The sequence below is a fragment of the Shewanella alkalitolerans genome, assembly GCF_019457575.1.
Taxonomy (GTDB): domain Bacteria; phylum Pseudomonadota; class Gammaproteobacteria; order Enterobacterales; family Shewanellaceae; genus Shewanella; species Shewanella loihica.
Window position 1 is genome coordinate 1,033,257 of record NZ_CP080422.1, and the last position, 230,686, is coordinate 1,263,942.

The window sequence follows — 230,686 nt, forward strand, 5'->3', positions numbered from 1 at the left end:
GCCATCCCAGAAGGGTAGGTCGTAGCGGCACAGCTCAATATGTTGTATCTCACTGAATTGCTTGGCATGTTCGCTAAGGTAGCCGGCGACTCTGGCGCTCTGAGAACCTGGACGTTGACTGGCACTGACGATAAGAAGTTTCATTATGTAAACCTTTTTGTTTATTTAATGTTTTATACACTAATTGCTTTATTTAATTTTGTAAAGACTAAAGTAAATAAAAAAGTTTACTTAATCTCTGGATCAGTAATAATGGGCCCATAGAAGTCCAGAGGAGACGGCGGGTGAGTAAGAAGACCAGCGACAAGATCATCGACCATATCAAGATCCACGGCCCCAGTACCGCCAAGGTATTGGCCGAGCTGTTTGCGTTGACCACCATGGGGGTCAGGCAACATCTGCAGGCCTTGGAAGAGGAGGGGATCTTGAGTTTCGAAGACAGAAAGGCGAGTCGCGGTCGTCCAACCCGTTACTGGGGGCTTACCGAGAAGAGCTACAAGCTGTTCCCCGATCGACACGACGATCTCACCAGTCAACTGATCGACTCGGTGCGGGTAGTCTTTGGTGACCAGGGGCTGGATCAATTGATAGATCACCGAGAGCAGGCGAGTCGGCGTTTGTATCAGGAGGCGCTGTCGCAAGCGACGGGTCTGGCGGATAAGTTAGCCGCGCTGGCCAAGCTCAGGACCCAGGAGGGGTATGTCGCCTCGGTCGAGGAGCAAGATGGCGTCTTTTGGCTGCTGGAAAATCACTGCCCCATCTGCGCCGCGGCGAGTCGCTGCGCTAACTTCTGCCGCTCAGAGTTGCAGCTGTTTCAAGAACTGTTTAGCGAACTGGCGAGCATCAGCCGCGAGGAGCATATCATTGTGGGCGCCAGACGCTGCGCCTATAAGCTGGTGCCGCTCGCATCTCACGCACCGGTACACCAAGATGTCCGCTAAACGCGCCAGGCTGGATCGCTTTATCAGTCAGCATTGTCAGATCCCGCGCAAGCAGGTGCGTCTCATCCTGGCAAAGGGCCGGGTGAGTGTCGACGGTCAGGTGGTGCGAGATGCAGACTGTCAGATAGATCAGTTCTCTCAAGTGATGCTAGATGGCTTGGCGCTGAGACAGGAGCAGCCCATCTATCTCATGCTGCATAAGCCGGTTGGTGTGGTGAGCGCGACCAAGGACGATGAGCACAAGACGGTGATGGATCTCTTGCCCAACTATCAGGACAAGGGGCTGCATATCGTTGGGCGGCTGGATCTCAACACCTCGGGTTTGCTGCTACTTACCAACGACAGCCGCTGGTCGAAGCGTATCATGTCGCCGGAGCATAAGGTGGCCAAGCAGTATCTGGTCACCCTCAAGGCTCCCCTCACCCAGGCCTATGTGAAGGCCTTTGCCGAGGGCTTTTACTTTGCTTTTGAGAATATTACCACTCAGCCGGCCTTGCTTGAGATCCTTGAACCCCATCTGGCCAGGGTCACCCTGCATGAGGGGCGCTACCATCAAATCAAGCGCATGTTTGGCCGTTTTCGCAATCAGGTGATGGCGCTGCACAGGCTCTCCGTGGGTAAGCTAATCCTGGATGAAACCTTGGCTGTAGGGGAGTATCGTCCGCTGACGCCACTGGAGGTGGCTAGCATATTCGGCTAAAAGCCAGCCATGCTCAATACAAGATTTTGGGTTTGCCGCTTCACCTAGCACTAATTTCTGGGTTCAACAAGCCAAGTGCAAATGTGTGACTAATGGCTATATCGTTTGATGCAAATCATGTGTTATAAATATTAGATTACTAATATAAACAATAGTATCGATGAGCAATCAAACACTTAAGAAAATCAGCGAACTCGATGTGTTTTGTTTGATGGTGTTTAAAGTCATTTTTCAAACCGGACATGCCAACATAGCGGCTAAGCAACTTAATGTGTCAGCCCCTAAAATTAGCCGCTGTTTGAATATGTTACGTGCCACCTTCGACGACGAGCTCTTCTACCGTCGTCAGCTCGGGCTCAAGCCGACGCCTATGGCGGAGTTTCTCTACGAGCCCGTGTGTCAGTTCTGTGAAGCCGTCCTGAAAATAGAACAGTCTATCAGCGAAAAGAGCAGCGAGCTGGCCAGTGAACGCCTGAGAATCGCGGTTACCCCGAGTATCATGGCCAGCCTCTCCCTAGCCTTTTCCCGCAGCAATGCCAGAGACGCCTTTAGTCAGTTACAGTTTGTGATCTGGGGCGACGACTCAGCCGATCAGATCCATAACGGTGAACTGGATATGGGAGTGACGTTCGACGCCTGCAACGAGCATCCGCTGTCGGTCGAGGCGTTAGGCTGTCTGAGCGGTGTCTGTCTGGCCGCCAACGAGGAGCATGCCATCTGGTCCCAGAGCGAGCCTTTGACGCTGGAAACCATCTGTCGTCACCGCTTTCTCTGCCTGGATGGTAAGGGCTTTAATGACAAGATCGACCCCTTGGAGGTGTTCGCTCGTCAAAACGGTGCCGACATCGACAGCATAGAAAGAGTCAGTTCGCGAGACGAGTGGTACAGCCATCTGCTGACCATGAACTCTGTGGCTTTCCTGCCTTGCTCCGAGGCCGAGATCTGCGGCGCCCTGCCGGGGATCCGCGTGGTGCGCCTGTCTGACGAGGAGGTGGGGCGCCTTCACGGTGAAAGCATGTCGCCTCAATACCTGTTGCTGGAGAATCCGGCAGAGTATCGACGCTACTCGCTGGAACAGAGAGAATTAATTATCCAGCTTATCAAACAGCTACTCGTTAAATGTTAATTTCAAATTTTGAAATTTACGCTTTCAAATTTTGAAATTTCTGTTAATGAATCTTTAAATTGCAGTCACAACTTGGACTCAATTATCTAACAATTTATCGTCACTCCCTTATATTTGAGGTACTGCAATAGCAGAAAATACCTATAAAGGGATATGGCGATGAAAAAAAATAAAATTACCTTATTAGCCATGGCACTCATGTGTGCCATTGGTGTGAGCGCGTGTAGTGATGGTAAAGATGGTAAAGATGGAGCGCCAGGTGAGCCTGGCGTTCCTGGTACTCCTGGTACACCTGGTGCACCAGCGGGATCTACCGTTGATACAGTAGCCACTGCCGCAGACTTCAAACTAACTCTACAACCTGCCGACATCGTAGTAGTAGGAGCTGATGACTTCTCTATTAAGTTCACCGCGACGGGTAAAAATAGTAAAGGAGATGATGTTCCGTTTACTGGCTTAGATCAGATCGCCCTGTATGTGACCAATCAAGTGGCTAACACCACTGATAGTGGCGCACCTATGCTCTGGTCGAACAACGCCCTGGCTAATGAATTTGGCTCAAGCATGTACTGTACCCTTACTGGTAAGGCTGCAGCACGTGGCGGCGCCGAAGTCGATGCCTGTACCTTGGTAGAAGATGCTGAAAATCCTGGTACTTATACTGGTACTTGGGAGCATGATGGCAACGCACCTGTTGTAGTCGCCGATGGCGATCCTACCAGCATGTTCCGCGTCATGATCCGCACCTACAATGTGACCGACGCCAGTGGTGTATCGATTTCCGACAAACTGCTTACTACTCCGATGGATTTCATTCCTGCGACCGCTGAGATGGCTGTATCGGCTAAAGATTCAGTGTCTGATGCTGCGTGTATCCGTTGTCATAGCGAGTTGATGGGCTATGATGATGGCGACAAACGTATTGCCAACATCGGTGCTCACCATAACTATCAGAAAGTGGAAAACTGTGTCGCGTGTCATAACCCTGCTTATGCCGCCGATCAGAACGATCCAGAAAAAGGCTTTAACCCTAACTTCAACGCAATGATCCACACGATCCACTACGGTGGCCATCTTGCTGAAGAAGGGTTGCTAAAAGGTGATGCCCTTGAGTTTGCCGGCGTTCACTTCCCTGCTGAGCTAAACGAATGTACTACCTGTCATGACAATGGCAACCAGTGGAAAGAAAACGTTTACCGTGAAGCTTGTGTATCTTGTCACGTAACCGTTAACTTCGAAACCGGCGAAGGTCACTCTGACTTCCAACTGCCACAGGCTGATGATTCTCAATGTATGAACTGTCACATTGGTAATCTGAGCCCAGAAGTGGTGCATAAGGTAGGTAACAGAGCGGTTGAGCAGGAACAAGTCGTCCTTGATTTCCAAGGTGTGACAGTGACTGACAACGGCGACGGTACCAGTGCATTGACAGTAACCACTAAGGTAACAATCAATGGTGCAGCACCTGCAGATAATTCTATGCTGGATCCATATATTGCCATGGCAGGTAAACTGTTAATTGGTAATGTTGATAGCAACGGAAACCCAGTAACTGGATTAGGCATGTCAGTGAAAGGCGTGGCAATCACAGGTGGTATCTTAACTACTACTTCTGCTAATGTCCCTTCTGCTCGACTAACAGGTTCTATCTACGTGACAGGTGATATGCTGGTTTGCTCAGCTAACGGCGAAGTTATTGAATGTGATTCTGTTGCTCGACCTTCTACAGTGGCCGCGAGTTCACCTGTTAAGTACTTTAACTTGGATGACCCAGCAGTTGCTCCAATGCAAGCACGTATGAGTGACCCTGAGCGCGTAACGGTAACTGAAGCTAAGTGTAACAGCTGTCATGGTAGCCTAACCTATCCTAAGGAAGGACATCACGGTGTGAGCGAGTTTACCCAGTGTATGGACTGTCATAACAACAGAAACCCTGGTACTCACTCTACACAAGCTGTGTACAGAACTGGTGAAGTTGATGAAAGTGGTGATCCGATCACTGCACCAATCGAAGGTGCAACCTTCGCCCACAAAGATCTGATGACTGCGGCCCACCGTTTCCACACTGGTACTTACAATGGTGGTATCTACCTGGATAAGAACCTGGAAACTGTAGGTTACCCAGCCCTTGCGACAGACTGTCAAGCTTGTCACAAAGATGGTGCGACCTTCTTCGCGGCCGACGGTGGTTTGACTTCAGGTAAGCGTTCAGTTCAAGTCTCTGCTACAGAGTTCGTCTCTCCAGTGGCTGAATCTTGTCGCTCATGTCATATCAGTGCCTCTGCACTCGCTCACTTCGAGAGCAATGGTGCGTACGTTAAGGATGCCCCAGCTGGCATTGCTAACCTACCAGTCGAGTCTTGTGCAACCTGTCACGCCGAAGGTAAGACATACGGTGTTGATAAAGTTCACGCCGGTGGTGGTCACTAGACGCCAACAATAATAATTCTCGCTAATTGGGCATACCCCTGCTAAATGCCCAATGAGATAGCAGTAATCTTGGGGAACCTGATCTAGGTTCCCCTTTTTTATGCCCAGTTTTTGCAGTTATGTTTTGTATCCGTTTTGTATTCGTTTTGTGTTGGCTTTCTCAGTCGCTCGCGCTGGACAGTCTAATTTCAATATCTTGGTCTATGCGGCATCTTGGTCTATTCAGCATCTTGGACTAACTTAAATAGAGTCCATCAGCAGATCTCGGGGGCCGTAATTTGGCGGTCAAAGATACCTCTTCCAGCCTGTTCCTCATTGCGATAAAAGAGTCTTTTATTGCCCTCTTGCCCTTTATCTTCGTTAACTCGCTGTTGGCACTGATCGTCGCCTTGGTGGATGTGTGGCAGCCCAGCTGGCAGGGCAGTGCCGCCTACGCCTGGCTGAGTCAGTTTGGCCGTCTCCTGTTTAGTTTCTTTCCCTTGATGGCGCTGCTCTCGCTATCATTTCATTTTGCCAAGTATCTCCATGTCTCGGCGGTGGTGGTGGCGTCACTCTCCATCGGCAGTCAGATTGCCCTGCATATCCATGGCAGCGAGGCAATCGACCTTAGCAACGGCTTCGACTTTCTGTTTGGCGATGCCAGGGCGATTATCACGCCGATTCTGGTTGCCTACCTGCTGCAACGTCTCATGGTGATTAAGGCGCTGAACTTACTGCAAAGCACCAGCCTGAGCAGCTATCTTAAGCTGCACCTCAACCTGTTTATTCCCTTGATCCTCTGTTTCGTGCTGGTGACCACCGGCATCTACTGGGTGGGGGAGCTGCTGGACATGGTGCTGAGTCCGCTGGTGGATTCCCTTGCCGCCAGCAGCACACTGTTTCAGCTGTTTGTCAGGGTCCTGGCCACCCATGTGCTTTGGTGCTTCGGTGTCCATGGGGATATCGCCTATATGTTGGTGCTTGGGGTCGACAATGGATTGCAACAGGTCGCGCCTAATCTGACACTGTCTCAGTTTACCGATCTCTTCGTGTTGCTCGGCGGTAGCGGCGCCACTCACTCGCTGCTGATCGCCCTGTTTATCGCCTCCAAGGATAAGAACGCCGTTAATGTGGCCAAGTTGGCCTTGCCCTTCGCCCTGTTTAACATCAACGAGATCCTCATCTACGGCCTGCCAATCATCTTTAACCCCAGGTTGATGCTACCCTTCGTGTTGGTGCCTCTGTTTAATACCTTGATAGGCACCCTGCTGATCGTCAGCGGCTGGGTGAGCTTCGCCGGTAACGACTTTGCCTGGATCACCCCCATCTTTCTCAATGGCTATGTGGCGGGCGGCACCCTGGCACTGCCCCTGGTGCAGCTCTTGTTGGTGTGCGCCGGGGTCTTTATCTATCTGCCTTTCGTGCGCCGCTATAGCCTGCTGGTGGGCAATAAGGGATTCGAGCGGGACCTTATCAAGCGGGTGCAGCTGCAGCAGGATATCGAGAAGATCAGCGAACGAAACTATGCCCGTCAGCAGTCCGAGGATCTCGCCGCCAACCTAAACCTGGAGAAGACCATTAAGGCGGTGCTCAACGGTGAGTTGCTGCTCTACTACCAACCTAAGATCAGCCTGAGTGACAGGCGGGTAGTCGGCTATGAGGCGCTGCTGAGGCTGAGAAACGAGCGTGGTCAGGTGGAGGGCCCCTATTTTATTCCCGCCTTCGATCAGGCCGGATACTCAAACCTGATCGACAGCTTCGTCATCCGGCGCCTGCGGGATGACCTACAGGCCTGGGCCAAGCAGGGCTTCTACCCCAGGGTTAGCATCAACCTCAATCCCAACAGTGTCCTGAGTCAGGATGTGCAGTCTATGCTGATCGAGCTGCTTGGCGACATGGCGGACAGAGTCGATATCGAGGTGCTCGAGTCTATGTTTGTGGCGGACCTCAATGCCGTCGAGGTCAGCATGGCTCACCTGCGCCAATATGGATTCTCCTTCGTGCTCGATGACTTCGGTACGGGGTTTTCCAGCATCAGCCTGCTGAGCAAGATCACCATAGATGGGGTCAAGCTGGACAGGTCGATATTGGAAAATACCGGGCATCACAAGGGGCAGGTGCTCTATCGTCATACCTGCATGTTGTGCCGCAGCCTGGGCTTTAATCTGGTGGCCGAGGGGGTAGAGACCAAGGCCGAGGAGGCCTTCGTCGCCTCCGCCGGGGTCTCGACGGTACAGGGGTGGCTGTATGCCAAGGCGATGCCAGCCGCCGAGGCCAAGCGCTACGCCCTGCTGCAGGAGAGTTTCAGCGAGCAGACAGCTGATTCAAGGGGAGAGTCGAAGGCTGAGTTAAAGGTTGAGTTAAACACAGAGGTAAAGGCAGGGTTAAAGGCCAATTCAAAGACTGAATAAAAGATTGAATAAAAGATTGAGCCAAAGGCTGAACAAAAGACTGAGCCTGACGCCGAGCAGGCAATAAAAAGGGAGCCCTAGGCTCCCTCTCTTTATCAGGCGCGGGCGCGCTGCAATGTCAGCAACCACTTGCCGTAGATGAAGATCCCCACGGCCGAGATGGTGCCTATTGCAGCGATGATATACCAGGCCATGCCTATGTTGTGGCTGTTATAGAGCAGGGTCGTCAAGGACTGCGCCGACTCACCTGTGTAGCTCACCAGAGTTGTAAAGGCTTCACCCTGAGGAATGGCGGCGATATCGCTGGCGCTCATGCCGCGATCGAGCAGCAGCTCGCGAGAGAAGATCTCTTTCGAGGCGTACATCTCATACAGCTTAGGACCGAAGTAGCCTTCTAATCCCCAGCCTATCCCTTGTGGCAGCATCACGAAGCCCAGGTACATGGCCTTCTTACCCTTAGGGGCGATGTTACCCATAAACTCGTTCTTCTTGGGGCTGATCATCATCTCGCCGAAGGAGAACATGGCAATCGCCAGCACTATCATCCAGGCGGCGTTGGTGGCGCCGATAAGCACGAAGGCGATGATACTCAGCAGACAGCCCGCCAGCATGGCGGTGGTGATGCGGTATTTAGCGGTAAGCGCGGCAACTAGGAAGCAGCTGGTCATGATCATGCCGGCGTTGAGGTTTAGCATCCCCTCTGGCATCACCTTAGTGCCCGAGTTATCCAGGCCCAGCCAGAACTGCAAGATGCCGTTTGAGGTGCCCTCACTGCCAAACAGGCTGGTGACGATCACGCTGGTATCGACCCACTCGGCGATATGAATCGGCAAGACGTCGAACAGGGAGTTAAACAGGAACCAGAAACCGGCGAACACCAGCATGTAGTAGATCACCACAGGCTTCTTCAGCTCATGCAGGGCATCTTTCCATAGGGCTTCTTGGGTGATCTCACCGCTCTTGATCTTGCGGTTGCGCTCGATGCGCTCCTCCTTTCCCGGCTCCTTATAGGCGAGCAGGAAGAGGAAGTTGAGTGAGATGATGGCGGCGCAGGCGTAGAAGACGTTGTCCCAGGAGAGCTGGCGCATATGCACGGCCACCAGAGGACCGAGGAAGCCGCCTATGTTGACCACCTGATAGAAGATCCCCCAGGCCATAGAGGTGTTTTGCCGGCCGGTAGAGAGCACCAAGGTGCCCTGAATGCCAGGCTTGAAGATACCCGTGCCGCCTGCCAGCAGGATGGCGCCGAAGAGGAAGCCCCAGAAGTTAGGGAAGAAGGCCATCACCAGGTAGCCGGAGATCTTGATCAGTGTCGAGGCGAAGATGGTTTCCTTGTAACCGACACGATCAGAGATGCCGCCGGTAAACACAGGAATAAAGGTCTGCATCAGGGCCCACACCGAGATGATGACACCATAGTCGTGTAGGCTGATCCCCAGGCCGCCCTGAGAGACGGGCGCCTTGGCGTAGAGGCCGGCACTGGCTTTCACGCCATAGTAGGCGATACGTTCGACCAGCTCCATGCCGCCGACGATCCAGAAAATATAACTTAGGCTAGCAATGGAGGCCCACATTCCCAGCTGCTTAACTTCACGCAGATCATTATCAGCGTAAGCATCATTGGCGTCGCTCATACCCTTCCTTAATTTATCTTTTTTGTTGTGCTGCTTGGCTGCAACATCTCGTGTTGATTTGTGATAAACACTCGCTATTGGGGTGATAGCTCGTCATTTGCCAGCACACTTTACCTAAAAATGACCTTAAAGACCAAAATCATTCACAGTGGGTCACACTGGTGTGAGCAGCAGGTAAAAAAAAGGCGAGCACTCCGGCTCGCCAAAAAGGGTGTGACAACTATGGATTTAGTTCAGGGTTAGGCTTTAGTGGTGTTGTTTTTATCGTTAGCTTCTGTGGTTATGTTTCGTTTAACAAGGCTAGAGTGGCCAGGCCTGCTCGCCATCGACGGCAACCGCTTGCAGATCCAGGCCATAACAGTAATCCCCAGGCGCGTAGACATAGATGCTCTTCGGCACCGCTGGGTAGGCGAAGCTGGCGACCTGGGCCTTGGCGGCATCCGAGGTGGCCAGTCCCCACATCTGATAGAAGTCGCGATAGTCGAGCCCGGTAGAGAAGCTCATGGCGATCATCAGAAAGTCGTTGTTGCTTAGCGCCTTGGCCGATGCAAGGTCGAAACTGCCAAAGCCCAGTTGGTCGCGCTTGGCCAGCCAGCTGGCCTCGTCGGCCTGGGCGCGCTCGAATTCGCGCAGCAATATGTGTAGCCTCGCCAGCAGATGCCAGCCGTTTTGCAGCGCGCCCTGTTTCTGAGCAGCAATCATGGTCTGTAGCATGGTGGCCATGCCGCTCGACCAGCTGGTGAGCTTAGCCGCCTGCACATAGGCGAAGGGATCGGCCTGGCGCTGACTGGCCTGCAGCACATCGAACTCATCCTGAATCGACAGGCCCTGGCACTCGGGCAGCTTGCCGGTTTCCAGATAGGCGCGGGACTTAGTGTAATAGGAGTAAGGGTTGGTGGAGGCGTGCCCTTCGTGACCGTCGAATCTCAGACGTCCCCGCTCCAGGCCGTGGCCCAGCTCGTGGATGTCGCCATGGCCGGTTGGGCTGAATGACCAGGAGGCGTCGTAAGGGTTGCCCGAGCAGCCCGACCCACAGGTGGGTTGGTCGGCGTTCATATGTTTGACCATGTCGAGTTGATCCAGCTGCCAGCCCTTACTGGCGGCAAAGTTGGTTATCTCATCGACGCTGTCGATCCCCGGCCCCTTAAAGCCTGCCAGCAGGTGCGGGTAGTTGTGGACAAAGGTGCTGATAGCCTCGCTCATCTTCTGCGGCGTGTCCCATCTGGGCTCGTGGCTCATGGTCTCTTGCATCTTATTGAGCCGTGAGTGCACCTCGAAGTGCTCGGTCGCCAGCTCGGCCCAGTCGTAGTCGCCCTTGGCGAGTCCCTGGATGAAGGCCTGATCGTCCTTGTCACTGCGCCAGAAGGGGTGTAGCCCCACATGGCTAAAGGTAAATTCTACCGGCAGGTCGTTGGCGTTAAATCTTATCTGCACCGGGCCGCCATAGGGGGAGGTGAGAGTGATAGTTTCCCCCGGTTTTATCGCTATGGCTGGCGATTGCAGATACTTGGGGCGGTTATAGCCCTTGCTGGCATATTCCTGGGTAGAGCCTGAGCGTTGGGTATTGATAAACACCTTGGTCTCTACCTGGCTGTTGTCTGTGCGTTTCACGCTAAAGGTCTGTCCCGGCAGGGCGTAGACGCCTGCGGCGCGAAACGGCGCCTTGCTGCTTAGCGCGACGGTCTTATCCACCGGCGTCACATGGGAGAAGTCGGTGCGGCTGAAGTTACCCAGATCTGCAGGTACAGGATTGATGCGGCGGCTGTTGTATACGCTGCTGTCGGCAAAGAGCGCCTTAAGGTAGCTCATCGGCGCCGTGGTGCTGACATCCATGGGGTAGTCAATCTCGCTGCGGTAACGATCGCCAAGCAAGATCAGGTACTTGTATAGCTGATACTCTGGGCTGTCGAAGATGGCCGTCTTCTCCGTGTCCAGGCGGTTGATGCTGCTGCGAACATGCGCCAGGGCGCTGCGGTACTCCTCGCTAAATTGGCTGTCGCAGGTGTCCGCGCAGTTGGCCAGGTTAAAGCTTGGCTTTTCGCTCTTTAGCAGTTCAAGCCAGAGGGCTTCCTGGCTCAGCGCCGGATTAGCCGCCTGCATGGCGAGATAGTCGCTCCAATCCGCCTTATCTGGGCTGAAGTAGTTGCCGGGGCCGCCCGGGCCCTGCATGGCAAAGCCCATGGCCCCCAGCACGGTTTGGGTTAGCGGCACGCTGTTCCAGGCGTGCATGTGCAGATAGAGCAGCGGGATCTTGGCCTGCTGTAGCGCATCGAGTCTTGCCGCCACCTCGGTTTCATCGAACGCCTCGATGGAACCTGTGATCACCAGCTCGGCCTCGCCCAGGCAGCTTGCCAGCTCACTGGCAACATCACAGCGGCTCACCTGCCAGTTGGGGTAGTGACTGGTGAGCCAGTCGGTCACTCGGCTCTTACTCCAGTCGCTGATGAGGAACAGGCGCACCTGCTTGGTCGCCGCCAGGTTTGCTTGCGCCTCACCCGTCAGCCAGGAGAGTAGACGCATCATGCTAGGCTCGAAGCCCAAGTTGTTGCCGCCCTGCATGCTAGAGATGATATCTGTGCCGAAGGCGGCGTTGCGCTGACCACTTAGGTCGCTCGCTGCGGCAAACAGGCGCCCCTGATTGCCCCTAACCAGCTCGAAACTCTGATTGAGGGGGAAGCCCTTACTGGCTAGCGGCATCTGGATCATCTGCGAGTGTTGACCCGAATCGTAGCTGACCCTGTCTGCCTGATAGATGGTGTTTAAGAAGCTCTTCTGGGCGCCGCGATAGTCTTGAATGAGCTTGAGGCCGCGGGCGATCACCTTAGGCTCAAGGCCCTCGATGAGACTGGCATCGCCGCTCTGGCTGGCGGCGCTTATCTTGTCCTTGAGCTTGAGGGTGAGGCTATCCTCACTGCTTAGGCCGGCAGCGTCCGTGACCTTGAGGGAGAGGGCAATATCTTCATCTTGCAGCAGGTCACTGGCATCCAGGGTGAGGGTGTCGCTGCTTAGGCCGCCGAGTTTGACGCTCGGCCCACTGGTCTGCTGCCACTGGTAGCTGGCCGTGCCCGGATTAAACAGGGTGACGCTCGCCTTGAGGGAGAGGGTTTCATGATTCCAGGTTTGTTGATCCGGGCCGAGCTCGACACTCGGGGCCTGGGCCAAGGGGGGCGTGACTGCGCCGCCGTTACCCGCATCCGTGTTGCTATCCTCTGAACCGCCGCAGGCCGTCAGCCCTAGGGCTATTGCGACGGGGAGTATCCATGGTTTCATTGTTACACCTCATTTTCAATTTGCGACATTCTGATAGCAAACGTCGCCGAAATCAAATGAAAATGAAAAATTATTCAATAAAAACAATGGTTAAGTCGATATTTTGACGTCTGCAATTTTTTGACGCCAAGGTGAAAAAAGCGCAAGCAAGGCGAACGCGATACCAACCGAGTAGCTAAAGCTATACCCGTTTCCCGCCATCGTTTTCTGTTTATACCCTGCTGCATAAGTGGGGCGAAAGTCAGACGTAAGTGTGCAGATTGGCCAAAAAGATGGGGCAAATGTGATCTACCACTAATTAGGTAAAGGTATCTGCTGGCACTCTGCGGCAATAAGGGTTATTAGTTTAAGTATTATTAAGTTAACTATCTTTGCCTGATTCATCCGGCGTAAGTCTGGGGTTCAATTTTGGGTGGCCTAAATCAGGCCTGTGAATTTAGGTGCCATGGCTTTAGCAGTCGTGATGCCGCCTGGCCTAGGTGCAATGAATTGGCAATAAAAGGAAGCGATTATGTCTGAACACAAACGCCAGGAGGCACAAGAGATGACGGCAGCGTCCACCCAGGGAGCAGGCTTGATGGAGCGGATCAAATCGGTAAGATTTCAATTAAAACTCAATATCTTCTTAATCATCTTCGCCTTCATCTTCCTCGGCTATAAGGGGATCACCGGCATGTTGGATGCGGGATATGCCATAGGGGATCTCTACGGTCAGGGGATGCAGCACAGCATCCGGGCCGGCAAGGTGCTCAACGAGCTAGAGAAGGCCCGCAGCGGATTGCTGCTCGGCTTTCAGCATGATCCCGCCAATGCCTTTGCCGACATGCACAATCACCCCCTGAGCTTCCACATCGATGCCAGCCGCGCCTCGATTAAGACGCTGCACGACATCATAGATAATCAGATCTTGGCGTCGGATCTTGCCGATGATGAGCGCGCCGAGGTCAATCGCCTGGTGTCGCTTTTGGACAAGGTGACTCAGGAGGGCTTTAATCCCGCCATCCAGGCCTTGAGTCAGGGGGAATACAAACGCTCCAATCAGTTGCTGCTCGAGAAGATCAACCCCCTGTTTAAGGATATCACCGACCAGGCCCAGGCCTTCCTGGATATGCAGATCGCCGAGGCTAAGACTAGCTATCAGGCCTCACAGGAGACCGTCTCCCTCTACATCTGGCTGGTGGCCATCTTCTCTGGTGTCGCCATGCTTGCCATCAGTGTCAGTTCGGTATTTATCATTCGCCGGGTGAGCCTGTCTGTGGTGCAGCTGGAAGAGACGGCGGTGGATATCGCCGCCGGCGATCTCACCAAGCGTATTCGCCTCGGCGGCCACGATGAATTTGCCCATATCGCCGAGCATGTGAATCGCATCGCAAGCGATTTCCAGCAGGCGGTGACCAACACCCACGCCTCGACCTCACGCCTGGCCAGCGCGGCGGAAGAGAATGCCGTGGTATCGACTCAGACCCAGCGCAACGTGCTGGATCAACAGCAGCAGACCCAGCTGATCGCCACCGCCATCCATGAGTTTACCGCCACTGTGCGTGAGGTGGCCCAGAGCGCTGCCTCGGCCGCTACCGCCTCCCAGGATGCCAACGGCGCCGCCCACGGTGCCCAGGGCGTGGTGGATGAGAGTATCGCCGTGATTGAGGCGCTGGCGCAGGAGCTGAGCCGAGCCAGCGAGGCGATGACACTACTAGCCCAGCATTCCAATGAGATAGGCACTGTGGTGGATGTCATTCAGGCGATCTCCGAGCAGACCAACCTGCTGGCGCTCAACGCGGCCATCGAAGCGGCGCGGGCGGGCGAGCAGGGCAGGGGCTTTGCGGTGGTGGCCGACGAGGTGCGCTCATTGGCGAAACGCACTCAGGACTCCACCGAGGAGATCCAGAAGATGATCCAGCGCCTGCAACAGGGGGCGCGGGACTCGATGCAGATGATGCAGAGCGGTACAGAGCAGGTGAAACTCAGCGTGGATAAGTCGCTTATGGTGCGCGATGCCCTGCAGCAGATCTTAAACAGCATAGAGGAGATCAACGCCCTCAACGCCCAGATAGCCACCGCCTCGGAGGAGCAGAGCTCGGTCACCGAGGAGATTAACATCAATATCACCAACATCAGCGAGATCTCGGATCAGACCGCCGAGGGCGCGAGACAAAGCAGCGATGCCACCGAAGATCTGGCCAGGCTGGCAGAATCCATGGAGGCGGATATCGCCCACTATAAGGTGTAGCTGAGGTAACTATTTGGCTGAGGTAGGTGTTTGAGGCGTTAAACTGCCTGGAAGAAAATCGCGGGTAAGAAAAAAGGCAGTCAATTGACTGCCTTTTTAGTGCCTTAAGCCGGATTAGCCTTCCAGCTTAGCCAGCTCGGCTTTCTGCTCGCCTAGCTTGTCCATATCGCGCTGGAACTCGGCCAGCTTGGCGCGCTCCTTCTCGATAACCGCTTCCGGCGCCTTGGCCACGAAGCCCTGGTTATTGAGCTTGCCTTCGATACGCTTGGCTTCACCAATCAGTTTCTCAAGTTGCTTATCGATACGGGCCATCTCGGCGGCCACATCGATAAGGCCTGCCATAGGGATCAACAGCTCCATCTCGCCAACCAACTGAGTGGTCGACATAGGCGCGGTTTCACCGTCGGCCAGAATCGTCATAGATTCCAGCTTGGCTAGGGTGGCGAAGAAGGTCTGGTTAGCTTCGACGCGAGCCTTGTCTTGTGCGCTGACGCTGCGTAGCAGGGCATTTAGCGGCTTGCTTGGGGCGATATTCAGCTCGGCGCGGATGTTACGCACGGCAACGATCACCTGCTTGACCCACTCAAGATCCGCCATGGCGGCTTCATCTACCTTGTCCGCCTGATATACAGGGAACTCGGCTAGCATCAGGGTGTCACCCTCGACGCCTGCCAGCGGCTTAACGCGCTGCCAGATGGTCTCTGTCAGGTATGGCATCATAGGATGCAGCAGACGTTGCATGGCTTCCAGTACTGTCACTAGGGTGTGACGGGTACCGCGCTGCTCGGCCTCGGTGCCGTTTTGCAGTACCGGCTTGGTCAGCTCCAGGTACCAGTCACAGAACTGGTTCCAGGTGAACTCGTATAGGGTGTTGGCCGCCAGGTCGAAACGGTAGTTTTCCATGTGCTCATCGAAAGCCTTAACCGTCTGGTTAAACAGGCCGACGATCCAGCGATCCGCCAGTGACAGCTGCATCTCGCCGTCAGCTTTTCCGTTTGGCGATTGCGGGCCACAATCTTGCTCTTCTGTGTTCATCAACACATAGCGCGATGCGTTCCAGATCTTGTTACAGAAGCTGCGGTAACCGTCCAGACGCTTCATGTCCCAGTTGATGTCACGGCCGGTAGAGGCCATGGCTGCCAGGGTGAAACGCAGGGCGTCGGTGCCGTGGGCTTCGATGCCGTCGGCAAACTCTTTACGTGTGCTCTTCTCGATCTTAGCGGCCAGCTGAGGCTGCATCATGTTGCCGGTGCGCTTCTCGACTAGGGCTTCGAGATCGATACCGTCGATCATATCCAGCGGATCCAGTACGTTACCCTTAGACTTGGACATCTTGTTGCCCTGCTCGTCACGGATAAGACCAGTCACATAAACTGTCTTGAACGGCACCTGCGGCTTGCCGTCTTCGTCTTTGATGAAGTGCATGGTCATCATGATCATGCGCGCCACCCAGAAGAAGATGATGTCGAAACCTGTCACCAACACATCGGTCGGGTGGAAGGTCTTGAGCGCCTCGGTATCGTCTGGCCAGCCTAGGGTTGAGAAGGTCCACAGCGCCGAGCTGAACCAGGTATCCAGTACGTCTGGGTCTTGGCGCAGCACGACAGCGTCGTCTAGGTTATGCTTGGCGCGCACTTCGGCCTCGTCGCGGCCCACATACACCTTACCGGCCTCGTCGTACCAGGCTGGGATACGGTGACCCCACCACAGCTGACGCGAGATACACCAGTCTTGAATGTCGCGCATCCAAGAGAAGTACATGTTCTCATATTGCTGCGGCACAAACTTGATGTCGCCATTCTCAACCGCTTCGATGGCGGTCTTGGCCATAGGGGCCACGGCCACATACCATTGGTCTGTCAGCAGGGGCTCGATCACTACGCCAGAGCGGTCGCCGTAAGGCACCTTGAGGGCGTGTGGGTCAATCTTGCCAAGCAGGCCGAGTGACTCGAACTCTTCGACGATGGCGGTACGGGCCTTGAAACGGTCCATGCCGGCGAAGCGCTCTGGCAGGCTACCGTCTAGCGCGTCGTTGGCGGTGCCATCTGAGTTAACCACCTCTGCTTGGCTGCGGATGGCCGCGTCTATGGTCAGAATGTTGAACATGGGCAGGTTGTGACGCTTACCTACCTCATAGTCGTTGAAGTCGTGCGCCGGGGTGATCTTCACACAGCCGGTACCGAACTCCATGTCCACATAGTCGTCGGCGACGATAGGGATACGACGGTTAACGATTGGCAGCAGGATGAACTTGCCGATCAGCGACTGATAGCGCTCATCGTCTGGGTGCACCGCAACCGCGCTGTCGCCCAGCATGGTTTCTGGACGCGTGGTAGCCACTTCAAGATAGTCTTTACCGTCGGCGGTCAGTGCGCCGTCGGCCAGCGGGTAGCGGAAGTGCCACATGCTGCCCTGCTTCTCTTTGTTCTCGACTTCGAGATCTGAGATAGCTGTGTGTAGCTTAGGATCCCAGTTAACCAGGCGCTTACCACGGTAGATGAGGTCGTCGTTGTACAGGCGCACAAACACCTCTTGTACCGCGGCAGACATGCCTTCGTCCATGGTGAAACGCTCGCGATCCCAATCGACCGAGGCACCTAGGCGGCGCAGCTGCTTGGTGATGGTGCCACCAGATTGGTTTTTCCAGTCCCAGATACGGTCGATAAAGGTCTCACGGCCCAGGTCGTGACGGCTCTTGCCCTCTTCGGCCTCAACCTTGCGCTCCACCAACATCTGGGTGGCGATACCCGCGTGGTCGGTACCTACCTGCCACAGGGTGTTCTTGCCCTTCATGCGTTGGTAACGGATCAGGGTATCCATGATGGTGTCTTGGAAGGCATGACCCATGTGCAGGCTACCGGTCACGTTTGGCGGCGGGATCATGATGCAGTAATTGCCGTTCGACTCATCGCCGTGGGGCTTAAAGTATCCTTTCTCTTCCCAGTTCTGGTACAGAGCCTGTTCGATTGACTGTGGGTTGTATGTCTTTTCCATAGGAGCGTGTGCTTCTCAAACTAATTAATTTGGTTGTTGGGTCGTCAGGGGGATCCCTAACTCGCGATACTGGCGATAACGATCGCGCGCGGTCGCTTTCATGGCAGCATCGTTGGCAACGAAGTCGATAATCTGGCCAAAGTTTACCGCAAATTGCGGCGCTTGGTCTGCAAGATTAATCAGAAGGTGACGATTTTTATTTGGGCCCAATTTATCGAAGCCTATCTCCACCGGCGCGCCACCCGTCGGCCCTTCGCCCTTGAGGTTATGGGGCACAAATGCGCTGGGTTCAAATTGCCATAAAATTTCGTCAACTTCATAGGCCTGCTGCTGGTCGTTGCAGTGGATATACACCAGCTGTTGACCACGATACGCCTGCTCGGCGAGTCGGCAGGCGAAAAGATAGACACTCTCTTGCTCCGCCTTGGCAACATTAGTTGCGGCAGAACTGGCTTGTGGCATCAAGTAAAACAAGGCGTTAGGCATTATTTGGCTCTATGTCGCTCGTGTCTGGCTAGGCGTTGACGAAAGAGAGGATTTTACACTAAAAGTGAGTTGTTAAACCAGAGGGGGAGGGGATTTGTCGAATAACAAATTGGGTAATATTTTTGTTGCTTGCAGCGTTTGGCTGCATTGGCATTTATTGGGTTTGTTTGAAGGTCGAACCTTCATGGCAACCTATCACCTGCGGTGGGCTCATGTGTAGGCAACTCTTTTGGCGCGGTTAGAGAATGAGTTACTTCATTTTGTTGGTTAAGCATCTACCCGATTCAGGTACTTGGATGGGCGGTTTTGAACCATAGCCTCATGGTTTATCAATCGCCTGTCCGGCGGGGAACCTGCTACGTCATGTAGATTCTACTTTTTCAGTTGAGCGTTTACCTGATTTAGGTATTTGTATGGTGAGTTTTAAACCATAGCCTGATGGTTAATCAATTGCTTGGCAGCAGGCCTTTCGTGCAAACATTCTTTTGGCACGCAGCAAGTCCATCCATGGATGCTCTGCGAAATCATCCATGATTTCGAAGGCCAAAAGCATGTTTACACCAAGTTATCTATCTCTTCGATTTGACCTTGTGAGAAGGTCTAGCCGTAAAATCATTATGGGAATTGGTATTTGTCAGAATGTTTACTCTGACCCCACTAATTCTAGACCTTGCCGCCGGTGAACACATAGTCCGCTGGCTCGGCCGCAATAGAGACGTTTGTGGAGAGCGCGGTCAGCGCGGTAATAAATTATCGTTTAACAGTACTCATGTCGTTCACTCTTTAACTCTCGAAACACCTTGATATCAGTCTTGCCAACTGTATTTGATTTTGGGATCCGCCAACGGGCCGGTCGCGGCTATGGAAGGCTCGGCATAGGTGATCTTGCCGTCCATCATGGTCAACAACACTGTGGTGTTGGGGATGTCTTCAACATCAATCTTGTACAGGTTGTCAGAAAGCACAATCATGTCAGCCTTTTTGCCTTTCGTAATCGATCCCACCTCATCGAACTTGCCGAACATTATCGCGCCATTCGCGGTGGCGGCGCGCAGGGCTTCATCGATCGTCAGCACCTGGTCAACCGGTGGCAGCGGCTTTTCTTTCTTCGCTACCGTGCCGATCAGTGGCGGTGCAAGCTGGCGTGTCATCAGCATGTAGATATTGTTAAACGGGTTGAGCCCCATCAGACCGCCCTCGGTTGCCGGGTAATCGGTTCCCTGTGCGATCACTGCGCCAGAATCTTGCCAGGCGCGAACCGGAAATTGCTCCGTGTTGTTGCGTTCTTCACCCAACGAAGGGACGTACTGGGGTTTGTAGAACATCCAGATTCCTGACGTCTGGGCAATGACGTTGGCCTTGGCCCAGCGCTGCCGATCTTGCGGTCGGACCCACCAGGAATGGGTAGTGCTGAGTATTGACTTATTATTTCCTTTAGCCCGGATTTCTTCGTAAATATCGAGCATGGTGCCGTTGCATCGATCACCGACACAATGCACGGTTACGTTGAAACCCATGTCGGCTGCCTTGATTGCCGCTTTACGTGTGAACTCGGTGCCGACATTCATTGCACCGCTGGTTTTTTTGTCCAGGTAAGGCTCATACATGTATGCCTTGTAATTCTCGGTCACGCCATCGCCGATGATCTTCAGCGTATCGAGCCAGACGTGCTCGGACTTGTAACGCTGCGAAAACTCCTTGATGCTGGCAAGGACCTTGTTCCCCAGTTTCTGGGTGTTGAACATGTAGGCAAGGCTTACGCGTATCGGTAGCTTGCCTTCCTTATCCATGTCGATGAGCGCTTGGTAGCCGGCCTCGGTGTTGAGCGGGAATCCCATATCGATTGCGCCGGTGTAACCCAGGCTGGTTAGGATCTCGAGCATTTTAGGCAGCGCGGCGACCAGGGTTTCGGGTTCCACGGCCTTCGCGCCAATGATGACGGGGATATGCGCTGGCGAGCCCTGGACAATCCCGGTCAATTCACCGCTCTTGTCCTTCGCGTACGTTCCACCGGGTACATCTTTTGTATCTTTAGTAATGCCGGCAAGTTCCAGCGCCTTGCTGTTAACCCAGGCATTGTGATTGGTTTCATCTAGTAGCACGACCCCGCGATCCGGCGCGGCCTTGTCGAGGACCTGCCGGGTGGCCTTGCCACTTGTCAGCAGCGTCGCCGCCACCCCAGTGCCGAAGATTGTCGACTTGCCAGGATGTGTTTTCGCATACTCGGCGACTTTGCGGGCAACATCATCGGCGTTGTCCTGCTGGGTAGAGATCACCCCCGAGATTGCCGCAGCCGAGACCAGCAGGTGGAGATGGGTTTCGATGAAACCCGGAACCATCAGGTGTCCGTGCGCGTTGATTACTCTGGTTTCTTTGCCGATGAAAGCTTTGGCACCTGCATTATCGCCGACATAGGTAATCTTGTTATCGGCGATGGCTACGGCTTGCGCCTGTGGATTAGCCTTATCCATCGTCCGGATGTCGGCGTTGGTGAAGACGATATCCGCCGGCTCGGCGGCAATAGACATGTTTGTGGTAAGCGCGACCAGCGAGGCCATAAATAAATATTTAAAAATTCTCATGTTGTTTCCTCTCTCTGTCTCTATCTAATAAATTCAAGAACAATTCGAGTGCTTTCTGTTCCCGCTTCACAGCCCATCCTGGTGCCGAATGACTTAATTACTGCGTCGCGCCCATAGCGTCGTACACCACCTTGCCGTTCATGATGGTGAACAGGACCTTAGTTTTGTCGATTTCGTGCGGATCGATATCGAACAGATTTTGATCCAGCACGACCATGTCGGCCATCTTGCCAACCTCCAGAGATCCTATCTTGTCGTTCATACCTCTGCCCGTTGCGGCGCCCAGAGTCAGCGCGTAGATCGCCATCTCTAAGGGAACTCGTGCATCATCACCGCCAAGGGGCGGAATATCGTCGCGTCCTGGCAACTGACGGGTGACCGCTGTGCGGATGGAAAGAAGGGGGCGATATTCGGAAAGGTATCCGGATGCAGGCCAGTCGGAGCCCATGGAGATGTTTCCCCCTGCTTCCCTTATTTGCTTCATCGGAAACATGGTCTGGACACGATCTGCGCCAAAACGTTCAGTGGTAATACTTTGAAGCAGCGGATCTAGACTCATCCAAAAACCTGTCGTGTCGTAGGTCACGCTAAGCGGGCCAAAGCGCGGAATGTCGTCTGGATGCACTAACACGGCATGGGAGACTGTGTGGTGGCGTTCTCTTGCCGGGTTGGCCTTAATTGCCCCTTCGACCGCGTCGAGCAGCTTACGTACGGCAAGATCGCCAAAGCAATGGCAGGTGACATTGAGCCCCTTGGCATCGGCCTCCTGTACCACCTTGTTGAGGATGTTGTAGGGGATAATAGGTTCGGCCTTGATGTCCGGCTTGTCGGCGTAGGGGGCTGTTAGGAGCGCACTCCATTTCTCGTCGCCGCCGTCGAGGTTGATCTTGAGCGTATCGACTTTAACCAGCTCTGAATTGTACTTCTGTTTTAGCTCGAGCAGTGGGGGGGTAGGATCGCTCTTGGGATCGTTCCAATAAAAGGAGCCTTGTAAGCGAATAGGAAGCGCCCCTTCTTTCTCGCGCTGCTGTAACCAGTCGAAGGCTTCCTCGTTGCTTACACCTTGCACGCCATAGTCAAAAATCGTGGTGATGCCTGCTGCCGAGAACCTTGGCAGCCAATCATTAACGCCTTCCAGAACGGTATCAGCGTCGAATGTTCTGAGCTTGGATAGTACCTGCAGCTGCGCGGGTACTTCGATGATGAAGCCCGTTGGATCACCATTCGAATCCCTATCGAAGGAGGAATAGCCGGGAACCGTGTCGGGTGTGTTCTTGTTTACGCCAGCAATCTTGAGTGCCTTGGAATTCACAAAGGCACTGTGGCCGTCGACTGTCCAAAGATAGATAGGACGCTTGGATTCTATCTTGTCGAACATAGCCTTGGTTGGTAAACCATCCGCGAACGTGCTGAGGCGCACCCCATATCCCTCAATAACCTTGAGATCCGGATTGGCCTTCACATGCTGGCGCAGTTTTTCAAACACCTCATCCTTGTTGTCGGTTTGCAGGTCGACCCTCTGGGCGACAATTCCACCGGCAACTACGTGAAAATGCCCTTCGACGAAGCCGGGGACCACCATCTTACCCTCAAGGTCCACGACCTCGGTTGTGATACCGATATGATTCTTGAGGCCTGCCGCATCGCCGACATAGGTGATCTTGTTGTCCTCGACCACAATCGCCGAGGCCCAGGGCTGGTCTGGGTTCACCGTGTAGATCTTGCCATTAATCAACGCCCAGTCCGAATGCGGGTAGTTTCGGTTCGATATACCCGAATCGTATGCCAATCCGTTTTCTGGTGCGGGGGCCGTCTGGGCGACTGCGCCGCCGACGTATACCAGCACAGAAGTCATTAACAGAATAAGCGAGCGGAAAGGATTCATAGTGCAATTTTCCAGCTTGTCGTTATGCCAAGCGCCCGGGAATCAATAGGAAAGGCGCGATGCGGTCTATATAGAATAGGTTATTTTTATTTTAGCGTTGGAAATCATCACTTAACCGTGGCTGCTCAATCTCTGTTTTCGTGCAAAAACTGCTTACTAGGAGGCGGCAGAGCACGACAAGCCTCTCTGCGTAAAAGATGGTTGGATCTGCATTAGTGTGTTACTGGATTACGACTTACTGACTGGTAATTAACCCATTAGTGGTATAAGTCGGCTAGTGTTTCATGTCCATATTCACACTAATGCCGTCAGCTCGAAGAGACGGTAGATACGGGTGTAAGCACGCTTTTGGCTCTCGGCGGCATGGCCAAAAATGTTCCCTACATTTTTTGGCATTCGCTACATCCATGTAGGTCTGTGCCGCCGTGGAGCGTATAGGGACATGCTCCGACAATGCCCCTGTTTAACTGCCAGTTCGGCATCCATACCTCTCGTTCGTAAGCTCGAAGCTTTGCTTCACTCACTGTGCCCAAAAGAGTGCTTGGTTTCTTCTATCAAAAACCATTGAAGCCAAATCGAAGAGACGTTGGATACCGGGTGTAGATACGCCGGTAAGCTTCGAAAGCAGGGCCGAAAATGTTCCCGACATTTTTCGGCATTCCCTACATCCGTGGAGGTCAGATGATTTCGCAGAGCCTACACGGACGTATTCACGGCGCGTCACTGGAGTATCTGCACAACCCCCGCCGGGCAGGCGTTAGGTAACAATGAAGGTACGACCTTCAAATCTCCCGCCAATATCAATGCGGCCAAATGCTCCGATCCAATCGACAAATTAGACGCTAAATCGAAGAGACGTTAGATACTGAGTGTAGATGCATCTGCGGACGTCGATGGCAGGGATGCCATCGTCGAGCCTCCATGGATGGATTTACGGCATGTAGCAGATGTATCTGCACATAAGCGAGCCGCAGGCTATAAATTGCAGCGAAGGTTCGACCTTCAAACTCACTTAATTAACGGCTGTGAAGCTATGCGCCCGCATTCAATTATTCGGACACTAATTACAGCGTGTCTCCATATTCCCCCGCCGGGCAGGCGTTAGGTAACAATGAAGGTGCGACCTTCAAATCCACTTAGCCAATGACCGCGACGTTAACTGCCAAAACTGAGTTTTTCGCACATTAATTACAATGTGCCTCCCTTCCCGAATAGGCAATTCGCCAGATGCTAACCTCCGGCCGACGCCAACTGCTACCTGGCCAAAGCAGCGCCTAAGGTCATGATGCAATGACCTGAGTCGTAAACCTATGCAGCGTGATGGTGTCACGCCAATAATCTTGGGGCCAGCCGCCTTTCTGTTTGAGGGCAGAAACGAAGTCCTTGGGATCTGGCAGGCTCTGCCATACCGAGGGCAGAAACAGGGCGCGGCGGTGGCCGTCATCCATGAGTAGGCCGTCGATGTTGGGGCGCAGGCTGGAATGCAAGGCCGCTTCCCCCTGGTTTTCCATAGGAGTAAGCGGCGAGAGGATAGAGATATCTAAGGTGAGCGACTCGCGCTCTTCACTTCGCAGCGGGGCGAAGCGGCGATCCTTAAAGGCGGCGCCATAGGCGTTTTCGCAGGCGCACAGCCATAGGGGCTCGCAGGCATCTACCCGGCCGATACAGCCCCTGAGTTCACCGCCCTGGTGCAGGGTGACGAAACAGGCAGCGGGGTTGAGCAGGGCCTCACTCTCGGGAGCCTCTGGTAGCGTCAATCCTCCCTGTGCCAGGCCTGAATCGATCACCAGCCATACCAGATCCAGCAGGCAGGCCTTGTCGCCGGCGCTGAGTTCAATAAAGGACGAAACTGGCATAGCCGACGACCTCTTCGTTGTCTCTGGGGGCGCGATGTTCATTGTGCGCCATGATATCGCCCGAATTTGCGTGGCTGACACATTGGATCTGCCAGCCCTGCTGTTTGCCATAGTCGAGCAGGCCGTTGATGGCATGACAGCCGCAGGCCTGCTGGGACGTCAGGTGGGTATCCAGGGCCAGAATTGTGCTGCGGGTCTCCTGGTCGAGGCGATTAGCTAGAGGATAGGGATGGTAGTGGCTGAGATCGCTGCTGACGACGACCAGAGGCGTAGGCCTATCGGGGGCATAGCTCAGGGTGGCCTTAATCAACTTGCTGATCGCCTCACTGCCAGAGTCGCCAACCACCACGGGGATCAGGCTAAAATCTGATAGGCAGTATTGCAGCAGGGGGAGCTGGACCTCCAGCGCATGTTCCTGCTGGTGGGCGGTATCTGATTCTATGGCGAGTCGCTGATAGAGCAGTGCCTCGACCAGTTCGCGGTCGATGGCTATCTCGCCCATGGGGGTGATAAAGTGGTCGCTGCGGGGCAGGGCGGCGCCCCTGAGGCCGACGTAGTGGCTCGGTCCTAATAGCAAGACTTTGTTATAGGCTGGTTTTTTGTTGGCAAGCAGGCGATAGGCGGCTGCGGCAATGGCACCGGAATAGAAATAACCGGCATGGGGGGCGATGATGGCCTTGGGGACGATAGTGCTATGGCTCGGCTGGTCAAAATAACTGGCGATCTGCTGTATTAAATCACCAGGGTTTTCGGGATAAAAACGCCCGGCAACCGCGGGTTCTCTGTACCTCATGGCTCTCTCCCGAGCGGTGCTCAACTATACTTTCAGTGTAGGCCATCGGCAGGGGGATCGCGCCATGAATCAAATGCCTCCTAGATATTTTCCCACCCAATATTGGCATGCCCTGGATGACGGGCGAGTGTGCTGCGACGTCTGCCCGCGCAAGTGCACATTGCGCGAGGGCAAACGCGGCGCCTGCTTCGTGCGCATGCACCATCAAGGCGAGATAGTGCTGACCAGCTATGGTCGCTCCTCGGGTTTCTGTATCGACCCTATCGAGAAGAAGCCGCTGAACCATTTCTACCCCGGCTCAAGCGTGCTGAGCTTCGGCACCGCCGGGTGCAACCTGAGCTGTCTCTTCTGCCAAAACTGGGACATGAGTAAGTCGCGGCAGATGGATACCCTGTGTGACAGCGCCATGCCAGACGAGCTGGCGGCCACCGCCCGTCGCCATGGCTGCAAGAGCATCGCCTTTACCTATAACGATCCTGTGGTGTTTATGGAATACGCCATCGATGCCGCCCAGGCGGCCCATGAATTTGGGCTAAAGAGCGTGGCGGTGAGCGCGGGCTATATCTGTGAGGCGCCGAGGATTGAGTTTTATCGGTATATGGACGCGGCCAATATCGATCTTAAGGCCTTTAGCGAGTCGTTTTATCACAAGATCTGTCACGGCCAGCTGCAACCTGTGCTCGAGACCTTGCTCTACCTCAAGCATGAGACCCAGGTATGGTTTGAGATAACTACATTGTTGATCCCCGGCGAGAACGATAGCGATGAGGAGCTCAATGCCATGTGTCAGTGGCTGGTGGAAAACCTGGGGCCAGATGTGCCGCTGCATTTCAGCGCCTTTCATCCTGATTTTAAGCTGCTGGACAGGTTGCCGACGCCGCTGAGCACGCTACAAAGGGCGCGGCGCATCGCCCTCAATCACGGCCTGCACTATGTCTATTGCGGCAATGTGCATGACCCAGATTCCGACGCCACCTACTGCGCCAGCTGCCACAAACGCCTGATCGAGCGTGACTGGTATCAGCTCGGGCAATATGCGCTGGATGAGCAGGGTGCCTGCCGATACTGCGGCGCGCCGCTGCCGGGACGCTTCGCCAGGGTGCGGGAGGATTTCGGCGCACGGCGGATCGCGGTGCGGATCCATCGCGACTGAGGTGAATGGCTTAGGTGTGGCTTAGCTGGGGCTTAGGGCTCAGATGGGGCTAAGGGCTTTCGCGCCACGCCGCGAATCGTCGGCCTGGCCAGGGGCATCGCCTTACGCATGCTTTCCCGGGTGATCGACTCTATCTCAAAGCCCGCGCTACGGATCTGCGCCTCCGTCTCCCGGTTGAGGTGGCAATTGCCGGCGATACGGCGCCAGATGAAGTTGAGTCTGTCTTGCCAGCGGCGCCTGCGAGTCCCAGGTTCGGCGGCGACGTGTTCGAGAAACAGCAGGTGACCACCGGGTTTGAGTACCCGCCAGATCTCCACCAGTGTCCCCGGCAGGTCATGGACCGTGCAGCACACCAGGGAGACAAACACCCAGTCGAAGCTCGAATCCTCACTGTCGATGGACTCTGCCGGGCAGTCCAGCAGGGTGATATGGCTATCCGGCAGCTCGGCGACGGCCTTCTCCAAGAGGCGCATCATGTCCACATCTGGCTCGGTTAGCACCAGCTTGAGATCTGTGCGTTTCGGATAGAGGGGCAGGCTGGCTCCGGTACCGGCGCCAATTTCCAGCACCCGGCCGCTGACCTGGCTAAGTAAGTTCCGGCGCCAGTCGATGAGACAGGCCTGCTCGGGCCCGCGCATGAAGCTGTCGTAACAATAGGCGATGATACGTGACATATCGGCCTCCCGTTCACACGCCGCGCCCACAGGTCGCGGTGGCATATGATGAATGGCTTATTTAAGTATGGGCGTTAGCGGCGAAAAGGGACACCCGCGCCGCTTAGCTTAGGGAGAGGTTTGTAGCCTAGTAGCGTCTAATTGTTAGCTCTCGCTGGAGGAGATCAGTATGTCGAACCTGGGGTTGCTTCTCAGGTTGCTGAAGTCATCCTCGTTGGCGGCCACCTCCTTGAAGGAGACGCTGTTTTCGATAGCCTGCTCAAGATCCGACAGGGCGCGCTCCTCCTGGCCCAGACAGGCGAAGGCGCAGGCACGCTGGTAGAGGGCGTGGGCGTTGCTGCCGTCGACCTCAAGCACCCGGTTACACAGGCTCAGCGCCCAGTTAAACTCGCGCATCTCCATGGCGGCATCGGCCTTGTAGGTCATCGCCTCCAGGTCACCCGGGCGTATGGTGAGGATCTCGTTATAGACGGCGATCTTCTGCTCTGGGGTCTGGGCACTTTGGGCGTGTAGCCAGAGGGTGTGGATCTCGTTGATGATCTCGATCTCGCGGTTGTTCTTGGTGATGATGCGGCTCTTACGCTTAAGGTCTTGCTCCAGCACCTTAAACTTCTCCTCGTATTGCTCTGTGATGGATTGCAGCTGCTCGGCCGCCAACTTGGCGGTGTTGGTCTTGATCTCTCTAAGGGACTGCCAGCCGATGAAGGCTATCAAGGATGCGACGCCCGCGATGATGTAGAAGAAGTAGGTTACCGTCACGTTGGCATAGTTCAGCGACTTGTCGGCCACCGCCAGCTCACGGTCGGTGATCTCCACCGTCAGGCGGCGCTCGAGATCTTGCTGCTCCATCCTCAATGCCTTGAGCTCATCCAGTATGTAACGCTCAACCAAAGGGCGGTCGAGGATAGGAGTCTGGGAGTGGGGCATAGCCTCTTGTTGGGTTAAGGGCGCTTGTTGCTTGGCCGCAGGCTCTTGTTTAGCCGCAGGCGCTTGAGCGGCGGCGAGATGGAAGGCGGGGGCGAGGAGTAACAGCAGGCAAACGGTCAACGAACGTAACATAACAGAGTCCTTTGGCAGTAATCATATCTAATCCGGCACTTAGGCCGCGCTACCACACTAACAAGATATCGATGGCTATGCGAATCTGTAGCCGAATTAGTTGGTGAATTTGCTGGAGAATTAGCTGGTGAATTAGCTGGTGAATTAGCTGGTGAATTAGCTGGTGAATTAGCCGCTGAGCGACTCGATGAGTTAGCCACCGAATTTGCTGATGACTGTTGATGTTGACCGCCGAGAGGAGGAGAGAGGAGAGAGGAGAGAGGAGATTCGGTGTTGGGGAAATAGGATGAGCTAAAAAAACCGGCAAACGTCCCTGTTGCCGGTGGTTGGTTAAACGACTGTGTTAGTCACCACTCGCCATTAGCGCTGGCGGCGTCTAAGGCCTGAGAGACCAAGCAGTAGCAGGGCGAAGTAACCTAGGCTGCCGCCACCACTCGATTCACTCGGTGGCTCGACAGGTATTATCGGCGCCGCTGTCACAGTGACGGTAAATTGCGTCTCTGTGCTGAATTCCCCGTCGCTGGCCGAGATGACTATTGGGTATTCGCCGCTGGCGGTAAAGCTCATCTCAAGCTGAGTGCCATCTAAGGTGAGTCCTTCGACACCCGTCGCCGATAGCATGAGGGTATCGCCCTCGGCGTCGCTAAAGACCTGGCTGAGATCTAGGCTGACCACTGCGCTGCCCTGTTCGCTTAGCTGGGTCTCAAGGTCGGCAATCGGATTGGCCAGCACGGGCGCCGTGTTTTGCGGCACCTCAACCGGCTCTAGGCCTTTTACCTTGATCAGGGTGGCGCCTATGTTGCGCTTAAGCTCGCTTGTGGTGCCCATTTCGAGCAGGCCATAGTAGGTCTCGCCGGCTTCAAGTGGCTGTAGACTCAGGCTGTCATCCAGATAGCCGTTGACCGACAGGCTCACGTCGAAGCGCTCATCCTGTGCCACCTGGCTCGGCGCCGTGATGTCGAAACTCGCCTGGTTGCTGTAGTTCACATGGGTGATCTCCAGGGTCACCTCGTCGGCTTCATCCTCGACTCTGCCCTCATAGTTGTGGGCAAATATCCAATAGTTGCCGGTTGGCGGGTTTTCCAGGATGCAGCGCTCCTTAGAGTCTACCTCGCCGCTCAGACAGAGCAGTGAATAGTACATCTCATAGGCATCAGGCATGCCGTCACCGTTCTCATCTATGCCGACATAGAGATCCATGTCGGGTGAGGTGGTGTCGGTTATCTCTACCACCAGGCGTTTGGTGTAGGGCTTGACCACGGTGGGCACGCTGAAGATCACCTCAGGATTCGAGTGCGGGCTGCCACGCTCGGCATCGTTAGAGGAACCAATCGCGCTGCCGGTGAAGGACTGCGCCTTATACAGGCCGAAGCCCTTCACCTGGAGTGCATTACTGCCCGAGGTGAAGATATCTTCAATCACCAGCTGGTTGTCGACATTGTTCATCTCGGCAGAGACCTCCTCGGCCACCTGGCCCGCCTTGAAGCCTATGGTGGCCTGCAGGTGGGTGTCGCTCATGCTGGTGTCGGCATTGTTTAGCTTGATGTAGCCGTGCACCCACTCATCCACCAGGTTGATGTTGGCGGTCGCCTTGATGGTGAGCACCTGAGATTCCCCCGCGTTGAGGGAGAAGCTCGATGGGGTCACCTCCAGGGTGTAGCCTGGATTGAGATATTCATACTCGGCGCTCCAGCTGCTGGCCTGGGTCGCGGTGACGGTGCGGGTCCAGCTGCAGTTGGAGATACACTGGTTTTGCACCATGGAGCTGGTGTTGATCGCACTGGGATCGCCGCCCATCTCAGGGTTGGCCGCCAGGTATCCTGCCTTGTCGATATCCAGCAGCAGGCCCGCCTTAAGCGCCTGGTTGATACGCAGGCTGCCCGCACCCTGGTCGAAGAAGTCGGAGCGTTCTAGAGTGCCATCATAGTCATCGTCCTTGTAGGTGGTCTGATGGGCGGTGCTCATGAAGGCCGATTGCGCCTGAGCCGGTGTCCAGTCTGGATGCGCGGCCTTGAGCAGGGCATAGGCACCGGTCACATGGGGCGTGGCCATAGAGGTGCCGGACAAGCTGGCGAATGGAATATGGCCAATCTGCCCCTCGAACAGCCTGTCTTCGGCGTTGGCGGCGTAGATATCGACCCCGGGCGCGGCGATATCCGGTGAGAAGATGTTGGGATAGGGCAGGTTAGGCCCGCGAGAGGTGAAGACCCCGGCGATATCCCCCAGGCTGGCGTTTCTGGTGGTTTCCGTGGCTGCAATTGTCGCCTGATGACCTTCACCGCTGGCCAGCCACTGGGTCAAACGCTCGCCATCGGCGGCACTGAGCTGAATGGCAGGCAGAACATGGTTGTCATTGTGCAGCGAATCTACGCCATCAGGCATGTTTATCAAGATCATGCCGCCGGCGCCGCCTTCCTTAACATTGATCCCCTTGCGCACCCGCGCGTTGGTTCCGCGTTCGCAGACGACGATCTCACCATCGAAGCTGCCGGCCTCGAAAGGGTCGATGCACTGGGCGTTGTCAGAATCGATGCTGGCCGCCAGAACCACCTTGCCGCTCACCCCTTTGGTCACGCCAAAGCCCATCATGTCGCCTGGCGGCGTCTCGCCGCCGCTCATGTTGGTGAGGGATTTCTGTTTAAACTCGAGATCGTGGGTATAGGCGGCGACCGTCGTCACCCAGGGTGCGTTTCCCGGCGAACCTATGGTGCTGGCGCTTGGGCCCGCATTCCCCGCGGCCACGGCCACATGAATTCCCGCCTCGCGGGCGTTGAGGAAGGCTTCGGCGTCGATGGAGGACCAAGGGTCTTTGGCCGAGCCGCCCACAGAGTAGTTGAGCACCTGTACCCCGTTCTCTATGGCATGTTCAATCGCCTTGAGGGTAAATTCCGGATAACAGGAGCCGGCATCGTCACACACCTGGTAGGACACTAGGTTGGCATGGGGAGCTACGCCGCTGATGGCGTCAAATTCGAAGGCGCTCTTTTCGGCGATGATAGTGCCATCTTCCTCCTGCACCTGCAGGTAGAAGTTGACGTCGTGCAGTATATTGCCCGACGCGGTAGAGGCCACATGGGAGCCATGGCCGTTGAAGTCATAGCCCACCTTGACCTTGTTGGCGAGATCGTCATAGGCGGGATCGTCCAGGCTGTCGGCCGTGTCCTGACGATATTGGATAAGCTCGGGATAGCTGACTATACCTATGAGTTTGCCGTTACAAAACTGGCTATACTGCTGGCAATCCCCCAGATACTGACCGTCTCCCAGCGGGTTCTTGTGCTGGTAGCCATCGGCGCCCACCTCAGCAAAGGAGGGGTGATTGGCGTTGATCCCTGTGTCCATCACGCCGACGATAACCCCTTCCCCCTGTGTCGCCTTGACGACTTCATTGCCCTGCCAGACCTGCTTGGCGCCGATAAACTCGGGCCCGGTGGAGGTTTGAATAAAGTGCAGGCCTATGGGCTCGACACTCAGAACCTCAGGGTCTTTGGCTATGATGTCGGCCTCACCCGGCTTAAGCTTTACCGCCATGGCGTTGACGATCAGCTGGTATTCCTGGGTTGGGGTCAGAATACGTTTGAGTTTGCCGTTTAGCCTCTGTTTGACCTTGGCTTGCTGCTGCTTCAGGTAGCCTCTGTATTGCAGGCTGGCCTTCGATCGGCTGTTCAGCAGGCCAGATGCCTGCTTGTTTGACTGGTTGACCTGAATGTTGGTGGCGGCAAAGCCCGCCAGCGAGCCATCATAGCTGGCGACCGGGGCCTCTTTGAAGCGGACGAAGTACATGCCGTCGCTGCGTTGTTTATCGGCGCGTTCGAGTTTGAGTTTTTCTTGGCCGGGAATAATGGTTTGCAATGGCTTGGTATCATCGCTAAAGCCAGCGGCGCCAGGATTGGCATAACAAGCGCTGGCGATGGCAACCGAGAGTGCACTCAGTAACAAATTTCTACGACTTGATTTCATTTGAATACCTTAATAGTGGCGAGAAGCGGGATAGCCAACATTGGCTATCCCAATCATGTGAAGACTCAGGAGCTGCCTAGCGGCGGCGACGAACCATGGCCGTCAGTCCCAGCAGTAGCGATAGCCAGCCCAGGGCGCCACCATCGTCGCTTTCCTGTGCTTGGCTCGCCTCAATCTGCAGCGTGTGGCTAACCTCATGCGCACCGTCGGAGGCGATGATGGTCAGAGGATGACTGCCTTCGCTGTCGACCTGGCCGGTTATCTGGGTGCCAGAGATGCTCAGGGCGGCGAAGGTGCTGCCTTCGACCTGGTAGCTCAGGCCATTGCCTTCCATGTCGGTGAACAGGCCGCTTACATCCAGATTGAAGCTGGCTGATGAGCCAGACTTGAAGTTCAGTGGTGCGACTTTCAGTGACGCTGCAACCGCTTCATTCAGCTCGGGTGCCATGTCATTGATGTCCTGTACCATGACAGTCAGGGTCTCGGTTTCGCCTATGCTGTTCCCGCGCTGAGAGGTGACCTTGACTTCGAACTCGCGGTTGTTCTCGAAATCCAAGGCCTCAGGATTGGCCACATAGAGCTCGAAGGTCTCCTGATTGATGGCAAACGGTGTACCGACAAGGGTATTGGTAATATGTAGTTCGAAGGCCGTATATGAACTCGAGCCCGAGGTAAAGAAGCCCTGGGTATCGAGGGCTATCTCGCCGACGACTGTGCCAACCTCAGCATTTTCCTCTACGCTAAACACCTGTCCGGCTTTGGCTTTTGCAATTGCCGAACCGTCATCGTCCACCAGGGCGTTGTAGCCTATCTGCATGAAGTCGTCGTTAAGGCTCACCACCATGAAGCCCTTAGGCTCGGGCAGCCTGCCAAAACCACCTAGCTCAGAGGTACCCACAGAGGCGATATAGACTTCCTCACCAGGCTGAGCCGTATAGGTCTGCTCGAAGGCCAGATCGCCGACCACCTGGTCGTCCGCCTTACCGGCGAAACCTATCTTGAGCGAGCGATCGAATACGGTTTCAGAGCACACCTCTTCGCCACTGAACCAGTCAAGGTAGCAAGATTCTTCCGTGGTGTAGCTGCCGCCCTTGATGGGATTGAACTGAGTGATAGGCTCATATTGCGCCTTGCCTGTGTGACGGTCGGTTTCGATATGGAAGCCAAAGTTTTGGTCGAAATCTTCGACGCTATCCAGCTCGTGGTGGAACATATCTTCCAGACAGACCTGCGACACGATATTTCTCCCGTTGTTGGCAAAGAAGGTCGGCAGTGTCGATTCCTTATAGCGGCCCGTTGGGTTTGTATAGTCGTAAGGCAGGTTGAGATCGATCACATAGGTAGTGGGTTGTCCCTTGTCGTTGAGGGCGACGAAGGGTTGGTTCACCTTTTGGGCGTCATCATAGATGTAGGCGCCTTCGAAGCTCTTGTCCCAGCCGTTCTCCTTAACCGTGGCCTCATAGAAAAGGTCATAGGTAAACAGGCGCGGTCCACGCTCGAAGAAGTTGGGCAGGGCCACATCCGCTGGTTGAAACAGGCTGACGGCAATATTGAGTTTCTTACCGGTCACGCTGCACTGGGCGTCATCATAGATAGCGCCACCGACCGCCTTTATCATATGCCCCTTCAGCCCCTGTAGCTTCTCGGGCAGGGTCGGGTTTTGCAGCAGTAATGGGTAGGCCTGGTAGGTGGTTGGCGTGTTCGACTCGTTAACGAACGACGCCACATAGCCCTGATAGTTCAGCGAGCCAGATTCGGTATCTGGATAGAGTTCGCGGCCCCAATTCAGGTGCTCCCATTCTGTCTGTCCCAGATCTGGGTTGTAGCCCAGGTAGTTGGGGTACTCGATGGCGTTGGGTTTCTTGGTGATGCTGGTGTTGCTGCGCGCCTTCACCATCCATCCCAGGTTGATCTCGGGCTGATCATCTGCGCTCAGGCTGATGTAGCCGTTAAGCTCGGTGGCCTTGAGGTTGGCATCCACATGGTCGCCGGTACCCATCAGTGGCCACTGGGGCAGCTTGTCGCCCGCTATGGTCAGGGTGAGCGGCAGGATCACGCTCGAGTGCGCCGGAATGTTCACGCTCTCGGGCAGGCTCAGGATCAGCGCCTGGTAGCCGGCCTTGTCCCCGGTCATCTTGTAGGAGATCTGGTAGGTTTGCGCCGTATCCGAGAGGTTTCTCAGGGTGATGCGCTTATGCAGTGTCTTGCTTTGGGCGACCTCATGCATGCCGAACTGCACATAGGGCTGGTTGCTGCTGGTTTCCCAGGCAACGATAGGCGAGGCGATGGCGTTGGTGAGGTTTTCGATGCCATGGCCCATGGCATAAAGCTCTGCTGGGGTCACGCCGTCACTCTCCAGGATTGAAGATATGTCGGCGGTATTGGCCAGCAGGGCCTTGATCTCGGCGGGGCCGAAGCCTGGATGTTGGCTCTTGATCACGGCTGCCGCCGCCGCGATGCGCGCCGCACCTGTAAAGGCGCCGCTGCGACTCCCCAGCTTGGCGGCGGTCTCATCTGGGTTAGAGATCTTTGCGACTGGCTGCTCATCGGTAAAGGTAACTATCTCAGGCTTAAGGGCCTGGGAGCCGCGCACCGGGCCCATAGGTGCCCAGTCTGGAATGACCTTGCTCACGCCATCTTCGCCATGGTTGACGGCGCCGACGGTAATGGCCGAGGTGGCGCTACCTTCGCTGGAAATCCAGTTGCGGTGTTTGGCTTCTGCATCGCCAAATAGCGAGTAGAGGCCAAGGTTTCCTGCGTGGGTCACCACTGTCATGCCTTGAGCCGAGACGCGTTCGATCAGCATCTGCAGCAGGCTAGGGGAGGCGTTGCCGTCGATGTCGAAGAAGGCGCCCGCGCCCGCCGCGTCGATCAAGACGATATCCAGATGATCGCTGGTGTCACCATCCTGGTTAGGATCCATGGCGTGTTCAAAGGCCGAGACAATGGAGTTAAGGCTGGGGCCAGAGGCCGATACCCTGCCGTTCTTCTCCATCACGTTATACACCTTGTAAGCGTGTAGCTTGGCGCCCGGCGCGAGTTGATGCACTATGCTGGCGATCTCAGTGCCCGTGCCTGTGGGGTAGACCCAGCCATTATAGGCTTCATATTCTAGGTTTTGATCGATCGGGTTGGCATCGTTGCCATAGTTTTCGCTGACAAAGTCCCAGCCCCCGGCCACCACCTCAGTGGGAAAACCTGCGTACTCGATTGCCCCATTTTCAAGGGCTTCAAGGTAGCTGCCAGCCGGTGGCGGCGTTTCGGGGTCATTGTCTTCACCATAGACGCCAGAGCCGCCGAAGATTGGCAGGGTATAGTCGATACCGGTAGAGATGATGGCGATGCTGACGCCTGTGCCTGCGGTCTCTTTACCTGTGTAGGGGCTCATCAGCTCGATATCTTGTTCGCTGAGACGGCTGGCGTCTTGGCTGGCGGTGCGTGTGCGAGCCTGGACTATCGAGGCCTGCTCGCTAAAGAGCTGCTCGCCGTGGAAGGTTTGGGCGATGGCATCCAGCGCACGGATCTTGGCCAGTGCATCTTGCTGCACCTCGACGGTGACCGTATTGGCCAATAGATGGCTGCTGCCCACCAGGCGCGCCTGTGGGTCTATGGCCTGGATCTGCTTAAGCAGCTGCGCCTGTTGGCCGAGTGCTTGCTGGGCGCTAAGTTGGCCAGCGGCCTTTTCTGTCTGTGCCAGTGAGAAAGTGTAGGTCGCCTTGGTCTGCGCCTGATCCACGCCAAAGGCTGAGATCGATTCTGTCTTGGCCTGTAGGGCGCTGGAGAGAATGGCGGTCGAGACGCACAATGCTAGGGTGCATTTGGTAAATTTCATGTCCTTTCCTTCTTGTTATTGTGTGCTGTCGAGTCAATGGATTTTGACTGTTACAATTTAATAACGTGAAGGTAATAAGCGCACAACGAAGGGCGTCTCGATTATTCGCCGTTTTTTGCTCTATGAGGGCATTTTTTATCTCTTTAAAATATCTAATTCAAATTAGATCAATTAGTTAAAGCTATTCTGTCACCAGCTTATAACCGAAGACATCGGCCTCGTTGGCCAGTTTTAGGGTGACCAGGAAGGAGTGGCCATCCGCCGGCGCAAGGCCGAAAAACTTGCGCACCGCATCTGGGGCAAAACTTTGCACTAACTCAGGTTTGTGGTCATTGTCGGCAAGTGAGATACGCATGATGGCGTCGCGCTCGGCATCGCGGCTCAAGAAATAGAGATAGCCCTGCTCATAGTAGAAGGCGCCATAGTCATACTTGGCTAACTTGTCGGTGATTAGCGTCATCTGGTTCGTGGTGCGATCCAGATGCCAGATGCCATTCTGGTCGAACTTGGACAGGTAGAGATGATTGGCATCCTGACCCTCGATGGCGTAGACACCTTGCTGCTGGGTGATCTTTTCAAGCTCGCCAGATTTGACATTCAGCTTATAGATGCCGTTTTTTTCCTTGGCGAAGCCCTTGAAGTAGAGGGCTTCGCCATCCGCCGACCAGCTCAAGTTATCGGCCTCGATCCCCTGGATATCGATGGCGCGAAAGTTCTCAGATTCTATATTGCCTATGTAGAGGGTGCGGCCGGTGCCAGAGATGATATTGACCGCAAAGTCGCTGCTCACGGGGGAGATGGCCGGCACGCCGACATTACCGAGAGAGTGGGTGATGTTCTTGCTGCTCACCTTATTGTTGCGCCAAATCGACCAGAGGGCGGAACGGTTGGAGAGAAACAGGATATCGCCAGTGGCCTTGGCATACTTGCCATACATGTCACGGGAGGAGGAGGAGATGCGCCTGAGTTGCTTGCCATCACCGTAAGCCTGCTGGGTGATGTACTCCTTGGAGATATGTTCGGTCACATAGAGCATGGCTTGTGTGTTAGACAGGCTGATGCTGCTAGGGAGGCCAGATTGCGCCAGCGGTGCCAGCTGGCTGCCGTCCTGACGAATTCGGGAGATGATGGCCGCCGCGCCGTCGAGATTGTTGACGTAAAACAGCTGCTCGCGGGCCGAGTAGTCGAAATCGACTATGCTGGGACTGTTTTGGATAAGCTCTCGTTCACTGCCGTCCGCCGTCTGTAGGATCAGGCTGAGCAAGTTGGAGGCCGCCCGCTCGCGAATAAAGGCCAGCTGGGTATCCTGGTCCAACCATTTGGGGGCGTAGTCTATCTCGTTCTTGTCGGGAAAACTCACCTGCTGATGCTCGGCCGTATCGAAGTTGTAGGCCATCAGGGCCACGCGGTCCTGCATTTTCTTGGCGTAGAGCAGGCGCTTGTCGTCGATCTCGGACCAGGAGACGATGCGCTTATAGGGGATGTAGAAACAGTCTGAGGCGATGAGCTGGTCTGTGTTATCCAAAAGGTTTCTCACCCGGACCTGACAGCCACCGGCCGGGTCGAGACGCACATAGGCCAGCTTCTCATCGGAGCGTGACCAGGCGGGGGAGGCCTCTTCGTTGTTCTCGAAGGAGATCAGGGTCAGCGGCGCATCGACCTGACTCAGCTCCTTGATATAGATCTTGCCGCTCAGGGAGTTGTCGCGCCACTGCATGGCCAGTCGCTGGCCGTCGTGGGACACGGCAATATGCTCCTCGACCCCGCCATAGTTGGTCACCTTGAGTTTGGTTGGGTTTGTAACAGGCCGTAGCTGGCTGATCTGCACGGGTTGCTCGTCGGAAATGCCGCTCAAACCTAGCCAAAGGAGCAGAGCTGTTATGAGTGAAATCGCGATAAAGGCTGCGTAGCGAAAATAGCGGGTATAGGAGCGAGTCGGGCCTGAGGCCGTTTGGCTGTCGACGGGCTGCACCGCCAGGGTGAGTTGATAGCCGAGTTTAGGCAGGGTATTAAACACCTCCTCCTCGACCCCCAGATCCTTAAAGGTCTTTCTCAGTACCCAGATGCCGTTGGTGAAGCCCTTCTTGCCGACCCCTTCGTTGCCTAGCCAGATGGTGTCGATCGCCTGTTGGCGCGAGACGACATTGTCTGGACTGTCGATGAAGAGCATCAGGAGTTCGAAGACTTTGGAGGAGAGTTTTATGCTGCTGTCTGCGTGTTTTAATGACATTAACTTGCAGTCTAATTCACATCCGCCTATTTGGTAGCTGAGCTTGGTCATTAAATGAGGGTCCGTACATTATTGTTATTCTTATGTGAACATCATAGGGGGAGAGTCGAGCCTGGCTCAAGAGTCCTTGAATAGTTATTATTACAGCATCTTCTAACATACTGTTTCTTAAATGGTTTAAAAGGTTACAATTTGCTACAAAGCGGTGAAAGCGGCCGCCAGTCGCCATCTCAGAGCCAAGCTGACCTACACTGAGTAGATAGGTTAGGTGGGCATTTGGGCCCCAACGGAGTGACAGTGATGGACAGACGATATCTTTTAACGGCCTTTAGCTACGCCCTGCTGGGGCTAGCCTTGGGCCTCTACATGGCGGCCTCCCACGACCATGGTCAGCTGGTGACCCACGCCCACATCATGATGATAGGCTTTCTGATCTCCTTCAGTTATGCCCTCTGTTATCGCCTCTGGCTAGCGGCTTCTACGGGGGCGCATTCGGGGAAACTGGTCACGGCGCAGTTCTGGTTGCATCAGCTGGGCACCATAGGGGTGGCCATCGGCCTGTTCCTGCTCTATGGCGAGTTTGTGGCGCTGGAAGTGGTTGACCCTTTCCTGGCGATCGCCTCCTTTAGCGTGTTCGGCGGCGTCTTGCTGATGATGGTGCAGCTGCTCAAGGCCAAGCAGGCTGACTAAGCTGGCGGGTTAAGTCGGTGGGCTAAGCAGGCGTGCTAAGCAGGCGTGCTAAGCAGGCGGGCTAAGAAAGGGGCTAGACTTCTAAACAAACCCATTTAGGAAGAGTAAACCCCATAAAAAAAGGTGAAGCAATTGCTTCACCTTTTTTGTGTTAAACACGCCATGAGGCAGTGTTTAAGGGGAGTGGATTACTCGCCCTGTTCAACGCCTGCACGGTTGATCAGGAACTGAGTCAGTAGCGGTACGGGACGACCCGTTGAGCCCTTGTTGGCGCCACTGTTCCATGCGGTACCGGCCACATCAAGATGCGCCCAGTTGTACTTCTTGGCGAAGCGTGACAGGAAGCAGGCAGCTGTGATGGCACCGGCAGGACGACCACCCAGGTTGGTCATGTCGGCAAACGGGCTTTCCAGATGTTCCTGGTACTCGTCCCACAGCGGCATGCGCCATGCGCGGTCACCACTCTGCTCGCCGGCGTTCAATAGCTCGTGCGCCAGCGGGTTGTGTGAAGAGAATAGACCCGAGGCGTGTTTACCCAAGGCGATCACACAGGCACCGGTAAGGGTTGCTGTGTCGACGACCAGCTCAGGGTCGAAACGCTCCACATAGGTGAGCACGTCACACAGTACCAGACGGCCTTCGGCGTCGGTGTTGAGGACCTCGACTGTCTGGCCCGACATAGTGGTCAGGATGTCCCCTGGACGGTAGGCGTTGCTCGACGGCATGTTTTCACAGCCCGCCAGGATGCCCACTACGTTGATCGGCAGCTTCAGCTCACACAGGGCCAGCATGGTACCGATGACGCCTGCGGCGCCGCCCATGTCATATTTCATCTCATCCATGGCTTCGCCAGGCTTGAGTGAGATACCGCCCGAGTCGAAGGTAAGACCCTTACCCACGAGCACGATTGGTTTCTCTGTGCTGTCTACCGCGCCCTTGTATTCCATGACGGTCATGACCGACTCGTTATGGCTGCCGCGGCCGACGGCCAGGTAAGAGTTCATGCCAAGCTTGGCCATCTGCTCTTCGCCTACCGTAGTGACGGTGAGGTTTTCATGGTTCTCGGCAATCTGGCGAGCCTGAGAGGCCAGGTAAGCCGGGTTACAGATGTTTGGTGGCATGTTGGCCACGTCGCGACATAGCTGGGTACCGGTCGATACGGCCATGCCGTGCTCGATGGCGCGCTCACCCACAGTGAGTTCGCGGCGGGTCGGTACATTGAAGACCAGCTTGCGCAGTGGACGACGGGTTTCGCCCTTACGGGTTTTGAGTGCGTCGAAGCTGTATAGACTATTTTGAGTCGATTCAACGGCTTCGCGTACTTTCCAATAGGTGTCACGGCCCTTAACGTGCAGTTCGGTCAGGAAGCAAACGGCTTCCATTGAACCTGTGTCGTTTAAGGTGTTGATGGTTTTAGTGATGATCTGCTTGTACTGGCGTTCGTCTAGTTCTCGTTCTTTGCCACAACCTACAAGAAGGACGCGTTCACTCAACACGTTGGGCACATGATGCAAAAGTAGCATCTGACCCGGCTTACCCTCTAAGTCGCCGCGGCGAAGTAAGTTGCTAATGTAGCCTTCACTGATTTTATCCAGTTGCTCAGCAATACCAGAGAGGCGTCTAGGTTCATAGACACCAACGACAATACAGGCCGAACGTTGTTTTTCCGGGCTGCCGCTCTTAACGCTAAACTCCATGAGCTCTCCTAGATTCTTAAAGACAAATATTATTATTTATTAGATAATGTCTGCTTGTGTCCAAAACGGACCTAAAATTGGTACACCAATGTTAATTTTTCAGGTGTTTTTCTGCCATTTTTAGTTAAAGACTGGTCACAAAACTACCAAAAGTAGACAGTCTACATGAAAAGTGGGCTGATACCAGCATAAATATAAGTTTAGGGACTGGATCCTGCCTGTGATTGTATTTAGATACTTGATTCGTGAAGTTTTAAAAGCGCAGATGGCAGTGCTTTTAGTACTGTTAGCTATTTTTATTAGCCAACATTTTGTTCGTGTACTCGCTGATGCATCCGATGGCGAGTTTCCCGCCTCTCTGGTGATGACCCTTCTAGGCCTTAATCTTCCCTATCTTGCCGTGCTTGTGGTGCCTCTGAGTCTGTTTTTGGGGATCCTGGTGGCCCATGGCCGCATGTACGCCGAAAGCGAGATGGTGGTTTTCCACAGCGTCGGCGTGAGTGAATGGTATGTCACCCGGGTGACCCTGCTACTCGCCGTCGCCAACATGCTGTTTACCGGCTTTTTAGCCATCTATGTCACCCCCTGGGCCGAAGAGACCCAAAACCGTGTGCTTGAAAATGCCCAGTCGGAGGCAGGCCTGGCGGCATTGACCCAGGGACGTTTCCAGACCAGTCCTAACGGCCGCGCGGTACTCTTCGTTGAGCGTATCGGTCGCGACAATCAACTGGACAAGGTGTTCGTGGCCCAGCTACCAGACCCGGAAGATGGCGCCAGTCAGTCCAATATCGTGGTGGCCCAAGGGGGCAGCGTGATCGAGGATGAAAGCGGCGAGCAGCGCCTCAAGCTAAACGATGGTATCCAGTACCAGAGCAAGCAGAATCAGCTCGATTATCAGGTGGTGCAGTTTGCCGGCTACGAGATGCAGATCAAGGAGCAGGAGGTGGATCAGCGCCGCCGTAAGCTGTCGGCCTTGCCAATCGACCAGCTGCTGGATACCGAGGGACCCGAGGCCGTGGCCGAGTTCCACTGGCGTCTGGCCATCCCGCTGGCGATCCCTTTCATGACGCTGATCGCCGTGCCCATGGCGCGGGTGAATGTGCGCCAGGGCAAGTTTGCCAAGATGTTTCCGGCCATATTGCTTTATCTGGGTTATTTTGGCTTGATGATCGCCGGGCGCAAGGCGCTCGAAGATGAGGTGATCCCAGCCTATCTCGGCATGTGGTGGATCCATGCCTCGGCGCTGTTTTTAGGGATGTTGCTGCTGAGTAAGGAGCGCCCTGCGGGGGCTAAGCTTTCTGGCTTGCTAAAGCGTAAGAAGGTGGCGGCATGAGAATTCTAGATTTATATATCGCCCGTGTCCTGCTGAGCACCTCGGCCCTGTGTCTGCTGGTGTTAACTGGCCTGTCAGGCATCATCAAGTGGGTGGATCAGATTCGTCTGGTGGGACGCGGTACCTACACCATGGTGGATGCCGGCATCTATGTGCTGTTTCTGATCCCGCGGGATATCGAGATGTTTTTCCCCATGGCGGTGCTCCTCGGGGCGTTGATCGGCATGGGCATGCTGGCGTCAAACTCAGAGCTGGTGGTGATGCAGTCGGCGGGTCTTTCTCGTTTTCAGATCACCCTGTCGGCGATGAAGACGGCGGTGCCGCTGATGCTCTTGGTGATGGCCCTGGGGGAATGGGGCGCGCCGGTGGCAGAGCGTCACGGCAAGGAGCTGCAGGCGGTCAAACTTTCCGGCGGTAGTCTGTTTAAGTCGAGCCGGGGGATCTGGGCCAAAGATGGCGACCTGTTCGTCAACATAGGCGAGATAGAGGATATCAACAGCCTGCACAATATCGTGCTCTATGAGTTCGACGATAAACTGAATCTGGTGGGCACCATAGAGGCGCGCCGTGGCGTTTACTCTAAGGATCATTGGCGCCTGCTCGATGTGCGTCAGACCAAGATCACCCCAGAGCAGGTGAGCCTGACGGATCTCACCCTGTATCGCTGGGAGTCGACTCTGACCCCGGATAAGCTGAGCGTAGTGTCGGTAAAACCCGAGGCCTTGTCGATTCAGGGGCTGGTGGATTATCTCGAGTACCTGAGGGTGAATAACCAGGATTCGGGCCGCTATGAGCTGGCACTATGGCGTAAGATCATGCAGCCTATCACTGTGGCTGTGATGATGCTGGTGGCCCTGTCATTCGTGTTTGGTCCGCTGCGTACTGTGACCATGGGCGCGCGGGTGCTGCTGGGTGTCGTCGCCGGTTTCAGCTTCTATATCTGTAACGAGATCTTCGGCCCCATGACTCTGGTGTATGGCCTACCGGCCGTGCTGGGCGCCGTGATGCCGCCACTCATCTTCAGTAGCGCGGCCATCTACTATATTCGCCGCTAGGCCATTTCTTTAGGTCTAAGACAAATAGAATTAAGCCCAATAAAAAAGGACCCCTAGGGTCCTTTTTTATGTCTGGGTTTAGCTTACACTCCGTGCCAGTTACGCATCTGGTTGGCTTCTTTGGAGAGCACCACCACTTCCGAGCGGGTCATCATATCCTGTAGCGCCAGCTTATCGCCGTTGATCAAGATCCACAGGTTGCCTATGCCAAGCAGCGACCAGACGAGACGTGCGGTGGCGGTGATCATGCTCAGGCTCTGGCCGTTGGGATGCTGGATCTTCAAACGCCAGGCGCGCATGCCCAGGGTCTGGCCGCCATAGCTCCAAAACAGCACATAGAAGAGGCCGACGCAGAAGGCGATCCACAGCTGATACACGCCCTTGTAGAGCGGTGTGCCGTTTAGCAGGTCTGAGACATGCTCGAAGCCATTCATGGCCAGCAGGCCACTGCTAGTGAGGGCGGTAAAGATACCGAAGCCTATGGCTCCGGCCACCATGTAGACGGCGACCGCCAGCAGCAGGTCGTACACTATCGCGCCCAGGCGGCGAAAGAAGCCGGCTCTGGGAAAATTGGCATGTTCAATATTAGACATTCAGGGCCTATATCATCTGGTAAAAGGCGAAAATGGGTGGCTTATTCTAGCGAACTTGGCCTTAGCTTTCATCCTGTGCGCTTTCATCTCGAATAAAGTGGATGTCGCTAAAGCCGAAACGGGCGAACTCCTTCTGGCGATAGTCTTTCACCGCCTGGGAACCCTTGGAGGTCATGGCGACCTGCGCCTCCATGGCGAGGTAGCGGGTCAGATCGATTCCCTCGGCTGCGGCCACGGCTTCATAGATGTCGTGAAACTTGTCATAGACGAAGTTGATCTCTTTGTATTGATTCTTAAAGGTATAACCGACTCTGCGGGCCATAGCATTCTCTTAAATTAGCACTTTCGTAAATAAAGATTCTTTTAAAAATAGTTTCTTTCAGTCCTGATAGGCATAGCCTGGGTTAGCTGCGTCGATGGCATACACCATGTAGCAGGCATCTTCCGGGTAGCTGCCTAAGGATTTGTCGATTATACGCGATTTAAAGCCCAGACGTTGCCAATATGTGTGAGCTCCGCCCACGGCCACTAGCGAGATGCTATCCAGCGCCTTGTTTCTGGCCTGTTCGATGAGGCGATTAAACACGGCCGCGCCGGCCCCCAGGCCTCGGGCCTTGGCGGAAAAGGCGATATCGTGCAGGTAGAGGGTCTCCTGTTTAGGCGCCGCATCCAGCACCTGCTCCAGACTCGGCGGCAGGTCGCGCTGCCAGGGGTGCGCCAGGCAATAGCCTATGACGGCATCGTCTTGCGTGACCACAAAACAGGTCTCGGTGGAGAGGCGGGCCTTACTCTGCAGTGCAGCGAGGGACTCGGGCTCGATGTCGGGATAGCACTCGTCTTGAATGCGTAAAATGGCTGGCCAATCCTGGGCCTGTATCTCTCGTATTTGCATTACTAATGTTTCTAATTTCGAGGGGCTGGAGCCCTTAAGGGGGCGTTGGGACAAAGGATAGATGTTCGCACAGCTTTTAGGCCTTATCAATGGCGTCGGCAAGGGGGTTAAGATTAGTAAAAACAAATGTGAATATTGGCTATTTACTCAATTATTCAGTCTGTTATTCTCTAACCTCGGTGGCTCGCCAGCCTTGGCAAGTCGTATCTTGTCTGAGCCGCCCATCTAGGAATACTAGCAAGGACTATCAGTTAAGAACTATTCGTTTAGGACTATCAGTTTAACAATCGACGTATAGCAATATACGTGCGCGATATTAAGCGGGCCTTAAATCCCCACGAGGGGTTTTGGCATTATCTCATGGAGAGAGACAGTGGATTTTTTACTGCTTACCGATAACTTACCCTACAGCCTGGCGCTGGCCTTGGTGATCCTCTTGGGCCTGGTCGAAGGCTTCTCTATGGTCTTTGGCCTGAGTCTGTTTGGCCTGCTGGACGATCTGACGCCCATGGAGATGGACGCCGATGTCGACACCGGCGTGTCTGGGGTCACAGGCGTAGCCGGCTGGCTCTGCCTGGATCGCCTGCCACTGCTTATCTGGCTGGTGCTGGCCCTGACCAGCTTCGCCATCGCCGGCTTTGCGATCAACTATCTGGCGATCTCCTTTCACGGCGCCTTGCCGGCGCCCCTAAGTATTCCGCTGGCCATAGTGCTCGGCGCATTTTCCTGCCGTATCCTCGGCGCCCGTCTCGCCAATCTGTTGCCCAAGAATGAAACCTCGGCTGTCTCGGTAGACGAGCTCAGCGGTCTGGTAGGCGTCGTGACCTTAGGCTGTGCCCGCAAGGGATTTCCCAGCGAGGCCGTGGTGAAAGATGCCTATCAGCAGAAACATTATGTGCTGGTGGAACCCGAGCTGGCGGGCGAGGCCTTCTCCCAGGGCACCTCTGTGGTGCTGCTCAATCGCAATGGCCAGGTCTGGTCTGTGGTGCAATTTAACGATGAAATTTAGGCAGCCTTGCTGCCGTAAAACCTGCTTATAACAAGCTTAGATTAAGGATGAAACATGAACGAAGTTGAAGGAATAGGCGTGTCATTGGGTGGCAGTTTTGTGTTTATTGCCGCTGGCGCTGTGTTAATCGGTATCTTGGTGATCGGCATGATCTTCGCCAAGTTGTATCGACGAGCGTCGAAAGAGACCGCCTTTGTGAGGACAGGTTTTGGCGGCGAGAAGATCATCAAAGATGGCGGCGCCATAGTGCTGCCCGTGCTGCATGAGACGATCGCGGTCAACATGAACACCCTGCGTATCGAGGTGGAGAAGATGCAGAAAGATGCGCTGATCACCAAAGATCGCATGCGGGTGGATGTGCGAGCCGACTTCTATCTGCGCGTGGCGCCGAGTGTCGAGGGGATCTCCATGGCGGCGCAGACCTTAGGTACCCGTACCACACGGGTCGAAGAGGTGAAGAAGTTGATGGAGTCTAAGTTTGTCGACGTGCTGCGTGCGGTGGCGGCCGAGATGACCATGACAGAGATGCATGAGCAGCGCGCCGACTTCGTGCAGCGGGTGCAGAACAACGTCGCCAACGATCTGGAGAAGAACGGTCTCGAGCTGGAATCTGTGTCTCTGACAGGTTTCGACCAGACAGACCTGCAATTCTTCAATGAAAATAACGCCTTCGATGCCGAGGGGCGCGCACGTCTTGCTAAGATCATCGAAGAGAAGCGCAAAGAAACCAACGACATCGAGCAGGAAAACCGCATCAAGATAGAGCAGCGTAACCTGGAAGCCGAGAAGGAGTCGCTGGAGATCGAGAAGGCGGAAGAGGAAGCGCGTCTGGTACAGCAACAGGCACTGGAGTTTAAGCGCGCCGAGCAGAAGGCGGAGATCCTCAAGAAGCAGGAGCAGAAGAGCCGCGAAGAGCGTGAGGCGGAGATTGCCAAGGAGCGCGCGGTAGAGACGGCGCAAATTGAGAAGACCAAAGATATCGAGACCCGCGAGATCGAGAAGCGTAAGGCGATCGAGCAGTCACGCATTCAGCAGCAGCGCGATATCGAGGTGGCCGAGCAGGACAAGCAGATCGCGGTGGCGCAGAAGTCGGAAGAGGAATCTGCCGCCCGCGCCAAGGCGGCCGAGGCCGAGAAGCTCAAGGTAGAGAAAGAGGAAGCGGTTATTACCGTGCGTCAGGTGGCCGAGGCTAACCGTCGCAAGGAGATCGAGGTGATCGATGCCCGCAAGGAAGCCGAGCGTGATGCGGTGGGCGTGACGGTTGAGGCGGAAGCCGAGAAACGCGCCGCCGAGGATAAGGCGAGTGCGATCCTTACCGAGGCGAAAGCGGCGGCGGATGCCAAGAAGCTCAAGGCTGAGGCCGACGAGAAGGTGTACGCGGTCGAGGCGGCCGGTAAGCAGGCATTGCACGAGGCGGAAAACGTGCTCAGCAGCGAGCAGATCGAACTGCAAAAAGCGCTGGCCATGCTCAAAGCCTTGCCGGAAGTGGTGGCTCAGGCGGTCAAGCCGCTGGAGAACATCGAAGGGATCAAGATCCTTCAGGGCTACGGCACCTCGGGGGCGACTCAGGGCAATGGCGAGGCTGTACTTAGCCAGGGCGGTATCGCCGAGCAGGTGACCTCTGCGGCGCTGAATTACCGCGCCAACGCACCAATCGTCGATGCCATGCTCAGAGAGCTGGGCATGGTGGATGGCAAGCAAGGCGGACTCAACGACCTGCTTAAAGGCCACAACATGATCACCCAGGAGATGCTGGGCGCCGGCGAGATTAGCGACGAGGGCCAAGGGGCGCACTCTCCCTTGAACGGTAAGACGCCGCGCGAGGGCGATGCCGCCAACTAGGCGACATGACGATGACGAGTCAGCTTGCAGAATAAAGCTGTCGGTAATAGAAGGAAAAAGGCTAGCGCATTGCGCTAGCCTTTTTGTTTGTCAGGTGGTTTAACCTAACTTAACTGCACTTAACTTAAGTAGCGCTGCTCCAAATGACGCTTGAAATGAACCGGGTTAAGCACCTCGCCGGTCACTTGCGTCACCAGCTCATCTGTGGTCAGGAGCGATCCTTGAGACCAGATGTTTTGGTTGAGCCAATCCATAACTTGGGTGATATTGCCCTGCTCAATCAGGCTGTCGATATCGCCCAGCGCCTTGACCATGCTCGCCTTAAACTGGGCCGCGTACATGGCGCCCAGGCTGTAACTCGGGAAGTACCCCAGCTCGCCTACAGGCCAGTGGATATCCTGCATGCAGCCGTTGCGATCGTCCCCGCGGGTGGATAGCCCCAAAAGGCTCTGCATCTGATTGTCCCAGAACTCGGGAAGGTCGGCGACCTGCAGACTCTTGTCGATTAGGCCTTTCTCCACCTCATATCTCAGCATGATGTGGCAAGGGTAAGTCACCTCGTCGGCATCGACCCGGATCAGGCCAGGCGTCACTCGCTGCACCAGATGGGTGAGGGATTCACTGCTCAGGGCTGTGTTCAGATTAGCGCCCAAGTGCTGGTTGATCTTCTCGGCAAGCAGGGCAATCATCGCCGGGCTTCGGGCGAGCTGCATCTCGAAGAACAGGCTCTGACTCTCGTGAAGCGCCATGGAGCGCGCCAGCCCAACAGGTTGGCCGCGCCAGTCGATGGGCAGTCCCTGCTCGTAGCGGGCATGGCCTACCTCGTGGATGGTGCTGTAGAGGGAGGTGATAAAATCGGCTTCATCATAACGGGTGGTGATGCGCACATCGCCAGGTACGCCACCCGAGAAGGGGTGGCTGCTGGTATCTAGGCGCCCCTGATTGAAATCGAAGCCAAGCAGCTTCATCACATCCAGGTTGAGGGCCTGCTGTGCGTGGGCGCTGCTGTGGGGGATGATCACCTTCTGCCAGCTCTGCTGTTTGGCTTGTACCTGCTGGATCATCTCTGGCAGCCAGGTCCTCAGCTCGCCAAACACCTTATCCAGCGCCGCCGTTTGACAACCTGGCTCAAACTTATTGAGCAGGGCGTCATAGGGGGAAAGGTCCTGCACCTCGCCGAGGATCTGTGCCTCTTCGCGCACCAGGGCGATCACCTTCTCCAGATTTGGCCGAAAGCCCTGCCAGTCGTTGTCTTTGCGTTGCTGGCGCCAGGCATGCTCGCAGGCGTAGGTGAGCGCCGTCTTCTGCTGCACCAGCTCGCCGGGCAGGGCGGTGGCCTGTAGCGTGTGATAGCGCATCTCTCTCAGGTTGGCCTTCTGCGACGCGGTTAAGGCCTCTTCGTCCGCCGCCGACAAGTTGTCGACCAAAGAGGGGGCGGTCTTGAGCGTGTGGATATGCAGGGCCAGCTCGGCCATCGCCTCGCCCCGTCCTTGGCTGCCGCCACTTGGCATCATGGTGGCCTGATCCCAGTCCCCCAGGGCTTGAAGGTGCTGGAAGTGATGGATCTGTTTAAAGGCGGCGCACAGGGCGTCGTAGTGCGGCGTCGCCGAATCTTGCTTGTTTGCTGTCATAGTGGCTGTCGACCTTAAGTTAACCTGGCTGACATGCTAACACGAGAATGGCCGGAAACGAGTGTTGATATGCGAGTGTCGATAAGCAGGGCCGTCCTGGTTAAGACGGCCTGTAACAGAAGGCGAGCTAAATCGTGTTTAGGCTTGCAGCAGTGCCAATGCGGGTTGGCGGTTGCCCGGATAGAGGCGATAGGCCTTATGGTGTTTGATGCAGCTGGCTTTCTTATCGCCCTGGCTCAGCAGCAGCGCGTGCTTGACGGCGTGTTGGGCGATCAGCTGCTCATCGGCGCGCATATAGAGGGTGATGGGCTTGATAAGCTTACCCTCGACCAGGTGCTGCTCATACTGCTCGACCGAGATCACCAGGCTGTTTTGCCCGTCGCTGTCGAGCCTGAGCTTGCCACTCACCTCACAGTCGAGGATGACCAGCCAACCCTGGGCCTCGAGGTCGGCAATCAGCGCCTGAAGCGACTGACCCACCTCGGCATTTTCCATGGCCGGCAGATATTGGTTTTCGATTCGCTGCAGAAGCTGGGGGAGCTGGGCTCCGGCGCCCTTGCTGCGTCCTTCTCGGATCCAGCGGGTCAAATCATCGGCCACCAACTTGGAGAAGCGTCGCTCCTTGAGTGATTGCACCATCCAGTTGCAGAGGAAATGGCTCTCTGCCGCCGGGGTCTTGATGCTGCCTGGGCTTGCGTTACGCGCCGCCAGGTCGGCGAGGCCCGCCTGGGCTAATGCCACTAGGGCCTGGTTGTAGCTTTGCTCTGTCATTGCGTCTCCACGCAAAAGAAAAAAGGGATGCGGCGCTGAGTATACCCTATCGGCGCGCTTATCAATATCGGCAGCATAAAGAAAACCGCCGCGGCTTGTGGCTACGCGGCGGTTTGTCTAGCTGCAAGCCCTGGTATTTGCTTGGGCTGTCGGCATTAATATTTGCTATCGCTGTTGGCACTAATATTTGATAACGCTGTAGGGACTAATCTTTGCTAGCGCTGTCGGCACTATTGCCTACTGGGGGATGAGGCTCGCTGCGGTGAGGATCAGCTTAGGCTCGGCGCGCACCTTGTAGTTAGGGTTGATGTATTGAAAGTGCACCAGTCCCGTCTTGTCCGTGATATAGACCGCGGGTACCGGCAGCACCAGACGGGACTCGCCGGCGGCGTTCTTCCACAGCTTGTTTTTCAGTTGCATCTTGGCCATGTATCTATCCGATATGGTCTGACTGGTGAAATAGGCCAGGCCGAAGGCGCGCATGGCGTTGAGGTCTGCATCCGAGACCAGGGTGTAGTTGAGGTCATTCTTGGTCATAGAGGCGCGCAGCTCCTCTGGCGCATCGGGCGAGATGCCGATCAACTGAAAGCCCATCTTGAGGAGATCGCCTTCGATCGCCTGCAGCTGACCCATCTGGGCGTTACAGAAGGGGCACCAGCCACCGCGGTAGAAGAAGAGCACGCTGGGTTTCTCCTGGATAAGTTGCTGCAGATCCACCGACTTGCCCTTAAGATCCTTAACCTGAATAGCGGGCACCGTCTGCCCGTTCAGCAGCGGCGAGATAGATGTCGGGCTTTCAGCTATCGGCTTAGCTGATGCGGAGGGAGCGATGAGCGCCAGGCTCATCAGGGTAAAGAGTAGGGCGCTCAGCAGGGCGCCAGCGCGTGAATTTTGTGTCTTGGTCATAGGGTGGCCTTCTCGTGATTGTTTTATCTGTCGAACAGACCCAGGCGGCGGCTGTAAACTTTCACCCTGATGTGGAATTAATCGATGCGAACAAAAAAGGCACTGTTAAGTGCCTTATTTGATTAGATAATAATTTTGTGACCGTACGTCGATTATTTTTGCTTCTTTATTTTCGCGTTGGATGAGTTCTTCACCTTCACCCGGCGAGACCCCATGTTCTTCTCGGCGATCACCTGAGCACCCACGTTGTCGCTGCGCTGTTGCTTCTTGGCGAAGCTGCGACGCTTCTGCAGCTGTTTGATCAAGAGATCGCGACTGCCCACCTCATAGCCTGGGATGGTGATGCGGCGGATCTTATTGCCGATCAATTTCTCGATGTCGGCTAAGGTGCGCTCTTCCTCACGGCTCACCAGCGAGATGGCGACGCCAGTGCGACCGGCGCGGCCGGTACGACCGATACGGTGGACATAGTCCTCAGCTAGGAAGGGCAGGTCGAAGTTGACCACATATTCCAGCTCGGGGATGTCCAGGCCGCGGGCGGCGACCTCGGTGGCCACCAGGGCGCGTACCTTACCCTCTTTAAATTCTCGCAGCGCACGGCGACGATTGCCCTGGGCCTTCTCGCTGTGAACTACAGCCGATGGGATGCCGTCCAGGTTGAGTTCTTTCACCAGGACGTCAGCGGCATCACGGGTGGCGGTAAATACCAGCACCTGTTGCCAGTTCTTCTTGCCTATTAGCTCTGAGAGGAGTTCACGCTTGCGGCGCTGCTCCACAGGGTAGACCACCTGGCTGACGGTCACCGCCGTGGTGTTCTGCTTGTCGACGGCGATCAGCTTAGGCTTGACCAGCATCTCGTTGGCCAGCTGCTTGACGGCGCTGGAGAAGGTGGCGGAAAACAGCAGGTTCTGACGGTCGCGATTAACCTGCTGCAGGATCTTCTGAATGTCTGTGATGAAGCCCATGTCCAACATGCGGTCGGCCTCATCCAGCACCAGAAAGTCGACGTTAGACAGGTTGAGGTTACAGGCTTGCAGGTGCTCCAGCAGACGACCCGGGGTGGCCACTATGATGTCGGCGCCTTTTTTTACCTTAGCCGCCTGGGTATCCATCTTGACGCCGCCATAGACGGTCAGCACTGAGATGGGCAGGTAACGGCTGTACTGCTTGATGTTGTCGGCCACCTGAGCCACCAGTTCGCGGGTAGGGGCTAGGATTAGCGCACGGGTGTTGGAGCGCTGAGTGTCGCTTGGGCTATCGAACATCTTCTGCAGGATAGGCAGGGCGAAGGCTGCCGTCTTGCCGGTACCCGTCTGGGCGCTGGCGAGCACATCCTGTCCGCGACGGATCGCCGGGATGGCCTCTTTTTGAATGGGCGTCATTTTTTGGTACCCACATTCTGAGATGGCGTGCAAAATCTCGGGAGCAAAACTGAAAGATTCAAATCTCATGGGATATCCTGTTGTTTACCTTTTAAAATAACGACATATCAAATTGAGTTTAGTCCAGACTCGAGCTGTACCTTAACCCATTACCACCCTGGGCCACAAAGGCGGCCGCGGAGTATAGCAAAATTTTCGGTTAAAACCTGCACTTTTATCTGCCGCAATTATCGCCTGTGCCGACAATTTGGGTCAATTTGACACTTAAGCGCGCTGAACTAACCTTATTAAGTTAACGTTTGGAGGTTGTCACAGGCATGGAGGCTAAGGTGTATATTTGGTATGCCCCAACTGCGAGGCAGCATCCTGCTTTGGATGAGGGGATGTCATGTCGATAAATGTCTTGATCGTCGATGATTCGCTGAGTGCCTGCCGGGTGCTCAGTCGTCACTTTTTGCTGCTGGATGTGGACAAGGTGGAGTTCTGCCGCGACGCCCGCAGCGCCATTCGTACCTTAAGCAAATATAGCGATGACTACCAGATAGTGGTGGTAGACCTGCATATGCCCGAAGTCGACGGCATAGAGTTTCTGATGCGTCTGAGTAAGATGGAGTTTAAGGGGGGGATCATCATCGCCTCTGGCATGGAGTCGCGTATCGTCGAGGCCGCCTCCCAGCTGGTGGAGGCCTCCAAGCTCAGGCTGCTAGGCGCCCTGATGAAACCGGTCACCACAGAGCAGCTCAGGGTCTGTGTCGAACGCTATCGCCTGATGGCCTTCCAGGGCAACGGTGTACGCCACAAGGGATTGATGAGCATCGACGAGATCCGCCGCGCCATCAACTCCAATAAGATCATTCCCTATTATCAGGCGCAGGTGGATATCGCCAGCGGTAAGATAAAGGGGTTCGAGGTGCTGTGCCGCCTGCAGCAGGGCACTCGCTTGCAGTTGATCACCCCAGATAAGTTTATCGATGTGGCCGAGTGCAACAACGCCCTCAACAGCCTGACCACTAAGCTGCTGAACAACGCCATCCCTGAGTGGGCGCTGATCAGCCAGTTTGAGTCTTGCAAACAGTGCCACCTGTCGATCAACCTGACCCCCAAGCAACTCAATCAGAGTGGCTGGCATACCCGTCTGATGCAGTATTGCGAGCAAAACCTCTTGTCGCCGTCGCGCCTGACGGTGGAGATCACCGAAAATCAGGTGCTGGATAAGCAGCGTCAGCACTCCACCATCAGCCAGCTGAGGATGAACCGTATCGGCGTCGCCATAGACGACTTCGGTACCGGTTATACCAATCTCTCCCAGCTGTGTACCCTGCCTATCAGCGAACTGAAGCTGGACCGCAGTCTGGTTCATGGCATACATAAAGACCCTGTCTCTCAGACCATACTGAAATCTATGCAGGCGATCAGTGGCAAGCTCGGTATTCATCTGGTGGCCGAGGGGGTAGAGGATATCCATGATCTCAACTACCTGGAGCAGATAGAAGATATCTCCTTGCAGGGCTATCTCATCTGCCGTCCTAAGCCCTACAGCGAGCTGGTGCGCTGGTTAAAGGCCCGCGAGCGCCTGGTTCAGGCATAAACAAAAACAGCACCCTAGGGTGCTGTTTTTTTATGGGGCAAAAGCCCCCTGTCCTATAAAGGCAAAGTCTTAAAAGGCCAAGGCTTTAAATGGCCTAAGTTTTAAATAGCCAAAGCTTTATATAGCCAAAGTTTTATATAGCTTCGGTCGCCTTGAGTAGCCAGTCGAGCTCAGCGCCTTGCATCAGCGGGCTCAGGGTCTCTCTGACTCTCTGATGGTAGCCATTGAGCCAGTTGATCTCTGCGTCATTCAGCAGCTGCTTATCGATAAGACGTGTGTCGATCGGGATCAGGGTGAGGGCATGGAACTCATACATCTCACGCTCGGCGCTGGCGAGAGCCTCGCAGGCCTGCACTGTGATGAGGTTTTCGATACGAATACCAAAGGCATCGGCGCGGTAGTAGCCCGGCTCGTTCGACACCACCATGCCCGGCAGCAGGGCGACGGCATTGCTGTTCTTGGCGATGCGCTGTGGCCCCTCATGGACGCTGAGGAAGTGGCCCACGCCGTGGCCCGTGCCGTGGTCGTAATCGAAGCCATGCTGCCATAGGTATTGGCGGGCGAAGCCGTCGAGTTGCTGGCCCGTGGTGCCCTTAGGGAATCTGGCCTGATCTAGGGCGATATGGCCCTTCAATACCAGGGTGACCATCTTGCGCTGCTCGTCGGTGACCTCGCCGATGGCTATGGTGCGGGTAACGTCTGTGGTGCCATCCAGATACTGGGCGCCCGAGTCCACCAGATAGATGCTGTCCATGGTCATCATGGCGGGGGTGCCATTGTTGTGGTTGTAGTGGCACATGGCGGCGTTTGCACCGGCGGCCGAGATGGTATCGAAGCTTGGCTCGCGATACTGGGGATCTTGCAGGCGGAAGCTCTCTAGCTTGTCAGCCAGGGTGCCTTCGTCATAGAGACGCTTTGCGGCTACCTCGACGTCGAGCCAGGCGAGGAAACGGCTCACGGCCACGCCGTCGCGAATATGACAGGCGCTAAGGCCGGCGAGTTCGGCCGGATTCTTCTGCGCCTTGGGCAGGGCTACCGGATCTTGTCCGGCGATCAACCTGGCACCGGCTTGCTTAGCGGTGAGCTGCATCCAGGCGTTGGCGCTGTCTGGGTCGGCCAGTAGCTTGACGCCATCGAACTTAGATAACACGCCTTCGAGTTCGGTCTCGGCCATGAAGTTGACGCCAGCGCCCACATGGGCCTGGATCCCCTCTGGCAGTTTGGCGAGATCGGTAAAGAGTGTCATTTCGCCATTCTTATACAGCAGGGCCGTGCCTAAGACCACGGGCAGACGAGGTACGTCGTTGCCGCGAATGTTCAGCAGCCAGCAGAAGGAGTCCAGCGCGCTGATGAGCGCCACATCGGCACCAGCTGCGGCCACGGCCTTACCTATCTGCTCACGCTTTACGGCGCTGCTGACACCGGCGCTCTGCTCGCTAAACAGGCTGATGGCAGCGTTGGAGGCGGCGGGGCGCTCTTGCCAGTGGCGATCGATAGGGTTGTCTGCCACGGCAACCAGCTCGATACCGGCGCGCTGACACTGGGCCTCGGCCTGTTGCTGCCAGCTCAGGGTATGTAGGCGTGGGTCGTAGCCGATGCGAGCGCCTTCGCTTAGCTGGGCGATGAGCCAAGGGATCTGCGGCGTGTCGGTGAGACTCTGATAATCGAACCGAGCACTGTCTACCTGCTGCTTGACCTGAACCGTGTAACGGCCATCGACGAAGATGGCGGCGCTTTCTTTGAGCACTATGGCCATGCCCGCCGAACCGGTAAAGCCGGTGAGCCAGTGCAGTCTTTCGTTACGCTCGGGGACATACTCGCCCAGATATTCGTCGGCCCGGGGCACGATGAAGGCATCGAGGGTTTGGCTGAGCATGTCACTTCTTACGGCGTCTAGACGTTGTGCGGTTACAGATGTCATGAAGTCTCCTTTAGTACCCAATTGCGGGGCCATCTAAGCGTGGCCTTCTGGGCTTGAGCGAATAGGCTTGGCCCTATCTCCAGAGGTGAGATATTGGCTGAGTTGCCGCCGATTATCGCAGCTCGGCGGGTGAGTTGGAAGGGAGGCGAGAAAAAGCTGATCTAGGACGGCGTAAAGCCTGGTGTGAGTCGCTAGGTTTCCTGTGGATATTGAATCAGATAGCGCTGAGTGGCAGAGATACAGTGCACAATATCCGCCAATATCCGTTTTCTAGGCTGGTAAAGTTCGCCGCGAGTCAGTATTTTGCTTATAAGTGAACGATTTGTGATTAGGGGCAGTTGACCTTTTGAGCACAAATTTTGTTTTCAAGACGAAGCCTAGGGGCAGCGTCTGTATCATTTTTCTACTGGGTTATCGCTTATTTAACTAGCGTACTAGATTGCAAGTGCTCTGCCTTGCCTAGAATTAATACAGAATGCTGCAAAATGAACGCAGAAGATCAGTAGATCCTACCTTTATGCCAAGAAATGTATGGGTATTAACCCTGGCTCAGGCCTTTGCCATGAGTGCAACCCCCATGATGATGTTGCTCGGCGGCCTGATCGGCGCCGAATTAGCGCCAACTCCGGCGCTGGCCACTCTGCCGATTGCCATCATGGTGATAGGCGTGGCCGTCTCTGTGGTGCCTGTCAGTCGCTTGATGCGCCGCTTCGGCCGCAAGAAGATCTTTCTGCTGGGCAGTGGCTTGGGGGCGAGTGGTGGTCTCCTGGCGGCCTTTGCTACCCAAGCGCAGCTATTCGTGCCTTTCTGTCTCAGTGGCCTGCTCTTGGGGTCTGCCGGGGCGATAGTGCAGCAATACCGCTTCGCGGCCATGGAGTCGGTGGCAGCACTCGATAGTGCCAAGGCGGCCTCTCGGGTCTTGGTCGGTGGGCTGGTGGCCGCCATCATGGGGCCGGAGCTTGCGGTGCTGGGGGAAAACCTGTTTACCACGCCTCATGTGGGCGCCTTTCTGTTTCTGATCTGTGTCTGTCTGATGGCGGGACTGGTGCTCTGTTTCTATCAGGAAAATCGCCAGGACAAACCGGCCCATGCGTCATCCCATCAGGCCGTGCGTCCCCTTGGCAACATCTTGTTGCAGCCTTCTATCTGGACCGCCATCGGCGCCGCGACCATAGGCTATGGCATGATGAGCTTCATCATGACGGCCACGCCCCTGCATATGCATCACATGGAGCACTATTCCCTGGCCGATACCAAGTGGGTGATCCAGAGTCACATCATCGCCATGTATTTCCCATCGCTGTTTAGCGGCTACCTGGTGGCCAAGTTTGGCACCAGCCGCATGATGCTGGTGGGCTTGGCGGCCTATGGGGTGACCATCACGGTCGCCTTGCTCGGGAGAGAGCTGCTGAACTACTGGGTGGCCCTGGTGCTGTTAGGCGTCGGCTGGAACCTGCTGTTTGTGGCCGGAACCGTCTTGTTGCCGCGTTATTACCACAGTGAAGAACGCTTCAAGGTTCAGGCCTTTAACGATGCCTTCGTCTTTGGTTCCCAGGCCCTAGCCTCCTTGAGCGCCGGCTGGGTGCTGCACTGGTTAGGCTGGGAGGTGATGCTGCTCACCTGTATCCCGCTGCTGGCCATTCATCTACTCCTGATGGCCTGGGGGCGGGTGCCGCTGAGGCTGGCAAATGAGCAGAAAATCGATGAAACCTGATAAGTCTTGATGGAAATTCAATCAAAGCAAGGTGTTAGTCGCATTTTATATAGCCTTAGTTGATGGTTTTTGTGATAAAATTTAGCGATACACAACTCTTCTACTCATCGCGCCGAGAGGTTCTCGCTGTGATGAGCTAGTCGGCTACGGAGCTCGTTATGCAATCCCTGACCATAGATATTGGCGCGACTACCGCCCTGTTCGAAATTGAGACTCAGGGGCGCACCGAGCAATATAAAATCGCCACCGGCGAGCACTTCACCCTGGCCGACCTCAACCGCCACATTGCCGACATCGAATCCGACTATGGCCTGAGTGACTATGCCTTAGGGGTGGCGGTGCCCGGACTGGTGAAGCAAGATACCTTGATCGCCTGTAAGGTGGCACCCAAGCTCAACGGTCTGTCGCTGGCCAAGCTCAAGACTCAGGCCCGCTTTAGCCTGCTCCACAACGATATCGATGCGGGCATGTTGGCGGTCTGTGATCCCAAAAATGCCTGCGAATTGCTGCTGATGAGCGGCGCCGGCATAGGCATGGCGATCGCCATTAAGGGCGAGCCGTTTCTTGGTGCAGGCGGGGTAGCCGGCGAGCTGGGCCACTGCCGGGTGATGAGTGAAGGGGGCGAGTACAGTCTGGAACAGCTGGCCAGTGGCGAGTCGATTCGCATACGCGGCCTCAAGAGTCCGCAGGAACTCTACCGCGCCGGTAGTTACCTAGGGATGGGCATCGCCTGGGCCATCAACCTGCTGAACCCTAATCGTATCTGGCTTGCTGGCCCTATGATGAATCAGCCGGACTATTACAAGGGCTGTGTCGAGTCCCTGAGACAACTGGCGCTGACGGCGCCGCTGAGTGATGTGAACATCGCCCGGGTCGATGATATGGAGACTCTGGTGTGCCGCGGCCTCAAGGTATTGCTGGCCCAGCACGCCGAGTGAAGACCTAGCTCATAACGTCTTAGCTCCTAAAGCCAACAGAAGTAAATACATTGCGAGTAAAATCAGAAGAGACTAAGCCGATATAGTCTTCATTTAGCTTTTACGTTTGTCGATTAGATTGCGTTAGCTCTAGAGTTCCCCCCTAAGCCTTGCCTGCCACCTTGAAGATTTTTCTTTCTGTTAGCTACTGCTTTTTTGTATACATTATGCTAAAAAGGCTGCCTGCCATTCTTCTTTTTCACGGTGGTTGCAGGCATGCCCCCGCGACTGCCGTCAAAGGTGTTAACTATGAGTGTAAATACCACGGGTTTAATTTCTACGATGGGTGTTGGCGGCTCGACGCCCGAGCTGGAGCTGGCCAAACTGTCTGACATGACCCAAGGGGTCGAAGGGATCTCGGCGCAGGAGTACCGGGCGCGTATCGACAAGGCGCAGCAGCTGATGCGTCAGCAGGGCATTGCGGCCATCTATCTCAACGCCGGCACTAACCTCTATTACTTTACCGGCACCCGCTGGTACGCCAGTGAACGTATGGTCGGTGCCATATTGCCCGCCGAGGGTGAGCTGGAATATATCGCTCCCGCGTTCGAACTCGACACACTTAAGGGTTACATGGTGATCGAGGGGCGGGTGAACTGTTGGCATGAGGATGAGAGTCCCTATGGCTTGTTAGTTCAGCGACTCGGTGAACTTGGCATAAGCCAAGGCAAGCTGGCGATGGATGAGTCGGCGGCGTTTTTCATCTTCGATGGCGTGCGTCAACTGGCGCCGACATTTGAATTTGTTAACGGTAAGACGGTTACCGCCGCCTGTCGCATGATCAAGTCTGAGACAGAGCTAGCCCTGTTGCAGCGCGCCAAGGATATGACCCTTGAGGTGCACAAGGCCGCCGCACGCATCCTGCATGAAGGGATCACAGTCGGCGAGGTGGAGAGCTTTATTCACCAGGCCCACAAAGCCGTGGGTGCTCCTGCAGGCTCCTATTTCTGTATCGTGCTCTTTGGTGAAGACTCGGCCTATCCCCATGGGGTTAAGTCGCCTAAGGCGCTCGAGCTTAACGATACCGTGTTGATCGACACCGGCTGTCAGCTACACGGCTATAACTCAGATATTACCCGCACCTATGTCTACGGCACGCCGAGCGAGCGTCAGCGTCAGCTGTGGCAACTGGAGCAGGATGCTCAGCTGGCCGCCTTCGAGGCCGCTAAGGTGGGGGTTCCTTGTTCAAGCGTAGATCGTGCCGCGCGCGATGTGATTGAACAGGCGGGTTTCGGCCCAGGTTATGCGCTGCCGGGTCTGCCTCACAGGACGGGACATGGCATAGGCCTGGATATCCATGAGTGGCCCTATCTGGTGTTGAATGATCACACGCCGCTAGCTCCAGGCATGTGTTTCAGTAACGAGCCCATGCTGTGTGTGCCGGGCGAGTTTGGAGTGCGCCACGAGGATCACTTCTATATGACACAGAGCGGTCCGAAATGGTTTACCCAACCGGCTCACTCTATCGATAACCCCTTCGGGTACTGATACCAATCGTAGTAAATAACTGAGCATGCTAGCTTGTTAAAACGTTCGATAACTGCGTTACTATTTTTGGTTGTAGAATAACTACTTATCGAAAAATTTCGCCTTGTTCTCGAACGTTTTTCCTGCGCTATTTCTGATCACTCATTTCCGTGATTGGTATGATACAAAAAACGCGCCCTAGGGCGCGTTTTTCATGTCGTAAGTCACTGTCTCTACCTATCTATGCTAATCAACTCAACATCGAAGATAAGCACGGAACCGCCGGGGATCTTGCCGGCGTTGCGGTTGCCGTAGGCCAGACTGCTGGGAATAAAGAAGCGGGTCTTTTCCCCTTCGACCATCAGCTGTACCCCCTCGGTCCAGCCCTTGATCACGCGATTAAGCGGGAAGGCGATAGGCTCGCCGCGCTTGACCGAGCTGTCGAACACTGTGCCGTCGATTAGTGTGCCGTGGTAGTGAACCGTCACTGTATCGCTGGCCTTGGGATGGACACTGCCGTCACCCTTTGCCAAAATCTTGTACTGGAGTCCCGAAGCGGTCTCGATAACCCCTTCCTCTGTCTTGTTCTGCGCTAAAAAGGCCTCGCCCTTGGCGATGTTTTCCTTAGCCGCCTTCTGATTGTTCATGCTGGTAAAGAAGTAAAACAAGACGCCGGCGATCACTACGACTGCTAATATCATTCTCATCTTTGATTTTCCTATAAAAGTGCGGCCTTCATCATAGCCAATTGTGCCTTGTGGGTAAACGCGTAGGGCTCATCTGGATCAATAGGCTAGTTAACCCCTAGCTGTGTCAGCAGGGCTTGCCCTTGAGGTGATACCAGGGCGCCTAGCAGGCTGATGTTGATGATCACCGTCAGCCAGAGCACGACACGAAAAGCACGCTTACTGGACTTGTGCCTCAAATGTTGCTGCCCCAGCATGGCCCCCGGCCAACCGCCGAGCAGGGAGAGAAGATGTAAGCTGCTTTCCTGTACGCGCCAGTTGCCTTTCTGGGCGGCGCTCTTATCCACGGCATAGGCCATATAGGTGATGAGACTCAAGACGGCGAAGTAGAGCAGACTTGCCATGGGGAGTCGCTGCATTGCGGCTGCGAAGAAGAGGCCGATAAACAGGGCGGCTGTGAGTAGCAGGCGCAGGGCAAACTTTATGCCGAGCTTGGAATCGGAGCTCTTGTTCGATGTCCGTCTTGCCTTTGAAAGGATAAGTTCGGCGCAGGGACGGCCTTGCTTGTCCTGGCTGAGGTGATATTTGAGGGCCTGCCCTTTTTGTGGCACATGACCTCTGAAGCTGCTGATGTGGACAAATAGCTCGGCGCCTGATCCATTAGGCTTGATAAAGCCATATCCCTTGTCGTCGTGCCATTGGCTTAAGGTGCCGGTAAAAATTTTGCTGCTCATGCGAGTTCCTTGCATCGAGTAAAGCCTGCATCTTACTGCATTGTTTGAGCGATGCACATCAGGGCCGATACAAATACTTAAGGCCGCATTAAGGTTGCGCTTTGGTCGTACTGCGGCCTCTTAGAATTGAGATCATTTCTTGGGTGGCTTGAGGGAGATCCACAGCTTGATGTGGCCCTTGACCACCACCACATCGTTCTCATCCAGGGCGGTAACCTTGACCAGCATGTCGCCCTCGACCCACTGCTCTGGCATGACCTCGGCGATGCAGCGGATGTCGCTGCCGGCCTTGGCGGTGTAGTCGACGCTCATTCCCTTGGGGATCCAGCGCAGGTGGGCGGGAATTGACGCCTCGGCCATGGTGCCCATGGCCATCTCCAGGCCATTACAGATGGCGATGACGTGCACTGTGCCTATGTGGTTTTGCACCGCCCTACGCTTTCGCACCAGCACCTGGCAGTAGTTGGGTCTCAGTTCTGTGACCAGGGGCTTAACGGTGGCGAAGTAGGGCGCCATGCGTGACACCATGAGGGAGAAAAACTTATGGCCCAGTGGCCACTTGGTCATGCGGCGGTAGAGGGCCATCACTCTTGTCGGTTTGTTATTCATTGGCTTACTCGTTATTAAAATGCTTTGCTGGTTTAAGAAAAAGCTTGTCTGGTCAGATGAGTTGTTAGACTAGCCGAATAACAAGTGGTTAACAATAGGCCCGTGATTTGGCCGCCTAAACCAAACTTCATTTTCCTTTGGCTGCACCGGGCGCGTATAATCGGGCGCTAAGGCTTTTGGCTTAAAGAAAATCATTAACTTAAGGATCTTGAGTGAAATATCTGCTGACTTATTTCAAAGGGATGGCCATGGGGGCCGCCGATGTGGTGCCCGGCGTTTCCGGGGGCACTATTGCCTTCATCACGGGGATCCTCGACCCCCTGCTCAACAGTATACGTAAGGTTAATCCCAGCCTCATCGGTGTGATCCGCCAGCAGGGGCTGAAGGCCGCCTTTATGCATATTAACGGCCCCTTCCTGATCGCCGTGTTCGGCGGTATCCTCACCAGCATCTTTACCCTGGCCAAGCTGATCACCTATCTGCTGCATAGTCATCCGATCCCCGTGTGGTCCTTCTTCTTCGGTCTCATCATCATCTCTGTGGTGCACATGCTCAAGCAGGTGAAGGGCTTTTCTGTGGGGCGCCTGGCCCTGTTTGCCCTGGGCGTGGCCTTTGCCTGGGGGATCACTGTGCTGCATCCAATCGATATGCAGATGACCTATCTGAATGTCTTCATCGGCGGCAGTATTGCTATCTGCGCCATGTTGCTGCCGGGGATCTCTGGCAGTTTCATCCTGCTGCTACTCGGCCTCTACACCTCGGTGCTGGGCGCCGCCAAGAGCCTGGATATCCCCGTGTTACTGACGTTCGCCAGTGGCTGTGTGGCAGGCTTGCTCTCATTCAGTCATCTGCTGTCGGCGCTGCTGCGTAAATACCATGACGCCACGCTTATATTCCTCACCGGCTTGATGCTCGGCACTCTAGGTAAGATCTGGCCCTGGAAGCAGGTGCTCACCTGGCGTGAAAACTCGGCGGGCGAGCAGGTGCCGCTGCTGGAACAGAACCTGTCGCCCATGAATTTTGAGCAACTGACCGGGCAACCGGCGCAGCTTGGCCTGGCCATCTGCGCCATGTTGGCGGGTATCGCGCTGGTATGGGCACTGGAATATTTTGCTGGCGACAATGCTGCTAGCACTAAAAGTAAGAATACCGCTAAAAACTAGGAGTGGGGACGAAAGATGAATAAGTGGATACTGCTGGTGGCGCTTGGTTTAAGCGCCTGTTCGACAGGGATAAACATGAGTGTGACGGCTGAGTCTGAGCCCCAAGGGGATCCGCTGGAGGTCAAGGACCCCATGTCACAGGATAATCAACGCATCATAGACGATGCCAAGGAAGATGGCCGCCTGGATCAGTATCTGAATCCGTAACTCGGGGCGGCCTCTGCTTAGGCTAGGTCTAGCATAGGCTAGGTTTAGCTTTGGGCGGGCCTAGCCTGCCTGACGCGAATTATCGACGGTTTTCTTGTCGTAGTATTCGAACGGAAATTGGTTGCGGATGCGCTGAATGATGGCATCGCTGACGTTGGCCGACACATGCAGCCTGACGCTGCCACTCTTCTCGGCGCGTACCACACAGGTCAGTTTCTCACTCTTGGCGATGGCTTTACATTCCCGCTGAAACTTCTCCGGGATCTTGCCCTTGTGGGAGATGAGACGGCCATCTTTAAAATGCATCTCAAAAAGGCTTAAGCCACGTTTGCCTGAGAAGATCAGCTTGTAGATCAGAAAGAGGCCCACCAGGATAAAGGCGATTTTCAATAGGGTTTCAGTCATAGTCACTCCTTAGTGTTATAGTTTGAAGATACTCCCGGCTAAGGGTTTTTCCTAGCGGCTTAGATCAAATTTTTAATAAACTGGCTATACTCTTCGAAGGAGTTTAATACGTTAAGGAAAACACTATGCACCTGTCTAATGCCCGCCGCTGGGAAAAACTTTGTCATCAGCAAGCCAATATTTTGCAAGGGTTGTCGCAAACCTTTCCCGAGCGCGCACAGGCGCATCAAGAACTGGTGAATTACTGGCGCGCTCTAGCCGAGCGAGTCCGCCGGGGGGAGAGCCTGAAGCTGTAATGTTAGAGATTGTCGAGTTTAGGAGTAGATTGACCTTAAACTTGCAAATATACCCCTAATAAAAAACCGCCGATGAAGGCGGTTTTTTTACAATCACTTGGTTGGGGAGGGCAGGGGTTAGAAGGCGTAGCTGGCGGTGGCCAGAATGGTGCCTTCGTTCTTCCATGGGCCGTCCTTGATCTCGTTGTCGCTGCTCAGGTTAGTGTCTAACCAGGCCAGCGACAGGCCGACACCGCCGATCTCGGTGGAGACGCCGATGGAGTAGTCGACATAGTTCTCACCCCAGTCTAGGTCCGCACCATCGCCATAGTTGTAGCCCACGTGAGCATCTATGCTCCAGTTCTCGATAAACTCGTAGGAGTAGTTTAGCTCGCTGTAGTGCAGAGACACATCGGCGTTGGCGTAGTCGTTGGTGTACCACTGGGCGAAGTGGAAGTCGGCAAAGTAGAAGCCCAGTGAGGCCTCGAGATACTTAGTGCTTTCATCCTGTCCCGGATAGGTGTAGTAGGTCAGGGTGAAGTCATATTCCACCGCGTCGTCTTCGCCGAAGGCGCCGGCGTAACCGGCATAGAAGTCGACTTCGACATCGGCATCATAACTTTCATCATCGACATTACTGCCCCAGGCACCGATGAAGAAACCACTTTCCATGCTGTAATCTATGCTGGCTTGAACGGCAAAGTCGCCTGCGGTTTGTGAGATACCGCGGAAGCGGTAATCGTTGGTGACGCCAATTTCTCCCGAGACTTCAGCCTGTGCCAAAGGTGTGATTAGCGCGGTTGCCAAGGTTAAGCCAGCTAGCTGGGCTATCCGTTTCTTATTAAATTTTTTATACACGGTGGTTTCTCCATTTCACTTTGTTGACACCGATCCGGTTAGCAAGCTATCCGAATCAGATTAAGCCAAACAACAGCTAGTTCGCTGAGACTACATGGCAATGATTTTAGTTATTTTTGCTCAAATACGACGTAAATCTTGCGACACTCCTGCAGCACTCGCCATACGCCCTTAAAACCGGCGGGGATGACGAAGCGATCGCCTTTGCTGACCGTCAGGCTGTTGCCTGCTTCATCAATGATCTCGCTGCTGCCCGATAGGATCTCGCAATACTCATGTTCGCTGTAGTTGACCTTCCAACTGCCGACCTGGCCCTGCCAGATCCCGGCGTGAAATTGATCGCAGGGGCTGGAGTAATGGTTCTCCAGTTGCTGCTTAGGCTCCCCGCTTAATACCTTTTCCGGTGCCACCTCATAGTGTTCCGTCTTAACCTTATGCTGGCCAAAGTTGATGATGGCATCAATAGTCTGTGTCATTTCTGCTCCAATTTACAGATAGACTTAAGGCGCAGCGCGGCGCCTTAAGCTTAGTTTATTTCATGGTCGGCATGACAAATTCAGCCTGACTACCCTTGCCCTTGGGCCAGCGGGCGGTGATCGCCTTGCGCTTAGTGTAGAAGCGCACGCCGTCCGGGCCATGCATGTGCAGTGGGCCGAAGAGGGAGCGTTTCCAGCCGCCAAAGCTATGGAAGGCCATAGGCACAGGGATGGGCACATTGACCCCAACCATGCCGACCTGCACATGGTGGCAGAAGTGTCTCGCCGCCTCGCCGCTCTGGGTAAAGATGGCGGTGCCGTTACCAAACTCGTGTTCGTTGATCAGGGTCAGCGCCTCGGCGTAATCCTTCACCCGGACGATGGCTAGCACAGGGCCGAAGATCTCTTCTTTGTAGATGGTCATCTCTGGGGTGACGTGGTCGAACAGGCAGCCGCCGAGGAAGTAGCCCTGCTCGTGATCGGCTACACTCAGTTGACGACCATCGGCCAGCAGGGTCGCCCCTTCGCTCACGCCTCTGTCTACATAACTGCGTACCTTGTCGAGATGCTGCGCCGAGATCAGTGGTCCCATCTCCATCTCGCCTTCCAGGCCGTTACCGACCTTGAGCGCCTGGATCTGTGGCAGCAGTTTCTCTACCAAGGCATCACCCACTTCGCCGACGGCCAGCACGACAGAGATCGCCATGCAACGCTCGCCGGCACTGCCATAGGCGGCGCCCATCAGGGCGCTGACCGCCTGGTCGAGATCCGCATCTGGCATCAACAGCATGTGGTTCTTCGCGCCGCCCAAGGCCTGTACGCGTTTGCCGTGGGCCGCCGCCGTCTGATAGATATATTCGGCGATCGGTGTGGAGCCGACAAAGCTCACCGCCTGAATGTCCTTGTGGGTCAGCAGGGTGTCCACCGCTTCCTTGTCGCCGTTGACCACGTTAAATACGCCATCCGGCAGGCCCGCCTCGGTGAGGAGTTCGGCCATGCGCATCACAGAGGTCGGATCCTTCTCCGACGGTTTCATGATAAAGGTATTGCCCGCAGCGATGGCGATGGGGAACATCCACATAGGCACCATCACAGGAAAGTTAAAGGGGGCGATGCCGGCTACTACGCCCAGGGATTGGTTGAGTGTCCAGGCATCGACGCCACCACCGACCTGCTCTGTGTGTTCGCCCTTGAGTAGATGAGGGATGCCACAGGCAAACTCCACCACCTCTAGGCCGCGGATGATCTCGCCCTTGGCATCGTCGAGCACCTTGCCGTGTTCGCGGGTGATCATGGCCGCCAGCTCGTCCATGTTGGCTTCGACCAGTGCCTTAAACTTAAACAGAATGCGTGCGCGGTTAAGGGGGGTCATCTCAGACCAGGGGCCGTGGGCCTTCTTGGCCAGTTCGATGGCCGCATCTACCTCGAGCGCGCTGGCCAGGGAGACGTTGGCCTTGTGCTCGCCGGTGGCGGGTTCGAAGACGGCGGCGCTGCGGGCGCTGGGCTGTGTGTGCTGGCCGTTGATGTAGTGGTTTATCTGCTGCATAGCGCGTAATTTCCCTGCAAAATCTCTAATGTGTCTTGGTTATTCTGGGTTAGCCAACTGTGGTGATGGCATCGCTTAGGGTGTTGACCATCTGGTCTATCTGAGCCTCGTCGACGATCAACGGCGGCGACAGGGCGAGGGTGTCGGCCGTAGCCCTGACCAGGGTGCCGTTTTTGAAACAGGTCTCGAAGATGCCGAAGCCGCGCTTGCCTATGCCTTTATCGCTCGGACTAAACTGGATACCGGCTACCAGGCCTGTGTTACGAATGTCGATAAGGTTCGGCAGGCCCTTGAGGCTGTGCACCGCTTTTTCGAAGTAGCCTTCCAGAGACTTGGTGCGCTCGAACAACTGCTCCTGCTGATAAATATCTAAGGTAGCGATGGCGGCGGCCGCAGCTACCGGATGGCCCGAATAGGTGTAGCCATGGTAGAGCTCTATGGCGCCCTCTGGGGCATCCATGCTGGCATCATAGATGGCATCGTCGATCAACACGGCGCCCATGGGGATGGTGCCGTTGTTGAGCGCCTTGGCTGTGGTGATCATATCCGGTGTGACGCCCCAACGCTGGCTGGCGAAGGCGTCGCCCACACGGCCAAAGCCTGTGATCACCTCATCGAAGATCAATAGGATGCCGTACTTACGGGTGATCTCTCTCAGGCGCTTGAGATAGCCCTGAGGCGGTAGTATGACCCCGGCCGAACCCGACATGGGCTCGACGATCACCGCGGCGATATTCTCGGCGCCATGTAGGGTAACGAGCTGCTCCAGCACCTCGGCCTTCTCTGCGCCGGTTTCCGGTAGTCCCTTACAGAAGGCGTTTTGCTGGATATCCAGGGTGTGGGGCAGGTGGTCGACCCCCTGCAGTAGCTGCTGGCTGAAGGTGCGGCGGTTGCCGCCTATGCCACCAACTGAGATGCCGCCGAAGCCGACGCCATGGTATCCCAGCTCACGACCGATGAAACGGGTACGGGTCGCCTCACCACGGGCCCTGTGGTAGTTGAGGGCGATCTTCAGCGCCGTGTCGACAGATTCAGAGCCAGAGTTGGTGAAAAATACCTTGTTGATCCCTTTGGGGGCGATGGCGGCGAGACGCTCGGCCAGTTCGAAGGCCAGTGGGTGGCCCATCTGGAACGAGGGTGCATAGTCCATCTCGTGGATCTGTTTGCTGACCGCCTCGGAGATCGCCTTGCGACCGTGTCCGGCATTACAGCACCAGAGACCGGCAGTGCCGTCGAGTACGGGACGGCCGTTTACATCCTTGTAGTACATCCCCTCAGCCTGCGCGAGGAGGCGGGGACTTTGTTTAAACTGTCTATTGGCGGTAAAAGGCATCCAATAGTGTTCCAGTGTGCCTGTTGCTACCTGGTCAGCTTTATTAAAATCTTCCATATCATCTACCCTGGTTCTGTGTAATTGTTGTTTTATTGAGTGGTTGATATTCGCTATGCTATGTCAGAAATAATGAACATGAAAGCTTTTTGTTCATTATTTATAGCAAAAAATAACTTTTTGTAAAAAATATTGAAATTGATTGGGGGTTGAGCGTAATCTAGGGCAGGCACAGTCGCGCAAGAGAGGGCGTGGACGTGCATTAGCATTGACGCTAGAGCAATTATCACCCGTTAAGAGGTCAGAATGAGTACTCCACAAAATCGCGAACAATGGCAAGAGATGGCGGACAACCTGGTGATTCAGGGCCAGGCATTTATCAATGGCGAATACTGCGCCGCCGATTCGAATGACACCTTCGACTGTATCAGCCCTATCGATGGCAGGGTGCTGACCCAGGTGGCCAGTTGCGATCTGCTGGATGCCAACCGCGCCGTTGCCAATGCTCGCGAGGTGTTTGAGCGCGGCGAATGGTCACAGCTGCCGCCGGTGAAACGCAAGCAGGTGATGATTCGCTTCGCCGATCTGTTAGAGGCAAACAGGGATGAGCTGGCCCTGCTGGAAACCTTGGATATGGGTAAGCCTATCCGTTATTCCGGCGCCGTCGATGTGGCGGGCGCGGCTCGCGCCATACGCTGGTCGGGCGAGGCGGTGGACAAGATTTACGATGAAATTGCCCCAACGGCCCACAATGAGATCGGCATGATCACCCGCGAGCCGGTGGGCGTAGTGGCGGCTATCGTGCCCTGGAACTTCCCACTTTTGATGGCCTGCTGGAAGCTGGGCCCTGCGCTGGCCACAGGTAACAGCGTGGTGTTAAAGCCCTCAGAGAAGTCACCGCTGACCGCCATTCGCATGGCGCAGCTGGCGATAGAGGCGGGGATTCCTAAGGGGGTGCTCAACGTGCTGCCAGGATTCGGCCATACCGTGGGTAAGGCGCTGGCGCTGCACATGGATGTCGATACCCTAGTGTTTACCGGCTCGACCAAGATTGCCAAGCAGCTGATGATCTATGCCGGCGAATCCAACATGAAGCGTGTCTGGCTGGAGGCGGGGGGTAAGAGTCCGAATATCGTCTTCAACGACGCGCCGAACCTTAAGGAGGCGGCGATTGCTGCGGCCTCGGCCATCGCCTTCAACCAGGGCGAGGTCTGCACCGCAGGCTCACGTCTGCTAGTGGAGTCGGGGGTGAAGGAAGAACTTATTAACCTGATCGAAGCCGAGATGCAGGCCTGGCAGCCGGGGCACCCGCTGGATCCTGCCACCACCTGTGGCGCTGTGGTGGACAAGCAGCAGCTGGAGAATGTGCTACGCTACATTCGCGCCGGGGTGGCCGAAGGGGCGCAGCTGCGTCAAGGTGGCCAGCAGGTGCTGGCCGAGACCGGCGGTGTGTATGTGGCGCCGACCATCTTCGCCAATGTGAAGAATGAGATGACCATCGCCAAGGAGGAGATCTTTGGCCCCGTGCTGTCGGTGATCACCTTCGATGGCATGGAGGAGGCGATTCGTATCGGTAACGATACCATCTACGGCCTGGCGGCCGGTGTCTGGACCTCAGATATCAGCAAGGCTCACAAGACGGCCAAGGCGCTGCGTAGCGGCATGGTGTGGATCAACCACTATGACGGTGGCGACATGACGGCGCCCTTTGGTGGCTATAAGCAGTCGGGGAATGGCCGCGACAAGTCATTGCATGCCTTCGACAAGTATACCGAGATCAAGGCCACCTGGATCGCGCTATAGGAAAGCCTTTCAGGGACAGCCACCGTCTTAGCGGCAAGCAACCCGCTTATACAAAACGCTTTAATCACAGCCCTTTAGCAATAAAGGGCTTTTTTTATGCCAGTTTGTTAGCAGGGTTAAAATAAGTCACTTGTCCTTGGCCCCTCCCATCGTATATTGTCTTTACAGATAAGCGTCATACTATTGATAAGAGGGGCAGGCAGATGCTGATTAGCCCCCACATTGGGAGTCACTATGGAATTGGAATACCCGTTAGTTACCACCGCCTGGCTTGAGGCGAATCTGTTTGAGGGTAATCTGGTGTTGCTTGACGCCAGTATGCAGAGTGTGGTGGGCAAAGAACCCATACTCTATGATGAGTTTGTCTGTATTCCCCGGTCGCAAAAGTTTGATATTGAGCAGGTGTTTTGCGATACCACTTCATCGCAGCTGCACGCTATGCCCACCCCTGAGCAGTTTGAGCAAGGGGCCACGGCGCTTGGCATAGACAGAGACAGCCTTGTGGTGATCTACGATAACCAGGGGATCTACAGCGCGCCGCGCGCCTGGTGGATGTTTAAGCTGATGGGCCATGAGAATGTCTATGTGCTCGATGGCGGCCTGCCCCAGTGGCTCAGCGAGGAGCGCATGACCAGCGAGAGCTATCAGCCCACGGTAATAGATGAAGAGTCTGTGCCCTATGTGGCGGATTTCCAGCCGGGCCTTATCTGTGACGCCAACTATGTGCTCGACTCCCTGGGAGGCGACAGCGTTATCTTGGATGCGCGGGCAGCGGGGCGTTTCGCAGGCGAAGTCAGCGAGCCTCGACCCGGCGTGCGCTGCGGTCATATTCCCGGCTCGGTAAATCTGCCCTTTGGTGAGCTGCTGCGTGAGCACAGGATGAAACGGGTCGAGGACCTGCAGGCCATGTTTGAGCAGTTGGTGGGCGAGCAGGTGGGTGAGCAGGAAGCAGAGCGGATCTTCAGCTGCGGCTCAGGCATCACCGCCTGTATCCTGATCTTAGCCTCTGTGGCCTCGGGACATGACAAGGCGGTGCTCTATGATGGCTCCTGGGCGGACTGGGGCAGCAATGCCGATTTGCCTATTGAGCAAGGGGCGTAGTCGTTACTAACAGAAAAGGTGCCTAGGGCACCTTTTTTATGCTGACTGTTTTATTTTAGTATTTAGGTTAAAACAGGTCTTTCAGCCTGTGATACAGCATGCCGGCTGCCAGCATGGGGGAGCGGAATCTCGGGCCGCCAGGGAAGGTCATGTGTTGTACCCTGTCGAAGATATCGAACCTTTCGGCCTGAGCGGTCAGGGCTTCGCCGATAAGCCTGGCCGCCATATGGGTGGCATTGACACCGTGGCCGGCATAGGCCTGGGCGTAGAGGATGTTGGGACAGTCCGGCAGCCGACCTATCTGTGGCAGGCGGTTGGCACCAATGCCTATCATGCCGCCCCATTCATACTCTATCTTCACCCCCTTGAGCTGGGGGAATACCTTTTCCAGGTTGGGGCGCAGCGCCGCGTCGATATCTTTGGGATCTTTACCTGAATAGGTGCACAGGCCGCCAAACAGCAGGCGATTGTCCTGGGAGAGGTGGAAATAGTCGAGATCGATACGCATGTCGGCGAAGGCCATGTTTTGCGGGATAATCTCATCGCACATCTTCTGGGACAGTGGCTCGGTGGCCAGCAGATAACTGCCGGCGGGCAGCACCTTACCGCCTATGTAGCCGTTGAGTTCATGGCCGATATAGGCGTTACCGGCGAGTACTAGATAGCGACAGTCGACGCGGCCATGCTCCGTATGCACGCAGGGGCGCTCGCCCTTGACTATCTTGGTGGCGGCGCTGTATTCGAACATCTTGACCCCCAGGCTGCGGGCCACCTTGGCCTCGCCCAGTGCCAGATTGAGGGGATGCAGATGGCCGCTGTTCATGTCGACCAGGGCGCCGCAGTAGAGATCTGAGCCGATCACCTCGCCAAGCTGGTGCTTCTCCAGCAGCTTAAAGCCTTCACGGCCTTGGTGGAGCATCTCCTGATAGTCGGCGGCGAGCTCCTTCATGTGTCTGGGCTTGGTGGCCAAGTCGCAGTAGCCCATCTGCAGGTTACAGTCGATATTGTGTTTGGCGATGCGGTTACGCACTATCTCCACCGCCTCGAAGCCCATCTGCTCGATGGCCGCGACGCCTTCGGAGCCTATCTCGTTGCGAAACTGTTCGACATTATGGCCTATGCCGCGGATCAGCTCGCCGCCGTTGCGGCCCGACGCGCCCCAGCCGATCCGTTTCGCCTCCAGCAATACTACCTCGAAGCCTCTCTCGGCCAACTCGATGGCGGTGTTGATGCCGCTGAAACCGCCGCCGACGATGCAGACATCGGCGCTGATCCGCTCAGTAAGTTGCGGCAGCGCTTCCAGGGCATTGGCGGTGGCATGATAGAAAGAGTCGGGATATTGGTCACTGTGGACAGGGCGCTTGGTGGTCATTTGGGCTCCGAGTGAGGGTTTTATTCTTGTTATTCGACTAAATTGGCCAGAGTAAGTATACTTTTGACCCTTGAGTTGGTTATAATTCACACCTGTTGATTATATTTAACATGCTTTTTAGTTTGATACAAACTAGTATGGAAAATTGTTTCTTCCTCAGTCTTGTTGGATAGGAGATGTTTTTTGGATATAGGCGCAAATCTCAAAGCTGTTCGTAAAATGAAAGGGTTATCGCAACGCGAGTTGGCTAAGCGTGCCGGCGTGACCAACAGCACCATCTCCATGATCGAGAAGAACAGCGTCAGTCCTTCGGTGAGTTCCCTGAAGAAAGTCTTGTCGGGTTTACCTATGTCTCTGGTGGATTTCTTCTCTATCGAGGAGAGCATGCCTACCGAGCAGAAGGTGGTCTACCGCTCCGGCGAGCTGCTGGATATCGGCGATGGTAACCTGGACTACAAGTTGATCGGCAGAGATTACCCCAACCGCGCCATGTCTGTGATGAATGAGGTCTATCCACCTGGGTCCGATACCGGCGAAGAGATGCTGCAGCACGAGGGCGAAGAGGCGGCCATGGTGATCGAGGGTCAGCTGGAGATAACCATAGGCGATGAGGTCTATGTGCTGAGCGAGGGCGACAGCTACTACTTCAACAGCGAGCTGCCCCACAGATTCCGCAACCCCTTCGACAAGCCGTGTCGTATCGTCAGCGCCACCACGCCGGCAAACTTCTAACTAAGCATTCCTGTTAGGCTGGGCATCGCCCGGCCTCTGCAAACCCCTTCCGCTTTACTGAAACTCCAGTGACACTGCCTGCGCCGCCGTGTGTGCGCCTTTTCCTATGGCTGCGAGGCTGAGTCGTCTCCTGCCCCATTTTGTAAATAATTTTGTCCAATAAGGCCGCCGAGCCAAAATCTCAAACGGACTTTTCTGTGGGAGCTGGTTCACAAAAGCCGTGAGCTGATTTTCGCCTATTTTTGGCTTTACATTAATTTTATTTGTCTTTTAATGTTGTTTTAATTGGCTTTTATTCTAATTGTTATTCTATTGTATATTTTGTTTTCGGCGGCCTATTGCCTCGTTCATTATTTCAGTGTAGTGTGTGAAAAAATGAACATTGATTGAGGTCTGTTCATTGCTATAACTATAAGAAGACGCAACAAAGCTAAAGGTGAACTATGTCCGATGAAGGACTTGCTGTTATCGGTGTCACGGCCTGTAATCAACAGATAGGCCTGCATCCATTCAATATCGTTGGCGAGAAATACCTGCTGGGTATTGCCGATGCCACCCAAGGCTGGCCCTTGGTGATCCCCGCGCTTGGCCATTGCCCTGCCGAGACGATATTGCCCAGACTAGATGGCCTGCTGTTCACCGGTTCGCCCTCCAATATCGAGCCCCACCATTACGACGGTGTGGCGAGTGACCCAGATACCCTACACGATCCCAAGCGCGACGCGACCAATCTGCCACTGCTCAAGGCGGCAATTGACGCCGGCGTGCCTGTGCTGGCCATCTGCCGGGGATTTCAGGAGATGAACGTGGTGTATGGCGGCAGCCTGCATCAGAAATTGCATGAAGTTGGCGATTATATTGAACACAGAGAAGACAAGACGGCTGACGTCGAGGTGCAATATGGCCTGTCTCATCCGTTGAAGATAGAACCGGGGGGATTGCTCCACGAGGCTTGGGGCCGCAATTTGGCAGAGGTGAACTCTGTGCACACTCAAGGTGTTGACCGTTTGGGTGTTGGATTGCGGCCAGAAGCCTATGCCCCCGATGGATTAATCGAGGCGTTTTCGGTCAAAGATGCGAAAAATTTTGCGCTGGGGGTGCAGTTCCACCCCGAATGGAAGGTGTTAGAGAACCCTTTCTATCGCTCGATTTTTAGCGCCTTTAGTCAAGCCTGCCAAGCCAGAGCAGCTCAACGCAAGAGACAGTGAAGCATGAAGAAGTTAATCGATTATTTGAAAGCCAATAAGATCACCGAGGTCGAGTGTGTCATCAGCGATATGACGGGCATCGCCCGCGGCAAGATTGCACCGGTCGATAAGTTTATCGACGAGAAGGGGATGCGTCTGCCCGAGAGTGTGCTGCTGCAGACGGTGACCGGCGACTATGTGGATGACGACCTGTACGACAGCCTGCTGGACAAGGCGGATATCGACTTCGTCTGTGTGCCCGATGAAAATGCGGTATTCATGTTGCCCTGGACGGTCGAAGCTACCGCCCAGGTGATCCACGACACCTTCGATAAGATGGGTAACCCCATAGAGTTGTCGCCCCGTAACCTGCTCAAGAAGGTGCTTAAGCTCTATGAAGATAAGGGCTGGAAGCCGGTAATTGCTCCCGAGATGGAGTTCTATCTGACCCATAGAAACTCAGATCCTGATATGCCATTGATTCCACCAGTGGGCCGCAGTGGTCGCAAGGAATCGGGCCGTCAGTCGTTTTCTATTGACGCCGCCAACGAGTATGACCCGCTGTTCGAAGATATGTATGACTGGTGCGAGGCCCAGGGACTGGATATTGATACCCTGATCCACGAAGAGGGCACGGCTCAGATGGAGATCAACTTCAGCCATGGTGATGCCCTGTCGCTGGCGGATCAGGTGTTTGTGTTTAAGCGTACCCTGCGTGAGGCGGCGCTCAAGCATGACGTTTGCGCCACCTTTATGGCCAAGCCAGTCACCGACGAGCCGGGCAGCGCCATGCATATTCATCAGAGCGTGGTGGATATCAAGACCGGCAAGAACATCTTTACCAATGAGGACGGCACGAAAAGTGCTAAGTTCCTGTGCTACATAGGTGGTCTGCAGAAGTATATTCCCGAGTTGTTACCGCTGATGGCCCCGAACGTCAACTCCTTCAGACGATTTCTGCCGGGCACCTCTGCGCCGGTGAATCTGGAGTGGGGCGATGAGAACCGCACCTGTGGTCTGCGGATCCCCGAGTCGTCACCCCAGAACCGTCGTATCGAGAACCGTATCGCAGGTGCCGATGCCAACAGCTACCTGGCCATCGCCGCTACTCTGTTGTGTGGTTATATGGGCATGGTGGAAGATGTGAAGCCATCGACGCCGGTACAGGGACGCGCCAACGAGAATCGTCAGGGGATCAGCCTGCCGCTGACGCTGGAAGAGGCGCTGGCGGTGATGTCGGAAAGTTCGGCGGTCAGGGAATATCTGGGTGACACCTTCACCTCAGGCTATATCGCGGTGAAGCAGGCGGATCTGGAAAATTTCCGCCGAGTGATCAGCTCATGGGAGCGTGAGTTCCTGCTGCTGACCGTTTAGCCACTCTGCACCAGATTGGGGCAGGACCGGCGACAAAATGAAGCAAGATTGCCGGGGGGATTAACCCCCTGGTGGAGTCATGGGTAACTAACCGGTGTAATTAGATATAAATTCATATTGATGGTGAAATTATTCGATTTTACACTAGCGATGAATGTTAAACAGGTTCGATGCAGTTGTAAGCTGTAGCATTGGCAATAATAACAATGAAAGCCGTCACAAGCGGCAATGCAATGGCAGTAATCATCAGACTACTGGCAAGCTAACAAGGAGATAGCATGAAGCTTTTAAAGAAAATGACAACACTCGCTCTGGTCACCGCCGGGGTATTTGCAAGCTCTGTCGCCAGTGCTGAAGAGGTGGTTAGGGTCTATAACTGGTCTGATTATATCGCCGAAGACACCTTGGCTAATTTCGAGAAAGAGACAGGCATCAAGGTGATCTACGATGTGTTCGATAGCAACGAAGTGGTCGAGGCCAAGTTGCTATCGGGTCGTTCAGGCTATGATATCGTGGTGCCGTCAAACAACTTCCTGGCTAAGCAGATCAAGGCGGGCGCCTTCCAGAAGTTGGATCAGTCACAGTTGACCAACCACAAGAACCTTAATCCAGAGCTGATGAAGCAGCTGGAAACCGCAGACCCACGTAACGAGCACGCCGTGCCTTATCTGTGGGGCACCACAGGCATAGGTTACAACGAGGCCAAGGTGAAGCAGGTACTGGGTGAAGACGCGCCGGTCGATTCTTTAGAGCTTATCTTCAATCCTAAGTATGCCGAGAAGATTGCTAAGTGTGGTTTCTCACTGCTGGATAGCGCCGACGAGATGCTGCCGATGGCGATGATCTACCTGGGGCTGGATCCTAACAGCACTAAGAGTGAAGACTACGCCAAGGCGGGTGAGGTGATGGCGAAGATCCGTCCCTTCGTGACCTATTTCCACTCATCACGTTACATTACCGATCTGGCCAACGGCGACATCTGTGTGGCATTCGGTTACTCGGGTGACGTCTTCCAGGCCGCCGCGCGCGCCGAAGAGGCTGAGAATGGTAATGTGATCGGTTATGCCATCCCGAAAGAGGGCTCTAACCTTTGGTTCGATATGTTGGCTATTCCTGCCGATGCCAAGAACGTGAAGAATGCCCACACCTTTATCAACTACCTGCTGCGCCCAGAGGTGATTGCCCCTATTACCAACTATGTGGCGTATGCTAACCCTAACGTGCCGGCCCAGGAGCTGGTGGATGAAGAGATCCGTAACGATGCGGCTATCTATCCAACCCCTGAAGTGCTGTCACGTCTCTATGTGGCCGATGTACGTCCGATGAAGGCCCAGCGCGCCATGACTCGCGTATGGACCAAAGTCAAATCTGGCATGTAATGCCTACACTTGAGGGTAAGCTCGCTTGCCCTCCATTTCTTAGATCATCTTAACTATTGCAGTAGGTGCCTTAGCGGTGCTTTTTGTGGAGAAGTATTATGGCTAGCAATTCGGGCGTCACCAACAAACCGACAACAAAGACGCAAGGAGAGGTGTTGCTGAAGATAGAGAGAGTCAGCAAGCTATTTGACGATGTTCGTGCAGTGGACGACGTCTCGCTAAATATTAATCGTGGGGAAATTTTTGCACTGCTTGGCGGCTCAGGTTCGGGGAAATCGACGCTGCTGCGCATGCTGGCCGGCTTTGAGAAGCCGACCGAAGGACGCATCTATCTCGATGGGCAAGACATCACCGACATGCCGCCCTATGAGCGTCCTATTAATATGATGTTCCAATCTTACGCCCTGTTCCCACACATGACGGTGGCGCAGAATATCGCCTTCGGCCTCAAGCAGGACAAGATGCCCAAGGCCGAGATTGAGCAGCGGGTGAAGGAGATGCTCAAGTTGGTTCACATGGAGCCTTACGCCAAGCGTAAGCCGAACCAACTCTCAGGCGGTCAGCGCCAACGTGTGGCCCTGGCCCGTTCTCTGGCCAAGCGTCCAAAGCTTTTGCTACTGGACGAGCCCATGGGGGCGCTGGATAAGAAACTCCGTACTCAGATGCAGCTCGAGGTGGTGGACATTCTCGAGGCGGTTGGGGTGACCTGTGTGATGGTAACCCATGACCAGGAAGAGGCCATGACCATGGCCGAGCGTATCGCCATCATGAACGATGGCTGGATCGCCCAAACCGGTTCGCCAATGGATATCTACGAGAGCCCGGCTAACCGCATGGTGGCCGAGTTTATCGGCAGCGTTAACCTGTTCGAGGGCGACATTGTCGAGGATGAGGTGGACCACGTGGTGATCAATGTGGCCAACATTCCTCAGCCCTTCTACGTGGGTTACGGGGTGTCGACCAGTGTGGATACTACCCAGGTGTGGGTGGCTATTCGTCCCGAGAAGACCCATATCAGCCGCGAGCAACCAGAGGATGCGCGTAACTGGTGCGCCGGTAAGGTGGAAGATATCGCCTATCTGGGTGGCATCTCGGTTTATTACATACGCCTGTGTAACGGACAGCTCATTCAGTCTGTGATGACCAACAGTGACCGCCGCGCCGACTCGCCCACCTGGGAAGAGGATGTCTTCGTCAGTTGGGAAGCGACCAGTGCCGTTGTACTGAGATCTTAACGGGGGCGTTATGAAGAAGTCATTGAAGTTTCGTTTGCCTAAGGGGCAGTGCTGGACGATAGGCGTGCCCTATTTCTGGCTGCTGATGTTCTTTGCCTTGCCGTTTGCCATCGTATTGAAGATCAGTCTGTCGACCCCGGCCGTGGCGATTCCGCCCTATGAGGCCTTGTATCAATATGCCGACGAGTCGCTGCAGATCATGCTCAATCTGGGCAACTATATTCTGATCTTCGAAGATCATCTCTATATCAATGCCTATCTGGGCTCGCTCAAGATGGCCTGTGTTACCACCATAGGCTGTCTGCTTATCGGTTACCCCATGGCCTATGCCATTGCCAGGGCACCTAAGCAGCATCAGACAGTGCTGATCCTCTTGGTGATGTTGCCATCCTGGACCTCGTTCCTTATTCGGGTATATGCCTGGATGGGTATCTTGAGTAACAACGGGGTGATCAATAACCTGCTGATGTGGCTAGGGGTGATCTCCGAGCCGATTCAGATGCTTAACACTAATTTCGCCGTGTATATCGGTATCATCTACACCTATCTGCCTTTTATGATCTTGCCGCTGTACGCCAACCTGTCACAGCTCGATGGCAGCCTGCTCGAGGCCGCGGCGGATCTTGGCTCACGCAGCCTCAATACCTTCTGGAAGGTGACGCTGCCGCTGTCGAAAGGTGGTGTGATTGCCGGGTCTATGCTGGTGTTTATTCCTGTGGTCGGGGAGTTTGTGATCCCTGAGCTATTGGGCGGTCCTGATTCGCTCATGATAGGTAAGGTGCTATGGCAGGAGTTCTTCAACAACCGTGATTGGCCGGTCGCTTCGTCGCTCGCCATCGTGATGTTGGCACTTCTGATCATCCCTATCACCCTATTCCATCGTTATCAGTCCAGAAGTATGGAGAAGACGATATGAGCAACAGACTAAGAAAATTGAGTTTCTCCACCCTGATGCTCTGGGGCGGGATGTTTTTCCTCTACGCGCCAATGTTCATCCTGGTCTTCTACTCGTTTAACGAGTCTAAGCTAGTGACGGTTTGGGGCGGCTTCTCGGCCAAGTGGTATGGCGAACTGTTCCGCGACGACCAGATCCTCGATGCGGTGGCGACTAGCTTAAAGGTGGCGTTCTTCGCCTCCACCATGGCGGTAATTCTCGGCACTATGGCGGCCTTCGTGATGACACGCTTCGCTCGCTCCTGGGGCAAGATGACATTGTCGAACATGATTACCGCGCCCCTGGTTATGCCAGAGGTGATCACGGGTCTCTCGCTGTTGCTGCTATTCGTGCATATGGCGGATCTACTGGGCTGGCCGGCCGAGCGTGGCATGCTGACCGTGTGGATCGCCCACTCGACCTTCTGCGCCGCCTATGTGGCCGTGGTGGTCTCATCCAGGCTGCGTGAGCTGGATATGTCTATCGAGGAGGCGGCCCAGGATCTGGGAGCGACGCCGCTCAAGACCTTCTTCCACATCACTGTGCCTATGATCTCGCCGGCGCTGATCGCGGGTTGGCTGCTCTCCTTCAGCCTGTCGCTGGATGACTTGGTGATTGCCAGTTTCGCCTCGGGACCGGGGGCGACGACCCTGCCTATGGTGGTCTTCTCCTCGGTGCGCATGGGGGTCTCGCCTAAGATCAACGCATTGGCGACATTGATCATATTGATCGTCTCGCTTATCGCCTTCATCTCCTGGTATCTGGCCCGCCGCGCCGATAAACGCAGCCGTATGGTCAGCGACTAGGCTCGCAGCGTTAGCTCAAGACGACAGGCGGTCGCGCCGCGGCGCCTGTCAACCCAAGCCATTATTATAACGATTCAGGGTGAATGATATGACCTGTACACCTCATGCAAATTCCTATTATGCGGCATCTGCCAATACCAAGGCGCTGCGCGACAAGTTAAGCGATAACATAGAGACCGACGTCTGTATCATAGGCGCCGGCTATACCGGCCTCTCTTCGGCGATCCATCTGCTGGAGGCGGGCTTTAAGGTGACGGTACTGGAAGCCGCCAGGGTTGGCTTCGGCGCCTCAGGGCGTAACGGCGGTCAGATAGTCAACAGCTTTAGCCGGGATATCGACACCATAGAAAAGGTGGTGGGCACAGAACAGGCCAAGTTGTTTGGTCAGATGGCCTTCGAAGGTGGCCGCATCCTCAAGGGGCTGGTGGCTAAATATAACATCCAGTGCGATCTTAAAGATGGCGGCGTGTTTGCGGCGCTGAACAAGAAACAGATGGGCCATCTCGAGGCGCAAAAGGCGCTGTGGGAGAAGCATGGTCATCTGGGGCACTTAGAGCTGCTCAATGAGCAGGGTATTCGCGACGTGGTGGATACCGAGCGTTATGTCGGTGGTTTGCTTGATAAGAGCGGCGGTCATATTCATCCGCTCAACCTGGCGCTGGGTGAGGCCGATGCGGTGGAATCCTTGGGCGGACAGATCTTCGAAGATTCGGCCGTTGTTCGTGTCGATCAGGGCGAGAGCCCTGTGGTGCATACTCAGGAAGGCTCGGTGAAGTGTAAGTTTGTCATTGTCGCCGGTAACGCCTACCTCAAGGGATTGCTGCCTGAGCTGCAGGCCAAGTCTATGCCCTGCGGTACTCAGGTGATCACCACAGAGCCTCTGGGTGAGGAGCTGGCGCACTCGCTGCTGCCCCAGGACTACTGCGTCGAAGATTGTAACTATCTGCTGGATTACTTCAGGCTCTCGGGTGACAAGCGCCTCATCTATGGTGGCGGCGTGGTCTACGGTGCGCGGGATCCTGCCAACATAGAGGCGATCATCCGTCCCAAGATGCTGGCGACCTTCCCGCAGCTTAAGGATGTGAAGATAGACTTTACCTGGACGGGTAACTTCCTGCTGACCCTGTCGCGCCTGCCGCAGGTGGGCCGTATCGGCGGTAACATCTATTACTCTCAGGGCTGTAGCGGCCATGGGGTGACCTATACTCATCTGGCGGGGCAGATACTGGCCGAGACCATCAATGGCCAAGCGAAACGCTTCGATGCCTTCGCCCAGTTGCCCCATTACCCCTTCCCGGGCGGTCATCTGCTACAGGTGCCTTTCTCGGCTATCGGCGCCTGGTACTACACAATGCGCGACAAGCTGGGCGTCTAGCCAAGTTATTGCCATTAAAAAAGCCCGCTCGATGCGGGCTTTTTTGTGTTGGTTCATGCTTGCTAGTGCAATCAGAGGCAGCTTGTTTCTTGTTACTGCCTCTTGATATTGTCTCTTGTTACTGCTTCTTGCTGGTCATGTTCCATAGCACGCTCTGGTCGCTGCCCATGATGGTGGTGGGCATCTGGCCATTCCACTGCTGGGCGCGCACATAATCCACCAGAGTCTGAGATTCTCTCAGCGCCTCGGCCTTCTTCTTGATCGCTTCTGCTTCGGCGATACCCTTGAGGCGAATCGCTTCCGCCTCGGCAATCGCTTCTGTCTGAATGGCGTAGGCTTTACCGTCGGCAGTGGCCTTGGCGGCGTCACGCTTGGCGTTGGCCGTGTTCACCTCACGCTGGGCCTCCAGGTTCTGTCTTTCCAGACGGTGTTTCTCGGCGGCGGCGAGGTTTTTCTCTGTCTGTTTGGTCTCGATCGACTGGATATACTTCTGCGGAAGGCCGAGGTTTTCCAGTTGGGCCGAGTCCAGCTTGACCGGATATTCTTTCATCTCCTCGATAAGGAAGTCTTCTATCTGGGCGATCACCCGGCTGCGGTTTTGGATGATCTCCTCGGCCTTGTAACGCGCCAGGGCATCCTTAGCGGCGGATCTCAGCTTAGGGTCCAAGATGCGCGATTCGAACTGGCTCAGACCGCCATAGCTCTTGAACAGGTCGAAGGCCTGGTCGCGATTGACCGTCCAGTTGATGGACACTTCGGCGGTGACCGGCATCTGCTCGTGGGTCGAGGCGTTGAGTTTCTCGACATTCTTGCGGGTACGTATCTCTAAGACCTCGACCTTGTCGACGAAGGGGATCTTCACGTGCAGGCCGGGATTGACCTGTTCTGTGGCCTGGCCGAAACGCTTGATGATGCCCACATGGCCCTCATCGACCGTGTACATGGTCTGGCTGAACAGGACGAGTGCGAAAAGGAGGCCGGCGATTAACACCAGGGCGCCTTTGCCTTTGGTCTTTATCGTCGATAGGTTGGCGATATCCTTAGGTAGTGTGGTCATTCTCTCTCCTTGTGACTGTGTCTCTTGGCGGCAACCTTGGGTTGGCGATAGGTGTTACGCCAAGGTTATGCCTGGGTTAAGGCGCTGAGGATATTACGTTATTTACCCTTTGAGTCAAGGGAGAGGAGCGTTAGTGGCTGAGGAGCTGGTCGAACTCTTTGAGGGGGAGCGGCTTGCTGAACATATAGCCCTGGCCCTGCTCACATTCCAGGGCCACCAGTTTTTGTAGCTGCTCGGCATCTTCTATGCCTTCGGCGATAAGCTTGAGCTTGAGGGATTTGGCCAGATGGATCACCGCCTTGACGATATCCAGGCTCTGCTCATCCCCCAGCATATCTTTGACGAAGGATTGATCTATCTTCAGGGTATTGACCGGGAAGAACTTGAGGTAGCTGAGGCTGGAGTAGCCGGTGCCGAAGTCGTCGATGGCGATGCTCAGTCCCAGTGAGGAGAGGGTATTGAGCACATTTAACGCCTCGTCGAAATCATACATGAGAGAACTCTCTGTCACCTCGAGCTCGAGGAAGCTGCTGTCGAGCCCGGTGAGCTCCAGCACCTTGGCCACCGAGTCGCAAAACTCGGGGTTTGTGAACTGTTTGGCGGCGATGTTGACGGCGATCTGCAGCGGCCGACCTCTTTTCTGCCAGGCCTTAGCGGCCATGCAGCTCTGTTTGAGGATGATCTCACCCAGCTGATGGATGAGGCCTGTCTCCTCGGCAAGGGGAATAAAGTCCAGCGGCGAGATCAGCTTGCCGCTGGGGTCGTGTAATCGGGCCAGTGCCTCCGCGCCGATGATCTCCTTGGTCTTGAGATCGACCTTAGGTTGGTAGTAGACCTCTATCGCTTCCGTGTCGATGGCGGTGCGCAGCAGGGTGACCAGCTCGTGGCGTTTCGTCAGTTCCTGCTCGAGATCCTCGGAGAAGTAACAGAAGCGGTTGCGCCCCAGATCTTTGGCGCGGTACATGGCGGCATCCACATGGGTCATCAGCTCCTCGGCCCTGAGGGCGTCCGAGGGGTAGATGCTGATCCCGACGCTAACCGACAGGGTATATTCCTGGCCGTCGATACGAAACGGCGTGTTGAGGCTGCGGACGATATCTGTGGCGATAGAGTCCACCTGGCTGGTGGCGGTGAGCGAAGGCAGCAGCAGGACAAACTCGTCGCCGCCGATGCGCCCCAGGGTGGCGTTGGGGTCGATGAGGGACTGCAGTCGTTTCGCCACCTGCTTGATCACCTGATCCCCATAGCTGTGGCCCAGGGAGTCGTTGAGGTATTTGAAGTGATCTATGTCGATCAGCATCAGGGCGACGCTCTTGTCATAGGAGTCGGCCACGGCGCAGGCGTGGTTGATTCTGTCATGGAGCAAGATGCGATTAGGCAGGTCGGTCAGCTGATCATGGTTGGCCAGGTGGCTCATCTTCAGCGACATGGCCACAGACTCGCTGCAGTCGTGAAAGACTATTATGCCGCCGGTGACCTTGCCTTCACTGTCTGTGATGGGGGCGGCGGAGTCTTCAATCTGGAAGATGGTGCCATCCAAGCTGTTGAGCTGGCAGTTGAGGGCCATGGCGACGTTGCGTTTCTCCTTGATGGCGATGGTGACCGGATTGGGGCTGCGGTACTTGGTTTTGGCATCGCACAGATCCATCACCTGCTCGATATGCAGGCCGATGGCGTCGCGACACACTCAGCCGGTGAGGCGTTCTGCGATGGGATTCATGAAGGTGATCATCGCCTCGCTATCGGTGGCGATGACGGCGTCGCCGATGGCGTTGAGCATGATCTTCAGGCGCCGATTCTCGGTATCCAGTTGGCTCTTGGCGCGCTTGATGGAGGTGATATCCGTTAGGGTCAGCAGCATGCCCGCCACGTGTCCATCTTGTTTCCTGATGGTGAGATGGGCCTGGGCATAATCTATCTTGCCCGGGGTATCTTCCAGGGCAACCTCGAACTGATGCTTAGGTTTATTGCTGGCGATACGGGCCAGTATCTCCTCATACAGGGCCTTAGGGAGCAGGCTAGAGGCGGGCTTACCCAGTGCATCTTGGGGGATAGTGCCGAACCACCTGCCGTTGTAGTCGTTATGAAAGCGGTTGAGCAGATCCTTAGACCAATAGGAGATGTAAGAGGGGATCTGATTGACCAGGGCTTGCATATCCTGGCGCGCCTCTATGATGGTCTGCTCCTGACGTTTGAGCAGCAGATGATTCTTGACCCGCAGGCGACAGGTGGCGAGATCGATAGGCTTGTGGATGAAGTCTATGCCGCCCGAACTGAGGGATTTATATTCGAAGCTGCTCTCGCTGTGGGCGGTCACGAAGATCACCGCGCTGTTGCAGGTCTTGGGGTTATTCTTCAGGCGCTTACACATCTCGAAGCCATTCATCTGTGGCATCTCGATATCCAGCAATATGATGGCGGGTTGATGTTGCTCGGCCTTATCCAGCGCGTCCTGACCACCCGTACTACAGATGATCTCGGCGAGATCGGTAAGGGATTGCTCCAGCAGATGTAGGTTGGCGCTCTCATCGTCGACAACTAATATTTTTTGTCGAGTCTCTACATCGTTGCCGAAAAGCATAGAAGAATTCCTTTTCAAATCTGCCGTCTATATTCAGCTTAGCCGACTATAATCAGTTTGCTTAAGGTTTTTCGCGCTTAATGCTGAAAACCAGATTAAATACTACTTTTTAGTTAGTTAGCTGCGGGTAATTGACCATATTCTCCGATAGAACACCGCGCAGTTTATCGCCTATGCTGAAAGCGTATTGATTGAATAACAGTGTGTTACTGAGGCTGGATAGTAAAAGGAGTTATAGTCCATGGTGCGACAGATTTCACGCTTATCTTCTCTCTTTGGCGGACGCTCACTGCTGCTGGCCGCCTCCATGCTGGTGCTTGTGGTGGCGCTTGTCATCATCGCCAGCTTCGAATCTCAATTAAATCAGAATATTGTCGACGGTCTGCGCTCCGATCTCGAGATTCAGAGCGAGCAGGTCAACAATCAGGCCCAGGACAGGCTTAACCGTTACTTCAACAACCTACGTTTTCTGTTTGAGACCCCGCCTATCTCCGGCCTTTCCCGGGCCAGAAATAATCAGGGGATCGACCCTGTGGACGAGACCCGCTACGACCAGTGGCGTCACCGGCTGGAAACTATCTTCGTTGCCTTCTTGCAGAACAATCGCGAGTATGAACAGCTGCGCATATTGAGCAGTGATGGCATGGAGCTTATCCGGGTAGACAGGCGCGGCGGCGCCGTGCAGGTGATAGATGATACTAACTTGCAAGACAAGCAGGGGCGGGATTATTTTCAGGCCAGTAAAGATCTGCAGCAGGGGGAGATCTACACCTCGCCCATCAACTTAAACCGTGAGTTTGGCAAGATAGATTATCCCTACCGCCCCATGTTGCGTCTGGCAACCCCGATCTTCGATGATAATGGCGGCCGCTTCGGCCTGCTTATCGTCAACATCAATGCCAACGATCTACTCTCCTCTTTCAAGAGCCTAGTGCCTGCGCCCATCGAACTTGTGCTGACCGACAGTGATGGCTATTTCTTGGTGCATCCTGATGAGGAGATGCGTTTTAGCCGCGACCTGCATCCAGACCTGGTGTGGGATAAACATTATCAGCAGAGCAAGACACTTAAGCGTAACTTCGAGTTGGTGCTCGACAGCTATCACGATAATAAGCCCTATTATGCCTATCGCCGCGCCATCACACTTTCAAACGATGCCCAGAGCGGTAGGCTCAGCGCGACCCTAATGGCGCCCAAGCAATATGTGCAGGAACTCGCTGTCTCCCGGCGCATCAGTGTCTACAGCTTCATGTTGGCCGTGGGAGTCTTGTTTCTGTTTGTGGTCATCATACTGGGGCGCAGTGCCCGTAGCAGTCAGGCGCTGGCCAAGGAGAAGGCGCAGTCGGCGGCGATCATCGATGGCTCCAAGGATGCCATCATAGGAGTAGGCACCAGCGGCGTGGTCAACAACTGGAACCGCGCCGCCGAGTTACTGTTTGGCTATGACGCCGACTATGCTAAGGGCCACTTTATCAATCAGCTGGCGCTTTTGCCCGAGGTCGACCTGGCGGCCTTGGTCTCAAAGGCCAATCAGGGTAACAAGACGCTTAATCTGGACGCCGAGCTGCCGCTGAACGAGGGGCGCATCGTCGATCTCTATGTGTCGGTTTCCCCCATCTTGGGGGAGAACAAGCATGCCCTGGGCGTGGCCATCATCATACGCGATGTCTCCATCGAGAAGCAGGCCGCCAAGAAGATCCAGCTGGTGAACGCCGAGCTCGAGAAGAAGGTGGCGATAAGAACCCAGGAGCTGCAGAAGGCCAGCCTAGTCAAGAGCAGCTTCATCTCTAACATCAGCCATGAGATGCGCACGCCGCTAAATGGCATAGTAGGTACTTTGAATCTGGTGCGTAAAGACTCGCTTACCGAGCGCCAGGCGAGATACCTGGAGATGGCCGAGGTGAGCGTAAATACCCTTTCTGCGCTGATTAACGATGTGCTGGATCTCTCTAAGATAGAGGCGGGCAAGCTGGATTTAGACATGAGCAGCTTTAATCCCCTCAACCTGATCGAGAGCGTCTGCAGCAGCATGGCGGTGAAGGCGCAGGAGAAGGGAATAGAGTTTGTCATCGATGTGGTCGACCTTCGCTGCCAGAGCATAGACAGTGACCCCCACAGGATCACCCAGATCCTCACCAATCTGATAAACAATGCCATCAAGTTTACCGACCATGGCTATATCAAGGTCAGGGCCCACAGCCGCCTGCGAGAGACGGGGGAGCTAGAGTTTATCTGTGAGGTGTCTGACACAGGGATAGGGATTGCCGAGGAGAATCAGGCCAAGCTGTTTACCGCCTTCTCTCAGGCCACCTCGAGTATTGCGGCCCAATATGGTGGCACAGGGCTGGGACTCTCTATCTGTAAGGAACTCAGCGAATTGCTCAACGGCAAGATGAGTTTCGAGTCCCACAAAGGGCAGGGGAGTTGCTTCATCTTCACCATGGTGTTGCATCAGGGCGAGTTTAAGCTGATGGCGCCCGAGGCGCTGCTGCACGAGATGAGCTGTAGTGTCTTGTTGGTGAATGAGGCGCAGCAGGCCTGCGTCGAGGCGGCAATTGCCCGGCTCGGTGGTAAGCTGCTACCGGGCTCGCCCATACGCGACTGGCTCAACCAGGATGCCGCTGTGCCCGATGTTCTGCCCCACGTGTTAATCGTCGAGCAGCGTCACTCCCTGCTTACCGATCTCGATAGTCTCTGGCCGACACTGACGGCGACCCATAAGCGATTGCCGCGAGTATTGGCGTTTCAAAAGAGCGCCGATGGCAATAAGGCGCTGAGAAATATTGAGCTTGAGTATCTCAATAACCCGTTGCTCTTCTCCGAATTTATGCAGAAGTTTGGCGCGCCCAAAGTGAGTTCTGGCGTCGAAAATGTTCATCCCCAAGTAACTCAGATAATCTCTGATGAGGAGGCCCATCGCATCAAAGGTGCTCGGGTGCTGGTGGTCGATGATAATGAGATCAACATAGAGGTTGCCCTGGGGATCTTGTCCGAGCTGCCGCTGGAATTTGTCAGGGCCATCAATGGTCAGGAGGCGTTAACCAAGCTGAGGGAGTGCGAGCAAGAGGGGCTGGGCGTGCATTGTATCTTGATGGACTGTCAGATGCCTATCCTCAATGGCTATGACTGCACCCGGGCGATCCGCGCCGGGGAGGCGGGCGAGGCGTTTGTCGATACGCCCATTATTGCCATGACGGCCAGTGCCATGATGGGCGAGCGTGACAAGTGCATCGAGGCGGGCATGAATGATTACATCACCAAGCCTATCGTGGCCGAGCGTCTGCAGGAGAAGGTGGTCGATTGGCTGATCTCTGTCTGTGAGTTTGGTGACTTGCCTACTTTAGTTGAGGCTGCGCCCCATGAGGAGATCCAGGTGAAGGATGAGGACTATGTCTGGAACCGTCAACTGGCCCTCAGTCGGTTGATGAACAATGAGGTGCTGTTCGCCGAGATCTGCCAGATGTATCACGACACGTCGCCGGCACAAGTTGGTGAGCTGGAGGAGGCGATCGCCGCTAAGGATTATGAGAAGGTGCGTCAGCTTAGTCATGGCCTTAAGGGGCTATCCAGCAGCATAGGTGCTATTCAGTTGCAGGAGCAGTTTTTAAGCCTGGAGATGGAGGCCAAGATGAAGAACTGTGATAAGTTGAATCTACTTTTTGGGGTGATAAAACCTTGCTATGCCAAGCTAATGGAGCGGCTGCAGGAGACGCTCGAGCCCAAGGAAGAGGTACAAAACGCGTCTGCCCAGACTTAGGGAGTTTCAATAAAAAATGCCGATAGGTAGATAATGGAACAGAATAACGATGTGTCTCCATTAGTGTTTTCTCGTAAGGGGAGAATACTGATCGTCGATGATATGCAGGTCAATATCATCATACTCAGACAGCTCTTGAGCCAGGAATATGAGATAGCCACGGCCCTGAGTGGTCAGGAGGCGCTGGCCCTGTGCCATAGCTTCAAGCCGGATCTCTTGCTCCTGGATATCGAGATGCCGGGGATGTCCGGCTTCGAGGTCTGTCGCCGTTTGAAATCTGAACCTGGCACCCAGGAGATTGCGGTGATCTTTGTCTCTGCTCATCACGACGAGGAACAGGAGGTGAGCGGCTTTGTGCTGGGCGCGGTGGACTTTATCCATAAGCCGCTCAATGCCGTGGTCACCCAGGCCAGGGTAAAGAATCAGATGCTGTTGAAACGCCAATCGGATCTGCTGCGCTTCATGCTCAAACAGGAGGCGACTCGCGATGTTTCGAGCTAGGTGTTTCAAGCTAGGCGTGTCGAGCTAGTTTTAGTGAGAATAAGCTGAGAGAGCCCGAATAACAAAAAAGCCTGCAAGATGCAGGCTTTTTTGTTTGAATTGGTGGCCCCTCACAGACTTGAACTGTGGACCTAACGATTATGAGTCGTGTGCTCTAACCAACTGAGCTAAGGGGCCGACTTAAGATAGTCGTCACTATCGAAAGCGCAAAGAAGTATACGAGGTTTAAAAGCGCTTGTCACCACCGATCTGGCAAGAATTCTGAACTTTGAATTCAACTGCTTATCTGTTGTTCAATCGGCTTATTAGCTGGGGCAAAAAATAGAAAAGCCAGCACTGTGGCTGGCTTTTCTGCTCTGTTTTAGACGCTGCTAGCGAGTCTATTCATCCAGGAAGGATTTCAAGATCTCTGAGCGAGACGGGTGACGTAGCTTACGCAGCGCCTTAGCCTCGATCTGACGAATACGCTCACGGGTCACGTCAAACTGCTTGCCCACTTCTTCTAGGGTGTGGTCGGTGTTCATATCGATACCGAAACGCATACGCAGTACTTTGGCTTCACGGGCGGTCAGGCCGGCGAGGACTTCGTGGGTGGCGTTCTTCAGGCTCTCACCTGTGGCGCTGTCCAATGGCAACTCGAGGGTAGTATCCTCGATGAAATCACCTAAATGCGAATCTTCATCATCGCCGATAGGGGTTTCCATTGAGATAGGCTCTTTGGCAATCTTGAGTACCTTGCGGATCTTATCTTCCGGCATCAACATGCGCTCGGCCAGCTCTTCAGGTGACGGCTCGCGTCCCATCTCTTGTAGCATCTGACGGCTGATACGGTTGAGCTTGTTGATGGTCTCAATCATATGAACCGGGATACGAATGGTACGTGCCTGGTCGGCAATCGAACGCGTGATCGCCTGACGGATCCACCAGGTTGCATAGGTCGAGAACTTGTAACCACGACGGTATTCAAACTTGTCTACCGCCTTCATCAGGCCGATGTTACCTTCCTGGATCAGATCCAGGAACTGTAGGCCACGGTTGGTGTATTTCTTCGCGATAGAAATTACCAGACGCAGGTTAGCCTCAACCATCTCTTTCTTCGCGCGGCGAGCCTTGGCTTCACCGATAGACATGCGACGGTTGATATCCTTGATGGCGGCAATGGCCAGACCGGTTTCATTCTCGATGGCATCTAGCTTGGCGCGGCAACGTTGAACGTCTTCGGCAACCATCTCCAGCCCTTCGGCATAAGGCTTCTTGGCGGCAATCTCTTCGTTAAACCATTCGATGCTGCTCTCGTTAGAGGTGTAGACCTTAACGAAGTTCTTCTTCGGCATCTTGGCCTGCTCGACACACAGCTTCATGATGAGGCGCTCTTGAATACGCACCTTGTCCATCATTTCGCGCATGTTCTTCACCAGGCGGTCGAACTGCTTAGGTACCAGGCGGAACTCTTTGAAGATCTCGCCAATGTCGAACAGAGCGGCTGTCGCTTCAGGGTGTTCACGACCTTTAAGCTCAATCACTTTTAGGGCTTTTTCGTGTGCTTCACGCAGCTGGGTGAAACGCTCGCGCGCTTCTTCCGGATCCGGGCCTTTTGGCGAATCTTCTTCATCGCCGTCTTCGTCCTCGTCATCGCCCTCGTCATCTTCGTCGTCGAGATCGTCGTCCGACAATTCTGAGCCGATATGGGTCGCCGTCGGCGCCATGTCTTCGGCATTAGGGTCAACAAATCCAGAGATAATGTCTGATAGTCTGACTTCTTCAGCTTCGTAGCGGTCGTACTGCTCAAGGATCATAGCGATCGCTTGAGGATATTCGGCTACAGACGCCTGAACCGTGTTGATACCTTCTTCGATACGCTTGGCGATTACGATTTCGCCTTCGCGGGTCAGAAGTTCTACCGTACCCATCTCGCGCATGTACATACGCACGGGATCTGTGGTACGACCCAGTTCAGCTTCAACCGTAGCCAGAGCCGCGGCAGCTTCTTCGGCAGCATCTTCATCGGTGCTGTCTTCAGACATCATGATCTCATCGGCATCCGGCGCCTGCTCATAGACGCGAATACCCATGTCATTAATCATCTGGATAATATCTTCGATCTGGTCTGAGTCGACCATATCTGCAGGCAAGTGATCGTTCACTTCTGCATAGGTTAAATAACCTTGCTCTTTACCTTTGGCAAGCAACAATTTAAGTTGCGACTGCGGAGTTTGCTCCATAGATATCATCCAAGTTGGGTAACTGTTACAACGACGGGCATTGTGTGCCGCGCAAATCGTCAATTATAGCCGTGTGCACTGTGCTGTGCTAGTCCAAGTGTTTACTTTGTGAGACAAATTTTGCTCTAAGCTTGCCCTTGGATTACTGCGATGAGCTTTTTAAGTTGCATCCGCTCTTCTTTAGTATGGTGCTGTTTTAAGCTCAATTCCTGATAACGTTGCTCAATATATTGATTGTTCAACCAAATCAGGGCTTTTTTGAACTCTTGCTGAAGGTTTTCATCCGCCACTTGATGCTCCCATTGGGCTAATTTCTTCAGGGTGTCTAGCTGTTCGTCACCTCTGAACTGTTCAAGTAGTTGTGCGCTGTTGACCTTCTCGGCGCGAGTTCTGTCGAGTAAGAGGCTGAGCAAATCTATGCCAGCCATCTTGATATGTTTTAGCGCAGGCTGCACCGGCAGGTTATTGCCTAGGTGCGGGTGCTGTATCAGCAGGGCGATGGCTAGTCGCAATGGGGTACCGCGTCCCTTAAGCGCTTTGTTTTGCAGGGGCTTATTTGCATCAATCCGTTTAAAGCCAAGCTTACGCTGCAATTCTTCTGCACTGTTCATGCCGAGCTTATAGGCGAGATTCTCAAGCAATAGGCTCTGCAGAACTGTGTCTTGTACTTTCTCTATCAGGCTCATGGCCTGTTTGGCCAGGGTGCCTTTGTCCGTGCCATAGCGGCTGGCTAAGGTATCGAACAGAAATTCCGGTAGTAACTTGGCCTCGGCAATCAGCTGCTCGAAGGCCGGTTTGCCTATTTGACGCACCAGCGAGTCGGGATCTTCCCCCTGAGGCAAGAACATAAACTTTACCTGGTCGCCGGGTTTGAGTAGTGGCAGGGCGGTTTCAAGTGCACGCCAGGCCGCCTCGGTACCTGCCTTGTCGCCGTCGTAACAGCAGATCACCTCTTTGGCGCTGCGCAGCAACAACTGAAATTGATCCGCCGTGGTTGAGGTGCCCAGAGAGGCAACCGCATAGTCGACGCCAAATTGTGCCAGGGCCACCACGTCCATATAGCCTTCGACAATCAGGATCTGACTGGGATCCCTGTGTCTCTGTTTGAGTTCATACAGGCCATAGAGTTCATAGCCCTTATGAAATATGGGCGTTTCCGGCGAATTCAAGTATTTCGGCGTGCCGTCACCTAAGACTCGGCCGCCAAAGCCTATCACCCGGCCGCGGCGATCGCGAATGGGGAACATGAGACGGTCGCGGAACCTGTCGTAACGCTTGCCGCTGTCGTTCTCGATCACCATACCTGCGGTGAGCAGCTTGTCCTGGGCATCCTGATTTTGACGATAACGTCCTAAAAGGCCATCCCAACCATCGGGGGCGAAGCCGATGTTGAAGTGCTCGATCACCTCATCGGACAGGCCACGGTGGGCGAGGTAGTCGAGCACCTTCTGCTTGTCCGTGTGCTGTTTCAGCTGGCTTTGAAAGTAGCGGCTGGCCTCTTCCATCAGTTGGTAGAGGTCGCGGCTTAGGCCTTCGTCGCGGCGCTTGCCTGTGCCTTGCTCTCTGGGGACTTCAAGGCCTAAACGGCCGGCGAGTTCCTCGATGGCATCGACAAAGTCGAGCCTGTCATATTCCATGACGAAATCGATGGCATTGCCATGGGCGCCACAGCCGAAGCAGTGATAAAACTGTTTGTCTCTGCTGACGGTAAAAGAGGGTGACTTTTCGCTATGGAAGGGGCAACAGGCAGAATGATTTTTGCCCGCCTTTTTCAGGGGGACCTTGGCGTCGATGAGATCGACTATATCGGTGCGAGCTACAAGCTCATTGATAAACTCACGAGGTATCGCCATTGCTGTATAAATGCCGCCTTTTCGCGAAATTAAACCGAAAGAGTAGAAACAAACAAGCCGTGCGTAGGCACGGCTCATTCATACATTGAACTTAAGATTACTTGAGTTTTGCCTTGATCAGAGCGCCAATTGACGCCATGTCGGCTCGCCCTTGTACCTTAGGTTTCAATGCTCCCATTACTTTGCCCATATCCGCCATGGATGATGCGCCTACCTCTTGGATAGTGGCATCGACTAGCTCGGCAACCTCTTCTTCAGAAAGAGGCTTAGGCAGGAAAGTCTCGAGGACTCGAATCTCTCCGGCTTCTGCTTGGGCTAGTTCGTCACGACCTGCCGCTTCATATTGAGCGATAGAGTCGCGACGTTGTTTAACCATTTTGGTTAAGACAGCTATGGCTTGATCATCATTCAGCGTCTCGCGGTTATCCACTTCGATCTGTTTGATGGCAGCCAGCGCCATACGAATCGTACCCAAACGCACCTTATCTTTGGCGCGCATGGCTTCTTTCATCTGGTCTTTTAGCTGATCAACTAGGCTCATAAGAGATTAGTATAAACGTACGCGACGCGCGTTTTCGCGAGAAAGCTTCTTAGCAAGACGCTTAACTGCAGCAGCTTTAGCGCGCTTACGTGCAGTAGTTGGCTTCTCGTAGAATTCACGAGCACGAACGTCGGCTAGGATACCAGCTTTTTCACAAGAGCGCTTGAAACGACGTAGAGCTACGTCAAATGGTTCATTCTCACGTACTTTAATAATTGGCATACGCCATCACCCCTTAGGTGTAGTTTGTATTGAGTTAATTTCTTAACCCAAGTTAATTTAAAAATGGTGCGGAATTCTATACCGACTGTCGACCTTTTGTAAACCCCCTTGTGGCGATCCTTTCGGGATCCTTTTTCGGGGTAACGTCCTTAAGTTTAGCATTTCCTTGTGTCTATATCGTGACCGACCAGTTGAGGGCGCCTGGTGCATGCCCCATCAAGTCTGGGCTCGGCCGGGATCGTCGGGCGATACTAGGTGAGTGTGCAATCCATTGGTATTTCCGCGGGCAAGCAGGTAAAATTGGCCGCCACTTTATTTAGCGTGATGAGGAAAAATGCGAGTTTTAGGTATAGAGACATCTTGTGATGAGACAGGTATCGCCGTCTATGATGACGAAAAAGGCTTGTTATCTCATGCGCTTTACAGTCAAGTTAAACTACACGCCGATTACGGCGGGGTAGTGCCTGAGCTCGCATCGCGCGACCATGTGCGCAAGATCATCCCGCTGATAAGGCAAGCCCTGAAAGAGGCTAACTGCACTCAAGATGATATCGATGCCATCGCCTATACCAAGGGCCCAGGTCTGGTGGGCGCCCTGTTGGTGGGGGCCTGTGTGGGCCGCTCGCTGGCCTTTGCCTGGGGCAAGCCCGCGGTGGGCGTGCATCATATGGAAGGTCATCTGCTGGCGCCTATGCTCGAAGAGGATGTGCCGGAATTTCCATTCCTGGCGCTGCTGGTCTCAGGCGGTCACTCTATGATGGTGGCGGTCGAGGGGATAGGTCGCTATCAGGTGCTGGGCGAATCTGTAGATGACGCCGCCGGTGAAGCCTTCGATAAGACGGCTAAGCTGATGGGGCTGGATTATCCTGGTGGACCTAGACTCGCCAAGCTGGCCGCCCAGGGCGAGCCTAACTGCTACCGTTTCCCGCGCCCGATGACAGACCGTCCAGGGCTGGACTTTAGCTTCTCAGGTCTTAAGACCTTTGCCGCCAATACCATCGCCGATGAGCCGGACGATGAGCAGACCCGCGCCAACATTGCCCGCGCCTTCGAAGAAGCCGTGGTCGACACCCTGGCCATCAAGTGTAAACGCGCCCTGAAACAGACCGGCTATAACCGTCTGGTGATCGCCGGTGGCGTGAGCGCCAACAGCCGTCTGCGTGAGAGCCTGGCGGAGATGATGCAGGGACTCGGTGGTAGGGTCTACTACCCCAGAGGCGAGTTCTGTACCGATAACGGCGCCATGATCGCCTATGCCGGCATGCAGCGACTCAAGGCTGACCAGCTAGAGCCGTTAGCGGTCAAGGGAATGCCCCGCTGGCCGCTGGACTCGCTACCGCCGGTCTAATCAACTCGCTCCTTATCATCGCGCCAAAAGCCCTTCCTACGAAGGGCTTTTTTGTATTCGGTGAACGTATGATTTTGCTTAAACGACTGGCTTAGCTTAGCTGCTGAGCTATGCGGGTTAGTTATTGTGTGGGTTAATTGGGATAAGACTTAGTTGCCGTCGGTGCGCTTCTTGCGGGATACCTTAGACTCTTCGCCCTTGAGCAGGCGATGAATGTTTTCCTTGTGGCGTATGATGATCAGCAAGGAGAGCATGGCCACGGGCACGGTAAAGCGCTCGTCGAAATACCAAGTATAGGCGGGGGCCAGCAGGGCGGTGACTATGGCGGCCAGTGAGGAGTAGCGACAGATCAGTACCACTATGACCCAGGTGGCGATCAGTGCCAGCGACAGATCGGCACCTATGGGCGCCATGGCGCCGAAGGCGGTCGCAACCCCCTTGCCGCCCTTAAACTTAAAGAAGATGGGGAAGATATGTCCCAGACAGGCGGCGATGGCGATCACCCCGAGGGAGACGGCATCGACGCCGAGACGGAAGGCGACATAGGCGGGTACCGCGCCCTTGAGCATATCGAACAGTAACACCATGGCGGCGGCGCTGGCGCCACCGATACGCAGCACATTGGTTGCGCCTGGATTGCCTGAGCCTTGGCTACGAGGATCGGGTAATCCTCTGAGTCGACAAACTAGCACGGCACTGGATATCGAGCCTGCCAGGTAGGCGGTCAATATCATCGCTAGAGTCAGCAGCGTTAAGCTCAAATTGGTTTCCTTATCCTTCTTAAGGTATTATCCCGCCCTAGTTATTGAGGCGGCTGACTAAACCTTGTATTTTACGCACTGGTTGATTGGCCATGTAATGATAACGGGCGATTTTGGCATCCGTATTCCTATCCCTGATTCGTTGTCATTACAGTCGCTTATCCTACTTGGGTTTTCGGCTGCACGAAAGGGGAAATCACAGATATCTGTGTGATCCGGGGCATTATAACCATATTGGTCCGTGTAGCTTATTAGACCTCTTCTATTACCTAATTTTTTGCCTATCGGGAGGCATCATGGACAAGGTACTTATTTCACAGCTGAAAGTCGAAACCGTGATCGGTATTTACGAGTGGGAAAAGCAGATCCATCAAAACTTGCTGATCGACCTCGAGATGGCCTGGGACAACAGCCTGGCGGCCGCCAACGACGACTACCAACATGCCCTGTGTTACGAGACCGTCTCTAACCGGCTCACGGCCCTGATCACCGAGAAGCCGATAGAACTCATCGAGACGGTGGCGCAGATCTGCGCCGACTGCGTCATGGATGAGTTTGACGTGCCTTGGGTGAAGGTGAGGGTGATGAAGCCCGGCGCCGTGCCCAGCGCTCAGGCCGTGGGCGTCGAGATAGAGCGAGGTCATCTGTAACCTTATGGCACGCATCTTCATCAGCATTGGCAGTAATATTCACCCTGAGGGCTATTTTAACGCCGCCCTCAAGGCCTTAAGCGCCCATTTCGATAACCTGTGCCTCTCAAGCGTATTTGAGAGCGAGGCGGTTGGCTTCGATGGCAGCAATTTTCTTAACATGGTGGTTGCCGCCGATACCCAGCTTGGTATCGCCGAGGTGGTGGCGCTGTTTAAGCAGATAGAGTCGGATAATGGTCGACTGCCGGGGGCGAAGAAGTTTAGCCCTCGCACCCTAGATCTCGACCTGCTGCTCTATGACGACTTGGTGACCGAGACGCCCATAGTGCTGCCGCGCGCCGAGATCACCACCAACGCCTTCGTGCTCTGGCCGCTGGCGGAGATCGCCCCCGAGCGGGTCCATCCCGTGGCGCAGCTTTCTTATCAGACCCTATGGGACAATTATGATAAGTCGCAGCAGAAGCTGTGGCCTGTCGAATTTCAATGGTCTTATTAATTTCATTAGCCGACCCAAATCGTAAAGGATAATCATGGATATTTTTCAGGTAATAGTCTTGGCCCTTATCCAAGGCCTGACTGAGTTTTTACCTATCTCTAGCTCTGCCCACCTCATCTTACCCGCCCAGCTGCTCGGCTGGCAGGACCAGGGGCTGACCTTCGATGTGGCGGTGAATACCGGATCCTTATTGGCCGTGGTGATCTATTTTCGCCGTGAGCTCTTCTCCATGTTTACCGCCTGGACCGGCAGCCTGGTGACGCGTCAACAGACCCAGGAGAGCAAGCTGGCCTGGTGGATTATTCTGGCAACCATTCCCGCGGTGATCTTTGGCTTTACCGCCAAAGACTTTATCTCGACTCATCTGAGAAACATCGAGGTGATCGCGACAACGACTATCGTGTTCGGCTTGCTGCTGTGGTGGGCGGATAAGTTAAACCGAGAAGGTTTTAGCGAGTTTCAGGTGGGCTGGAAGAAGGCGCTATTGATTGGTTTTGCCCAGGCGATGGCGCTTATCCCAGGTACCTCACGTTCGGGCGCGACCATTACCGCGGCCTTGGCACTAGGCCTAAGTCGTGAGGCGGCGGCGCGCTTCTCGTTTCTCATGTCTGTGCCCGTCAGCCTGGGCGCGGCCATCTTGGTGGTGAAAGATCTGCTTTCCAGTCAGGAGGCGATCGATTATCAGGCGCTGATCCTGGGCACGGCGCTGTCATTTGTGGCCGCCTATCTCTGTATCCATTACTTCCTGAAGATCATCAGCCGCATGGGGATGACGCCTTTCGTTATCTATCGCCTCGCCTTAGGGGCTATCCTGTGTGTAGTGATTTTTGCCTGATAGCCGAGAAGTTAAGTTACTAAGAGAGCCCTATGAATAGTCATTACTTGTGTCCCCTCTGCCAAGCGCCGTTGATGGTGCATCAAGGCAGCCAGGGGCTGCACTGCGCCAACAAGCACCATTTCAATAAGGGGCCGCAGGGTTACTGGGTGTTTAGTCAGCCCAAGAAGCCTCATATCGATTCGCGCCAGTTGATGCGTGCCAAACACTTCCTGTTGGAATCGGGTATCTTCGCGCCCGTGGTCGAGGTCATGCAGCGTCAGCTAAGTGAGCGATTGCCGAGTGATGCCACGCTGTCGCATCTGGATGTCGACAGCGGCGAGGGTTATTACCTTCGGGCGCTGGCTGGTGTGTTTAACGCGCTTGGCCAAGCCGTTGAACAGACAGGTGTCGCCGAGGCGGAGAACGCACTGTTTGTGGCGGCGAAGGCGCAGCCTGAGGCGAATCTGATTCAGAGCCAGCTCAAGGTTCTGCCTTTCGCCGATGCCAGCTTAGATCTGGTGAGCCTGTTTGACAAGCCGCTCAAAGGCAAGGAGCCCCTGCGGGTGCTTAAGCCTGGCGGCACCTTTGTCTGGTTATCGCCGGGCCCGCGTCACCTGTGGCAGATTAGAGAGTTTATCTATCCTAACTTAGCCGAGAAAGGCGGTGAGCCGCAGCAGCCAAAAGGTGTCACCCTTATGGCGAGCGAGCGCATTACTTATTCCCTGGCGCTCAGCGGCGAGCAGGCGCTAACGCTGCTGGAGATGACCCCCTTTGCCTGGCGGGCCAACGATAAGATAAAGCGGCAGATAGCCCTGCAGGAGTTTGCGGCGCTGGAGATAGATCTCTACCTCACCCTGGCGACGAAGGATGCTTAGGTGAAAGTACATTTGTTCGCCACTAGAAAATCCCGGCGGCTCGGGTTACCCTTTGAGCCAAACCTTTAACTCGATTTTTGGAAAACCGTTTTGATGATGCGTAAATTGCTGTTGCTCATCTTGAGTCTCGCACCACTGCAGTTACTTGCTAATGTCTATTCCCTGCCGGCCAATGGCGGCCGCCTTATTGGCGAGCTGCAGACCCATGTGGTCGAGAAGGGCGACTACTTCAAAACCATCGCCGATAAATACAATATCGGTATCTTGGAGTTGATGGAAACCAATCCTGGGGTGGATCCTTTCCTGCCGACTCCGGGTACCCAGTTGGTGATCCCCACCCAGATGTTGCTGCCGGATGTGCCGCGCAAGGGCATAGTGATCAACCTGCCGGAGCTGCGTCTCTACTATTTCCCTAAGAATGGCCGCGAGGTGCATGTCTTTCCTGTGGGCATTGGCCGTATCGGTCGTGAAACCCCAGAGATGACCACCAAGATTAAGGCGCGTATCCCTAATCCGAGCTGGACACCGCCGGCGAGTTTGCGCGCCGAGCATCTGCGTGAGCGCGGTGAGGTACTGCCACGCGTGGTGCCCGCAGGCCCGGATAACCCCCTGGGTAAGTACGCCATGCAGCTCTCCTATGGCGATGGCAGCTACCTGATCCACGGCACTAACAAGGATTTTGGTATCGGTATGCGCGTCAGCGCCGGCTGTATCAGACTCAACCCAGATGATATCGAGTGGTTGTTTCACCAGGCTAAATATGGCGACAGCGTGCGGGTGATCAACCAAACGGTAAAGATTGCTACCGAGCCCGATGGCCGTCAGATCATCGAGGTGCATTCGCCCCTGTCTAAGACGGAAGATCAGCCCCGTGAGAAGGTGATCAGCCTGAGCAGCAAGGTGGTGAAATTTATCAGCCAGGATAGCGTCGATAACACCAAGGCAAACGATGCCCTGCTGACCCAGAACGGCATCCCTATGGTGATCTCACATCCACCGCTAACGACGGCTCAGGATTTAGAGATCACTCCCTAGATTTTAGAAGCTTAGATTAGCAGCTTAGGTTTGATTGATTCGTGTTAAATTATTAAGGCGTCCATAGGGCGCCTTTTTTGTGGGCGTTTTTTTAGTGGAGGTCTGGATTGAGTGTCTTAAATAGCCGTGCGTGATTAGCTGCTAAAGGCTAAAACGAAAACTAAGATACAGTCGGTGCAGAAAGCTTAGAGGATGAACTGAGTCAGAGAAATTTGAGATGAAGAGTGGGGGATGATGAGCTTAGAAGAGAATTGAAAGTTAACGCTGTGGGGGAAAACATATCGGCAACACGGACGTGTTGCCGATACAGACAAATTACTTCTTGTAAGAAGAAGCGATGTTGTCGATGCGGTCGTTAGCACGCTTAGCTTCAGCTTGTGCGTCCATCGCAGCAGCTTTTGCATCTTTAACGTCAGCAGCAAGAGCACCTTGCTCAGACTTCAGAGAGCTAACTTCAGCTGATAATTGATCAACTTTGTTGCCTAGGTTAGCAACGCTTTCTTCTAGAGCAGTAGTGTTTGCGCAACCACCAAGAAGGGCAGTCATTGCTACGCCAGCAATCATCAGTACTTTTTTGTTCATTGGGAAATCCCTTTAAATAAGTTGGATTGAGTTGGAGCAGCCGAAAAGTACAACTGCAACTGGTTAATTATGTCATAGCCATTTTATTTTGCTATGAATTTTCACCCTAAGGTCGTAATACAATATCTCATGATTGTGCAAAATCAAGCTTGTCGAGGGTTTTTGCTCAAATTTTGGCTAATGATCACTAAAACTTAACCTTAAATTAGCTATGGCTTTGCATTTACGGCGGTTTTTCGCTTGTACTGTTCGATGACCTCGACCCTTTGCTTGTGTAATTCCGCCTTGATATCGGCGCCCTTAAATCCCGCCTCTATGATAGGTTTTATCGCCACGTCGCGCGCAAGCTCAAAACAGTGCTGCACATAGGCTCCTTGGGGGTAGGGACGCTCCTCCAGGCCTGTGCGTCCCTTGCTGTCTGCTTCGCAGGCCAGAAGGAGTTGCGGCAGTCTCTCGGGCTTACGCCAGAGATCGGCCTTGTCGAACAGCTTGACTATGGTCTCGGCTCGCAGTTCGAAGGCATTGTGGATGTTCTGATGCTGGTCGCTCACCAAGAGAGCAAGATCCCGGTAGTCGTTGGGGACGCGAAAGCGCTCGCACAGGGCGCGAATGAGCGGCAGGCCTTTTTGGCCATGGCCGTGATGTTTAGGCAGATGTTCCTTGGGTGACAGCGCCTTGCCAAGGTCGTGTACTAGGGCGGCGAAGCGCACCTGCTTGTCTTGGCTGAGTCTGGCGGCTTGCTCAAGCACCATGAGGGTGTGTATGCCGGTATCTATCTCTGGGTGCCACTGCTCTGGCTGAGGGATGCCAAACAGGGCTTCTATCTCGGGAAAGAGTATCGCTAGGCCGCCAGCTTCTCTGAGCACCTCGAAGAACACCTGGGGCGCCTCTGTGGTTAGCGCCTTATCCAGCTCCTGAAATACCCGCTCAGGTGTTAGCGCCTCGAGCTCACCGCTTGCGGCGATGCGTTGCATCAGTGCCATGGTCTCTGGTGCGACCTTGAAGCCCAGCGGCTGAAAACGGGCGGCGAAGCGGGCGACCCTGAGCACCCGCAGTGGATCTTCGACGAAGGCGTCCGACACATGCCTGAGCAGGCGCTGCTGGATATCGGCCTGACCGCCATAGGGGTCGAAGACTCGTCCCGCTTCATCCTGGGCGATGGCGTTAATGGTGAGATCCCGCCTCAGAAGGTCTTCCTCCAGGGTGACATCGGGCGCCGCGTAGACGCTAAAGCCGCCATAGCCGACGCCTGTCTTACGCTCGGTGCGCGCTAGGGCATACTCCTGCTGGGTCTTGGGATGGAGAAATACGGGGAAGTCTTTACCCACCTGGCGATAGCCTCTGTCGAGCATCTCTTGCACTGTCGCGCCCACCACCATGTAGTCACGATCTTTAATGGGAATATTGAGTAACTGGTCGCGGACGGCGCCGCCAACTAAATAGATCTTCACGTCTCACCAAGGGAAATCTTTGTATTGGCCTAAGCTTATCATGGCAAGTTGTTAAATCGCATCCTTTCGCGGCTTAGATAGCTGGCTCAAGGCGCGGCTTTAGCGCAATTATTTGGGGGGAATTTTTGACAACGTCTCCCCTAGGGATTAATTTGAACCGTCATTATTATTTTGGGACTGAGACGGCATGTACAAGGCGTTTTACGGACTTAGCGATAACCCGTTTTCGATCGCACCCAACCCTCATTATCTGTTCCTGAGTGACAGGCATCGTGAGGCGTTGGCTCATTTAACCTATGGATTGGGTGAAACCGGTGGTTTTGTCTTGTTAACCGGCGAGGTGGGCACGGGAAAGACCACAGTGTCGCGCTGCCTGCTCAACCAACTGCCCGAAAATACCGATACCGCCTTTATCCTCAACCCCTCGCTGACCGAGCTTGAGTTGTTGGCCACCCTGTGTGACGAGCTGGGGGTGCATTATGGCGAGTCGCCCACCCTGAAACAGCTCACCGATAAGCTGAGTCAGTTCCTGCTGGCCAACCATGAGAAGGGGCGTAATACCGTCCTGATCATCGACGAGGCGCAGCATCTACGGGCCGAGGTGCTGGAGCAGCTTAGGCTGCTGACCAACCTGGAAACAGATACCAAGAAGCTGCTGCAGGTGATCCTAATCGGTCAGCCGGAGCTACAACAGCTACTCAAGCGTCAGGAGCTCAGGCAGCTGGCCCAGCGCATCACGGCGCGTTATCACCTGCTGCCATTGACCCAGCAGGAGATCGCCCTCTATGTACAGCACAGGCTACAGGTAGCCGGACGTCACGAGCCGCTGTTTCACCGCAGCGCCATCAAGACGCTCCACCAATACAGCGGTGGTATTCCGCGTCTGATCAATCTCTTGTGTGAGCGCGCCCTGATGGCAGGTTATGCCCAGTCTAAGGTGCCTATCGACGCCAACATGGTGAGAACCGCCGCCAGCGAAGTCCTGGGCGAGGAGATCAAGCAACGCAAACTGCTGTGGCCGGCGACGGCCGCGACCCTGATCCTGGCGACCTTTGCCGGCGCCTTCTACTTCTTTAATCTGCAGGGGCAGGGCGGCATAGCTCAGGCAACCACAGCTCAGGCAAATATGGCCCAGACTGGCGCAGTGCAGGCCAATGAGCCGAGTGCCACCGGTGCGCAGCTGGCTAATCAGAACCATTCACAAGCCGTCCAGACACAAACGCAGCCACAAACTCAAACCAATCTGGCAAGCCGCCAAGTCGAAGAGAGCAATGCCAGCCTGAGCGCCGATCAGCGCATATTGCGTCAGGCAATCAATCAGAGTCGCAGCATAGACACCGCCTACGCCGCCATACTCGGCCTGTGGGATAAGGCACCTTATGTTGGCCTGACCGCCTGTCAGTCGGCCAAGCAACAGGGGCTGGATTGCTTCCAGCAGCAAGGCAACTGGCATTCCTTGGTACGCCTCAACTATCCCGCCGTGGTCTATTTGCAGGATGAGCGCGGCGAGCCCTTCTACGGCACCGTCGTGTCCCGCCAGGGCGAGCAGCTGTTGCTGCAGCTGGCGGAGCAGCAGCTGTGGGTCGACAGAGACTGGTTTACCCGCCACTTTGCCGGCACCTTCGAGCTATTGTGGCAGGCACCAAGCTATCAGCCTAAGGAGATAGGTCGAGGCTCGGCGCCGGCGCAGATCCAGTGGCTGGAGAATGCCCTTGCGCAGATCCAGAACAAGCCCGCCCGTCTGGTCGACTATTTCGATGCCGAGCTGGAGCAATCTCTGATGGACTTCCAGCGTCAGCATGGCCTGCGCGCCGATGCCATCGCCGGTAGCCAGACCTTAGTACAGCTCAATCTCTACCTCAGCGATAAGGGCCCGAGATTGCAGGAGCAGCAAGCAGGATTGCAGGGAAGAGTGCAAGGCGAGGGACGCTACTGATGTCTATCCTTCTCGATGCGGTGACCCGCGCGAAACAGCAAGATCAGCAGCTAGACCCTGTGATCACCCCAAGGGCCCAGTATGAAGCGATGCAGCCAAGGTGGCCTCTGGTCGTCAAGTTAGGCTTGTTAGGTACTGGTCTTGGCGGAGCCATCGCCCTCGCCTGGGTGCTCAGTGGGCAGGGAGAGCTGGGCGCGCAAAAGCAGGCCACATCAGTATCTAACGTATCTAACATTGCTAGCCAACAAACCTCAGCGATGCAGACACAAGCCCAGGAACAGTCCCAGCAACAGCGAGTAGCTGAACAGCAGACCGCTCAGCCTTCTCTTGAGCAGAATCCTCAGACAGGCATCAAGCTGGCGGGTAAGGTTGCCCTGCCATTGCCGGTGGAGCGCCCCAGTGCTCAAGCCCGGACGAGTGAACCCTTGACGGCATCTATCACTCAGCCAAGGCGTCAGCAGGCCGCGCAAAGCCTTGTAAACACTAGCCTTGCGAATACTAGCAATTTGAATAACCAGAGCTTTGCGAACAACCAGAGTGCCGAGGAGCCGATCATCTTAGGTGCCAACGCCAACCAGCGTGGGCGAGAGCTGCTCAGCTCTCTCAAGGCGCAGGTGGATGAGGCGGCGGCCGATGTCGGCCTGGACGCTGCTTACGTTGAGGAGCAGCGCGCAAATCAAGACTTAGCAGAGGCTTTCGACCAGGCAAGCGAACAGCAAGCAGAGCCAGAAGCCAAGCAGCGCCCGGTAGTTAAGGATACCAGCAAGCTGGTAGCAGCTTTTGAGGCGGCGCTCAAGGAGGTGGAGAAGGAGAACGCCGTCGCCACGCCCGTGACTCAGCCTAAGCTGGATCCTATTCCGGCGGCCCAGCCCGATGAGCTGCCCAAGTATGGCCAGCTACCGGCGGGCATTCAGCTGCAGGTGCCCGAGTTTAATATTTTGGCCCATGTCTATGCCAACGATCCAAAGAACCGCTGGCTGAATGTGGATGGCGCCGAGCTGCAACAGGGCGACATGATCGGCGGCAAGCTGAAGATAGTCGAAATACGCCCGAGGGATGTGGTGTTAGAGGTGGCCGGTACCGAGTTTAAGGTGCCCGCTATCTAAGCGCAATTTGGGTAGCTGCTTAGCCTAAGTCAAATCAGCAGATGCGAAATCAGTAAGAAAAAAAGGCGATGAATCATTCATCGCCTTTTTCGTTTGAGTCTTGTTTGGTTTCAGTAGCTAGACAAAGAGTGCTTAGTCACAGGGGGCCTAGCCAAAGAACTCGTAGGCCAGTAGCAACGTTAGACCGTAACCACAGGTATAACACAGGGCCAGTGCAGGCACATACTTGAGGTAGGTGACGAAGGTGAGCTCTTTCACCTTACTCATGGCGATGATACCCGCCGCACTACCAATCACCAGCAGCGAGCCGCCCACGCCCACTGAGTAGGTGAGGCCCAGCCACTCTGGGGTATTGAGCACAGGTTCGGCCTTCAATAGCGCCGCGGTGAGCGGTACGTTATCCAAAATCGCCGAGCCGATACCCGTCACGAAGTTCGAGATGTTAGGGTCAAACTTGGCATAGACCTCGGTCAGCAGATGCAGGGTGCCAATCTCTTTTAGCATGCCTACGAGCAGCAAGATCCCCAGGAAGAAGAGCAGGGTTTCGAACTCTACCTGACGGATATATTCGAGGATCTGTAGCTCCTCCTTGTTGCTGCGCTGCAGCGTGCCCATCAGGAACATCACAGACAGACCCGACAGGAAGGTCAGCACAGGGGGAATACCGAAGAAGATGTTGAGCACCATGGTCATTATGATGGTGATCAGGAAAATGAGGGCGATAAACACATCCAGCTTGCTGTATTGGCGCTTGATAGGGGTGGTGCTCACATAGCCTTCCGCCTTCAGCGAGAAGAGCACCGCCAGTAGCATCACACTGGCCGCCGCCGGGATAAATAGCATAAGCAGCTGCGAGATATGGACATGGCCGCCGAGGAAGATCATCAGGGTTGTCACGTCACCTGTGATCAGCGCCACACCGCCCGAGTTGACCGCGAAGATGATGAGTACCGACATGCGGCGCTTCATCTGGCTCTCGAGTTGGAAGGTGGTCAACAAGCCCAGGGAAACCAGGGTCGCGGTGACGTTATCACAGATGGCCGACAGCACCAGGGAGAAGAGTGCCACCTGTATCATCAGCATGCGCACAGAGACCTTCTGGGGGAACAGCTTCTGCACCAGGATCTGAATCATCCCCTTGGCGTTCAGGTAGGCTACGAAGGTCATGGTGGACATCAGGAAGAGCCAGAGGGTGGCGATTTCCAACAGGTTGTGGTCCAGTTCCTCTGCCACTAGGTGCTGGTGGCTGGGATCCCGCGCCGCAACAAACAGGGTGATCCAGGCAACACAGCCGAAGAAGAGGGTGGTTTTAGCCTTATTAATGTGGGTAACTTCTTCAAAAATAATGCTTAATAGCGCTAGCACAGCAAGTGTGATCAGGAAAATGTTGAGCATACATTTGTTCCTACGGCTGATAGTAAATCCCGTCCGGCAGAGGTGAGACGGCATGATTTACATCAAGGTTTGGTTAAGGTTGTTGTGTTAGGCGGCGATCTGACCATAGGATGGGATAATACGCAAGTGTTACCTTAGTCTAATTTCACTGAAAAATGCGATCTCGCGCACGTCGAGGCTTTTGAAATAGCGGAATATTTTTTGATTCCTTGAATCTGTGGTGAAAGCTGCTGATTTCTCGCCTTCGGCTTTACTGGATTTAGGGTATTCCCCTGAATATTGTCATTTCTACAAGAGTCTCTACTGGCTGCGGCTGTCAAGTTGGAATAAATTGTTTACGATTTGCGTCCTGCCAGGCGAATCGATGTTTAGTATCTTGAATCGAGCGGGGCTAAGGCGAGCCGATTTTGGTGACAAAGCGTGGGGCGAGCACAGGCACTGAGACGAAGGCCTAGGCTTTGAGCCAAATGTTTAGGCAAGGAGTAAAGGCCTAGGCTGCAAGTAAAGGCCTAGGCTGCAAGTAAAGGCCTAGGCTATGGGTAAAGCCGGGCAATAAAAAAGGACGCCTGGGCGTCCTTTCTGTTTTTCGTTACGATTTCTCGTTCGAATGACTGGCGCTAGCTATTACTTAGCCATGCGGGCGAAGACGCGATCCGCTGCGGCCAGCGTTTCTTCCAGTTCCTTCTCGCCATGTGCCATAGAGAGGAAGCCAGCTTCATAGGCGCTAGGCGCCAGGTAAACGCCTTCGTCCAGCATGCCGTGGTAGAAGGTGCGGAAGGCTTCTGCATCACACTGGGTGACCTGATCGAAGCGGGTTACCTGCTCCAGCTCGGTAAAGAAGAAACCGAACATGCCGCCCACATAGTTGATGCTCAGCGGAATACCATGCTTGTTGGCTGCGGCCTTGAAGCCTTCGGCGATACGCTTGGTCTTGGCGGCCAGCTCTTCATACAGGCCTTCGGCGCACAGCTCTTCCATCTGCGCTAGACCTGCCGACATGGCAATAGGGTTACCCGACAGGGTACCTGCCTGATACACAGGACCTGTAGGGGCGATGAACTGCATCACCTCTTTACGGCCACCAAAGGCGCCCACTGGCATACCGCCGCCGATAACCTTACCCAGTGTGGTCAGGTCAGGCGTAATGCCGTAGTGGCCTTGTGCACCACTCTTAGAGACGCGGAAACCTGTCATCACCTCGTCGATGATCAGCAGGGCGCCATACTGATCACACAGGGCGCGCAAGCCTTCTAGGAAGCCTGGGATTGGCGGGATGCAGTTCATGTTGCCAGCAACTGGCTCAAGGATGATACAGGCGATCTCTTCTGGGTACTGTTCAAACAGCGCCTTCACCGATTCCAGCTCGTTGTAAACCGCGGTCAGTGTGTGTTTGGCGAAATCTTCTGGGATACCCGGAGAGCTTGGCTGACCTAGGGTCAGGGCGCCAGAGCCTGCTTTTACCAGCAGACAGTCGGCGTGGCCGTGGTAGCAGCCTTCAAACTTGAGGATCTTGTCGCGATTGGTAAAGCCCCGTGCCAGACGGATGGCGCTCATGGTGGCTTCTGTGCCTGAGCTCACCATACGAACCTGCTCCATCGAAGGGACCATCTCGATCACCTTCTCGGCCATGCGCACTTCAAGCTCGGTTGGCGCGCCGAAAGAGAGGCCATTCTCTACCGCGTCCAATACGGCTTGACGGATCTTTGGATGATTATGACCCAAGATCATCGGGCCCCAAGAGCCAACATAGTCGATATAGGCCTTGCCGTCGGCATCATAGATGTAAGCGCCGTCGGCTTTTTCGATGAAACGTGGTGAACCACCCACGCCGTTGAAGGCACGCACGGGTGAGTTAACGCCACCAGGGATAGTTTTCTTAGCCTGCTCAAATAGGGTTTCAGAACGGGTCATTCTAGATCCTTTAAAGTCGTCGCCAGATTAAAAATCGGCTTTTTGTGAATACCAATTTACCGGACATTCGTGCTGTTCAAGCTGTGAATCAACACCTAATGTCAACGCAAACAGCGCCATGCGGATAAGCAATCCGTTGTCTGCCTGTCTGAAGATGGCCAAGTTTGGATGACTGTTGAGGTCATTGTCCAGCTCGTTGGCCTGCTCTCTCGAATCGCGGGGCAGCGGATGCATGATCACTGTATTCGATTTGCAATGCTGTGTGTAAATATTGTGGTTTAAGCGGAACTTACCACGATACTTGTTGGCCTCTTCCTGCGAAGGAAAACGCTCTTCTTGAATACGCGTCAGGTAGAGTATATCAGCCTGATCTAAATTGCCTTCAAGTTGATCTGTTATTGTGATCTTATGCCCAGCATTTTCAATGTCATCGATCACATAGTCTGGCATTGCCAGCTCTTTTGGTGAGATCAGGGTGAAGCTCACATCCTTGTACATGCACAGCAGGCGCGACAGCGAGTGTACCGTGCGGCCAAACTTGAGGTCGCCCACCATGGCGATGTGCATGCCGCTGATGCTGCGGCCACCGGCGGCCAGCTCTTTCTGTATGGTGAATAGATCCAGCAGCGCCTGGGTGGGGTGCTCGTTCGGGCCGTCGCCACCGTTGATCACTGGTACTCGACTGCCCTCGGCAAACTCACGTACCGAATAGGCATCGGGATGACGCATGGCGATCACATCCGAGTAGCTAGAAAGTACGCGGGCGGTGTCGTACAGAGACTCACCCTTAGAGAGGGATGAGGTGCCTATGCCGACGGTTTCGTTGACCTTGCCGCCCAGCAGGTTGAAGGCGCTGCCGAAGCTGACCCGGGTACGGGTGCTGGGTTCGAAAAACAGATTACCCAGAATCGCGCCGTCGAGTACCGTGGTACGTTTACGTCTGAGGGCATAGGGAGTCATTCGCGATGCAACGCTAAAGATCTCTTGTACGGCATCTAGATTGAGTTGGTTTACCGAGAGGATGTGTGAACCTTGAAACTGAGTCATCAGCCTTTATTTCCAATTTCGGGGGGCAAAATGGCCGAAGCAGATGGTCATTTCGCCCTAAGTTATGTAGGGTGGCTGAGGCGACACTATACCAGACATAGCGAGGTGGTGGAATAACCCGCCGGGCAAATTTGCGTGTTGGCACAAGCTTTGTTTGACTAGATCCTGTGAGCCAGATTGGCGCCGAATATAGAGTCGAGTAGCAGGGACGAGTGGTAGCGGCAAGAAGCGGGTAAGTGCGCCGAGCGACTTAGTGCGGATTAGTTAGCATCTTAGGTTTTGCGCGTATTTAACCTGTTGAAACTAAAGGCGAGTCATGCGGGTGTCGCGCTGTTCTCTTGTCTGAGTCGGCAGGCGTGTCGTGCTCGAGTCGTGTTTATGTCGTGCTGATGTTTTATCAAAGTCATGCTTAAGTCATGCATAAGTCGGCTAAACGCCGTGGTGGGACAAGCTACCCGGGGCTAAGCTGGCATCTCCAATTAAACAGAGGGTTAAGGACAACAATGATTATTCGTAAACTACGTCTTCAACGGGCCTGGTCGCAGGAGCAACTGGCGCAGCATTCAGGGCTTAATGTGCGCACCATACAGCGCCTAGAGAGGGGACAGAAGGCGAGTCTCGAATCATTGAAATCTTTAGCTTCGGTATTTGAGGTGCCTCTGGAGGCGCTGCAACAGGAGATGGATATGAGTATGACAATGGACAAACAAACCGATGAAGCCGTTAATGAGAGCCTGGCGCCGATCAGCAGTGATGAGCGCGCCGCCATCGAATATGTCAAAGAGCTGAAAGGCTTCTACAGCAACCTGGTGACCATGGCGATCGTCTTGCCGCTACTCTACCTGCTGAATCTGATGATAAGCCCAGGTTATATGTGGGTCTGGTGGGTGGTATTGGGATGGGGCGGCGGCCTGGTGCTGCACGCCATCTCGGTATTCGAGCCCTTTAGCCTGTTTGGGGCGAGCTGGGAGAAACGCCAGATTGAGAAGCGACTCAAGCGTAGGCTCTAGCCCAGTCTTGTTTTAACTCAGTCTTGTTTTACTTGAGACTCTAAAAGTTAATACCAAATACAGGCGGCGCCATGCTCATTGGCTTTAGGCTGGCGCCTGTTAGATCTGCCCCTGGTTGATCTCTTTTTGCAGCATCACCCAGCTGATCACCCCAACCACATTGTCGCGCCTATCCTGATAGATAAACACCTCGCCGCGACGCTCCTTGGAGAGAATGTCGTAGACCTCCTTCAGGGTGGCGGTATCCACTAGGCCCTCTATGGGGTGACGGGTCAGGGTACTCATCTCCTCGGTGACCTGCAGCTCTATCTGCAACATCTCCATCTGCCCCTGATTGTTCTGCATTAACACAGATCGCCCCTCGGCGCGCTTAAGCACCTCCAGCAGCAGCTCGTCGTTGTCTTTCACGATAACGAAGCGTTTGTCCATCACGGCGCGCACCCCCTGTTTCTGCAGGCCGAGTTTGACCGAGGAGACCTTGTAGTCCAGTCCCATCAGCTCTATCTGCTTGTAAAACAGCGACTTGGTATTGAACGCCTGATGGGCGATCAGGAACGCCGGAATGGTCACGAACATGGACGGTAAGATGATGGCGGCGTTATTAGTCAGCTCCAGCAGGGCGACCAGGGCCGCCAGGGGGGCGCTGAGGCAGACCCCCATCATGGCCGTCATGCCTATGATGGTGTATAGGCCCACATAGGGGGTGATGGTGGGAAACAACATGGCGCTGACCACGGCGAGGATGGCGCCAATGAGCGCGCCTATGCCAAACAGCGGGCCTATGATGCCGCCGGGTATTCCCAAGCCGATGGCGGCGATGGTGGCGACTATCTTGCCCAGCAACAGGCCGACCAGCAGCGCCAGGCTGGGGTGCTCGCTGATGGCATGACTGATGGCCAGATCGCCGCTGCCCAGCGCCTGTGGCAGGAAGAAACCTATGATGGTGGTGATAAGCCCGGCGATGAGTAGGCGCAGGATCAGGGGGTGCTGCTGCCCCTTGGCGGTGACTTTCAGCAGGGTGTGATTAAACAGGGCGGCGATACAGCCCAGGGTGACGCCGCACAGCGCCAGTACGGGATATTGCGACAGGGGAATATGGCTCACCCCTATCTGGTCATATTCATGGATATTGCCAAACACCAGCTGGCTGGAGAGGGCGCCGCAGATGGCCGAGAGCATGATGGGGAAGAAGTAATGCACCTTGTATTCCCTGAGTATCACCTCGAATACGAAGATAACCGCTGCCAGCGGGGCGTTGAAGGTGGCGGCAATCCCGGCGGCGATGCCACTGGCGCACATGATGCGCACGCTGTTGTCGGGCAGCTTAAATTTTTCTGCCATCACGCTGGCGCTTACCGCGCCCAGGTGTATGGCCGGGCCCTCACGGCCCACGGAGAAGTTGGTCGCCAGGGCAAAAAGCGCCTGAAAGAACTGTCCCGGCGCGGACTGCAGGGGGATCTTGCCGTAGTGCAATTTCATCCGCTGCATCACATAGGCGATCCCCATGCGTTTATAGCGCTTGGATCCCAAAACGGCCACAAACCAGATTAAGATCGCCCCTAAAAGTGGCAATAGGACTCGCCAGTCACCTAAGTTGCCAGTAAACTGCCACTCTTGGGTCTGGGTGAGCTGGTTGAGCCACAGCAATAAAAGTCGAAACAGAATGATCACGCCAGAGGCCACCAGGGCGAAGGCGAGGGCGAGGCCACAAAGCTGCACGCTGATCTTGGCCTGGGCCAATTTGTCTTTGAGGTCGGTATTCAGGTATTTCTGGCATTGCTGTATGGCGCTGTTTATTCTGAGCTGCACAGTAACCTTCCGGATCAATCGTTAGTAACGCTTCGCGGGGCGAATGAAGAAATTATCATAAGGGGCTAGTACTTAATGCCAAATTATCATCGCTGGGTCGATCGCATGCAAGTGCTCGAACGAAAAATTAGACCTTCGAGCGTTTATCTGTTTTGTTTAGTGATCGTGGCCTTCTTACTCGGCGTGTTGACCTGGGACCTCTGGTCCGCCAATCATTCGGTGACACCGACCCAATCCAATGGCCGCGAGGCCGAGCTGCGCCAGGCATTGAAGGAGCAGGCCGAGGTGCTGGCATCACGTAATCTGGAGCTGTCGCTGGAGCGCGAAGCCAACGGTAACATGCAGAAGATGTTTCTCGAGCAGCATCAGAAACAGAAGTCGCTCGACAGAGAGCTGGCCTTCTACCGCAGCATCATGGCGCCAGAGCATCAGGCCGATGGCGTCGCCATTCACGGACTGGAGATGGCGCCGGGCCCGCTGACCCATCAGTATCAGATCAAGTTAGTGCTTACTCAGCTGCAGAAGCGCAAGCAAGCGTTGAAGGGCCAGGCCAAGCTGGCGTTCGTCGGTGTGCAGCAGGGCAAGATAGTGACTCTGCCACTTTCATCGCTCACCGATACCAAGTTTGCCTTCAGCTTTCGCTATTTCCAAACCCTGGAGGCGCAGATCACCCTGCCGAGCGATTTCGAGCTGTCTCGGGTCGAGACTGAGGTCATAGTGCCGGCCAGCCGCTGGAGTAAGGGAGCAAAGGCGCAGCAGAGCTTCAGCGCCCAAGAGCTGCTGGCCACGCCAGAGGGTGACACTGACGTAGGTGCCCGCTCAGGCGGCGAGCCCAACGCGGTAGAAGAGCCCCATGGAGAGGAGGGCTACGCGCCCGCCGAGGAGGGCGAAGGTTCACAGATTTCAACAGAGCCACGACTATTACTTGAACAAAATAGTCAGGTATCGGATAATTCCGCTCAGCAAACCGATGTAAGAGGTAGTAATGACTGAACAAGCTGAAGATACAATGCCAATTCGTTTTACCGACGCGGCAGCGGCCAAGGTTAAAACCTTATTGGAGGAAGAGCAAAATGACGCGCTTAAGTTACGTGTGTACGTGACCGGCGGCGGGTGTTCAGGTTTTCAGTATGGCTTTACATTCGATGAGAAGGTCAACGAAGGTGACTTTACCGTTGAGAAACAAGGGGTTCAATTGGTTGTCGATCCAATGAGCCTACAATACCTGGTAGGCGGTGAAGTGGATTACACCTCGGGCCTGGAAGGCTCTCGTTTCTTCGTTAAGAACCCTAACGCCACCACCACCTGTGGTTGTGGTGCCAGCTTCTCGGTTTAGTCCCAGAAAGCGGGCCGGTGCATAGAGCACCTAAAGAAAAAGCCAGCAATAGCTGGCTTTTTTGTGCTTTTGATTGAGGCTTAGCTGAAAACCGCGAGCCTTGGGCTACTTCATGATATTCATGCTGTTCTTGATATGGCAGTAGGCCTTTACCTTAGGGGTGAAGGCTATCCATACCTGCACCACGGCCAGCAGGATCAGCACAGTGAACACTAACCAATCTGGCAGCTTGCCCTGCCAATCGCCCAGGTGAAAGGTCGAGGGACCGGCCACCAGGTTGTCAGGGTCATATAAGATCACCGGCAGCAGGCTCACCAAGCCGAGCTGTATGATGGTGTAGCCCCTAAGCATATAGAGTCCGGCCTTCTGGCGGCCAAGCACGGCAATCACCATCAGCAGGGTCAGCATGCAAAACAGCACACCCTGCTTGGCCATCAGGCCACTGACGGAGGCCAGGGTCAGCAGACTCAGCAGGGCCAGCAGACGCTTGGGCAGCTTGGCCTTCACCGGTTGCTGGTTAGCAACTTTTGCGAGTTCAGCGGCTTGTGCCTTGTCAGCCTGGCCGTTTGTCTCAGTCATCTCTGGCATCGACACCTTATTCTCTTCCATTATCTGAACCGATAGCGTTAACGTTGGCCGATCAGTGACGCGGCTTAGGCGTCAGGCGCTGCTCAAGCTCATAGGGTGGGATCACCACGCCTAGATCGTCCTGTACCGGGAACACGGCGACAAACAGGTCATCGTCCTGCATGCCAGGCACCCAGCGCTCCAGCCACTCGTCCAGCGGGATGGCCAGTGGGATGCAGTCGGCCCAATCGTCGACGGCCCACTGCTTGGCGGATTCTTCACATGGCCACATAGGGATGCAGTCTTCATCTTCTGTGGTCAGCATGACGCAGCCATCGACATCCTGTAGGGTCCATAGGGTTTTGGTGGCCTTGGCTTGTTCGACGAGATAGTCGTAACGGGCCTCTGGGGTCATCTGGCTGGCTTGTTGTGCACTCTTGGTCATTGCGGTCTCTTTCATCAATTAGTGGCTAGGCCGATTGGCCGCCATGATAGCAATCTGCGCCGCCCTAGGCTAACAGTTTTGTCCCTGGGCCGGGCGGTGCAGAGCGCCTTGGATAGTGTTAGTTATCGTGATCAGCTGCCTTACTCAGACGGCTTACTCAGTTGCCGGGGAAGAGGCCACCGAGCACGGTTTCCCGGCTGGCGCCCGTGACCGCCGGCAGGTTGCCCGGCAGCCCCAGCTTGTGGCGCATGGCGAGCCAAGCGAAGGCGATGCCTTCCACCCACTGAGGATCGACCCCTAGGCTGGCGGTGGTGTGCACCTGATAGCCGGGCAGTAATGCCGCCAGGCGTGTTAGCAGCTCTGTGTTAAAGGCGCCGCCACCGCACACATACAGCTCGGCCTTATCGGTAAGCTTAAGGCAGTCGTTGGCGATGCTGTGGCAGGTGAGATCCAGCAGGGTGGACTGAATATCCGCCTCGTGCAGATAGCCGAAATCGGCGGTCTGCTGCTCCAGCCAGGCCTGGTTAAACAACTCGCGTCCCGTGCTCTTGGGGGCGCTGAGGGAGAAATAGGAGTGGGACAGCATCTGCTTGAGCAGCTGCTCATCGGTCTTGCCACTGGCTGCCCAGGCGCCGTCCCTGTCAAAAGCCTCGCCCTGGACCTGTTTTATCCAGGTGTCTATCAGGGTATTGCCCGGACCGTTATCGAACCCAATTACAGCGCTGGCATCCCCCGGCAGATAGGTGATGTTGGAGATGCCGCCTATGTTAAGGATCATCCGCTGGTGGCCGGCTCTCGCAAACAGCTGCTGGTGAAAGGCGGGCACCAAAGGCGCACCCTGACCGCCCAGGGCGATATCTTTACGGCGAAAGTCGGCGATGACATCTATGCCGGTGAGGGCGGCGATGGTGTTGGGGTCGCCAATCTGCAAAGTAAAGCCCAGTTCCAGGTTGGGCATGTGGCGCACCGTCTGGCCGTGGCTGCCGATGGCCATGATCTGATGTCTGTCGACGCCGCTCTTGGTCAGCAGGCCCTCGACCGCCTGGGCAAACAGCTTGCCGACGCTGCGGTCCAGTATGCCCATGCGGTTGATCTCGTCAGATCCCGACTGACACAGGCGCTGTAGGCCGCTCAGCAGATGGCTGGGCAGCGGCTCGGTATGGGTATCGACGAGGGTGATCTTATCGTCGGTGAAGTCGACCAATACCGCGTCGACACCATCCATGCTAGTGCCCGACATCAGGCCGATATAGTAATGTTTGCTCATCTAGGTGTCCTGGGGTCTGTTGACCCAAAAGAGAGACTCACTGGGAGGCCAATTGCACTTGCTTGTTCTGTTCAAGTTTAGCCATCAATTGCTTACTCAGGGCGAGGAAGCTGGATTTTTCCTTGCTGTCTATGGGCAGAGATTGCGGCAGCTTGACCGTACGTGGATTGCGATGCACGCCGTTAACGATAAATTCGTAGTGCAGGTGGGCGCCTGTGACGCGGCCGGTCGAACCCAGGGTGCCGATGATCTGCCCCTGTTTGACCGTCTGGCCCTGCTTGACCTTACGTTTCTTGAGGTGAAGATACTTGGTGGTATAGGTCTCATTATGTTTGATGAAGACATAGTTACCATTGTATTGGTTGTAACCGGACTTGATCACCCGTCCCTTACCCGCGGCCTTGATGGGGGTGCCGACGGCGGCCACATAGTCTACGCCGCGGTGGGCCTTGACCTGACCTGTGACCGGGTGCAGGCGGCGTGGGTTGAAGCTGGAGCTGACATACTTGAAGTCCACCGGCGAGCGCAGGAAGGCCTTACGCATGCTGCGCCCCTCGTCGGAATAGTAGTTGCCATCCTTGTAGCGCACCGCCGTGTAGCGATCGCCCTGGTTATAGAACTCGGCGGCCAGGATATTGCCGTTACGCAGGAACTCGCCGTCGGCGTACTCCTCTTCAAATAGGATGGCGAAGTTGTCGCCCTGGCGCAGATCCAGGGCAAAGTCGATATCCCAGCCGAAGATGGTGGCCAGCTGCATGATCTGGTTGGGCGTCAGCCCGGCGCCGACACCGGCGTTCCAGAAATTGCTGCTGATGGTGGCGCTGGCAAATTTGGTGCGGTTCTCCACCGTCTTCTTGATGATCTCTTCGCTGTAGCCCTTGTCATCTTTGCAGATCTTCAGGGTCGAGATGGGGTCCAGATGATAGATCACCCGCTTGAGCTGACCAGCATCGTCTTTGACGATAATGATCTCTTCGCCGGGCATGATCTTCAAAAGGTTCTTCTTGGCCTTGGGCAGCTGGGTGATCTCATACACGTCGCGGGCCGTGAGTCCGGCGCGTTTAAACAGGGCGGCCAGAGTGTCGCCGCTGCGCACGGTAAACTCCTCGCTGCTTTCCCTTTCCTCTTCAGGCTCGGCGACGACTGGGTTGTCGGTGACCTGGGTCAGGGGGCTCTCATTTAGGTCTAGGCTGCCATTAAGGTCTAGGCTGCCGCTCTCTTGGGTATTGCGGGCGATCTCATCGGCGCTGGGGGGCTCGGGCGTGCGAAAGGCGAGGGGCACGGGGTAGGCGTTGCCCCTGGTCTTGATGTCATTGTCTGAGTTTTCGCTGGATGGGCTGTTACCGGCTTGTTCGCCAAGGCGAATCTTGCCCGTTAACGAGGTATTGGTTGAACGGGAGGCCTCGGCATCGTCGGAGGGGATAAATATCACGCCTATGGTGATCATCACTAAGACACTCAATATGATTTGATGCAATCTGGGTAATAGTTTTAAGAGTGTGATGATCTTTCCCATTGACTCCGATACCAATTTCTAACACTTAAGCCGATCCTGTTAGTGTACACTCTTTCATTTGTGCTGGCTAACAAGTAACATTAGTCCCCATTATTTACCTATCGGCTCTTAGGAGTAGCTGCCAAGATGGCTAATTTAGACCAAGCATTAGCAGAAATTAAACGTGGTACCGACGAGATCTTGCTCGAATCGGATCTGCTGGAAAAATTAAAAGAGGGACGTCCTCTGCGCATCAAGTTGGGGGCCGACCCAACCGCGCCGGATATTCATCTTGGCCATACTGTGATCCTCAATAAGATGCGTGCCTTCCAGGAGCTGGGACACGAAGTGATCTTCCTGATCGGCGACTTCACCGGCATGGTGGGTGATCCGAGTGGTAAGAACAGCACGCGTCCTCCGCTGACACGCGAGCAGGTGCTGGCAAACGCCGAAACCTACAAGGAACAGGTGTACAAGATCCTGGATCCGGCCAAGACCCGCATCGAGTTCAACTCGAGCTGGCTAGAGGAGCTGGGCGCGGCGGGCATGATCCGTCTGGCCTCACAGCAGACAGTTGCCCGCATGATGGAACGTGACGACTTTAAGAAGCGCTATGCCTCGGGTCAGTCGATCGCCATCCACGAATTTATGTACCCACTGCTACAGGGCTATGACTCTGTTGCGCTGGAAGCCGACGTCGAGCTTGGCGGTACGGATCAGAAGTTCAACCTGCTGATGGGCCGTGAGCTACAAAAAGCCGCGGGTCAGAAGCCACAGGCGGTGATCATGATGCCACTGCTGGAAGGTCTGGACGGCGTGAAGAAGATGTCTAAGTCGGCCAACAACTATATCGGCGTCAGCGAGCCTGCCGGTGAGATGTTTGGCAAGATCATGTCTATCTCTGATGACCTGATGTGGCGCTACTTTGAGCTGCTCTCTTTCCGTCCACTGGAAGAGATTGCCCAGCTTAAGAGCGACGTCGACAACGGCACTAACCCAAGAGATGTGAAAATTGCCCTGGCGAAAGAGATCATCGCTCGTTTCCACGACGAGGCGGCAGCCGAGGCGGCGCATCAGGAGTTTATCAACCGCTTCCAGAAGGGCGCGATCCCAGATGATATCCAGGAGATCGAGATTGCCGCCGGTGACGGTATCGGTATCGCCAACGTACTTAAAGATGCAGGCCTGGTCAGCTCGACCTCTGAGGCGATGCGTATGATCAAGCAGGGCGCGGCTAAGCTGGATGGCGACAAGATTGAAGACAGCCGCCTAGTGCTTAACGCTGGCATGACGGGCGTGTTCCAGGTGGGTAAGCGCAAGTTTGCCAAGATCACCCTGGTTTAACGATTTAACGTCGAATCATTTCAAGAGGCCTGCTTAATGCAGGCCTTTTTTATGTTTGGCGAAAAGTTAAAGAGTTATGCTGCTGGCGAGGTGGAAAGCTTGAAACTTGGAGAGCTTGAAAGTGGCTAGCGCTAGGCTAGACCCGCTTACTGAGTGGCGAGCTGATCCTGCATAGTCTGATAGTCCATCAGATCTTCATGCTCCTTCACCCTGTGGTTGGCCAGATCCAGTTTGACCGTGGTCACCCCGGGGATCGCTAGCTCAATTACCTTGCCCGGCTTGCCAAACAGGCTGCCGGGGCCGCGATAGTGGTAGTTGCCTATCATCACCACCAGTGAGCCCGAGTTGTACATGTGCTCTATGTTGAAATCGTATTCCAGCACGCCGCGATGGGCACGCTCGAAAAACTCTATGATGTCGCGTCTTCCCGTGTAGGTCTTGCTGGCGGTGCGATCCTTAAACACGCTGTCGCGGTTGTAGAAGGAGGCCAGGGTGCGGTAGTCATGATCCGTCAGCGCTTGAATATACTTGATCGCCATCTGCTGCTCGGCGGGCATATCGCCGGGAGCCGCCTGGACAGCCAGGGGCAATATCATCAGAATGCTAACTAAAAACTGCTTGATCATCTTATGTTTTCTTTAATTCAAACGCCGGTAGTCTCAGGTGCCACTTGATGGCCGCCAAGCGAATGACGAGCGCACTTATCATGGCGATGGCCAGGGCCACCTTATCGGCCAAGCCCCAGGTGATGGCACAGGTATAGCTTATCCCGCCAAATATCGAGGCGGTCGCATAGATTTCGGTGCGCAATATCATGGGGATCTGGCGACAGAGTATGTCTCGAATAATGCCGCCTCCGACGCCAGTTATCAAGCCCATCACCACGGCAATCATGCCGCTGAGGCCAAGATTGAGTGCCTTTTCCGCCCCGATCACGGTAAACAAGGCTAATCCGAAGGCATCGGCCACCGGCAGAGTGTACTGGGGCACCTTCTTGGGCTTGCGAATAAACAGCAGGGCCAGCAGCACGGTTGCCAAGATCACTATGATGTAGTTGGGGTCGCGGATCCAAAATACCGGCGTGGTGCCCAGCAAGGCGTCACGTATGCTGCCGCCGCCAATGGCGGTGACCGAGGCAAGCACTATCACCCCAAAGGGATCCATGCGATGACGCCCGGCGGCTAAGGCGCCGGAGAGGGCAAATACCGCGGTACCGCAGAGGTCGAAAAAGTAGATCCACTCCTTCATTGATCTAGCTCTTGCAGGTGGTAGTTGAGGGCATCGACCGAGATGCGGATCTCGAGCACAGACAACAACAGAGAGTAGAGCAGGAGCAGCAGGCTGGAGCCGAAGATGACTGAGCCAGTCTTGTTAAAGCCCACATAGATGAAGATCATACACAGGACGCACAGGGCGAAGCTAGAGACGCCAGCTTCTTGCATGCGGCGAATGATGACGATGCGGCGACGCAGGTTTTTCAGCTGCCCAGAGTGCACAGGTTTGCCCTCGGCGCTCAGGCTGCGGATCAGTGCCGCCAGCGAGAAGAAGCGGTTGGTATAGGCAAGGAGTAACAGTGAGATCGCCGGAAACAGCAGCGCCGGTGTGGTCAGGGAAATGTGAAGATTCTCAAACAAAGTCGTTATGCCTATTGTGTCAATATGTTGCCGCCAGAGGGGAATAATACCAAGGGTTTTTGGCTTGTCTAGTCAAAAGACGCCAAGGGAGAGGCGACGTAGAACAGAGTGGCGATTAAGCGTGCGCTAGCAGCCGCAGCGTGGCCCACAGACAGGGGATAAGCAGCACGGAGAGTACCCAGATCCCCTTGCTCAGACGCAGCAGCCTGAGCGCCGCCGTGATGGTGTGGGGCGTGGGTTTGGGGCCAGTGCCGATACGGGCGATATCAACCCTCTGCCCGGCAAACTTCTGTGGGCCGCCAAGCTCGGTGTTGAGCACCTTGGCCGCTAGGGCGCAGGTGGCCAGATGATTGTTTATCGGCAGCGGGCTCTTGGTGGGCCTTAGTAGCTGCACCAAGGCGCCGGGGCCGCCCTGGATAGCCAGAGTGAAGTTCCAGGCCTGGGTCGGCAGCCAGTAGAGCAGGGAGCTCAGCAGATAGACGGGGCGGCCAAACTCGCGGTATTGCGGGTTGAGCGCAGGCCAGGTGTATTCCAGCTGCTTAATCATTCGCGCGCCCAGCACCAGCGGGGCACCGCCAACGGCGAAGAAGAGTATGGTGGCGACCGTGCCGTAGATGGAGGTGGTCATCAACTTCTCGATCACCGTCTTGCTCATGCCCACCTCGGAAAGCTCGCGGGTATCGCGATAGACCCACTGGCTCAGCAGGCGACGGGCGCGCTGCTTGTCTTGACGTGCAAGCGCCTGACCCGTCTCCTCCGCCACCTTATGAAACTGCTCGTCGCACAGGCAGAGATAGAGAAACAGACACTCGAAGAACCAGGGGAAGGCCGCCAGCTCCAAAAGGAAGCTTAAGATCAGCCAGAAGGGCAGCACCAGGAGCAGTACAGAGAGGCTGCCCGCTACTCGCTGCTGATTTGCGGAGCGATCAGATCTCGCCACCTTGGCCGACAGGCTGCGCGCCAGCTGAGAAAACCAGTAGAAGGCCTGGTATTCCCTGGGCAGCGGTGCCAGCAGCGCCATGAAGATGGCCACCAACAAGATGGCAGCCCCCTGATAGAAGGGGCTGTCGAGCAGTAGCTGTTGGATGAGATCGTGCATCGCGTCGCGGTCTGTGTGCCGTCCCTGAGTCTGACAGTTACAGGTGTTTTAGCAGCGAGATCACCATCAGCGCCGAATGATGGCCCGCTTTCACCAGGTAGCTGTCAAAATCTACCGGCGAGTCGTTGTTGGCGTTGTCAGACAGCGAGCGGATCACCACGAAAGGCACCTTGAACTGGTGACACACCTGGGCAATCGCAGCGCCCTCCATCTCACAGGCCGCCATGGTCGGGAAGTTACTTAGCATCACCTTAGTGCGCTCAGGGTCGCAGATGAAGCTGTCGCCGGTGCAGATAAGCCCTTCGATAGCCTTCACCTCGCCCAGATCCGCTACCGCCTTCTTGGCAGCCTCGACCAGAGTTCTGTCTGGCATGAAGGCCGCCGGTTGCTGAGCCATCTGACCAATCTCGTAGCCAAAGGCGGTGACATCTACGTCGTGATGACGCACCTCAGAGGAGATAACGATATCACCGATAGCCAGGCTGTCGACGAAACCGCCCGCCGAGCCTGTATTGATCACATAATCCGGGGCATATTTCTCAATCAACAGTGTGGTGGCGACACTGGCGGTGACCTTGCCGATGCCAGAGCGGGTGACGATCACCTCTTTGCCCTCAAGCTGTCCGGCGACAAACTCTATGCCGGCGATGGTCTGGGTCTGAGTGTCTGTCATAGACGCGATAAGATGAGCGACTTCTGGCTCCATGGCGCCGATAATACCAATTTTCATTGAATACCCTTTATGGTCTAGGTGGATCTGGCCGCACGAAGGCGCAGCCTGTCTTAAGATAATGGGCGCTAATATAGCAATAAAGTGGTTCGGTGGCGAGATAGGGAGACTCACGCCGAGACATCAGGCGTTATTTTGAATTGCTTGCAGCAATTCGTTTTCGCTTCTTTAGCATCTACCGTAAATAGTATTTGAAGGTTAATTTATAATCATTTCTTCACGTTTTACCTATTGCCTGCGGCAGGCTCATGTGCAAACACGCTTTTGGCACGCAGCGAGTCCATCCATGGATGCTCTGCGAAATCATCCATGATTTCGAAGGCCAAAAGCGTGTTTACACCCGGTTATCCATCTCTTCGATTTGACCTTTTGAGAAGATTTTGAACAGCGTTAATCCAAAGTGACTTCTGTTCCACTTTGTATCTTTATAAAAGTTCTAAATTTGACTTTTTGCATGCTACTCCCTCACGAGCCTAGGAAGTTGGTCATATAACTTGCTTGTTAAAGTGTCTGATTGTTGGCCAAAATGTAATTCCTTGTGGCAATTAGGGCATAAAGCTGCTGTATTTGTTATTGTATCGCTACCACCATTAGATAAGGGAAGAACATGGTGCACCTCTAAAAAAGGTTTTCCATTTGTTTTCAAAAATGTTGGTTTCTCACACAGTTCACACATTCCGCCAGCAAGTAACAATGTTTGAGCTGCAACACGCACATCCCTTTCATACACATTGCCTATTTTTTTGAGCTTTTTGGGTGTTCGACTTCCATAAAAGGGATTGGTACTAGATACATCTACTTCATCTGCTAGGTCTATAAATTTATTATTATCAATGTCTTTCGGTATAGCATGCCACCCATCATTCTTTTTCACTAAATAATGTGGAGTTGGTTTTGAATACAAGCTTTTAGTGAAGCTAAAATGAAATCCTAAAACTCCATAATTTTGATTCTCAACCAGTTCTATACAGTTTAGCGCTTTTTTGTAATTGCCGTTCTTCCTGCCTGTTTGAGTATGTTCCCAGCTATAACCAACAACCAAAGTTTTTTCAATATCGAGGCTATTTACTCCGACAAATACTAGCTTATTATTATGATCGGCAAAAAGAGCCCATGTTTGAGGAGCTACCTCCCCAGTAAAACCATTGTCTACAAGGAAATTTTTACGACTACTATACTTCTCAAAATTGTCCATTTTTAATACTCTAGTATATTCAGGTTAATATTATACCTAGCGAGTAGACTTAAACCCTAGGAAAGCTGGTGGGCTGGTGCTGCTTAGCACCGCCAGCCCAAAACTAAGAACAAAGAGACTATCTATTTCAAAAATTCTGTTCATAGATGAGCAAGGGGTTCCTGCTGTATGCCTTTTTACTTTAGTTCATTTTTTATTAGTTCTTTTAGCTCATTAGTATGGAGTGACCTTTTTAATCTATCTTTAGAAGCCCACCCTCCCTTCTCGATAATATCTTTGCACTGTTCAAAGTACTTTAAATGTTCATCTCTTGGTTCGCTAAGCGCTTCGATTATTTTTGTACAATAACTAGTTATTTTCTTCGAGTTTGTCTCTGGTGCTTTCGATTTCCCATTAATGACGTACTTAAGCAACATTAATGTATGCCAGCGATATTTTCCAAAGTTACCAGGAAGTTTTTTGCTATTAAATAGTCTATTGAATTTATACAGCGCCAATGCTGCAGTGTAATATGCAATTTCATTTTGATTGTCTTCGAACAAATTATCGCCAGATTGTTCAAATATTTGTGTTGGATAGCTTGCTGATGTATGAGGGATCTCCAGAAACATTGAAGCAAAAGCACGAGCAACTGTCCGAATGTCAAATATTTTTGTATCACTTATACCTAAGCCTGCATATTGATTGTCTCGACGTTCAAAGAAAACTTTAGAGTCGTCTTCGCTTTCCTCATTCCAGCTATTAAAGTAACTTTCTACCAACTTAGATTTTGATTTAAGTGATAGAAATTTCTCATTGGAAACATGGCTCTGATTGTTTGTGGCTTCAACAATTTTATTGACGATCTCAGGGTTATCAACTTCAATAACCTTAGCTGTAATCATCGTGTTCTCACTTAGTTTTTCCTTATTTCTGAATAATACATGGCTACTTTGACATCCGTTAACTATTTGATAGTTAGACAGACTTATTGAGTCACTTTGTACTCGTACATCAGGAGAGACAATCGTTATGCCGTTGTTTAGGAGTGCAAAATAGTCTTTTAACTCTTCACTCTGTAATGTTTCTTTGATTTTTTTATTAACATCATTAGTCTCTCCGAGATACGCTCTAACATTTTCATCAAATATTCCTCCTCGCATTTTTCCATCTTCTGCAAGAAGCAATGATTCAACATAATTCTGAGCAGGGATGATTGCAATGTAGGACTCTTCTACTCCTTTCATTTCATTATAAGGGACGTAACCTTTCACTTTAACAATTGCTTCAACTGGTTGATGTATAGAACTCCAGATTTTTATTAGTTCATCTCTGTCAATTTTTTTACTTTCAACTTTATTAAAGTATCCAGTGCCATTAACTTTTCTTTGCGTGGTCTTTAGGGCAGCTTCAAGCTCTCTTTCGTTATTCCAAACACCAGTGGTTACAAAGTAAGTAGATGCATTAGGTTTTCCATTTTTAACTTTGTCTACGTTTTCTACAACAATTTCAAAAATTTTGCTAGCTTCTGTCAATATGTCGTCATGCGGAAATTCTGGAGTTTCATTTGCGAAGTCAAAAACTCCTTCACCAAAGCTCGCCATTTGTTTTTTGTCGAATTTATCTGATGTTTTTGACTGAATGAAGACGAACTCTACTTCAATACTTTTTTTATGGCTCGAAAAAAGTGCAGTTACTTCTTCTTCAGTTGTTACCAGTTCACCATCTGCAATAATAGCTATACCATCAATACCCGCATCTTCATCAGCTGTTGTTATGTCTCTTACATCAAACTTACCAGTAAAAAATCTGCTAGTAATGCAGTAATTAACAAAAAACTCAAACTGCTTTGAAGGGTCTTTTTCAACTATCCCTTTTTCTGATAGGAATTTTTTAAGGTGTGTTTGAACAATTCTATGCATTATATTTAAGTCCTATCTTAATGTTTTATTTTTAAATTATACATTTTGATGTCGGGTGTCTGTGAAGTATGTCAGGATCAGTGTTACTGAAGACATGAAAGAGTTTCTCCAGACCTCTAATGTAATAAGTGAGGTTAGAGTTAACTTTTGGGAGGCTATTGGGCACATTGTTGATAGGCTTCTTCTTCCCTAAAAGGCGTGCTCGATGGTGACTTCGAGATTGCCTTGTTCTGTCCTTAATTGTTCACACTTTAATCTATATTGATGCCCAATTTCAATATGCTATGTCACATTGATTGAACTTTTTCTGAAAAAAAATAATGACTTGTATCTATACGTACCAAATGAAGTCAAATCGAAGAGACGTTGGATACCGAGTGTAGATGCATCTGCGGACGTCGATGGCAGGGATGCCATCGCCGAGCCTCCACGGATGGATTCACGGCGTGTAGTAGATGTATCTGCACATCAGCGAGCCGCAGGCTATAAGCATCAATGAAGGTGCGACCTTCAAACACTCTTAATCAATCACCAACAAGGTCAAACGTTATACCACCAAAAACCAGCCTGGTTTTCCCCTGGCGAAAAAAAGCGCTTTAACTCTCACTCAAAGTTAAAGCGCCAATTACAAGCCAAATTGTGCGGCTCAGAACTAATCTGAGCCGGTTCAGACTTAAGCCTCGAAGCTGTTGAGGATTCCGAGCGCGGCATCGCGGCCCTCGGCGATGGCGGTGACCACAAGGTCTGAGCCGCGCACCATGTCGCCACCGGCGAACACCTTAGGGTTGCTGGTCTGGAAGGGGTTATCGGCCACTTTTGGCGCCACCACGCGGCCCCACTGGTCCAGCTCTATGCCATAGTCGCCAAACCACTTGGCGGGACTCGGCTGGAAGCCGAAGGCGATGATGATGGCATCGGCCTCGATCAACTGTTCGCTGCCCTCGATCGGCTCAGGGCGGCGACGACCCGAGTCGTCCGGTGCGCCCAGGGCGGTCTCGACACATTCGATGCCGCTGACCGCGCCGTCACTGGTCTTGATGGCCGTCGGCTGACGGTTGAACAGGAAGTTGACCCCCTCTTCGCGGGCGTTTTGCACCTCGCGGCGTGAGCCGGGCATGTTGGCTTCGTCGCGGCGGTAGACACAGGTTACCTCGCTGGCGCCCTGTCTGACGGCGGTGCGCACACAGTCCATGGCGGTATCGCCGCCACCGAGTACCACCACCTTCTGGCCGGCTAGGCTCAGATATGGCGTCTCTTCGTCTGTGGTACCCATGACATTGTGGGTGTTTCCAATCAGGTAGGGCAGGGCCTGGTAGACGCCCTTGGCATCTTCGTTTTCCAGCCCGGCCTTCATCGGGGTGTAGGTGCCCATGCCGAGGAAGACGGCGTCATAGTCGGCCAGCAGGGTGTCGAAGCCGATATCTTGGCCTACGGTCACGCCCAGCTTGAACTCTATGCCCATCCCTTCGAGGACGGTGCGGCGGATCTCCATGACAGACTTATCCAGCTTGAAGGCGGGAATGCCGTAGGTGAGCAGGCCGCCAATCTGAGGATGCTTGTCGAATACCACCGCCTTGACGCCGTTGCGGGCGAGGATGTCGGCGCAGCCAAGGCCGGCAGGGCCCGCGCCTATGATGGCGACGCGCTCCTGACGCTTGACCACCTTGCTCATGTCCGGGCGCCAGCCCTGGGCGATGGCGGTGTCGGTAATGTATTTCTCCACATTGCCTATGGTGACGGCGCCAAAGTCGTCGTTGAGGGTACAGGCGCCTTCACACAGCCTGTCCTGGGGACAGACGCGGCCACAGATCTCCGGCAGTGTGTTGGTCTCATGTACCAGTTCGGCCGCCTCGAGTATGCGTCCCTGTTTGGCCAGCTTCAGCCAGTTGGGGATATAGTTGTGCAGCGGGCATTTCCACTCACAGTAGGGGTTACCACAGTCGAGGCAGCGGTCTGCCTGCTCGTTGACCTGAGGCTGTGCAAAGGGCTGATAGATCTCGATAAACTGCGTGGCGCGATGCTTGGCGTCATGCTTGGTCGGATCCTTACGGCCTACTTCGATAAATTGAAAATCGTTACTCATGGCCATTACCCCGCTACCACTGCTAATGCAGGTTCAGTTTGTTCCAGACGCAGGAGATCATCGAGCGCCACATTCTTAGGCTTGACCAGGACGAAACAATCGATCCAGTTTTCAAAATCGTTTAACAACATCTTGGCGTGCTCGCTGCCGGTCTCGGCAACGTGCTCTTCGATCAGCCCCTTGAGGTGCTGTTGCTGTATCGGCGCCGTCACTTTCTGCATATCCACCATCTCGGTATTGAGACGGCGGTTGAAGTGGCCGAAGCGATCGAACACATAGGCGAAGCCGCCCGTCATGCCGGCGCCGAAGTTAACGCCCGTCTTACCCAGCACTACAACGATGCCGCCTGTCATGTACTCGCAGCCGTTATCGCCCAGGCCTTCAACCACGGCGATGGCGCCCGAGTTACGCACCGCGAAACGCTCGCCTGCCTGACCGGCCGCAAACAGCTTACCGCCGCTGGCGCCGTAGAGGCAGGTGTTGCCAAGGATGACGCTCTTTTCGCTCTGGAACATGCTGCCCACAGGCGGATAGAGGGTGATCTTGCCGCCCGACATGCCTTTGCCCACATAGTCGTTGGCATCGCCGCACAGATCCAGTGACAGGCCAGGAGCGTTCCAGACACCGAAGCTCTGACCCGCGCTGCCGCTGAAGTTAAGCTGTATCGGCGCCTTGGCACCCTGACGGCCGACTTTGGTGGCGATATAGCCAGATAGCGCGGCGCCTACCGAGCGGTCGGTGTTGTTGATCTCGAAACGTGCAGTCAGTGGCTCGCCTTGAATGACCGCTGCTTGGCAGTGGCTCAAAATTTTCTGGTTAAGCTCGCCCTTGTCGTCGGTCGGGTTGGTCTCGCGCCAGGTGAGGGCGCAGCCCTCTGGTACCTCTGGTTTGTAGAGGATGGCGGACAGATCCAGCTGTTGCTGCTTGTCCGTGGCGCCTTCCAGCGCCGCGAGCCAGTCGCTGCGACCCACCAGTTGTTCAAACTCGGTCACCCCGAGGGCAGCCATCCACTCGCGGATCTCGCGGGCCATAAACTCGAAGTAGGTCATCACGCGCTCGGGTAGGCCGTGGTAGTGATTGTCCCTCAGCTGCTTGTTCTGGGTCGCCACGCCGGTGGCGCAGTTGTTCAGATGGCAGATACGCAGGTACTTACAACCCAGGGCGATCATAGGCACGGTACCGAAGCCGAAGCTCTCGGCGCCTAGCAGGGCCGCCTTGATCACGTCTGTACCCGTCTTGAGGCCACCGTCCACCTGCAGGCGGATCTTGTGGCGCAGGCCGTTGGCGACCAGCGACTGATGCACCTCGGCCAGACCCAGCTCCCACGGGCTACCGGCATATTTCACCGAGGTGATAGGGCTGGCACCCGTGCCGCCATCGTAACCTGAGATGGTGATCATGTCGGCATAGGCCTTGGCCACGCCTGTGGCAATGGTGCCAACGCCTGGCTCAGATACCAGCTTGACCGAGATCATCGCCTTGGGGTTTATCTGCTTGAGGTCGAAGATCAGCTGAGCCAAGTCTTCGATGGAGTAGATGTCATGGTGTGGCGGCGGCGAGATCAGGGTGACGCCAGGGCGCGCGTTACGCAGCGCGGCGATCTCTACACTCACCTTGTCGCCAGGCAGCTGACCGCCTTCGCCGGGCTTGGCACCCTGGGCGACCTTGATCTGTAGCACCTCGGCGTTGACCAGATAATGCGCCGTGACGCCGAAGCGGCCCGAGGCGATCTGCTTGATGGCCGAGTTACGCTCAGAGTTGAAGCGGCGCGGATCTTCCCCGCCTTCGCCCGAGTTGGAGCGACCACCGAGGCGGTTCATGGCCACGGCCAGCGCCTCGTGGGCCTCTGGGCTGAGGGCGCCGATACTCATGGCGGCGCTGTCGAATCTTGGGTAAAGGGTCTCGGCGGCCTCGACCTTGTCGAGCTCGACGGCCTGCTTGTCACCCTTGACGGTGAAGAGATCCCTCAGGGTCGCCACGGGTCTATCGTCCACCAACTCGGTGAAGCGCTTGTAGACGCCATAGTCTTGGTCGCGCAGGCTTTGCTGCAGCGTGTTGACCACATCTGGGTTGAAGCAGTGGTATTCACCGCCTTCCACATATTTCAGCAGGCCGCCCTGTGGCAGCGGCTGATGGGCCTGGAAGGCAAGTTTCTGCAGCGTCTGTTGATCTTTCTCCAGTAGGGTGAAGCTCGCGCCCTCGATGCGGCTGACCACCCCCTTGAAGCAGAGCTCGACCACCTCAGATGACAGGCCGATAGCTTCGAACTGCTGACTACAGCGGTAGGAGGCCACGGTACTGATCCCCATCTTAGACATGATCTTACGTAGTCCCTTATCGATGCCCTGACGGAAGTTGAGCATCAGCTGCTGGGTTTCGCGCACGCCGTGACGGCTGGCCAGTGCCGAGATGCTCTCGTAGGCCAGGTAAGGGTAGATGGCGGTGGCGCCAAAGCCCAGAAGTACCGCGAAGTGGTGCGGATCTCTGGCCGAGGCGGTCTCGACTATGATGTTGGTGTCACATCTCAGGCTCTTGTCGACCAGCACGCGCTGCACTGCGCCCACGGCCATCGCGGCAGGGATCACCTGCTTACTCTTGTCGGTGGCCCTGTCGGAGAGGATCAGCAAGGTGGTGCCGGTACGTGCCAGGCGCTCGGCCTCGTCGCAGACACGGCGAATGGCTGCCTCTAAGCCTTCGCTAAGGTCATAGTTAAGATCGACAGTGTTAGCGCGGTAGTAGGTCGAATCCAGTGCCAGCAGCTGATTGAAGTCGCTGTAGAGCAGGATAGGCGAGCTGAACATCACGCGGTAGGCGTGGCCCGTGGTCTCGTTAAACAGGTTCTGCTCACGGCCAACACAGGTGGCCAGGGACATCACATGCTTTTCACGCAGTGGATCGATTGGCGGGTTGGTCACCTGGGCGAATTTCTGGCGGAAGTAGTCGTACAGGGTACGGGACTTCTTCGACAGCACGGCCATAGGGGTATCGTCGCCCATGGAGCCCGTGGCTTCTTCGCCTTTCTCGGCCAGTACCCAGATCACTTGCTCCAGTTCCTCTCGGGAGTAGCCAAACTGCTTCTGGTATTGCAGCAGGGTGTCGGCGGAGAACTCGCATACGCCCTGGGCCTCGCTGGGCATCTGCTCGGCGGGGATCAGGGTCTGACTGTTCTTGGCCATCCACTCCTTGTAGGGGTGGCGACGCTTAAGGTCGTTATCGATCTCAAACGAGGAGTAGAGCTGACCGTTGAGGGTGTCGAGCACCAACAGCTCCCCCGGGCCGACACGGCCCTTCTCGACCACCTCGTCCGGGGCATAGTCCCAGATGCCGATCTCAGAGGCCAGGGTCAGGATACGGTCTTTGGTGATCACATAGCGTGATGGGCGCAGGCCGTTACGGTCTACCGCACAGGCCACGTGGCGGCCGTTGGTCATGACTATGCCAGCCGGGCCGTCCCAGGGCTCCATATGCATGGAGTTGAAGTCGTAGAAGGCCTTCAGCTCATCGTCCATCTCTGGGTTACTCTGCCACGCGGGTGGAATAAGCAAACGCATGGCGCGGTAGAGGTCCATGCCGCCGGCGAGCAGCATCTCCAGCATGTTATCTAATGAGGAGGAGTCTGAGCCGCTCTCGTTGACGAAAGGCGCGGCCTGCTGCAGATCCGGCAGCAGTGGGGCATTAAACTTGTAGGCGCGGGCACGGGCCCACTGACGGTTACCGGTTATGGTGTTGATCTCGCCGTTGTGGGCAAGATAGCGGAACGGCTGTGCCAGCGGCCACTTGGGCGAAGTATTGGTTGAGAAGCGCTGGTGGAACAAACAGATGGCGCTTTGCAGGCGTATGTCGGCCAGATCCGGATAGAAGGCCGGTAGATCGGCGGGCATCATCAGCCCCTTGTAAACGATCACCTGACCAGAGAGGCTGGCAACATAGAAGTCTTCGCAGTCAGTTATCTGCTGCTCGAGGCGGCGACGGGCCATATAGAGGCGACGTTCGAGATCTTTCTCACGCCAACCTATGGGTGAGTTGATCAGCACCTGCCAGATCTTGGGCTGGCTGGCCTGGCCTATGGGGCCTAATACCTCAGGGTTGACCGGGACTTCACGCCAACCGGCCACACTCAGTGTTTCTTTCTCCAGCTCACGTTCCAGGGTGCGTTTGGTGTAGTTGGCCTTTTCCTCATCTTGGCTTAGGAACAGCATGCCCACGGCAAACTTACGGCTCAGGTGCCAGTCGTTCTCGCTGGCCACGGCTTCGAAGAATTTAATGGGGAGTTGCATAAGTAGGCCACAACCATCGCCGGTACGACCATCGGCGGCAATACCACCACGGTGTTTCATGCGATCTAGGCCATGAATGGCTGTACGTACAATTCTATGGCTGGCTTCGCCATCCATCTGGGCGATTAAGCCAAAACCACAGTTATCTCGTTCAAAACTGGGGTGATACAAGCTCATATAAAAACTCCCTAATACTAACCAATACTACGTCGGGGAAATTCAAGCGATTGATGTGCACCCGAACCATCCAAATTAACTTTTGCCTAGTAAAAGGTCAATTCAAATTTGTGCATAAAGTATGACTAGGGTAGGGCGTTTAATACGGTTTACATTTTAACCTTACGTTAACGTCAACTGTAAAAGTTGCTGTATAACATTATGAATAAAAAGAATTTTGGATGTGGCTTCGAATCTTTTTTACTAAAATGTAACAAAAAGGATTATTGTCTTTTAATCTAAAAAAGTGATTTTTATTGCATATACAGTGAATTATTTAACAAATCTTAGACCAATGTATTAGCCGATACTGTGCTGCGCCCCTAAGTTTGCACCGGCTTTGTGAGCTGGCGCACCGGGAAAGGCGCCAAAAATTGATGTAGCACCAAGAATGGCGCCAGCAAGCCAGTTACAATCGCCGCCCTTTTATCGATCGAGAGAATACCCCGTGGGACTGGATAGCCATGTCAACACCTTTGGCCTGCATTGCAAGCGTCAGTATGGTCAGCGCCTCAAGAAGCTGACCCTGGATGCCAAGTTTACCTGCCCCAATCGTGACGGCAGCCTGGGACGGGGTGGCTGTACCTTCTGTAATGTGGCCTCCTTCAGCCATGAGCATGGCTCGGTAGACAGCATCGCCGTGCAGCTGGCCAATGGTCGCGAGCGCGCTCAGGGCAAATCCAGCAAGTTCATCGCCTACTTTCAGGCCTACACCAGCACCTATGACGAGTATCAGTTGCTCAAGCAGCGCTATGATGAGGCGGTGGCCGACAGCGATATCGTCGGCCTGTGTGTCGGCACCCGCCCCGATTGTGTCAGCGACGAGGTGATCGCCCTGCTAGCCGGTTATCAGGCCCGTGGCCTGGAGGTGTGGCTGGAGCTCGGCCTGCAAAGCGCCCATCTTGAGACGCTAAAGCGGATCAATCGCGGACATGGTTTCGAGGAGTATCGTGATACTGTCACCCGGGCGAGAAAGGCGGGATTAAAGGTGTGTACCCATCTGATATTGGGGCTGCCGGGTGAGAGCCATGAGGACTTTTTAGCCAGTCACAGGGCGGTGCTCGACGCCGGGGTCGATGGGCTCAAAATTCATCCACTGCATATCGTCGAGGGCAGCACCATGGCCAAGGCCTGGCGGGCCGGGCGCATGAGTTTATTGACCCAGGAAGCCTACGCAGAGAGCGTCGGCGAGCTGATTCGTCTCACGCCTAAAGAGGTGATTTTTCATCGTGTTACCGCTTACGCCAAGAAACCTATGCTGCTGGCACCCGACTGGTGTGCCTATCGCTGGGAGGGGTTAGTGGCCATCGTCAAGAACCTGGAACGCCTTGGCGGCCAGGGACATTATTTGACCGATTCGGCAGGTGATCAATTGTCGGTTTAGGCGCAAAAAACGTGAATAATTGAGCAATTAATTTAACGCATGGTTAATGAAAGGTTAAATAAGGAGGTATTTAACTTGCATATGCTTCAATTAGTTGCGCCCGTCATTCTAGGCGCTATTATGGGGTGAATTTTATTCTTGTCCCGTCAGCTTTTTTCGAGAGGTGCCTTAAGATGGCAACAGCCGAGTTAGAATCAATATTGGATCTCAACACACTTGAGCAGTACTGCAGCGCTATCGGTGCGGGTACTCTGCTAAAGAGTGTCGTCTTGTTTGAACAGTTGATGCCGGAGTATGTTGGCAACCTGGTCAACGCTAAGGAAGCACAAGACAAAGATACCTTATGTTCTGAGGCGCACAAGTTCAAAGGCGCTGCGGGTTCTGTGGGACTGAAACGTATCCAGCAGTATGCTCAGCTGCTGCAACACGGTGAGGCGGCCGAGTGGCCAGCCGAGCACGGCACCTGGCTGCAGGTGATCGTGGACAACGCCAGCCAGGATCTGGCCGAGCTGAAGGCTTACCTGGAATCTAAGGCCTAATAGGTCAAAGCCAGTAAGGCCAAGCCTGTACGCTAAAGCCTGTACATAAAAGCCAGCAAAGATTGATAGCGCCCTCGATGAGAGATCATCGGGGGCGTTTTTGTTTGTGCACTATTTGGCCGCTTTTGGGCAGCGCTTCACACTTCTGGCAAAAGAGAGGGTTAATCCCGGAGCAGCTTGTGCTAGAGTTAGATTGAGTAATTGAATGTAAATGGAAGTTGGTAATCGATTTTATGAAACATCTGCCGAGCCTGAAAAACCTTTACTATCTGGTCAATCTCTATCAGGAACAGAACTTTAATCGCGCGGCCAAGCTGTGCCACGTGAGCCAGTCGACCCTGTCGAGTGGGATTCAAAACCTGGAGGAGCAGCTGGGTCATCAACTGATCGAGCGCGATCACAAGTCCTTTATCTTCACCGCCATCGGCGAGGAAGTGGTGCAGCGCTCCCGCAAGCTGCTGACCGACGTCGACGATCTGGTGGAGCTGGTGAAGCACCAGGGCCAGCCGATGACAGGGGATATTCGCCTGGGCTGCATTCCCACCATCGCGCCGTTTCTGCTTAGCCGGGTGGTGAAACATTGCCAACAGGAATATCCCGAGCTGACGCTGTTCTTGAAGGAAGACACCACGGAGCGACTATTGGATGCTCTGGGTAAGGGCGAATTGGATCTGCTCCTGCTGGCCCTGCCGGCCGACACCAGTGGCTACCACAGCATGAAGGTGGGGATAGATCCCTTTAAACTGGTGATGCACAAGGAGCTTAGCAGTGAGGTGCCCCAGCCGATAGATTACAAGGCGCTACCCGATGAGAGCATCTTCCTATTGCAGTCAGAGCACTGTATTACCGGCCATGCCATCAGCGCCTGCAGCCTGGCCGATAGCGACAAGATCAACCCCTTCGCGGCGACGAGTCTGCACACACTGGTGCAGATGGTGAACAGCAAGCTGGGGACCACCTTCCTGCCACAGATGGCGATAGATGCGGGGATATTGAACGATACGGATCTCACCGCCCTGACGCCGCCGGGCGAGGCGCCTTACCGGGATATCGGCTTGGTCTGGCGTCAGACCTCCAGCCGTATCATGACCTTCAGAACCTTAGGTAAGGCGATTCAAAGCTTGTTGGAACAGGCGGAGGCGGAAAGTTAGCCCTAACTGTTGCTACCCTTGGGGGAAACGCCATACACCTCGATAGAGTGTTGTTTCCCCTTGAGTTTGATTGGACCAAGGTTGGTAAAGTCGTAGTGACTGTCGCCAGTGTCGATAAGCGACTGCAGTGAGCCTGAGATCAACATGCGTTGCCCCAGTGGGTTACACTGATCTTGAAGCCTCGCCAGGGTATTGAGCACGTCGCTGAAGAAGCTGATCTCCTGCTTCTGCACCCCAACCACAGCCGCCACCACCTGACCACAGTGGGCCGCCGCCTTGAACTTAGGCACGAAACCATACTGCTCTTCGAAGTACTTGCGCTGCCAGTTAAGTTGCTGGCTGAACTCATAATAAATATTGAAGCTGCGATCTTCTATGATGCCGTTTTCCAGCGGCCAGTGGATCAGCACGGCATCGCCCATGTAGCGATAGATCTCGGCGTCGTTGTTGACCACAGTGTCCGATAACAGGCTAAAGCAGTCCTGGATCAGGCGGCTGAAGCGATAGTCACCCAGAGATTCCGCGTGGGTGGTCGAGGCCACCATGTCCAGATAGAGAAACAGGCGCTGCTCGTACCTTGGCCTGTGGTATTTACCCAGGCCGATATTAAACAGAATACGTGGGCCGACCAAAAGCGCCATCTGCTCGATGAAGGCCAGGCCGACACGCACCACCACTAGGTAGATGATCAGGGCCTGGAACGAGGGGCTGTAGAGAATATGTGCGGTCAACATCTGCCTGAGGGTCGACATATGGTTCTCGATGGCCCACATGTTGAGGAACTGGGTCATATAGGCGAGGGTGGTCGCCCCAAGCAAGAGGAAGAGTCCCTTGAAGATCACCGAAAACAGATAGGGCAGGCGATTGATGGCGCTAAAGTCGGCGATCAGGTTCGACATCCAGTGCAGACTACCAAAGATGATCCCCATATAGATCGCCAGGGTCGCGAGATCGGCTGTGCCTACCGCCCATTGGGGCAGCTCTGGTGTTTGCGCATAGCGGAAAAACACAAAGGCCGCCATGGCAATAGCCCAAGCGAAAATGGCAAATATGAGCTTCTTTGCTTGAATGCGTGCTCTCACAGTGACAGAAAATTCCTAAATGCTGCACAAATCTCAGGATGCGCTAGTGTATAGAAAACACCCCTACAATTTCCAGTGATATTTGTGATCTAAGTCAAATGAAGTCTAGATGTGCCAAAAAAGCGACAAATTTATGTTGAACAAGTGTTAAGTGACCGTGGTGATTGTTTTTTTCTTGGGGGATGCTGACAGAAAGAGGCGCACTTTGTCGATTATCTAAAAGTCTAAAGTGTGAGAAATGACCCTTCTCTGTCACCCCTTTTAACTAGAAGGAAAATTGCGGTTCGAATCACCTTTAAATAGCGATTCGAATCGCCACGATTGGCCAGCTCAAATCGCCTAGAGATAGCGGCTCAAGATCTGCTGGGTGAAGGGGATCTTTAGATAGAAGCCCCGCGGGTTGGTGAGTTTAACCTGACCATCTTGCGCTATGCTCTGGGTCAGTGCGCGGCTGTTGGCGCCTTTGGGCCTGAGCTGCAATACCTCGCCGTGACGGGCAGTGATCTGCTCGACCTTGCCTAAGGCGATAAGCTCCATGATCTCTTCCCAGTCCTGACGTATCTGCGCCATCTCTTCTTCGCTCGGGGTCCAGAGGATGGGGCTGCCGATGCGCCGCTCACCAATCGGCTTGTGGCGAATGCCCTCCACCGGGATCCACAGCACCCGCTGTAACTTATGATATACCAGACTCTCCTGCCATCTGAGGCCATTGATATTCATCAGCGGCGCGACAGTGACATAGGTGGTCTCTAGCGGCTTACCCGATTCATCCACAGGAATGGTTTTGAGCTCGACGCCGAGGTGGAGAAAGTCCTGCTCCGGCTTAGAGCCGGCGGTGGCCCCCAGTTCGAGCTCGATAAGCTGGCCTATCCAGCCTTTGTCCCGTTTCAGGTTGCTCGGCACGGCGACATGGTGAAGCTCGGCCAGCTGGCCCAGTGTGAGTCCGGCCATCTCCTGGGCACGCTGCATCAGCTCGTCGAGGGATTCGGGGGGAAGAATTTTACTTTTCATGGGGAGGGATTTTACCCGAGTTATGCACTTAATCAATCGAGGTTAAAAATTGTTCGATCTTTTTAGGACAGGGAGATCCTTGAGCCTTTTTAAATTAAGTGACTGAAAAACATCGTTTTAGCCATATTGTTCATTTAGGAACATCGCGAGTTATTTAAGTTACTCTGTGATTTCCCCACCCTTTCCAACACACTTATCCACAGATTTATTGGATAACTGAATAAGTCTGTCACAGGGCAGAATAAAAAAACCCTTGTCAAGGGGATTTTGATGACATTTTTCCGCTGTCAGAGTCGATAAATCTATTTATCTGTGAATAACCTTTGGGGACTTTATGTGGTTTTTTACTTGACACAGGCTTTGGGTGTTTTTTGTGCGATCTCTAAGTGTGAACAAATGATCTCACAGTGTGAACAATTAATTATTATTTAATTACAATTGCTTATTTATTAAATCTCGGCTGACATCTGCTTGGGTTTTGATCCGAGATTTGGCTGAATTGACAATTTTAACTGAGTTTCAAACAGAGATATCCACAGATTTTGTGGATATCCTCCGGTTTGCTCGCCAGGCTCTGTTGATAAAAGTAAAAATTTTAGTTTTTTATCCAAACAATATCTGTTAATGGGGAATTGCCGCCGACGCCGCTTTGTGAAACAATCGATTCATTAGATTATTTCATTTTGGAGTCCATGTGATTGATAGTGACGGCTTTCGTGCAAATGTAGGCATCATTATCTGTAATCGCTTTGGGCAGGTGATGTGGGCCAGAAGATTTGGTCAACATTCCTGGCAATTTCCGCAAGGTGGCGTGGATGAAGGCGAAAGCGCCGAGCAAGCCATGTATCGGGAGTTGTATGAAGAAGTTGGGTTAAGGCCTGAACATGTGCAAGTGTTAACCTCAACTCGTTCCTGGTTGCGTTATAGATTACCTAAACGGTTAATTAGGCAAGATAGTAAACCCTTATGTATCGGACAGAAACAGAAGTGGTTTCTATTACAATTGAAGAGTCAGGAGTCTGCCATCGATCTGGCGGCCAGCGGCCACCCGGAGTTTGATGACTGGCGTTGGGTCAGTTACTGGTATCCGGTCAGACAGGTGGTATCCTTTAAACGAGACGTGTACCGCAAGGTAATGAAAGAGTTTGCGCCGACGGCCTTACCGTTTCAGGCTCAGGAAAATACTCAAAGCGGCAGAAGAAGAGGTCGCCGCAGGTAGCTAAGATGGCAAGCAATAGAGGGAGAGGTAGGCTGTGTTAAAGACGCTCAGAGACATCACTCAGGCAGTAGCCGCAGCCGATGATCTTCAATCAGCCCTCTCTTTGCTAGTCCGCCAGACCAAGTCGGCGATGGAGACCCAGTGCTGCTCCATCTATATCCTGGAAGAGCAGGAGCTGGTGCTGTCGGCCACCGATGGCCTAGACCCCAGAGCCGTGGGCAAGGTCAAGATGCCCATGAGCCAGGGCTTGGTCGGCCTGGTAGCCGAACGTGAAGAGCCGGTCAACTTGGCCGATGCCCAGCAACACCCCAGATTTAAACTATTCACCGAAGTCGACGAGGAAGATTTTCGTGCCTTTCTTGCCGTCCCCATTATCTATCAGAAATTAATCCTAGGCGTGCTGGTGGTGCAGCAGGCCGATGCGCGCCAATTTAGCGAGGCCGAAGAGGCCTTCCTGATGACGCTCGCCGCCCAGTTGGCGGTGGCGGTGCGCGAGCAGCGTAAGAAAGCCGAGGTGAAATCGGCGCCGGACAAGTGTGTCTATACCGGCACCTCGGCGGCTAGCGGCGTGGTGATCGCCCACGCCATGGTGCTGGGGGGCGAGATCCCCCTCGAGCAGCAGGGGCGTCGCACTAAGCAGGTCGACGAAGAACTGCTAGCCCTGAGTCAGGCGCTGGATGCCTGTCGCAACACCCTCAGCGCCCTGTCCCAGCGCTTCGATGGCGAGAATGAGAAAGAGGTGCAGTCTATCTTCTCCGCCCTGCAACTGTTGCTAGATAATACCAGCCTGGGCGGTGAATATGGGCGGGAGATCCAGGCGGGCTGGACGGCTATCTCGGCGGTGAGCCGGGTGTCGCTGCGCTACATAGATCATTTCCAGCAGATGCAAGACCCCTACATGCAGGAGCGGGCGACGGATATCCGCGATCTGGGCCAGAGGGTGCTGCGTGAGCTGATCGAGCCGCAGAAGATGCAGCTTGAACTGGATGTGCCCGTGATTTTGGTGACCAAGGAAGCCACGGCGACCATGCTCGCCGAGTTCCCCCAGCACAAGCTGGTGGGCATTGTCACAGAGCTTGGCGGGGTGAACTCCCACGCGGCTATCTTAGCGCGCGCCTTCGGTGTCCCGGCGGTGATAGGTGTCGAGGGGATCCTCAATGCCGGTATCGATGGCAAGCAGCTGATCCTGAACGCTAATCGCGGACAGGTGTTGATCTCGCCCACACCGACGCTGATCGGAGAGTATCGCAGCCTGATCTCCGCGGAGAAGGCGTTGCAGAAACGCTATGCCGAGGAGCTGTCTAAGCCTGCCATGACCTTAGATGAGCGCCGAATTCATCTCTATCTCAACGCCGGGCTGTTAAGCAGTCTGGCCTCGGAGATCGCCGAGGGCGCCGACGGTGTCGGCCTGTATCGCACCGAGATCCCCTTTATGCTGCAGACCCGCTTCCCTAGCGAGGCCGAACAGGTCGAGGTCTATCGTCAGGTGTTGGATGCGGCGCTTGGGCGTCCCGTGGTGATGCGCACCCTGGATGTGGGCGGTGACAAGCCATTGTCTTATTTGCCTATTATCGAGGAAAATCCATTTCTTGGCTGGCGCGGGATCCGTCTGACGCTGGATCATCCCGAGCTGTTTCTGGTGCAGCTAAGAGCCATGCTCAATGCTTCGGGCGGCGGTGAACAGCTGCATATTCTGTTGCCCATGGTCTGCTGTTTGGATGAGATAGATCAGGCCATCGCCTACCTGGAGCAGGCTTATCTCGAGGTGAAGCAAGATGTTCATCCAGACCTGCAGCGGCCTAAGATAGGCATAATGCTGGAGGTGCCTGCGTTGCTGTTTCAGCTCGAAGAGGTGGCCAAACGGGTCGACTTTATTTCTGTCGGCTCGAACGACCTGACCCAATATCTGCTGGCGGTCGATAGAAACAATCCAAGAGTCAGTACCCTGTATGACTCCTATCATCCTGGGATCTTACGGGCGCTGACCCAGGCGAGGCTGGCGTGCCGGGAGTATCGCCTGCCGATCAGCGTCTGTGGCGAGCTGGCCGGCGAACCCATGGGCGTACTGTTGTTGGTTGCCATGGGCTATACCCAGCTGAGTATGAACCAGGGCAGTCTTGCCAAGATAAACTATCTGATCCGCCGGGTGTCCTATCAGGACTTGAGCGAGCTGCTTGCCCAGGCACTGTCACTCACCAACGGCTTCGAGGTACGGGAGCTACTCACGCTCTATCTGAAAGAGAAAAGTCTGGATGAATTCCTATAAGTGAGTTTCTGTAATTGAGTCGCGACTGTGAGTGGTCGGCAATTTCAATCTGTCGGTAATTCCTTTAAGCTAATGCCTCCTTTCGCCACTGCCGTCGAGGTTACATGTTCACCATAGTTGTCAGTTGTATTGCCCTGGGGGCCTTCATCGGTTTTATGGCGGGCCTGTTAGGCATCGGTGGTGGCGTGATAGCCGTACCTGTATTGCTGTTTCTTCTGCCCATGGCGGGCGTAGTGCCAGAGCATTTGACCCATGTGGCCATTGCCACCTCGTTGGCGGCGATCATCCTAACCGGCGCCTCATCGGCCCGGGCCCATCATGCCCGCGGTAATATTCCCTGGCATCTACTCACCATCATGCTGCCGGGATTGATAGTCGGCGCCCTGTCGGCAGGCTTTATCTCCTCGTTGTTTTCCGCTCAGCTACTCAAGCAGGTCTTTGCCGGCTTCTTGGTGTTGATGGCGCTGCAGATGGTGTTTCCCTTTAAGGCGGCCGATGGCGAGCGTAGCTTGCCCGCGAGTCCCTATCTGTTTGTTACCGCAATGTTTGTCGCCATCATAGCCGCACTAATGGGCATAGGCGGCGGCATCTTGTTTATCCCATTCTTGACCTGGTGCGGCGTGCAGATGCGCCACGCCATAGGTTTCTCCTCGGTGACAGGGCTGATGATCGCCCTGTTTGGTAGTCTCAGCTATGTGTTTGCTGGCTGGGCGACTCAAGGGCTGCCCGAATACACCCTGGGCTATATCTATCTGCCCGCCTTGTTCGGCATCGTCTGCACCTCTATGCTGACGGCGCCACTGGGGGCGAAGGCGGCCAGTGTCTGGCCGACGGCAAGATTGAAGAAAATATTCGCCGTCATGTTATTCTTTACCGGGATCAAGTTAGCCCTCAGCTAGACATGGCCGTAAAAAAGCGGTTGATAGAACAAAGGCTCGGCTAAAGCTAGATTAAGACTCGATTAGGGAAGGGTGCTAAAGTCCCCATCCAAGCAACAATGATAAGTAGGATAAGATGAAACAGTATTTGGCATTATGTGAACGAATCATCAATGAGGGCGTCTGGGTTGAAAATGAGCGCACGGGAAAGCGCTGTTTAACCGTGATCAATGCCGATCTGGAATACGATGTGGCCGCCAACGAGTTTCCCCTGATCACCACCCGTAAGAGTTTCTGGAAAGGGGCGATTGCCGAGCTGCTGGGTTACCTCAGGGGCTATGACAATGCCGCCGACTTCAGAAAATTGGGTGCCAAGACCTGGGATGCCAACGCCAATGAAAACAGCGCCTGGCTGAATAACCCTCACCGTAAGGGTCATGACGATATGGGCCGGGTGTACGGGGTGCAGGGCAGAGCCTGGGCTAAGCCAGATGGCGGCGCAGTGGATCAGCTGAGAAAGATAGTCGATAACCTGTCTAAAGGGGTCGATGATCGCGGCGAGATCTTAAGCTTCTACAATCCAGGTGAATTTCATATGGGCTGTCTGCGTCCCTGCATGCACACCCATAACTTCTCTTTGCTGGGTGATACCTTATATCTCAACAGTTTCCAGCGCTCCTGCGACGTTCCCCTAGGGCTTAACTTCAATCAGGTGCAGGTGTTTGCCCTGCTGGCGATAGTGGCGCAGATCACAGGTCATAAGCCGGGTAAGGCCTACCATAAGATAGTCAATGCGCACATCTATGAAGACCAGTTACCCCTGATGCAGGAGGTGCAGCTCAAGCGCGAGCCATTCCCATCGCCTAAGCTAAGCATCAATCCGGATATCAAGTCGCTGGAAGATCTTGAGACCTGGGTCACCATGGACGATTTCGAGGTGACTGGCTATCAGCACCACGAGGCGATTCAGTATCCCTTCTCTGTCTAAGGCTCATGCTTAAGACTGAGGAATTTCTGAGGTAAGGCGCGGTAGACTCTTTGTGAGTCGCCGCGCTTTATTAATTTATTCTGCATAAAAAATCCCCCTTTAAACCAGAAACTCCCTGTGATCCCCGTCACAGATGGCTTTAATCGCCACTCCCGCTAAGTAAAACTGCATGCTATTGATTAGTCCGTGGTGACTGACTACACTTAACACCTCGGAATTACCGATGTTTAATGCCGATGCAAACGATTATTCAGCTAGGTTGCATTCCGCTAGACTCAATACATTAAGTGTTTTTGGAGTTTATTTATGGAAAAGGCGATTAGAAATTTTCTCAGCCAGGAATCGGCCGGTGGCATCTTATTGATGGCGGCCGTTATCTTGGCGATGATCATGGCGAACTCCCCGCTATCAGGTCTGTATCAAGGCTTCCTGCACACAGAGATGCAGGTGCGCGTGGGCAGTCTGGATATTGATAAGACGCTGATCCACTGGATTAACGACGGCCTGATGGCGTTGTTTTTTATGTTGATCGGCCTAGAAGTTAAGCGTGAGCTGCTGGAAGGCGCTCTGTCGAGCCGTGAGCAGGCATCCTTGCCAACCTTTGCCGCCATAGGTGGCATGATCTTCCCCGCGGCGATCTATCTGATCTTTAACTATGCCGACTCTATTACTCAGGTGGGCTGGGCTATTCCTGCCGCTACCGATATCGCCTTCGCGCTGGGTATCATGGCGCTGCTGGGTAGCCGAGTGCCGGTGGCGCTTAAGGTGTTCCTGCTGGCGCTGGCCATCATAGATGACCTTGGTGTAGTGGTGATCATCGCGATGTTCTATAGCACAGATCTCTCGGCGATCAGCTTAGTCGTTGCCGCGCTGGCGATAGTGATCTTGGTGGGGTTAAATCGTAAGGGGGTGACCGCGCTGGCTCCTTATGGGGTGGTGGGCCTGATCCTCTGGATAGCCGTGCTCAAATCTGGGGTACACGCTACCCTGGCCGGTGTGATCATCGCATTCTGTATTCCGCTGCGGGCCAAAGATGGTAGTTCACCGTCAGAGCATCTGGAACATAGCCTGCACCCATGGAGCACCTTTGTCATATTGCCTATCTTTGCCTTCGCCAATGCCGGGGTCGACCTGTCGGGCATGAGCCTTGGGGATCTGCTCTCTCCTGTGCCTGTGGGTATCGCACTTGGCCTACTGCTGGGTAAACCGCTTGGAGTACTGCTGTTTAGCTTCGTGGCGGTCAAGCTTAAGCTGGCTGCATTGCCTGATGGTATGGGCTGGCGTCATATCGCCCCGGTAGCCGTGATGTGTGGTATCGGCTTTACCATGTCGATGTTCATCTCATCCCTGGCCTTTATCGGTGATGGCGAGGTCTACGGCGATCTGGCGAGGCTCGGCATTCTGACCGGGTCGATCATGTCGGCGGTGATAGGATATTTTTGGTTATCTAAGGTGCTTCCAGAGAAAGGAGAAAAATCATGAAAAAACTCGTCGTGACACTCATGCTCTCACTCGGCTTGACCGGGGGCGCCTATGCCAGCCAGCTAGAGGCGTGCGATAAAGATGTTAACAGCGTCGCCTGTCAGCATTACTTGGAGGGGGTTGTCGACGGTGCCCTCATGTTTAAGCCCAAGTCTATGGGTAAGCGGGTCGAGACCAATGGGTATGAGTCCCGCGCGCTCAAGTACCGTAGTGGCAAGCGCTTCGAAGAGGCCAACCGCACCTATTGTGAGGGGCGCCTGCCCGATCGCGACAGCCTGGTGCAGGGACTCTCCGAGGCCGTCGAGGCCGGTAAGCTAGATTCGATAGAGACGCTAAGCGAAGTCATGTACAGCATGATGGATTGCCAACGCCTTAAATAGCAGGAGAGACGCGAGCCTTGATGTCGCATCTGAACTACAACCATCTCTATTATTTCTGGATGGTGCATAAGAAGGGCTCGGTGGCCAAGGCCGCCGAAACCTTATGTTTGACCCCGCAGACGGTGACCGGGCAGATCCGCGTACTGGAGCAGCGCCTCAACGGCACCCTGTTTAAGCGGGTGGGGCGTAATCTTGAGCCCACCGAGCTGGGCGAACTGGTGTTTCGCTACACCGATAAGATGTTCAGCCTCAGCTATGAGATGTTAGATATCCTGAATTATCAAAAGGATAACAATATTTTGTTCGAGGTGGGTATCGCCGATGCACTCTCTAAGGCGCTAGCCAGTCGAGTGCTGCTCTCGGTTGTGCCCAGCGATGGCTCCATGCATCTTGCCTGTTATGAGGCGACCCATGAGAGCCTGATGGAGCGCTTAAGGGCCCACAAGCTGGATATGATCCTATCCGACTGCGCCGGTGAGTCGCTCAAGTATCCGGAGATCCTATCGAAGAAGCTTGGCGAGTGCGGCGTAGCGTTTTTCTCTTCGACCACCTACGACAAACCCTTTCCCGCCTGTTTGGAGGAGGGCAAGTTGTTGATCCCGGGGAAACGTACCTCGCTCGGTCAGCAGTTACATCACTGGTTCGATGAGAATGGCCTGGATGTCACCATACTAGGTGAGTTCGATGATGCGGCCATGATGAAGGCGTTTGGCTTCTTCAAACAGGGGATCTTCGTGGCGCCCTCCATCTATAAGCAAGATATTCTCGCCCACGACATGCAGATTCTAGGTGAGACTGACGATATCAAGGAGGTCTACCATGTGATGTTTGCCGAGCGGATGATCCAACATCCGGCGGTAAAATCCCTGCTGGAAACCGACTTTAGCGATCTCTTCGCCGGCAAGGATCTCGAGGTGGAGCGGCTATAAAACGGTGTGAAGCCGGCGGCCTAACTGGTACACTATCGCCAATCGAAAATAAGGGAGTAGTTGTGTGTCAGAGCCAATGAACATAGCCAGAGTAAGATGGGCGTGCCGACGGGGCATGTTAGAGCTTGATGTATTGTTTCAACCCTTTGTTGAGACCCAATATGAACAGCTGTCTATAGATGATAAGGCGGTTTTCGTTCGTCTGTTAGAGTGTGAAGATCCTGAGTTGTTTGCCTGGTTTATGGGCCATGAGGCCTGTCCAGACCCGCTGCTTGCCGAGATGGTGGTCAAAGTTCGTGGCCGGGCGGCGCCATAACTTTCACCTGACAGCCTCCTTCGACCAGCGACTCTCGCTGGTCTGTTTCGCGGCCCTGTGCCTGAGTGCTTTTCTGGTCTGGCCGCCAATTGCCTCTCTCTGGTTTCTCACCCTCAAGTATGGCCTGTTAACGGCTACAATCACTTTCTTCCTCTATCAGTTTATTGCGCTAAGACGTTGGTCTCTTGCCTTCTGGCTGGATGAGTCGGGCAGAATTGGTCTACTCCGCGACGAGTTAGATTCGCATACGCAAGTGCAGCAGGTTGACGAAGCAAGCGAGCAACATCTTAGTTATCGCAGGATTTGGGTGAGCCCCTTGGTGGTGCTGTTCTGGTTATACGAGGGAGAGCAGAAACGCCTGGTTATCTTATGGCGGGATATGTTTGACGACACAGGTTATCGGCACCTGTGCCGTCTGCTACTAAGGTTTGGCTAACGACCTTACTGCTATTGCTCTGGATGCAATATGGTTGGTAGCGGATTATTACTCTTGTTGGGATGGTCGATATTGTAATGCAGGCCGCGGCTTTCCTTACGCTCCATAGCGCAGCGGATGATCAGCTCAGCGACCTGGACCAGGTTACGCAGCTCCAGTAAGTTGTTACTCACGCGGAAGTTGCTGTAGTACTCCTGGATCTCCTGCTGCAGCATGGCGCAGCGGCGCAGGGCGCGCTCGAGGCGCTTGTCTGAACGCACAATCCCTACGTAGTCCCACATGAACAGACGTAGCTCGTGCCAGTTGTGGGCGATCACTACCTCTTCATCCGAGTTCGATACCTTACTCTCATCCCAGGCGGGCAGAGTACCCGGCATCGGGATCTTGGCCAGCTGGCTCTCGATATCTTCGGCCGCCGCGCGGGCAAACACCAAGCACTCCAGCAGCGAGTTGCTGGCCAGACGGTTGGCGCCATGCAGGCCGGTGTAGGCCACTTCGCCGATGGCGTAGAGCCCATTGAGATCTGTCTGACCATGCAGGTCAGTCATCACGCCGCCGCAGGTATAGTGGGCTGCGGGTACCACAGGGATAGCATCTTTGGTGATATCTATTCCCAGTTCCAGACAGCGTCTATAGATAGTGGGGAAATGCTTGATGACAAAGTCGGCCGGCTTGTGGCTGATATCCAGGTAGACGCAGTCGACACCTAAGCGTTTCATCTCATAGTCGATGGCGCGGGCCACGATGTCGCGGGGCGCGAGTTCGCCGCGCTCGTCGAAGTCTGGCATGAAGCGGCTGCCATCGGGACGCTTAAGGTAGGCGCCTTCACCGCGTAGTGCCTCGGTCAACAAAAAGTTGCGGGCATCGGCGTGGTAGAGACAGGTGGGGTGGAACTGGTTGAACTCCATGTTGGCCACCCGGCAGCCCGAGCGCCAGGCCATGGCGATGCCATCGCCCGAGGCGATATCTGGGTTCGAGGTATATTGGTACACCTTAGAGCTGCCACCTGTGGCCAGTGCGACGAAGCGAGCCTTAACGGTTTCCACATGCTCTTCGTTACGGTTCCACACATAGGCGCCGAGGACGCGGTTGCCCGGGCGCTTGAGCTTACGTGTGGTGATAAGGTCGATGGCGTTGTAGCGCTCAAGTACCTTGATATTGGGGTGACTCAGGGCGCGCTCCTGTAGCGTCACCTGCACCTCTTTACCCGTAGCATCGGCCGCGTGCAGGATGCGTCTGTGGCTATGGCCACCTTCGCGGGTCAGATGATAGGGCGCCTTGCTCTCGTCGCCGTCGGCGGTTTCTTCTTTATCGAAGGCGACGCCGCAGTGAATCAACCACTCCATGGCGCTCTTGGCGTTTTCGGCGGTAAAGGTCACAACTTCTTCATCGCATAACCCGGCCCCGGCGATCAAGGTATCGGTGACGTGAGATTCGATGGTATCCTCTTCATCGAACACTGACGCGATACCGCCCTGGGCGTAGTAGGTTGAGCCTTCGCTGAGTGGGCCTTTGGAGAGTAAGATAACGTTTGATTTTTCAGCCAGATGTAGCGCTAAAGTCAGACCAGCAGCCCCGCTGCCGATAACCAAAACGTCAGATTGATGTTCAACTACTTGTTTCATCAGGTATCATGGTAAGTTATGCGAGTATTGTCTATGGTAAACCAAGACGCCATTTATGGATACTGATCTCGCCGTAGAAAATAAATGCGGATATCGCAATTTTTTTTAGAACTTTTTCGATGTGGGCTAGTCTACATATGTGAATATGATTCGAGCGACTGAGAAATCAGCATTTTAGATTTAGGAGTAGTCGGCTCGGATGAGTGGACAGATAAGTGATCAACAACTCGTTGAGCGAGTGCAACAAGGAGATAAAAACGCTTTTAACCTGCTGGTACATAAATACCAGAGCAAAGTGATTAATCTGATTGCCCGTTATGTGCGTAATCAGGCCGACGTGGCAGATGTGGCACAGGAAGCCTTTATCAAAGCTTATCGTGCGTTGCCTAACTTTAGGGGTGAGAGTGCGTTTTATACTTGGTTGTATCGCATCGCGGTTAATACCGCGAAAAATCATTTAGTGGCACAGGGCAGGCGAGCGCCTGCCAACGATGTCGATGCGGAAGAGGCCGAATATTACGACGGCAGTGATGCGCTAAAGGAGTTTGCCTCCCCTGAGCGTCTCATGTTGTCAGATGAGATTCAGAAAGTGGTCTTCGATACACTCGATACCTTGCCGGAAGAATTGAAGATGGCTATCTCTCTGCGTGAGCTCGATGGCATGAGTTATGAAGAGATTGCCAATGTGATGGAGTGTCCAGTAGGCACAGTACGTTCACGTATCTTTAGGGCACGTGAAGCCATCGATAAGAAGTTGCAGCCTTTGCTGGAACGATGAAGCATTTTATTCGATACACTAAATTTATATGGGTGATAAATGGATAAGTTAGGTCAGGAATGGGTTTCCGCTGCCGTTGATGGTGAAATCGACGAGCAGGAGTTGGCGCAACTCGCCGCCGATACGGATTCACATGAGAAGTGGCGTGATTATCACATGATAGGTGATGCTATGCGTGGTGAGTTGCCCGCTGCGATCAATCTCGATCTCAGTGCCAACATTGCCGCAGCGATAGAGCTTGAGCCTAGTATCCTTGTGCCTAAGCGTGTCGAAACGCCTGAGGTGGCGCCTCAACGTCAACTTGCGAGTGTGGTGCCGCTATTTAAGCAGTTTGGTCAATATGCCATCGCCGCCAGCGTCGCCTTGGTCGCCGTGATCGGCGTGCAGAATTATAATCAGGGTGGCGTCGAAGATGCGCCTATGCCAGTGCTCAATACCCGTCCGCTGATTGGCAGCGCGTCGCCTGTGAGCCTACAGACTAGCCCGGTACAACAGAATCAAAGTTATACCAATGAGCGTGTGATGGAGCAGCGTCATCGCATCAACACCTATATTCAAGATCATATGCTGCAGCAAAGATTGAATAACAGTGCCAATATAGACGACAATGGTGAGCTCACGCCTATCCCGGTGAATCACTAAAAGCTATTTATACTGGTCACACTGACTATACTCTTTGTGTCGATTGGTATTATTAAGGAGTTAGCTTGCGTCTTATTTGGTTGGCCCTGTTAGTCCTCGTCTTCCCTGCCAGCGCGCAGGAAGAGTTGTCCGCAAAGGCTTGGCTCGAAAACATGAGCCTCGCCTTGAAAGGGCAAGAATTCAAGATGTCCCTGATCCATCTGCAAGCGGATCACATTCGCCCCCTGGTTTATCTTCACGGCAAGGTCGACGACCATGAAGTTGCTTTTCTCGAGCACCTCAATGGTCCGCCAAAAAATGCCGTGCGCGTGGGCAATACAGTTACCTTCATCGAACACGACCAACCCGCCTATAGCGTGCGCGCCGAACGTATTCAAGGCGTGTTGCCGCCTGCGTTTGCCGGCGTTATCTCTGATCTAGAGTCGGGTTATCAGTTTGTCCTGGGTGGACGTTCGCGTCTGGCTGGGCGTCCCAGCCAGTTAGTGCGCATCATCCCCAACGATGATAATCGCTATAGCTATCAGGTATGGCTGGATATGGATACCTATCTGCCGCTACGTTACGACATGCTGAACCTTGAGAAGCAGCTGCTGGAGCAGGTGCTGGTGGTAGAGCTCATCGTTCTTGACGATGCGCCAGCGATTCTGCGTGAAGCCTATAAGCAGGATTGGCCCGAGATCATGCCACAGCCCCAGCGTGAGCAGGCCGACAACTGGCAGTTCAAATGGTTGCCTCAAGGTTTTAAGATCTTAGTCAAAGATAATCACAGACTCATTGGCAGCCACGAGGCGGTCGAGTATATCGCCCTGAGCGATGGTCTGGTGAACATCTCTGTGTATGTGGCCAGAGCCGGCGAGACGGCGCTGCCCGACGAGCTGATGACCCGTAACGGTCTCTCTTTGGCCGCCGAGCGTGTCGGCAATGCCGAGGTGGTTGCCGTGGGCAAGGTGCCGGCCGAGACACTCAGCCGCATCGCTAAAAGCATCACCATAGAGTGATCCCGCTATGATGGAAGAAACCGCCACAGTGATCAGGTGCCCGGGCGATGGCTGGGTCACGGTCGAAGTGAAAGTTAAAAACGCCTGTAATCATTGCGACAACAATGACACCTGCGGCACATCCGCCGTGTCTAAGGCCTTCTCGCCCAAGGTGCAGCGCTTCTCGCTGCAAAGCGACACCCTGTATGAACCCGGTGAGCTGTTAAAACTCGGCCTGCCCGAGAGCGTGATCTTAAAGGCGGCCGCCATCGTCTACCTCATGCCGCTGGCTGGCCTGTTTATTGGCGCCACCTTAGGACATTTCCTTGCTGGCCTGGCAGGAGTGTCGAGCAGCGATCTGCTGACTATCGCCCTTGGGCTGAGCGGCGCGGCAAGCGCCTGGTGGCTGGGTCGGCGCTGGGCAAAATCGCTGGAGATCAACAGTCAGCCGGTGATCCTCTCCCGCCTTGGCCAGGCCATAGACGGTATTTCCCCAGCCAACTAGTCTATTATTTTCATTGCCCGATGGATTCCAATTGGTATTAGTTTAGCGATCGGGTACAATTCGGCACTTTTAGATCAATTTCAATTTCGAGTTTAGTCATTTCGCACAATGAAGCATATTAGAAACTTTTCGATTATTGCCCATATTGACCATGGCAAATCAACCCTTTCTGACCGTCTTATTCAAGAGTGCGGCGGCCTGTCTGACCGTGAGATGGCGGCGCAGGTATTGGACTCAATGGATCTCGAGCGTGAGCGCGGCATTACCATTAAAGCCCAGAGTGTGACTCTCGATTACAAAGCTAAAGATGGTGAAACCTATCAGCTGAACTTCATCGATACCCCAGGTCACGTGGACTTCTCCTATGAAGTATCACGCTCGCTGGCTGCCTGTGAAGGCGCCCTCTTGGTGGTCGATGCCGGTCAAGGTGTTGAGGCTCAGACCCTGGCAAACTGTTATACCGCGCTGGATATGGATCTGGACGTGGTGCCTGTACTGAACAAGATAGACCTTCCCCAGGCAGACCCAGAGCGTGTCGCCGAGGAGATTGAGGATATCGTGGGTATCGAGGCCGCCGATGCGGTGCGCTGCTCGGCCAAGACAGGTTTAGGTATCAGCGACGTACTGGAAACCATCGTGGCTCAGATCCCGCCACCAGAAGGTGACCCTGAAGCGCCGCTGCAGGCGTTGATCATCGACTCTTGGTTCGACAGCTACCTGGGCGTCGTTTCCTTGGTGCGTATCAAGCACGGTGTGCTCAAGAAGGGTGACAAGTTCAAGGTGATGTCGACCGGCCAGACCCATACGGCCGATCGCGTCGGTATCTTCACGCCTAAGCAGACAGACACGGCTCAGCTGAGTACCGGTGAAGTGGGCTTCGTGATTGCGGGTATCAAAGAGATCCACGGCGCGCCTGTGGGTGATACTTTGACGCTGGCCAAGAATGGCGCCGACAAGCCGCTGCCTGGTTTTAAGAAGGTGAAGCCACAGGTTTATGCCGGTGTATTCCCTATCTCGACTGACGACTATGAGAACTTCCGTGACGCGCTCAACAAGCTGAGCCTGAACGATGCCTCTCTCTTCTTCGAGCCGGAAACCTCATCGGCACTGGGCTTTGGTTTCCGTATCGGTTACCTGGGTCTGCTGCACATGGAGATCATTCAGGAGCGTCTCGAGCGCGAATATAACCTGGATCTGATCACCACGGCACCGACCGTAGTCTATGAGGTGGTAACCACCAAGGGCGAGACTATCTACGTCGATAACCCATCGGATCTTCCGCCGATGAACAACATCGAAGAGATGCGTGAGCCTATCGTTGAGACCAACATCCTGGTACCTAAAGAGTACTTGGGTAACGTGATCACCCTGTGTATCGAGAAGCGCGGCGTGCAGACCAACATGGTCTACCACGGCAACCAGGTGGCGATCACCTATGATATGCCGATGGCCGAGGTGGTGATGGACTTCTTCGACCGCTTGAAGTCGACCAGCCGCGGTTATGCGTCGCTGGAATATAACTTCAAACGCTTCGAGGCGGCAGACATGGTGCGTCTGGATGTACTGATCAACGGCGATCGCGTCGATGCCCTAGCGATGATCCTGCACAAGGCCAACGTGCGTTACCAAGGCCTAGCCTTGGTAAACAAGATGAAGGAACTGATCCCAAGACAGATGTTCGATATCGCGATTCAGGCGGCCGTCGGCAGCCAGATCATCGCCCGTTCATCGGTCAAGGCCCTGCGTAAAGACGTAACCGCTAAGTGTTACGGCGGCGACGTCTCCCGTAAGAAGAAGCTGCTGCAGAAGCAGAAAGAGGGTAAGAAGCGCATGAAGCAGGTGGGCAACGTCGAAGTTCCACAAGAGGCCTTCCTCGCCGTGCTGAAGATCAATGAGTAATCACTTTTTAGTTAATAATTGTTAATAGTGATTGATAATGAGCGCCGCGGTTTGCGGCGCTTTGTTTGTTACAGTATAAATGGGCTAATGGCCTGCTAGGCAGGCGATAAATCCCTTATTTTGCTGGAGCATTTTTCAGGAGTTAGTTAGCGTATGGCAGCTTATTTTTCCCTTATTCTGGTCTTGGTGACCCTAGGCAGCGGCCTGATCTGGATGTTCGATGCCTTAGTCTTAGCGCCTAAGCGTCAGCAGAAGCTGGCCATGGCACAGGCGGCCAACCAGGAGATTAGCGAAGAGAGCGCCGAAAAAATCGTGCGTGAGTCCGCCATAGTGGAGACCTCGCGTTCTATTTTTCCGGTTATCGCTTTCGTGTTGATCCTACGCTCTTTTATCTATGAGCCTTTCCAAATTCCTTCGGGATCTATGATGCCAACCCTGCTGGTGGGCGACTTCATCCTGGTGGAAAAATTTAGCTATGGGCTGAAAGATCCTGTGTGGCGTAGCAAGCTTATCGAAACGGGCAAGCCACAGCGCGGTGACGTGGCGGTATTTAAATACCCAGAAAACCCGCAGATCGACTACATCAAGCGTGTCATCGGCCTACCGGGGGATCGCATCGTCTATCGTAACAAGGACCTCTATATTCAGAAGGCCTGTCCTGAGGGGCAGAGCGAGTGTCCTAAGCTTGAGAAGATAGAGCGCGCCGGTGTCAACCAGGGCGAATATACCCAGGATAATATCCCATTGCTGCGCTACAAGGAGCAGCTGGGCGATGTGACCCACGATATCCTGATCAACCCAGGACGCGGCGAGCCGACCTCTTACTATTTCCGTGAGGGTAACCTGGCGGTGGGCGAGTTTGTTGTGCCTGAAGGTCAGTATTTCATGATGGGTGACAACCGCGACAACAGCACAGACTCACGCTTCTGGGGCTTCGTGCCCGAGGCCAATCTGGTCGGCAAGGCGGTAGCGATCTGGATTAGTTTTGAATTTGAGCGTAAGCCGTCGGACTTTTTACCGACTTGGGTACCGACAGGCGTACGCTTTAACCGTGTAGGCGGAATTGTGTAGATGGAACCCATTAAGAATCTACCGCGTTTGGGTAGAATATTAGGTTATCAATTTCAGCAGATCGCGCTGCTGGAGCAGGCGTTAACTCACCGCAGTGCGGCGAGTAAGCATAACGAAAGACTGGAGTTTTTAGGCGACTCTATTCTCTCTATCGTCATCTCTGACGCCTTGTATCATCAGTTTCCCAAGGCGACCGAGGGCGACCTGAGCCGGATGCGCGCCACCCTAGTATGCGGCAAGATGCTGGCGGAGATCGCCAAGGAGTTTAAGCTTGGCGATTATCTCAAGCTGGGCCCTGGTGAGCTCAAGAGTGGTGGTTTTCGTCGTGAGTCTATCCTGGCCGACGCTATGGAGGCGATCATAGGTGCCATCTATCTGGACGCCGATATCGAAACCTGTCGCACTTTAGTACTAAACTGGTATAAGAGCCGCCTTGCGGTGATCGAGCCGGTCAATCAGAAAGATCCCAAGACGCTGCTGCAGGAGCACCTGCAGGGATTTAAGCAGCCGCTTCCCGTCTATACAGTGGTGAACATCAGCGGCGAAGCCCATGCGCAAACCTTCACCGTGGAGTGTAAGGTGGAGCAGCTAAAAGAAGCCGTTGTCGGCGTGGCCAATTCCCGCAGAAAGGCGGAGCAGATTGCCGCAGCAGAAGTGTTGGAGCGTATTAAGAAATGAGTAACAAACCCGAGCAGCCAGGTGCACAAGAGCCGAGTCTGGACGAGCTGCTGGCGCGGATGAACAGTGGCCGCAGTGGTAGCCAATATGAGGTGACCTACTGCGGCATGGTGGCCATCGTCGGCCGTCCTAACGTGGGTAAGTCGACCCTGCTGAACAAGCTACTGGGTCAGAAGATCTCTATCACCTCTAAGAAGCCGCAGACCACGCGTCACCGCATCATGGGCATTCACACCGATGGCCCGCGTCAGGTGGTGTTTATCGATACCCCAGGTCTGCATATCGAAGAGAAGCGCGCCATCAACCGTCTGATGAACCGCGCGGCGTCCAGCTCTCTGGCCGAGGTTAGCCTGGTGGTATTCGTGGTCGATGGTCTTAACTGGACCGCCGACGATGAGATGGTGCTGAAGAAGCTTCATAGCCGTGACGATGGCCGCAAGACGATTCTGGCCATCAACAAGGTGGATAACATCAAGGACAAAGAGGCGCTGTTCCCGCATCTGCAGAGCCTGGCGGCCAAGTTTGAATTTGATGAGATCTTGCCTATCTCGGCAACCCATGGCACCAATGTGCAGCGTATCATGGAGCTGGCTTTAGACTCTGTACCTGAGTCGCCGCACTACTTCCCCGAGGACTATGTCACCGACCGTTCTCAGAAGTTTATGGCCTCAGAGATAGTACGCGAGAAGCTGATGCGTTTCCTCGGCGACGAGCTGCCCTACGATGCCACGGTAGAGATAGAGCAGTTTAAGATGATGGAAAACGGCGTCTATCAGATCAATGCCTTGATCTTGGTGGAGCGCGAGACCCAGAAACGTATGGTGATCGGCAACAAGGGCGAGCGTATTCGCACCATTGCGACCCAGGCCCGCCAAGATATGGAGGTCCTGTTCGATAACAAGGTCTTCCTCGAGGTCTGGGTGAAGGTCAAGTCTGGCTGGGCCGACGATGAGCGCGCCCTGCGCTCATTAGGCTATGGTGAGAGCTAAGTCGACAGATTAATGTTAAGCCGAGGTAGTCACGCGAGGGTTGTGGTTGTCTCGGCTTTTTTGTCAGCATTGTTTTTGGTAAACAGGGATTAAGGAAGCGGGCAATGCACAGGGGATATGTACTGCACACCCGTCCCTATCGGGAGTCGAGCGTGCTGGTTAATCTGTTGGTCGACGGCCTGGGCAGGGTCGATGCCGTCGCGCGCCTGGGCAGTGGCAAGACCTCGATAAAGAGCATACTGCAACCCTTTCAGCCCTTGCTGTTTCAGCTGTCTGGGCGAAGCAGCCTCAAGAGCCTGTATCAGGTGGAGGCCGCCAGCCCGGCTGTGCCCCTGAGCGGCAATGACAGTTTCGCCGGCTTCTATCTCAACGAGTTGTTGGTGCGCTGCTTGTCGGTCGAGCATGGCGCCGAGCAGTTCTTCTTTACCTATCATAAGACACTGATGGCCATGGCCGCCGCCTTTAGCGAGGCGCAGCTCAGGCAGTTTGAGCTTGCGCTGCTCAAGGAGCTTGGGGTGATGCCATCGCTGAATCTGGATATCGAAGGCAGCCCTATCGAGACCGATTTCTACTATCGCCTGTTATCCGAAGAGGGCTTTAGCACGGCGCTTGGGCCCAAGCCCAACCATTTTAGCGGCGAGATGCTGCGCGCCCTGGAGGAAGACAGGCTGACAGAGGCCGATTTTAAACAGGCTAAACTGCTGATGAGGCAGCTACTGTCGCCCCTGCTGGGGGACAAGCCGCTTAAGTCGCGGGCGCTGTTTTTAAAGGGCAACAGGCCATCGAGTTACAGCAAGTAGCTCATTATCCATGTTTGCGGCAATCCGCTGCGCATATTCATCGGGGGTTTCCCTTGTGGCCTTACCTTAAGCTTTAGTAAAATAGGCACAAAATTCCAATCGCGACACTCTACACTTAAGGACTTTCCATGAGCCGTATTCATCTAGGCGTTAATATCGATCACATTGCCACCTTACGTCAGGCCCGTGGGACCAGTTACCCGGATCCTGTCCACGCTGCAGCCGTTGCCGAGCATGCCGGCGCCGAAGGTATTACCGTGCATCTGCGTGAAGACAGACGTCATATCTGCGACAGAGACATCTACCTGCTGGCCAAGACCATCAAGACGCGCATGAACTTCGAGATGGCGGTGACCGACGAGATGCTGGATATCGCCTGTGAGGTGAAGCCAGCCTATGTCTGTTTGGTACCGGAGAAGCGTGAAGAGCTGACCACAGAAGGCGGTCTGGATGTGGCGGGTCAGCAGGATAAGATCCGCGCCGCGGTCGAGCGTTTGACTGCTCTTGGTATCAAAGTTTCGCTGTTTATCGATGCCGACCCTGTGCAGATCGACGCCACCGTCGCCGTAGGCGCGCCGGTTATCGAGCTACACACAGGCTGTTATGCCGACGCCGAGACAGATGCCGAGCAAGCCAAAGAGTTGGCACGCATTACCGAGATGGCAACTTACGCCCACGGCAAGGGGCTGGTGGTCAACGCGGGCCATGGTCTGCACTATCACAATGTGAAGCCTATCGCGGCCATTCCTGAGCTTTATGAGCTTAATATCGGTCATGCCATCATCGCCCGCGCCGCGATCGATGGTTTGGATAAGGCGGTACGCGACATGAAGCAGCTGATGGTGGAAGGTCGCAGCGGTCAGTAATCGTCTTATCGTTAGCATTAATATCATGTCGTGGCGGGTAGGGAAGAGCTTATGATTGTTGGTTTAGGGACAGATATTGTCGAGATCGCGCGTATCGCCGTCAAGGTGCCTGCGGCGGGAGACGAGGCGGCGCTGGTCAAGTGTCCGCTCGCCAAGCGTGTGTTGACCCAAACCGAGATGGCAATATTTGTCGCTTCCTCCCAGCCCGGTCGTTATTTGGCGAAGCGTTTTGCGGCCAAAGAGGCGGCCGCCAAGGCGCTGGGTACCGGCATAGGACGCGGCGTCTCCTTCCTGCATATCGAGATCAGTAACGATGCTAACGGTGCGCCGCTTATCGCCTTTCAAGGTGGTGCGGCCGAGCGGCTGAGTCTGTTGGGCGGCAGCCGTGCCCATCTCTCCATCGCCGATGAGAAACACTACGCCACGGCGACCGTGATCCTCGAGTCAAGCTAGCTATTGGCCTTGATAGATGGGGTAATGCAGCTGCTGTTTAACTGGCTGTGCATTGGCCTCATCTGGGCTAAGGTCCAGAAATACTGGCTGTTTTAATTTCGTTTTCGGCGCTTAGGGCCTATCTATCGCGCTGGCATCTGTTAATAAAATGTTTTAGGTTAGGCTAACTGAGACGAGCGTCACACTTAGCCTGACGGTCTAAAATGGCGGTAGCCAGGATAGGGCTGGCTTTGGTTTCGCAAGATTAAAAGACGATGGAGCCGAGCCATGAAATCTGCAATCGAGCAGTTATCCACCTACAAGAGTGTTCACCTCAACCCCACCAACATCAAGACTCACTTTGTCGGCATCCCGCTGATCATCTGGTCGGCGTTCGTGATGTTAAACACCATCCCCTTTAGCCTGTATAGCTTTGGCTCCACAGGGCTGGAGCTCAACGTGGCCGTGCTGTTTGCCTGCGCTGTATTGATTTATTACTTTGCGCTGCATGCCAAACTTGCGCTGGGGCTGGTGCTGTTTATCCTGCCTGTGCTCTATACCTCCTTCTTGGTATCGCGGATGGAACAGGCCTGGCCCATCGCCATCGGCGTGTTCGTGATTGGCTGGATCTTCCAGCTCATCGGTCACAAGTATGAGAAGGCCAAGCCGGCCTTTATCGACGATCTTAACCAGCTGTTGATCGGCCCCTTCTTCCTGATGGCTGAGCTCTACTTCATGCTGGGGCTGGAGCGCGACTTAGACGAGGCGATCACCCCATTGGCGAGAGATAAGCGCCGCGCCTTGACTCACGCCAGTAAGCATGAGAATTAGCGCTTTGGTCGCTATAGGATAACAAAAAGGCGCCTTAGAGCGCCTTTTTTGAGCCATAGTGAGGACTAGTTGCGACTGCCCTTGGGCGCCTTGTAGTGCTGGGGCATGACCCGCACCGTCTTCACCATGTTGTCGGCCACCTCGACTACCTCAAGCGGATAGCCCGAGAGACGCATCGAGGTGTTAGGCTCGGGGATCTCCTCGAGATACTCAAGGATCAGACCGTTGAGCGTCTTAGGTCCATCGATGGGGAAGTGCCAGTCCATCTCCTTGTTAAGATCGCGGATGTTGATGGTGGCGTCGATGAGGAAGCTGCCATCTTGCTGCTGGTTGATATCTTCGCTAGGCGTGGTGATCATCGAGGTGGTAAAGTCGCCGACTATTTCCTCGAGAATATCTTCCAGCGTTACCAGCCCTTGAATATCCCCATACTCGTCTACTACTAGGCCGATACGTTCCTTATTCTGCTGGAAGTTGGCCAGTTGAACGTTGAGGGGAGTCCCCTCGGGGATGAAGTAGATCTCTTTTACCGCGCGCAGCAGGGAGGACTTACTAAACTGCTGCTTGGATTGCAGGCGCAGGGCGTCTCTTAGGTGCACGAAGCCGACGGCATCGTCTATGTTATCTCGGTAGAGCAGAACCCGGGTGTGCGGGCTCTGAATCACCTGCTTATTGATGCGGCTAAAGTCGTCGTTGACGTTGATAGCGTAGAGATCCGAGCGCGGGATCATTATGTCTTCGACCGTGACCTTCTCCAGATCCATGATAGAGAGCAGCATCTCCTGGTGGCGCTGGGGGATCAGGGCGCCGGCCTCGTGCACAACTGTGCGCAGCTCCTCCTGACTCAAGGCGTCATCGGCCTTCACCGAGCGGATACCCAGCAGGCGCAGGAAGGTAGAGGTGATAAAGTTAACTATCTTCACTAGGGGCGAGAGCACCACCAAGAGCGCTTTGAGCAGTACGCTCGATGGAAAGGCGATACGCTCAGGGTGCAGGGCGGCCACAGTTTTTGGCGTCACCTCGGCAAAGACTAATACCACCAGGGTGAGCACACCTGTGGCGATGGCGACACCCACGTCACCAAACAAGCGAATTCCCAATATGGTGGCGATGGCCGAGGCGAGGATGTTCACTAGGTTGTTGCCGATCAGAATCAAGCCGATCAGTCTGTCCGGGCGCTCTAGCAATCTGATGGCGCGTTTGGCTCCCTTATGGCCATTGTTGGCCAGATGACGCAGGCGATAGCGATTGAGCGACATCATGGCGGTTTCGGAGCCGGAGAAATAGGCGGAGATGATGATGAGTACGAACAGGATGATGACAAGTACGCTGGTGGATATAGCTTCCAATCAGTGGCCCCACTTTGGCGTTGATGAGTAAGAATAGCGTTAAGATTTAGTAAATACAGCGATTTGGGCTGTGAGTCAAGTTCACCTAGGTCGCACTTTAGTCCATCTTGACCTAGGTGAAGTGTGCGGAATTTAGCGTGTCTGGCCTATTGCAGGATCAGTTCTTTGACGATGCGGGCACCGAAGTAGGCCAGTGACAGCAGGGTTGCCCCGGTCAGAGTATAGGCCACGGCGGTGCGGATCTTACAACCTACCCAGTACTGCTGTGCCAGCATGGCGATATAGGTAAACCAGGCCATGATAGACAGGATCGCCTTATGGCCCTGGCCGTCGGCAAACATATCATCGAGGAAGATAAAGCCGGTCGCCAGCGACAGACTCAGGAGTACCACGCCGATGATCACCAGATGATAGAGCTGCTTCTCTACCGTCATCAGCGGTGGAATCGCCGGGCTCAGCATCAGCTGCTTCTTCTTCAGCTTGTTTTGAATCATCGCCAGTTGGATGGCATAAAGCGCGGCGATCATTAGGGCGCTATAGGCCATCAGCGACAGCACAACGTGGGCCAGCACCTCGGGGTAAAGCTCGAAGTGAGTGATATATTTAGGTGGCAAGAGCCACAGCAGCGCCACAGAAATGACGGAGCAGGCGTAGACCACGGGCACGACCACGATCACCTTGAGACGGAACATCAAGATGGTGAAGGTGAAGGCAATGATCCAGTTCACCATGGAGATCACATTGGTCAGGCTGAAGTTTTGACCGTCACCGGTGAAGATGGCCTGAGACAGGGCGGCGGCATGAAGCACCACGGCCACGGCGGCGAAGGCGGCTACGGCTTTACGGTTAGGGCCATCGGCATGAAACAGTCGGCTGACGACCAAGACGAGTGCGATACTGTAGAAGAAAATGGCTGAAGCCGAAAAAATCACCATCGAAAATTAACCTATCGTTATGTGAGCTTTCTTGTGGTCATCGACCTGCGCGAGGCGGTCGAGTTTTTATCCTTAGTTGATCGTTAGAATAACACGATGGATGCTATTTTGGGCAGAGGCTTTACACACAAAAATTAGCACTTTCTGAGCGTTACTCCTAAGTTTTGACATTTTTACCCTACAGCAGATAACTTACCTAAGCCATAACTTACGCTGCGCGGTAGCATAATATCTGTGCATCGCTATAATACTGCCCCAATCATGTAAATTCTAAACGGTAAAGAACGCGATAATGTTTGAGAACCTCACCGACAGATTATCACGCACCCTGAAAAATATTAGCGGTCGTGGTCGCCTTACAGAAGACAATATTAAAGAAACGTTACGCGAAGTGCGCATGGCGCTGCTGGAAGCCGACGTCGCCTTGCCCGTTGTACGCGCCTTCGTTAATAGCGTTAAAGAGCGCGCCGTAGGCCAAGAGGTCACCAAGAGCCTGAGCCCAGGCCAGGCCTTCATCAAGATCGTCCAGAGTGAGCTAGAAAATGCCATGGGCGAGGCCAACGAGGCGCTAAACCTCTCGGCGCAGCCGCCAGCGGTGATCATGATGGCCGGTCTGCAAGGTGCGGGTAAGACCACAAGTGTCGCCAAGCTGTCTAAGTTCCTGCGTGAAAGACAGAAGAAATCTGTATTGGTGGTCAGCGCCGACGTCTATCGTCCGGCGGCGATCAAGCAGCTGGAAACCTTGGCCAACGAGGTCGAGGTCGAGTTCTTCCCATCGGATGTATCGCAAAAGCCTATCGACATCGTCGATGCTGCCATGGCTCACGCCAAGCTCAAGTTTATCGATGTGGTGATCGTCGATACCGCGGGTCGCCTGCATGTCGACGAGAGCATGATGGACGAGATCAAGGCGTTGCACGCCGCGGTCAAACCGGTAGAAACCCTGTTTGTGGTCGATGCCATGACGGGTCAGGACGCGGCTAACACCGCCAAGGCCTTCAACGAAGCCCTGCCGCTGACCGGTGTGGTACTGACTAAGGTCGATGGTGACGCTCGCGGTGGTGCGGCGCTGTCGATTCGCCATATTACCGGTAAGCCGATTAAGTTCCTGGGTGTGGGCGAGAAGACAGATGCGCTCGAGCCTTTCCATCCGGACCGTGTTGCCTCGCGCATTTTGGGTATGGGCGATGTGCTTTCCCTGATCGAAGAGGTTGAGCGCGGCGTCGATAAAGAGAAGGCGATGAAGCTGGCCTCTAAGGTCAAGCAAGGCGGTAGCTTCGACTTAGAAGACTTCCGTGAGCAGCTACAACAGATGAAGAACATGGGCGGCATGATGAGCATGCTCGAGAAGCTGCCTGGTGTCGGTCAACTCCCTCCAGAAGCCCTGGCTCAGGTGCAAGACGGCAAGCTAACGGGACAAATGGAGGCTATTATTAACTCCATGACCCCAGGTGAGCGTAAGCGCCCAGAGATCATTAAGGGGTCTCGTAAGCGTCGTATCGCCATGGGTTCAGGTACCCAGATCCAGGACGTCAATCGTCTGCTCAAGCAGTTCACTCAGATGCAGAAGATGATGAAGAAGATGTCCGGTAAAGGCGGCATGAAGAAGATGATGCGCGGCATGAGTGGAATGCTGCCTCCCGGGATGAAGATGCCGGGACGTTAATCGTCTGACTTTGTATAGATTTAGCTAAGTCCATTAAGGGTTTTCGGCCCTTAGTGGGCTTGCTATTTTTGCGTGAAAAACGTTGCATTTGTCGCCGGTTCAGGTAGAATCGTGCGGCTTTCTATCTGGGACTCTTCGCGAACACGGGGTTCCAGTTTTTATTTTTGCTTCAGAACGAAGCAAATCATTAGAGGATAAAAGACGCATGGTTACCATTCGTTTAGCTCGAGGCGGCGCAAAAAAGCGTCCATTCTATAACATCGTTGTTGCTGACAGCCGTAACGCTCGTGACGGTCGTTTCATCGAACGTGTTGGCTTCTTCAACCCTGTTGCTCGTGGTCAAGAAGAAGCTCTTCGCTTAGATCTTGATCGTGTAGATCACTGGGTTGCTAACGGTGCTGCTACTACTGATCGTGTAGCGAAACTGATCAAAGACGCTCGTAAAGCTGCTGCTTAATAGCGTTTAGGTATAGATTGATGAGTAGTCACCAAGAACCTGTCGTACTAGGCAAATTAGGCGCTAGTCACGGCATTAAAGGTTGGTTGAAGATCACTAGCTATACCGATTCTGTCGAAGATATTTTTGACTATTCACCTTGGTTGATTAAAGAGCAAGGCGAATGGCGCGAAGTCAAGGTTGCACAGTGGCGCTATCAAGGTAAGGCGATTATCGCCGCCCTGGAAGGCGTAACCACTCGAGACCAAGCGCAAATGCTCACTAACTGTGAGATTGCCATTCCCGCCGAGGCGATGAAGGCACTGCCCGAAGATGAATTCTACTGGCGTGATCTTATCGGCTGTGAGGTGGTGAATACTAAAGGCTACAAGATGGGCAAGGTCGACCAGATCGTGGAAACAGGATCGAACGACGTGCTGCTTGTGAAGGCCAACGCGAAAGATGGCTTTGGCAAAACGGAACGTATGATTCCTTTTGTTACCGAGCAGTTCATCCTTGAGGTGAATCTGGCGGAAAAACAAATTTTAGTGGATTGGGATCCGGACTTCTAAGTCGAGGGACAACAGATGTGGTTAGGGGTAGTAACCCTGTTTCCAGAGATGTTTCGTGCCGTAACAGACTTTGGTGTAACGGGTCGGGCCGTAAGTAACGGTTTGTTAGAGTTGCAAACGTGGAATCCCAGAGATTTCACCCATGATAAACATAGAACAGTGGACGACAGGCCTTACGGCGGCGGACCTGGCATGTTGATGATGGTGCAGCCTCTACGTGATGCCATCCATGCAGCGAAAGCCGCTGCGGGTGATAAGGCTAAGGTGATTTATCTTTCTCCTCAGGGACGCAAGCTGACACAGCAGGGCGTCGAAGAGTTAGCTAAATCGGAGCGTTTGATTTTAGTGTGTGGTCGCTACGAAGGTATCGATGAACGCATTATTCAAACGGAAGTGGATGAAGAGTGGTCGATTGGAGATTACGTGCTCTCGGGCGGTGAACTCCCAGCGATGACCCTGATCGATTCGGTTTCTCGTTTGGTGCCTGGCGTGCTAGGTAAACAAGCGTCGGCAGAGCAGGATTCCTTCTCTGACGGATTACTGGATTGTCCCCACTATACTCGCCCAGAAAGCCTAGATGGTATCGATGTACCGGCGGTATTGCTTAGCGGCAACCACGAAAATATTAGACGCTGGCGATTGCAGCAAAGTCTCGGAAGAACTTTACTGCGGCGACCAGAATTATTTGAAAATCTAGCTCTGACTGATGAACAAACCAAGCTATTAGCCGAGTTTGTTAATACCGCCCAAGCAGGCGAGTAAAAATGGTCAGTTATTACTAGTATGGAGTTTATTCATGAATAACATCATTAAAATGCTCAACGATGAGCAAATGAAGCAAGACGTACCAGAATTTGGTGCAGGTGACACAGTAGTTGTAAAAGTACGTGTTGTTGAAGGCGGTAAAGAGCGTCTACAGGCGTTCGAAGGCGTTGTTATCGCTAAGCGTAACCGTGGTCTGCACTCTGCATTCACTGTACGTAAGATCTCTAATGGCGAAGGTGTTGAGCGTGCGTTCCAAACTCACAGCCCGCTCATCTCTAGCATCGAAGTTAAGCGTCGCGGCCGTGTTCGTCGTGCTAAGCTTTACTACCTACGTGAGCGTTCAGGTAAGTCTGCACGTATCCGCGAGAAGCTTGCTAAGTAAGCACTCGCTAAAACGTAAAAAAAGATGCAGTGTTCGCACAATGACCCGCCTTATGGCGGGTTTTTGTTTTTAGGCATTTGCGAATGAATTGCGCTGTTATCCTCAGCATAGCCTTGTGCATTTTCCCTTTTCCTATTCTCTTACCTGCCTGATCCCACCTGACTAAACCTCTCTTGGTAAATCCACTTTATTGGCAAAACCCTTCTCTTTAGCCAGCGCTCAATGGGGCTTTTACCGCTTCGATCGTGAATTATTCTTGAAAAGCAAATTTCTGCTTGATCTAAATTTATGCAGCAGGCATAGTTAGTCCACAGGTGTAATGGTGTACCATTACAATATTGCATTTAGGTATGAGAAAACACACTAGGTTGGTGACAGGTATGCAGCAAGACACGATTAATAATGTTCACATCAGCTCGGAGAAAGTGCTGGTGACCCCGGAAGAGTTAAAACAACAACTGCCCCTGTCGACTGCCGCCTATCACTATGTGCTTAACGCGCGCCGCACCGTATCGGATATCGTCCATAAGCGTGATAACCGCGTGCTGGTGGTCAGCGGTCCCTGTTCTATCCACGACATCGCCTCGGCCAAGGAGTACGCGCTGCGCCTCAAGACGCTACACGACGAGCTTAAAGATGAATTCTACATCCTGATGCGGGTCTACTTCGAGAAGCCACGTACAACAGTGGGCTGGAAGGGGATGATCAACGATCCCGATATGGATGAGTCTTTCGATGTGGAGAAGGGGCTGCGTCAGGCGCGCGAGTTGATGATCTGGCTGGCGGAGCTGGGACTGCCGGTGGCCACCGAGGCGCTGGATCCTATCAGCCCGCAATACATCTCCGAGCTGGTCACCTGGTCGGCCATCGGCGCGCGCACCACAGAATCTCAGACCCACAGGGAGATGGCGTCCGGTCTCTCCATGCCTGTGGGCTTCAAGAATGGTACCGACGGCAAGCTGGGGGTGGCGATCAACGCGCTGCAATCGGCGGCCAGCAGCCACAGATTTATGGGGATCAACCAGGCGGGTCAGGTGGCGCTGCTACAGACTGCCGGAAACCCAGATGGTCACGTGATCCTGCGCGGTGGCAAGACTCCTAACTATGATGCCTCGAGCGTGGCCGAGTGTGAGCAACAGCTGCATGCGGCCAAGCTCAACGCCCGCTTGGTGGTGGATTGCAGCCACGGCAACTCGAGTAAAGATCACACCCGCCAGCCGAGTGTCTGTCAGGATGTGTTCGATCAGATCGCCAATGGCAACAAGTCGATCATAGGTGTCATGCTGGAGAGTCACCTGAACGAAGGCAATCAGAGCAGCGACAAGCCGATGAGTGAGTTGGCCTACGGGGTGTCGGTAACCGATGCCTGCATCGACTGGCAGACCACAGAAGAGCTCCTACGTCAGGGGGCTGCACAATTGGCATCGGTTTTACCCAGCAGATTTGCTATGCTCAAGGCGGTCAATGCCTGATGGAACACGCGCAAATGAGTGAGAAAACCACTAACGAACTGGAAAAACTGAGAGAGCATATCGACAGCGTCGATCAACAGCTGCTGCATCTGCTGCGTAAGCGCCTGGATCTCGTGGCCCAGGTGGGCGGCGTCAAGCATGCGGCCGGCGTGCCCATCTACGCGCCTCAGCGCGAGGCCTCCATGTTGGCCAAACGTCGGGAAGAGGCGGCAAAGATGAATGTCTCGCCCCAGCTGATCGAAGATATTCTGCGTCGCCTGATGCGCGAGTCTTATCTCAACGAGAAGGATGTCGGTTTCAAGCAGGTGAAGACAGATCTGGGCCATGTGGTGATCGTCGGTGGTCAGGGCAAGTTAGGCGGCCTGTTTGCGCAGATGCTGAGCCTGTCCGGCTATCAGGTGAAGTCACTTGATAAAGACGATTGGCAGCAGGCCGAGGCGATTTTCGATGGGGCAGGGATGGTGATAGTCACTGTGCCTATCAGCATCACCTGTGAGCTCATTCGCGACAAGCTTACCAGCCTGCCGAGCAGTTGCATCCTGGCCGATCTCACCTCCATCAAGGAGAAGCCGCTTGAGGCGATGCTAGCCAGCCATCAGGGCCCGGTAGTGGGTCTGCACCCCATGTTCGGCCCGGATGTGGGCAGCCTGGCCAAGCAGGTGGTGGTGGTGTGTCATGGCCGCGGCCGTGAGCAGTACGAATGGTTGCTGGAACAGATAGGGATCTGGGGCGCTCGCATGGTCGAGGCCGATGCTCAGCAGCACGACAAGGCGATGCAGTTGGTGCAGGCGATGCGCCACTTCTCCTCCTTCGTCTATGGCCTGAATCTCTATCGAGAGGCGGCGGATATCGACAATCTATTGCAGTTCAGCTCGCCCATCTACCGGCTGGAGCTGGCGATGGTCGGGCGCCTGTTTGCCCAGAGTCCCGAGCTTTATGCCGATATCATCTTCGCCCAGCAGGAGAGCCTGACCGCAATAGGGGATTACCTGGATAACTATGCCCAGGCGCTCGAACTCCTGAAGCGCGGTGACAGGCAAGGCTTCATTCGCGAGTTCGAGGAAGTGGCGGCCTGGTTTGGGGATTTTGCACCTCAGTTCCAACGCGAGAGCCGGGCCATGTTGCAGTCGGTTAATGATATGAAGACAGGTTAATTGCTAGATTAAAACTCCCTGGCGGCGTCCGAGTGATTGACACTTAGGGCGCCGTCTTTCTTTTGGGCACCTTTAAAGGATAACTCGCTGTTTTAAATTGTTTTACCATACTTTTTAACAACTTAGTTTCGCATAAGCTAATTTGATCCGCTTCATAGTTTCTCACATTGCTCGCAAGTTTCACTTTTGTGCCTGTGTTTACCACAGTAGACTCCGCCTAAAACATGTAAAGAAAAAGCATGATTAAATAAAGGAGCAGTATTGTGTTTTGTATTCAGTGTGAGCAAACCATTCGTACCCCTGCCGGCAATGGTTGTAGTTATTCCCAAGGCATGTGTGGCAAACTAGCAGCCACCTCAGATCTGCAAGATCTGCTAATTTATATTCTACAAGGCGTATCTGCCTATGCCGAGAAGGCGCGCGCCTTCGACATCATTGATTCGGCCATCGACACCTTCGTGCCTAAGGCGTTCTTCGCTACCCTGACCAATGTGAACTTCGACGACGAGCGCATCATGGCCTATACCCAGCAGGCCTATGCCTACCGCGCCCAGCTTCAGGCGGCCTATGAGGCGGCTTGTAAGGCGCAGGGGCAGCCTGTTGAGACACTGATCCCTGCCGCCAGCCTGGTACTCGCCAGCGTGAAAGAAGAGATGTTGGCCCAGGCCGCTCAGGCGCTGCCTAATCGCGGTAAAGAGGAGGTCAACGAGGATATCATGGGCCTGCGTCTGCTCTGTCTCTATGGTCTTAAAGGCGCGGCCGCCTACATGGAGCATGCCCGTGTGCTGGATCAGACCGATAGCGAGGTCGCGGCCAAGTTTCATGAGATCATGGCCTTCTTGGGCTCAGATTCTGTCGATGCCGATAAGCTGTTTGCCACCGCGATGGAGATAGGTCAGCTGAACTATCGCGTGATGGCCATGCTCGATGAGGGCGAGACCCAGGCCTTTGGTCATCCGGAGCCGACTCAGGTCAACACGGTTGCGGTGAAGGGCAAGGCGATTCTGGTGTCGGGCCACGACATGAAAGATCTCGAGCTTATTCTTCAGCAGACCGAGGGTAAGGGGATCAACGTCTTCACCCACGGCGAGATGCTACCGGCGCTGGCCTATCCCGAATTGAAGAAGTATCGACACCTGGTCGGTAACTACGGCAGTGCGTGGCAAAACCAACAGAAAGAGTTCGCTAACTTCCCTGGTGCGGTGGTGATGACCTCTAACTGTATTATCGATCCTAACGTGGGCGACTACGCCGACCGTATCTTTACCCGCAGCATAGTGGGATGGCCGGGTGTGACCCACATAGTTGGAGATGACTTCTCTGCGGTGATCGATAAGGCCTTATCTCTTGAGGGCTTCGCCTATGATGAGATCCCCCATCACATCACCATAGGTTTCGCTCGCAATGCGTTAATGGCCGCCGCGCCTGCCGTTGTGGAGAATGTGAAGAGTGGTGCCATCAAGCACTTCTTCCTGGTCGGTGGTTGTGACGGCGACAAGGCCGAGCGCAGCTACTTTACCGACATCGCCAAGGCGGCGCCTAAAGACTCCATCATCATGACCTTAGGTTGTGGTAAGTATAAGTTTAACAAGCTGGCCTTCGGTGATATCAATGGCATTCCACGTTTGCTGGATATCGGTCAGTGCAACGATGCCTACTCGGCGATTCAGCTGGCGATCGCCCTGTCTGAGGTGTTCGAGTGCGAGATCAACGAACTGCCGCTGAGCCTGGTGCTTTCCTGGTTTGAGCAGAAGGCGATCGTTATCCTGCTGACCCTATTGTCGCTTGGTGTGAAAAACATACGCACAGGCCCTAGCGCGCCAGCCTTCTTGACGCCAAACCTGCTTAAGGTGCTGGAAGACAAGTTTGGCCTGCGTTCTACCACCACGGTAGAGCAAGACCTTAACGCCATCTTAAACGTTGCCTAAAACGCCCCCAAACGTCCACGGTACTGCCGTGGGCGTTTTTCTTTTTTGGTAAGTCACCCATGAATCAACAAGATTATCTATCACCCAACTGGCAAGCAGGCGAGGCTAGACTCGTCTGTGTCGAGCGCTGGCAGGAAACCCATGATGTGACCAGCTTTCGCTTTCAAGGTGCCCAGCCGGTTAAGTTTCATTTTAAGCCGGGTCAGTTCATCACCTTCCTGCTGGATATCCAGGGGGAACGGGTCGCCCGTAGCTATACCATTTCATCGTCACCCTCGCGCCCTTATTCTCTTGTGGTGACCGTCAAGCGTATTCCTGGCGGGCGGGTGTCCAATTTCCTGGTCGATAACCTCAAGGCGGGGCACAGCGTCAACGTCAGCGGCCCGGCCGGCGCCTTTAATCTGATCGATATTCCCGCCAGTCGTTACCTTTTCTTAAGCGCCGGCAGTGGTATTACCCCCATGTATTCCATGTCGCGCTGGTTGACGGACACTCTGGTGGGCAGCGATATCGCCTTCGTGCACAGCGCCAAGGCCAAGGAAGATCTCATTTTCCATGAGGCGCTGCTGAAGATGGCGCAGCGTCATCCCAATATGGCGCTGCACTATAGCTTGGAATCGGGCGAGGCGTTCGAGGCCTGTTCCTGCTTCGACGGGAGATTAAGCCTGGAGATGCTCGCGAAGGCCGTGCCCGATTATCTTGAGCGCACCGTGTTCGTCTGTGGCCCCGAGCCCTATATGCAGACGGCGAAGGCAATGTTGCAAGATGCCGGGTTTGACATGAGTCGTTATCATCAGGAGAGCTTCGGCGCGCCGTCCACCGCATCTTCATCGCAAGCCGAAGGCCAAGGCGAGCTTGCCGGTTCTACTCCCTTCACGCTGCAAATTGGTGAACTGTCTACGCCCCTCACTGGAGAGCAGACGGTACTGGAGGGGATAGAGGCGAAAGGATTGCCCATTATCGCCGCCTGTCGCTCGGGCGTCTGCGGCGCCTGTAAGTGTCAGGTACTAAGCGGCGAGACAGAGTCCAGCAGCGAGATGACGCTTACACCGGCCGAGGTAGCGCAGGGCTTCATTCTCGCGTGCTCGACGCGATTAAAGTCTGATGTGACCCTCTCCTTGGCATAAGAGGTATTGGCTGGATAAGAGGTATTGGCTGGCAAAGGCGAGGATTTTCATCAAGGATCTCGCCAGTTTTTTCGGCATCTCTTTTGGCTGAGGCGCTATTGCCTGCGCAGACAGTTTGGCACTCTGCCACCAGAATTGCCGCGATGGGATAAATCGATCGCAAGATTTGCGCAAAAGACGATGACACAGTATGGTTAATGATAAGGACTAGGCGCAGTATGGCATCTGGTTCACTCTTTATCCCCTGTGTGGAATTTGTGTGGAGCGCCCTTTATGGTATCGACTACGTCACAGCCTGTCGTTTTAGACGACCATAGCCTTGGCCATCTACTGTATGCCTTGATGTCGGCCTTTCCGCTGTTGTTATTGCCGCCCCTGTTTGCCCTGGTGATCAGTCTCGGGCAGAAGGGGGATAAGATGAGCAGCCTGCTCTATTCACATATTCGTTGGCAGCGTTGGTCGATTATCTCCTTGTTTTCGCTATTATTGCTGGCCTACTTAGTGCCTCAAGGCTGGATGGCCGTGAGTCTGTCTCTGCTGGCGCTCTTGTGGTTTTGTCATCGCACCATCAAAGGTTGGATGAATCTGGTGGATGGCCTGGCGATTTAAGCTTATCGGCAAAGAAAAAGAGGACCTCTGGTCCTCTTTTTTTATGACTTAGCAGCTCTTGTTATGACACAAGTGACTAGCCACGGTAGAGACGGGCGAGGATGTCGCTATGCCCCTTAAGTTGCTGTGGGTCACTCACGCCCAGCACCAGGCCATCGGCCTTGAGCGCCTTGGCTGCGCCCGCTTGGCTGGCAAGCTCCTCTTGCTGACAGGCGTAGCGGGTGTTGAGCAGTACCGGTAGGTGGCTTCTCTCCTTGAGGCTGATCAGGCCTGATAGATCTAAGGTGGGTCGCTGCTGCTCGTTGAAGGTTCTGATGCCGGCTTCGCTCAGAACCAACTGCTGATTGCCTGCGGCTAAGATGATCTCGGCGGCGCCCAGCCACTCATCCAGGCTGGCCATGGTGTTGCGCTCTAAGATCACCGGCATGTGCAGGGCGCCAACTTGTTCGAGTAGATCGCGATTATGCATCTGCTTGCCGCTGATCAGCAGCATGTCGGCATGATCGCTGGCGAGCGTCAGCTCGCTCTCATGTTCGATGGCGACGATACAAGCCAGATCAAACTGGTTTAGGGCTCGGCGCATCTCACTTAGTTGGCGATTGGCCATGGGGTTGGTATTTAGCTCGCTGACGGTCACCGCCTGGAAACCCGCCTCCTTTATCTGTTTCGCCAGTTGGCTGTAGTGGCCAGACTCTTGGCTCAGCGCCAGTTGAGCGATGGCGCCAAACTGACCGTCGCCTATCTTCAGCTGCCTGCAGATGACGCTAGTGACCTGTGGATGTTCGGTCAGGCTATGACGCTGGTGTTTGGCATCCTGCTTCTCTTTGGCCTGTTGGTCTGCTTCGCGGCTGGTGGTGGGCTCTATCATCAGCTGACTGTTGCTCAGCTGGGTGGGGTTGACGGTTTCGCAAGGGTAGCAGCCCAGCACCTTGATGAAGCGAGTGATGCGCTCAAGCTCCTTCAATGCCTGCTGCATCTCGTCGCTGGCTAGATTCGCGTCGAGGTCCAGATAGAACATCTCTTCCCATGGCGTGCCTGGAATAGGGCGCGATTCGAGCTTACTCATGTTGAGATCATGGGCCTTTAAGATAAGCAGGGCTTCTACCAGGGCGCCGGGCTTCTGTCCCGTGGCCATGATGAGGGTTGTCTTGGCTGGCAGCTGCTCGGGCACCGCAATCGCCTTTCTTGCCACGACAATGAAGCGGCTCTGGTTGATCTTCTGGTTGGCCAGCTCGCGCTCAACAGCCTCGAGTTGATACAGGGCGCCCCCTTCGACGCTGCCGATGGCGGCGACGCTGTTGTCGTCGGCCTCGAGTACCCTCTCCATGGCCTCGGCGCTGCTGGAGCAGTATTCCAGTTTAAACTCGCCATGTTGGCTCAGGTAGCGGCTGCACTGGCTGATAGGTTGCGGATGGGCATAGATGGTCTTTATCTGCTTAAGGTTGGTGCCGGGCTTGGCCAGCAAGCAATGGCCAACCTCTATGGTGGTTTCGCCGACGATTGCCAGGCTGGTGTGCTGCAGCACGTCATAGACTTCGTTGATCGAGCCAGAGGAGGTGTTCTCAATCGGCAGGAAGCCGTAATCCGCATGACCGGATTCCACCGCCTGCACTATCTCATCGAAGCTCTTGCAACCCAGATCCTGCATGCCCACCTGACGGCGCTCGCAGTAGCGGGTGGCGGCGAGATAGGAGTAGGAGCCGCGGGCGCCCAGATAGGCGATGTTGTATTGCTGCTTCTGAAAGTCTGGATTGGCACGGCCCTGTAGGTAGGCCTGCTGGTTCAATACCGAGTCTTCGATAATGCTCTGATAGAGAGAGAGGACATAATGGGCGTCGAGTCCCTGTTCGCGTCCCTGCTTAACCAGGCGGGCCAGTAGCTCTTTCTCTCTCTGGGTGTCGCGTATCGGGCGAATATCGACCTCTTTGCTGCGGGCGACATCAAGACTCAGAGCCCGGCGTTTGGCCAGCAGTGCCAGCAGTTCATTGTCGAGTGCGGTGATCTGTTCCCGGGTATGGCTAAGGGGATGTGGTTTGGTCATGCTGTCCTCTGTCGTTGAACGCTTCTCGATTACTAATACAAATAACTACAAATAAAAAAGCCCCCCATAATGGGAGGCCTTGGAATTTTTACTTTCGTTTTTACACCGAAATTCCGCCTCCCTAGAAGGGTGGAATAAAAAAGAAAGTAAAAAAAGCTTGGGTGTTCATTTTCATAGCCTTCAAATTAAGCCCTGCTCAATACCCTGTCAATCAAAAAAGGGACAAAGTGAGAATTTATCCCTTTGGGAATAAGCCGCCGGCTCTGACTGGGGGAATGCCATCAATAGAAAGCGCACCTATTGAGGTGCGCCGGGAGAGTAAAAGATCAGAATTTAAGATGGGGCATCCTCCTTTGCTTGTCGCCTGCAGATGAAAGCACTGCGGCAGGTGATAAGGGAGAGGCAGCGGGCTAATCGACTAGCGGTGATCCAATGGCCTGTTAACGTCTACTACGTTGGTTTGCCTTGATTGGTTATCTGGCTGCCTCAGTTAGGGAAAAAGCACTCAATATTAAAATGGGACTGCGCTCCTTTCTCACTACTTAGGGGGCAATAGTTTGAGATTATCTCAGCGGCCACCCTATGGCTCACGGGGACGACTTGTTTGGCGCTATGCCTGGTTCCTATTTGGGCTCATCTTAAGCCTTAGGTTGTGTGAGTCGCCTACAATAAATCAAACGTGAAAGATTAACGTCTTGCGTTTGGCTAATGTGACCTCTTACTCCTGTGTTGGCTTGCATGTGACATCAGAGACGGCACTTAATAGTAAGTATAACAAGGGCGGACAACATAGCTAGTTCGTTAGCTGAGTTCCACGGCTTCTTACTGAAGGCCTGTGGCAGGTTTGAATGTCCGTCCTCGTCTTTTGCCTGTCGCTGTACCTTTATTTAGGTGGCGATTTTATTATCCACCAAGTTTGGGTAAGTGGCTTTTGTGCCAGTTCGTTAGCGTTCGTTCCTCGGTCTATGCCTGAGGCGATGTTTCGCCACTTACCGTTAAATCTGTTACGCCGCGTATTCCTTATCTATTGTCTCGTCATACTCGTCGTCTAATTCGGCGCTTTCTGGCGTTGGGCTTGTCGCTGGAGCAGTGTAGCGAGCTCCTTCCGGTTTGTGGCTGAGGCGATTGAGCTGTTTCTCCAATTTCTGACCCATTGCATTGATTGCTGCATAGAGATCTTTGTCTTTCGCCTGAGCAAATAAGGTGTTGCTTGGTATACCGACTGAAGCTTCTATCTTAAACCCTTGCTTCTCTTGACCTATGATTACATGTGGATTTATGAGCTGTACATCGTGTCTACTTAGTTTTTCTAAACGGCTCTCGATACGTTCACGGATAGGAGTGGTGACTTCGAAATCTTTACTTGTAATCTTTATCATATGTCGAACCTTTCGTTGTTTCCTTGACTTCAGATTACCAATTTAGCCCCCATAAAACGTGATCTAGATCAACTTTTTGCTGCCATTATTTTCCGTTCGTTGGTTATTTGAGCCCTTAGACAAAATTGCAAAATAAACATTAGGAATGGCTTGTATTTCTCTATTTTAGGCTGCATATTTGACTGGATAACACTGCTTACATAAATCTATTTGCCTCTCCCTATCGCTTCAAATATCATCAATTTCATTATTTTCTAAAGCGATGAGTTATAAGATGTCCTCAGTAGAAAACCCTCAGTCTGGCCAGGTAAAAATTAAGGTATGGGATCTGCCTACGCGCCTGTTTCATTGGTCCATGATAGCGCTGCTCGGTGGCCTATGGTGGAGCGCCGAGGTGGGGGAGATGCAATGGCATCAGGTATTTGCCTATGGCCTATTGATCTTGATTGGCTTTCGTATTCTCTGGGGCATAGTGGGCAGCGAGACCTCGCGCTTTAGTCATTTCGTTAAGTCGCCGACTCAGGTGCTGGCCTATGTCAAACAGCCACAGGGGCGTAGCATAGGCCATAATCCGCTCGGTGGTTATATGGTGGTGGCGATGATTTTGGTGCTGGTGGCTCAGCTCACCACAGGCCTGTTTGCCACAGACGAAGTCTTTACCGAAGGGCCGCTATACAGTTATGTGAGCAGCGAGCTTGCCGGGACCCTGACCTGGCTGCATAAGCAAAATTTCAATTTACTCCTGCTGCTGGCGGTTTTGCATATTCTTGCAGTGATCTGGCACGGTATTAAAGGCGACAAGTTGGTGGGCGCCATGATCACCGGCTATAAGAGTGTCAGCCGCGAGAGCGTTACCGAGTTTAAGTTTCGCTCAGGCCTGATGGCCCTGACCTTGGTCGGCGTGTTAGCGGGCTTGGTAGTGAACTATCTGATTTGGCCAATCGCGGCCATGCTTTAGCGCTATTAGATCTTGGTGTTGTTAGGTCTTAGTGTTGTTAGCTTAGTGTTGTTAGATTGAAGCGGTATTAAATTGAAGCGTGATCGGCTGAGCTGAAGCAAAGGATAAAAAAAGGGAGCTTAACTGCTCCCTTTTTTATTCGTCTAACGAGTTATCTTGCTGGTCGTCTGACTAGTCGTCTGCAATAGTCGAGTTTGAATTAGTCTTTTTTGTAGACGTCGTGGCAACCCTTACAGCTCTTGCCGGTATTCATAAAGGCTTGCTTGATCGCGTTTTGATCGCTTGATTGTGCGGCAACGGCGAGTTTAGCGGCGTTGTCTTGGAAAGCGCTCATCTTAGCGTCGAAATCGGCCTTGTCGCTCCAGATCTTTGCCAGCGCATCTGTGTGGCCCTTGTCAGAACCGGCAACGAATCCTTCGGCTGGTAGCTTGCTCAGTGCGGCAACGTTTTGTGCACGCATAGCAAAGACTTCGGCGTCGAACGGCTTCTTGCCCTTAAGCATAGCGCCCATGTCGCCAAAGTTGTGAGCGATCAGGCCAAAAGCAGATTGACGATAGTGGATCGCATCGTCTGTCTCTTTGAAGTTATTGGCTTGTACCGCTGAGGCCAGTAAGGCACTGCCGGCTAGGGCTAGCAGGCTTAATTTAAACTGTTTTTTCATGGCAATCATTCTCACTACTTTGTGGTTTTATGTGATCTAACGCAAACATTCTAATCTTAATTAACTATCAGATACTATAGATTTTTCTCTAAAACACCGGCCAAAATGTGTCCGAATGTGTCTAACCCTTAGGCGCCTGACTAATCACATCGATGGCCCAGATAGCCAGCGCGACAGGTTTCTTGGTACACTTGCTTGTACTGGTAGGCAATGACAGCTTAGGAGCCAAAGTGCGCGCAAATTGGGATCTGGTTTTAGAGAAAGTGGTCAACCATCAAGATACCGACGCCTTGATGGATCTGTTCGATTTGCTGCTCACCGAAGAGGAGCGCAGCGCCATCGCCGGGCGGCTGAAGGTGTTTCAGGCCTTGCTGCTGGGAGAGATGAGCCAGCGACAGATTGCCGCCGAGTTCGAGATCAGTATCGCCACCATCACACGTTGTTCCAACTACCTCAAACATATGCCTGTAGAGCAGCGCGAGCGCATCAAGGCGCTCATTCTCTAACGGCAAGCTCTTTAAGGACTCAGTCTGTTAACGACTCAGTTTGTTAACTAGCAGTTCTATCCGGAAGCTCTCTAACTAGATCACCCGAATAGTCACGGGTAGTTGGTGCTGACGATAGCTGCGGCGCTGCGCCAGACGAAACAGTGCGAAACTGGCTAATCCTGCGGCGGCAAACATCAGATAATTCGAGTCGCCATGGCGAAAGACAAATAGGGTGCCTAGCAGGTATGCGTAGGGCAGCAGATTATAAAGGGCTTCGGGCAAAATTCCGCGCCTGCGACGCTTGGGATTGTCGCTCCGCCGGTTCTGTGAGCGCATGTTGAAGATACGCGCGCCGAGCAGGAAGATGATCACGGCTAAGAGCACAGGAAGGGGCGCCGGGCTCAGCAGTATGGTGCTTGCTGCGATGAGCAGGTAGATGGCAGGGAGTTTTTCATAGACGGGCTGAGCTATCATGTCGATATCCTTATCGTTAATACGCAGCGAGCTGATTCTGTCTTGAAGCATAAAATAAAAGAGTCGGCTTCACCTAATGAAAGGTGGCCGACTCTCTTCAGAATCCTACCTGAGTCTGACGCGCCTGCGTCCAACTAAGGCTTTAGATTGAGTGGCTAATGCCTCTAGTTACTAGTGCCTTTAGAGCTTAGTGCTGGCAGCCGCAACCGCCGTTGCCGTCACAACCTTCTTTGGCTGGCTTCTCAGGATCTTCGCTACAGCAACCGCCATGGTGACCATGACCTTCGCCGCCACAGCAACCACCTTCATGGCTATGCTCGTGGCTACCACAGCCGCCGGCTGCATGGATATGGCCATGGGCGATCTCTTCGGCGCTAGCGTCGCGCACTGACAGTACTTCAACGGTGAAATTAAGGGTTTGACCCGCGAGTGGGTGGTTACCGTCAACTACGACCACATCGTCTTTCACTTCGGTGACTTGTACCGGACGTTGGCCCATCTCTGTTTCGGCGATAAAACGCATGCCTGGCACGATATCTTCGATATCGCCGAAGGCTGCTAATGGGACATCTTGGCGTAAACCATCGTGGTAAGGACCGTAAGCCTGCTCGGCTTCTACAGTAACGTCGAGCTTGTCGCCAACACTTTTGCCTTCGAGCGCCTGCTCAAGGCCTGGGATCATGTTTTCTGCACCGTGAAGGTATAGCATTGGCTCACCTTCAAATGAACTCTCGATCAACTCACCTTGCTGGTTCGTTAAGCGGTAATGGATGCTAACAGCTTTGTGTTGGGTGATTATCATATCGCCTCCAATTCAGAATGTGGCGGCATTTTAGCTCGCTTTGTTGGCCTTGGCGATGACCTAGCGCAGCTTCTTGAGGGAAAATCGGTAAATTTTTTTTCATTCGCCTAGGCCCTGGGAGAAGGCGGTCAGGTCTAATGATTTCATTTTGATTTGTTATTCATTATTTGTGGGAAAATATTTTGCTTTGCTGGTGGTTAAATTTGTGGGGTAACAGTGGGTTTTGGGTCTCTCATTTCGGTAGGTGAGTTAGTTGTATTAAAGCTAGGCCTTATACTGGGTTAGGTTGTTTTTGTGTTTTTATGCTGCTGTTTAATAGCGATTTTTGTGTCATGGCTATAAAGGTGTTCTGACAGTGAAGCTAAGTCTAACTCACCCTCAGATGACAGGAAGTCTATCCCTCGTCATTTGATTTTAGGGCTTATGGTTTGCCTGGTGCCCAAAGTGTATTTTTATAAAGTTTCATTTCAGGGGTTGACACCTTGGGGCAAAAAAGGCAATTCTGTAGAGACTTCAACGAATATGTTTTGATACGACGAAAAGAATTTAAATGTTTAGCCTTAATCTCGTAGTAACCACCATTATTACAACCACCACGATTACCAGCGTGGGGGCCGGCTAAGCATACTCGAAAGAAATGATTTGAAATGACTAAGCCCGCTCCCCATCAAGGAGCGGGTTTTTTTGTTTCTGGGGCGCGGTACTAAGGAGAGAAGATGAAGGTAATGAAGTTCGGTGGTACCTCGCTGGCCAATTGGCAGAGGTTTAATAGTGCGGCGCAAATCGTCTTGGCTTCGGCCGCAGAGCAGCCGACGGCAGTGGTGTTAAGCGCCCCGGCAACCGTGACCAATGGTTTGCTGGAGATGGTCGACCTGGCAGTGGCCGGAGATGATTTCGCTCCAGTCTTGAGCCAGGTGCATGAGGTCTTTAAGACCCTCTATGGCCAAGCGGCCAGCGAGGTGCTGAGCGCAGAGCAATCCGATAGCCTAGAAGCTGTTCTGGCGGCGCAGCTCAAGCACTGGCAAGACAAGCTGCAAGGCGTGGTCTTGCTGGGTGAGTGCCCCGACTCTGTTCGCGCCGAGATAGTGGTCGGTGGCGAGCGCCTCTCTGCGGCGCTGATGGAGCAGTTGATGTTGGCGGCGGGCGTGTCTGCCAATCAGCTAGTGCCACAACAGTTGTTTGTGGCCCACGGGCCGGCGCTGGAGTCGGTTGTCGATATCGCTGCCAGCAAGCAGCGTTTTGCCGAGCTTTCTCTCGATGCCCATCAGGTGTGGGTGATGCCAGGCTTTACTGCCGGCGATAAGGATGGTCGTGTGGTCACCCTGGGCCGTAACGGCTCAGATTATTCGGCGGCCGTGTTGTCGGCCTGTATCGATGCCAGCTGCTGCGAGATCTGGACAGATGTAGATGGCGTCTATAACACTGACCCACGTGTCGTCGCCGATGCTAAGCTTCTGACTCAGCTCAGTTATCAAGAGGCGATGGAGCTGTCTTATTTCGGCGCCAAGGTGCTACATCCAAAGACAATCGCCCCAATCGCTCAGTACCATATCCCTTGCTATATACGTAACAGCTTCAACCCTAATGCGCCCGGCACCTTAGTGTCTAATCAAGTGGACGAGACAGGGCTGAACGTTAAGGCTATCTCTAATCTCGACGAGCAGACCATGTTTGATATCGCCGGTCCCGGCATGAAGGGCATGGTGGGCATGGCGAGTCGTACCCTGGGCGCCATCTCCCGCTCTGGGGTATCAGTCTCCCTCATCACTCAAAGCTCTTCGGAATACAGCATCAGCTTCTGTGTGGCGACCCAGGATGCCGAGCGGGTGCGCCTGGCGCTGGAGCAGGAGTTTGAGCTGGAGCTTAAGAGCGAGATCCTCGAGCAGATCGCCATGCGCCACAATCTGGCCATCGTCTCGCTGATCGGTGACGGCATGCGCACTCACAAGGGGGTCGCCGGTAAATTCTTCCAAGCATTGGCCCAGGCCAATGTCAACATAGTTGCTATCGCCCAGGGCTCCTCCGAGCGCTCCATCTCGGCGGTTATCGAGCTGCGTAAGACCAAGCATGCCATCGCCGCCTGTCATCAGAGTTTCTTCGATGTGCAGCACTATCTGGATGTCTTCCTGGTGGGCTGCGGTAATGTAGGTGCCGGCCTGCTCGAGCAGATCAAGCAGCAGGCAGAGATGTTGAAGGCCCAGCACATTACGGTGCGTGTCTGTGGCGTGGCTAACTCTCGCCACATGCTGCTCGATGCCAAGGGGATAGATCTCAATCATTGGCAGGGACTCCTGGCCGACAGCGAGCAAGGCTGCGACCTGGATAAGATGCTCGCCTGGGCCAAAGACCAGCAGCTACTAAATCCTGTGCTGGTGGATTGTACCTCTAACGAAGCGGTATCTGACCAATATGTTGCGGTAATGAACGCCGGGCTGCATGTGGTTACTCCTAACAAGAAGGCCAACACCCGCGACTATGATTACTACCGCGCCCTGAGACAGACGGCGCTGCATCAGCGTCGCCAGTTCCTCTACGAAACCACGGTTGGCGCCGGTCTGCCGGTTATCGATAACCTGAAGAAGCTGTTGTTCGCCGGTGATAAGCTGCAGAAATTCAATGGCATCCTCTCGGGTTCACTCTCCTACATCTTCGGTATGCTCGATGAGGGGATGAGCCTGTCGGAGGCGACACGTATCGCCCGTGAGAAATGCTTTACCGAGCCAGACCCAAGAGACGATCTAAGCGGCATGGATGTGGCCCGAAAGGTGCTGATCCTTGCCCGTGAGGTGGGGATGCAGATAGAGCTGAGTGACATTCAGGTGGAGTCTGTGTTGCCGAGCCATTTCGACGCTTCTGGTGATGTCGAGATCTTTATGGCGAACCTGAGCGCACTTGATGGCGAACTTGCCCAGCGCGTAAATAGCGCCAAGGCGGCGGGTAAGGTGCTGCGTTATGTGGGGCAGATAGACGAAGAGGGCTGCCGGGTGAAGATCGCCGAGGTGGACGCGATGGATCCACTCTACAGCGTTAAGGGCGGTGAGAATGCGTTGGCCTTCTACAGCCGTTACTATCAGCCGATCCCATTTGTGCTGCGCGGCTATGGCGCGGGCACAGAGGTGACGGCGGCGGGTGTGTTTGCCGATCTGCTGAGAACCCTTAACTGGACACGGGAGATGGGCGTATGAGTTTAACGGTTTATGCGCCGGCCTCCATGGGTAACGTCGGAGTCGGATTCGATCTGCTGGGCGCCGCCTTGGCACCTGTTGATGGCAGCCTGCTCGGCGATCGCGTCGCCATAGAATCGGCGCCCCATGGCGTCTCGCTGAGTCTGGCCGGTCATTGGGCCGACAAGCTACCGGCGGCCAGCGAAGAGAATATCGTCTACCAATGTGCGACCTTCTTTCTTGAGCAGCTAGGTAGCCGCGCTGGCGTAGCCATGACCTTAGAGAAGAACCTGCCGGTGGGCAGCGGCCTTGGCTCCAGCGCCAGTTCTGTGGTCGCCGCCCTGTACGCCCTGAACGAGCATTTCGACCGCCCCTATGATAGCGACGCCTTGCTAAGGCTGATGGGGGAGTTTGAGGGCAAGATCAGCGGCTCGGTCCACTATGACAATGTGGCGCCCTGTTACCTTGGTGGCATGCAGCTGATGCTGGATACCCCAAGTGCCCTGTGTCAGGGCCTGCCAGTGTTTAAAGACTGGTATTGGGTCGTGGCTTATCCTGGGATCTCCCTGTCGACCGCTAAGATGCGGGCCCTGCTGCCGGCGCAGTATGATAAGTCGGTGGCGATCGATTTTGGCCGTTACCTGAGCGCATTCGTACACGCCAGTTACCGTCAGGATGCCAAGCTGGCCATAGAGGTATTAAAAGATGTGCTGGCCGAACCTTACCGCGCATCGGAAATTCCCGGCTATGAGCAGGCGCGCGCGGCCTTGGCCGAGCTTGGCATGGCAACCACGGGGATCTCGGGTAGTGGCCCCACGCTGTTCTCCGTGACCGATAACCTGGAGACGGCTAACAAGGCCAAGGCCTGGCTGGATGCAAACTATGTCACCTCCGGCGCGGGTTTTTCCCATATATGTCAAATCGATATGCTCGGCACGCGCCGTGTAGATGCAGCAATTTTAGATTAATAGGCGGATCAAGATGGAACTCTATAACTTAAAGCACCCCTCACAGAAGGTTAGTTTCACTCAGGCGGTCAAGCTGGGCCTGGGGAAAGATCGTGGCCTGTTTTTCCCTGTCTCTATCCCCAAGTTAGATAATGTCGATGCGCTGTTGGCGATGGATTTCGTCGAGCGTTCTAAGGCGATCTTGGGGGCCTGGTTGGCCGACGAGCTAGGTCAGGAGATGGTAGACGGTCTGGTAGAGCGCGCCTTTAACTTTGAGCTGCCGCTGACCAAGGCCGATGACAGACGTTTCTGCCTGGAGCTATTTCATGGCCCGACCCTGGCATTTAAAGACTTCGGCGCCCGCTTCATGGCCCAGTGCCTCAATAGCCTGGCCCAGGAAGATAAACTCACCATATTGACCGCCACCTCTGGTGACACGGGCGCCGCCGTGGCCGATGCCTTCTACGGGCTGGATAAGGTGCAGGTGGTGGTGCTCTATCCAAAGGGCAAGATCAGCCTGCTACAGGAGAAGATGTTTACCACCCTGGGTGACAACATACATACGGTGGCGGTGGAGAGCGATTTCGATGCCTGTCAGGATATGGTTAAGGCCGCCTTCGAAGACAGCGATGTACGTGACGGCCTGCATCTTAACTCGGCCAACTCTATCAACATCAGCCGCTTGCTGGCACAGATCTGCTACTACTTCGAGGCGGTTGCCCAGTTTAAGCGCGCTAACCAAGGCGATCCTGTGATCGCCGTGCCCAGCGGCAACTTCGGTAATCTGACGGCTGGCCTATTTGCCAAGGCGATGGGACTGCCTGTGAAGCGTTTCGTGGCGGCCACCAACAGTAACGATACTGTGCCGCGCTATCTGGCCGATGGTCAGTGGTCGCCCAAGGCAACCGTCGCGACCCTCTCTAATGCCATGGATGTGGCCGAGCCGAGCAACTGGCCCAGGGTTGAGACTATCATGGAGGTGATGAACTGGCCACTGAGCGAACTGGTGGGCGTTGGTCTCTCCGAGCAAGATACGGTGGAGGCGCTGGGTGAGCTCTATCGCGGCGGCTATCTATCCGAGCCTCACGCGGCCATCGCGGCCAAGGCGCTGTCGTTAACCATGTCGGCCGATGAGCAGGGGATCTTCCTCGGTACGGCCCATCCGGCCAAGTTTAAAGAGGTGGTAGAAGAGGCGCTAGCTATCGAACTGGAGCTGCCGCCTGAGCTACAAGCGGTGAAGGATAAGCCTATCCTGTCGGCCGAACTGCCTGCCGATTTTGCCCGCCTCAAGGCTCACCTGTTTGAGACCTTGGCTTAGCTTCTACCTGGTTATTCATGCTTAAAGCCAAGGCGATAGTGCCTTGGCTTTTTTATGCCCGCTTCTGTCTGCCTTATCTGTTAGCACAGCTTTTTAGTTCAATTAGTCTCTGTCAATCCAGTTGTTTTAATCCAGTTGTTTCAATTCGGTTGTTTATATGGGGCGGCAGCTAACCTCTGCGCCGTATTTCATTAGCATTATCAGCAAGGCGTTTGCATTGATTCGCGCCAATTACCTAGGTTGCCAAATGTATCAATGACCTTGAGACCGGCGTGATGATTGTCACAACCAAGCTCTGCTAAATCACTTATCTTACAGGCCTTTTTCTTTAGCCTTTATTTGACAGAGCCGTGACGTGTTGCATCTTAGAGTGATTTTACCTGGCCTTTGTTTACTGACAGCCTGCGCCTCAAATGAGCCACAGCTCTATTCACGAATCAATGAGGCCTATGATTTCGAGGTGACCCATTGCGATAGCTTCGCCATGGTGACTGGGATAGGCAGAGGAGAGGCGCCGCTAAGGGCGGCGCAGGATAATGCCAAGCAGCAAGGCGAGGCTCTGCAGGGCACTCATATTGTCTGGCTACAAGAAGATCACTTCGACAGGGATAATCAGGTCAGGGTGATTGCCGTGGTCTACAAGTGCCTGCTTTAGCGTGTCTGGCTACGTAGCCAGTTTATTTCTTGCTGCCAGATCTCAGGTTCTATCGTCTCTAATATGAGGGGGATCTGCCTGGTCGCCGGATGTTTCATGATATAGCTAAAGGCGTCCATACCGATATAACCGGCGCCGAGTGAGTGGTGCCTGTCGACTCGGCTGTTCAGCGGTGTCTTGCTGTCGTTGAGGTGCATCGCCTTAAGGTAGCGGTTGCCCACTATGGCATCAAATTGGCCGAAGCTCGCCTCACAGGCCTCGAGAGTGGTTAAGTCGTAGCCGGCGGCAAACATGTGGCAGGTGTCGATACAGACACCGACCCGGCTCTTATCTTCTACCTTGTCGATGATCTGTGCCAGCTGCTCGAAGCTATGGCCCAGGTTTGAGCCCTGACCGGCGGTGTTTTCTATGATGGCGCTGACGCCTTGCGTCTTATCCAGTGCTAGGTTGATCGATTCGCTGATGCGGGCCAGGCACTCGTCTATGCCTATCTTGTTGAGATGACTACCGGGATGAAAGTTGAGCTGGGTCAATCCCATCTGTTCGCAGCGCTGCATTTCGTCGAGAAAGGCTTCTCGCGAGCGCGCTAGCTGCTCCTCATCTGGGTGGCCAAGATTAATCAGGTAGCTGTCGTGGGGCAGAATGGCATCGGGGCGAATATTGGCATGCTCACAGTTGGCCTTGAAGGCGTCAATCTGCGAAGGGCAGAGCGGCGCCGCCTGCCAGCGTCTCTGATTCTTGGTGAACAGGGCAAAGGCATTGGCACCTATCTTCTGTGCGTTCAGCGGCGCATTGGCGATACCGCCGGCGGCGCTAACATGGGCACCGACCCAATGAGTGTCTGGCATTTTTCCTCACTAACTTTAAACAAGTTTATAAATTTTATCGGTATTTTGAGCGATTTTCCTAAGCTGGACTATGCTCAATGAAAGGCATTTCGCCCGACTTCTTCATTTTTCAATAGTGGAATGGACTCTAGCGTGTTTAAGGATCTCTCTCAATCTGAATTTATGGACTTTGGCCCGGCCTTGATCGCCCAACTGGGGAAGTTACAGGGACAGTTTATTCGCGGTGACGATGTGCTCTTGCCCCTGTGTCGTATTCTGGCCGATAGCAGCGGCGCCGAATCTGTGATGATTCTCTCCCGTCGTCTGCTGGCCAGCGACGAGATGCCGGCCGATGTGACCTGCTGGTGTCGGGATTCCATGCGTTATATCACCCTGTGGCGACAGGTGAAGGATTGGCCGTTGCTGGATGGCCAGCGGGGGGCGCACCAGTGGCAACGCTTCGTGGTTTGGCCCATAGAGGGGCTCGACGTCAACATCTTCTTCTATCGCCCGGGTAAGGGCTGGCTGTCTTTTCTCACCTCCTATCAGACCTTCATTGCCGACAGCATCAGCGGCATGTTGCTGCAGCAGAGCCAGGATTGGCAGCAGAGTCGTAACGCCCAGATCATTAAGTCTATCGACACTCAGATGTACCAGTCTATCGTCAGTAATAGCGAAGATATGATAGTGGTCGCCTCGCGTCAGAAGGGGATGGCGCCGGTGATCATGTATGCCAATGCTGCTGCGACCGCCATCAGCCAATATCCGCGCAGTCAGCTTATCGGCAAGTCGATCGAACTCTTCTTCGGCGATCAGGACGACAAGGCGCTGGAGCTGTTGGAGGCGATTGAGCTGCGCCTGGAGTTTACCGGCGAGCTGGTCTGCTCTACCGCCACGGGGGAGAAGGTGATCCTGCATACCCATCTAATTGCCCTTAACGAGCAGTATGAAGATGGCAGCCTGTTTACCCTTGTCGGCCGGGACATTACGGAGCAGAAGCTGATGCAAAATACCATGGCCCGCACCCAGAAAATGCAGGCCATGGGCCAGCTGGTAGGGGGCGTGGCCCACGATTTCAACAACATCTTAGGTGTGCTCAAGGGCAATCTGGAGTTGATGGAACTTAAGGGCAAGGATGAGTCTATCGCCCGCTATCTGGCCACGGCGCTCAAGGCCTGTCAGCGCGGAACCGACCTGACCCGGCGTCTGCTGCAGTTTTCCCGGCAGGAGCAGTTCAGTGCCCAGCCGGTGCAGGTCAACGAGGTGCTACAGAGCCTGGAGGAGCTGCTGGAGAAATCCTTGACCACCCAGGTGAGCCTCAATATTCAGCCCCAGCCATCGATGCGGGATATCTGTGTCGATCGCGGCGACCTCGAAGATGCGCTGATCAATCTGGTGCTGAATGCCAAAGATGCCATGCATGGGGAAGGGCAGATCACCATAGTGACCGGTGAGCAGTATCTGTCGGGCTACCTTCCCGGGGTGGGCAATACCGTCAGCACTGATAACCGAGATTATGTCTGGGTGTCGGTGATCGATCAGGGCGGGGGGATCCCAGATAACTTGCTGGATAAGATCTTCGAGCCATTCTTTACCACCAAAGACAAGAGCAAGGGGACCGGGCTCGGGCTCTCCATGGTGTATGGCTTCGTCAAACGCTCCAACGGATATATGAGCATCATGCGCACGGGTGCTGATGGCACTGAGATCCGTCTCTGGTTTCCGGCCATCAAGCCGGTCGAGCGGCAGATTGAGCGCCAGCACAGTCCGCTTGAGTATCCCAAGGTCGCGCGGCCGATCAAGGTGCTTATCGTCGATGATGAGCCAGATCTGCTCGAGGTGCTGTGCGATTACTGTCAGATGATGGGGATGGAGGTGCTGGCCTATACGGATCCTCTGCTGGTCAAGGAGCAGTTTAAGGATGGCATAGATAACATAGACCTCATCATCTCAGATCTCTTGATGCCGGGGGGCATTAACGGTTATGAGCTGGTGACTGACCTGAGCGTGCACCGAACGATTCCTGTGCTGCTGATCTCAGGCTATGTCGGCGATGTCGGCATCAGCAGTCGGGAAGATCTGCCTTTTCAGGTGCTGCAGAAACCCTTCGATATCCGCGCCTTCGTACGCGGCCTCGAAGAGATAGGGATTGAGTTTGTACAAGGAGAATTGCGATGAACAACATGGAGATTTGGGTTGTAGACGATGACAGGGATTACTGCGAGCTGATCGTCGAGATGTTGCAAGATGAGTTCAAGGTGAGCCCCTTCTATGGTGCGGCGGATTTTCGCGCCGCCCTGCAAACCCAGAAGCCGGATCTGCTGCTGATGGATATCAACCTGCCCGATACCGATGGCATTACCCTATGCCGTGAGCTACAGGCCAGCAACCAAGAGGTGGCCGTGCTGTTTGTCTCTGGGATGAATACCCTGGAGGAGCGCCTTAAGGCCTATGAGGTGAATGCGGTGGATTTCATCGCCAAGCCGTTTGAGCTCAAGGAGTTGCTGGCCAAGGTCCACAGCGTCGCCCACTATGTGATGAAGCAGCGGGAGCTGATCCAGGCGGAATCCGTCTCGCGCAACATGGCTTTTCAGTCGATGACTGAGTCGTCACAGTATGGTTGTGTGCTGCAGTTCTTCCGTCAATGTTTTCTCTGTAACGATCATCAGACCTTGGCGGATGCCTTCTTTGATCTGATGCAGCAGCTCAATCTCAACACCTGCCTGGAGATACGTGGGGAAAACGTGGAGTATTTTGCTCCCAGGCATGCGGCCATAAGCCCCATAGAGTCGAACATTCTCGAGCTATTGGATAAACATGGTCGCCTGTATGATTTTGGCTGCCGTACCATATGTAACGACAAGCATGTCTCCTTCTTGATCAAGAATATGCCGATAAACGATGAGGTCCTCTACGGCAGGCTGAGGGATATCATCGCCGTGGTGGTCGAAGGACTGGAGGCACGCGTCCTGGATATCAGTCGCCAACAGACGCTGACACAGGTGTTTCTCGACATCGAATCGCTTATCGGCGATATCAACGTCGCAACCCTAGAGCATGATGAGAAATTTAGTGCGGCGCTCATTAACATGACCACTGAGATCCGTGGCAGCTTCCATGTGCTGGACATGACCATAGAGCAGGAAGATTATTTTACGGCGCTTATCGAGCGTAATCTGAAGGAGGTGAAATCGGCCTCCGAGGCCTTTACCCGTCTGCAATCTGCGCTGGGCAAGGTGATGGACGTGCTCGGGGGAAGCGTATCTTAAGTGATTATTTTATGTTCGTTTTTCTTGATCTGAGTCACGTCATCATGACGGCTTACATATTAGTGTGAGTAAAAGTTCAACAATTTACTATAGTAACTAAAGGCGTCTAGAAGGTTGGAGGTGACGATGTTAGCGAGACTTCATAATGACCATAAACATATCGCGATACTGTTAAATATCCTTAAAAATAAGCAGCAGCGGCTGCAACATGGCGAGGCCGTCAACTTTAATCTGATCCGAGATATCGTCGAATATATGCAGAGCTATGCCGAGCATAGCCATCACCCGCTCGAGGATCTGATCAACGAATTCTATATTCAGACCCATCCCGAGGAGGCCTTGGAGAAGCAGTTGGGGGAAGAGCACCATAACCTTATCGAAAGCTCAACCAGTCTGATGTCTACCCTAAACCTTATCTTAAGTGACGTCCCGGTACAGAATGAAACCTTGAGCCAGGCCCTGAAGGAGTATGTCGAGGCGCAGCGCAATCACATGATGTATGAAGAGGGTAAGTTGTTCCCCATCTGGGAGGCGGGGATGACAGAGGCCCAGTGGCAGGAAGTGGCAGACAGATGCCAAGAGAAGTTGATCTGCGACCCATTATTTAGCGATGACGACAACCTACTCTTCGAAGAGTTAAAAGAGTATCTGGCCAAGGCCGATGATTAACAGCTAATCACTAACAACCTATAGATACAAAAATAGCGCCTAAGGCGCTATTTTTATTGTTTATTTACATCAGAAGGTTATCTAAGTCGTATTCGAAACTGCTGTCGATATCCTGAAGCTCTTTAATCAAACGCTGTTTCTCTTTGATAGCCTCTATTTCACGCCATTTTCGCTTCTTGTTGGAGCTTCGCGAACGACTGTTGGGTCTTTCAATGACGGTATCATCTAGCGCACTACCATAATCTAAGCGATTCATGGCAACCTCCTGTTGTTGTATTTTTTCTCAACAATTAAATATCACACTTCCAATTTATGGTGCAAGAAAAATGTTTCAATAATGTTAAGTCTGGGTGAATCATTTATGGCGCAACAGGCGGTTTTTTGCCCCTAGGATGGGAGGTCGCGCAGGTTTGCTGGTGGATATTACTGCAGATAACAAAAAAGCCAGTGAAAACTGGCTTTTTTATCGGCTAAGGTTGCTGGCTTAGAGTTGGCCGCGTCTAAAGAGATTGATGAGGGCGTTGCTGGAGGCATCCAGAGCCTTAGCCTCTTCATCGCTTTGCAGACGTGCGAGCACATCGTTGCCTAGGGTCTTACCGAGTTCGACGCCCCATTGGTCGAAGGAGTTGATGTCCCATAACGCGCCTTGAACGAAGGTTCTATGCTCGTACAGGGCGATCAAGGCACCCAGTGTTTCCGGAGTCAGCTTGTCCATCAGCAGGGTGTTGCTTGGCTTATTGCCTTCCATCACCTTGTGCTTAGCAATCAATGCCTTCTCTTCCTGGCTCAGTGAGCTGCCGTCGAGTTCGGCGAGTGCCTCATCGAAGGTTCTGCCTTGCATCAGCGCCTGAGTCTGGCCAAAACAGTTGGAGGCCAGCTGCACATGGTGTTCGCCGAGCGGGTTATGGCTCTGCAGTGGCAGAATAAAGTCTGCCGGGATCAGTGCCGTGCCTTGGTGTAACAACTGGTGATAGGCGTGTTGACCATTGGTGCCTTCGCCGCCCCAGATCACAGGGCCGGTTGCATGGTCGACGTTGTCGCCATTGAGGGTGACAGATTTACCGTTACTCTCCATGTCCAGCTGTTGGAAGTAAGCCGGCAGGCCTCTGAGGTAATGATCATAGGTCAATACCACATGGGATTGTGCCTGGTAGAAGTTGCCATAGAGTAGGGAAAACAGCCCCATGATCACCGGCATATTCTGTTCGAGCGGCGCCTCGACAAAATGCTTGTCCATCGACTTGGCGCCAGACAGCAGCTGGTAGAAGTTGTCCATGCCGATCAACAGGGCGATAGGCAGACCTATGGCCGACCAGAGTGAATAACGACCGCCCACCCAATCCCACATAGGGAAGATGTTGTCCGCATCCATGCCAAATTCGGTTGCCTTGGCCACGTTTGAGGTGACGGCAACGAAATGCTTGGCGATGTCTACTTGGGTACCGCCATTTTCCAGGAACCAGGCCTTGGCACTCAGGGTGTTGGTCAGCGTCTCTTGGGTGCCAAAAGACTTAGACGACATCACGAATAGTGTGGTTTCCGGATCCACCAGACGCAGCTTCTCACACAGTGAGGTGGCATCGACGTTGGCGACGAAGTGACACTTGAGCGCCGGATTCCAGTATGGTCTCAGGGCCTGAGTAACTATCTTAGGGCCAAGGAAGGAGCCACCGATACCTATGCTCACGATATCTGTGATCGCCTTGCCCGTGTAGCCCTTCCACTCGCCGGAGGTGACTGCCTCGACAAACTTGGCCATCTTGGCCTGAGTCTGTTTTACCTCGGGAACGATATTCTGGCCATCGACCAAAATAACCTCGTCGTCCTCAGCTCTGAGGGCCGTGTGCAGCACGGCGCGTTTCTCTGTGTTGTTGATGATCTCGCCATTGAACATGGCGCGGATCTTATCGCTTAGACCGGCAGATTTAGCCAGTTTAAACAGCTGCTCAAGCGTCTGCTCATCCGCTCGGTTCTTCGAGTAATCTAGCAGCAGGCCGCAGGCGGACAGTGACATCTTGTCAAAGCGCTGTGGATCGGCCTCAAATAGCTCGCGCATGTGTGGCAGCTTCGCGGCTTGTGCCTCGAGCTCGGCCCATGCGTCTTGCTGAGTAAGCTTAGTCATGACATCTATTCCCTTAGGCTTCGAGTTCTGCTTTTAGCATGGTTTCAAGTTTGCCCTGATCGATGGCAAAATTGCGGATACCTTCGGCCAGTTTCTCTACCGCCATCGCATCTTGGTTGAACTCCCAACGGAACTCGGCTTCGCTCAGTGCTGCACCAGGAGCGACCACTTCATTGGCGGCCTGTAGTTTTTGCACGACTGGTGTGTCGCTGTTGGCCATCTCTTCAAGCAGCGCAGGGCCGATAGTTAGACGGTCACAGCCTGCCAGTTCGATGATTTCTCCCGTGTTACGGAAGCTTGCGCCCATCACAACCGTCTTGTAGCCGTGACGCTTGTAGTAGTTGTAGATGTTGGTGACTGAGACAACGCCTGGATCTTCTACGGCGCTGTACTCTAGGCCAGTGTCTTTCTTGTACCAATCGAGAATACGGCCGACGAAAGGCGAGATCAGGTAAACACCAGCTTCGGCACAGGCTCTGGCCTGGGCAAAACAGAAGAGTAGCGTTAGGTTACAGTTGATGCCTTCTTTTTCCAGCTCTTTGGCGGCGCAGATCCCTTCCCAGGTTGAGGCGAGTTTGATCAGGATACGAGACTTGTCTATGCCGGCTTCTTCATAGAGCTTGATCAGCTTGTGTGCCTTCTCGATAGAGCCTGCCTTGTCGAAGGATAGGCGAGCGTCTACCTCGGTAGAGATGCGGCCAGGAACAATCTTTAGGATCTCCAGGCCGATGTTGACCGCCAGCTTGTCACCAGCATCTTCGACCTGCTGGGCCAGATCGTCACTCTGCGCCTTGGCCCATTCGATGGCATTGGCAATCAGGTGCTTGTATTCAGGAATTTGGGCTGCTTTTAGGATAAGAGAGGGGTTGGTGGTGGCGTCTTGTGGTTGATAACGCTTGATGGCTTCGATGTCACCGGTATCGGCAACTATGGTAGTGATAGATTTGAATTGCTCTAGTGTATTAGCCATGAAAATTACATCCTTCTTAAGAAGCAGCTTAAGTGTGTGGTTTACTAACGGCTATTAGACGCGATTTTGCCGATATTTCCAACCGTGAATGAAAAAAAATTACAGAAAAGTTGCTAAATATCAGTAAAAGGCATTTTAGCCGTCGCCGATTAGTGAGGCTGATGCTTGTGCTAAACGGACTTAGAGTATAACCATTAAATTATGACAGGAAAAAAAATCGCTGCCTAAGCAGCGATTTTTAGTGAGGTCGATCATTAAGTTAATCGTAAAGACTTACTTTAGAACCGGCTCTTTACGCACGCCAGTGACGTGGGCTTCGATGCGGCGGTTAGCCTTGTTGGCTTCGGCGCTTTTGCCTTCGATCAGAGGCTGAGTGATACCGTAACCTTTAGCGCTGACGCGATCTTGGCTGATACCGTACTTGCTAACCAGCAGTTCGGCAACGGCATTGGCACGACGCTCTGACAGATCCATGTTGTAGTCTGGGTTACCTACGTTAGAGGCGTGACCACCGATCAACACGGTTGCGCGTGGGTTTTGGTTCATGTAGTTGGCCAGCTTTTCGATTTGACCGTAAGATGCAGAGTTCACCACGGCTGAGTTGTTGGCAAAGCGAATTGAACCCAGTTCATGTTTTTCGGTGACTTCGCGGTAAACCGTACAACCATTGGCATCAACCTTGTGGTTGCTTGGCGTGTTGGCACATTGGTCTTTGTCGTCAGTCACACCGTCGTTGTCTGAATCTTTTGGTGCAACAACCACAGGTGCTGCTACAGCGGCTGGTGCTGCGCGACCAAATCGGTAGCTCAGCTCAAGACCCCAGTAGTTGCTTTCCATCTCAAGTGTGTTCCACTTGTCTTCGTCGAGATTTTCATAACGACGATACTTGGCTTGCAGCTTGAGGTTGTCGGTGAAGTTGTAGCCGATACCCGCACCAAAGTATGGTGCAACACCGCTGTCGCTGTAGTACTCGCTACCCCACTGTTTGTTGTTTGACAGTAGGTAGTTCATTGCACCCGCTTCGGCAGACAGGCTCCAACGGTCGGCAAATGGCCAGAAACCTACCAGGCCGAGTGTCATACCGCGAGCACCGACGTCGTTAAGTTTGTTGGCATAGTCGACCCACTCGGCACGGCCTAGGTCACGATAGCCTAGCTCGACACCGAAATAGTCGTTAAAGAGGTAACCACCAAATACGTCCCAAGCATAAGGATCGTCTTCACCACACTGCTTCATGGTCTTCTGATCGCAGTTAGGCTCGTAGTTGTTAACGCCTAAACCGCCACCGACATACCAAGGGGTGAGTTCTTGTGCTGCATTGGCTGCAAATGGGAGCATTGATGTAAGCAGAATAGCTTTCAATGTATTGTTCATCATTTTCCAATTCCTTTGTTTTACTATCTTCCCCCATGCTGTTTTTATCCTGTAAAAACATGCCAGCACTTTGTGGGGGGACTCCTTAGATATTATCGCTAGCCTCTGTATTATCTTACGTGAATATAGAAATTGCCATGATAAACAGGCATTTTTTTTAGGATCATTGGTCACTTGATAATAAAAAAGGCGTTTCCGCTAGGAATCGCCTTTTTTCTAGTAGAATAATTAACGTAGCGTTAATCTATTCTTAACGTGTCCAGATCCAGTTTTCGATGTTTTCTGGGTCGACACCGTTTGCCTTGATGTAGTTACGGTGGTCAACCAGACGCTGTAGCATGTCTGTGGTGATGGCAACGTGTTGTGTCTCGTCAATCACACCTTGTTGGAATAGCTTGTAAGCCATATCGATAACCAGGTGGTAGCGAGAAGTACCGTTACGCACACCCATATCGAATGGTGTAGTGGTTGAACCTTCCTCTTCATAGCCCTTGATGCGGAATCTGTGGCTACCCTTGTAATCGAATACCAGTTTCTTGATGGTGTTCGGATAACCGTGGTAGTTGAAGACCACACCCTTATCGGCGGTGAAGATCTCATCCATCATCCAAGGCTTGCTTTGGAACTTACGGCTACCCAGACCGCTGCTGGTTAGCTCGGTTACGCTGACGAAGCGAACGCGGACTCTTGGTAGCAGCTCACGCAGGATGACCAGAGAGGCCATACATTCTTGGGTCACATAGTCACCACAGCCTGCCAGTACTACGTCTGGGTTTTCATCTGAGGCGAAGTCCCACACCATGACACCATCTTTAGCCTGTTGACGGGCTTCGTCCAGTGTTAGCCATTGTGGCAACTCTTTCTTACCGGCGGCGATGATGTTGAGCTTATCGCGATCGGCGAAGGCACGCTCTGTGTAAACCAGGGTAGAGTTAGCATCTGCTGGCAGATAAGCCGAGATGATCTCTGGGTGTTTCTCAAGCATAGCTCCTAGGAAAGAAGGGTTCTGGTGAGAATAACCGTTGTGGTCTTGGCGCTCCAGCAGTGAAGAGAGCACTACGTTACAAGCGGGAACTGGCTTACGGAAGTGTACGCCTTGGCTTGCATAGACATATTTACAGTATTGGTCGGCCATAGAGGAGACCACCTGTGAGAATGACTCATAAGTTGGGAACATGCCGTGACGACCCGTTACTGTGTAGCCGTGTAGCATACCGAATAGCAGGTTCTCAGATAGCAGCTCAAGTACTCGACCGTCGCGAGACATATCTTCGTCCCAGCTTTCGATAGGCCACTGCCATGCACGATCTGTCTCTTCAAACACAGCTTGTAGCTGGTTAGAATAGGTTTCGTCAGGGCTGAAGATACGCAGATTGCGTTGGTCTCTGTTGAGCTTGAATGCATCACGCATCCATTGGCCCATCTTGAGCATAGAGTAACCACGTTGGCCTCTAGGCGTTTCTGCACCGTAGGCCAGGTCTTCCAGCTTAGGATTGTTGAGTGAACGTACCACTTCGCCGCCGTAGCTCAGGTGTTGACGACCACAGCAAAGCTCTTTTGGTGGTAGCAATGATTGAATGTCTTTGTCGAACACGATCTGGTTTTGTTCGTTGATGCTATAGAGTTCGTTAAACTTGTAGCTGGCAAGCCATTGATCTAAGGCTTCAAGGTGTTGTTTGTCTTTCGCACACTTGTTAACGATAACCTGGTGAGACTCACAGTTACCTTCTAACTTCTTACCATTGTCTTCGGCAACGCCTGTCCAACCTTTTGCGGTGCGCATCAGAATCACTGGCCAGCGAGGCTTAACGACATCTTCGCCGCTACGAGCCTTGGTCTGAATGGCTTCGATCATGGCATAGGATTCATCCATCGCCTTGGTCATCTGCACGTAGACATCTTCTTCAAGGTCGCTGTCGACAATGATTGGGTGGTAGCCAAGGCCTTTAAATTCAAGCTCAAGTTCTTCGTGGCTCATGCGTCCCATACGGGTTGGGCCAGAGATCTTGTAGCCGTTGATGTGAACGATTGGCAGTACGGCACCGTTGTTGGCTGGAGATACCAGACGGTTAGCATACCAAGAGGCTGCTAGTGGGCCCGTTTCTGATTCGCCGTCACCAATAAGTACGGTAGCGATGAGGTTAGGGTTATCCAGCACGGCACCCCAGGCAACTGAGAGTGAGTAGCCTAGCTCACCACCTTCGAGGATCTGACCCGGTGCTTCTGGGTTAGCGTGAGAAGGGTAGCCATAGGCGGCTGAAAATTTCTTACAGATATCTTCGATACCTGTCTCGTTGTACGGAATCGTCTCTGGATAGAAATGACTCAAAGATCCTTCCATAAATAGGTTAGCTTGTACGGCTGGGAAGCCATGGCCTGGGCCGACAAGGTAGAGGAAAGGACGGTTGGTTTTCTTGATGAGACGGTTGACGTTAGCGTAGACGAAGTTGATACCTGGACAAGTACCCCAGTGCCCTAGCAGTCTGGGTTTGATGTCGCTATGCTCTAGCGGACGCTTGTGCAGTACGTTCTGCTTCAGGTAGATTTGCGAGGTGGCCAGGAAGTTGGTCGCTCTTACAAATTTCTTTAGTGCGGTGATCTCTTGCTGTTGTGACATAAATAACCCCATTTATAGTAAGCAATAAGTTAATCAAAGCTCATGTGAGGCACTATATTTGTAATTTTATTACAAAAATGTGTTCAATATCTTATTTTTGCAAAGTCATTAAATTTGCCGAATGTTAAATTTTTGGTGGTAAACACCATGTTAGTTACGTTAATACAGTAGCTTATTTGTGTCTGATTGCGTGATGGCAATGTCATGTAAATGGGTAACTGTGATCTGTATCACATGGTGCTTTTTTGATGGTATGCTATTTTGGCGTGTCGAATTCGGCAGGCATGTTGTTTTGGCATCATGAAAGGATAATTCGAAAAGATAATCCTGCCGAAAATATTCGATCAAATTGGGAAGGAAATTCAACAAAGGTGGCGGCTTGCTCGGCAAGGTCACCATAAACGTCCTAAGGGTTATAGAAGTTCTATGTTTGAATCTGTATTAAATTTAGTCGATTCGACTATCAACGCGGTAAACGGCATGCTGTGGGGCAGTGTGTTGATTTACGTGCTGGTCGCTGCGGGCGTGTTGTTTACATTGAGATTGTGCTTTATCCAATTACGTATGTTTGGTCACGGTAGCAAGTTAGTGCTACAAGGCCGTGAGAAAACCAATGGTATTTCGTCGTTCCAGGTATTTTGTACCTCTATGGCGGCCCGTGTGGGCACGGGTAACATGGCTGGTGTTGCGGTAGCAATCACAGTCGGTGGCGCCGGCGCGGTGTTCTGGATGTGGCTCATCGCCCTGCTGGGGATGGCAACCGCCTTCATCGAGTCGACTCTAGCTCAGGTATACAAGGTTAAAGACAGCGACGGTCAGTACCGTGGTGGCCCGGCCTATTATATGGAGCAAGGGTTAGGCAAGCGCTGGATGGGTTCTTTGTTCTCTGTCTTGCTGATCATCGCCTTCGGTTTCGCCTTCAATGCGGCCCAGGCCAATACCATGACTGATGCACTCAACAATGCATTTGGGTTAGATAAGACTATGGTGGGTCTGGTGATCGTCGCCGTTGCGGCCTATATCATCAGCGGCGGCCTGAAGAAAGTGGCCAAGGCCTCTGAGCTTATCGTGCCTGTGATGGCGGTGGCTTATCTGGCGATTGCCCTGATCGTTCTGGTAATGAACCTTGAGCAGGTGCCTGCGGCGCTGGCTTATATCGTCAAGAGTGCCTTCGGTTGGGAAGAAGCAGCCGGCGGCGCTATGGGCGCCATGATGGCGGGCATCGCAAGAGGATTGTTTTCTAACGAAGCGGGTATGGGTAGTGCGGCCAATATCGCGGCGTCAGCATCACCAAACCCTAACCACCCCGCCTCTCAGGGTTTCGTGCAGATGATTGGTGTGTTTGTCGATACCATAGTGATCTGTAGCGCTACCGCAGCCATCATCTTGTTATCGGGCGTACTGGATGCGCCGGGTGAGCAGAAGGGCATAGGCCTGTTGCAGTTAGCGCTCACCAACGAGGTGGGTGGCTGGGCTGCCTATTTTGTTGCTTTTGCCATCATTCTTTTCTGTTTCTCTTCGATCATCGCTAACTACAGCTATGCAGAGAGCAATATTATGTTCCTGAGTCGGAGCAAGAAGGTGCTCTATACCTTCCGCGCCTTGGTTTTGGCCATGGTGATGGCGGGGTCTGTGGCCTCGCTGCAGTTGGTGTGGAACTTTGCCGATGTCTCGATGGGCTTGATGGCGCTGGTGAATATTGCCGCCATCGTCATGCTCTCTAAGGTGGCCTTTGCGGTGATCAAAGATTACGAAGTGCAGCTAAAGGCTGGTAAGGTGCCGACCTTTGATGCGGCGCATTTCCCTGAGCTTAACGGTCTGGATGAGAAGATCTGGAAGGGCAAGCCCAGTGCCGATGCCTTGGCTAAAGAGGAAGGTAAGTCGATTGCCGTCCCCGAGGTGTAACCCAAGCGGGTTAATCGCGCCTCTCTATTAGTTCCATCTAAAAAACCACGCTCCAAGAGCGTGGTTTTTTACTGTCTGCGTCAGTATGATAGTCACCTCGCTTAATGTTAGAAACAAAGGATAATTTATGCTGATCTTAGTCTCTCCGGCTAAAACCCTGGATTATGAAACGCCAGCAAGTACCCAAACCTTTACTATGCCTGCACTGCTCGAACACAGTGAAGCCTTGATAAAGGTGTGTCGAGAGCTAACACCAGCCGATATCGCTTCCTTGATGAAGGTCAGCGACAAGATTGCCGGACTTAATGCCGCACGTTTTGCCGAGTGGCATCGCGATTTCAATCTGGACAATGCAAAGCAGGCGCTGTTTGCCTTTCGTGGCGATGTCTATACCGGGCTGGATGCCGATACCCTGTCTGAGGGGAGCTTGGAGCGCGCCCAGCAGCACCTACGTATCCTGTCAGGCCTCTATGGCCTGCTGCGCCCACTGGACCTGATGCAGGCTTATCGTCTGGAGATGGGCACTAAGCTGGCCAATGACCGCGGGGCGAATCTATACCAGTTTTGGGGTGATATCGTCACTCAGGAGGTCAACAAGGCGTTGGCCGAACAGGGCGATGATATCCTGGTGAATCTGGCATCTAACGAGTACTTTAAGTCGGTGAAGCCAAAGCAGGTCCAGGGACAGGTGATCACGCCTATCTTTAAGGATAAGAAGAATGGTCAGTATAAGGTGATTAGTTTCTTCGCCAAGAAGGCCCGCGGCATGATGGTGCGCTACATGCTTGATAACAAGGTGAGTCGCTATGAAGAGCTGCTTAAGTTCGACACCGCGGGTTATTACTACAGTGAGGCAGACTCCAGTGTTAACGAGCCTGTGTTCCTGCGAGAAGAGCAAGCCTAAGCTAAGAACTTATTTGTAGAGTGAAAGATTCTGTCAACGCGATAAAAAAAGCAGCCATAGGCTGCTTTTTTAGTTTTAAGCCAACTTAACTTTCGTTGGCCATGAGCTCACGTATGCCATGAACTCACGTTGGCTATCATCTATGGCCGATTATCAAGGCCTTGCTTTGATTATTTGGCCTTAGGGGTTAGCGGTCTTAGCTCAATCTCAGATTGCGCCATGAGGTAAGCAAACTGGGCGTAGGCGGCCGCATTTTGCGCCAGCGCCTCAGGATCGATCTTATCCAAGGTATCGTTTGGCGTGTGGTGATAGTCGAAATAGTCACTGCCATCTTGTCTGAGTGACGCCACGGGTACGCCATAGCCTGGCAGCATGGAGACGTCGGGGCCACCAGAGGCCTTGTTGTTGCCAGGGGCGACGCCATTATCCTGCATCGAGCCGGTATGAGCCTGCACGGCGGCAAAGGCTTTATCGGCAACGTTAAAGTCGATTTGGTAGATACGCCCGGCGCCAAAATCAGATTCGGCGGCAATATAGTGTTTCGTCAGCTCGGCTTGATGGTCTTTGGCGTAACTCTTACCGCCAATTAACCCCAGCTCTTCGGCGGCGTAGAGCACCACGCGAACCGTGCGGGCAGGTTTAACGGGGAGCTGAGAGATGTAGTGGCCTGCGGCGGTCACAATGGCCACTCCTGCGCCGTCATCGATGGCGCCTGTGCCTTCGTCCCATGAATCCAGGTGCGCGCCGATAAGCACTATCTCATCGGGTTTGCTGCTGCCGGTAACCTCGGCAATCACATTATAGGATGTGGCGTAGCCAAGGTTTTTAGGGCTCATCTCGAGATGCAGCACGACGTTGGGATCGCGCTTAAGCATCAAAGTGACAAGATCTGCATCTGGATTGGACATGGCCGCAGCCGGGATCTTATCTATTCCGTCCTGATAGCGCATCATACCGGTATGGGCCATTCTGTCATGGTCGGTACCGATAGAGCGGATCACTATGGCGAGTGCGCCTTTCTCTGCGGCGGCGATGGCGCCCCGTGAGCGTCCGCCAACCGTCATGCCATAGCCTTTACCTGTCTTGAATCTAGGGGTGATGTGGTCGATAAAGACTATCTTGCCCGCAACCAGGCTTGGATCGGCTTGTTTAAGGGCATCCAGAGTCTCGAAGCGGACGATTGGCGCACTGATCCCTTCTTCCGGCGTGCCGACGCTGCCACCTAGGGCGGTGATCACCAAAGGTTGGGCGTAAGGGGAGACTATATTGGCCTTGGCCTCGCCTCGTTGCCATACGGGCACCTGCACGGCTTCTTTATAGACCTTATCAAAACCGAGGGAGCCGAGCTTCTTCTCGGCCCACTCTACGGCGACCAAGTCTTTGTCGCTACCCGCGAGTCTAGGGCCTACTTCGACCGTGAGTGATTCGACAATATCATAGGCCAGGCTCGAAGAGAGTGCTTGCTGCTGTAGCTTGGCACTAACACTTTGATTTGTGTCTGTTGCTGCCGCATTTTGACAGGCAAATAGGCCGCCGAAAAAGAGTGTGGATAGGAGGATGAGAGGGGAGCTTTTCATGAGTTTCCTTTATTTTTATTACGTATGTCCCATTTTTGAAAACAATCTAGCAAAAAGTGTGCTTTATGTCCCGACTATATCTTTAAGTCAACGCTATATTAGTGCCGGGGTTTGTTTTAGGAGAAATTGCTCGTAATGAATATAGAATTGATGCAACAACGAGCGGATAATGCTGTTGTATTGCTAAAGGCTTTAGCAAATGAACGCCGGCTGTTCATCTTATGCTACTTGTTGAGCGAAGGTGAGATGTGCGTCGGTGAGATGAATAAAAAGCTGGGGCTTAGCCAATCTGCGCTGTCGCAACACTTAGCATGGCTTCGTAAAGACAATTTGGTCGAAACGCGAAAAGAAGCGCAAACGGTATTTTATTCGCTGAAAAGCAAGGAAGTATCTGAAATTATTAAGTTACTTAACACTATCTATTGTCACTAAATGGCTTGAGAATAGCGCAGATAGAAAGCTGATGGGCGACTGGCCGTCAGCTTTTTGTTTTTTGGCTCTGGGATTTTGCCCGTTTAGAGTATTTACGAATTTTCGAATGACTCTAATACAGGCATGAAAAGTGGCGAGATTGAATTGGTGCTCGAACGACAGGCACAAAAAAACCGGCCTGAGCCGGTTTTTTTATATCGCTAAAAGATTAAGCAGCTAGTGCTTTGATCTTAGCGTTTAGACGAGCCTTATGACGGGCAGCTTTATTCTTGTGAATAAGACCTTTAGTCGCCATACGGTCAACAATTGGTTGTGCAGCATTGAATGCTTCAGTTGCCGCTTTGTGATCGCCAGTGTTGATCGCAGCGATTACTTTCTTAACGTAAGAACGTAGCATAGAACGACGGCTAGCGTTGTGCTGACGACGTTTTTCAGATTGAAGCGCGCGCTTCTTTGCAGACTTGCTATTAGCCAAGGTGCAACTCCTAAAAGGGTTAGATATTTTTAAAGGTCGAGGAATATGCCTTTTTTTCGTCAGTTTGTCAATGACAATGATCGGATCTTTATCCTAAAGATAAATTAATCAGAGCAGACTTGGCGTTCTTCAACCTAACTCGTGTAATATGGTGCGCTATTCTAGCAGTATTTGCTGCTTGGTGACAGGGGGTAGTCGACTTTTTAACTTGCTCGATACACCTGTAGTGCTCGTTTCAGGGGGAACTTTGAGCAAGAAACTATTTAAGTCAGGCATGATCGTGAGTGCTATGACGCTGATTTCTCGTGTTTTAGGCTTAGTGCGAGACGTGGTTATCGCCAATTTGATGGGGGCCGGGAGTAGCGCCGACGTCTTCTTTTTTGCCAACAAGATCCCAAATTTTTTACGCCGATTATTTGCCGAAGGCGCCTTCGCCCAGGCCTTCGTGCCTGTCTTGACCGAATATCAAGAGAAACATGACGACCAGTCGGTTCGCGAGTTGCTCGCCAAGGTGGCCGGTACGCTCGGGCTGGTGGTGACCTTAGTGACTCTAGTGGGGGTGATCGCCTCGCCACTATTAACGGCCCTGTTTGGTGGCGGCTGGTTCCTGGCCTGGCTAAACGATGAGCCAAATGGTCAGAAGTTTGAGCTGGCATCACTAATGCTGAAGATCACCTTCCCTTATCTCTGGTTTATTACCTTTACCGCCCTGGCGGGCTCGATACTCAACACCCGTGGTCGCTTTGCGGTATCTGCCTTCACGCCGGTGTTTTTAAATGTTGCCATCATCTGTGCGGCGCTGTTTCTGGCGCCTAAGCTCGATCAGCCGGAGTTAGGCCTGGCCTGGGGCGTCTTCGCCGGTGGCCTGATCCAGTTTCTGTTTCAGATCCCCTTTCTGTTCAGAGAGAAGGCTTTAGTTAAACCGTCATGGGGCTGGCATCACCCGGGCGTCGTTAAGATACGTACCCTGATGCTACCCGCGTTGTTTGGCGTGTCTGTGTCGCAGATCAATTTGCTGCTCGATACCTTTATCGCCAGTTTCTTGGTGACGGGCTCCATCAGTTGGCTCTACTACTCAGATCGACTGCTGGAATTCCCCTTAGGTCTGTTTGGTATCGCGATTGCTACCGTTATCTTGCCGGCGCTGTCGAAGAAGCATGTTAACGTGGAGGGGGATGGGTTTGCCAAGACGATGGATTGGGGGGTCAAGGCGATTCTGCTGATGGGGGTGCCAGCCATGTGCGGCCTGATCGTCCTGGCTAAGCCCATGTTGATGGTGCTCTTCATGCGCGGCGCCTTCACGCTAGATGATGTGGATATGGCCTCTTATAGTTTAATGGCCTATGGTTCGGGTCTGCTGAGTTTCATGTTGATCAAGGTGCTGGCGCCTGGCTATTACTCCCGTCAGGATACCAAAACCCCTGTGCGTTACGGCATAGTTGCCATGGTGAGTAACATGGTGTTTAACCTGATTTTTGTGTTTCCATTCGGTTATGTGGGCTTGGCGATTGCCACCTCGTTATCGGCGCTGCTCAATGCAAGTTTGCTTTACCGGGGCTTACATCGCGCGGGGGTGTACCAAATTCCTCGTCAGACCTTTGTGTTTATGGGTAAAACCTTGGTTGCCGCCGCGCTGATGATCGCCGTGCTTTATCTATTGTTGCCAAGCATTGATACCTGGCTAGCGCTTTCATTTGTGGGCAGGGCAACTCAGCTGGCCTATTTGATTGGCGCAGGGGCTGTGGTCTACCTGTTGGCTATGTTATTGTTAGGAATTCGCCCCTGGAGGATGAAAGCTGGCTTTTGATTGCTGATTATCCTTCTCAGCTGGTATATAATCCGCGAACTTATGCTTGCTAGTTATTGAATGTAATGGAACTGATCCGCGGTATACATAATATTTTACCCAGACACCAGGGTTGCGTGCTGACTATTGGGAACTTTGACGGCGTGCATCGTGGGCATGCCGAAGTCATTGCTGCCCTTGTAAAAAAAGCCAAGCAACATGGGGTTCCTGCAACACTCATGACATTCGAACCTCAGCCGCAAGAGTTGTTTAAGGGGGATAATGCCCCGGCTAGGCTGAGTCTGCTGCGCGATAAGATCGTCTTGCTCGATGAGCTGGGCATAGATCGTCTGCTGTGCGTCAATTTTAATCAGAAGTTTGCCGCCATGCCCGCCGAAGCCTTTATCGAGGATCTCCTGGTAAAACAGCTAGGAGTGAAATACCTGGTGGTGGGGGATGACTTCTGTTTTGGCAAGCAGCGTCGCGGTAATTTTGAGATGTTAAAGGCCGCCGGTGAAAAATATGGTTTTGCCGTGGTCAATACCCATAGCTTTATCCTAGGGGATAAACGGGTGAGCTCGACCGAGATTCGTGGGCTGCTCGCCAAGGGGAACCTAGAGCAGGCAAGGCGCCTGCTAGGCCATCCATATGCCCTGAGCGGTAAGGTTGCCCATGGTGAGAAAATCGGCCGCACCATAGGATTTCCTACCGCCAATATCGCCTTGAAACGCAAGGTGTCGCCGGTCAGGGGCGTCTTTGCCGTCAAGTTGTATTGGGACGGTAGCGATATCTATGAAGGGGTGGCCAATGTTGGCTTTAGGCCCACGGTCAACGGACAAAATTGTCAGTTAGAAGTCCATCTGTTTGATTTTGAAGGAGACCTGTATGGTCGCACCGTCGAAGTCGAGTTGGTGGCAAAGATTAGGGATGAACAGCCATTTAAGTCTTTAGATGCGCTGAAGCTACAAATTAAAGATGATGCTGACAGGGCCAAGGCCCTGCTTGGCTGCGATGCAGGCTGAGAGCAATCAGCTAAATTAACGGTATAGGATCAATGAGCGACTATAAATCTACTTTAAACTTGCCGGAAACTGAGTTTCCGATGCGTGGTAATCTGGCACAACGCGAGCCAGAGATGTTGAAATCTTGGACAGAAAAGAAGCTGTACCAAAAGATTCGTGAAAGCCGCACAGGTGCCAAGCCATTCATTTTGCATGATGGCCCACCGTACGCTAACGGTAGCATTCATATTGGTCACTCAGTAAATAAGATCCTTAAAGACATTATTATCAAGTCTAAGACCCTGTCAGGTTTTGACGCGCCATATATTCCAGGTTGGGACTGTCATGGTCTGCCAATCGAGCTTAAGGTCGAGCAGAAAGTGGGTAAGCCTGGCCAGAAGGTCTCTGCGGCCGAGTTCCGTCAGAAGTGTCGCGAATACGCCGCTGCTCAGGTAGATGGTCAGCGCGAAGACTTTATCCGTCTTGGCGTGCTGGGCGACTGGCAAAATCCTTACCTCACCATGAACTTCGACACCGAAGCCAACATAGTTCGCTCTTTGGCTAAAGTGATCGACAACGGCCACCTGCACAAAGGTGTTAAGCCTGTGCACTGGTGTACCGATTGTGGTTCTGCACTGGCTGAAGCGGAAGTCGAATATGAAGATAAGACTTCACCTGCAATCGATGTTGCCTTCGTGGCGGTCGATCAAGCGGCTGTGCTGGCTAAATTCGGATTAGAGCAATCTGACGCCGAAGTGGCGACCGTTATCTGGACCACAACGCCTTGGACACTGCCTGCTAACCGCGGCCTCTCAATGGCCGGTGATATCGATTACGATCTAGTTGAGTTCACTAAAGATGGCAGCAAGCGCGCGATTATCGTGGCGCAGGAGCTGGTTGAGTCTTGCATCGAGCGTTACGGCGCCGAGTCGCATAGCGTGCTGGGCACAGTGAAAGGTCAGGCGCTGGAACTGCTGCGCTTTAAGCATCCTTTCTATGATTTCGATGTGCCTGTCATCATTGGCGACCACGTTACGGTCGATTCGGGTACCGGTGTGGTACACACGGCGCCTGGCCACGGTCAGGACGACTTTGTTATCGGTCAAAAATATGGTCTGGAAGTGGCTAACCCTGTAGGGGATAACGGCGTCTACAAGCCTGATACCGAGTTCTTCGCCGGCCAACATGTCTTTAAAGCCAACGATAGTGTGGTTGCACTGCTCGAAGAGAAGGGCGCACTGCTGAATCATGTGGCCTATCGTCACAGCTACCCACACTGCTGGCGCCATAAGACACCTATTATCTTCCGCGCGACGCCGCAGTGGTTCATCTCTATGGACCAAAAAGGTTTACGTACTCAGTCGCTGAGCGAGATCGAGAAGACGCAATGGATCCCTGACTGGGGTCAGAGCCGCATCGAGAAGATGGTCGAGAATCGTCCAGACTGGTGTATCTCACGTCAACGTACCTGGGGCGTGCCTATTACCCTGTTCGTACACCGTGATACCGAAGAGCTGCACCCTGATAGCGTTGCCCTGATGGAGCGCGTTGCCCATCGCATCGAACAAGAAGGCATTCAGGCCTGGTGGGATCTCGACGCCGCAGAGCTGTTAGGCGAAGAAGCCGACCAATACCGCAAGGTTACCGATACCTTAGATGTATGGTATGACTCAGGCTCTACCTTCTCATCTGTGGTTGCCGCTCGTCCTGAATACAATGGTCATCCGGTGGATCTCTACCTGGAAGGTAGCGACCAGCACCGTGGTTGGTTCATGTCATCACTGATGATCTCTACCGCCATGAACGGCAAGGCGCCTTACAAGCAGGTATTGACCCATGGTTTCACCGTGGACGGTCAGGGCCGTAAGATGTCTAAGTCGATCGGTAACGTGATTGCGCCGTTGCAAGTCACTAACAAGCTAGGCGCCGACATTCTGCGTCTATGGGTAGCTGCGACCGATTATAGCGGTGAGATGACAGTATCTGATGAGATCCTTAAGCGTAGCGCCGATGCTTACCGTCGTATCCGTAACACGGCGCGTTTCCTGCTGGCTAACCTGAATGGTTTCGATCCGGTAAACGACACCGTTGCCATCGAAGATATGGTTGCGCTGGATCGCTGGGTGGTGCGCCGCGCAGCTGCCTTGCAGGCCGAGATCTTAGAGGCTTACGAGCAATATAACTTCCACTTGGTGACCCAGAAACTGATGCAGTTCTGCTCTGTTGAGCTAGGCAGCTTCTATCTGGATATCATCAAAGACAGACAGTACACGGCTAAGCGTGACAGCCTGGCACGTCGTAGCTGTCAGAGCGCGCTGTTTTTGATCGCCGAAGCCATGGTGCGCTGGATTGCGCCTATCCTGAGCTTTACCGCCGATGAGGTATGGCAGTCGCTGCCGGGCGAGCGTGAAGAGTTTGTCTTTACTCAGACTTGGTTCGAAGGCCTGGTCTCTGTGACCCTAGATAGTGACCTGAGCGACGACTATTGGGCAAATCTCATCACAGTACGTGATGAGGTAAACAAGGCCATCGAGCAGGCGCGCCGCGAGCAGCGTGTCGGCGGTTCGTTAGAAGCCGAAGTGACTCTCTATGCCGATGAGGCCTTAACAGAGTCTCTGGCGCTGCTGGGTGAAGAGCTGCGCTTCGTGCTGCTGACCTCCAACACTCAGATTGCCCCGCTGGCGAACGCCGGTAACGATGCGGTTGAGACAGAGCTGGCTGGTCTTAAGCTATTAGTGGCTAAGACAGAGGCGGCCAAGTGCGATCGCTGCTGGCATCACAGAGAAGATGTGGGTCAGGTTGAAGCGCATCCACTGCTTTGTACACGCTGTGTGACCAACATCGAAGGTGATGGCGAAGTTCGCCAGTTCGCATAAGGGAATCGAATGCCATCTAGCTGGAAAGAGAGTGGCTTACGTTGGTATTGGGTAGTTGTATTGGTGTTCGTTGCCGATCAACTATCCAAACAATGGGTACTAGCCAATTTTGACCTGAGAGAGTCAATTAACTTACTGCCATTTTTTAATTTCACTTATGTGAGAAATTATGGTGCCGCCTTTAGCTTTCTAAATGATGCCGGTGGGTGGCAGCGTTGGCTGTTTACCTTGGTTGCCGTCGGCTTTAGTACCTTGCTGACCGTCTGGCTGCGTAAGCAACCGAAAGGATTATGGCGACTGAATCTGGCCTATACCTTAGTGATTGGTGGGGCGCTGGGGAATTTAATTGATCGCTTGCAACATGGCTTTGTGGTCGATTTTCTCGATTTCTATTGGAAGACGAGTCATTTCCCCGCCTTCAACATTGCCGATTCGGCGATCTGTGTCGGAGCCGGACTCATCATCCTGGATTCGTTTATTTCAGAGCGTAAGCCAAATGGCGAAGACGTTGCAAAGGGGTAAGAAGTGACTGTTACACGTTCATTATTGTGCCATATGAATATCCTGCTGGAAGATGGTTCGACCGCAGATAGCACTAAGGCCTCTGGTAAACCGGCCAAGTTAAACATTGGCGACCAGAGTCTGAGTCCGGCATTTGAGGCCGAGCTTTCGAACCTCAAGCAAGGCGATAAGCACAGCTTTACTCTGGCAGCAGCGGACGCCTTTGGCGAGTCAAACCCGGATGCTATTCACCATATGGACAGGAGTAAGTTTCCTGCCGATATGCAGCTCGAAACTGGCGTTATCGTCAGTTTCGCCGGACCTGGTGGCAGTGAGATCCCTGGTATCGTCCGCGAGGTAGTTGGGGATTCGGTAACCGTCGATCTTAACCATCCATTGGCAGGGCGCGCGGTGACATTTGAATTGGAAGTGGTTCAGGAGCTTTAATCATGACGCAACCTCCTCAAAGCCTGCAGATTAAATTGGCCAACCCGCGTGGTTTTTGTGCCGGTGTCGATCGGGCCATCAGCATAGTCGAGAGGGCGCTAGAGCTGTTCTCGCCGCCAATTTATGTACGTCATGAAGTGGTGCATAATCGATATGTTGTGCAAAACCTCAAAGACAGGGGCGCGGTATTTGTCGACGAACTAGACCAAGTGCCGGACGACAGCATAGTGATCTTCAGTGCTCATGGTGTATCCCAGGCAGTTCGTGCCGAGGCTAAAAAACGTGGCCTGCGAGTATTCGATGCCACCTGCCCATTGGTGACCAAGGTGCATCTGCAGGTCACCCGTGCCAGTCGTAAGGGGATCGAGTGCATCCTTATCGGCCATGCGGGCCACCCTGAGGTTGAAGGGACCATGGGACAATACGACAACCCTGAGGGCGGCGTATTGTTGGTGGAGTCACCTGCCGATGTAGAGGCCTTAGTGGTGAAAGACCCTGATAACCTCTGCTTCGTGACACAGACGACTCTGTCTATGGATGATACAGCAGATGTGATAGCGGCTTTGCAGAAGCGTTTCCCGTCAATCCAGGGACCGCGTAAGGACGATATCTGCTACGCCACCCAGAACCGACAAGATGCGGTGCGTAACGTCGCCGATGACGTCGACCTCTTCATTGTGGTGGGTTCTAAGAATAGCTCCAACTCGAACCGTTTGATGGAACTGGCTATTAAGAAGGGCACACAGTCTTATCTTGTGGACAATGCCGACGACATCAAATCCGAATGGTTTAACGATATCGAGAAGGTTGCCGTTACCGCTGGCGCATCGGCGCCGGAGGTGTTGGTACAACAGGTTATCGATGCTATCGCCAAGTTGGCACCTAGTGTGATCACCGAGGTGGAAGGGCGTAAAGAAGATACCGTATTTGCCGTACCGGCTGAACTACGCTAGGTATCTTGCTGTTTTGGTAGGAAAAGGAGGCTTGAGCCTCCTTTTTTATTGCCTAAAAATCGCCCGCGGCATATCGAAATTCCTTTTTAGACCTAATATTACTAGCGAGTAACATTCGACTAATCTATGATTAACTAGTATAGTTTAAAGTTATGCTAACTTTCAGATTTTAAAAGACTAAACCACTTAATCGACTGTCAAAAGTATGGCTAATATCGGAGATTTGACATCATGGTAAAACGTGGGAAAGGGTTTTCCCTAATAGAGGTGATGGTTTCGCTCGTCATTCTTGTTATTGGCCTGATCGGCATATTTAATCTACACGTTGTTTCCAAGCGAGGCAGCTTCGAGTCTTTTCAGCAGACCCAGGCCTCATACTACGCCAACGATATTATCAATCGCATGAAGTTAAATCCTACTCAGTTAGCCAATTATGCGGGTACATACAGTAAGCTGCCTACGAGTGTTGGTAAAGAATGCAAAGGCGCTACGGTTTGCTCATCTACAGAGATGGCGGCTTGGGATCTCTATGAGTGGCAAATTTCATTTTTTGGTACAGCAGAAAAGGTCGGCACTCAGAATGTTGGAGGGTTGGATACTCCTATTGCCTGTATCGTAGTGAATGGAAATGACGTTACAGTCACTATGGCTTGGAAGGGGATTCGCAAAACTAAAATTGCCTCTGCTACATCCGATTGTGGTTCAGCTACCACAAATCGACGACTTTATTCTGTTCAAACGGTGATTATTTAAAATGGCTTTGCATATAAACAATAAGCAAAAGGGCTTGTCACTTGTAGAATTGATGGTCGCTCTCGTTATTAGTCTGTTTTTATCTGCAGGCCTTTTTTCCATGTTTAGTATGTCTTCATCAAATGTGACAACGACGAGCCAGTTTAATCAGTTGCAAGAAAATGGGCGTATTGCTTTAGCAATAATGGAACGGGATATCAGCCAGGTCAGCTTTTTTGCTGATCTAACGGGTACTGATTTTGTTCGTGATACTAATACTACAGTGGCACCGAGTCTTGGGGGAAGTGATTGTGAAGGCAGTGGGCTGAACAATCAGACACTTCCTAATACAGAGCCTTCGCATTTTAGACGTTTATGGGGTTATGAGCATGATAAAAATGGGCCTGTAATCGGTTTAGGTGAGAAGAGTACTAATTTAACTTGTTTGTCTAATGCCGATGATGTCGCAGAAAAAACGGATGTTATTCAGATAAAAAGACTAATAGGGCCAGATATAGCTGCTTCCAGTAGAGATAGTAACAGAGTATATGTAGTAACAAATTCTAGTCAGGCGATCTTTTTTAGCGGGGCTTCATCTGCTCCATCATTAACAAGCGGACGTTACTGGGAGTATCAACACCATGTCTATTATATAAGAAATGATGGTGATATTCCTGTATTACGTCGTCGTTATCTTTCAGTCGATAATTGGATGAAAAATGAAGAACAATTAGTCGAAGGTATCGAGAATATTAGAGTCTTATTTGGATTTGATGATGACGGAGATAATAGTCCTGATGGGTATGTTCCTGCAAAAGATGTCTCGACTAAAAATTGGGATAACGAATCTTTTCAGCGTTTAGTTTCAGTAAAGTTGTTTATATTGGTGCGCTCTTTGGAAAAGGATTTAAGCTATACCAATGATGTGAAATATATTTTTGGTGATAAACAATTAGGTCCTTATAACGATAATTATCGACGCAAAGTGATGTCTACGACAATTGTGTTAGAAAATCCCGCATTAATTCGAGGTTAGAAAAATCATGTTGAAGAAACAGCAAGGAATCGTACTTTTTCTATCTCTCATTATTCTGATTATCATGACAGTGATTGGAGTAGCGCTTGCCGTTAACTCGACGCAGTCATTACGTATGTCGGGAGCGGGATCTGAACGAATTGAGGCCAAAGCCATTGCCGACGGAGGCTTGGCTAAGGTAATAAACGATTACGGTGGTGCTACTTTTGCGAACTTATCTGGGAAAGTGACTGAAAATGTATTTAATGGCACACAAGTGATCACCCCGTTGCCAGAGACCGCTGTTAAAGATGTGGGGTGCCAAAGAACTGCTAATGCGACAGGCGCGAACTTAGTGAGCTGTCGCCGTGCCCAGGTAACGAGTAGTGTTGATTTTGGTCGAGATAAATTAGGTTCGTTAACGGTTGTTTCAGGTATCGAGCAGCAAGTGCTAACAGGAAACTAGGATTATGTTTAAGAAAATACTATGCAGTGCAGTAATGGCGGCTACAGTGGCTTCGGGCGTATCGCTTGCTGATGATACAGAGTTGTATTTAATAAAAAATAATGCAATAACAGGTAAATCTCCGCAGATATTATTTATTTTTGATAATTCTGGCAGTATGACTACGGAAAGCGAAAATGCTGTTAGTAGCTATTGTGCTACACCGGGTCAAGAGGGGTGCGAAAAGTTTGATGCGTATGCCGAAGCATATTCTGGCTATATTAATGATAAAGGTATTTATTGGAATGCCGGTGGCATTGATAATACCAGTTTGGCACCTACACCCGATGATCCTACAGATTCTAGGCGTTTTTATCTCAACAATAATAACTGTGCAAATGCTGCGAAGGCATTAGAAGATAAAGGACGATATACAGGTTTTTTAAGAGAGTTTAAGGGAAAAGGTAATTCTGGAAGTTGGGTTCCATTAGCTGACAATGAAGGATTCAATAAAGGCCAAATTGTCGATTGTTATCAAGATTTTGTTAGTATTCCTGTTGGGTATAATAATAATCCAGGCACTTCAGATTCAGGATACCCAATTAATAATAAGAATATGTACAGCGATTCTCTCAATCTTGATACTAAAAATTTATTTATGGAAGGAGCTCCGGTAACGCTTTATACATCTCGCTACCTCGTTTGGTATAAATGGGTCACTACCACAGAAGATGGTCAGAATAGTGGTACAACAGGCACTCGTTTAGAAGTGGCAAAATCTGCGCTTAATGATGTTTTAGAAGATTGGGCTGATTCTGACATAAGAATTGATGCTGGCTTGGCTGTTTTTAATCTAAATCATGCTGAAGAAGGCAATGCTGATGGAGGTCGAATTGTCTCCGATATCAAAGAAATGACCGATGCTAACAGAAATTCGCTTATTTCCTTGATAAATAGCATGCCAGCGCAAACGAATACGCCTTTGTGTGAAACCTTGTACGAAGCATATCAGTATTTCAGTGGTGGACCTGTGACCTTTGGTAATAAAGATAGTAACGCCAAAGGTAATGACAAAATAGATGATTATGTGCCAAACACGCCGCCAAGTATTTTATCCTCAGGTAATTATACAACCCCATTTAAAAAGTGCGCGGATACCGCATATATTGTTTATATCACTGATGGTGCACCAACATTAGATAAATTTGCCGATTCATCTCTTATATCTTTGTTTTCGAAGGGAAACTCAAAGGGAGATTACAGCCCATTTGCATTTGTAAATGATAAAGACGAACGTGAAGATAGTTATTTACCTGCTCTAGCGTCTTATATGGCAAACAACGATCTGGTTGTTGGAGTTAAAGACATTAATGGCGTCGATCATGAACAAAACGTGCGTGTATTTACTATAGGTTTTTCGGCCGGCGCTGAAAGGGCTGCCGCCTTGTTAGAAGAGACTGCGTACAGAGCTGGTTCAATAAGGGAGAAGGATGCTGACGGGAATCTGGTGTCGAAAGGATATAAAAAAGCTGAAGATCAATTGGCGTTAAAAGAGGCATTTTATGAAGTGCTGGAGTCTATCTATTCAATTGATTCTTCATTTACCTCTCCAAGTATTGCAAGTAATAACTTCGATAAAACACAGACATATAACTCTGCTTATTTCGCTATGTTTTTACCGGGTAAAGGGCCTCGATGGAGTGGTAATCTTAAGAAGTTGAAAGTGAATTCTGCGGGAGAGATAGTTGGGCCTGGAGGTAATACAAAGGCAATCGACAGTAATGGTAATATAGCTGCTTCAACATGTACTTATTGGAATACTTGTGCCGCGAATAATGTTGATGGCAATAAAGTCAACGCTGGTGGTGTATTACCTATGCTAAGAGTACGAGCTATAAGTGAGACCAATCCTAGGATAATAATTACTAACAATGGTACAGCTCTTGAGGATATAAGTAGCGTTGAAGTTGGATTTGTATCCTCTTATTCTCAAGACGATTTGGATTGGCTCTATGGCGTCGATGTCGATGATGATGATAACGATGGTAGTCACTCTGATGCCAGAGAGGACATTATGGGCGACCCTCTCCATTCTAAGCCACTGGCGATCAATTTTGGTGATAAGCCTTTAGTCGGTGATGAGTGTGTGGCAGCAAAGGCTTTAGGTAAGAGTTGTGAAAACCTAGACGTAAGAGTGTTAGTTGGAACTAATCAAGGCCTAGTGCATATGTTTAAAGATTCAGATGCGGGGAGTGATGATTATTCCATAGGCACTGTCTCGGAGTCTTGGGCGTTTTTGCCGCAAGAATTGTGGGGAAATATACCTAAGCTTAGGCAGAATGATCCAACGGGAACTCATAGCGTGTATGGCATGGATTTATCACCAGTAGCCTACACGGAAACTGATTCAAGTGGAAAGGTCAATAAAGCTTGGGTGTTCCTTGGTATGCGTAGAGGAGGTACATCATACTACGCTTTGGATATAACAGATCCTGATGCTCCAAAGTTACTGTGGGATCCTATAGTTAAAATAGATTCGAATACGGTAGGTTTTGAGGAGCTCGGCCAGTCTTGGTCAGAGCCAGTGGTGACTTTTGTGCCAGGGGTCGATGATCCTGTTTTAGTCATTGGTGGGGGCATGGCTTCCAATGAAGGTACCGGTGAGGCTGTTTATATTGCTAATGCGAGAACAGGTGCTTTTATCAAAAAGTTTACATCGACAGGTATGTCTAGTATTCCCAATAAGGTAGCTGTATTAGACAGCAATAACGATGGTATTACCGATAGAATTTATGCGGCTGATATTGGCGGAAATATTTGGCGTATGGATATGCCAGAATCGACTCAATCGACTTGGTCTACGTTTAAGTTTGCGTCTATTGCGACCTCTACTTCACCAAATGACAGGATGTTCTTTGCCGAACCATCTGTTGCGCAGACTCAGTTTAATAACATTCATGATAATAGTGGGGCTCTTACTTATCAGAGTGTTCCTTATGATGCAGTGACCATTGGTTCGGGAAATCGGACTCATCCACTAGATATGAATACGAATGACATGTTTTATGTTTTTCAAGATCGTAATGTGGTAACTAAAACCTTTACTAGTACAGATGCACCGGCAGCATTAACTATTAGCAATTTGTATGATGTTACTACGTCGGCGCCTACCTCTGATAGTGAAAATGTTACATTTGGTACAAAACGAGGCTGGTATTACGATTATAGTGTTGCTGGTGAGAAAACACTGTCAGCGTCATTGATTTTTGACGGCAAGGTCTATTTCACCTCTTTCATTCCACCGACGCGTACAGATGTTGATTTAGATGCCGGAATTTGTGGTTTTGCTGGCCAAGGGCGTCTTTATGTATTTGATCTACATAAAGGTACTCGAAGCTATAGCGAAACTTATTATGAAATTGGTGAACGGGTGCCTGATACGCCGCAGATAGTAATACCTAAACCCAAAGAGGGGGAAGATTCTACTGCCTATATCATTGGTGTGGGTAAAGGGGAATGTGAAAACGGTGAATGTAAAGGTACGGTTGCTTTAGGAAGTGGGCTAAGTACTAATAGAATTTATTATCATATTGATGAGAATAATTAACAAATGGATAAGATGAAGGGGTTTACCCTAATTGAAGTTATGATCGTTGTGGTGATCATTGGAATATTGGCGGCTATCGCCTATCCCTCTTATATTGACTTCGTTACTAAGAGCGGACGTTCAGAAGGTGTTGCTGCAGTGATGCGAGCAGCTAATTTGCAGGAGCAGTACTATTTGGACAATCGTCAATATGCAAGCAGTATGGCGGATTTAGGATTAGGAAACGGTACTACTTTTAATACTGAACATGATCTTTACACGTTAAGTGCTATAGGCGGATCAAGTTTTACCGTTAAAGCTGTAGCTAATGAACCACAGAAGAGTCGAGATTCGGTTTGTAAAACAATTAGTATTACATCCTCAGGTGTTAAAGGGCCTTCAGCGGAGTGTTGGAAATGAATAAATTAGTAGCAGTTTTATTAGTCATCATGCTATCAAGTTCAGTTAATGCGGTGTTTGCTGCTAAGCAGGATTATAAATGTTTTATTAATAGTTCATCTAAAGGCAAAGAGGTCGTTTTTTACAGCTGGGATAGCAAAGATCTTCTGTTAAAGATGAAAAGTCTTTTGGGAAAGCAAAGAGTTGATGTTAAAGGAAAAAAATATTTTATTAAGAATGTTGAAGAGTGTGTGCCTTTAAGTGAAGAGTTCAGCAGTAAGCAGGCCAAAGAACAAGATAAGCGAACACTAAGGTAGAAGTTCAGAAATCCTAAAATAGAGCTGGTTTTATTAAAAAGCCCATATCATTTTGATATGGACTTTTTAATTTAAGTCTATATTTAAGAGCAAGCTTGATTATCTGTACCGTAGTTAATTAACCCACTTGAACTCACAGTAACGCTTTTTGAAGCATTTGCTTTGCCACTAGGGCAATAAATAAAAGTACCGTTGGAAGGGGATAGTCCTTCGGAAGAAAAAGTCAGTTCAGTTCCAGGTCCAGAGATAGCATCATTATTGTTAAATCCATCAATGACACGTAGTGTTTTATTTCCAGTCGCCACATAAATGCGAATACCTTTCCCCCAATCTGTACCGCAAGAAGTTGCAGATGCATAAGCACAAACATTTACCGTTCTGCCGTAACTGACGGCCTGATTTCGGGCGAAGGTGAGGATATTGTTAATTTTTTCGATGTTTCTATTTACTCTAACGTTTTCATAAACAGAAACTAAAGAGGGAATGCCGATAGTTAGTATAATCGACGCAACTGTAATGGTGACCATCAATTCAACTAGGGTAAAACCGTTTTTGTTTTTACGCATCTAAGATTCCTCACTGCTACTGTAACCTAGTATAAGCGAGAAGTTTTAGGATTTCAGTATATATAAGCTATTCTTTTTAATGCCAATAATTTGTCGGCTTGATTAAAATTGGCGTGAGTCGTTGGCTTTGGAGCTATTATTGGTTGCAGCTGATATTTTTCTCTTTTGAAAAGCGTATCCTACCGGCTTGATTGACGATAACGGCTTTGGAATAAGGGCTGTTGGCCGAGCCAGGGCAGTACCTTAAAGTTCCGTTGCTGCCTGATGCAAGTCCATCGGGTTGAAAACGAGCAGACGCGCGGTTGTAGTAGACAAAGTCACCACTATCAAATGAACTTGTTTGCATCAACAATTTGTCTGTGCCATCGAGCTGGTTGCTGGTCCCCGAGTCGGTAAATACACCCAGGCCTAGGTGCCAGTCATTGGTACATTGGTTATCTTTTATTGGGCAAACCGTTACCCTAAGCCCGTAGTTGATGGCAGTATTTCTGGCGAACTGAAGAGTCTGTTGAATCATCTTTATCGCGGCGTCGGCTCGGTAAGCCTGATAGAGATCTGTAAGACTTGGTAGGCCAACCGAGAGGAGTATGGTCGCAACGGCGAGTGTGACCATTAATTCTATGAGTGTAAATCCATTATGATGTTTCATGGCTATTCCTTGCTGTATGTAGTCTATGCTTCCTGCAATGACCTGAACTCGTTTTTGGGGCGAGTTCATTGAGTATAGAAGAGTTAGCTCAACTTTAGGCGATGGGCATATATTGTTCTGCTCTATGAATATTGAATCATTTTATCTCTCGATATAATCATCTTTGGTGGTTTGGGTGGACGTGATAAGCTAGTGCCTAATAAACTTAGGTTTTGTCGAATTGGGTTAGCAGAATTTTAGGGAGCGTTTGATGAAGAAGGTCGAGGCCATTATTAAGCCGTTTAAGTTAGATGATGTACGCGAATCTCTGGCGGAGATCGGTATTACCGGCATGACGGTTTCTGAAGTCAAAGGTTTTGGACGCCAGAAAGGGCACACGGAGCTCTACCGCGGCGCCGAGTATATGGTGGATTTCCTGCCTAAGGTAAAAATTGAGCTGGTTATTCAAGATGAGCAGCTAGATCAGGCGCTCGAAGTTATCGTTGATACTGCGAGAACGGGTAAGATAGGTGACGGTAAGATATTCGTTACCGAAGTCGAACGCGTGATTCGAATTCGTACTGGCGAAGAGAACGAAGAAGCCGTCTAAATCTAAAGTTATAAAAAAACCGCTGAGATATCAGCGGTTTTTTATTGTCTGTAGATAACCATTAATCAAAGTTTGATGCCGATTTCTAAGCCTTTGGGCTTGCCGATGAGTCTCTCAGTACCGGCTCGGGAATGAAGACCTGATGAGTCGTCTCACTCTGCTTATTGCCCTGATTCTCGATAAGTAACTCGGTTGCCGTCTGCGCTATCAACTTATTTGGCTGATGGACTGTGGTTAGTTTAGGCCAGGTCTGTCTCGAGAAGGGGCTATCCTCGAAACCCACGATAGAGAGCTCCTCGGGTATTGCTACCCCTGCTAACCTAGCCGCGAAGAGTGCCCCTGCGGCAATTTCATCGTTACAGGCGACTATGGCCGTCGGCCGATTGGCTTTCGCCAGCAGTGTTTTAGCCCCTTCTACACCCGATTCAAAAGAATACTGACCATTGATGATGTTGGACTCGTCAAGGGATAGGTGATTGTTTTGCAAGGCGGCCTTAAAACCGGCAAGACGTTCCTTGGTGGATTCGTGTTGATGGTCACCGCTCAGGAAGGCGATATTTTTATGGCCGAGATCGATAAGGTGCTGGGTGATGGAAACCGCGCCATGTTTATCGTTGACCAGGATCGATAAGCCATCGGTTGGGTTCACCTCTTCCCCTGCAATAATGCGTACATAATTGGCATTAATCTGATCCAAGGCCGCCAAGACTTTGGGGTCTTCCGATAGCGGCGGGGTTAATACCAAGCCTGACAGCCTGGCATGGCGCACCATATCGACCAGCTCCTGACAGATATTATCTGACTTGGCATCGCAGGGATGGATGAGTAGCTCATAGCCTCTTTGCTTACAGGAAGACAAAATACCATTTTGCATATCAATGACATAGTAGGCATTGGGGTTGTCGTAGACAAAGGCGATCACATAGGATTTTGTGCCGGCTAGATTACGGGCAGCGACATTAGGCTGGTAATTAAGTGCGGCAATCGCCTGATTCACTTTATCAATCGTCGCCTGACGAACCGAAGGCTCGTTATTTGTGACCCGTGAAACCGTTTTTATGGAGACGCCGGCATATTTGGCGACGTCATTAATGGTGACTTTCATCTAGCGGATACTCTTTGTGTCTGCACAGCGTCTAGCTGCTTCAGAATTCAAATATGTCTCAAACAATGTACTGTATGGTTACACAGCAGATCTCACTTCCCCTGGCGACAATATTGCTGAGTTTTACGCTATTAAGCAATCATCAAATTGATTTCTATCCCGAATTGCATTTGCACTGCTTCGAAAATTAGTGATTTTTATCCTTGTTTATCAGTAAATTGCAACAAGATGCAAAGAGCGTGTTTTGTTTAATAAATGTATAAATCCAAAGAAATTCCTGCTTTTGGTTATTTTGTTGTGGCGCATCTGTTAATTGTTGTGTAATCTTTGTACTCACATGACAGCGTTGTCATTCCTTCGGGGATGGTTATGAATACGAAAAAAGATAATAAAGTTATGGAAGGGAAACGAGATGCGACCATCTACTTTTAAGAAAAGTGTACTAGCTACAAATATTGCGCTGCTGATGAGCGGTGCAGTGTCTGTTTCTGCTCTAGCGGCAGAGGCCGATGCAGAAGCAGTTAATACTGATAATATTGAAAAAATTGAAGTACGTGGTCTGCGTGCTTCGATGAAGGCGTCAATTAACGCCAAAAGATTTTCTGATGCCGTTGTCGACGCCGTTACAGCCGAAGACATTGGTAAATTCCCTGATGGCGATGTAGGTGAGTCACTGGGTCGTATTCCAGGTGTTACCGTTAACCGCCAGTTTGGCCAAGGTCAGCAGGTGTCGATTCGTGGTGCCTCTGCTCAGCTAACTCGCACCCAGTTAAATGGTCATTCGGTTGCCTCGACCGGTTGGTTTGACCAACAGGCTATCGACCGTAGCTTTAACTATTCTCTGCTGCCACCCGAGATGATCAGCGGCATCGAAGTTTATAAGTCTTCTCAGGCCGACATCACAGAAGGTGGTATAGGTGGTACTGTAATCGTTAAGACCCGTAAGCCGCTGGACTTAGATGCCAATACCCTATTCTTAAGCGCCAAGGGCGATTATGGTACTGTCTCTGAAGCGACAGACCCTGCGGTTTCTGGCTTGTATAGCTGGGCTAATGAGGGCGAAACCTTCGGTGTTCTGGTCTCTGCTGCGGGCTCTCAGACCGACTATCAGCGTAACGGTATCGAAACCTTGTTGGGTTGGGGCGAAATTGTGCCGACAACTTTCCAACAAGATCGTGAGCGCACCGCTTACAACATTGCCGCCCAGTATCGTCCAACCGACAACTTAGAGTTCGGCCTAACGGTTACTAGCCTAGATCTAAAAGCAAATAACGCCAACACCTCTATCTTCCTTTTCCCAACACAGCAAGGCGTCAGCACTTGTAATAAGACCAATGCTGCGGGTGTTTGTACTGACATTACCCATACGGGCGAAGGTGGATTTGCCTGGGCACAGACTTGGGCTCGTGAAGCCGAGATGTCGTCAGATACCTATGACCTGGACTTCAAATATGAGGGTGAAGGTTTCACCCTCGAAGGCCGCGTCGGTAACACCAAGGCAGATGGTGGTACTAGCCTAACCTCTAACTATGGTAACTCTATCGGTCAGCCTGGTGACTTCGCCGGCCACTATGATGCCACTGGTGAGAAGATCATTATCGACATCGCCAACAAGTCTTTCGATGCAGGCGATTTCAACGGTCAGCTAGAAACTGCTGGTTGGGCGCTGAAGAAGCAGCCTAACACCGACGAAGAGACCTATGCTCAGTTCGACCTGACCTTCCCGGTTGATTTTGGTGCCATCACTTCGATTAAAGCCGGTGTACGCTATGCCGACCATGACGTGACGCAGCAAACTGACGCGGCAATCGTGGGTGATATAGTGGCTAAGGATGCCTCTGAATACTATTCAGGTACTATCTCTTCTGGTGCAGGTTTTACCCTGCCTAAGCCGAACTTTGATGCCATGATCCGTGACGCTAAGGCCGCTGTAGATGGCTTTACCCGCGATAAGTCTGGTTACGGTACTCTTAATGAGAAGAACTTGGCCGCCTACGCCATGGCTAACTTCGAGGCAGAAGGGATCCGTGGTAACTTCGGTCTTCGATTCATCAATACGGATGTGAGCTCTGATTACTACGCATTAAGCCCACTGGGCGAGTATGCTGATGAGCTGAGCACAGATAAGTCGAGCTATAGCGATGTACTACCAAGTATTAACGTTGCATTCGATCTTGCTGATGACCTAATTTTACGTACTTCTGCTGCGCAGGTGATGTCTCGTCCAAACTATTCTGAGCTGTTTGCCACTCCTACACTTCCTGGTTTTAACGATGGTACGCCAGGAAACGAGAAACTGGTAACCGGTTCTGTTGCCCTGGATCCATTTAAGGCGACCCAGGCCGATGTGAGCTTAGAGTGGTACTTCGGTGGTGAAGGGCTGGCTTCTTTGACTTACTTTATCAAGGATGTTTCTTCATTCATTTCGACTCGTCAGGAGCTTGAGCAGTCGATTGGTATTATTGACCCTAACTCTGGCGAAGATAGCTGGACTGTTAGTAAGTACTACAATGCTAACGGTGGTCGTATAGAAGGGGTTGAGCTGCAGCTGCAAGACTCGTTCGAAAATGGTCTTGGCTACTCGGTTAACTACACCTTCGCCGATGCAGGCTCTCCAGCCGAGAACTACCCAGACAGAGTGGGCGTATTCTCTGACTCTTCTAAGCACACAGTTAACCTAGTGGGCTACTATGAGATGGATAGCTTCTCTGCACGTCTGGCCTACAACTGGCGTAGCGAATATATGATGCGTGAGCTACCAGGTTTCTATGGTAACCGTCAGCACCAAGACTATGGATCGCTGGATCTGAGTATGAACTACAGCGTGACCGATTGGATGGATCTGACCTTCGAAGCCGTTAACCTCACAGAGGAAGACAGCATTCAGATCGGTGTCTCGCCAGTGGATGCCCCAGATGTGATCGCCGAGTTTAAAGATAACTACCCAGTGTGGAGCTTCGAAGGCGAAGCAAGATACAAGGTGGGTGTCGCACTGCGATTCTAATCGACACATGAGTGTACAAAGCCCGGCTTATGCTGGGCTTTTTATTAGCACCGGCTTTTTAGTAGTGACTTGTTAATAATACCGACCTTTAATTAGACCAAGAGTGGGGCAGAGGTGAAACCATGGACATTAAACGTATCCTTATATTGGGCGGCGGCACGGCAGGCTGGTTGGCGGCCAATCACCTGGGCAAGGCCCTTGAGCATCGCCAGGACGTGACCATCACGCTGGTGGAATCTCCCGATATTCCCATCATAGGGGTTGGCGAAGGTACAGTACCCGCCATTCGTCAGAGCCTGAAGCGCTTTGGAATTAGTGAGTCTGAGTTTATTCGTCGGTGTGACGTCACCTTCAAGCAGTCAATCAAGTTCGTCAACTGGATGGATAAGGACCGTCACGGGGCTGGGAACTTCTATCATCACCTGTTCGATATGCCGAGCCCTCTGGGGGAGGATCTGACCCAGCATTGGCTAGATAATACTAATACTGCATACGGCGACATGGTCTCGCCTCAGCACAAGGTGTGTGAAGCCGGGCGCGCGCCAAAGCGGATCACCCACAGTGAATATGAGGGAGCATTAGGTTACGCCTATCACCTCAATGCGGCTAAGTTTGCCAAGCTGCTTGCCGACAATGCCATCAGGCGTTTCAACGTCGAACATATCATGGCTAATGTGCAAGAGGTCACGCTAAGGGAGAACGGCGAGATCGCCTCCCTGGAAACCGATTGCCGGGGCAGTATCGGCGCGGATTTTTTTATCGATTGCAGTGGCTTTGAATCCTTGCTTATCGACAAGACGCTCAAGGTGCCCTTTGTCGATAAGTCTCATCAGCTGTTTGCCGACAAGGCGATAGCTGTGCAGGTTCCTATCGATGAGAATGAGGCGATCCCGCCTTATACCCTGGCGACGGCGCATCAGGCCGGCTGGATATGGGATATCGCCTTGACCCATAGGCGCGGTGTCGGGTTTGTCTACTCCTCTAAATATATGGATGATGACACGGCGCTTAATAAGCTCTCCCGTTATCTGGGGCAGGATGTTGCCAAGTATCAATACCGAGTCTTGCCGATGAAACTTGGCTATCGCAGGGAGTTCTTGCATAAGAATTGCCTCTCCTTGGGGTTGGCTCAGGGCTTCCTCGAGCCCTTAGAAGCCACCTCTATCTTGCTGACCGATTTTGCCGCAGGCTTCGTGGCTAATCGCATGCCTAAGGATAGTGAGGCGCTTGCCTTGCTGGCAGATCAATTTAATCAGGTGATGATCTATGCCTGGGAGCGCGTCGTCGAATTTATCAAGATGCACTACTGCCTGTCAGACAGGAGTGATTCGTCGTTCTGGGTCGATAATCGCGATCCGGAAACGATCCCCTGTGAGCTCTCCACTCGACTCAAGCTGTGGCAAAACCATTCCCCCATAAGGCAAGACTTCTTCAGCAAGTTTGAGGTGTTTGATTTAGAGAATTATCTCTATGTCCTCTATGGCATGCATTATTCAACGGCGCCTCAAGTTGCAGCTAAAGAGCGCAGAGAAGCCTGGCAGACCCAGGCGCGGCAGATAGCAAGTGTGGGTGAACACCTGATGAAGGAACTACCAGAACATAGGGAGTTGCTAGAGAAGATCGCGGTATATGGCTTACAAAAATGTTGAGCTCTAAGCGCTATGATGTTTGATTTTTGAAAGGGCACAATTGCTTTGGCGGGGCGCTGTTTATTCCAACGTCCCACCATTCGCTTGCAGCGGATGCTTATTGTAGCTTATCGAACTGGTTTTGCTTGGCGATGAGGCGAGACAGCTGGTTGAGCGAGGCTCTGTGAGCATAGACGATAGGCAGCAAACCTTTCTTTCTAAGCTCGAGGAAATCCTCATCGCTTAGCTCGTTCAGCACCTTATCGTCGATTAGGTAGACACCATTGATGTTGATCTTCTGCTCAGATCTTTCCAGCTTAATCGTTAGCTGCTGAGAAACCAGTAAGTTCTTATCTGCCAGGTATTGGCAAACGGCCTGTGTCTGTTGATGCATGGCGGCGACATCCAGCAGGGCATTGGTTCGCGCCGTCAAGTATTCACTGCGCTCACCCTCGTCGGTGAAGAGTCGATTGCCAGCGTCCTCAGACACCATAGGGCTCTCCTCATCGATGCAGACGATCACGTTGTCGCCTTCTTCCGAGGTTCTGGCGATGGACAGCGGCGCATTGCTAAAGCCGATTGGGCTGATTGGCGCATCCCATTGGTTGCTCTGGCAGTAGAGGTTAACTTCGGGCTCGATCCCCATGATGGCCACCGGAATAAACTGGCCGGTCTCACCATTCTTCACAAAGACGATGGGAAATTCGGCTGCCAGGCTAGGGATCTCCCTGGCCAGCACTGGGATCAGATGTTCCTTGTTGAAACGGCTAAAATCGTTTGAATGAGTCAGCTTGATGTTGAGATGTTTTTCTGTCGATAGGGGGACAATTTTTGCCATGTTTTTACCTTAGTTAATTTTAGTTTGTGGTGTTTGTTCCCTGCCCACTGTTCGTTAGGCTGGGAAACGCTGGGTTAATCTTTTACCGCTAGTGGCGGCCATAGTGCAAGCACTAATAGAGCAAGCAGGCGCGAAAGTGGTGCGATAAAGGCGTTAAGTTGAGCAACTTTCACTGTTCGGCGCTTTGAATTAAATTTATCGCTGGTAGGGCATGAGTTTGCTCTTCTTAATACCTTTCTCATAAGGCCTCCCATTTTCTCCACACTATCATCTGGCGCCACACCCATACTCATAGGTCCTTTTCGTTAGCATTGGTGCTCGTTTTCGGCTTTGAGTATCTTCTGGATGTTATCAATAGTTGACAGCGTTGTCATATTTATGTGGTGGCTAATGCTGACTACTGCCATTGGAGCTGTGTCTGGGACTGGCGGTTTTCAACGGGCAGATAAAAAATTGCCTCAGAATGTCAAAAAAATGTAGAAATTCTGTTCTTTCTTAGGTAGATTAATGAATGACAGCGTTGTCATTTGCTTGTGTGGCACGTTCGTTTTGTAAGGTTTGCATTGTTAGGAAGAGGTCTCCTAACTTGTGCATTGGCAGTAGCCATTAAGTTTGTAGCAATGGTTATTGTGTTTGTTTTTTCCTATAGTCTCTCCCCAGATACTAGAGATGGCTAGATGTGTTATGTCTTAATTGGCGTCTTTATCGGCGGCCCTTGATACATGATGCATCTAGCGCTTTTTTCTGATTCAGAGTAGCGCCTGACGAGTGGGCTCTAGGGAAATGCGCAAGAGCGGAATAGCGGAAAAAAGCGAGCAAAGAACTGCAGGGCCTTATCTGTCTTGCAGAGATTCAGAATAAATAAGCAGATTTCTTTCATTGTCAGATTGCTCGCCGTAGCCAGAACGCTTTCTATAGCCTGATTACTTGCCAATTCTAGATTGCCTGTAATTGCCAGGTGGGGTTCGGGGAGCCGCTAGATTTGTACAAGTCTGACGATGATCTATTTTCGCCGTTGCATCTATTTGCAAATAGGGCAAGATGCGGCGGCAAATAAGACCAAGCGCAATAAGTAAGTGATCAGCAATAGCGCAGGGAAAATGTTTGAGAGCAAGGCTGAATTTTTAGGTAAGTAGTGATTCTACAATCAAAAAAGTAATACAGTTATCGAACGTTTTCACAAGTTAGCTTGAACAGTTATTTATTAGGATTGGCATAAAGTGGTGGCTATCTCAGATATCGCAATAGCAGGAAGCTGATTGCCTATGCTGACGGGGAAGGGTGGCTGCAATGAGACTTGATAGTTCAAGTCGAGAAAAGTGAGGATAACAATGAATAATAAGCTCATTCCAATAACATTACTCATGAGCCTGGGACTGTTTGGGTGCAGTCAGCCAACCACTAACCAAATTGTCAAGGATGAAGGCGCCGCGGCGCTGCAGGTCAGCGAAAGTTCTGCCCAGCAGGCACTACATCAGTTTGCTACCAGCCTTGCCGTTAATTATCACACCCTGACCAATTATCCTCAGCAGTGCACCTCAACAGGTGTCGATGGCCGCTGCTTCGCCGCCCAGATAGAATTAGTCCCGGGTGTCGATTTTGACCGTAAGGATTGGGCTATCTACTACAGCCAGATGCGGCCGGTGAAACAGGTGTTAACTGATGCCTTTGAGCTGACTCAGGTTAAAGGGGATCTGCATCGCATCACGCCCACGGACAGATTTAGCGGTTTTCAAAAGGGTCAGCCGATCGACATCGCCTTTCTCGGTGAGCTATGGCTGCTGTCGGAAACCGATGCCATGCCCAATTACTATATCGTCGTTCCCGGCCTTAAGCCCGAGATCATCAGCAGCACTCAGCTAACTGTCGATGCCAGTACCGGTATGGAGCAGCGGCCATATGTCGAGGCCTATGTCAGCGCCGAAAGCCAATATAAGCGTAGCGATACCGATAAGCTTAAGTGGGCGACGCCTCAGGTCTTGTTTGATGCAAACCAGGATATTGAGAGTCGGCCTGAACTTGCCGTCAACGCGATCATCCCAACGCCCAAGCGACAAATGATCAATAGTCAAAGCCCAGTGTTATCCCTGGCCTCAGGCTATCATCTGGATGCTGGCAACGTTTCTAAAGCGTCTGTCGAGGCGGCCTTGGCTCGCCTGGCCCGCCTTGGCGTTAAGCCATCGCCTCAAGGTGTACCACTCAAGTTAGAGCCGTCGACGACTAAACTCGCCGAAGGGGGCTATCGCCTCGATATTACCTCTGATGGCATCACCATAGGCGCCAGCGACGATGCCGGTTTCTCCTATGGCTTGGCGTCGCTAACAGGCCTTATCTCTCTCGACACCCTATCGCTCAATGCCATGCAGATTGAAGATGAGCCTAGATATGACTTTCGCGGCATGCATGTGGACGTGGCGCGTAATTTTCACAGCAAGCAGTTTATCTTAGACCTGCTAGATCAGATGGCGGCCTACAAACTCAATAAGCTGCACCTGCATATGGCCGATGATGAGGGCTGGCGCCTAGAGATAGATGGTCTGCCCGAGCTGACCCTGGTGGGTAGTCGTCGCTGTCACGACCTGCAGGAAGATACCTGCTTATTGCCACAGCTGGGCAGTGGCCCAGATGGCGATAGCAAGGTCAATGGTTTCTACTCTAAGGCCGATTATATCGAGATCCTTAAGTATGCCGGCGCGCGCCAAATTCAGGTGATCCCATCTATGGATATGCCGGGTCATTCGCGCGCAGCCATCAAGTCGATGGAGGCCAGGTATCGCCGTCTGATGGCCGAAGGCAATGAAGCCGCCGCTAACGAGTATCGCCTCATCGACCCGTTGGATACGACCCGCTACGCCTCGATCCAATATTACGACGACAACACGCTCAACGTCTGTATGGATTCCAGTTATCACTTTGTCGACAAGGTGGTGAGCGAGATAGCCAAGCTGCACCAGGCTGCAGGTCAGAGTTTGAGTCTCTATCATATCGGCGCCGATGAAACCGCCGGCGCCTGGGTCGACTCACCCGTCTGTCAGGCACTGCTTGCAGACAAAGACAGCGGCCTGGATAGCGAGGCACATTTTGGGGCTTACTTTATCGAGCGGGTGGCCAAGATGCTGGCCGATAAAGGGATTGAAACCGCGGGCTGGAGCGACGGCATGAGCCATACCCGACCCGAGCGTATGCCGGCAAAGAATCAAACCAACATCTGGGATGTGGTTGCCCACGGCGGCCATAAGCGCGCCCATGCACAGGCCAACCTGGGCTGGGATACGGTACTCAGTAATCCCGAGGTGCTCTATTTCGATTTCCCCTACGAGGCCGATCCTAAAGAGCATGGATATTACTGGGCGAGTCGCAGCACCAACGAGCGCAAACTCTTTAGCTTCATGCCAGATAACCTACCGGCCAACGCCGAGCAGTGGACGGATATAGAAGGTAAACCATTTGAAGCCGACGATACCATTAAGCTGGACGACGCGGGCAAACGCCTCAGCGGGCCGCTAAATCAAGGCGTTAGATTCAAAGGGATCCAGGGCCAGCTCTGGAGCGAGACGATACGCTCAGATCAAGTGGTGGAATATATGGTGTTTCCTCGCCTGTTAGTGCTGGCTGAAAGGGCATGGCACAAGGCCGATTGGGAGGTGCCATATCAATATCAGGGGGCTAAATATGGCCCAGAGACAAACTACTTCACGGCCGAGATGCGCGAGAAGCAGCGCGTGCAGTGGCAGACCTTGGCCAACACCTTAGGCTATAAGGAGCTGGCAAAGCTGGATAGGGCAGGGATAGCCTATCGTGTGCCAACCCTAGGTGCCAAGATCAAGGAAGGTTACCTGCAGGTAAACAGCATCTATCCCGGACTTGGAATAGAGTATCGAGTCGATGGCGGCCAGTGGCAGCAATATACAGAGGCGGTTAGCGTCTCAGGTAGAGTCGAGGTCAGAGGCGTCGCCGCCGATGGTATCCGCAAGGGGCGCATACTCAAGGTCAATTAGCATTTCGTTTTTAGCACTTACTGACCGAAAAATAGGTCATTTAAGCCGGCTAATGAAAGTGCAATGTAAGCTAGCGCGGTTATCTGAGAGCCGATAACCGCTTTCCTCCCTGTTATATAGCAAACATAAATCTGGACGCCTTAGAGGCGTTAACCGGGCAGTGTCTGAGAAGTTTACTGTCACAAATTTAGTGATAATTTCAAATGACAGCGTTGTCATTTTTGTTATAACATGACATTAACTTAGTCAGTGGGCAGGGCGGGCGAAGCTTGATGCCCTGGATAATAAAACTGTGAAAGAGGTTGGTAATGGGATTTAACCAGACAGAGGAACAGGCCCTCGTCATAGGCATAGATGGTGGTGGCAGCAAGTGCCGCGCGACTATCTACGCCGCCGATGACAGTGTGATCGGCACTGGTGTGGCCGGGCGTGCGAATCCGCTTTACGGCCTGACACATACCTTCGACTCTATCTCGCGCGCGACCGAGCTTGCTCTACAAGACGCCGGGCTAAAAGCGAGCGACAGCAAGACACTGGTGGCGGGCGTAGGCCTGGCTGGAGTTAACGTCGCGCATCTCTACCAGGCGATCAAAGCATGGCAGCATCCCTTTGCAGAGATGTATGTCACCACAGATCTGCACACCGCCTGCATCGGTGCCCATAAAGGTGGCGATGGCGCTGTGATCATCACAGGTACCGGCTCCTGCGGTTATGCCCACGTGGGCGAGCAGTCCTTGAGCCTAGGTGGGCATGGCTTTGCTCTGGGCGATAAGGGCAGCGGCGCCTGGCTTGGCTTACAGGCCGCGCAGCAGGTACTGTTAGATCTCGATGGCTTCGGCCCGGCTACCCAGCTAACAGAGCGTCTGTTGGAGCACTTCAAGGTGAATGATGCCATGGGCATAGTCGAGCACCTGGCAGGCAAATCATCCGGTTGTTATGCCACCCTGGCGCGCACGGTGTTATCTTGTGCACAGGCCCAGGATGAGGTGGCTAAGGCGATAGTGGTCGAGGGCGCCGAGTATATCAGCGCCTTGGCCCACAAGTTATTTGAGATCCACCCGCCGCGTTTTTCCATGATAGGTGGCCTCGCCGAGCCTCTGGCCCCCTGGTTGGATAGGCGGGTGGTCGACAAGATCTCGCCAATCCTTGCCCCGCCCGAATTAGGTGCCGCCTATTTTGCGCGTCAGCAGCTAGGCTCTAGCAGTTAAGCTTTAGCAGTTAGGCTTTAGCAGTTTGCCTTTAGCAGTCTGGCGTGAGCCAAGCGTAACGAGTTGTAGATGATGTCTTGCCAGGAATTGAATCGATGAAACAGACACTGATTGCCGAGCGGGTATTTGACGGCGAACACTTCCACCATAACCAGGCTATCACCATAGAGGACGGGCGTATCGTCTCTTTCGATAGGGCTAGCGATGTCGAGCCGATTCTGCTGGCCGGCACCCTGGTACCTGGCTTTATCGATGTTCAGGTCAATGGCGGCGGCGGTGCCCTGTTTAACGACGCGCCCAGCGTCGAGAAGATAAAGACCATAGGCCAGGCCCATGCCAGATTTGGCACCACGGGTTTCTTGCCGACCCTGATCACCGACGATATCGAGGTGATGCGCGCCGCCGCCGATGCGGTGGCCGAGGCGTTGGTGCTGAATACGCCGGGCGTGCTGGGGATCCATTTCGAGGGGCCGCATCTCAGCGTGCCCAAGAAGGGCGTCCATCCGGCCAATTATATTCGTCGTATCTCTGATGAAGAGCTGGCGGTTTTTGCCCGCGATGATCTGGGGACTAAGGTGGTGACACTGGCGCCGGAGAACGTCGCGCCAGAGGTGATTCACGCCCTGGTCGAGTGCGACGTCAGAGTCTGTCTCGGTCACTCTAATGCCGAATACGATACCGTTATTAAGGCGCTTGAGGCCGGGGCAACCGGTTTCACCCACCTGTTTAATGCCATGTCGCCCATGGATTCCAGGGCACCAGGCATGGTGGGTGCGGCGCTGGAGAGCCAGAATGCCTGGTGCGGCCTGATTGTCGATGGTCACCACGTGCATCCGGCCTCGGCTAAGGTAGCTATTGCCGCTAAGCCAAGGGGCAAGGTGATGCTGGTGACAGACGCCATGCCGCCTGTGGGCATGGATGATAATGCCAGCTTCGAGCTGTTCGGCACCCAGGTGGTGCGCCGCGGTGACAGGTTAAATGCCGTAACCGGCGAGCTTGCCGGATGTGTGCTGGATATGATTGGCGCGGTCAACAACAGCGTTAGCATGCTAGGCGTGGCCCACGAAGAGGCGCTGCGGATGGCGGCTAGATATCCCGCCGAGTTTATCGGTCATCGTCAGCGAGGCGTGTTTACCATAGGCGCCAGGGCGGATATGGTGTTGCTGGGCAGCGATAATCAAGTGGCGCGCACCTACATAGATGGCCAGTTGGTCTATCAGGCATAGCGATCCCATTAGATGCCTAGCCGTCGCGCTAGAGAATTGGAAAATGCGCTGAAACAAGCGCTCTATTTGTGCTCGTAATTGAGGCGCTAATTAGGCTCAGTGCTCGTACGGATAGGGTTAAGCCTAGTGTTTGATTTATAATAATAACGATAAGAGAGAGGCTCCTGATGGAACCTAAAACAGATACCCATCCAATACCGGCCGCGAAACCCAGGCTGATGTCGCTCGATGCCCTAAGGGGCTTCGATATGTTCTGGATCCTTGGGGGCGAGGCATTGTTTGCGGCGCTGCTCGTCTGGACCGGCTGGCAGGGCTGGCGTATCGCCGATGCCCAGATGCACCACAGTCAGTGGCACGGCTTTACCTTCTATGATCTTATCTTTCCTCTATTTATCTTCCTCTCCGGCGTCGCCTTAGGCCTATCGCCCAAACGCCTGGATTCGCTGCCCTGGCCAGAGCGTCTTCCCCTCTATCGCCACGCGATAAAACGTTTGATGCTGCTTCTTCTGTTTGGCGTGCTCTATAACCATGGCTGGGGCACAGGCATGCCGATGGCGGCAGATGAGGTGAGATATGCCAGCGTGCTGGGACGCATCGCCTTTGCCTGGCTCTTCGCCGCCTTACTGGTGTGGCATACCGACCTGAAGACGCAGATCTTGGTCGCCATCGGTATACTCTTCGGATACGCCGCGATGCAGCTGTGGCTGCCGGTTCCCGGCGGCGTGGCGGGGGACTTCTCTATGTCTGGTTCGATCAACGCCTATGTGGACGGCAAGTTTCTGCCCGGTATTAGCTATCAGGGCAGGGCGACTGATCCTGAGGGGATCCTCTCTACCCTGCCTGCCATAGTCAATGCCTTAGCGGGTGTCTTTACCGGTCGCTTCATCGTTAAGTCTCATCCCAAGTGGGGAGGGGCAAAGGGCGAATGGGTCAAGGTTGGCATCTTGTTACTTGCTGGCTTGCTCAGCCTGGGGCTGGGTTGGTTGATGAACCCTTACATTCCGGTAAATAAAGATCTCTGGACCAGCAGCTTTGTCATGGTCACCCTGGGCTGGAGCCTTATCTTACTGGCCATCTTCTATGCGCTGGTGGATGTGCTAAAGCTGCACAGATTGGCATTTGGATTTGTGGTCATAGGCTGCAATGCCATCATCATCTATCTGGCCTCGAGTCTGGTGAAATGGGACTACCTTGCCAGCAGCCTATTCGGCGGCGCGATACAGGCGCTGCCGATTGAGATGCAGCCTCTGGCGTCAGCCTGCGCCTTACTCTTGGTGCAATGGCTGCTGCTCTACTGGATGTATAAGCGCGGCATCTTCATCAAGGTTTAAGTCTTATAGCAGATAATGGCTGGGCAATTTAATAAGGAAAACGCTGTGTTAGCCTGTAAAGGCTAAAAAGCCAAAAT

Annotated in this window: 189 protein-coding genes, 1 tRNA gene and 1 other annotated feature (1 of these 191 running past the window's edge); of the genes, 108 read left to right on the forward strand and 82 right to left on the reverse strand. The window is 53.3% G+C overall.

The features are described 5' to 3' along the window. On the reverse strand, positions 1 to 144 hold the beginning of the coding sequence (locus K0J45_RS04650) for an NAD(P)H-dependent oxidoreductase (protein WP_220044454.1). It extends 462 nt beyond the left edge of the window; only the first 144 of its 606 coding nucleotides appear in the window; its start codon is at positions 142 to 144; the stop codon falls past the left edge of the window. Between the two features lie 140 nt (positions 145 to 284). Between K0J45_RS04650 and K0J45_RS04655 the strand changes: the two genes are divergently transcribed. From K0J45_RS04655 to K0J45_RS04675, 5 genes are all read left to right on the forward strand, one after another. After that, complete coding sequence (locus K0J45_RS04655) at positions 285 to 941, forward strand: helix-turn-helix transcriptional regulator (protein ID WP_220044455.1); 657 nt, start codon at positions 285 to 287, stop codon at positions 939 to 941. Beyond that, entirely contained in the window at positions 931 to 1,641 is a 711-nt protein-coding gene (locus K0J45_RS04660) for a pseudouridine synthase (RefSeq protein WP_220044456.1), read from the forward strand. Before K0J45_RS04655 ends, K0J45_RS04660 begins: the two co-directional genes overlap by 11 nt. A gap of 211 nt (positions 1,642 to 1,852) precedes the next feature. After that, positions 1,853 to 2,767, forward strand: coding sequence for a LysR family transcriptional regulator (locus K0J45_RS04665; RefSeq protein WP_258406820.1), 915 nt, complete (start codon positions 1,853 to 1,855; stop codon positions 2,765 to 2,767). Positions 2,768 to 2,926: 159 nt separating this feature from the next. Beyond that, on the forward strand, positions 2,927 to 5,197 hold the full coding sequence (locus K0J45_RS04670; RefSeq protein WP_220044460.1) for an OmcA/MtrC family decaheme c-type cytochrome: 2,271 nt from the start codon (positions 2,927 to 2,929) through the stop codon (positions 5,195 to 5,197). Positions 5,198 to 5,475: 278 nt separating this feature from the next. After that, positions 5,476 to 7,587 (forward strand): EAL domain-containing protein, encoded by a 2,112-nt coding sequence (locus K0J45_RS04675; protein ID WP_220044461.1) that lies wholly within the window; start codon positions 5,476 to 5,478, stop codon positions 7,585 to 7,587. Between the two features lie 95 nt (positions 7,588 to 7,682). On the opposite strand, the gene K0J45_RS04680 is transcribed toward K0J45_RS04675, so the two are convergent. Continuing rightward, positions 7,683 to 9,221 carry an MFS transporter gene (locus tag K0J45_RS04680; protein WP_011864725.1) on the reverse strand — a complete coding sequence of 513 codons (1,539 nt, stop codon included), beginning with the start codon at positions 9,219 to 9,221 and terminating at the stop codon, positions 7,683 to 7,685. Between the two features lie 300 nt (positions 9,222 to 9,521). After that, complete coding sequence (locus K0J45_RS04685) at positions 9,522 to 12,491, reverse strand: ImpA family metalloprotease (RefSeq protein ID WP_220044463.1); 2,970 nt, start codon at positions 12,489 to 12,491, stop codon at positions 9,522 to 9,524. A gap of 511 nt (positions 12,492 to 13,002) precedes the next feature. On the opposite strand from K0J45_RS04685, the gene K0J45_RS04690 reads away from it, so the two are divergent. Further along, entirely contained in the window at positions 13,003 to 14,721 is a 1,719-nt protein-coding gene (locus K0J45_RS04690; protein WP_220044464.1) for a methyl-accepting chemotaxis protein, read from the forward strand. 114 nt (positions 14,722 to 14,835) lie between these two features. On the opposite strand, the gene K0J45_RS04695 is transcribed toward K0J45_RS04690, so the two are convergent. From K0J45_RS04695 to amrB, 6 genes are all read right to left on the reverse strand, one after another. Then, the gene (locus K0J45_RS04695) at positions 14,836 to 17,715 is read right to left on the reverse strand and encodes a valine--tRNA ligase (RefSeq protein WP_220044465.1); all 2,880 of its coding nucleotides are present in this window, start codon (positions 17,713 to 17,715) and stop codon (positions 14,836 to 14,838) included. 24 nt (positions 17,716 to 17,739) lie between these two features. Then, entirely contained in the window at positions 17,740 to 18,201 is a 462-nt protein-coding gene (locus tag K0J45_RS04700; protein ID WP_011864729.1) for a DNA polymerase III subunit chi, read from the reverse strand. Positions 18,202 to 19,007: 806 nt separating this feature from the next. After that, on the reverse strand, positions 19,008 to 20,783 hold the full coding sequence (locus tag K0J45_RS04705; protein ID WP_220044467.1) for an amidohydrolase: 1,776 nt from the start codon (positions 20,781 to 20,783) through the stop codon (positions 19,008 to 19,010). 97 nt (positions 20,784 to 20,880) lie between these two features. Next, positions 20,881 to 22,668 (reverse strand): amidohydrolase, encoded by a 1,788-nt coding sequence (locus tag K0J45_RS04710; protein ID WP_220044468.1) that lies wholly within the window; start codon positions 22,666 to 22,668, stop codon positions 20,881 to 20,883. Positions 22,669 to 23,948: 1,280 nt separating this feature from the next. Beyond that, positions 23,949 to 24,524: an AmmeMemoRadiSam system protein A gene (amrA, locus tag K0J45_RS04715; RefSeq protein WP_220044470.1), complete on the reverse strand. Its 576-nt coding sequence runs from the start codon at positions 24,522 to 24,524 to the stop codon at positions 23,949 to 23,951. Next, positions 24,502 to 25,317, reverse strand: a complete 816-nt coding sequence (gene amrB / locus K0J45_RS04720) for an AmmeMemoRadiSam system protein B (RefSeq protein ID WP_220044472.1) — start codon at positions 25,315 to 25,317, stop codon at positions 24,502 to 24,504. The genes amrA and amrB overlap by 23 nt, the downstream gene beginning before the upstream one ends. A 64-nt stretch (positions 25,318 to 25,381) precedes the next feature. Between amrB and amrS the strand changes: the two genes are divergently transcribed. Next, positions 25,382 to 26,470 (forward strand): AmmeMemoRadiSam system radical SAM enzyme, encoded by a 1,089-nt coding sequence (gene amrS / locus K0J45_RS04725; RefSeq protein WP_220044473.1) that lies wholly within the window; start codon positions 25,382 to 25,384, stop codon positions 26,468 to 26,470. Between the two features lie 32 nt (positions 26,471 to 26,502). Here amrS and K0J45_RS04730 read toward each other — a convergent pair whose 3' ends face one another. The 5 genes from K0J45_RS04730 to K0J45_RS04750 form a co-directional block, all read right to left on the reverse strand. After that, positions 26,503 to 27,144, reverse strand: a complete 642-nt coding sequence (locus tag K0J45_RS04730; RefSeq protein WP_258406767.1) for a class I SAM-dependent methyltransferase — start codon at positions 27,142 to 27,144, stop codon at positions 26,503 to 26,505. Positions 27,145 to 27,288: 144 nt separating this feature from the next. Next, positions 27,289 to 28,203, reverse strand: a complete 915-nt coding sequence (locus K0J45_RS04735) for a tetratricopeptide repeat protein (protein ID WP_220044474.1) — start codon at positions 28,201 to 28,203, stop codon at positions 27,289 to 27,291. 360 nt (positions 28,204 to 28,563) lie between these two features. Further along, positions 28,564 to 32,163 carry a S8 family serine peptidase gene (locus K0J45_RS04740; protein WP_220044475.1) on the reverse strand — a complete coding sequence of 1,200 codons (3,600 nt, stop codon included), beginning with the start codon at positions 32,161 to 32,163 and terminating at the stop codon, positions 28,564 to 28,566. A gap of 76 nt (positions 32,164 to 32,239) precedes the next feature. Next, on the reverse strand, positions 32,240 to 35,995 hold the full coding sequence (locus tag K0J45_RS04745) for a S8 family serine peptidase (protein WP_220044476.1): 3,756 nt from the start codon (positions 35,993 to 35,995) through the stop codon (positions 32,240 to 32,242). A 181-nt stretch (positions 35,996 to 36,176) separates the two neighbouring features. After that, positions 36,177 to 38,225 carry a winged helix-turn-helix domain-containing protein gene (locus K0J45_RS04750; RefSeq protein WP_220044477.1) on the reverse strand — a complete coding sequence of 683 codons (2,049 nt, stop codon included), beginning with the start codon at positions 38,223 to 38,225 and terminating at the stop codon, positions 36,177 to 36,179. 300 nt (positions 38,226 to 38,525) lie between these two features. Between K0J45_RS04750 and K0J45_RS04755 the strand changes: the two genes are divergently transcribed. Further along, a complete protein-coding gene (locus K0J45_RS04755; RefSeq protein WP_220044478.1) occupies positions 38,526 to 38,915 on the forward strand; it encodes a TonB-dependent receptor in 390 nt (129 codons plus the stop codon). A 188-nt stretch (positions 38,916 to 39,103) separates the two neighbouring features. On the opposite strand, the gene pepA is transcribed toward K0J45_RS04755, so the two are convergent. After that, on the reverse strand, positions 39,104 to 40,612 hold the full coding sequence (gene pepA, locus K0J45_RS04760) for a leucyl aminopeptidase (protein WP_011864744.1): 1,509 nt from the start codon (positions 40,610 to 40,612) through the stop codon (positions 39,104 to 39,106). Positions 40,613 to 40,832: 220 nt separating this feature from the next. Between pepA and lptF the strand changes: the two genes are divergently transcribed. Together lptF and lptG are read left to right on the forward strand one after the other, a co-directional pair. After that, a complete protein-coding gene (lptF, locus tag K0J45_RS04765; RefSeq protein ID WP_220044479.1) occupies positions 40,833 to 41,945 on the forward strand; it encodes an LPS export ABC transporter permease LptF in 1,113 nt (370 codons plus the stop codon). Next, a complete protein-coding gene (lptG, locus tag K0J45_RS04770) occupies positions 41,942 to 43,000 on the forward strand; it encodes an LPS export ABC transporter permease LptG (RefSeq protein WP_011864746.1) in 1,059 nt (352 codons plus the stop codon). Before lptF ends, lptG begins: the two co-directional genes overlap by 4 nt. 83 nt (positions 43,001 to 43,083) lie before the next feature. On the opposite strand, the gene K0J45_RS04775 is transcribed toward lptG, so the two are convergent. The 3 genes from K0J45_RS04775 to K0J45_RS04785 all read right to left on the reverse strand — a co-directional run bounded on the left by K0J45_RS04775 (position 43,084) and on the right by K0J45_RS04785 (position 44,485). Then, positions 43,084 to 43,593: an RDD family protein gene (locus tag K0J45_RS04775; protein ID WP_011864747.1), complete on the reverse strand. Its 510-nt coding sequence runs from the start codon at positions 43,591 to 43,593 to the stop codon at positions 43,084 to 43,086. A 61-nt stretch (positions 43,594 to 43,654) separates the two neighbouring features. Continuing rightward, positions 43,655 to 43,915 (reverse strand): DUF2960 domain-containing protein, encoded by a 261-nt coding sequence (locus tag K0J45_RS04780; protein ID WP_011864748.1) that lies wholly within the window; start codon positions 43,913 to 43,915, stop codon positions 43,655 to 43,657. Between the two features lie 57 nt (positions 43,916 to 43,972). After that, a complete protein-coding gene (locus tag K0J45_RS04785; RefSeq protein ID WP_220044480.1) occupies positions 43,973 to 44,485 on the reverse strand; it encodes a GNAT family N-acetyltransferase in 513 nt (170 codons plus the stop codon). A gap of 373 nt (positions 44,486 to 44,858) precedes the next feature. On the opposite strand from K0J45_RS04785, the gene K0J45_RS04790 reads away from it, so the two are divergent. Both K0J45_RS04790 and K0J45_RS04795 read left to right on the forward strand, forming a co-directional pair. After that, entirely contained in the window at positions 44,859 to 45,494 is a 636-nt protein-coding gene (locus K0J45_RS04790) for a YqiJ family protein (RefSeq protein ID WP_011864750.1), read from the forward strand. Between the two features lie 54 nt (positions 45,495 to 45,548). Then, entirely contained in the window at positions 45,549 to 47,336 is a 1,788-nt protein-coding gene (locus K0J45_RS04795; protein WP_220044481.1) for a flotillin family protein, read from the forward strand. Between the two features lie 119 nt (positions 47,337 to 47,455). On the opposite strand, the gene K0J45_RS04800 is transcribed toward K0J45_RS04795, so the two are convergent. The 4 genes from K0J45_RS04800 to K0J45_RS04815 form a co-directional block, all read right to left on the reverse strand. After that, complete coding sequence (locus tag K0J45_RS04800; RefSeq protein WP_220044482.1) at positions 47,456 to 48,967, reverse strand: carboxypeptidase M32; 1,512 nt, start codon at positions 48,965 to 48,967, stop codon at positions 47,456 to 47,458. 138 nt (positions 48,968 to 49,105) lie between these two features. Further along, positions 49,106 to 49,738 carry a DUF2913 family protein gene (locus K0J45_RS04805; RefSeq protein ID WP_220044483.1) on the reverse strand — a complete coding sequence of 211 codons (633 nt, stop codon included), beginning with the start codon at positions 49,736 to 49,738 and terminating at the stop codon, positions 49,106 to 49,108. 237 nt (positions 49,739 to 49,975) lie between these two features. Continuing rightward, positions 49,976 to 50,644, reverse strand: coding sequence for a peroxiredoxin-like family protein (locus K0J45_RS04810; RefSeq protein ID WP_220044485.1), 669 nt, complete (start codon positions 50,642 to 50,644; stop codon positions 49,976 to 49,978). Between the two features lie 152 nt (positions 50,645 to 50,796). Next, positions 50,797 to 52,095 (reverse strand): DEAD/DEAH box helicase, encoded by a 1,299-nt coding sequence (locus K0J45_RS04815; protein ID WP_220044487.1) that lies wholly within the window; start codon positions 52,093 to 52,095, stop codon positions 50,797 to 50,799. A 319-nt stretch (positions 52,096 to 52,414) separates the two neighbouring features. On the opposite strand from K0J45_RS04815, the gene K0J45_RS04820 reads away from it, so the two are divergent. Beyond that, a complete protein-coding gene (locus tag K0J45_RS04820) occupies positions 52,415 to 53,614 on the forward strand; it encodes an EAL domain-containing response regulator (RefSeq protein WP_011864756.1) in 1,200 nt (399 codons plus the stop codon). Between the two features lie 133 nt (positions 53,615 to 53,747). Here the strand turns inward: K0J45_RS04820 and K0J45_RS04825 are convergent, their stop codons facing one another. After that, positions 53,748 to 55,535 carry an aminopeptidase P family protein gene (locus K0J45_RS04825; protein ID WP_220044488.1) on the reverse strand — a complete coding sequence of 596 codons (1,788 nt, stop codon included), beginning with the start codon at positions 55,533 to 55,535 and terminating at the stop codon, positions 53,748 to 53,750. A 517-nt stretch (positions 55,536 to 56,052) separates the two neighbouring features. Between K0J45_RS04825 and K0J45_RS04830 the strand changes: the two genes are divergently transcribed. From K0J45_RS04830 to K0J45_RS04840, 3 genes are all read left to right on the forward strand, one after another. Then, positions 56,053 to 57,249 carry an MFS transporter gene (locus tag K0J45_RS04830; RefSeq protein WP_220044489.1) on the forward strand — a complete coding sequence of 399 codons (1,197 nt, stop codon included), beginning with the start codon at positions 56,053 to 56,055 and terminating at the stop codon, positions 57,247 to 57,249. A gap of 158 nt (positions 57,250 to 57,407) precedes the next feature. After that, positions 57,408 to 58,187, forward strand: a complete 780-nt coding sequence (locus K0J45_RS04835) for an ROK family protein (RefSeq protein WP_220044490.1) — start codon at positions 57,408 to 57,410, stop codon at positions 58,185 to 58,187. 288 nt (positions 58,188 to 58,475) lie between these two features. After that, positions 58,476 to 59,714 carry a M24 family metallopeptidase gene (locus K0J45_RS04840; RefSeq protein ID WP_220044492.1) on the forward strand — a complete coding sequence of 413 codons (1,239 nt, stop codon included), beginning with the start codon at positions 58,476 to 58,478 and terminating at the stop codon, positions 59,712 to 59,714. A 212-nt stretch (positions 59,715 to 59,926) separates the two neighbouring features. Here the strand turns inward: K0J45_RS04840 and bamJ are convergent, their stop codons facing one another. The 3 genes from bamJ to K0J45_RS04855 form a co-directional block, all read right to left on the reverse strand. Then, the gene (gene bamJ, locus K0J45_RS04845; protein WP_220044493.1) at positions 59,927 to 60,400 is read right to left on the reverse strand and encodes a BamJ family beta-barrel-assembly machinery protein; all 474 of its coding nucleotides are present in this window, start codon (positions 60,398 to 60,400) and stop codon (positions 59,927 to 59,929) included. Between the two features lie 86 nt (positions 60,401 to 60,486). Beyond that, the gene (locus K0J45_RS04850; RefSeq protein WP_220044494.1) at positions 60,487 to 61,113 is read right to left on the reverse strand and encodes a DUF1294 domain-containing protein; all 627 of its coding nucleotides are present in this window, start codon (positions 61,111 to 61,113) and stop codon (positions 60,487 to 60,489) included. A gap of 132 nt (positions 61,114 to 61,245) precedes the next feature. Next, positions 61,246 to 61,722: a hotdog fold domain-containing protein gene (locus tag K0J45_RS04855; RefSeq protein WP_220044496.1), complete on the reverse strand. Its 477-nt coding sequence runs from the start codon at positions 61,720 to 61,722 to the stop codon at positions 61,246 to 61,248. Between the two features lie 212 nt (positions 61,723 to 61,934). On the opposite strand from K0J45_RS04855, the gene K0J45_RS04860 reads away from it, so the two are divergent. Beyond that, complete coding sequence (locus tag K0J45_RS04860; protein ID WP_011864765.1) at positions 61,935 to 62,885, forward strand: polyprenyl-phosphate transporter; 951 nt, start codon at positions 61,935 to 61,937, stop codon at positions 62,883 to 62,885. A gap of 15 nt (positions 62,886 to 62,900) precedes the next feature. Further along, on the forward strand, positions 62,901 to 63,092 hold the full coding sequence (locus K0J45_RS04865) for a hypothetical protein (RefSeq protein WP_144200977.1): 192 nt from the start codon (positions 62,901 to 62,903) through the stop codon (positions 63,090 to 63,092). Positions 63,093 to 63,152: 60 nt separating this feature from the next. On the opposite strand, the gene K0J45_RS04870 is transcribed toward K0J45_RS04865, so the two are convergent. Continuing rightward, complete coding sequence (locus K0J45_RS04870; protein ID WP_011864766.1) at positions 63,153 to 63,497, reverse strand: DUF3634 family protein; 345 nt, start codon at positions 63,495 to 63,497, stop codon at positions 63,153 to 63,155. Between the two features lie 125 nt (positions 63,498 to 63,622). Between K0J45_RS04870 and K0J45_RS04875 the strand changes: the two genes are divergently transcribed. Next, entirely contained in the window at positions 63,623 to 63,793 is a 171-nt protein-coding gene (locus K0J45_RS04875; protein ID WP_011864767.1) for a hypothetical protein, read from the forward strand. A gap of 117 nt (positions 63,794 to 63,910) precedes the next feature. Here K0J45_RS04875 and K0J45_RS04880 read toward each other — a convergent pair whose 3' ends face one another. From K0J45_RS04880 to aptA, 4 genes are all read right to left on the reverse strand, one after another. Then, on the reverse strand, positions 63,911 to 64,630 hold the full coding sequence (locus K0J45_RS04880; RefSeq protein WP_011864768.1) for a TorF family putative porin: 720 nt from the start codon (positions 64,628 to 64,630) through the stop codon (positions 63,911 to 63,913). 110 nt (positions 64,631 to 64,740) lie between these two features. Beyond that, positions 64,741 to 65,106 (reverse strand): cupin domain-containing protein, encoded by a 366-nt coding sequence (locus K0J45_RS04885; protein WP_011864769.1) that lies wholly within the window; start codon positions 65,104 to 65,106, stop codon positions 64,741 to 64,743. A 55-nt stretch (positions 65,107 to 65,161) separates the two neighbouring features. After that, positions 65,162 to 66,652 carry a CoA-acylating methylmalonate-semialdehyde dehydrogenase gene (locus K0J45_RS04890; RefSeq protein ID WP_220044497.1) on the reverse strand — a complete coding sequence of 497 codons (1,491 nt, stop codon included), beginning with the start codon at positions 66,650 to 66,652 and terminating at the stop codon, positions 65,162 to 65,164. A gap of 49 nt (positions 66,653 to 66,701) precedes the next feature. Next, the gene (aptA, locus tag K0J45_RS04895; RefSeq protein ID WP_220044498.1) at positions 66,702 to 68,042 is read right to left on the reverse strand and encodes an omega-aminotransferase AptA; all 1,341 of its coding nucleotides are present in this window, start codon (positions 68,040 to 68,042) and stop codon (positions 66,702 to 66,704) included. A gap of 246 nt (positions 68,043 to 68,288) precedes the next feature. On the opposite strand from aptA, the gene K0J45_RS04900 reads away from it, so the two are divergent. Together K0J45_RS04900 and K0J45_RS04905 are read left to right on the forward strand one after the other, a co-directional pair. Beyond that, positions 68,289 to 69,785: an aldehyde dehydrogenase gene (locus tag K0J45_RS04900; RefSeq protein ID WP_220044499.1), complete on the forward strand. Its 1,497-nt coding sequence runs from the start codon at positions 68,289 to 68,291 to the stop codon at positions 69,783 to 69,785. 240 nt (positions 69,786 to 70,025) lie between these two features. Beyond that, positions 70,026 to 70,886, forward strand: coding sequence for a sulfurtransferase (locus tag K0J45_RS04905; RefSeq protein ID WP_220045220.1), 861 nt, complete (start codon positions 70,026 to 70,028; stop codon positions 70,884 to 70,886). A 67-nt stretch (positions 70,887 to 70,953) separates the two neighbouring features. On the opposite strand, the gene K0J45_RS04910 is transcribed toward K0J45_RS04905, so the two are convergent. Further along, positions 70,954 to 72,258 carry an NAD(P)/FAD-dependent oxidoreductase gene (locus K0J45_RS04910; RefSeq protein ID WP_220044500.1) on the reverse strand — a complete coding sequence of 435 codons (1,305 nt, stop codon included), beginning with the start codon at positions 72,256 to 72,258 and terminating at the stop codon, positions 70,954 to 70,956. A gap of 183 nt (positions 72,259 to 72,441) precedes the next feature. Here K0J45_RS04910 and K0J45_RS04915 point away from each other — a divergent pair, with 183 nt between their 5' ends. The 8 genes from K0J45_RS04915 to K0J45_RS04950 all read left to right on the forward strand — a co-directional run bounded on the left by K0J45_RS04915 (position 72,442) and on the right by K0J45_RS04950 (position 81,280). Beyond that, complete coding sequence (locus K0J45_RS04915; protein ID WP_011864775.1) at positions 72,442 to 72,990, forward strand: cupin domain-containing protein; 549 nt, start codon at positions 72,442 to 72,444, stop codon at positions 72,988 to 72,990. 443 nt (positions 72,991 to 73,433) lie between these two features. Beyond that, complete coding sequence (locus tag K0J45_RS04920; protein WP_144200989.1) at positions 73,434 to 74,198, forward strand: gamma-glutamyl-gamma-aminobutyrate hydrolase family protein; 765 nt, start codon at positions 73,434 to 73,436, stop codon at positions 74,196 to 74,198. Positions 74,199 to 74,201: 3 nt separating this feature from the next. Continuing rightward, the gene (locus tag K0J45_RS04925) at positions 74,202 to 75,551 is read left to right on the forward strand and encodes a glutamine synthetase family protein (protein ID WP_011864777.1); all 1,350 of its coding nucleotides are present in this window, start codon (positions 74,202 to 74,204) and stop codon (positions 75,549 to 75,551) included. A gap of 278 nt (positions 75,552 to 75,829) precedes the next feature. Continuing rightward, positions 75,830 to 76,930: a polyamine ABC transporter substrate-binding protein gene (locus K0J45_RS04930; RefSeq protein ID WP_220044501.1), complete on the forward strand. Its 1,101-nt coding sequence runs from the start codon at positions 75,830 to 75,832 to the stop codon at positions 76,928 to 76,930. A 98-nt stretch (positions 76,931 to 77,028) separates the two neighbouring features. Next, positions 77,029 to 78,165: a polyamine ABC transporter ATP-binding protein gene (potA, locus tag K0J45_RS04935; protein ID WP_011864779.1), complete on the forward strand. Its 1,137-nt coding sequence runs from the start codon at positions 77,029 to 77,031 to the stop codon at positions 78,163 to 78,165. A 10-nt stretch (positions 78,166 to 78,175) separates the two neighbouring features. Next, positions 78,176 to 79,081, forward strand: coding sequence for an ABC transporter permease subunit (locus K0J45_RS04940; protein WP_011864780.1), 906 nt, complete (start codon positions 78,176 to 78,178; stop codon positions 79,079 to 79,081). Beyond that, on the forward strand, positions 79,078 to 79,905 hold the full coding sequence (locus K0J45_RS04945) for an ABC transporter permease subunit (protein ID WP_011864781.1): 828 nt from the start codon (positions 79,078 to 79,080) through the stop codon (positions 79,903 to 79,905). The genes K0J45_RS04940 and K0J45_RS04945 overlap by 4 nt, the downstream gene beginning before the upstream one ends. A gap of 88 nt (positions 79,906 to 79,993) precedes the next feature. After that, positions 79,994 to 81,280: an NAD(P)/FAD-dependent oxidoreductase gene (locus tag K0J45_RS04950; RefSeq protein WP_220044502.1), complete on the forward strand. Its 1,287-nt coding sequence runs from the start codon at positions 79,994 to 79,996 to the stop codon at positions 81,278 to 81,280. Between the two features lie 118 nt (positions 81,281 to 81,398). Here K0J45_RS04950 and K0J45_RS04955 read toward each other — a convergent pair whose 3' ends face one another. From K0J45_RS04955 to K0J45_RS19755, 3 genes are all read right to left on the reverse strand, one after another. Beyond that, a complete protein-coding gene (locus K0J45_RS04955; RefSeq protein ID WP_220044503.1) occupies positions 81,399 to 82,337 on the reverse strand; it encodes an SPFH domain-containing protein in 939 nt (312 codons plus the stop codon). 130 nt (positions 82,338 to 82,467) lie between these two features. Then, on the reverse strand, positions 82,468 to 84,024 hold the full coding sequence (locus K0J45_RS19750; protein ID WP_258406768.1) for a putative bifunctional diguanylate cyclase/phosphodiesterase: 1,557 nt from the start codon (positions 84,022 to 84,024) through the stop codon (positions 82,468 to 82,470). After that, on the reverse strand, positions 84,025 to 84,918 hold the full coding sequence (locus K0J45_RS19755) for a response regulator (RefSeq protein ID WP_258406769.1): 894 nt from the start codon (positions 84,916 to 84,918) through the stop codon (positions 84,025 to 84,027). 241 nt (positions 84,919 to 85,159) lie between these two features. On the opposite strand from K0J45_RS19755, the gene K0J45_RS04965 reads away from it, so the two are divergent. Together K0J45_RS04965 and K0J45_RS04970 are read left to right on the forward strand one after the other, a co-directional pair. Then, a complete protein-coding gene (locus K0J45_RS04965; protein WP_220044504.1) occupies positions 85,160 to 88,675 on the forward strand; it encodes an ATP-binding protein in 3,516 nt (1,171 codons plus the stop codon). 33 nt (positions 88,676 to 88,708) lie between these two features. Next, positions 88,709 to 89,176, forward strand: a complete 468-nt coding sequence (locus K0J45_RS04970) for a response regulator (RefSeq protein ID WP_220044505.1) — start codon at positions 88,709 to 88,711, stop codon at positions 89,174 to 89,176. A gap of 100 nt (positions 89,177 to 89,276) precedes the next feature. On the opposite strand, the gene K0J45_RS04975 is transcribed toward K0J45_RS04970, so the two are convergent. The 5 genes from K0J45_RS04975 to rpsU all read right to left on the reverse strand — a co-directional run bounded on the left by K0J45_RS04975 (position 89,277) and on the right by rpsU (position 94,014). Further along, positions 89,277 to 89,353: transfer RNA gene (locus K0J45_RS04975), tRNA-Ile, on the reverse strand. 203 nt (positions 89,354 to 89,556) lie between these two features. Then, the gene (gene rpoD, locus K0J45_RS04980) at positions 89,557 to 91,398 is read right to left on the reverse strand and encodes an RNA polymerase sigma factor RpoD (RefSeq protein ID WP_220044506.1); all 1,842 of its coding nucleotides are present in this window, start codon (positions 91,396 to 91,398) and stop codon (positions 89,557 to 89,559) included. Positions 91,399 to 91,523: 125 nt separating this feature from the next. Beyond that, positions 91,524 to 93,251: a DNA primase gene (dnaG, locus tag K0J45_RS04985; protein ID WP_220044507.1), complete on the reverse strand. Its 1,728-nt coding sequence runs from the start codon at positions 93,249 to 93,251 to the stop codon at positions 91,524 to 91,526. Between the two features lie 97 nt (positions 93,252 to 93,348). Continuing rightward, positions 93,349 to 93,792 carry a GatB/YqeY domain-containing protein gene (locus tag K0J45_RS04990; protein ID WP_011864803.1) on the reverse strand — a complete coding sequence of 148 codons (444 nt, stop codon included), beginning with the start codon at positions 93,790 to 93,792 and terminating at the stop codon, positions 93,349 to 93,351. Between the two features lie 6 nt (positions 93,793 to 93,798). Then, on the reverse strand, positions 93,799 to 94,014 hold the full coding sequence (rpsU, locus tag K0J45_RS04995) for a 30S ribosomal protein S21 (protein WP_006080725.1): 216 nt from the start codon (positions 94,012 to 94,014) through the stop codon (positions 93,799 to 93,801). A gap of 334 nt (positions 94,015 to 94,348) precedes the next feature. Between rpsU and tsaD the strand changes: the two genes are divergently transcribed. Then, the gene (tsaD, locus tag K0J45_RS05000; protein ID WP_011864804.1) at positions 94,349 to 95,362 is read left to right on the forward strand and encodes a tRNA (adenosine(37)-N6)-threonylcarbamoyltransferase complex transferase subunit TsaD; all 1,014 of its coding nucleotides are present in this window, start codon (positions 94,349 to 94,351) and stop codon (positions 95,360 to 95,362) included. A gap of 149 nt (positions 95,363 to 95,511) precedes the next feature. Here the strand turns inward: tsaD and plsY are convergent, their stop codons facing one another. Next, positions 95,512 to 96,123: a glycerol-3-phosphate 1-O-acyltransferase PlsY gene (gene plsY, locus K0J45_RS05005; protein ID WP_011864805.1), complete on the reverse strand. Its 612-nt coding sequence runs from the start codon at positions 96,121 to 96,123 to the stop codon at positions 95,512 to 95,514. 296 nt (positions 96,124 to 96,419) lie between these two features. Here plsY and folB point away from each other — a divergent pair, with 296 nt between their 5' ends. From folB to K0J45_RS05030, 5 genes are all read left to right on the forward strand, one after another. Further along, positions 96,420 to 96,773, forward strand: coding sequence for a dihydroneopterin aldolase (folB, locus tag K0J45_RS05010; protein WP_011864806.1), 354 nt, complete (start codon positions 96,420 to 96,422; stop codon positions 96,771 to 96,773). Between the two features lie 4 nt (positions 96,774 to 96,777). Continuing rightward, positions 96,778 to 97,269, forward strand: a complete 492-nt coding sequence (gene folK, locus K0J45_RS05015; protein ID WP_220044509.1) for a 2-amino-4-hydroxy-6-hydroxymethyldihydropteridine diphosphokinase — start codon at positions 96,778 to 96,780, stop codon at positions 97,267 to 97,269. A 34-nt stretch (positions 97,270 to 97,303) separates the two neighbouring features. Next, positions 97,304 to 98,104, forward strand: a complete 801-nt coding sequence (locus K0J45_RS05020; protein ID WP_220044510.1) for an undecaprenyl-diphosphate phosphatase — start codon at positions 97,304 to 97,306, stop codon at positions 98,102 to 98,104. A 32-nt stretch (positions 98,105 to 98,136) separates the two neighbouring features. After that, on the forward strand, positions 98,137 to 98,961 hold the full coding sequence (locus tag K0J45_RS05025; RefSeq protein ID WP_220044511.1) for a putative RNA methyltransferase: 825 nt from the start codon (positions 98,137 to 98,139) through the stop codon (positions 98,959 to 98,961). Between the two features lie 93 nt (positions 98,962 to 99,054). Then, positions 99,055 to 99,996, forward strand: coding sequence for a L,D-transpeptidase family protein (locus K0J45_RS05030; RefSeq protein ID WP_220044512.1), 942 nt, complete (start codon positions 99,055 to 99,057; stop codon positions 99,994 to 99,996). A 315-nt stretch (positions 99,997 to 100,311) separates the two neighbouring features. On the opposite strand, the gene K0J45_RS05035 is transcribed toward K0J45_RS05030, so the two are convergent. Further along, positions 100,312 to 100,578 carry an Lpp/OprI family alanine-zipper lipoprotein gene (locus K0J45_RS05035; protein WP_011864811.1) on the reverse strand — a complete coding sequence of 89 codons (267 nt, stop codon included), beginning with the start codon at positions 100,576 to 100,578 and terminating at the stop codon, positions 100,312 to 100,314. Positions 100,579 to 100,787: 209 nt separating this feature from the next. Continuing rightward, the gene (locus K0J45_RS05040; protein WP_220044514.1) at positions 100,788 to 102,029 is read right to left on the reverse strand and encodes a multifunctional CCA addition/repair protein; all 1,242 of its coding nucleotides are present in this window, start codon (positions 102,027 to 102,029) and stop codon (positions 100,788 to 100,790) included. A gap of 187 nt (positions 102,030 to 102,216) precedes the next feature. Here K0J45_RS05040 and K0J45_RS05045 point away from each other — a divergent pair, with 187 nt between their 5' ends. Both K0J45_RS05045 and K0J45_RS05050 read left to right on the forward strand, forming a co-directional pair. Further along, entirely contained in the window at positions 102,217 to 103,965 is a 1,749-nt protein-coding gene (locus tag K0J45_RS05045) for an ExeA family protein (protein ID WP_220044515.1), read from the forward strand. Beyond that, positions 103,965 to 105,071, forward strand: a complete 1,107-nt coding sequence (locus K0J45_RS05050; protein ID WP_220044517.1) for a general secretion pathway protein GspB — start codon at positions 103,965 to 103,967, stop codon at positions 105,069 to 105,071. Before K0J45_RS05045 ends, K0J45_RS05050 begins: the two co-directional genes overlap by 1 nt. A gap of 147 nt (positions 105,072 to 105,218) precedes the next feature. Here the strand turns inward: K0J45_RS05050 and nhaD are convergent, their stop codons facing one another. From nhaD to K0J45_RS05065, 3 genes are all read right to left on the reverse strand, one after another. Then, the gene (gene nhaD / locus K0J45_RS05055; protein WP_011864815.1) at positions 105,219 to 106,466 is read right to left on the reverse strand and encodes a sodium:proton antiporter NhaD; all 1,248 of its coding nucleotides are present in this window, start codon (positions 106,464 to 106,466) and stop codon (positions 105,219 to 105,221) included. Positions 106,467 to 107,090: 624 nt separating this feature from the next. Next, the gene (gene hemL, locus K0J45_RS05060; protein WP_144201058.1) at positions 107,091 to 108,377 is read right to left on the reverse strand and encodes a glutamate-1-semialdehyde 2,1-aminomutase; all 1,287 of its coding nucleotides are present in this window, start codon (positions 108,375 to 108,377) and stop codon (positions 107,091 to 107,093) included. Between the two features lie 27 nt (positions 108,378 to 108,404). Further along, the gene (locus K0J45_RS05065) at positions 108,405 to 109,424 is read right to left on the reverse strand and encodes an aspartate carbamoyltransferase (protein WP_011864817.1); all 1,020 of its coding nucleotides are present in this window, start codon (positions 109,422 to 109,424) and stop codon (positions 108,405 to 108,407) included. A gap of 503 nt (positions 109,425 to 109,927) precedes the next feature. Between K0J45_RS05065 and K0J45_RS05070 the strand changes: the two genes are divergently transcribed. Continuing rightward, a complete protein-coding gene (locus K0J45_RS05070; protein ID WP_220044518.1) occupies positions 109,928 to 110,434 on the forward strand; it encodes a 2TM domain-containing protein in 507 nt (168 codons plus the stop codon). A 99-nt stretch (positions 110,435 to 110,533) separates the two neighbouring features. On the opposite strand, the gene K0J45_RS05075 is transcribed toward K0J45_RS05070, so the two are convergent. Next, positions 110,534 to 112,243, reverse strand: coding sequence for a chloride channel protein (locus tag K0J45_RS05075; RefSeq protein WP_220044519.1), 1,710 nt, complete (start codon positions 112,241 to 112,243; stop codon positions 110,534 to 110,536). A gap of 75 nt (positions 112,244 to 112,318) precedes the next feature. Here K0J45_RS05075 and K0J45_RS05080 point away from each other — a divergent pair, with 75 nt between their 5' ends. Beyond that, positions 112,319 to 113,236 (forward strand): DUF6776 family protein, encoded by a 918-nt coding sequence (locus K0J45_RS05080; protein WP_220044521.1) that lies wholly within the window; start codon positions 112,319 to 112,321, stop codon positions 113,234 to 113,236. Beyond that, positions 113,229 to 113,579, forward strand: coding sequence for an iron-sulfur cluster insertion protein ErpA (erpA, locus tag K0J45_RS05085; protein ID WP_011864821.1), 351 nt, complete (start codon positions 113,229 to 113,231; stop codon positions 113,577 to 113,579). The genes K0J45_RS05080 and erpA overlap by 8 nt, the downstream gene beginning before the upstream one ends. Before the next feature lie 105 nt (positions 113,580 to 113,684). Here the strand turns inward: erpA and K0J45_RS05090 are convergent, their stop codons facing one another. The 4 genes from K0J45_RS05090 to K0J45_RS05105 all read right to left on the reverse strand — a co-directional run bounded on the left by K0J45_RS05090 (position 113,685) and on the right by K0J45_RS05105 (position 117,374). Next, positions 113,685 to 114,158 carry a hypothetical protein gene (locus K0J45_RS05090; RefSeq protein ID WP_434086960.1) on the reverse strand — a complete coding sequence of 158 codons (474 nt, stop codon included), beginning with the start codon at positions 114,156 to 114,158 and terminating at the stop codon, positions 113,685 to 113,687. A 61-nt stretch (positions 114,159 to 114,219) separates the two neighbouring features. Further along, on the reverse strand, positions 114,220 to 114,591 hold the full coding sequence (locus tag K0J45_RS05095; RefSeq protein WP_398351021.1) for a DUF2750 domain-containing protein: 372 nt from the start codon (positions 114,589 to 114,591) through the stop codon (positions 114,220 to 114,222). 157 nt (positions 114,592 to 114,748) lie between these two features. Beyond that, the gene (locus K0J45_RS05100) at positions 114,749 to 115,858 is read right to left on the reverse strand and encodes an anhydro-N-acetylmuramic acid kinase (RefSeq protein ID WP_220044522.1); all 1,110 of its coding nucleotides are present in this window, start codon (positions 115,856 to 115,858) and stop codon (positions 114,749 to 114,751) included. A gap of 37 nt (positions 115,859 to 115,895) precedes the next feature. Further along, the gene (locus K0J45_RS05105) at positions 115,896 to 117,374 is read right to left on the reverse strand and encodes a peptidoglycan DD-metalloendopeptidase family protein (RefSeq protein ID WP_220044523.1); all 1,479 of its coding nucleotides are present in this window, start codon (positions 117,372 to 117,374) and stop codon (positions 115,896 to 115,898) included. Positions 117,375 to 117,500: 126 nt separating this feature from the next. Here K0J45_RS05105 and tyrS point away from each other — a divergent pair, with 126 nt between their 5' ends. After that, positions 117,501 to 118,697 (forward strand): tyrosine--tRNA ligase, encoded by a 1,197-nt coding sequence (tyrS, locus tag K0J45_RS05110; RefSeq protein WP_011864826.1) that lies wholly within the window; start codon positions 117,501 to 117,503, stop codon positions 118,695 to 118,697. A gap of 146 nt (positions 118,698 to 118,843) precedes the next feature. Here the strand turns inward: tyrS and K0J45_RS05115 are convergent, their stop codons facing one another. The 9 genes from K0J45_RS05115 to gltB all read right to left on the reverse strand — a co-directional run bounded on the left by K0J45_RS05115 (position 118,844) and on the right by gltB (position 131,793). Continuing rightward, positions 118,844 to 119,323 carry a nuclear transport factor 2 family protein gene (locus K0J45_RS05115; protein WP_220044525.1) on the reverse strand — a complete coding sequence of 160 codons (480 nt, stop codon included), beginning with the start codon at positions 119,321 to 119,323 and terminating at the stop codon, positions 118,844 to 118,846. Between the two features lies 1 nt (position 119,324). Further along, a complete protein-coding gene (locus K0J45_RS05120; RefSeq protein ID WP_011864828.1) occupies positions 119,325 to 119,945 on the reverse strand; it encodes a trimeric intracellular cation channel family protein in 621 nt (206 codons plus the stop codon). Then, positions 119,942 to 120,331, reverse strand: a complete 390-nt coding sequence (locus K0J45_RS05125) for a DUF2721 domain-containing protein (RefSeq protein ID WP_011864829.1) — start codon at positions 120,329 to 120,331, stop codon at positions 119,942 to 119,944. Before K0J45_RS05125 ends, K0J45_RS05120 begins: the two co-directional genes overlap by 4 nt. Positions 120,332 to 120,446: 115 nt before the next feature. Next, positions 120,447 to 121,430: a cobalamin biosynthesis protein CobD/CbiB gene (locus K0J45_RS05130; RefSeq protein ID WP_220044526.1), complete on the reverse strand. Its 984-nt coding sequence runs from the start codon at positions 121,428 to 121,430 to the stop codon at positions 120,447 to 120,449. 37 nt (positions 121,431 to 121,467) lie between these two features. Continuing rightward, positions 121,468 to 122,160 carry a 5'-methylthioadenosine/S-adenosylhomocysteine nucleosidase gene (gene mtnN / locus K0J45_RS05135; protein WP_220044528.1) on the reverse strand — a complete coding sequence of 231 codons (693 nt, stop codon included), beginning with the start codon at positions 122,158 to 122,160 and terminating at the stop codon, positions 121,468 to 121,470. Between the two features lie 457 nt (positions 122,161 to 122,617). Continuing rightward, complete coding sequence (locus K0J45_RS05140; RefSeq protein WP_220044529.1) at positions 122,618 to 123,355, reverse strand: HNH endonuclease; 738 nt, start codon at positions 123,353 to 123,355, stop codon at positions 122,618 to 122,620. 176 nt (positions 123,356 to 123,531) lie between these two features. Continuing rightward, on the reverse strand, positions 123,532 to 125,256 hold the full coding sequence (locus K0J45_RS05145; RefSeq protein ID WP_220044530.1) for an AIPR family protein: 1,725 nt from the start codon (positions 125,254 to 125,256) through the stop codon (positions 123,532 to 123,534). Positions 125,257 to 125,929: 673 nt separating this feature from the next. Continuing rightward, a complete protein-coding gene (locus K0J45_RS05150) occupies positions 125,930 to 127,339 on the reverse strand; it encodes an FAD-dependent oxidoreductase (protein WP_144201078.1) in 1,410 nt (469 codons plus the stop codon). Positions 127,340 to 127,344: 5 nt separating this feature from the next. Continuing rightward, positions 127,345 to 131,793, reverse strand: a complete 4,449-nt coding sequence (gene gltB, locus K0J45_RS05155; RefSeq protein WP_220044532.1) for a glutamate synthase large subunit — start codon at positions 131,791 to 131,793, stop codon at positions 127,345 to 127,347. A gap of 487 nt (positions 131,794 to 132,280) precedes the next feature. On the opposite strand from gltB, the gene mnmL reads away from it, so the two are divergent. The 3 genes from mnmL to oxyR all read left to right on the forward strand — a co-directional run bounded on the left by mnmL (position 132,281) and on the right by oxyR (position 134,906). Continuing rightward, positions 132,281 to 133,216, forward strand: coding sequence for a tRNA modification radical SAM protein MnmL/YtqA (mnmL, locus tag K0J45_RS05160; RefSeq protein WP_220044533.1), 936 nt, complete (start codon positions 132,281 to 132,283; stop codon positions 133,214 to 133,216). 173 nt (positions 133,217 to 133,389) lie between these two features. Next, entirely contained in the window at positions 133,390 to 133,755 is a 366-nt protein-coding gene (locus tag K0J45_RS05165) for an Hpt domain-containing protein (protein ID WP_011864838.1), read from the forward strand. A 233-nt stretch (positions 133,756 to 133,988) separates the two neighbouring features. After that, the gene (oxyR, locus tag K0J45_RS05170; protein WP_220044535.1) at positions 133,989 to 134,906 is read left to right on the forward strand and encodes a hydrogen peroxide-inducible genes transcriptional activator OxyR; all 918 of its coding nucleotides are present in this window, start codon (positions 133,989 to 133,991) and stop codon (positions 134,904 to 134,906) included. 2 nt (positions 134,907 to 134,908) lie between these two features. Here oxyR and K0J45_RS05175 read toward each other — a convergent pair whose 3' ends face one another. Both K0J45_RS05175 and mutH read right to left on the reverse strand, forming a co-directional pair. Continuing rightward, the gene (locus K0J45_RS05175; RefSeq protein WP_220044536.1) at positions 134,909 to 135,988 is read right to left on the reverse strand and encodes an adenylate/guanylate cyclase domain-containing protein; all 1,080 of its coding nucleotides are present in this window, start codon (positions 135,986 to 135,988) and stop codon (positions 134,909 to 134,911) included. Between the two features lie 339 nt (positions 135,989 to 136,327). Continuing rightward, complete coding sequence (gene mutH / locus K0J45_RS05180) at positions 136,328 to 136,999, reverse strand: DNA mismatch repair endonuclease MutH (RefSeq protein ID WP_220044537.1); 672 nt, start codon at positions 136,997 to 136,999, stop codon at positions 136,328 to 136,330. Positions 137,000 to 137,693: 694 nt separating this feature from the next. Here mutH and rppH point away from each other — a divergent pair. The 9 genes from rppH to K0J45_RS05225 all read left to right on the forward strand — a co-directional run bounded on the left by rppH (position 137,694) and on the right by K0J45_RS05225 (position 145,893). Further along, positions 137,694 to 138,218, forward strand: coding sequence for an RNA pyrophosphohydrolase (rppH, locus tag K0J45_RS05185; RefSeq protein ID WP_220044538.1), 525 nt, complete (start codon positions 137,694 to 137,696; stop codon positions 138,216 to 138,218). A 34-nt stretch (positions 138,219 to 138,252) separates the two neighbouring features. Continuing rightward, on the forward strand, positions 138,253 to 140,484 hold the full coding sequence (gene ptsP / locus K0J45_RS05190) for a phosphoenolpyruvate--protein phosphotransferase (RefSeq protein WP_220044539.1): 2,232 nt from the start codon (positions 138,253 to 138,255) through the stop codon (positions 140,482 to 140,484). Positions 140,485 to 140,588: 104 nt separating this feature from the next. Continuing rightward, positions 140,589 to 141,383, forward strand: coding sequence for a sulfite exporter TauE/SafE family protein (locus K0J45_RS05195; protein ID WP_220044540.1), 795 nt, complete (start codon positions 140,589 to 140,591; stop codon positions 141,381 to 141,383). 115 nt (positions 141,384 to 141,498) lie between these two features. Then, positions 141,499 to 142,350: a thymidylate synthase gene (locus tag K0J45_RS05200; RefSeq protein WP_220044541.1), complete on the forward strand. Its 852-nt coding sequence runs from the start codon at positions 141,499 to 141,501 to the stop codon at positions 142,348 to 142,350. Between the two features lie 306 nt (positions 142,351 to 142,656). Further along, a complete protein-coding gene (nhaA, locus tag K0J45_RS05205; protein ID WP_220044542.1) occupies positions 142,657 to 143,832 on the forward strand; it encodes a Na+/H+ antiporter NhaA in 1,176 nt (391 codons plus the stop codon). Beyond that, on the forward strand, positions 143,829 to 144,212 hold the full coding sequence (locus K0J45_RS05210) for a hypothetical protein (RefSeq protein WP_220044543.1): 384 nt from the start codon (positions 143,829 to 143,831) through the stop codon (positions 144,210 to 144,212). The genes nhaA and K0J45_RS05210 overlap by 4 nt, the downstream gene beginning before the upstream one ends. Positions 144,213 to 144,232: 20 nt before the next feature. Next, the gene (gene nhaR / locus K0J45_RS05215; protein WP_220044544.1) at positions 144,233 to 145,141 is read left to right on the forward strand and encodes a transcriptional activator NhaR; all 909 of its coding nucleotides are present in this window, start codon (positions 144,233 to 144,235) and stop codon (positions 145,139 to 145,141) included. A gap of 76 nt (positions 145,142 to 145,217) precedes the next feature. Next, a complete protein-coding gene (locus tag K0J45_RS05220; protein ID WP_220045222.1) occupies positions 145,218 to 145,457 on the forward strand; it encodes an FAD assembly factor SdhE in 240 nt (79 codons plus the stop codon). Further along, positions 145,438 to 145,893 (forward strand): protein YgfX, encoded by a 456-nt coding sequence (locus tag K0J45_RS05225; RefSeq protein WP_220044545.1) that lies wholly within the window; start codon positions 145,438 to 145,440, stop codon positions 145,891 to 145,893. The genes K0J45_RS05220 and K0J45_RS05225 overlap by 20 nt, the downstream gene beginning before the upstream one ends. An 11-nt stretch (positions 145,894 to 145,904) precedes the next feature. Here the strand turns inward: K0J45_RS05225 and nadB are convergent, their stop codons facing one another. Then, positions 145,905 to 147,518, reverse strand: a complete 1,614-nt coding sequence (gene nadB / locus K0J45_RS05230; protein WP_011864851.1) for an L-aspartate oxidase — start codon at positions 147,516 to 147,518, stop codon at positions 145,905 to 145,907. Positions 147,519 to 147,717: 199 nt separating this feature from the next. On the opposite strand from nadB, the gene rpoE reads away from it, so the two are divergent. The 12 genes from rpoE (at position 147,718) to K0J45_RS05290 (ending at position 157,986) form a co-directional block, all read left to right on the forward strand. Continuing rightward, positions 147,718 to 148,296 carry an RNA polymerase sigma factor RpoE gene (rpoE, locus tag K0J45_RS05235; protein WP_011864852.1) on the forward strand — a complete coding sequence of 193 codons (579 nt, stop codon included), beginning with the start codon at positions 147,718 to 147,720 and terminating at the stop codon, positions 148,294 to 148,296. A 39-nt stretch (positions 148,297 to 148,335) separates the two neighbouring features. Beyond that, complete coding sequence (locus K0J45_RS05240) at positions 148,336 to 148,938, forward strand: sigma-E factor negative regulatory protein (RefSeq protein ID WP_220044546.1); 603 nt, start codon at positions 148,336 to 148,338, stop codon at positions 148,936 to 148,938. A gap of 65 nt (positions 148,939 to 149,003) precedes the next feature. Then, positions 149,004 to 149,936 carry a MucB/RseB C-terminal domain-containing protein gene (locus tag K0J45_RS05245; RefSeq protein ID WP_011864854.1) on the forward strand — a complete coding sequence of 311 codons (933 nt, stop codon included), beginning with the start codon at positions 149,004 to 149,006 and terminating at the stop codon, positions 149,934 to 149,936. Between the two features lie 7 nt (positions 149,937 to 149,943). Then, entirely contained in the window at positions 149,944 to 150,420 is a 477-nt protein-coding gene (locus tag K0J45_RS05250) for a SoxR reducing system RseC family protein (protein ID WP_220044547.1), read from the forward strand. A gap of 108 nt (positions 150,421 to 150,528) precedes the next feature. Beyond that, positions 150,529 to 152,319: a translation elongation factor 4 gene (lepA, locus tag K0J45_RS05255; protein ID WP_011864856.1), complete on the forward strand. Its 1,791-nt coding sequence runs from the start codon at positions 150,529 to 150,531 to the stop codon at positions 152,317 to 152,319. A gap of 153 nt (positions 152,320 to 152,472) precedes the next feature. After that, positions 152,473 to 153,390 (forward strand): signal peptidase I, encoded by a 918-nt coding sequence (gene lepB, locus K0J45_RS05260; RefSeq protein WP_011864857.1) that lies wholly within the window; start codon positions 152,473 to 152,475, stop codon positions 153,388 to 153,390. Further along, positions 153,391 to 154,068 (forward strand): ribonuclease III, encoded by a 678-nt coding sequence (gene rnc / locus K0J45_RS05265; protein WP_220044548.1) that lies wholly within the window; start codon positions 153,391 to 153,393, stop codon positions 154,066 to 154,068. It abuts the gene before it with no gap. Then, positions 154,065 to 155,057, forward strand: coding sequence for a GTPase Era (gene era / locus K0J45_RS05270; RefSeq protein ID WP_220044549.1), 993 nt, complete (start codon positions 154,065 to 154,067; stop codon positions 155,055 to 155,057). Before rnc ends, era begins: the two co-directional genes overlap by 4 nt. A gap of 104 nt (positions 155,058 to 155,161) precedes the next feature. Further along, entirely contained in the window at positions 155,162 to 155,857 is a 696-nt protein-coding gene (recO, locus tag K0J45_RS05275; RefSeq protein ID WP_220044550.1) for a DNA repair protein RecO, read from the forward strand. 128 nt (positions 155,858 to 155,985) lie between these two features. After that, on the forward strand, positions 155,986 to 156,723 hold the full coding sequence (gene pdxJ / locus K0J45_RS05280; RefSeq protein ID WP_220044551.1) for a pyridoxine 5'-phosphate synthase: 738 nt from the start codon (positions 155,986 to 155,988) through the stop codon (positions 156,721 to 156,723). A gap of 51 nt (positions 156,724 to 156,774) precedes the next feature. Then, complete coding sequence (gene acpS, locus K0J45_RS05285) at positions 156,775 to 157,176, forward strand: holo-ACP synthase (RefSeq protein WP_220044552.1); 402 nt, start codon at positions 156,775 to 156,777, stop codon at positions 157,174 to 157,176. Positions 157,177 to 157,443: 267 nt separating this feature from the next. Continuing rightward, a complete protein-coding gene (locus tag K0J45_RS05290; RefSeq protein ID WP_220044553.1) occupies positions 157,444 to 157,986 on the forward strand; it encodes an Mpo1 family 2-hydroxy fatty acid dioxygenase in 543 nt (180 codons plus the stop codon). A 65-nt stretch (positions 157,987 to 158,051) separates the two neighbouring features. Here K0J45_RS05290 and K0J45_RS05295 read toward each other — a convergent pair whose 3' ends face one another. Both K0J45_RS05295 and K0J45_RS05300 read right to left on the reverse strand, forming a co-directional pair. Further along, complete coding sequence (locus tag K0J45_RS05295; protein ID WP_144201113.1) at positions 158,052 to 159,335, reverse strand: HlyC/CorC family transporter; 1,284 nt, start codon at positions 159,333 to 159,335, stop codon at positions 158,052 to 158,054. A 146-nt stretch (positions 159,336 to 159,481) separates the two neighbouring features. Continuing rightward, on the reverse strand, positions 159,482 to 160,270 hold the full coding sequence (locus tag K0J45_RS05300) for a cytochrome C assembly family protein (RefSeq protein WP_220044554.1): 789 nt from the start codon (positions 160,268 to 160,270) through the stop codon (positions 159,482 to 159,484). A 292-nt stretch (positions 160,271 to 160,562) separates the two neighbouring features. Between K0J45_RS05300 and ffh the strand changes: the two genes are divergently transcribed. From ffh to K0J45_RS05350, 10 genes are all read left to right on the forward strand, one after another. Beyond that, positions 160,563 to 161,936: a signal recognition particle protein gene (gene ffh, locus K0J45_RS05305; RefSeq protein ID WP_220044555.1), complete on the forward strand. Its 1,374-nt coding sequence runs from the start codon at positions 160,563 to 160,565 to the stop codon at positions 161,934 to 161,936. 205 nt (positions 161,937 to 162,141) lie between these two features. After that, positions 162,142 to 162,393 carry a 30S ribosomal protein S16 gene (gene rpsP / locus K0J45_RS05310; RefSeq protein ID WP_011864867.1) on the forward strand — a complete coding sequence of 84 codons (252 nt, stop codon included), beginning with the start codon at positions 162,142 to 162,144 and terminating at the stop codon, positions 162,391 to 162,393. A 20-nt stretch (positions 162,394 to 162,413) separates the two neighbouring features. Further along, positions 162,414 to 162,944, forward strand: a complete 531-nt coding sequence (rimM, locus tag K0J45_RS05315) for a ribosome maturation factor RimM (protein ID WP_011864868.1) — start codon at positions 162,414 to 162,416, stop codon at positions 162,942 to 162,944. 15 nt (positions 162,945 to 162,959) lie between these two features. Then, on the forward strand, positions 162,960 to 163,706 hold the full coding sequence (gene trmD / locus K0J45_RS05320; protein ID WP_220044556.1) for a tRNA (guanosine(37)-N1)-methyltransferase TrmD: 747 nt from the start codon (positions 162,960 to 162,962) through the stop codon (positions 163,704 to 163,706). 34 nt (positions 163,707 to 163,740) lie between these two features. After that, entirely contained in the window at positions 163,741 to 164,091 is a 351-nt protein-coding gene (rplS, locus tag K0J45_RS05325) for a 50S ribosomal protein L19 (protein WP_011864870.1), read from the forward strand. 380 nt (positions 164,092 to 164,471) lie between these two features. Beyond that, positions 164,472 to 165,563 (forward strand): 3-deoxy-7-phosphoheptulonate synthase, encoded by a 1,092-nt coding sequence (locus tag K0J45_RS05330; RefSeq protein WP_220044557.1) that lies wholly within the window; start codon positions 164,472 to 164,474, stop codon positions 165,561 to 165,563. A gap of 14 nt (positions 165,564 to 165,577) precedes the next feature. Then, a complete protein-coding gene (gene tyrA / locus K0J45_RS05335; protein WP_220044558.1) occupies positions 165,578 to 166,717 on the forward strand; it encodes a bifunctional chorismate mutase/prephenate dehydrogenase in 1,140 nt (379 codons plus the stop codon). 263 nt (positions 166,718 to 166,980) lie between these two features. Continuing rightward, the gene (gene hcp / locus K0J45_RS05340) at positions 166,981 to 168,645 is read left to right on the forward strand and encodes a hydroxylamine reductase (protein WP_220044559.1); all 1,665 of its coding nucleotides are present in this window, start codon (positions 166,981 to 166,983) and stop codon (positions 168,643 to 168,645) included. Positions 168,646 to 168,704: 59 nt separating this feature from the next. Beyond that, positions 168,705 to 169,772: an FAD-binding oxidoreductase gene (locus K0J45_RS05345; RefSeq protein ID WP_220044560.1), complete on the forward strand. Its 1,068-nt coding sequence runs from the start codon at positions 168,705 to 168,707 to the stop codon at positions 169,770 to 169,772. A 273-nt stretch (positions 169,773 to 170,045) separates the two neighbouring features. Beyond that, positions 170,046 to 170,381, forward strand: a complete 336-nt coding sequence (locus tag K0J45_RS05350; RefSeq protein ID WP_144201128.1) for a hypothetical protein — start codon at positions 170,046 to 170,048, stop codon at positions 170,379 to 170,381. Positions 170,382 to 170,457: 76 nt separating this feature from the next. Here the strand turns inward: K0J45_RS05350 and K0J45_RS05355 are convergent, their stop codons facing one another. Next, on the reverse strand, positions 170,458 to 172,422 hold the full coding sequence (locus K0J45_RS05355; protein WP_220044561.1) for a chorismate mutase: 1,965 nt from the start codon (positions 172,420 to 172,422) through the stop codon (positions 170,458 to 170,460). 50 nt (positions 172,423 to 172,472) lie between these two features. Then, positions 172,473 to 172,595 (reverse strand) — a sequence feature (Phe leader region). A gap of 831 nt (positions 172,596 to 173,426) precedes the next feature. Beyond that, positions 173,427 to 173,801 carry a ribosome hibernation-promoting factor, HPF/YfiA family gene (hpf, locus tag K0J45_RS05360; RefSeq protein WP_011864877.1) on the reverse strand — a complete coding sequence of 125 codons (375 nt, stop codon included), beginning with the start codon at positions 173,799 to 173,801 and terminating at the stop codon, positions 173,427 to 173,429. A gap of 274 nt (positions 173,802 to 174,075) precedes the next feature. On the opposite strand from hpf, the gene K0J45_RS05365 reads away from it, so the two are divergent. Beyond that, positions 174,076 to 174,759, forward strand: coding sequence for a cytochrome b/b6 domain-containing protein (locus K0J45_RS05365; protein ID WP_258406771.1), 684 nt, complete (start codon positions 174,076 to 174,078; stop codon positions 174,757 to 174,759). Positions 174,760 to 174,958: 199 nt separating this feature from the next. Here K0J45_RS05365 and K0J45_RS05370 read toward each other — a convergent pair whose 3' ends face one another. Next, the gene (locus tag K0J45_RS05370; RefSeq protein WP_144201136.1) at positions 174,959 to 175,420 is read right to left on the reverse strand and encodes a c-type cytochrome; all 462 of its coding nucleotides are present in this window, start codon (positions 175,418 to 175,420) and stop codon (positions 174,959 to 174,961) included. A 230-nt stretch (positions 175,421 to 175,650) separates the two neighbouring features. Here K0J45_RS05370 and trpR point away from each other — a divergent pair, with 230 nt between their 5' ends. Next, positions 175,651 to 175,926: a trp operon repressor gene (trpR, locus tag K0J45_RS05375; protein WP_220044563.1), complete on the forward strand. Its 276-nt coding sequence runs from the start codon at positions 175,651 to 175,653 to the stop codon at positions 175,924 to 175,926. Between the two features lie 75 nt (positions 175,927 to 176,001). On the opposite strand, the gene K0J45_RS05380 is transcribed toward trpR, so the two are convergent. After that, positions 176,002 to 176,433, reverse strand: a complete 432-nt coding sequence (locus K0J45_RS05380) for a hypothetical protein (RefSeq protein WP_220044564.1) — start codon at positions 176,431 to 176,433, stop codon at positions 176,002 to 176,004. 136 nt (positions 176,434 to 176,569) lie between these two features. Continuing rightward, positions 176,570 to 177,184 carry a peptidylprolyl isomerase gene (gene slyD, locus K0J45_RS05385; RefSeq protein ID WP_144201142.1) on the reverse strand — a complete coding sequence of 205 codons (615 nt, stop codon included), beginning with the start codon at positions 177,182 to 177,184 and terminating at the stop codon, positions 176,570 to 176,572. 716 nt (positions 177,185 to 177,900) lie between these two features. Here slyD and thrA point away from each other — a divergent pair. From thrA to K0J45_RS05405, 4 genes are all read left to right on the forward strand, one after another. After that, entirely contained in the window at positions 177,901 to 180,369 is a 2,469-nt protein-coding gene (gene thrA, locus K0J45_RS05390) for a bifunctional aspartate kinase/homoserine dehydrogenase I (protein ID WP_220044565.1), read from the forward strand. Further along, positions 180,366 to 181,316 carry a homoserine kinase gene (gene thrB / locus K0J45_RS05395; protein ID WP_220044566.1) on the forward strand — a complete coding sequence of 317 codons (951 nt, stop codon included), beginning with the start codon at positions 180,366 to 180,368 and terminating at the stop codon, positions 181,314 to 181,316. Before thrA ends, thrB begins: the two co-directional genes overlap by 4 nt. A gap of 13 nt (positions 181,317 to 181,329) precedes the next feature. Next, positions 181,330 to 182,613 carry a threonine synthase gene (gene thrC / locus K0J45_RS05400; protein WP_220044567.1) on the forward strand — a complete coding sequence of 428 codons (1,284 nt, stop codon included), beginning with the start codon at positions 181,330 to 181,332 and terminating at the stop codon, positions 182,611 to 182,613. A 358-nt stretch (positions 182,614 to 182,971) separates the two neighbouring features. After that, positions 182,972 to 183,268 (forward strand): hypothetical protein, encoded by a 297-nt coding sequence (locus K0J45_RS05405; RefSeq protein WP_011864886.1) that lies wholly within the window; start codon positions 182,972 to 182,974, stop codon positions 183,266 to 183,268. Here the strand turns inward: K0J45_RS05405 and nfo are convergent. Next, complete coding sequence (gene nfo, locus K0J45_RS05410; protein WP_220044568.1) at positions 183,265 to 184,116, reverse strand: deoxyribonuclease IV; 852 nt, start codon at positions 184,114 to 184,116, stop codon at positions 183,265 to 183,267. The genes K0J45_RS05405 and nfo overlap by 4 nt on opposite strands. Before the next feature lie 132 nt (positions 184,117 to 184,248). Between nfo and K0J45_RS05415 the strand changes: the two genes are divergently transcribed. The 3 genes from K0J45_RS05415 to K0J45_RS05425 all read left to right on the forward strand — a co-directional run bounded on the left by K0J45_RS05415 (position 184,249) and on the right by K0J45_RS05425 (position 188,033). Then, the gene (locus K0J45_RS05415; RefSeq protein ID WP_258406772.1) at positions 184,249 to 186,273 is read left to right on the forward strand and encodes a hybrid sensor histidine kinase/response regulator; all 2,025 of its coding nucleotides are present in this window, start codon (positions 184,249 to 184,251) and stop codon (positions 186,271 to 186,273) included. Next, the gene (locus K0J45_RS05420) at positions 186,270 to 187,364 is read left to right on the forward strand and encodes a response regulator transcription factor (RefSeq protein WP_144201154.1); all 1,095 of its coding nucleotides are present in this window, start codon (positions 186,270 to 186,272) and stop codon (positions 187,362 to 187,364) included. The genes K0J45_RS05415 and K0J45_RS05420 overlap by 4 nt, the downstream gene beginning before the upstream one ends. A 126-nt stretch (positions 187,365 to 187,490) precedes the next feature. Next, the gene (locus tag K0J45_RS05425; RefSeq protein WP_011864890.1) at positions 187,491 to 188,033 is read left to right on the forward strand and encodes a hemerythrin domain-containing protein; all 543 of its coding nucleotides are present in this window, start codon (positions 187,491 to 187,493) and stop codon (positions 188,031 to 188,033) included. Positions 188,034 to 188,097: 64 nt separating this feature from the next. On the opposite strand, the gene K0J45_RS05430 is transcribed toward K0J45_RS05425, so the two are convergent. The 5 genes from K0J45_RS05430 to K0J45_RS05450 form a co-directional block, all read right to left on the reverse strand. After that, complete coding sequence (locus K0J45_RS05430; RefSeq protein ID WP_011864891.1) at positions 188,098 to 188,289, reverse strand: DUF3545 family protein; 192 nt, start codon at positions 188,287 to 188,289, stop codon at positions 188,098 to 188,100. Between the two features lie 228 nt (positions 188,290 to 188,517). Beyond that, on the reverse strand, positions 188,518 to 190,155 hold the full coding sequence (pgi, locus tag K0J45_RS05435; RefSeq protein WP_220044570.1) for a glucose-6-phosphate isomerase: 1,638 nt from the start codon (positions 190,153 to 190,155) through the stop codon (positions 188,518 to 188,520). A 13-nt stretch (positions 190,156 to 190,168) separates the two neighbouring features. Then, positions 190,169 to 191,125 (reverse strand): transaldolase, encoded by a 957-nt coding sequence (gene tal / locus K0J45_RS05440; RefSeq protein WP_220044571.1) that lies wholly within the window; start codon positions 191,123 to 191,125, stop codon positions 190,169 to 190,171. A gap of 273 nt (positions 191,126 to 191,398) precedes the next feature. Then, positions 191,399 to 192,502 carry an OmpA family protein gene (locus K0J45_RS05445; RefSeq protein ID WP_220044572.1) on the reverse strand — a complete coding sequence of 368 codons (1,104 nt, stop codon included), beginning with the start codon at positions 192,500 to 192,502 and terminating at the stop codon, positions 191,399 to 191,401. A gap of 247 nt (positions 192,503 to 192,749) precedes the next feature. Then, the gene (locus K0J45_RS05450) at positions 192,750 to 195,116 is read right to left on the reverse strand and encodes a phosphoketolase family protein (RefSeq protein WP_011864895.1); all 2,367 of its coding nucleotides are present in this window, start codon (positions 195,114 to 195,116) and stop codon (positions 192,750 to 192,752) included. 426 nt (positions 195,117 to 195,542) lie between these two features. On the opposite strand from K0J45_RS05450, the gene K0J45_RS05455 reads away from it, so the two are divergent. Together K0J45_RS05455 and yaaA are read left to right on the forward strand one after the other, a co-directional pair. Continuing rightward, positions 195,543 to 197,021: an alanine/glycine:cation symporter family protein gene (locus K0J45_RS05455; RefSeq protein WP_220044573.1), complete on the forward strand. Its 1,479-nt coding sequence runs from the start codon at positions 195,543 to 195,545 to the stop codon at positions 197,019 to 197,021. Between the two features lie 127 nt (positions 197,022 to 197,148). Then, positions 197,149 to 197,925, forward strand: coding sequence for a peroxide stress protein YaaA (yaaA, locus tag K0J45_RS05460; protein WP_220044574.1), 777 nt, complete (start codon positions 197,149 to 197,151; stop codon positions 197,923 to 197,925). 170 nt (positions 197,926 to 198,095) lie between these two features. Here yaaA and K0J45_RS05465 read toward each other — a convergent pair whose 3' ends face one another. Next, positions 198,096 to 199,502, reverse strand: coding sequence for a M28 family peptidase (locus K0J45_RS05465; protein ID WP_220044575.1), 1,407 nt, complete (start codon positions 199,500 to 199,502; stop codon positions 198,096 to 198,098). Between the two features lie 135 nt (positions 199,503 to 199,637). On the opposite strand from K0J45_RS05465, the gene K0J45_RS05470 reads away from it, so the two are divergent. Beyond that, positions 199,638 to 199,934: an ArsR/SmtB family transcription factor gene (locus tag K0J45_RS05470; protein WP_011864899.1), complete on the forward strand. Its 297-nt coding sequence runs from the start codon at positions 199,638 to 199,640 to the stop codon at positions 199,932 to 199,934. Between the two features lie 208 nt (positions 199,935 to 200,142). On the opposite strand, the gene rpsT is transcribed toward K0J45_RS05470, so the two are convergent. Continuing rightward, a complete protein-coding gene (gene rpsT, locus K0J45_RS05475; protein ID WP_011864900.1) occupies positions 200,143 to 200,409 on the reverse strand; it encodes a 30S ribosomal protein S20 in 267 nt (88 codons plus the stop codon). Positions 200,410 to 200,656: 247 nt separating this feature from the next. On the opposite strand from rpsT, the gene murJ reads away from it, so the two are divergent. The 12 genes from murJ to K0J45_RS05535 all read left to right on the forward strand — a co-directional run bounded on the left by murJ (position 200,657) and on the right by K0J45_RS05535 (position 214,467). Continuing rightward, positions 200,657 to 202,216, forward strand: coding sequence for a murein biosynthesis integral membrane protein MurJ (gene murJ, locus K0J45_RS05480; protein WP_220044576.1), 1,560 nt, complete (start codon positions 200,657 to 200,659; stop codon positions 202,214 to 202,216). 65 nt (positions 202,217 to 202,281) lie between these two features. Continuing rightward, the gene (gene ribF / locus K0J45_RS05485) at positions 202,282 to 203,217 is read left to right on the forward strand and encodes a bifunctional riboflavin kinase/FAD synthetase (protein WP_011864902.1); all 936 of its coding nucleotides are present in this window, start codon (positions 202,282 to 202,284) and stop codon (positions 203,215 to 203,217) included. A 32-nt stretch (positions 203,218 to 203,249) separates the two neighbouring features. Continuing rightward, positions 203,250 to 206,072, forward strand: a complete 2,823-nt coding sequence (gene ileS / locus K0J45_RS05490; RefSeq protein ID WP_220044577.1) for an isoleucine--tRNA ligase — start codon at positions 203,250 to 203,252, stop codon at positions 206,070 to 206,072. Positions 206,073 to 206,081: 9 nt separating this feature from the next. After that, entirely contained in the window at positions 206,082 to 206,594 is a 513-nt protein-coding gene (lspA, locus tag K0J45_RS05495; RefSeq protein WP_011864904.1) for a signal peptidase II, read from the forward strand. Positions 206,595 to 206,597: 3 nt separating this feature from the next. Next, positions 206,598 to 207,020 (forward strand): FKBP-type peptidyl-prolyl cis-trans isomerase, encoded by a 423-nt coding sequence (gene fkpB, locus K0J45_RS05500; protein ID WP_011864905.1) that lies wholly within the window; start codon positions 206,598 to 206,600, stop codon positions 207,018 to 207,020. Positions 207,021 to 207,043: 23 nt separating this feature from the next. Further along, a complete protein-coding gene (ispH, locus tag K0J45_RS05505) occupies positions 207,044 to 207,973 on the forward strand; it encodes a 4-hydroxy-3-methylbut-2-enyl diphosphate reductase (RefSeq protein ID WP_220045223.1) in 930 nt (309 codons plus the stop codon). Between the two features lie 231 nt (positions 207,974 to 208,204). After that, the gene (gene pilV / locus K0J45_RS05510; RefSeq protein WP_220044578.1) at positions 208,205 to 208,726 is read left to right on the forward strand and encodes a type IV pilus modification protein PilV; all 522 of its coding nucleotides are present in this window, start codon (positions 208,205 to 208,207) and stop codon (positions 208,724 to 208,726) included. 1 nt (position 208,727) lies between these two features. After that, on the forward strand, positions 208,728 to 209,741 hold the full coding sequence (locus tag K0J45_RS05515; protein WP_220044579.1) for a PilW family protein: 1,014 nt from the start codon (positions 208,728 to 208,730) through the stop codon (positions 209,739 to 209,741). A 10-nt stretch (positions 209,742 to 209,751) separates the two neighbouring features. Further along, on the forward strand, positions 209,752 to 210,186 hold the full coding sequence (locus K0J45_RS05520) for a pilus assembly PilX N-terminal domain-containing protein (protein WP_220045224.1): 435 nt from the start codon (positions 209,752 to 209,754) through the stop codon (positions 210,184 to 210,186). A 4-nt stretch (positions 210,187 to 210,190) separates the two neighbouring features. After that, positions 210,191 to 213,772, forward strand: coding sequence for a pilus assembly protein (locus K0J45_RS05525; RefSeq protein WP_220044580.1), 3,582 nt, complete (start codon positions 210,191 to 210,193; stop codon positions 213,770 to 213,772). 3 nt (positions 213,773 to 213,775) lie between these two features. After that, on the forward strand, positions 213,776 to 214,171 hold the full coding sequence (locus tag K0J45_RS05530) for a type IV pilin protein (protein ID WP_220044581.1): 396 nt from the start codon (positions 213,776 to 213,778) through the stop codon (positions 214,169 to 214,171). Beyond that, on the forward strand, positions 214,168 to 214,467 hold the full coding sequence (locus K0J45_RS05535) for a TapY2 family type IVa secretion system protein (RefSeq protein ID WP_220044582.1): 300 nt from the start codon (positions 214,168 to 214,170) through the stop codon (positions 214,465 to 214,467). The genes K0J45_RS05530 and K0J45_RS05535 overlap by 4 nt, the downstream gene beginning before the upstream one ends. An 83-nt stretch (positions 214,468 to 214,550) precedes the next feature. Here K0J45_RS05535 and K0J45_RS05540 read toward each other — a convergent pair whose 3' ends face one another. Further along, positions 214,551 to 215,033, reverse strand: coding sequence for a GspH/FimT family pseudopilin (locus K0J45_RS05540; protein WP_220044583.1), 483 nt, complete (start codon positions 215,031 to 215,033; stop codon positions 214,551 to 214,553). 136 nt (positions 215,034 to 215,169) lie between these two features. Continuing rightward, positions 215,170 to 215,682 (reverse strand): GspH/FimT family pseudopilin, encoded by a 513-nt coding sequence (locus K0J45_RS05545; protein ID WP_011864913.1) that lies wholly within the window; start codon positions 215,680 to 215,682, stop codon positions 215,170 to 215,172. Positions 215,683 to 215,932: 250 nt separating this feature from the next. Here K0J45_RS05545 and K0J45_RS05550 point away from each other — a divergent pair, with 250 nt between their 5' ends. Continuing rightward, the gene (locus K0J45_RS05550) at positions 215,933 to 216,271 is read left to right on the forward strand and encodes a P-II family nitrogen regulator (RefSeq protein WP_011864914.1); all 339 of its coding nucleotides are present in this window, start codon (positions 215,933 to 215,935) and stop codon (positions 216,269 to 216,271) included. A gap of 85 nt (positions 216,272 to 216,356) precedes the next feature. Here the strand turns inward: K0J45_RS05550 and K0J45_RS05555 are convergent, their stop codons facing one another. Continuing rightward, the gene (locus K0J45_RS05555) at positions 216,357 to 217,376 is read right to left on the reverse strand and encodes a LacI family DNA-binding transcriptional regulator (protein WP_220044584.1); all 1,020 of its coding nucleotides are present in this window, start codon (positions 217,374 to 217,376) and stop codon (positions 216,357 to 216,359) included. A 412-nt stretch (positions 217,377 to 217,788) separates the two neighbouring features. On the opposite strand from K0J45_RS05555, the gene K0J45_RS05560 reads away from it, so the two are divergent. Together K0J45_RS05560 and K0J45_RS05565 are read left to right on the forward strand one after the other, a co-directional pair. Beyond that, the gene (locus K0J45_RS05560) at positions 217,789 to 220,380 is read left to right on the forward strand and encodes a TonB-dependent receptor (RefSeq protein WP_220044585.1); all 2,592 of its coding nucleotides are present in this window, start codon (positions 217,789 to 217,791) and stop codon (positions 220,378 to 220,380) included. Positions 220,381 to 220,502: 122 nt separating this feature from the next. After that, positions 220,503 to 222,029, forward strand: a complete 1,527-nt coding sequence (locus K0J45_RS05565) for a tryptophan halogenase family protein (RefSeq protein ID WP_220044586.1) — start codon at positions 220,503 to 220,505, stop codon at positions 222,027 to 222,029. 97 nt (positions 222,030 to 222,126) lie between these two features. Here the strand turns inward: K0J45_RS05565 and K0J45_RS05570 are convergent, their stop codons facing one another. Then, on the reverse strand, positions 222,127 to 222,846 hold the full coding sequence (locus K0J45_RS05570) for a SapC family protein (protein ID WP_011864918.1): 720 nt from the start codon (positions 222,844 to 222,846) through the stop codon (positions 222,127 to 222,129). A gap of 1,331 nt (positions 222,847 to 224,177) precedes the next feature. On the opposite strand from K0J45_RS05570, the gene K0J45_RS05575 reads away from it, so the two are divergent. The 4 genes from K0J45_RS05575 (at position 224,178) to nagX (ending at position 230,609) form a co-directional block, all read left to right on the forward strand. Continuing rightward, positions 224,178 to 226,844, forward strand: a complete 2,667-nt coding sequence (locus K0J45_RS05575; RefSeq protein WP_220044587.1) for a beta-N-acetylhexosaminidase — start codon at positions 224,178 to 224,180, stop codon at positions 226,842 to 226,844. 308 nt (positions 226,845 to 227,152) lie between these two features. Then, positions 227,153 to 228,052 carry an N-acetylglucosamine kinase gene (gene nagK / locus K0J45_RS05580; protein ID WP_220044588.1) on the forward strand — a complete coding sequence of 300 codons (900 nt, stop codon included), beginning with the start codon at positions 227,153 to 227,155 and terminating at the stop codon, positions 228,050 to 228,052. Between the two features lie 95 nt (positions 228,053 to 228,147). Beyond that, a complete protein-coding gene (gene nagA / locus K0J45_RS05585) occupies positions 228,148 to 229,278 on the forward strand; it encodes an N-acetylglucosamine-6-phosphate deacetylase (protein ID WP_220044589.1) in 1,131 nt (376 codons plus the stop codon). A 167-nt stretch (positions 229,279 to 229,445) separates the two neighbouring features. Beyond that, complete coding sequence (gene nagX / locus K0J45_RS05590; RefSeq protein WP_220044590.1) at positions 229,446 to 230,609, forward strand: transmembrane glucosamine N-acetyltransferase NagX; 1,164 nt, start codon at positions 229,446 to 229,448, stop codon at positions 230,607 to 230,609. Positions 230,610 to 230,686 lie beyond the last annotated feature (77 nt).

Coding starts and splice junctions, on each gene's coding strand:
- amrS (WP_220044473.1), top strand. CDS start 25,382: ATGAATCAAATGCCTCCTAGATATTTTCCCACCCAATATTGGCATGCC.
- K0J45_RS05470 (WP_011864899.1), top strand. CDS start 199,638: ATGAATATAGAATTGATGCAACAACGAGCGGATAATGCTGTTGTATTG.
- K0J45_RS04660 (WP_220044456.1), top strand. CDS start 931: ATGTCCGCTAAACGCGCCAGGCTGGATCGCTTTATCAGTCAGCATTGT.
- K0J45_RS04830 (WP_220044489.1), top strand. CDS start 56,053: ATGCCAAGAAATGTATGGGTATTAACCCTGGCTCAGGCCTTTGCCATG.
- K0J45_RS05380 (WP_220044564.1), bottom strand. CDS start 176,433: ATGCTTCAAGACAGAATCAGCTCGCTGCGTATTAACGATAAGGATATC.
- K0J45_RS04865 (WP_144200977.1), top strand. CDS start 62,901: ATGAATAAGTGGATACTGCTGGTGGCGCTTGGTTTAAGCGCCTGTTCG.
- amrA (WP_220044470.1), bottom strand. CDS start 24,524: ATGCCAGTTTCGTCCTTTATTGAACTCAGCGCCGGCGACAAGGCCTGC.
- K0J45_RS04930 (WP_220044501.1), top strand. CDS start 75,830: ATGAAGCTTTTAAAGAAAATGACAACACTCGCTCTGGTCACCGCCGGG.
- K0J45_RS04840 (WP_220044492.1), top strand. CDS start 58,476: ATGAGTGTAAATACCACGGGTTTAATTTCTACGATGGGTGTTGGCGGC.
- rplS (WP_011864870.1), top strand. CDS start 163,741: ATGAATAACATCATTAAAATGCTCAACGATGAGCAAATGAAGCAAGAC.
- K0J45_RS05195 (WP_220044540.1), top strand. CDS start 140,589: ATGTTCACCATAGTTGTCAGTTGTATTGCCCTGGGGGCCTTCATCGGT.
- bamJ (WP_220044493.1), bottom strand. CDS start 60,400: ATGAGAATGATATTAGCAGTCGTAGTGATCGCCGGCGTCTTGTTTTAC.
- K0J45_RS05560 (WP_220044585.1), top strand. CDS start 217,789: ATGCGACCATCTACTTTTAAGAAAAGTGTACTAGCTACAAATATTGCG.
- thrB (WP_220044566.1), top strand. CDS start 180,366: ATGAGTTTAACGGTTTATGCGCCGGCCTCCATGGGTAACGTCGGAGTC.
- pdxJ (WP_220044551.1), top strand. CDS start 155,986: ATGAGCCGTATTCATCTAGGCGTTAATATCGATCACATTGCCACCTTA.
- K0J45_RS05150 (WP_144201078.1), bottom strand. CDS start 127,339: ATGAGTAACGATTTTCAATTTATCGAAGTAGGCCGTAAGGATCCGACC.
- K0J45_RS04820 (WP_011864756.1), top strand. CDS start 52,415: ATGTCGATAAATGTCTTGATCGTCGATGATTCGCTGAGTGCCTGCCGG.
- K0J45_RS05240 (WP_220044546.1), top strand. CDS start 148,336: ATGGATAAGTTAGGTCAGGAATGGGTTTCCGCTGCCGTTGATGGTGAA.
- K0J45_RS04920 (WP_144200989.1), top strand. CDS start 73,434: ATGTCCGATGAAGGACTTGCTGTTATCGGTGTCACGGCCTGTAATCAA.
- K0J45_RS05370 (WP_144201136.1), bottom strand. CDS start 175,420: ATGAAAAAACAGTTTAAATTAAGCCTGCTAGCCCTAGCCGGCAGTGCC.
- K0J45_RS05455 (WP_220044573.1), top strand. CDS start 195,543: ATGTTTGAATCTGTATTAAATTTAGTCGATTCGACTATCAACGCGGTA.
- K0J45_RS05555 (WP_220044584.1), bottom strand. CDS start 217,376: ATGAAAGTCACCATTAATGACGTCGCCAAATATGCCGGCGTCTCCATA.
- aptA (WP_220044498.1), bottom strand. CDS start 68,042: ATGGAAGATTTTAATAAAGCTGACCAGGTAGCAACAGGCACACTGGAA.
- ffh (WP_220044555.1), top strand. CDS start 160,563: ATGTTTGAGAACCTCACCGACAGATTATCACGCACCCTGAAAAATATT.
- K0J45_RS05300 (WP_220044554.1), bottom strand. CDS start 160,270: ATGGTGATTTTTTCGGCTTCAGCCATTTTCTTCTACAGTATCGCACTC.
- K0J45_RS05565 (WP_220044586.1), top strand. CDS start 220,503: ATGGACATTAAACGTATCCTTATATTGGGCGGCGGCACGGCAGGCTGG.
- nagK (WP_220044588.1), top strand. CDS start 227,153: ATGGGATTTAACCAGACAGAGGAACAGGCCCTCGTCATAGGCATAGAT.
- K0J45_RS05515 (WP_220044579.1), top strand. CDS start 208,728: ATGGCTTTGCATATAAACAATAAGCAAAAGGGCTTGTCACTTGTAGAA.
- mtnN (WP_220044528.1), bottom strand. CDS start 122,160: ATGAAAATTGGTATTATCGGCGCCATGGAGCCAGAAGTCGCTCATCTT.
- nadB (WP_011864851.1), bottom strand. CDS start 147,518: ATGAAACAAGTAGTTGAACATCAATCTGACGTTTTGGTTATCGGCAGC.
- K0J45_RS05530 (WP_220044581.1), top strand. CDS start 213,776: ATGGATAAGATGAAGGGGTTTACCCTAATTGAAGTTATGATCGTTGTG.
- K0J45_RS04680 (WP_011864725.1), bottom strand. CDS start 9,221: ATGAGCGACGCCAATGATGCTTACGCTGATAATGATCTGCGTGAAGTT.
- K0J45_RS04940 (WP_011864780.1), top strand. CDS start 78,176: ATGAAGAAGTCATTGAAGTTTCGTTTGCCTAAGGGGCAGTGCTGGACG.
- K0J45_RS05450 (WP_011864895.1), bottom strand. CDS start 195,116: ATGTCACAACAGCAAGAGATCACCGCACTAAAGAAATTTGTAAGAGCG.
- K0J45_RS05045 (WP_220044515.1), top strand. CDS start 102,217: ATGTACAAGGCGTTTTACGGACTTAGCGATAACCCGTTTTCGATCGCA.
- recO (WP_220044550.1), top strand. CDS start 155,162: ATGCACAGGGGATATGTACTGCACACCCGTCCCTATCGGGAGTCGAGC.
- K0J45_RS04690 (WP_220044464.1), top strand. CDS start 13,003: ATGTCTGAACACAAACGCCAGGAGGCACAAGAGATGACGGCAGCGTCC.
- nfo (WP_220044568.1), bottom strand. CDS start 184,116: ATGCCAGACACTCATTGGGTCGGTGCCCATGTTAGCGCCGCCGGCGGT.
- K0J45_RS04735 (WP_220044474.1), bottom strand. CDS start 28,203: ATGTTACGTTCGTTGACCGTTTGCCTGCTGTTACTCCTCGCCCCCGCC.
- K0J45_RS05115 (WP_220044525.1), bottom strand. CDS start 119,323: ATGATCAAGCAGTTTTTAGTTAGCATTCTGATGATATTGCCCCTGGCT.
- K0J45_RS05425 (WP_011864890.1), top strand. CDS start 187,491: ATGTTAGCGAGACTTCATAATGACCATAAACATATCGCGATACTGTTA.
- K0J45_RS05030 (WP_220044512.1), top strand. CDS start 99,055: ATGATGCGTAAATTGCTGTTGCTCATCTTGAGTCTCGCACCACTGCAG.
- K0J45_RS05445 (WP_220044572.1), bottom strand. CDS start 192,502: ATGATGAACAATACATTGAAAGCTATTCTGCTTACATCAATGCTCCCA.
- K0J45_RS05065 (WP_011864817.1), bottom strand. CDS start 109,424: ATGACTCAGTTTCAAGGTTCACACATCCTCTCGGTAAACCAACTCAAT.
- nagA (WP_220044589.1), top strand. CDS start 228,148: ATGAAACAGACACTGATTGCCGAGCGGGTATTTGACGGCGAACACTTC.
- K0J45_RS04965 (WP_220044504.1), top strand. CDS start 85,160: ATGGTGCGACAGATTTCACGCTTATCTTCTCTCTTTGGCGGACGCTCA.
- amrB (WP_220044472.1), bottom strand. CDS start 25,317: ATGAGGTACAGAGAACCCGCGGTTGCCGGGCGTTTTTATCCCGAAAAC.
- K0J45_RS05525 (WP_220044580.1), top strand. CDS start 210,191: ATGTTTAAGAAAATACTATGCAGTGCAGTAATGGCGGCTACAGTGGCT.
- K0J45_RS05020 (WP_220044510.1), top strand. CDS start 97,304: ATGGATATTTTTCAGGTAATAGTCTTGGCCCTTATCCAAGGCCTGACT.
- K0J45_RS04900 (WP_220044499.1), top strand. CDS start 68,289: ATGAGTACTCCACAAAATCGCGAACAATGGCAAGAGATGGCGGACAAC.
- hemL (WP_144201058.1), bottom strand. CDS start 108,377: ATGACCCGTTCTGAAACCCTATTTGAGCAGGCTAAGAAAACTATCCCT.
- K0J45_RS05120 (WP_011864828.1), bottom strand. CDS start 119,945: ATGAAGGAGTGGATCTACTTTTTCGACCTCTGCGGTACCGCGGTATTT.
- K0J45_RS05550 (WP_011864914.1), top strand. CDS start 215,933: ATGAAGAAGGTCGAGGCCATTATTAAGCCGTTTAAGTTAGATGATGTA.
- K0J45_RS05025 (WP_220044511.1), top strand. CDS start 98,137: ATGAATAGTCATTACTTGTGTCCCCTCTGCCAAGCGCCGTTGATGGTG.
- acpS (WP_220044552.1), top strand. CDS start 156,775: ATGATTGTTGGTTTAGGGACAGATATTGTCGAGATCGCGCGTATCGCC.
- trmD (WP_220044556.1), top strand. CDS start 162,960: ATGTGGTTAGGGGTAGTAACCCTGTTTCCAGAGATGTTTCGTGCCGTA.
- K0J45_RS04815 (WP_220044487.1), bottom strand. CDS start 52,095: ATGAGATTTGAATCTTTCAGTTTTGCTCCCGAGATTTTGCACGCCATC.
- lptG (WP_011864746.1), top strand. CDS start 41,942: ATGAGAATTCTAGATTTATATATCGCCCGTGTCCTGCTGAGCACCTCG.
- nagX (WP_220044590.1), top strand. CDS start 229,446: ATGGAACCTAAAACAGATACCCATCCAATACCGGCCGCGAAACCCAGG.
- K0J45_RS05145 (WP_220044530.1), bottom strand. CDS start 125,256: ATGCATAGAATTGTTCAAACACACCTTAAAAAATTCCTATCAGAAAAA.
- K0J45_RS04775 (WP_011864747.1), bottom strand. CDS start 43,593: ATGTCTAATATTGAACATGCCAATTTTCCCAGAGCCGGCTTCTTTCGC.
- K0J45_RS05050 (WP_220044517.1), top strand. CDS start 103,965: ATGTCTATCCTTCTCGATGCGGTGACCCGCGCGAAACAGCAAGATCAG.
- K0J45_RS04780 (WP_011864748.1), bottom strand. CDS start 43,915: ATGGCCCGCAGAGTCGGTTATACCTTTAAGAATCAATACAAAGAGATC.
- K0J45_RS05575 (WP_220044587.1), top strand. CDS start 224,178: ATGAATAATAAGCTCATTCCAATAACATTACTCATGAGCCTGGGACTG.
- nhaD (WP_011864815.1), bottom strand. CDS start 106,466: ATGCTCAACATTTTCCTGATCACACTTGCTGTGCTAGCGCTATTAAGC.
- K0J45_RS05140 (WP_220044529.1), bottom strand. CDS start 123,355: ATGGACAATTTTGAGAAGTATAGTAGTCGTAAAAATTTCCTTGTAGAC.
- pepA (WP_011864744.1), bottom strand. CDS start 40,612: ATGGAGTTTAGCGTTAAGAGCGGCAGCCCGGAAAAACAACGTTCGGCC.
- yaaA (WP_220044574.1), top strand. CDS start 197,149: ATGCTGATCTTAGTCTCTCCGGCTAAAACCCTGGATTATGAAACGCCA.
- rnc (WP_220044548.1), top strand. CDS start 153,391: ATGGAACCCATTAAGAATCTACCGCGTTTGGGTAGAATATTAGGTTAT.
- K0J45_RS04750 (WP_220044477.1), bottom strand. CDS start 38,225: ATGTCATTAAAACACGCAGACAGCAGCATAAAACTCTCCTCCAAAGTC.
- K0J45_RS05105 (WP_220044523.1), bottom strand. CDS start 117,374: ATGGGAAAGATCATCACACTCTTAAAACTATTACCCAGATTGCATCAA.
- tyrS (WP_011864826.1), top strand. CDS start 117,501: ATGGCTAATTTAGACCAAGCATTAGCAGAAATTAAACGTGGTACCGAC.
- K0J45_RS05070 (WP_220044518.1), top strand. CDS start 109,928: ATGATTATTCGTAAACTACGTCTTCAACGGGCCTGGTCGCAGGAGCAA.
- nhaR (WP_220044544.1), top strand. CDS start 144,233: ATGTCGCATCTGAACTACAACCATCTCTATTATTTCTGGATGGTGCAT.
- K0J45_RS05345 (WP_220044560.1), top strand. CDS start 168,705: ATGAATCAACAAGATTATCTATCACCCAACTGGCAAGCAGGCGAGGCT.
- rpoE (WP_011864852.1), top strand. CDS start 147,718: ATGAGTGGACAGATAAGTGATCAACAACTCGTTGAGCGAGTGCAACAA.
- era (WP_220044549.1), top strand. CDS start 154,065: ATGAGTAACAAACCCGAGCAGCCAGGTGCACAAGAGCCGAGTCTGGAC.
- K0J45_RS04850 (WP_220044494.1), bottom strand. CDS start 61,113: ATGAGCAGCAAAATTTTTACCGGCACCTTAAGCCAATGGCACGACGAC.
- K0J45_RS05250 (WP_220044547.1), top strand. CDS start 149,944: ATGATGGAAGAAACCGCCACAGTGATCAGGTGCCCGGGCGATGGCTGG.
- K0J45_RS19755 (WP_258406769.1), bottom strand. CDS start 84,918: ATGCTTTTCGGCAACGATGTAGAGACTCGACAAAAAATATTAGTTGTC.
- K0J45_RS04805 (WP_220044483.1), bottom strand. CDS start 49,738: ATGACAGAGCAAAGCTACAACCAGGCCCTAGTGGCATTAGCCCAGGCG.
- K0J45_RS05290 (WP_220044553.1), top strand. CDS start 157,444: ATGAAATCTGCAATCGAGCAGTTATCCACCTACAAGAGTGTTCACCTC.
- lspA (WP_011864904.1), top strand. CDS start 206,082: ATGCCATCTAGCTGGAAAGAGAGTGGCTTACGTTGGTATTGGGTAGTT.
- K0J45_RS04800 (WP_220044482.1), bottom strand. CDS start 48,967: ATGACAGCAAACAAGCAAGATTCGGCGACGCCGCACTACGACGCCCTG.
- pilV (WP_220044578.1), top strand. CDS start 208,205: ATGGTAAAACGTGGGAAAGGGTTTTCCCTAATAGAGGTGATGGTTTCG.
- thrC (WP_220044567.1), top strand. CDS start 181,330: ATGGAACTCTATAACTTAAAGCACCCCTCACAGAAGGTTAGTTTCACT.
- nhaA (WP_220044542.1), top strand. CDS start 142,657: ATGGAAAAGGCGATTAGAAATTTTCTCAGCCAGGAATCGGCCGGTGGC.
- tyrA (WP_220044558.1), top strand. CDS start 165,578: ATGAGTGAGAAAACCACTAACGAACTGGAAAAACTGAGAGAGCATATC.
- K0J45_RS04745 (WP_220044476.1), bottom strand. CDS start 35,995: ATGAAATTTACCAAATGCACCCTAGCATTGTGCGTCTCGACCGCCATT.
- K0J45_RS05100 (WP_220044522.1), bottom strand. CDS start 115,858: ATGAGCAAACATTACTATATCGGCCTGATGTCGGGCACTAGCATGGAT.
- K0J45_RS04925 (WP_011864777.1), top strand. CDS start 74,202: ATGAAGAAGTTAATCGATTATTTGAAAGCCAATAAGATCACCGAGGTC.
- K0J45_RS05090 (WP_434086960.1), bottom strand. CDS start 114,158: ATGACTGAGACAAACGGCCAGGCTGACAAGGCACAAGCCGCTGAACTC.
- ribF (WP_011864902.1), top strand. CDS start 202,282: ATGGAACTGATCCGCGGTATACATAATATTTTACCCAGACACCAGGGT.
- slyD (WP_144201142.1), bottom strand. CDS start 177,184: ATGATAATCACCCAACACAAAGCTGTTAGCATCCATTACCGCTTAACG.
- K0J45_RS04875 (WP_011864767.1), top strand. CDS start 63,623: ATGCACCTGTCTAATGCCCGCCGCTGGGAAAAACTTTGTCATCAGCAA.
- dnaG (WP_220044507.1), bottom strand. CDS start 93,251: ATGGCGATACCTCGTGAGTTTATCAATGAGCTTGTAGCTCGCACCGAT.
- rimM (WP_011864868.1), top strand. CDS start 162,414: ATGAGTAGTCACCAAGAACCTGTCGTACTAGGCAAATTAGGCGCTAGT.
- K0J45_RS05540 (WP_220044583.1), bottom strand. CDS start 215,033: ATGCGTAAAAACAAAAACGGTTTTACCCTAGTTGAATTGATGGTCACC.
- K0J45_RS05545 (WP_011864913.1), bottom strand. CDS start 215,682: ATGAAACATCATAATGGATTTACACTCATAGAATTAATGGTCACACTC.
- K0J45_RS04910 (WP_220044500.1), bottom strand. CDS start 72,258: ATGACCACCAAGCGCCCTGTCCACAGTGACCAATATCCCGACTCTTTC.
- K0J45_RS04700 (WP_011864729.1), bottom strand. CDS start 18,201: ATGCCTAACGCCTTGTTTTACTTGATGCCACAAGCCAGTTCTGCCGCA.
- K0J45_RS04710 (WP_220044468.1), bottom strand. CDS start 22,668: ATGAATCCTTTCCGCTCGCTTATTCTGTTAATGACTTCTGTGCTGGTA.
- folK (WP_220044509.1), top strand. CDS start 96,778: ATGGCACGCATCTTCATCAGCATTGGCAGTAATATTCACCCTGAGGGC.
- K0J45_RS04825 (WP_220044488.1), bottom strand. CDS start 55,535: ATGACATCTGTAACCGCACAACGTCTAGACGCCGTAAGAAGTGACATG.
- rpoD (WP_220044506.1), bottom strand. CDS start 91,398: ATGGAGCAAACTCCGCAGTCGCAACTTAAATTGTTGCTTGCCAAAGGT.
- K0J45_RS04740 (WP_220044475.1), bottom strand. CDS start 32,163: ATGAAATCAAGTCGTAGAAATTTGTTACTGAGTGCACTCTCGGTTGCC.
- lepB (WP_011864857.1), top strand. CDS start 152,473: ATGGCAGCTTATTTTTCCCTTATTCTGGTCTTGGTGACCCTAGGCAGC.
- K0J45_RS04670 (WP_220044460.1), top strand. CDS start 2,927: ATGAAAAAAAATAAAATTACCTTATTAGCCATGGCACTCATGTGTGCC.
- pgi (WP_220044570.1), bottom strand. CDS start 190,155: ATGACTAAGCTTACTCAGCAAGACGCATGGGCCGAGCTCGAGGCACAA.
- K0J45_RS04870 (WP_011864766.1), bottom strand. CDS start 63,497: ATGACTGAAACCCTATTGAAAATCGCCTTTATCCTGGTGGGCCTCTTT.
- K0J45_RS04955 (WP_220044503.1), bottom strand. CDS start 82,337: ATGACCACACTACCTAAGGATATCGCCAACCTATCGACGATAAAGACC.
- K0J45_RS04755 (WP_220044478.1), top strand. CDS start 38,526: ATGGACAGACGATATCTTTTAACGGCCTTTAGCTACGCCCTGCTGGGG.
- oxyR (WP_220044535.1), top strand. CDS start 133,989: ATGAAACATCTGCCGAGCCTGAAAAACCTTTACTATCTGGTCAATCTC.
- K0J45_RS05035 (WP_011864811.1), bottom strand. CDS start 100,578: ATGAACAAAAAAGTACTGATGATTGCTGGCGTAGCAATGACTGCCCTT.
- K0J45_RS04855 (WP_220044496.1), bottom strand. CDS start 61,722: ATGAATAACAAACCGACAAGAGTGATGGCCCTCTACCGCCGCATGACC.
- K0J45_RS05095 (WP_398351021.1), bottom strand. CDS start 114,591: ATGACCAAGAGTGCACAACAAGCCAGCCAGATGACCCCAGAGGCCCGT.
- thrA (WP_220044565.1), top strand. CDS start 177,901: ATGAAGGTAATGAAGTTCGGTGGTACCTCGCTGGCCAATTGGCAGAGG.
- K0J45_RS05430 (WP_011864891.1), bottom strand. CDS start 188,289: ATGAATCGCTTAGATTATGGTAGTGCGCTAGATGATACCGTCATTGAA.
- folB (WP_011864806.1), top strand. CDS start 96,420: ATGGACAAGGTACTTATTTCACAGCTGAAAGTCGAAACCGTGATCGGT.
- lepA (WP_011864856.1), top strand. CDS start 150,529: ATGAAGCATATTAGAAACTTTTCGATTATTGCCCATATTGACCATGGC.
- K0J45_RS05080 (WP_220044521.1), top strand. CDS start 112,319: ATGCCAAATTATCATCGCTGGGTCGATCGCATGCAAGTGCTCGAACGA.
- K0J45_RS05465 (WP_220044575.1), bottom strand. CDS start 199,502: ATGAAAAGCTCCCCTCTCATCCTCCTATCCACACTCTTTTTCGGCGGC.
- K0J45_RS04970 (WP_220044505.1), top strand. CDS start 88,709: ATGGAACAGAATAACGATGTGTCTCCATTAGTGTTTTCTCGTAAGGGG.
- rpsP (WP_011864867.1), top strand. CDS start 162,142: ATGGTTACCATTCGTTTAGCTCGAGGCGGCGCAAAAAAGCGTCCATTC.
- gltB (WP_220044532.1), bottom strand. CDS start 131,793: ATGAGCTTGTATCACCCCAGTTTTGAACGAGATAACTGTGGTTTTGGC.
- K0J45_RS04950 (WP_220044502.1), top strand. CDS start 79,994: ATGACCTGTACACCTCATGCAAATTCCTATTATGCGGCATCTGCCAAT.
- K0J45_RS05355 (WP_220044561.1), bottom strand. CDS start 172,422: ATGACCAAACCACATCCCCTTAGCCATACCCGGGAACAGATCACCGCA.
- K0J45_RS05535 (WP_220044582.1), top strand. CDS start 214,168: ATGAATAAATTAGTAGCAGTTTTATTAGTCATCATGCTATCAAGTTCA.
- K0J45_RS04705 (WP_220044467.1), bottom strand. CDS start 20,783: ATGAGAATTTTTAAATATTTATTTATGGCCTCGCTGGTCGCGCTTACC.
- K0J45_RS05130 (WP_220044526.1), bottom strand. CDS start 121,430: ATGCACGATCTCATCCAACAGCTACTGCTCGACAGCCCCTTCTATCAG.
- K0J45_RS05220 (WP_220045222.1), top strand. CDS start 145,218: ATGAACATAGCCAGAGTAAGATGGGCGTGCCGACGGGGCATGTTAGAG.
- tal (WP_220044571.1), bottom strand. CDS start 191,125: ATGGCTAATACACTAGAGCAATTCAAATCTATCACTACCATAGTTGCC.
- K0J45_RS04945 (WP_011864781.1), top strand. CDS start 79,078: ATGAGCAACAGACTAAGAAAATTGAGTTTCTCCACCCTGATGCTCTGG.
- ileS (WP_220044577.1), top strand. CDS start 203,250: ATGAGCGACTATAAATCTACTTTAAACTTGCCGGAAACTGAGTTTCCG.
- K0J45_RS05420 (WP_144201154.1), top strand. CDS start 186,270: ATGAACAACATGGAGATTTGGGTTGTAGACGATGACAGGGATTACTGC.
- erpA (WP_011864821.1), top strand. CDS start 113,229: ATGACTGAACAAGCTGAAGATACAATGCCAATTCGTTTTACCGACGCG.
- K0J45_RS04835 (WP_220044490.1), top strand. CDS start 57,408: ATGCAATCCCTGACCATAGATATTGGCGCGACTACCGCCCTGTTCGAA.
- hpf (WP_011864877.1), bottom strand. CDS start 173,801: ATGATAAAGATTACAAGTAAAGATTTCGAAGTCACCACTCCTATCCGT.
- K0J45_RS05350 (WP_144201128.1), top strand. CDS start 170,046: ATGGTATCGACTACGTCACAGCCTGTCGTTTTAGACGACCATAGCCTT.
- K0J45_RS05210 (WP_220044543.1), top strand. CDS start 143,829: ATGAAAAAACTCGTCGTGACACTCATGCTCTCACTCGGCTTGACCGGG.
- K0J45_RS04730 (WP_258406767.1), bottom strand. CDS start 27,144: ATGTCACGTATCATCGCCTATTGTTACGACAGCTTCATGCGCGGGCCC.
- K0J45_RS04885 (WP_011864769.1), bottom strand. CDS start 65,106: ATGACACAGACTATTGATGCCATCATCAACTTTGGCCAGCATAAGGTT.
- K0J45_RS04890 (WP_220044497.1), bottom strand. CDS start 66,652: ATGCAGCAGATAAACCACTACATCAACGGCCAGCACACACAGCCCAGC.
- K0J45_RS05365 (WP_258406771.1), top strand. CDS start 174,076: ATGTCCTCAGTAGAAAACCCTCAGTCTGGCCAGGTAAAAATTAAGGTA.
- mutH (WP_220044537.1), bottom strand. CDS start 136,999: ATGAAAAGTAAAATTCTTCCCCCCGAATCCCTCGACGAGCTGATGCAG.
- K0J45_RS05570 (WP_011864918.1), bottom strand. CDS start 222,846: ATGGCAAAAATTGTCCCCCTATCGACAGAAAAACATCTCAACATCAAG.
- K0J45_RS05330 (WP_220044557.1), top strand. CDS start 164,472: ATGCAGCAAGACACGATTAATAATGTTCACATCAGCTCGGAGAAAGTG.
- K0J45_RS04785 (WP_220044480.1), bottom strand. CDS start 44,485: ATGCAAATACGAGAGATACAGGCCCAGGATTGGCCAGCCATTTTACGC.
- K0J45_RS04990 (WP_011864803.1), bottom strand. CDS start 93,792: ATGAGCCTAGTTGATCAGCTAAAAGACCAGATGAAAGAAGCCATGCGC.
- K0J45_RS04810 (WP_220044485.1), bottom strand. CDS start 50,644: ATGACCAAGACACAAAATTCACGCGCTGGCGCCCTGCTGAGCGCCCTA.
- K0J45_RS04695 (WP_220044465.1), bottom strand. CDS start 17,715: ATGGAAAAGACATACAACCCACAGTCAATCGAACAGGCTCTGTACCAG.
- K0J45_RS05200 (WP_220044541.1), top strand. CDS start 141,499: ATGAAACAGTATTTGGCATTATGTGAACGAATCATCAATGAGGGCGTC.
- tsaD (WP_011864804.1), top strand. CDS start 94,349: ATGCGAGTTTTAGGTATAGAGACATCTTGTGATGAGACAGGTATCGCC.
- K0J45_RS04795 (WP_220044481.1), top strand. CDS start 45,549: ATGAACGAAGTTGAAGGAATAGGCGTGTCATTGGGTGGCAGTTTTGTG.
- K0J45_RS05165 (WP_011864838.1), top strand. CDS start 133,390: ATGGCAACAGCCGAGTTAGAATCAATATTGGATCTCAACACACTTGAG.
- potA (WP_011864779.1), top strand. CDS start 77,029: ATGGCTAGCAATTCGGGCGTCACCAACAAACCGACAACAAAGACGCAA.
- rpsU (WP_006080725.1), bottom strand. CDS start 94,014: ATGCCAATTATTAAAGTACGTGAGAATGAACCATTTGACGTAGCTCTA.
- K0J45_RS04665 (WP_258406820.1), top strand. CDS start 1,853: ATGGTGTTTAAAGTCATTTTTCAAACCGGACATGCCAACATAGCGGCT.
- K0J45_RS04685 (WP_220044463.1), bottom strand. CDS start 12,491: ATGAAACCATGGATACTCCCCGTCGCAATAGCCCTAGGGCTGACGGCC.